This is a genomic window from Solibacillus sp. FSL W7-1464, assembly GCF_038004425.1.
In the GTDB taxonomy this organism is placed as follows: domain Bacteria; phylum Bacillota; class Bacilli; order Bacillales_A; family Planococcaceae; genus Solibacillus.
Genome location: NZ_JBBORC010000001.1, coordinates 801,713 through 1,032,398 on the forward strand (window position 1 = coordinate 801,713; position 230,686 = coordinate 1,032,398).

The following is a 230,686-nucleotide window of genomic DNA, read 5'->3' on the forward strand; positions in this document are numbered from 1 at the left end:
ATTGCATGATGTGCTAAAAATTCGGAGAAAATTTCTTTTCCGACAGCTTCATCATGTGTCTCATATTCTACCTCATAATCATCACAGTGCAAATAGAAAGAATGGTCAAACACGAGCAAACCGCCTTTGTATGGAATCTCCACACGGTCAGTCGTCAATGTTCCGTAACAATGTAAATCACCAACGGGAATATTGAACAGTGCCAGCCTTTCACTTACTGAATACGGGGGCACTTCGTCACCTGCGAGCATACGATCTGCTTCTTCCCGGGTTAAATAATCTGTCGTTTCTAAATGCTGGTGTTTGGAAGTTTTCTCTTTTAACGTAAATTCAATCGAATCTTCAACGACGCGAATTCGAAGAGCACTGTGAATTTGTTTTAAATGGTTTTCTTTCGTATCAAAGTAATGATTAACTTGGCGAATAATTTGTTCGCGTTTTATGGAGAAAGATTCAAGAAGCTGTTCATACTGTGACTTTGTTAGTATATTCTTAAATTCTATTTCAATTTGCTGTGTCATTGTCATCATCCTTTAAAGTAATAGTTTTCATTTAAATTGAGGTGGCTGAAAACAGTCAAACGTTTCTGCACCAATCGAGTGTCCTATGGTAAAATGTGAAGGGTAGATGAATCATCAATTTTATTATCGGACAATTTCCGGTAATGAATAGAAAAAGGAGATTAATTCATTGCGAAACGTATATATTATCGATCATGTTGAAGTAGTACATAATGAAATCCATTTTATTTTAAATGAAAAGAAGCAACTTAGCCAATTGCAATCGACAGGTCAAGTGATCGTCGATTCGGATAATGAGGCGTTTCTTTATATCATAGAAGAAAACGAGGCATACAGTTATATAAGTTTTGCGAACAATGTATGGCCGCAGCTCTTACAAATGTTATTGACAGAGCAAAAGGCATACTTGAAAGTGGAGGACGGTTTGTTGTCGCTTGAACAATTTGCTGATGAATTACAAGGATTGCTTTATAATATTGAAGGCAACAGCAACTATGGAGATCAATTTGTTGGGAATATCGAAAAGGCATTTGCCGAATTCTTGAATAAATAGCATGTAACTAATCGCGGAAAAACAAACACTTCACGCGATTTAGGTGTGAAATGTGTATTTCTCGTCTACAAGAAGTATAATTGTTTGAAACAACGTGTTGATGAAATAGTGTGACAGGAATGTACTATTTCTAGTTGGGGGGTTTTTAAATTGGGGCAGTGGGAAGTATTTTTGAGTCCATATCGACAAGCTGTGGATGAACTTAAAATTAAATTAAAAGGAATGCGTTCGCAATTTGGTATTATGAGTGCCAATTCGCCGATTGAATTTGTTACAGGTCGTGTAAAACCACTTGCTAGTATATATGACAAATCGCTTGATAAAGGGATACCATTCGAACCGACTGCGCGTTTAGGAAATGAATTGCAAGATATCGCCGGTGTAAGGATTATGTGTCAGTTCGTTGATGATATTGCAACTGTAACCGAGCTGATCCGTCAGCGTAATGATATGAAAATTATCGAGGAAAAAGATTATATAACACATAGTAAACCTAGTGGCTATCGTTCTCATCATATGATTATTGAATATCCGGTAGAAACGATACAAGGTCGTATCGTTGTCGTGGCGGAAATTCAAATTCGTACTTTGGCGATGAACTTCTGGGCATCGATTGAGCATTCCATGAACTACAAGTATAAAGGGATTTTCCCTGAAGAAATTAAAAATCGCCTGCAAAGTGCGGCCGAAGCAGCCTTTCGATTGGATGAAGAAATGTCCTCAATTAGAAGTGAAATTCAAGAGGCACAGGCATACTTCAGTGAAATAAAAGAAGCAACGAATACAGCTATCCATAAGTCAACTGACAAAGAGGAGCGTGACAAATAATGAAGTTTTCAATACAATCACGCAGAGATGACCAATCAAATGAATTGATGGAGCTCGCAAAATCTTATTTAATTGATTTCGGTTTACAATTTGATGAACAAGAGCCGGAAATTGTTCTTTCGATTGGCGGCGATGGGACATTATTGCATGCTTTCCACCGCTATTTGCACCGTTTGGATAAAACAGCTTTTGTCGGGATCCATACAGGACATTTAGGTTTTTATGCTGATTGGAAACCTTCGGAACTTGAAAAGTTAGTATTGTCGATTGCCAAAAAGGAATACAATGTCGTGGAATACCCGTTATTGGAAGTGCAGGTGCATCGCCAGCATTCCGAATCCAGCACGTTTTTGGCGCTGAATGAAGCAACGATTAAATCTCCGGACGTAACGCTTGTAATGGATGTGGAACTGAACGGTGAGCATTTTGAGCGCTTCCGGGGGGACGGTTTATGTATTTCGACACCGTCGGGCAGTACAGCATACAATAAAGCACTGGGCGGAGCGATTATTCATCCGACATTGCAGGCTTTGCAAATAACGGAAATGGCATCGATCAATAACCGTGTATTCCGGACTGTCGGATCTTCCTTAGTATTACCGGCACATCATAACTGTGTATTAAAACCCGTGCATGAGCAGCAATTCAATATGACGGTCGATCATATAAGCATGACGGAAACCGATGTAAAATCGATTACTTTTAATGTAGCAAATGAAAAAGTGAGGTTTGCACGTTTCAGACCATTCCCTTTCTGGGAACGTGTGCACGATTCATTTATTTCGAATGAATAGAATGAGGATATATGGATAAACGATTTCAATTACAATTTACAAATAAGGTTGATCAGGAACTGTTGCGTGACGCAATTGCTCAATGGGGTATTTCAAAGCGTGCATTGACCGCCATTAAATTTGATGGCGGGGCACTTTTGGTTAACGGAGAAGTAAGAAATGTCAGGCATCGCTTGGCAGAAGGCGATATTGTGACGATTATTTTCCCGGTAGAAGAAGCAAGTGAAGGACTGATCCCTGTACAAGGAGAATTAACTGTTGTGTACGAAGATGAGGCAGTGCTTCTAGTCGACAAACCGGCCTTCATGAGCTCGATCCCTTCCCGGGAACACCCGGATAATTCGCTTGCAAACCTTGTATATGGCTATTTTGAGCAGCAGCAGCTTGCTTCTACTGTTCATATCGTGACAAGACTTGACCGCGATACATCCGGGCTGATGCTTATAGCGAAGCACCGCCATATTCATCATTTAATGAGTGAACAGCAAAAAAAGGGACAAATTCACCGTGAATATGAAGCAGTTGCAGAAGGTATCATTGAACAAGCCCGGCAATCGATTATCGCTCCGATTGGACGGAAGGATACGAGCATTATTGAACGTGAAGTACGTCCAGACGGACAATTTGCGCATACGGATGTGACTGTGCTGACCTCTAAAAATGACATGACACATATCCGCCTGAAGCTTCATACGGGAAGAACCCATCAAATACGTGTTCATATGGCTTATATTGGCCACCCGTTAGTTGGGGATGAATTATATGGAGGCAATCATGCATTCATTGACCGCCAGGCACTCCATTGCCGCTATATTGAATTTGAACATCCGCTAACGAAAGAAAGAGTACAATTTGAAAGCAAGCTGCCAGAAGAGATTTCCAGATTGATTTACTAATGTAAGATGCCAACATTTCATTGGCATCTTTTATTTTTAGGGAAAATGGGAATATACTGTTGAGAAGGAATTTACGTGAGTTCAAAAAAGTAATGTTAAAACGTAATTAGCCTTGACGAGGGACAGCAATTAATCATAAAATAACTCGTTATGAAAAGTCGAAAGGAGGGGGCAAGCATGATAGAGGAAAAAAATGATGAAGTCCAGTACGATGAAGCGTTTTTGCGAATGCTGCTTGATGAAGAAAATATCGAGTCGTTCCGTGAACATTTCCTAGTACTCCATCCATATGATCAAGCACAGTTTTATGAAGAGGTGGGACCGGACATACGGCAAATTATTTATCGTTACTTGTCTCCTCAGGAAATGGCGATCATTTTCGAAACAACTGAAATTGAAGATGATGAATATAAAACGTACTTAGATGAGATGGATCCATCATACGGTGCGGCCATGTTCGGCTTCATGTATACCGACAATGCGGTGGATATACTTAATGAATTGGATACCGAGCAACGGGAAAATTACCTGGATATGATGGATGAAGAAACCGTCGATGAGATTAATGAGCTTTTAGGCTATGAAGAATATACAGCCGGGGCCATTATGACGACGGAATATGTGTCGGTCGTAGAAAATGCAACGGTTCGTGAGGCAATGCGTGTGCTGCGTCAGGAAGCTCAAACCGCTGAAACAATTTATTATATTTTTGTAGTGGATCAGGCACATCGACTCCTTGGTGTCATGTCTTTAAGGGAACTGATTGTTGCAGAAGGGGATTTGTATGTCCGAGATATTATGAGCGAACGTGTCGTATCGGTAAAAGTAACCGATGACCAGGAAAATGTCGCGAACTTGATAAAGGACTACGACCTATTGGCGATTCCAGTTGTCAACGAGAGCCGGGAACTTCAAGGGATTATTACGGTCGATGATATTATCGACGTAATTGAAGAAGAAGCAGAAGACGACTATTCCAAGCTGGCAGGTATTGCGGATATGGATGATAATGATGCAGGTCCTTTACGGGCGGCGGGCAAGCGTTTGCCATGGCTCATTATTTTACTGTTCTTAGGTATGCTGACATCGGGACTTATGGGGATATTTGAAGCAACACTCGATAAAGTCGCCTTGCTTGCAACATTTATTCCGCTTATTTCCGGTACTTCCGGTAATAGTGGAACACAGGCATTGGCTGTAGCAGTACGAGGGATTGCAACAGGAGATATTGGCGGGAAAAGTAAATTCCGGCTGATTGTCCGGGAATTAAGCACAGGACTTATTATGGGAGTAGTAAGTGGTGCAATTGTTGTCGGGATCATTTTCTTCTGGAAAGGTACATTAATGATCGGCCTGCTTGTCGGAGCATCAATTTGCTGCTCGATAATTGTCGCAACGCTGGCAGGATCATTTATACCAATTTTAATGCATAAGCTGGGTGTTGACCCTGCCGTTGCGTCAGGTCCTTTTATCACAACATTGAATGACGTCACAAGTATTATCATTTATCTTGGGCTGGCATCGACATTCATTAGCCGGATTCTGTAAGGAACGATTTGAAAAGACTTTGCATATTGTATGAAAAAGGATGTGGAATGTGGAAATTCACCCATTACTTTTTATTGCAAGTCCGGTTTATATACAAGAAAAACGCGTCGAAATAGAAGAAGAAAGTACATCAATCTATGTACGGCCTGCCACTGAAAAAATTGAAAATGCCCTTATTGCCCGTCAGCTTCATTATTTTTCAAAACCGACGAAAGAGCCGAGGGTATTGGTATTTATATTGCAGTCAGGTGAAAAAATACACGGATCAATCGATAAAATTAGCGGTAGTCAAGTATTGCTGAATTGTCACGATACAAAGCGCTGGATAAAAGCTAATGAAATCGTGTTAATTCATAATACTTTATAAAAAAGAGGAGCCAAGTAAATGGCTCCTCTCAGACTGTAGACAAACTCGAAGAAATTCGAGTTTGCCTACAGTCTTTTTTGTTTTAAAATAAAGTTAACTAGTAAAAACCGTTGATTTCCATTCCAGGGGACGCGTTTCGCGGGCGGGTGCCAATCCTCCTCGTCGCTACGCTCCTGCGGTGTATCGGCAGTCCCGCTTTTCCCGCAGAAGTCGCCCCTTCCATTTCAATCAACTTGATCTATTCTTTCTAATAAAGTTTATCTAAATCAAAGAGGTGTCGCCATATGATGACTAAAAACCAAATGAATGAACGTAATCAATTAGAAATGTTGACGATTGAACAGCTTGTCCCAGAAAATCATCTCGTTCGTAAATTAGATGCAGCCATTGACTTTTCGTTTGTATATCCATTAGTTGAAAACTTATATTCACCTTTCGGTAGACCTAGTATTGATCCTGTTGTTTTATTCAAAATGACGATGATTCAATATGTTTTTGGTATTCGTTCGATGCGTCAAACGATTAAGGAAATTGAAACGAATGTAGCGTACCGTTGGTTTTTAGGTTTCGGTTTTCATACTGAAGTGCCTCACTTCTCTACGTTTGGGAAAAATTATACGCGACGTTTTGAGGATACAGATGTATTTGAACAGATTTTCTATCGTATCTTGAAAGAAATTGTAGATGCTGGTTTATTATCAGCTGACCATATCTTTATTGATTCTACACATGTTAAGGCAAGTGCGAATAAACGTAAATTTGATAAAAAGATGGTTCGAAAAGAGACACGTGCTTATGAAGAAAAGCTACAGGAAGAGTTAAACATAGACCGTGAAAAGAACGGAAAAAAGCCGTTTCCAACGGAGAAGTTTGAAAAGGAAGAATGGAAAGAAATCAAAGAGAGCACAACGGACCCTGAAAGTGGTTACTATGTGAAGGACGAACGGACAAAACAATTTGCCTATTCATTTCATGCAGCGACAGATGAACGTGGATTTGTTTTAGGGGCAATTGTGACACCAGGAAATGTTCATGACAGCCATATGCTACAACCTCTTGTTGAAAAGGTCATTCATCGTGTGAGAAAGCCAGTGGCTGTTGCTGCGGATGCTGCTTATAAAACGCCTGCGATTACGAACTTTTTGTTAGAAAATCAAATGTTGCCTGTTCTTCCTTATACAAGACCCAAAACGAAAGATGGCTTCTTTCGTAAACATGAGTATGTCTATGATGAACATTATGATTGCTACATTTGCCCAAATGATCAGATGTTACCATATGTGACAACTACGAAAGAAGGTTACCGCCAATACAAATCAAATTCCGCGATTTGTGCCAACTGTCCATTTTTAGCACAATGTACAGAAAGCAAAAATCATACGAAATTGATTCAACGTCATATTTGGGCCGAATATGTAGAAGAAGCGGAACATCTTCGTCATCATCATGAAATTAAATCAATCTATGCGAAACGTAAAGAAACGGTTGAGCGTGTCTTTGCGGATGCAAAAGAAAAGCATGGTATGCGATGGACAACTTTAAGGGGCCTTAAAAAATTGTCCATGCAGGCGATGCTTACTTTTGCTGCCATGAACTTGAAGAAACTTGCCACATGGACTTGGCAAGGAGCTTAGATGAGGGCATCTTCCCTCGAAGAGGGGATACGTTCCCCAAATTCTGTCCATTAATTTGGGGAACGAAAAGACAAAAGGCATCGAGAGGCGAACTCTCGATGCCTTTTGTCGACAATCTGAGAGGAGCCAAGTAAATGGCTCCTCTTTTTTAGTTCTCGTAAAAGAAAGTAGCATCTCGCACTATATGCGCGAGATGCGTTAAGAATTAATCACAAATGCCAAGGTACACATCATCGATACATTGAACAGCACAGAAGCAATCTAAATCGACTGTGATACAGCTATCTGAAGCCTCAAATTGTGTCACTTTACATACTTGACGGAAATCAATAGCTGTTCCGTGATCGTTTAGTAAATCAACTGCATGTTCTTTGTCATCTTGTGGTACAAGAACACGTAATGTTGCACAGCAGCCATCAAATACATCTTCAACACGGAAATACATTGATACACAAGGACAAGCATTGCCTTCTGCTGTAGTGAATGTTGCAAAGAATGGAGATCCATCCTTGTTTAATAAAGTAAATACACGTGTGTCGACATTTGAACGTGATGGGTTAACAATTCCACCCAGTGGCTCTAAGAAACAGTTTGTTGTACAGCGACTGCATTCATCCTGTACTGCCGCATTTTGAATTTCTAAAATCGCACGGACAACCTCACAAACACAGCCACGTGATGGGTGATGTCCACCAGTTCCACCTACATCATTATTACCTCTTCCACAACCCATAAATTTTTCACCTCCGGTTTACTTAACTCTTACTAATAATATGACCCAGGTTTTAAAAGAATCGGGCGAATGAACAGGTTTTGTCAAACTTCTTTGGGCGATGAATAATTCAAAATACGACAGGTTATACTTGGAGAAAAATGGACTAAAGGGGGTGACTTTTATGTGGAAAGCATTTATGGCATTGAGCTTAGTTTTAATTCTTGCAGGCTGCAATGACCGGGAGAAAGTTGCAACGTATGCGATGACAGACAATGTACAGAATCAGCAGGAAGTAGAAAAACTTTTAAAAGAAGATGATGCAATAGAACAGGCAAATCTTTTAGTAATTGAAGATGAATTATTTGTCGCAATGCAATTAAAACCTTTGGAAAAATGGAATCGAGAAAAAATTGAAAAAGATTGGAAGAAAAAATTAGAAGAGAAATTTTCCGATAGTAAAGTCAATGTTTCTGCAGATTTTAAAATGTTCTGGGAATCGACTAAATTAATGGAAGAAAAAGACCAGAAAAAAATGCTGAAAGAATTGCATGCGTTAAAAAAGCTAGCTAAGGAGGAAACGTAACTTGAAAGAGCAACAATATACTACGTTAAAAGATCAAATTACACCTAAAACGCCTCTTGCCATCAATTGTTTAAAAGCATTTGCTGTTGGCGGTGTTATTTGTTGTGTAGGACAAGCAATTTCCTTTTTTTATATGATGTTTTTTGATTTTACGGAGAAAACTGTGGGTAACCCAACAGTGGCAACAATGGTGTTTATCGCCATGCTTCTGACAGGGTTCGGACAATATCGTAAACTAGGCCAATTTGCGGGAGCTGGAAGTGCAGTTCCGGTAACGGGGTTCGGTAATGCTGTTGTTTCTGCAGCAATTGAAGGGAAATCGGAAGGCCTTGTATTAGGTGTCGGCAGTAACATGTTCAAGCTTGCCGGCTCGGTTATTTTATTTGGAGTAGTCTCGGCCTTTTTTGTAACCTTGATTAAATTAATACTAGTATCGGTAGGTGTCGCGGCGTGGTAATTGTTTTTCAGTCAAAGCCATCCATTCTTTCTTCAGGTGTTGTAGTAGGGCCTTTGGAAAAACGGAGTGTCTTTCAAACGTATTTTGACAAAATATCAACCGATGAACGGTTGCAAAAAGATTCAAATGAAAAAGGGAATGCCGTTCTCATTTCAGATGCATGTCAGACAATATTAAAAAAATCGAATTTAAATAATTTGGATATTGATTATTTACTGGGCGGAGACTTAGTTAATCAAATGACACCCACAAACTTTGCAGCACGGGAACTGGCTGTTTCGTTTATCGGTCTTTTTTCTGCCTGTGCAACATCTGTCTCTTCTATAGTTATTGCTTCTTTATTGACAGAACTGGGTGCCAGCGATTTTTCCATTGCAGGTGCTTCAAGCCAGCATAACTCGGTCGAACGCCAGTTTCGCTATCCGGTTGATTATGGAGGTCAAAAGCCTGCAACTGCTCAGTGGACTGTAACAGCAGCAGGATTTGTATTAGTTGGTAAGCATCAGCCGAAACTTCCATATGTAGAAGCCGCAACAATAGGAAAAGTAATTGATTACGGAGCGACAGATCCATTTCATATGGGTGGAGCAATGGCACCGGCAGCATTTGATACGATTCAGGCACATTTAAAAAAGCGTTCGCAAACAATACAGGATTACGATGTCATAATGACAGGTGATTTAGGGAAAATCGGATTGAAAATTTTAATTGCGATGTTTGCCCAAAGTGGTGTGAAAAAAGAAGATTTATCAAGATTCCGTGATGCCGGTGCAGAATTTTACGGTGAAGATACAGCATTTTTGGCAGGGGCGAGTGGTGCGGGTTGTTCTGCTGCAGTCTATAGCGGCTATATGATGGAACAATTTAAAAGTGGTCGTTACAAGCGCGCATTATTAGTAGCGACAGGAGCACTTTTATCGCCGCTTTCTTTTCAACAAGGTGAGTCAATTCCGTGCACAGCACATGCAATTGAAATCGGGATGGGGTGATTACAATCGGCTTTACATTTTTAGTGGCATTTGTCGTTGGTGGATTGATTTGTGTAATTGGTCAGTTATTAATGGATGTAGGAAAGCTGACACCTGGTCATACTTTATCCATTTTAGTTGTAGTAGGAGCAATTTTAGATGGACTTAATTTATATGAAGCTTTCATAAATTTTGCCGGTGCCGGTGCGACAATTCCGATTACTTCGTTTGGGAATTCACTGACGCATGGAGCGATGGCTGAAGCTGAAAAACACGGTTGGATTGGCCTGTTGACAGGTATGTTCGAGGTGACGAGCTCTGGAATTAGCGCTGCGATATTATTTGGATTTATCGCGGCATTAATATTTAAGCCTAAAGGAAAAGTAGATTAGACGAATACCCTCCTTTTTTTTGAGTGTTTGCATACACTACAAAATAGAAAGGGGGGTATAAGTATGTCTGGATATGGTTGGCAGCAGCAAGGTTGGCAACATGGTGGTTGTGATTATGGCTGTTCCCCAGGCTATGGCGGTAATAACAGTATGACATTCGTATTGATCGTTGTACTCTTTATTTTACTTATTATCGTTGGTAGCGCATTTATTTAAGGGAGGTTAGTAAACAGTATGGATCGTTCGTTTTTTAAAAAAGTGGAGCGCAAAACCGGCGTTGATTTCGATGAAATTATGACGCTTGCAAATGCATTGACGTATGCAGATTTCTCGGATGAAAAACAAGTTCGGAAAATCGTGAAAAAAGTGAGCCGTCTTGCAAATAAACCGATTACGAGTGAACTTGAAGACAAAATTGTGCAGTCAATCATTCAAGACGGTAAATCTTTGGATTTTTCAAAAATCGAGAAAATGATGAGGTAAGTCGGAACTTTAAAAGTGGCAAAACAATACGAAAAACATCCATTTTCTCCGGCGGGAAATGGATGTTTTTTTACTTTTATGAGATTTAAAAAATTAAATTTTCTTCTCCATAGCGCGATGTGGAATGCCGGCATCCATAAATTCCGGGGAAGTGACAATATAGTCCAGCTTCTCATAGAAAGGTATTGCATAGCTTTGGGCATTCAATTTAAGCTTTTCAAACGTTGCATTTTTTGCGTATTGTTCAACAGCTTCCATAATTAATGCGCCAAGTCTTTTACCACGATAGTTATTCAATACACAAACGCGCTCCACTTTTCCGACTTTCGGTTCAACTACCCGAAGACGTGCTGTAGCAATTGAATTTTCACCTTCATTTACTAAAAAATGAACGGCCGTCTCATCGTAGTCATCTATTTCCAGACTTAATGGAACCCCTTGTTCTTTGACGAACACCTCTTTCCGTAGTGCAAATGCACGTTCGCGGTCTTCGTCGGTTGTAACTAGTTTTACTTCAAACACGTATTACTCAGCTCCAGTCAATTTGTATGTTTCATAAGTTGTCCATGAGCCGTCTTCCAATTGGTAAAGCAAGTGGAAACGATCGATTGAATCTTTTTCATCTACTCCAACCATACGCAACTGACCATAAATATCATCATGCTCGGAAGCGCTCATTTTTTGCGCAATTGTAATGTGTGGCATAAACACATGCTTTGGCGCACCCAAGTTGATTTTTTCCTGTATTGATTTTTGAATACTCTCCAACTGCGGCGTTGGTTCGATTCGGAAGTAAATAGCATTCGTCGTCGGGTAAAATGAACTGATTCGAGAGGCGTGAATTTGTAAAGGTGCAAACCTTGATGCCACTTCCTGCAAATGTTTTGAGATTTCTCCAATTTCAGCTTCATCCGCGTCAAACGCGTCTTTTAATGTAACATGAGGTGTGATTAACGCATAATGCGGGTCGTAGCGTTTGCGATAAGTGTTCGCTAAATCTTGTAATTTTTTAGATGGAAAAGCAACAATACCGTATTTCAAATTCATTACCCCCTAAAAATTTTATAAAAAATTTCATATAGCACCGTGCTAAATGAAAGTGAGACGTCCTGTAAATGGCATAGATTTAAACAAATAATCATGCTAACAAAAATCTAGATACAGCCACACCAAGGCGTAATTGTTTTAATTATAACAGAAAAATTTGTGAATAAACATTTCCAACACACACTATTATCCGAAAATTTCAATTAGTGCCCGTTTTAAATCAGGTTTCCAATAAGTCCATGTATGATTACCATTGAATTCTTCATAGAATGTATCAATACCATGTTGAACAAAAAGTTGATGCAGCTCACGGTTCGGTGTTAACAAATCTTTGACGGTCCCATCTTTTAATGCCACTTGATCTTCCTGTAGGCCGATAATATGGTACAACGAAAGAATATCTACGTTTTTCGCATCCTTTACAGCCTGCAATACAAGCTCATCTACATAAGGTGATTGTAGAATGGCTTTGCCGAAAATATTAGGATAATGGATTGCAGTCATCAATGATATGGTTGCAGCCATAGAATCACCTATTAATGCACGCCCACCGCCAACTTGTGTAGTTGAAAATTCATCATCTAAATAAGGTACGAGTTCATGTGCCAAGAACCGCATATACGCTTCAAATTGATCCCCTGCTGGTGTATATTTTCGCTTTCGATCTTCATAATTTTTGTATGGCACACCAACTATAATTGTGTTTTCAATTAGGTAGCCGTCGATCAGTTCATCCGCAAGGCGCGGAATGCCTCCTAGCTGAAAGTAATCTTTACCGTCGGATGCGATTAAAATGTTATATTCATATAATGGGGAATAATTTGCTGGAATATAAATTAATAACTCCAGCTCCTCGTTTAATGCATTGCTAAAAAAAGCAACATCTTTTACTGTGCCTCTCTCCATGTTGTCACCCCTGTATGTTGATGTATCTAAAATTGTATCATATAGTAAAATAAAGGTGTAATATATAAAGAAAGCTATACGTTTTGCCTCTGACGCCATGCTTTCGAGGCAGATAAATTACTACCCGTCAATGCGGGAAAAATGAGTGCTTAAAATAAACAAAAGTGAGGATATCTTATGCATAATAAAAATATTCGTGTACATTCAGACGAAGTAACAAAAGCTACGTATAACGCGTTGGAACGTCGTCATGTAACAATTGAAGATATTGCTGAAATCGTGTTTACGATGCAATCACCATATAATGAAGGTTTAACAATCGAACACTGCATTCAATCGGTTGTTCGTGTATTAAATAAACGTGAAGTACAACATGCTGTGCTTGTCGGCATCGAACTTGACGAGCTGGCAGAGAAAAGGTTGCTGTCAGCACCACTTCAAGCAATTATTGAGGCGGATGAAGGGTTGTTTGGTGTCGATGAAACATTGGCATTAGGGTCGGTATTTACGTATGGAAGTATTGCTGTAACAACTTTCGGTCATTTGGATAAACAAAAAATCGGAATCATTGAAAAGCTGGATACAAAAGCAGGTGAATCGGTCAATACATTTTTAGACGATCTAGTCGGGAGCATCGCTGCATGTGCGGCTTCACGTCTGGCACACCGTATGCGCGATTTAGAAGAAGAAGGCGGTACATTCGCAGATATTCCACCAGTAGAATTAGGACCAAATCCTAAGTCAAATACGGAGATTTAGAAAGGATTTAAATAGAAACGATGAAATTAAAAGATGTAAAAACGCTAATTACGAGTGGTACAATTATTATTGCAGTAGGTTTATACTTGGCATTTAGTGAACCTAAAAAAGATACAGAGCAAACAACATCCACTGAAATTACGGAACAGAATATCGAATACAAAATTACAACTGATATTGCGATGGACAAAACAGGCAATCAGCTAATCGACGTGAAATACTTGAATGCCAATGACGGCGATACATTCAATGTCGAAATGGATGGTAAAAAAGAACGTGTACGTCTTCTGATGATTGATACGCCAGAAATGAATTATAATAAAGGCGAACCAATGCCTTACGCAGAAGAGGCAAAGGAACGTACGGTTGAACTGCTGGAACAGGCGGAATCTGTTCAACTTTTATTCGATAAAGGCCCTGAGACCGATAATTATGACCGGTTATTGGCCTATGCTTTTGTAGATGGTGTAAGTTTGCATGAGGTTTTATTAAGTGAAGGTCTGGCAGCAGTACGTTATGTTAATAAACCGAACGATACACTGGAAGATGAGCTTTTGGAAATTCAGCAACTAGCTGAACAAGATGAGCTGAACATTTGGGCCCATGACAACTATTTACAGCGTGACGGTTTCCACCCGGAAGAAGTAAGCAAGTAATTGGGGTTCTTCAATAACTTAAAAAGATGTAAGCGGAATTGAAAATATATTTCAATTCCGCTTATTTTTTGCATTTTTCCGCATAAAGGGAGGTTTTTTTCCACGTATAGCTCATGTTGAAGAAGCAAGTTGTACAGGTAACAATGTGATTGGTATGATGGTATGGCAAGAATTATTTAGCTTTAAACTAGATATCGGAAATTTATTCTATGGGGGAAAGAATGATGACAAAAATTTTAATGTTGCATGGTGTTAACCACAACATGTTCGGGAAACGTGATCCTGAACATTATGGAACGATAACTTTGGAGGAAATCAATCAAACCATTCAGGAACTGGCGAATGAACTGAAAGTAGAAGTGGAAACCTTCCAGACGAACCATGAAGGTGAGTTTATAGAGAAAATCCATGAAGCATTCCTTTCCGGCGTTGACGGAATTGTCCTGAATGCTGGTGCTTGGACTCACTACAGTTATGCAATTCGGGATGCATTGGATATTTTTACTGGTCCGACCGTGGAAATACATATGTCCAATATCCATGCACGTGAAAGCTTCCGTGAAAAATCTGTGTTTGCGGATATTGTGACAGGTCAAATATCAGGTTTTGGCAAAGAAAGCTATTTGCTGGGTATTCGTGCAGCAGTGCAGGCAATAAAAAATAATCATTGAGGAAAAAATTAAAATTGCATTAAACTATTAAGCGATTTCTATTAATGGAAATCGCTCGAATTTTTCTGTAATCGCTGTAAATCTAATATGTATATGGATTGTTTTTCATTGGAAATATATGAATGTATAAAACTTTGTTAAGTTGCAATTACGACAAATTAATGAAGTTTACTGTCAAAAGAAATAAATTTATTACAAATGAGAATATTATCAATTGAGAAACAGGCCACTTTATGGCATGCTATATATTGGTTTGAGAATTATTCTCTATTAGAAATTTTTAATATTATATAGAAAAGGAGGAGAAATAGTGTGAAAAAAGGTTTCTTCATATTTTTTGCTACTCTAATTTTGGTAGCGTTTACTTTACCAAATAATTCATCTGCAGCGATTGCTGATGGTACATATGATGTAAGTTATCAAGTAAATAAACCCGGCAGCAATTCGGCTTCTATGGCAAATGACTATTTTTTAAAGCCTGCCAAGCTAATTGTAAATAACGGAAAAATGACAATGCAGCTTACGATTAAAAACAGTAGCTGGGTTACACAGTTTAATCCTCCAGGTGGGGCGAAAATAATCGGCTCAAATGAGGCTGCAGACCAGCGCACAGTGCAATTTGCTATATCCAATGCAAATATAGTGACAATACCGATGAAAATCGACATTGATGATATTGATTACCATCACAGCTATAGTGTAGATTTTGTATTTAACAGCGGAGGGTTACCTGAAGCGAAGGTGGAGGAACCTAAAGAAACAGTAAAGCAGGAACCGGCAAAAACAGCTCCGGCACCAAAAGAAACACCGACAAAGTCGTCAGGAAGTAATACTTCTTCAAATACAACAGCACCATCAGCTGAAAAGCAAAATAAAGATTCATCCGAACAGCAAGCAACAACAGCAACAACAGTAACCACAAAGACAGATGATTCCACAAAGACAGATGAAGAAGTTGTAACTGAAACGAAGCAAGCTGAAGATTCTGAGGTAGTAGAAAATCCGGAGACGAGCGATGAATTGCCGTTAATGGCGATCATATTATTCATCGTAGCAGCAGTTGTATTCATTCGTACAAAGAAAACAAAAACTATATAGACAGATAGGGGAAATTAAGAATGGCAAACAAATCAACAGCAACTAAAGCATTATTAGCATCATTACTTGCTACATCAGCAATCGTACCTGCAATGGCAGTTTCTGCTGACACAACTACAGAAACAAAGACAACAGAAGCAGTAACAAAAAAGATTGATTTCACTTTGGAAGATACTACAAAACATTTGGCAAACTATATTAAAGGTCCGGGTAATTTACTGGAAATGAATGGTCAGCAATATATTGAAGTTTTAACAAGTGACGCAGTACTAGCAATGATTACTGAAGCCACTGTTGATGGGAAGACAATAGTAGTTGAACATGGTGGCAAAAAGCATATTTACATACCTGTTAATGAGAAGTTCGAACCAGTAACGATTCAATTGAAAATTGCAATGGGACCAAATGTAATGGATTCGACAGCAATTTTAACACCTAATAAAGATTCTATCACTGGTGGAGCAAGTTCAGAAAAACCAGCTGAATCAACAAAACCTGCTGAAGAAAAACTATTCACAGCTGGTAAAACATTTGAATCAGTTGCAGATGGTATTTATGATGTGAAATGGGATGCGTATAAGGGGGAAATAGGAAATTATACTGCGATTACTGGTCAGCTTTCCCCTGATGCAAAATTAGTAGTAAATGAAGGAAAGTATTCAGTAGAAATTTCTACAATTGCTAAATCAAATCATTTCATTAAAAATATTTCTGTTGAAGGTAAAGAGGCAAAAGTTTTATCGGGAACAGCAAATGAAGGCGATGTTCGTGTATTAAGTTTTGACATTGATTCAATTAGTGATTTACATTCGGCAAAAATCGATCTTGATGTTGCAGGTCGCGCGATGTCACATGACTTCGGCTTTGCTATCGAAACAGCTGACCTGGACTTACCAACGGCTGAAACAAAACCTGCTGCTCCGGAAGCAAAAACAGAACCAGTATATGTATATAAAGACGGAACAAAGGAATTATCAATCATGCATGGCCGTTACCTTGAAGAGACAGTTTCAGTTACTGCAACTGAAGGCGGCTATGATGTTGATGTAACATTCCCTGAAGGTCAATGGATCAATGACTTTAAAGTGGAAGGTGCTACAGTTGCATTAAAATCAGAAGAAATCGTAGAGAATAATAATGTACAAGTCTACACTGTTTCTGTTAAAGATCTTGCTAAACTTTACACAGCGACTATTGACCTTTCTGTAAACCAAGGTCCGGTTAAATACGACAGCGTTCATAAAGTACAATTACAATTCGGTGACAGCCAAACGGCTACTGTACCATTTAAAGATATCGCAAACAACGGCAATAAAGATGCGATTATTAACCTATACAATAAAGGGATTTTCAAAGCGGCAGACAAGTTCAACCCGGACAACAATTTGAAACGTTATCAATTCGCGCTAATGCTAAACCGTGCATTAAAACTGGATGTAACGGCAAAAGCGAACTTCTCTGATATCGCAAAATTCGATGCTGAAACAATAACTGCAATCAATGCATTAAACGGTTACGGCATTATCAACGGCAAAACAGCTACTACATTTGCACCTGGACAAGATATAACTCGTAAACAAGCGGCCTTAATGATTTACCGTCTATTAGAGAAAAACGGCTATAAAGCATCCGGTGAAGCAGCAAACTTCTCTGATATGCCAAAAGAAGTGGAAGCATCAAAAGCAATTTCTGAGTTAGAAAAATTAGGTATTATTTCTGGTTATGAAGGGAAATTCAATCCGGAAAACAAACTAATACGCTCTCATATGGCAAAAATCTTAAACAATACGTTAACAGTAATTGACGGTTTAAAGAAATAATTCAATGAAACGTAAATGGCTTATTACAAAAAGCCATTAGCTAATACGATTTTAGGTAGGGTTGTGTTAAAAGCTAAGGCTTTTAATACAGCCCCAATCCTATTTTTAAGTAAGGACAGTGCAGACGCTACGCTTAAATTGAACTAAACTTCCATCTGGGACAGGATGAAATTTTACTTCAGTTTAAACAGCTAGGAGGAAAAATTAATGAAAAAGTGGTTAATCGGTCTCGCACTGAGTATGGCAGTACTTGCGGGATGCGGAAATAGTGAACAAAAAGCGGAGTCAACCATCGCCGTTGACAATACTGCAACAGAACAGGCCTCAGCAGTGGAAGAGGAGCATCGCATTATCGCGGGAACGGTTGTCATTGCACAAATTTTGGATCGGCTGAATCTTGATGCGGTCGCAATTCCGGATACGGTGAAAGATTTACCGGCGCGTTTTGACGATCTTCCGAATATCGGAAATGCGATGAATCCGGATGCGGAAATCATCAAATCACTCAATCCAACTGAAGTGCTTTCCGTATCCACATTGGAATACGATTTAAAGGATAAATTTGAGCAATTGAGAATTCCTGTTGATTTTGTTGATTTAACAAGTATTGAAGCGATGATGGGTGAAATTACAGCACTTGGTGAACGCTACAATCGTGTCGATGAGGCAAAGGCTTTAAATGATGAGCTACAGACTGAAATTGATGCGGTAGAGGTTGCAGCAACTAATGAAGAAAAGCCGCGCGTACTCATTTTACTAGGTGTACCAGGCAGTTATTTAGTGGCGACCGAAAATTCATATGCAGGTGATTTAGTACGACTTGCAGGCGGGGAGAACGTCATGGCTGGCCAGGATGCAGAATACTTGCCATCGAATACAGAGCATCTATATTCATCGAATCCTGATATTATTTTACGTTTATCGCACGGTATGCCGGCTGAAGTTATTGAAATGTTTGACGAGGAATTTGCCAAAAATGATGTGTGGAAACATTTTAATGCTGTGAAAAATGGACAAGTATATGATTTAGAGGAAGAACTATTTGGTACGACAGCAGCATTGAATGTACCGGAAGCACTCAATCAGTTAGTAGAAATATTTTATCCATAAGACCCCGGCCTTTAGACTTAAGCTGGGTGAAAAGGATATGCGGGAGATTAACCCTCTACTGATTGAAGAATCACTTATCAATAACAATGTTGGAAAAGCAGAGTCTTGAGGGAGGTTTTGCTTTTCATCATATAAAGGATGTTTTCTGTGACCAAAAAAATTATGAGCTTTATCGCTGTCACTGTATTGCTTGTCATAACAATCATTTATGCTGCGACAACAGGCAGTATACAGATGTCATTTATCGACTTTATAACGAATTTTTTCAATGCCGATAATGCGGATATGGCTGCGATTAAGGATTTGCGTTTCCCTAGAATCATCGTTGCGATATTTGCCGGGGCTGCTTTATCGGTTGCCGGTGTATTATTGCAGGCAATTATGCGAAATCCATTAGCGGATGCCGGATTTATCGGGATATCTGCGGGAGCTGCATTTACAAAATTATTTATCGTAAGCTTTGTTCCGACATTATTTTTCTTCACCCCAATTGCAGCATTTATCGGGGGTGCGCTTGCATGTTTCTTCGTTTTCCTCCTTTCCTGGAAGTCAGGGCTCAATCCGTTAAAGTTAATTTTAGTCGGAATTGCAATCAATGCGATGTTCTCAGGGCTTACGGAAGCGATGATTAGCTTTGGTGCATCGGCAACAGGCGCGATTACGTCAAGCCTGTCCTTAAAAACATGGGATGATGTATCGTTAATCGTTACATATGGCTCAATCGGTTTACTTCTTGCGTTTATTTTATACGCTTCATCCAATGTGCTCGTATTATCGGATAAAACCGCAAAAAGTGTAGGTTTTAATGTAACAGGTGCCCGCATACTCATTGCGGCGGTTGCCGTAATGCTGGCTGCTGCTTCTGTTGTAGTGGCAGGAGTCATTTCATTTGTCGGGATTTTAGTGCCGCATATTGCGCGTCGACTTGTCGGGTATGATCATAAAGTGTTAATTCCTTTTACCGCACTGCTTGGCGCATTTATTATTTTATTGGCGGATACGCTTGGACGTACGATGTTCAGCCCGATGGAAATACCGGCATCAACGATTATGGCCATTATCGGAGGACCATTCCTCATATTCCTACTTAGAAAAGAGTGACACCAATATGGAAATTAAACAAGTAGTTGTTTCCCATGATGGGATGACCCGTCATTTAAATGCTATATCGACCACCATTCCAAAAGGAAAAGTGACGACAATCATAGGACCGAATGGCTGCGGGAAATCCACATTGCTAAGTGTTATGTCACGAAACAACAAACCGCTCGAAGGCAAGGCAACACTCGAAAACCGGGATTTGGTGGAATATAAGCCGAAAGAGTTTGCGAAGAAATTGGCGATTGTTTATCAGCAAAATGATATTCCTTCAGATTTAACGGTGGAGAAGCTCGTGATGTACGGAAGGATGCCGCATACTTCGTTATTCAAAAAGAGAGCGGAAGAAGATGAAAAGGCCGTGACATGGGCGCTTACTTGTACGAATCTGCTGGAAAAACGGCATAATGATTTATCGGCACTTTCCGGTGGAGAACGGCAGCGTGTATGGATCGCAATGGCACTTGCACAAAAATCGGAAATACTGTGTCTGGACGAGCCGACAACGTATTTGGATATATACTATCAGCTTGAACTTCTGGAGCTCGTTAAGCAATTGAACGAACAGTACGGCTTGACGATTGTGATGGTGCTGCACGACATTAATCAGGCCATCCGTTACAGTGACCACATTATTTTGATGAAAGCCGGTAAAATTATGGCAGAAGGTGCACCGCGCGATGTTATTACAAAAGAAGTTATTAAGGAAGTATACGGGGTCAATTCGGTGTTTCATGAAGATGAGCAGCTCGGGTTATATATGATGCCGTTAAGTATTTAATATGCGTAAAATTGTTCAAATTGTAAGTGGCATTGTTATGATTATTTGCGCGGGAATTATTATCCGTTATTTTTTCAGCTATCAGGAAATGGAAAACGAGCTGCAAGATGCCCGGCAAATTGTCGAACAAAGTGAGCTAGCTACACTTCAACAGCAAAACGATCATATAATCGGCTGGCTCACATTGGAAAATACCCGTCTTAATAACCCAGTTTTGCAAAGGAATAATAATGAATTTTACTTAACACATAATTATTTGGACGAGAAAAGTCGTGGCGGTAGCATATTTGCCGATTTTCGCAATGAAGTAATGGGAGACCGGCATACGATTTTTTACGGGCATGTTTTACGCAATGGTACGATGTTCGGAGATTTACCTAAGTTTAGCGAGCAGGCATATGCAGAAGCCCATCCTGTTTTTTACTATGAAACAAATGACAAGCGCTATGCATTGCATGTGTTTGCCGCATATGAAACGACGACTGAATTTTATTATATTGAAACACAATTTACAGACAACACATATACGGAGTTTTTAGAGGAAATTCAACAGCGTTCCGATATAAAATTGCCGGTTCATGTAATGGCTACCGATAAAATTGTTACGTTTTCGACATGCACGACATCACAAAATGACAAGGAACGTTTTGTCGTTCATGCAAAAGTAGTCGAACTAGAAAAATAAGAGGTGAAGTAAGATGAAAAACAGTAAAAAATTAATGACTGCTTTACTTGCTGTATCTGTATTGGCGGCATGTGGGCAAAAAGAAGAAGAAAAAGTAACAGAACCCGTGGAACAACAGGAAGCAGTAATCGATGTAAGTGCAGAAGCAGAGCAGTTTAAATCGCTTTTAGCAGGGCAAATGGACAGCTTTTCAACAGATACCGAGCTTTTAGCGGTTGCTATTAAAGAAGGAAAGCTGGAAGACGCACAGAAGTTGTATCCGTTAGTGACGATGTATTATGAGCGACTACAGCCCCTTGCACCGAGTTTCCAAGAGCTTGATGAAAAAATAAACGGCGACCTTGTTGAAGGAAAAGAAACGGATACGGCAGGTTTTCAACGTATAGCATACGGATTATTTGGTGAGAAGAAGACAGCAGGTTACGAAGAAATTGCTGAGGAACTAGTTGCCGATGTAAAGTCACTTCAAGGCGATTTTGCGACAATTGATGTTTCGGAAAATAATGTCCTTGCTTCAGCTATAAAAATGTTTCAGGACATGGCAAATAACAGACTAACTTCACCGAGCATTTCAGGAAATGAAGTATATGCGGTGAAAGCACAAACAGAAGCAGCCGAAGATTTACTGGAAGTGTTTGTACCACGTGTCTCTACTGAAAGTGCCGATGCTGCATCAAAAGCAGTTACCGCATTAAACGAAATAGTAGCATACTACGAAGTAGGAAAAGAAGATTATGTAAACTATAATCTCTTTACGGCAAAACAAGAACAGGAGCTCATCACTGCAGTGACTAATGTCGAAAAGGCACTACAGGAAATGAATGATTCGATTAAATAAAGAAATAAACAGGCATAAAAATAAAGCGGTTCAAATTTTACGATACGTAAAGTTTGAACCGCTTTTTATTTTGAGGATTTATGTTAATCCAAATGCTCATGCTTTATATACTGAGTGGATGCCTGGGGAATGTCTTTATACGAAATTTCATCGAAAGCAACTAATGCCTCATCATCAAACATGACAGTAAGTATTTCCGTATTTTTGTTATTTACAGGCATAAACCACTTTAGTGTAATATCATTTATTTCCTCCATGTGCTGGATTTCTTTAAGTACGTTATAGCTATCTTTCAGAAGTGTGTTTTCATTAAGAAATTCTGATGCCCTTAGTGAGACGATAACATTTTGCTTCTCATCCACCGGTATTATTTCGATATTCAGCATAATATTCTCGACAAACTGTTTCAGCACAATTTCTGTCAGCAATAGCATAGTGTGGGTTTTCAATTGTTCCTGGGTCATTGATGCCTTAGCTTCAATAATGGTTTCTTCCTCATCGGAATTCTTCATTTTTATAATATATTGTAATGAAACAGCGCAAACAAAAATAAGTAAGGCGATTAACATAAATTTCAGCAATTTATTTAATATAAGGACAACCTCCTATGAAACTAGCGTAATAATCACTATTATATAGTCATTATGCCATAAAAAAATACTAAAAAGGACTGCCAATTGTGACAGTCCTTTTAAATATTAAGTATTTTGTTCTTCATTAGGGATTGTAGCAACAAATTCGTCAAAGTATAAAAATGATTCATCCTCAAGTTGTTTAACTTTCTGTTCGTTTAATCCAATAGATAATGGCCCGGAAAAAATCTCGCCCCACCAAGTTTCAGTAATAATCATTTTATATAGCCTCCTTGTACGATTGTTTTACATTACTTATTATGTTCGATTATTTAGTTATGAAATTCCCATATGCCTTTATTTATAAACATTTCTTTAAAAATTAAGACAATTTAATCATATAGCCTCCTTTTTTTAGCAGGATAATTTATAAACTTTGTAGTAGTTATTACTATAGTTAATATGTGTGAACAGCTATAATTTATGCATACATTTATCTTCATTCGGAAAAAATGGTCAATTTTTTAAGTCGTTCATGAATGAAGCTGGATTTCTGTATAGGTCACGGATATTAATTTCGGGAAGGATGAAAAAAATGAATTTTACTGCAAATGATGTTGAACAAATGATCGAAAATCAACGCGCCTTTTATTTTACGGGCGCTACAAAAGATGTAGAATTTCGTAAACAACAGCTCGTTAAATTAAAAGAGACAATCAAAAAATACGAAGAGCAAGTAATCGAAGCTTTAGCATTGGATTTAAGAAAAAGCGAGTTTGAAGCATTCACAACTGAAATTGGTATAGTTTATGATAGTATTTCCTATTTTTTAAAAAATATAAACAGCTGGATGGAACCGCAGCCTGTCAAAACTCCGCTTCATTTCCAGCCAGCAAAAAGCTATGTTGTACGTGAACCATATGGAGTGACCTTAATTATTGGACCATTCAACTATCCATTCCAATTGATTATGGAGCCATTGATCGGGGCGATTATCGGAGGGAATACAGCAATCGTAAAACCATCAGAATCTGCCGAACATACAGCATTTATTGTAAAAAAAATTTTGGGGGAAGTATTCTCTCCTGAATATGTACGTGTTGTAGAAGGAGAAAAGGATGAGGTTACAGCTTTAATTCATGCATCTTTTGATTATATATTCTTTACGGGAAGTGTAGCGGTTGGAAAGGTTGTTGCTAAAGCAGCAGCAGAACGTCTTACACCAATTGCTTTGGAATTGGGTGGAAAAAGTCCGGCAATCGTTGACCAGACCGCAGATTTGGATGTAGCTGCGAAGCGGATTGTATGGGGAAAATTCAATAATACAGGCCAAACATGTGTGGCACCCGATTATGTTCTTGTCCATACAAGCGTTGCAAAAAAATTTACGCAACTTCTTAAGAAAGCAATTAAAGAATTTTACGGTGATGATCCGCAGCAAAGTCAGGACTATGGGCGTATTATTAATGAACGCCAATTTGACCGTCTGCAGGCTATTTTGGATAATGAACGGGATACTGTCACATTTGGTGGCCGCACAGACCGAGAAGATTTATATATGGAACCGACCGTACTGGAAAATATTACGTGGGCCCGACCTTCCATGGAAGATGAACTGTTTGGCCCGATCTTACCGGTCATGACGTATGAGAATTTACCAAAAGCGATTCATGAAATCCGTCAATTGCCGAAACCATTAAGTGCTTATCTGTTCTCGGAAAATGAAAAAGCAATCAATTACTTTTTAGAAGAGCTTCCTTTTGGAGGAGGCTGTATAAATGATGTTATTACACATGTCGGAAATACTCATTTACCGTTTGGCGGAGTAGGACCTTCAGGTGTGAAAGCATATCACGGGAAAGCAAGTTTCGAAAACTTTACACACCCGAAATCAATTATGCACCGTTCTAATAAACTGGCTAATAGTTTGCTATATCCTCCATATAAACAAAAAGTGAAGCTTGTTCGGACAATTATGAAATAGCGTAATAGTAGAAGGCTTTCCCGCAAAACTCAGGAAAGCCTTCTGCTATTATTCTGTCATTATCGGAAATGTTAATAATATTTCAGTACCGACATGCTGCTTGCTTTTAATTTGGATGGAGCCCTGATGATCTTGTACAATTTTATTGATGATCATCATGCCGAGCCCTGTTCCACTTGTTTTCGTCGTATAGAAAGGTTCGAACATTCGATCCAGCACATGTGGCGGAATACCGCATCCAGTATCAATAATCTGGATATAGATTTCCTTTGCATCTTTACTTTTGCATACTTCCAATGTAATAGAGCCATCTTCATTAATCGCTTAAATCGCATTCTTGAATAAATTTATAAATACTTGCTTCAGTTGATTTTTATTTCCTAAGATTGTAATGTTCAAAAATTCATTGATAATTTTCAAAGAAATCGCTTTTGAATGGAACTCATATTGAAGAAACTGGACAACTTCTGATAAAGCTTCCGCCAAATTAATTGGGGCATACTGGTTTGCCTGAGGTTTGGATAATACAAGAAACTCCGATAAAATTAATTCAATTCGCTCTGTTTCATTTTGAATGAGCTTTGTATATTCATAGTAAGGAGAATCGGAATCTTCGTTCATCATTTGTACATAGCCGGAAATGACTGTCATCGGATTGCGGATTTCATGAGCAACACCCGCGGCAAGCTCTCCGACAAGCTTTAATTTTTCAGACTGTAAAATCAGATTTTCAGTTTCTTTAATATAGGAAATGTCCCGCGAAATTACAGATGAACCTATAATTTCACCATGAGGACTTATAATAGGCGACAATGAGATTTGTGCATCAAAAAAAGTGCCGTCCTTCCTCATATCGGTTGTTTCATGCAGATGATATTTCTTGCCGAGCATCAGATCTACTTTTCTTTGCCTTGATTCTTCCTCGTTTTCCGGGGGGATGAGCGGTAAAATACGCCCGATAGCTTCCTCCTTGGACCAGCCATACAATTTTTCGAATGCAGGATTGACGGCAATAACCCGATCCTCCAAATCAAATACTGCAATTGCATCATTTGCCTGTTCAAAAAACAAGTTTAAATAGGCGTGTTTGGAATTCAAATAATTTTCACGATCAATCGCATTTTTCTCCAGTTTCATCCAGATGTGCTTAATGAAAAAGCTTTGACCAATACTTACAATACAAATTACTATTAAAAAGCTGAAAAACAGGAAATGGTCTTGTGAATTAAATAATGAAAATGAGAAAAATGATAACTTATATAAAATAAAAATCTCCAAAAGTATTAAAATTATATTAATAGTTAAAATTAATGATGAACGGTAAATTGTTAAAATTGCGATAATATAAAGAAATGCATAAAAGGTAATAATGCTAACACTTTGAAAGTTAAAAAGAAAAGCAAGTAAATGCCAACAGACGATAATAATTATTTGAAGGGTTTTTGGCGGCAATTTAACATAATAAAACGCCACGAGCAGAAGACTACTTGCAACACATACAATCAAAAAAGCAGGCTGATGCTTTAAAAGCTGTGAAGTAATTACAACAGCAAATACAATAGCGGAAAAAATATAGGTGATTATCATAAGAAGATTTCGCTTATTCAAAATTTCATGTTGCTGCATAAAACACCTCGGATAAGTAATATTAACTATAATGATACAGTAATTCATGATGTCGATAAATGGCGAATTTTGATATGATAGATATATCGTATAAATAAATAAAATAAGTGAACAAAGTGGAGTCTTTATCTTAATATAATTTTAGTTCTTAATTTCTGTTTATAAAGTAATTAATGAGAAAATTGAACTTATGTATTATATGTCCAAAGTCCTTATATTGCAAACATGTTTATTATACGGAAACATTACAGTTGTTGAAAAGCGTGGAAATTTCAATCTATGCACAGTATGATGATTAGTACATAGAAGAAAATTATCATTCGCAATTATATTGCAAGTGTGGGGGAAAGAATTATGTATGCAGAAGAACTTTTAAGTACACTGATGCAAAAAAAAGTCGTAGGTCAATTACCGAAGCTGATTACCGATATTGCGATTGATTCGCGCAGTGTACAGCCAAACAGTTTATTTATTTGTATAAAAGGTTTTACAGTGGACGGGCATGATTATGCTCAAAAAGCAGTTGATGCAGGTGCAACTGTAATCGTTACAGAACGTCTATTACAGTTGGATGGAGAAATTGCACAAGTAATCGTCAAAAATACGACACGTACACTTGGCATTTTAGCAGCAAAGTTTTTTGATTATCCATCAAAGGATATTATGATGGTCGGAGTAACAGGTACAAACGGAAAAACAAGTGTATCTGGAATTATCCATAATATATTAATCGGGCTTGGCGAAAAATCGGCATTGTCCGGAACAATCGGTTTTAATTTAAATGGTGTGCTATACGAATCGGCAAATACGACAAGTGATTCATTAAATACACAACAGATGATTTTCCGTGCGAAAAGCGAAGGCTGCCGTGCAATGGTGATGGAAGTTTCATCACACGGTTTAGCATTAGGCCGTTTAGCCGGTGTTGATTATGATGTGGCGGTATTTACGAATTTAACGCATGATCATTTGGATTTTCACGGTACGATGGAAAACTACGGAAATACAAAAGGTTTGTTGTTTTCTCAGCTTGGACAAGACTTGGAGAAGAACAAGCATGTCGTTTTAAATGCTGATGATCCTTGGTCTGAGCGCTATGCGGAAATGACACCATTCCCAATTTGGACGTACGGATTGCATAATAAAGCGATTTTCCGTGCAGTGAACTGCAGTTACGGAAATGGAATGACGCAATTCGATATGGAAACGCCGGAGGGCACATTCCCGGTATCAATGCATTTACTCGGTGAATTTAACATTTACAATGTACTTGCAGCAACAGCTGTGTTCTATGCTCGCGGTTTCCCGATTGATGTCATTATCGAACAGATTGAAATGCTGCCGCCGGTGAAAGGACGTATGGAGAAAGTAGACTCAGATTTACCGATTCAAATGTTCATCGACTATGCACATACACCGGATGCGATTGAAAAAGCGATTAATGCGGCAATGCCATATAAAAAACCGGAAAATAAACTGATTTTCCTTGTTGGTACAGGTGGCGGACGTGATAAATCAAAACGTCCGACAATGGCAGAAAAAGCATCTGTTGCGGATTATGTTATCCTTACGACGGATGATCCGCGCTATGAGGAATATGACAGTATTACGGGTGATTTGGCAAAAGGCATGCAGCATAAAAATTATGCCTGTATCGGTGATCGTGCGGAAGCCGTTAGACATGCGGTAAGTGTAGCAAACCCTGGTGATATTATTATTTTCGCAGGTAAAGGTCATGAGGACTACCAAATTATCGAAAATACCAAATACCCGCATAGTGATGCGAAAATTGCGATTGAAGCTGGAAAGTTAAAATTTGTATAGGCTATGCTATAATTTTTTCAAATCCACCGTGTTAACGTAATAGCGTTAGCGGTGGGTTTTTTTGGAGGTGACAAAAATGATCCGTTCATTTTTATTAAGTATGGTTGCTTACTGCACTGTGAGCTTCCCGATTTATTGCATATTGCGAATGTTCTATATGAAAAATAAACGAAGAAGTGGGCGGCGCGAATTGTTGATGCTCGTATTCTTCTTTTACAGCATCAGTATTTTTTCACAAACGATTATACCGAATTTCCATATTTCGAATGGACAGATCATTTTTGATACTTCGACCGTTTATGTGCGCAGTAATTTCACCCCATTGCAAACAATTATGCTGTATTATGACCAATTGAATGGACCTTTGGCAAATATCGCATTTTATAATTTGGCTGGCAATATTGTCCTGTTTATTCCTTTTGGCTTCTTTATTCCGCTGCTATGGAAAAAATTCAGAGGCTGGCGTATCATGCATATCGTTGCATTCACCATCCCGTTCTTTATTGAAGGGACACAATATTTTATTGGTCGTAGTATTGATGTTGATGATGTATTATTAAATGCAATCGCTATTGTAATCGGCTTTGTACTCTTCAAAATATTCCGCAGATTACGTAAAATGAGCGTGCCAAAGTAAAAAAGGTTGTAACAAATGACTGTTGTCTTTTAAAATAAGAAAGTATGAAAAAAGGAGACGAAATTAATGACTTTAGAACAAGATATATTAGCGCGTCGTACATTCGCCATCATCAGTCACCCGGATGCCGGTAAAACGACGATTACAGAAAAACTACTATTATTCGGTGGTGCGATTCGTGACGCAGGAACAGTAAAAGGAAAGAAATCCGGAAAATTTGCAACATCTGACTGGATGGAAATCGAGAAACAACGTGGGATTTCGGTTACCTCTTCTGTAATGCAGTTCGATTATTCAGATTGCCGTGTAAACATCCTGGATACACCTGGACACCAAGATTTCTCGGAAGATACGTACCGTACATTAATGGCTGTAGATTCGGCTGTCATGGTAGTCGATGCGGCTAAAGGGATCGAAGCCCAAACATTAAAGCTATTCAAAGTTTGTAAAATGCGCGGTATTCCAATTTTCACATTTATCAACAAATTGGACCGTCAAGGGAAAGAGCCATTGGAGCTTATCGAAGAATTGGAAGAAGTGCTTGGCATAAACGCGTACCCAATGAACTGGCCGATCGGTATGGGGAAAGAATTCCTTGGAATTTACGACCGTTACAACAAGCGTATCGAGCAGTTCCGTGTAGAAGAAGGTGATCGCTACTTACCACTTGATGATGAAGGGCATTTAGCTATCGATAACGACATGAAAAAAACATCGTATTATTCACAGGCGATCGACGATATCGAACTTTTAAACGAAGCTGGCAATGCATATTCGGAAGACAAAATTGCCCGTGGCGAATTGACACCGGTATTCTTCGGTTCTGCATTAACGAACTTCGGTGTTCAAACATTCCTTGATACTTATTTGAAATTTGCGCCAATTCCTCAGCCTCGTATTACAGAAGATGAGCAATTTATCGATCCTGTAGAGCATGGCGAGTTTTCTGGTTTCATTTTTAAAATTCAAGCGAACATGAACCCTGCACACCGCGACCGTATCGCATTCGTGCGTATCGTATCGGGTAAATTTGAGCGTGGTATGAACATGACACTTTCTCGTACGGGTAAAACTTTCAAAGTAACACAGTCAACACAGTTCCTTGCAGATGATCGTGAAACAGTAAATGAAGCTGTTGCCGGTGACATTATCGGTCTTTACGATACAGGTACGTACCAAATCGGGGATACAGTAGTCGGTGGTAAGAAAACATTCAACTTTGAAAAATTACCTCAATTCACACCTGAAATTTTCATGAAAGTTGCGGCGAAAAACGTAATGAAAGGGAAGCAATTCCAAAAAGGTGTTCTGCAATTAGTACAGGAGGGCGCAATTCAGTATTTCAAAACAATGCATACGGAAGAAGTAATCCTTGGTGCGGTTGGTCAATTACAGTTTGAAGTGTTCCAGCACAGAATGATTAACGAGTACAATGTGGAAGTAATCATGCAGCCAATCGGCAGTAAGATTGCACGCTGGATTGAGAACGAAGAAGATGTGAAAGATTCAATGCACTCACAACGTTCAATGCTTGTTAAAGACCGTTTCGATAATAAAGTATTCCTATTCGAAAATGAATTTGCGATGCGTTGGTTCTCTGAGAAAAACGAAAATATACAGTTATACAGCTTGCTATAATTAGATATGAAAAGCCCCGGCGATTTTTACGTGAAGGAAAATTGCCGGGGTTATTTATGTTTTACGGTCAAGGCAAGGTTGGGAGTTTCATGTCCTGGCCCTCTGCTTATTCCTCCCCAACTATATGGTGGTTCCGGTCAAATTTATACTTTCCGTCCTCATATGTACGTTCAAGAAAATCAATCTCCCCATTATTGTGAAAAACAATAGCCGTCGAGCAGCGAGTACCGTAATTGGGAAGTTTAACGAATTGAGCGGATAAGGACCGTTCTAGATGGATACCTACACCAGTATTTGGCAATACTTCATCTTGTGCGACTTCCTTATTTTCCAATAACGAAATTAAGGTGTTCACTTCAATTGCATCTTTATCGATTGCATTTTCCAATACACTCTTTGCCGTATTTACTTTTGGCCATGGTGTATTGAGAGTAGCGTTACTTACACCATGAATTCCGCTTTCCACGATGCGGTGTTCATCATAAATATTATTGTAATGATGCATGCCTACACCGTCGTAAAGCAGGACATTGAAGCCGCCGTACAAATCTCTTTTTGAACGTAGTGACTGGATAAAAGACTCTGTCGGTTCGGTTGAAGTTAAAAATAAACGGACAATTTCTCCGCGTGACAACTGGCCGGTTTCAGGAAGACGCGGGTCACGGAAGTTTGTGATCGCAGCGAAACGACCATTTTTCGACAGTCCCATCCAGCTGCCTTGCTGGCGTAAGTCTCTCCCGGCTAATATCGCAGGTTGATCTTCCCAAAAATGGGCGGCTGCTGTCGGACGATCATAAAATTCGTCACGATTTGCAACGATGATAAGCGGATATGTTGGATGGACTTTATAGGAAAATGCAATTAAACACATAGATGGACCCCCGTTTATTGTATTCTAGGCAAGAAAAGGGGAATACCAGATTGAAACTTACTGGAACCCGCTGATTAACTTCTGCCTGTCTTGTATGATTTTTTGTAACATTTTGCTGTAGTAACATAGTTTTTGTCAAATAATAAAAGGGAAAAAGGTAGCTCTACACGAATTTTAATTAATATGAAGACAAATTGAAAGGACTTTCCATCGATGAATATAAGCAAGTTTTCAATAAAGCGCCCGGTTTTTACAATTGTTTCAATGATTTTTGTGTTAATACTCGGCGCAGTTTCATTATTTAAAATTCCGGTTACGTTAATACCGGATTTAAATCCGCCGATTGGAGTTGTTGTGACAAGCTATCCGGGTGCAAGTCCAATTGAAGTAAACGAAAAAGTGACTAAGCCGCTTGAAGCTTCACTGGCTACCTTGCCGGGGATTAAACGGGTGCAGTCGACATCGCTGGAAAGCTCGAACCTGATAATTTTGGAATTTGACTGGTCAACGAGTATGGATGACGTACAAACCGATATATTACAGCGAATTGATCTTGTTCCACTCCCGGAAGATGCGGGAAGGCCAAGCTTTTTAAAATTTGATCCTTCACAATTTCCGGTTATTCAATTGGCGCTGGGAGCAGAAAATGAGGATGTCGATATCCGACAAATCGCCGAATCACTTGAGCAGGAATTGCAACGTACTGAAGGGGTAGCAAGTGTAAACGTTTCGGGTGAAATTGTTGAAGAAATACAAATTGAGCTAGATGCAAATAAGCTTGAACAGAACAATTTAACGCAAAATGATATTATGCAAATTATCCAGGCAAGTAATATTTCGATGCCGGGAGCAGAGCTGAGTACAAACGAGAATCAGCTGTTGACGACTCGAGTAGTCAGCTTGTTTACCAGTCCTGAAGAAATAGCGAATGTGGTGCTTTCGGTCAATCCACTAACAGGTGATGCGCTCAAGGTTCAGGATATAGCGACAGTAGAACGGAAAGAGCAGGAAACAAACACAATTACAAGGGCTAATGAGCAGCAGGCTGTACTAATTTCGGTTTTACAGGAGTCTGGAGCAAATACAGCAAGTGTTTCCGAAACTTTTCAGAAGGAACTTGATCAATTATTGGACGAACCCCAATATGATGGAGTCGAAGCGACCATTTTATTTGATCAGGGGGATTATGTACGCTTAGCGATAAGTAATATTAGCTCTTCGCTTATTTTTGGCGGGCTGTTCGCGATGCTTGTGCTTTTCGTCTTTTTATCCGGAATAAAAAGTCCGCTTATAATTGGTATTGCGATTCCGTATTCGGTCATCGTTACCTTTGTGCTTATGTTCTTTGCAGACTTTTCATTAAACATTATGACATTGGGTGCCCTTGCACTTGGAATCGGGATGCTTGTGGATAATGCCATTGTCGTAATAGAAAATATTGAACGCCATCTAGAACTCGGGGAGAATCCGAAAGAAGCGGCAGTCAATGGAACAAAGGAAGTTGCTTTAGCAATTACCGCTTCAACTGTTACGACGATTGCGGTCTTTGTACCGGTTATTTTTATAAGCGGGTTAATCGGGCAAATTTTTGTGGAATTCGCATTAACGATTTCATTTAGTCTGATTGCTTCGCTATTTGTGGCATTAACGGTTGTTCCGATGCTGGCCAGCCGCTTCTTACGTACAAAACCTTCGACTGTAGTGAAAAAGCGTCAGGAATCTTGGCTGTATCGAAATTATACGAAAGCACTTAAATGGGGTTTGAAGAGACGAGCCCTTATTTTATCGATCACGATCGTCTTAGTCGGAATATCCGGATTCACATTATATAAAACAGGTACCGAGTTTCTGCCGCCAACAGATGAAGGGTTTGTTTCCTTGTCTGTTGAGCTTCCGAACAATGCAACAGTCGATAAAACAGAACAAATTGTTTCGGAAATCGAAGAGATGGCAAAGCAGTATGAAGAAGTTGATGTAGTGGTCAGTTTAATTGGCGGAAATCAGCAATCTTTATCGCGAGGTACTAGTGAACAAAATGAAGGGGAAATTTCAGTTAAGCTCGTTGAATTATCGAAACGGGATCGCTCTATTTTCGAGTTTGTTGAGCAATTTGAAAAACAAGTACAGCAAGCAATCGGAGAGCGTGCAGAAGTGACATTTTCACTGTCATCTTCTTCCGGATCGACACCTAACTCTCTAACATTCCGCGTAACAGACAGCAATGAACTGCAACTGAAAAATACGGTCACTTCCATTCAGCAAAATCTTGCTAAAATAAATTCGGTTGTCGAGGTAACAACTGATTTGGATGAAGTACAGGAGGAAATTCAAGTTGAAGTAAATCGTGAAGATGCACTTCAATATGGGTTAATGCCCGCACAAATCGCTCAAACCGTCAATATGATGACACGAGGTGCATTTACAACGCAGATCATTGCCGAAGATGGTGAAGTGCTCGGTGTATATACTGGCTTCGGAAAAGCGTACCGCGAGGATGTAGAAGCCCTTAAAACGATGAAACTTCGAACAAATGCCGGAGTGTTTGTCGAACTGCAGCAGCTGGCTTCAGTTGAAATACAAGAAACTCAAACAGCTATTCGACGATCGGATCAGGCATCTGCCGTAGCCGTATTTGTCAAATACAATACGTCCGAATCTCTTAGCGGCATTTCGAAGAAAGTGGATAATGCGATTGAAGAATTGGGTATTCCTGCAACATCGAAAGTTGTTTTTGGCGGAGATCGTGAGCTGTTCGACAGTGCAAAACAAGATATGATTCTGGCCATTCTGCTTGCTGTCATTCTTATTTATCTAGTAATGGGAGCTCAATTCGAATCCTTTAAGCTGCCGTTTGTTATGATGTTCAGTGTCCCGTTAATGATTATTGGTGTCGCTATATCTCTGTTTGTAACCAATACCTTGCTCGGTGTAACAGCCATTATCGGTATCCTTATACTAGTCGGGATTGTTGTAAATAACGGTATAGTTCTCATTGATTATATTAATCAGAAACGTCAGCTTGGATTAAATATCACCGATGCTGTTGTTACCGGTGCGCAGGATCGTATGAGGCCGATTTTAATGACCGCTTTGACGACTATTTTAGGATTGGTACCTTTAGCTTTAGGGATTGGCGAAGGGACAGAAATGAATCAGCCAATGGCCATTGTCGTTATCGGGGGGCTTATCAGTTCAACGATTCTAACGTTATTTATCGTACCGATTATATACAGTTTGATTGAAAAAGAAGCGAAAGAATAGATTGAAAAAATAAGTGTTTACTGCACGTTCATGTATATTTCTGATGAATTATAGAAGAATCGTTTGATTTTTCGGGACGTTATCGGTAAAATAGCAATATAATTGAATTGAATATCCAATTGACATTTGTCAAAGGGGAGTAGCTATAAGAGATTTAAGTAGCAGCCTGTCATTTTAGATAAGCGCTATCTTTAAATGTACTTACTTCACATTCGTCATTACATGGTTAGGAGCCATCGGGTGTGATAGCATTATGTGCTTAGCAAGACCTTTGCCTATTTACATAGGCAGAGGTCTTTTCTTTTTTGGCCAAAAAGGATATTTTTTCAAATTTAAATTATGAACGCCTATTTTATTGGGTACAAGTAAATAATAAGGAGGAGAAATTTCATGGAAGCAATTTTATTAGAATACGCATGGGTCTTACTTGTATTAGTATTCCTTGAAGGGCTATTAGCTGCAGATAATGCAGTGGTAATGGCAGTAATGGTTAAACATTTACCGAAAGAACAACAGAAAAAGGCATTATTTTACGGATTATTCGGTGCGTTCGTATTCCGTTTCATCGCATTGTTCCTTATTACGTTCTTAGCGAAATACTGGGAAATTCAAGCGCTTGGTGCGGCTTATCTATTATTCATATCCATAAAACATCTATATGATAATCACTTTAAAAAGCAGGATGAGGAATCGGAAATCAAAGAAGGCAAAGGTTCTGGTTTCTGGATGACTGTATTAAAAGTAGAGCTTGCGGACATTGCGTTTGCGATTGACTCAATGCTTGCAGCCGTAGCAATTGCCATGACATTACCGCATATTAGTGATTACCACATTGGCGGGATCAATGCCGGCCCATTTGCTGTTATGTTCCTTGGTGGTTTTATAGGGCTTGTCATTATGCGTTTTGCTGCGCAGATGTTTGTTAAGCTGCTAAACGACTATCCGACATTGGAAACAGCGGCCTTCTTAATTGTAGGCTGGGTAGGTGTGAAATTGGCTGTATTGGCTTTAGGACACGAGAACTTGGCCATTATCGATCCGCACTTCCCGCATTCGACAGTTTGGAAATCCATCTTCTGGGTCGTGCTACTTGGACTTGCTGTTGGCGGCTATTTAGTAAGTGTGTACAAAAACAAAAAAGCAAAAGCAGAAAAATAAATGAATTACAGGCTGGGACATAAGTAGAATGACCGTTAAATAAAAGGAAAACCTTTATTAAGAAACGGATATTTTGCAAAATTGATTGGAATGCAGGGCGACTCCTGCGGGAATAGCGTGACGCCTGAGACTACAGGCTCAGGCCACGCCCGCGGAAAGCGTCCAGGAATGGAAATCAATTTTAACGCTCAGCAAAAAAATGCTATTTTTCCCTCAGAGAAAAATAGCATTTTTGGGTTATGTCCCGGCCTCTTTTCATTTTCAAGGTTATTCATTATACTAGAAAAAATGTAATTAATTATCGGAGGCCATTATATGCCTTTTAAAAAGTTCGAAAGTAGGAAAATTACGCCTTTTCAAATTTTAATCACTTATTATTCTGTTGCCATTTTAATTTCATTTCTATTGCTGCGTCTTCCGGGGGTTCATTTGGAAGGGGTTCACGTATCGCTTCTGGATAGTCTGTTTACGGCTGTTAGTGCGGTTAGTGTAACGGGGTTAACGACCGTCACGGTTGCAGAAACCTACAGTAGCTTTGGGCTGGCAATGATTTTGCTCATATTGCAATTTGGAGCAATCGGAATTATGTCCATCGGAACGTTTTTATGGCTGCTGTTCGGAAAGAAAATCGGCATGCGTGAACGTCAGCTTATCATGATTGACCATAATCAGTATAATTTATCGGGTGTTGTTGCATTAATTCGCCAAATTGCCAAGCTGCTGTTTATGATTGAATTTACCGGTGCTTTTATATTAACCGTTCATTTTAAACGTTATTTTGCGACATGGGAAGAGGCGGCGATCAATGGATTGTTTGCGGCCATTTCATCAACAACAAACGGAGGCTTTGATATTACGGGAATGAGTCTGGAACCATTTCACCACGACTATTTCATCCAATTTGTCTGTATGATTTTAATCTTCCTGGGAGCAATCGGTTTCCCTGTGTTGATTGAAGTAAAGGCCTATTTGACGAAGAAGGATCCGGCGTTTCGCTTTAGCCTATTTACAAAAGTTACGACGTTTACGTATGTTGCTTTATTTATTTTCGGTTCGGTCGTAATTTTTATTATTGAATCCTTCCAGTCATTTAAAGGGATGCGATGGCATGAGGCTGTTTTTTCGGCAATGTTCCAATCGATTTCCACGAGGTCGGCCGGTTTAACAACATATGATGTTACTTCATTTAACGAGGCGACACAGCTCTTTATGAGTGCGCTTATGTTTATCGGGGCATCGCCAAGTTCTGTCGGTGGAGGAATCCGTACAACGACATTTGCGATAGTTATTTTGTTTTTAATCGCATTTTCCCGCGGACAGTCGGAAATTCAGATTTTTAACAGGGAAATCCATGTAATCGATGTATTCCGTTCATTTGCAGTGCTTATTTTTGCGATTATCATGGTGCTCGGCGCTGCAATGATACTATTTATTACGGAATCCCGTGCAACGATGATGGAAGTCATATTTGAAATTACTTCAGCGTTCGGAACTTGCGGGATGTCGCTCGGCATTACAGGGGACTTAACTGCATTCGGAAAAATGGTCATTATGGTACTCATGTTTGTAGGACGTGTGGGGCTCATTTCTTTCCTGTATTCAATCGGCGGTTCTGCCCAGAAGAAGAAGTATCATTATCCGAAAGAACGGATTATAATCGGATAATTAATTTAAATAAACAGGTAATAATTCGTAAAAACGTCCATTTCCTTATAGGGAATGGGCGTTCTTTAATTCAGCGCAGCTATTTTTCATTTATTGTGAGAATCATCAGTCTGTAAATAGTAAATACTCCGATATATGCGCCGGAAATCAAAAAGAGCTCATTTAAAAACAGACCGTGGATTTTCGTCATAAATACAGCATCATCAATAATGATCTGATAAATCGAAGTAGATGCAATACTGCCGAAAATAATGACAAAAATAACAGCGAGTACATTGAAAACAAGAGAGGACTTACTGAATTTCTTACTTAGAAGAACCATAATAAGCGGAACAAAAATACTTGAAATAACTAAAAATATTTTCAAAAATAGCACTCCTTTCTTCTTATTTGAATTATGCCCTCTTTTTTGGGGTATAAAACGAATAGGCTTGCTGCAGCTATGTCTCACCATATCTGCGGAATAGATAATAGCCGAATGGTTAATTTATATAATGGAGGTGATCTTATGGAGAAAAAGAAAGGGAATGACCGACAAAATATGAAAGAAGAGGTTGGACCGGAATTAAATCCGGATGATTTGGATCTTCGTGAAGACAATGATTTAACGGAAGAACAATACAAAAATAGTCCACAGGAAAAGCAAACGGATAATTCTAAATCAAATAAGCAATAAGTTGTCATTTCATAAAAAAAGCGCTGCACACTCCCTATTAAGAGTTTGCAGCGCTTTTTGAGTTAATTGAAAGTGCTGAAGTATGGCTGTTGTCCATTGCGGAAGTATGTGAATAAATAGCCGGTTTTCTTTTGTGGTGCACCGATTTCGTAATTTTGTAAATCGATATGGAATGGAATAATTAATGAATGCTTGAATAATTCGCGTTCAGTAATCTGCATTGCTTCAAATTCCTCACCTGCAAGAGAAGGATTTTCTTTAATTCGTGCATAGACATCTTTCATTTCAACATCAGAAAGACGATCGTCCCACCAAAGTTTACGCGGCTGGAACTGCTGACCTTGCAAGAAATCGTATTTCATCAAGCTTGTAATTACCTCTAAATCGGCATGCTCGACTGTTTGTAGGAACTCAAGTAAACGGCGGAATAAATCTTCAAGCTGATGTCCGATACGTGACCAGCCTTTTGTTTCCCAATATGTGCCGAAGCTTTGGAAGAAATCGAATGGGGTTTCAAATACTTTTGTTACTAAATATTCAATGGTATTGTCCATACGGTGTGCATTCCAATACTTTTCCAGCACGTCTTCCGCATGTTTAATCCGGACAATATCATCGAAAGTTAATACATTATTTGAGAAAATTTCATATGGAGAAATATCAACATATGTGTAGCCGTACTTTTCCGCTTCCAATCGCAGGCCTGTCCCGCGAAGCAGTTTCAGGAAGCCAAGCTGCAGTTCCTCGGGGCGCATTGCAAATACATCATTAAATGTTTTGCGGAAAGACGAATAATCCTCTTCTGGCAAGCCGGCAATTAAATCAAGGTGCTGATCGATTTTGCCGCCTTCTTTTACCATTGTGACAGTACGCGTAAGCTTTTCAAAGTTTTGACGACGTTTGACAAGGTCGTTCGTTAAGTCATTTGTTGACTGGACACCAATCTCGAAACGGAACAGCCCTTTCGGTGCATGATCATTTAAGAATTGGATGACTTCAGGACGCATTATATCCGCTGTAATTTCGAACTGGAATACGACACCTGGCTGATGTTCATCAATTAAAAACTGGAACATTTCCATCGCATAGCTGCGGCTGATATTGAAGGTACGGTCTACGAATTTAATCGTTTTTGCACCGTTATTCATTAAGTAGCGAATATCTTCTTTAATCTTTTCACGATTGAAATAACGTACTCCGACTTCTATTGACGATAAGCAGAATTGGCAGCTGAATGGACATCCACGGCTCGTTTCAATATATTGGATCCTTTTGCCAAGGTGAGGTAAATCTTCTTCAAACCGGAAAGGGGTAGCAATTTCACGCAAATCTATTTTGGGTGGCTGTGCATGGATTTTTAATTTTCCTTCTTCTAGATAGCAAATACCAGGCACTTTTTCAAGTGGTATCTCACCATTGAAGTGGCGGAGCATTTCTTTAAATGAAACTTCGCCTTCACCCATGATAATGAAGTCAATTTCTTCATGTTTACGGATCCACTCATGGACATCATAGGAAACTTCAGGTCCGCCTAATACGATCTTGACATTGGGCAATACCGTTTTTAACATACGCATTACCGCAATCGTCTCATTAATATTCCAAATATAACAGCTGAATCCGACAACATCCGGTTTCTTTTGAAAAAGATCGGAAACGATGTTGAAAGCCGGGTCTTTAATTGTATATTCAGCAAGCTCACAGTCGAATTCAGGCAGTGCCGCTGCTTTTAAATAGCGAATCGCTAAATTAGTATGAATATATTTTGCATTGAGTGTACTTAATATAATTTTCATAATTTTATTCTCCTCTTCATAAAGTCTATTGTAGCAGTGTAAACAGATACAAACAATATGGGAGTATGTACCCATTTTATTCCAAATAGTAATATGAAATAATATACGGTAAGTATACAATTCTGAAAATTCTATAATATCTAAAATTGGGGGGTAATATGTGTAGTGGAAGGTCAATTGAATAGTATGTTAGAAGAGCTTTTTCAGCAATCCAATGAACAAATCATTATATTGAACCGCCAAGGTAAAATTGAATTTATGAATAGTAAGGCGCACGAAATATTGCAATCCGTTCATTTACCAACATGCTTTTGGGAAAGTGCGGATAAACTTAGTGGTGAATGGGAGCGATTTATTAGTTCTGTAAAGGAAAATTCTACATCTACTGCTACGTTTACATTAATAAACAAATATCATCAGAAAATACCTGTTCAAGTATGGGGTCATTTTCTAGAACATAAACAACTGATTTTCACGAGAATACAAGTAAACCCATCCAATGTTATTTCATTTGAAGAAAAAAGTAAAACACTTATGTTTCAGAATTTAATTGATGGAATGGCACAAGGTGTAATATTAACAATGTTGAATGGAAAAATCATATCTGGTAATGCAATGGCATTACATTTACTTGATCGAAAGGCTGCTCAAATAGAAAATAGAAGCTATGACTATTTATTTGAAGATTGCCAATATGATTCCCAAGTCATTACTCAATACTATAAAAAGATTTCAAACCGGGAAATGGCCAGCATCTTTGTTATGAGAAAAACTGAAGATGGAAATACGGTTTATTTAAATTTTATTAGTAAAGTAGATGAAAATTTAGGAATACTAGTAACAACGATTATTGATCAAACGGAAGAGATGATGCTGTTGAAAAGGATTGAACATCAGCAATCTTTATCGTTTATCGGTCAAAATATTGCATCGATTGCCCATGAAATACGGAACCCTATGACATCGATTCAAGGGTTTATTCAAATGATTAAAAGCAGTCTAAATGAGCAGGAACATCCTTATTTCAAAATTCTGGAATCTGAATTGAAGCGTATGGATGATTTGCTTGGAGATCTGCTGAACATTTCAAAACCGAAGCAACAAGTATTTCAGATGCTCGATCTGAAGGAAGTTGTAGACCAGGCAATTCAGCGTATGCAGCCAATGGCAATGAAAACAAATGCCATGATTTTATATGAATATGACGAAAAAGTAGAATACAGAATAAATGGGGACTATAATCGCCTGATGCAAATGATCATCAATTTGCTCAAAAATGCTATCGAAGCCATGGAAATGAATAATTACATCGTCGTACGTTTACTTTACCGCGGCAATAATACGCTCCAGCTTTCAGTTGAGGATAGTGGAAAAGGGATGAATGCGAGCGATATAGAAAATGCGTTAAATCCTTTTTATACGACAAAGGAAACCGGATCTGGACTAGGATTAATGCTTGTACAATCTGTTATTAAGGAACATCATGGGACACTTCACATTGAAAGTGAGCAAGGTGCAGGATCTAAGTTTTTAATTGATTTTGATTTACGAAATGAAATTGAATATTTAAATTCTTCCCCTTCTTTTTCAATGCGAGTTGCAAGGATGGCGGCAATTTCGAAGTGATTTTGACAAAACTTCCAATCCATCGCTATAATATGTACATCTTCAATAAGCAGATTTAGAAAATACGAGCTAAATCTGAGGAATTGAGTGTGAGAGCACTGTATCCATGTAGAACGACTGAGAAATCTCGTGTTGGCCAAGCTTCTTGCAGATGTCACAGATTATTAAATGGAATTTAAAGAGGGAGTTAGCTTAAAAGTGTCACATTGGGACAAAAGCCGGCTGTTTCATTTTATGGGCCTCCTTAAATCCTACGCAATTGCGCACAGCGTAATTGATTATTTAAAATAGAGGATGGTTTTTATGGCTTCAGAGGAAGTAAAGCAATCGTTGAAATTATTTATCGTTTTATCAAGAGCACATAAAGCGATAAGTGAAGCTACAAATCAATTTATACAAACTAATGGTTTGAATCCTACAGAGTTCGCGGTTTTAGAACTTTTATATCATAAAGGTCGCCAGCCCCTGCAGCAAATCGGGAATAAAATTTTATTAGCGAGCGGATCAATTACTTACGTAGTGGATAAGTTGGAAAAGCGGAATTTTTTAGCACGTGTTTCATGCCCGACTGATCGTCGTGTCACGTATGCGGAAATTACCGAACTCGGTTCAGAATTTATGGACAAGCTGTTTCCGGAGCATGAACAGAAGATTCATGAACTTTTAGGGGCATTATCAGTTGAAGAAAAACAGACAGCAATCGATTTATTAAAAAAACTAGGATTATCTATTAAAGATTTATCCTATTAAAAAAAGGAAAGGACGCCCGGAATTTACGGGCGTCCTTTTTAGTGATTATTGAATTGTTAAACCCATTTGTAAGAAGGCGTCTGTTAAGTCCGCTTGTACATTATCGTAAATTGTTAGCGTAACAAATAGGTTATCGCGTTCAATTACAACCTTAACAACCTTTTCATCCTCTAGTAAAGCTTCATAACCAACAATATTTATAATTTCCTTACGCTCTTCCAAAGTTGATGTTAAATCCAGATCCTTTGTACTTTCCGGAGCAATGACAGAAATTGTTTCTTTTGCTGATTCTTTTAGCTGATCAAAAGTCACATCTTCTTTTTTTACTACTTCAATCTGCATTGATGTTTTTTCATCAGCATTATTTAATAAACTGTCGACTCCTGGTTCTTCAGAAGTAAGTGTATAGTTTTCCAAATGCTGAATTGTGTAATTCATTTCATCACTTGTTGAAGTTACTGCTTTTTCTTCAAACGTCTGGCCATTTGAAATGTATGTTAGTGTATCAGTATCGTCTTTATCTTCCTGTTCAGCTTTTGTTTCTTCAGAAGGCTCAGTAGATTCTTCATTTTGGTCTGTAGAAGAATCATCCGATTCGTTCGTCTCATTTGTCTCGCTTGTCTCTTGCTGTTCTTCGGTTTGCACTTGTTCTGTTTCAGTAGGTTCTTCACTTGCTGCATTTGATGTTGTAGGCTCGTCTGTATCCGTATTACAAGCTGCCAAAAATGCAGATAAAATTACTACGGCCCCGACTTGATAAATTGATTTCTTCATATGGATCCCCCTTTTATTTGTATAGACGGAATTTAGAAAGATAAGTTTCTGCTTTAATTGTATCAGAATAATGGTAAAACTAAAAATAATAGTAAAACAAAGACGATATGGGTAACGATAATTAGCGGTAAACTTTTTTTCCACTCATAGAGCGCTCCCCAAAGGATACCAGCGATAATAGCGGCAAGTGCACCAGGAAGGAACCCGCTAATGGCCAGAGACAGCGAAAATAGCATAGAAGTGATTACGACAGCCCAGAAAGGTGATGTGAATTGTTTCAACTGCTGCTGAACATAGCCTCGCCAAAATATTTCTTCTCCTACGGCAACGATAAAAATGAGCATTAAGTAATGGAAAATATTTTGTGGACCATATATATCCAAAAATTTCGTTATATCCTTTGATGCGCTTTTATCGAGATAAGGCATTAACATATAACCGAGTTTTACAATCCCGTACGTAATCGTCCCGTACCCGATACCGTAGATTAAATATTGCCACGTCGGGATACGGTCTTCAAATTTACCTGCCACTAAGCTGATTGCAATTCCAACCAGTAATGTAAAGGCATATAAATACCAGAAAATCGATTTTTCATAAAATGTAAAAAACATCATGCTGAAAATAAAAACTAATGCCAGAAGGAGTGTAATGATTTGTTTTCTGTTTTTCAATAGCTTAACCTCCCCTTACGTATCGTAACAAAAATTACCCTTTTTATCATCATATCAATGTTAAAAAGGGTAATTTGCATTAAATTATTCGTTATTAGCTAATATTTTATACCGTTTATGATTTACAACTGTCTTTTCTTCCATTTCTAAATCATGAAAATTATCCATAATCGTTATATCTACGATAACGGAATTCTCATTTACTTTTTCGACGACACCTTTTAAGCCGTCTTTAAACTCGATTATATTTCCAACTTCCGCAATTTTCATACACAGTCAGTCCCTTCATCGACTACTAATTAACAGTTTGCTTGAAATTATACTACAAAATTCAATTAGTTTGAATAATTTTATTAATTTACTAGGGTTTATTTGGAATATATTTAATTTTTCATTTCGGTTGAGAGTTTGATATATTGGATTTATACATAAAAAAATGGAAAGAGGGATCCATATGACAGACTATAAAACAATTCTCGATCAATTGCGCAATGGTGAATTACAATCTGTGATTATAAAAAAAGAGGAATTTCTTCAGTTTCGTGAACACCTTATTAAGGATGAACAATTTAAAAACTTCCGTGGCGAGGCAAAACAGGGCGGGGATGTAGTGTATACATTTTCGGAAAATTCAAGAGCGTAATTATTGTCGAATTTTGAATAATGATTATTTTGTAAGAAGATTACAAAATGGGTATAATAATGGTAATTGACTTAAAAAAGGAGGAGACAATTTGGGTAGACCTATCCCGAATGAGGCACTACTATTGGAAATTGAAGAAAAGCGCAAACAAATGATTCAATCAGGTTTAGAAAACGGTTTACGAAGTGATAAAACGCTCCAGCTAAGCGTCCAAGTAGACAATTTAATGAATGCTTTTAATCAGTCCAGAAGTGCACATCTGTTTTATAAACATTAAATTAAAAATAATTATAAATTTTATGTTTAAAACAGTGATGAGAAGGGAAGAGTAATCTTGAACACAGCAACATTCTCATTTCCCCCTTTAGAGTAGAAGCGGACCAACGCTACTGCTCTCTTTTTTTATATATGCACGAAATTTTAATTTATTCCTTCATTTTCTTTAAATCCTACTAACAAAATTCAGATGCTTAAGAGGGTTGACCTTATATGGAAAACAACCTGCTTCATCAAGAAGGATAAATTTTATATTGAATTATTAAAATACACTGACATTGAAGTTCTCCCTGATTTTGTTAAAATAAAAGAAAATACTAAAGGGGCATACATATGGAATCAAAAAAAATAGGGTTTATCGGTACTGGCGTAATGGGGGCAAGCATTGTCATGCATTTGCTGAACGCGGGACATGAAGTAACAATTTATACAAGAACAAAAAGCAAAGCTGCAGAACTTCTTGCTGCAGGCGCAAAATGGGCGGAAACACCAGCAGAAGCAAGTAAAGCGCAGGAGATTATCTTTACGATGGTTGGTTATCCAAAAGATGTAGAAGAAGTATACATTGGGGAGAACGGTATTTACTCTGCAGCGAAAAAAGGTGCGATTGTCATCGATATGACGACTTCCGAACCGACGCTTGCAAAAAAACTTTATCACGAAGCAACAGAACGTGGATTGCATAGCCTTGACGCACCGGTATCAGGAGGAGACATCGGTGCAAAAAATGGTACATTATCTCTTATGGTTGGTGGCGACAAAGATGTATTTGAAAAACTGCAGCCGATTTTCGAACTGTTTGGACAAAATATTGTTTACCAAGGTGTTGCGGGCAGCGGGCAACATACGAAAATGTGCAATCAGATTGCAATCGCATCCGGCATGATTGGTGTGTGCGAATCTATGGCTTATGGGTTAAAAGCAGGGCTGACAATGGATGAAGTACTTCGTTCGATTACAGCAGGGGCAGCAGGTTCCTGGTCGCTATCCAATCTAGCTCCGCGTATGTTGAAGGGGAACCTGGAGCCGGGCTTTTACATTAAACATATTATTAAAGATATGAAGATTGCGCTTGATGAAGCGGAGCGCATGAATCTCCAATTACCAGGCTTAACTTTAGCGAAATCTATGTACGAACAGTTACTTGAAGAAGGCTATGGAGACAATGGTACACAAGCATTAATCAAGTATTACGGGTGAGTACAAAGGGCATAATAATAGATAGTAGTTAAATAGTTCTTATGATACAATAGGGGTATTGTAAGCGTGGCAGTTTGGAAGGAGAGACTTGTAGTGGAGCATAAGAAAGGGATTTTACTAGAAAGTGGAACAAATGAGCTTGAAATTGTTGAATTTGAAGTGGCTAATAATAAGTTTGGTATAAATGTAATTAAGGTAAAAGAAATTATACAGCCAATACCCGTGACATTTATTCCACATGTACATCCGCATGTTGAAGGCATAATTCAACTACGCGGAGAAGTATTGCCGGTTGTAGATATGTTAAAAGTATTAGGGATACCTACAGAAAACCGAAATCCACAGCAAAAATATATTGTGGCTGAATTTAATAAGCAACGTGTGGTATTCCATGTGGATAATGTTACACAAATTCACCGTATTTCCTGGGATCAGATTGAAAAACCTTCAGATATGTATCAAGGTGGAACATCTCAGGTAATTGGCGTAATCAAGGCTCGCGATGAAATGATCCTACTACTGGACTTTGAACGAATCATGGTTGACATTAACCCTGAATCCAGCATAAGCGTAGATGCTGTCAAGAAACTTGGTAAGCGAGAACGTACTGAAAAGAAAGTTATTATTGCGGAAGATTCACCATTATTGCGTAAACTATTATTTGATACAATGAATGAAGCAGGCTACGTGAATACGGAGTTCTTCGAAAACGGTCGTGATGCATACGAGTATTTGGAAGCGTTGGCGAAGGCGGATAAACAAATTGAAAATCATGTTCAGCTAGTGATTACAGATATTGAAATGCCCCAAATGGATGGACATCACTTAACTAAAAAAATTAAATCACATGCAGATCTTAAAAAGCTTCCGGTCATTATCTTCTCAAGTCTGATTACCGATGATTTACGTCATAAAGGTGAACAGGTAGGAGCGGAAGAGCAAATATCAAAACCAGAAATTGCAGAATTAATTTTACGTATGGATAAGTTGATTCTCTAAAAAATTTATTTAATAATTGATGCATTGTTTTAAAGTGTATAGAATAATGAGAAAGCCGGATACTTGAAAAAGTTATTCCGGCTTTTTTTGTAAACTGAAATGGAAATCATTTATAAATGTTGTACGATAGCAGCAATTTTTCTTAGAAGGAAGCGCTAAAAAAGAGTGTATAAGAATAGAAACGTATTCAGAAGGAAGTGAAACGTAGTATGAAAAAAATTAAAACAGCCATTATTGATATTGGTTCTAACACGATTCGCCTTGTACTATACTCCTATGATAAAAATGAGGGGCTGAAGGAATTCGGAAATATTAAAACCGTTGCCCGACTGCGCACATATTTACTGCCGAACGGAGAAATGTCCGAAGAAGGCATTCAGCTATTGGCTGAGACGTTAAAATCATTCCGCTTAATATTGGCGGATTATCATGTGACAGACGTTAAAGCTGCTGCAACTGCTGCGGTACGTCAAGCGATCAATAATGATAAAATCATCGCCCGTATGAAGGAAGAAACAGGTATTCTAATTGATATTCTGACGGAAGAAGAAGAAGCATATTACGGGTTCGTCGCAGTAGCCCATTCAATGGATACCCCGTCGGCAGTAACGATTGATATTGGTGGTGGTTCCACTGAAATAACATTATTCATCAATAAAAGGCTCCAAAAAACGATCAGCTTTCCATTCGGTACGGTTTCCTTAAAACAAAAATTCGTAAGCGGCACGATAATCAATAAAACCGAACGTGAAAAGCTGCGTGCCTTTGTAAAGGAGCAATTTTCATCATTAAAGTGGATTATAGATATTGGATTACCGATTATTGCAATTGGGGGAAGTGCACGTAACATCGCTCAGGTTCATCAGCAGAAAGTAGGCTATCCGCTATCAGGTGTTCATCAATACGAAATGAACGGAGGCGACTTACAACAACTGCGCGACTATTTGACAGAATTTTCTTACGATAGTTTGAAGCAGCTTGATGGGCTTTCTTCAGATCGGGCAGATATTATCGTTCCGGCATTGGAAGTTTTTATGGCACTCATGTCTACAGTTAATTCGAATTGTTTCCAGGTGAGTAAAAAAGGTTTGCGGGAAGGGCTCATCATTAGCCGTGTTTTGCAAGGGAATCCCGAAGCCTATGACAAATATAATGTTTTTGAAGAAAGTGGCCGGCAGCTTGCATTAGCCTATGGGCGAAAGGAAGAGGAAGTCCAAACATTGGAATCTCTGACAGAGCAATTATACAGGGGCTGCATTAATTTGAAGCTATTTGAATATAGTGAAGCAGATTTACAGCTATTAAAGAAAGCGGCAAAGGTTTATGGAATCGGAGAATATATTGAGCTGGATTCCTCCAGTCAGCATACGTTTTATTTGATCTCCAATCAGTCGATACCAGGTTTGTCGCATATAAATCGGGTTAAACTGGCATTGCTGGCATCGTATAAAAACCGAGATTACTTTTTCCGTTTTACACGACCATTCGATTCTTGGATTTCGAAAGAAGAATTAAAAAAGCTGCGTGAATTTGGCGCAATTTTAAAATTTGTTTACGCTTTAAATATGACGAAACGCAATGTCGTAAAAAATATTGCGATTGAAAAAGTAAACAACCAATTTCACATAGAAGTACTGACTTCTGAGCGTGCAATAGCAGAAATGGCTCAGGCGGAAAAACAGAAAAAGCATATCGAACGTGTTTTCAAAGGCGAGGTAAAACTTAAGTTCAGGGAAGAAAGGCAGGGTTGATATGACAATGAATATGGAAAAGGATCCGCTTTTTGATCCGGAACGTGAAGAATTCGAAAATAGTCCAGGTTACAGAAATGAGCTGCTTGTGGAAATCGCAAAGCCCCAGTACTACAACAACCGTGAGCTGAGCTGGCTCGCGTTTAATGAACGAGTATTGGAAGAAGCCGAAGATACAAATAATCCGTTGTTGGAGCGGATGAAATTTTTGGCGATATTCAGTTCCAATTTGGATGAATTTTTCATGGTTCGGGTTGCGGGTTTGCAAGACCAAATTCGTGCCGGCTATCATAAGCCCGAAAATAAATCAGGTTTAACACCGAAAGAGCAGCTTGCAAAAATTGCTGAACGTACTCAAGCATTGGTAAGACGCCAAACAGAAGTATATCGCCATTTAGTGCATGAGCTTTTACCGAAGGAAGACGTGCATATCGTTGACTTGAAGATGCTGAATGAACAAGAAAAAAGTTACATGAATGAGTTTTTTGAAGAAACGATATTTCCTGTCCTTACACCTATTGCGGTCGATGCTTATCGCCCGTTTCCCACATTGCTAGGGCGTACGCTCAACTTGCTTGTCATGCTGGAAAACAGCAATGAGGACATGGAAAACAATATGGATAAAGTAGCAATTGTCCAAGTGCCGTCCGTACTGAACCGTTTCATAAAAATACCGTCAAAAGGCAAAAAGACGGTGTTCGTATTGTTGGAAGATGTCATTTCAAGTAATATCGACCGGTTATTTTTAGGCTATAAGGTGAAATCGACACAAGCATTCAGGTTAACGAGAAATGCCGATTTGACCATTCATGAGGAAGGTGCTCAAGATCTGTTAGTGGAAATTGAAAAGGAGCTGAAAAAACGTAAATGGGGTGTCGGTTCACGTTTGGAAGTACGTGACGGTGAAATGATTGATGAGGTGCTGGATTACTTACTGGGTGAGTTTGAACTGGGCGAGTCCGATGTTTTCAAAATTGATGGCCCACTCGATTTAACGGCAATGTTCGGCTTTGTAAAAGAGATTTCTGTAGGACGGGAACATTTGGAATATGTAAGTTTTATTCCACAGCCTCCTCATGATTTACAATCAGACGAAAATATTTTTGAAAAAGCGTTGACCCAGGATATATTTTTTCATCATCCGTATGAATCATTTGGCCCGATTGTTGATTTTATCGCAGAAGCAGCGGAAGATCCGAGTGTATTGGCAATTAAGCAAACGCTCTACAGGGTAAGCGGGAATTCGCCGATTATTCAAGCATTGAAGCAGGCAGCGGAAAACGGGAAACAGGTGACAGTTTTAGTAGAGTTAAAAGCGCGCTTTGATGAGGAGAATAATGTACATTGGGCGAAACAGCTAGAACAAGCAGGATGCCTCGTTATCTATGGAATGAATAATTTGAAAACCCATTCAAAAATTACACTTGTTGTCCGTCGACGCAATGGAAAAATAGAACGTTTTGTGCATTTGGGAACGGGCAATTATAATGATGCTACTGCAAAGATCTATACGGATATGGGGATTATTACATCGCATAAAGAATTTGGTATTGATGCGACAAACTTCTTTAATTATTTAAGCGGTTATACTGATAAACCTGAATTCCATCATATTGTCGTCGCGCCTTTTGATATTCGAGATGAATTCCTTCATTTAATTGATAGGGAAATCGCGTTACATAAAAAATATGGAAACGGGTTTATTCGGGCCAAAATGAATTCTTTAACGGACAAGGATTTAATGATGAAAATGTACGAGGCATCAATCGCAGGAGTGAAAATCGAGCTGATTATTCGCGGTATTTGCTGTCTGCGTCCAGGCATCCCGGGGATTTCGGAAAATATAACCGTTTTGAGTATTGTTGGGCGTTTCCTTGAGCATTCCCGGATTTTCTGGTTCCATCATAATGGGGAAGAGAATCTATACTTATCTTCTGCAGATATGATGACACGGAATATGATTAAACGTGTGGAAATATTATTTCCCATCTATTCACCCGAAATAAAATACCGGATCCAGCGTATTATGCTACTCCAAATTAAAGATAATCAAAAAGTACGAATCCAGGACTCCAATGGAAAATACCACTATAAAGAAGACCATCACCGTAAAACGCGGATCAACAGTCAAGAAATCTTTTTAGCCGAATCCCTCGGTCCTATTATAGAGGAATAGTAAAACAGATAAAGCTATGGACGAGATGTTCATAGCTTTAAAATTTGTTGGTAAGGGACGCTGCGGTTTCTATTAGAACAATTGTGATGGATAATAGAATAATGAGACGAGATATTAGAAAATCTGTAGGGAATTTTAGAACAATGCGCATACATTTTAGAACATGTTGAAGATATATTAGAACATTGCGATTTTATTAGAACAAATAAATTTATATTAGACAATTTGCCGATATATTAGATAATAGGGTTTATCACTCATCCTGTTCTTCACAAAAATAGATGAAAAAACAGTAAAATGCAGCATAAAGCAGAATATTTTATATTTTAGTATTTATTTCCGCTCTCTTATAGTAAACTCTATTTATGAATGACTGTTCATTTTATAGGTGAAGGGGATGGATAAAATGTTACAAGGCAAAACGATTATAATTACAGGCGGCTCTAGCGGGATGGGCCTCGGTATGGCAAAGCAGTTCGTGAAAGAAGGGGCAAATGTGGTAATCACCGGACGTGACTTGGAGCGTTTGGCCAATGCAAAGAAGGAAATAGAGGCGTTTGGCTCTACAATTGAGACATTTCAAATGGATGTTCGCGAACCGGAACATGCACAGGCAATGGTTGTATTTGCAGCTGAAAAATTTGGCCAAGTAGACGGCCTGGTGAACAATGCTGCAGGGAACTTTTTAGTACAAGCGGAAAAATTATCGCCAAACGGATGGAAGGCCGTTATTGATATTGTGTTGAATGGAACATTTTATTGTACTTCTGCAATTGGTCGTTATTGGATAGAAAATGGCATAAAAGGTTCGATTGTCAATATGGTGGCTACATATGCCTGGGGGGCAGGAGCTGGTGTCATTCATTCAGCTGCTGCAAAAGCCGGGGTGCTCTCGTTGACACGTTCGCTTGCGGTTGAATGGGGTGGTCAATATGGCATTCGCGTAAATGCCATTGCACCAGGGCCAATTGAGCGGACAGGTGGAGCGGACAAACTATGGGAATCGGAAGAACAAGCGAAACGTACACTCGATTCCGTTCCGTTAAAGCGCCTTGGCACGCCTGAGGAAATAGCCGATCTGGCGGTATTTATGCTTTCGGATAAGGCAGGCTATCTAAACGGGGAATGTATTACTTTGGATGGCGGACAATGGCTAAATCAGCACCCGTTCTAACTGTTTCAGAATATTTAAAAATGAATAAATCCCAAATTGTTGCTGCATACTATCGCTAACTGTTAAAAGGAGGCGATCGCAATCGGCATGTGGCTTTATCCAACGATTTTCGTTGTGATCATATTATGTTTTATAGGCTATTATTTAACGGTACGTGTTGGGCATAATATAGAGGGCAGCGGTCAAGAACGTGATCCGGAAGTGCCTGAAGAAATTCAGGAGCATCCTTTCCTGCTCAACCCGATTATTCTATCGTATGCCGTTTTTGGCGCATTTACTGGTATCATTATTTTTTACTATTGGGCAAGGGGTTACTGAAATTAATGCATAATGGGGCGTATTTTCTCGTCTTATTATGCTTTTTCTTTTGCAATCATAGGCGCCTTTCATAGTCAGAAAAATGATCCGTATGGTATGATAGAGATTAGAGAAACTGTTTTGTCGAAAGACAGGGCAAAGAATAACAGCAGTAAATTTTTAACTATTTTTGTATGGTGCTGCTCGTTATTAGCGGGATAAAGGAGTAGAATGTCATGATTTCAACGAACAACAGAGCTTTACTAGATATGCCTATTAAAGATTTTATAATTTCATCTGAGAAGGTAGCCCATGTACAAAGTGGCAACAACGCTGAACATGCATTATTAGTTTTAACAAAAACGGGGTATTCTTCTATTCCAGTACTGGATGTAAAGTATCGTTTAAAGGGTTTGTTAAGCACCAAAATGATAACGGAGTCTATTTTAGGTCTAGAGCGAATTGAATATGATAGATTAGCAGACATTCGTGTGGATGAGGTCATGAATCAGGAAGTTGTGTATTTAAAAATTACGGATACATTTCAACGTGCACTCGATCTAGTAATTAACCACGCCTTTTTATGTGTAGTCGATGATGAAGGCACATTTGTCGGTATTATGACGCGAAGAATTATTTTAAAACAATTAAAGAAATATATTTACCAGCACAACGCTTAAAAAAAAGTCGACAAAGTCCTAAAGGGATTTTGTCGTTTTTTTAACCGTTCGTTCGGAAAGGATGTTTGTCAGTGACAGCAACAGAAGCAGAAATTATTAAAGTGTTGGCGGAAGAGGGGAATATGCGGAAGGCGGCAGAGCGTCTCTTTTTAACGCAACCAGCACTGTCCCAGCGCCTTCAATCAATTGAAAAAGAGTGGGGAGTCCAATTATTTATTCGTTCCCAGAAAGGTTTAACACCAACTCCCGCGGGAGAGCTGGTCATTCAATATTCAAATGATTTGATTGTAAAGCGTGAAGAAATTTTTGAAACAATTCATTCACTGAATACAAAAGTGCACGGTACATTAAAAATTGCCTGTGCATCGATTGTCGGTCAAAACTGGCTGCCAAAAGTATTAAAAGACTATGTAACGAAATATCCGGATACAAAAATTTCGTTAATCACTGGGTGGAGCTCAGAAATCATTAAAGCCCTTTATGACGGGGAAGCGCATATTGGCATTGTCCGCGGGCAGGCAGAATGGAAGGGTAAAAAAATTCATTTGTTCCGCGATACAATGTACTTAGTAGATAAAGAAATCCAGGATATGGAAGATATTTTGACATCAGACCGTCCGTTTATCCAATTTAAGAGCGATTCGAATTATTACCAGGAAATTCAGCAATGGTGGCAACGTCATTTCAACTACAATCCAAGACACCAAATCATTGTGGATCAGATTGAGACGTGCAAGCAGATGGCAGTAAACGGTATCGGATATGCCATTTTACCTTCCATTACATTGAATGGTGAAGAAAATGTTCATAAAATTCCTTTATCTAATAATGGAGATGACGATGGGTTAACTCGTGATACATGGCTGATCGGGTATGAATCGACATTCGAATTACGTCAAGTGGAAGCTTTTGTCGATTTAGTACAGGATCATGCACGCTGCCTGTATGATTATCCAAGTGAAATGAACTAAAAAAATAGTTTTAATATTACTGAAAATTTAGTACAATTATCCATGTTAAAAAATCTAACACGCAGCGGGGTGTCATATGGAAAAATTAAATGCACAGCAAATTATTGACTTTATTTCAGAAGCAAAGAAGGTAACACCGGTAAAAGTATATGTAAAGGGAATTGGTGTTGCGGATTTATCATTTGGTACCGAAAGCAAAGTGTTTGGTGAAGGGAATAATGCGGTAGTTTTTGGCGAATGGTCGGAAATTGAAGCATCGTTAAAAAAGTATGCTGATCTTATTGAAGACTATGTAGTGGAAAGTGATCGTCGCCATTCAGGCGTACCGCTTTTGGATACGAAAAAAGTAAATGCACGTATTGAGCCAGGTGCGATAATCCGTGATCAAGTTACAATCGGCGACAATGCGGTCATTATGATGGGTGCTATCATTAATATTGGTGCAGAAATTGGTGCGAAATCCATGATTGATATGGGCGCGGTACTAGGTGGCCGTGCAACAGTAGGAGATAACTGCCATATTGGTGCAGGAACTGTTCTTGCAGGTGTAGTGGAACCGCCGAGCGCGTTACCGGTTGTTGTAGAAGATGATGTTGTCATCGGTGCAAATGCCGTTGTATTAGAAGGGATTCGCATCGGTAAAGGTGCAGTAGTAGCGGCCGGGGCAATCGTTATTAAGGACGTTGAGCCATATACAGTAGTTGCAGGCGTACCTGCTCGTCAAATTAAAGTATTGGACGAAAAGACAAAGTCGAAAACAGAAATTATCGATTCATTGCGTAATTTATAAAAGGCGGGAACGACATGAGTCATCTTATTGAACTAAGACGAGACCTACATAAAATTCCTGAAGTAGGCTTTAATGAGTTTAAAACTCAGAGTTATTTACTTGAATTCATTTCAAATCTAAATCAGCAGCATATACAAATAACGACTTGGAGAACAGGAATTGTTGTATTTATACAAGGAACGAACCCATCAAAGCTGATCGGTTGGCGTACCGATATAGATGCACTTCCTGTACAAGAAGAGACGGGACTCCCGTTTGAATCGGAATATGCCGGATTTATGCATGCATGCGGTCATGATTTCCATATGGCTATTGCGCTTGGGCTTGTCGAGGCGTTTTCAAACCAGCCTCCTGTTCAAAATGTCGTTGTTTACTTTCAGCCTGCCGAAGAAGGTCCGGGTGGGGCTGAGCCGATGCTGGAATGGCTGAAAGCAGAACAGCCGCATCTTGTAGCAGATGAGATCTACGCATTGCATATCGCACCGGAATACCCGGTAGGTACGATTGCAACAAGACCAGGACTGCTGTTTGCCAATACTTCCGAGCTGTTTATTGACTTGAAAGGGATTGGCGGTCATGCAGCCTATCCACATAAAACAAGGGATATGACCATAGCGGCAGCCAATTTAGTTATGCAGCTGCAAACAATTATTAGCCGTAATGTCGATCCAATGGATAGTGCAGTCATCACAATCGGGAAGATGACTTCCGGTACAGTTCAAAACGTCATCGCGGAAAATGCGCGTCTTGAAGGAACGATTCGAACGTTGAATGCACAGGCAATGGCAGAAGTGAAGCGTCGTATTGAAGCAATATGCAAAGGAATTGAAGCCTCATTTGAATGCGCTATCGCTATTGATTACGGTTCAATGTATTATGAGGTGAATAATAATGCGAATTGTGCGAATGCACTTCTGGAGTTTGCCGAACAATTTGAAGGGACAACCGCTTATGAATGCCCTGCTGCAATGACAGGTGAAGACTTCGGTTATTTCATCAAGGATTTGCCAGGTGCGATGTTCTGGACAGGAGCCAATTCAAACTACGGACTCCACCATGCTAAAATGGCACCGGACGAGTCGCTCATTCCTCTAAATTGCCGCTTTGTCGAACAATTTATCCGCCAGCTTGTTTAACAAATAAAAAGGGCTATCCAATTTAATTTTGGATAACCCTTTTTTCTTTTATGATGTGGCTCTCATTAAATGAGGTGCTTTTTTGACTGTCCATAAATAGGCAAGTGTGAAACAGCCGACAAGCACGCAGGAGCCTAAAATATATGGAGAATGCGGGTTCCAATCGAACAGGACCCCTGCAAGTGCCGGACCAAACATGTTACCAAGACTCATATAAGCATTGTTCATACCGGCAGCAAAGCCTTGTTCATTACCAGCAAGCTTAGAGATGAGTGTATTTACTGCTGGACGAATAAATGTTGTGGCAATTGAGAACAGTGTAGCGACAACTAAAATAATGAAAAAGCCACTGATATAAATCACGAGCAGCATCATCGCGGCTGCCAACAATAAGTTGACCAGAATAACTCTCATTTCCCCGAAACGTTTAAACAATTTATTCACTACAAACATTTGCAGCACTACACCCGCAAACCCGCCGACAGTTAAAATAATGGCAATTTCGGATGGGGTATAACCAAATTTATGGTCTAAATAAAGCGTTAAAGTTGCCTGGAAATTGGCAATACCAAAACTGAATGTGAAGACGATGATTAAAAAGATAAAATAGGAGGTCTTCACAGATTTGACCATTTGTCTAAACAGCTTTTCACGAGGCGCAATGGTCTCCCGAATATTTTTAATATTAGGTAAATAGATAGCCGACAAGATTGCTGCCATATAAGCTACTGCTCCGGCTAAAAAGAAAGGGAATGTCAAATTCACTTCAGATAAGAATCCGCCGACACCCGGACCGACCATAAAGCCTAAAGACATTGCTGCACCGATCATACCCATCCCTTTGCCGCGCTCTTCGTATGTCGTAATATCGGCCACAAATGCCATAATTGGCGCCATAATAAATGCCGCGCCTGTTCCGCTTAAAAAACGTGCTAAAAATAAAACCCATACTTCTGAAGCGAGACCGAATAAAATTTGTGAAGAGCCATACACGATCAGTCCACCAATAATAAACATTTTCCGGCCATGGCGGTCCGATAAGTCTCCGGCAACCGGAGAGAACAGAAACTGTGCAAGAGCGAAGCCTGCAATTAAAAATCCGAGCACTTGTCCGCCGACGCCGAACACTTGCAAATAGGCCGGCATTACAGGAACTATAATTCCGATACCGCCCATTGTGATGAACATATTAAACATTAATAAATAAAGCGCTAACTTATTGGACTTTTCTGTCATTGAATGCCAGCCTTCCTATTTGGGTATTTCGATACTAGAAATATATATTTATATTAAATATCATACTCCAAAAATTTCAAAATTGCATTTATTCATGTCAAATCATAGTAAAGAATTTGTTAGCACGGGGCATTTATATGCGATAATTGAATTGTAAATATGCTAATTATAGAGAATCCAGTAAATTGTAGCTTTTGGTGAAAGGGGAGGTATGGATGAATTATAAATTTTGGACTGTTGTCATGATACAAAAAGAGGATAAAGTATTGCTGCTCAACCGCCAGCATGATCATTTCAAAGGATATATTCCACCGGGTGGTAAAGTGGATTTTCCAGAAGGCTTTGCTGAAGGGGCAATCCGGGAAGTAAAAGAAGAGACTGGGTTGGAAGTACAGTCTTTAGTGTTTAAAGGAATTTCGCATTATACGAACTCTGAGCTGCACGATCATTTTATTATTTATAATTACTGGACGGATGATTTTACGGGGGAAGTTTTAGACTCCTGCACAGAAGGGGAGCTGGAATGGGTGAAAATAAGCGAGGCCAAATATTACCCGATGCAAGAAGACATACAAGTACGCTTCGATTTGTTCTTCGAGCCGGGAACATTTGAAATCCATACAATGTGGGATGAACAAAACAATCAAATAGACAAGCGTATTATACATAAGCTGTAAAAAAAGCGTGGCCAATAAAATTGGCCACGCTTTCGTAAAGTTAAGGAAATTATAGATTCTGGCATTATGGATAGCTTTTAAATAAAATGTTATTTGCGTCCAGGCTAAAGCGCCAGCCCCTCGGTCATTTCAATCCCGCCGTCGAAAGTGGTGAAACGTTTACTTTCTAGTCGGGCTCTTCAATGCCTGTCGGGGCTGAACGGGCGCTTTAGCACTTTTGTTCTTATTTCAAGCTCATTTTAAATTCAAGGAAATATTCGTTGTATTTGCCTAGCCATTCAAGGCCAAGGTTTTCGTAAACTTCCAATTTTTCACGCTGGTCATGTGGCGGGTAGAAGCGTTCATCGCTAATAACTTCCTCATCCATCAGTTCCCAAGCGGCTTCATTTGGTATTGAATAGCCGACATAATCTGCATTCTGCGCAGCATTTTCGGCATCAAGCATGAAGTTGATAAATTTATGGGCACCTTCGATATTTTGAGAAGTTTTTGGAATCACCATATTATCGAACCATAAGTTAGAGCCTTCTAGCGGTACAGCAAACTCCAATTCTTCATTTTCCCACATCATATCTGCAGCCTGACCGGAGAACGTTAATGCTACAGATGCTTCATTATTTATCATAAGCGGTGTAATTTCATCACCGATAATGGCTTTAATATTTGGAGAAAGCTCAATTAAGTGATCTGTCGCTTTACGCAATAAATCATCATCTTTCACATTCAGCGACTCACCGATTGAGTTCAGTCCCATTCCGATTACTTCCCGTGAACCATCGACCAGGAATACTTTACTTTTTAATGAAGGATCCCATAAATCCTCCCAAGTTTCGAACGTTAGATGGTCATCGATTAAATTCGGATTATAGACAATTCCAACCGTTCCCCAGAAATAAGGAATGGAGTATTCGTTACCAGGATCGAACGGCAAATCCAGAAAGTCTTCATTAATATTTTGCAGATTCGGAACTAAGTTATGATCAATAGGAATAAGCAGGCCATCTTCCTTCATTGATTCAATCGTATATTCGGAAGGGACCGCAATATCATAGGCAGAGCCGCCTTGCTGTACTTTCGTCAACATCGCTTCATTTGAATCAAATGTTTCATACGTTACTTTAATTCCAGTTTCTTCTTCAAACTTATCGATTAATTCCGGGTCGATATATTCCCCCCAGTTATAAACCGTTAATGTATCTTTACTTCCTGCTGAACCAGCTGATTGCATACGGTCAACTGTAAAAAACAGCAGGGCACATACAATGACAATGGCAGCCGTTGCTTGAACTAGTTCTCTCATCGTTGTCCCCCCGTTGCTACTGATTTTGAACGTTTGTTAATAAAGTAGTATCCGATAACGATTAATACCGTTACAGCAAATACCAGCCCTGAAATAGCATTGATCGTTAACGAAATGCCGGCACGGGCCATTGAGTAAATTTCTACAGATAATGTACTGAAGCCATTTCCTGTTACGAAAAATGTAACCGCAAAGTCATCCAGCGAATACGTCAATGCCATGAAGAAACCGGCGAAAATACCTGGTGAAATATACGGTAAAATAACACGTGTCAACACATCGCGCTTCGTAGCACCTAAATCTCGTGCAGCATCGATCAGGGAAGTGTTCATTTCAAGCAATTTCGGTAAAACCATAAGAACAACGATCGGTACACTGAACGCGACATGGGATACTAGTACTGAAGCGAATCCTAGTTTTACACCAATCATCGTAAATAAAATTAAAAAGCTTGCACCGATTACAACATCAGGCGAAACAATCAGAACATTATTCAAAGAAAGCAAAGTATTGCGCATCTTTTTGTCTTTCAATGAAACAATACCAATCGCTCCAAGTGTTCCGATAATCGTTGCGATCAAACCAGATAAAAGGGCAACGAGTACTGTGTTCAGCAAAATAATAATTAGTCGTGAATCTTCAAATACAGCCGCATAGTGCTCAAGTGTGAATGACTCGAAATTATTCATGCTGCCGCCACTGTTAAAGGAGTAGAAAATTAAATAAAATATTGGTGCGTAAAGGATCGCGAATACGAAAAGTAAATATACTTTCGACATAGCGGACAACTTTTTCATCAGACACGTCCTCCTTTAGATTTTTGTTTCGTGAACAGCATTGTGAGCACCATGAATAAAATTAGGAACACGGCAATTGTCGAACCCATACCCCAGTTTTGGGAAACAAGGAACTGCTGCTCGATCGCCGTACCTAAAGTAATAACCTGATTTCCGGCAATTAAGCGTGTAATCATGAACAGTGACAATGCCGGAATGAATGTTACTTGAATACCTGATTTTACGCCGTCGATTGTCAGCGGGAAAATGACACGTCGGAAAGTTGTCCATGCATTTGCCCCTAAGTCGCGCGAAGCGTAAATAAGTGAAGGGTTCATTTTATCCAATGAGTTGAAAATCGGAATAATCATAAACGGAATGAAAATATATACCGATACAAATACGAAACTGAAGTCTGTGAACAAAATTTGCTTTGGATCAAAACCAAATACTTCAATCATTGCATTGATCGGGCCGTACAAACCGAAAATCCCGATAAATGCATATGTTTTTAACAGCAGGTTAATCCAAGAAGGAATAATGATCAGCATAAGCCATAGCTGTTTATGCTTCGTTTTAGTCAGTAAGTATGCAGTAGGGTAGGCAAATAATAAGGTGAATAATGTAATTAGAAATGCATACCAGAAACTGCTCAATGTCATTTTCAAATAAACCGGTGTAAAGAACTTCGCATAGTTGGCCAATGTAAAGTTCCCGTTTAAATCAAGAACTGAATAATAGACGATTAACGCAATTGGTGCGATAACGAATAAAATTATCCAAAATACGTAGGGGATTAACGGTCCTTTAGCTGTTTTATTCATGTTCTTCATCCCCATACGCTTCTAAACGTTTATCGAAATCTTCTTCCGTTTCGTTTAAACGCATTACGTGAATTGCTTCCGGATCAAAGTCCAATCCGATTTCTGCGCCAACTTCCGCTTTTTTCAATGAGTGGACAAGCCATTCATTGCCGTCTTTATCATATGTCGATAATTCGTAGTGCACGCCGCGGAACAGCTGTGTATCTACTGTTACGATAAGCTTGCCGTTTTCCGGTGTCGTAATTTCCAAGTCTTCCGGACGAATGACAATATCAATTTTTTCATTCGGTTTCATCCCGGCATCGACACATTCAAACTCTTTTCCAGCAAATTTCACACGGTAATCTTCAATCATGATACCGTCTACAATATTGGATTCACCGATAAAATCAGCAACAAAACGGTTGATAGGCTCATCGTAAATATCAACAGGTGTACCCGATTGTTTAATTTCTCCTTGGGAAAGAACAAAAATTTCATCACTCATTGCAAGCGCTTCTTCCTGGTCATGCGTAACAAATATAAATGTTTTACCAAGACGCTGCTGCAGTTCGCGAAGCTCGTATTGCATTTCTGTACGTAATTTCAAATCAAGCGCAGATAAAGGCTCATCAAGTAAAATCACGTCCGGATCATTGACGATCGCACGGGCAATCGCAACACGCTGACGCTGACCACCTGACATTTCCGAAATTTCACGGCTGCCGTAACCTGCCAAGTTAACGAATTTCAGCGCTTCCTGCACACGTTCCTTCACTTCCGCTTCTTTCACTTTTTTGATACGTAAGCCAAATGCTACGTTTTCAAAAACATTCAAGTGAGGGAAAAGCGCATAATCCTGGAATACCGTATTTACTTGGCGTTCATTTGCAGGAACATCATTGATCCGTTTCCCGTTGAAAAACACATCCCCTGTAGAAGCATCGGTAAAACCGGCAATAATACGTAAAATCGTTGTTTTCCCGCATCCGGATGGTCCGAGTAATGTGTAGAACTTACCTCGTTCCAATTCAAAGTTAATATTTTTTAAAACTACAGTCCCGTCATCGTATGATTTTGTGACATTTTCAAATCGAATAATTGTGTTATCCATTTTGCATCCTCCTAGTTTATAAATATGATTGTGTCGCGACAAGAAGCAATTTTGTTATGCCACTGTGCGCATTGAAAATTTGATGGTTGGAAGATGCTTCGTAATATACGGCATCGCCTTCACTTGCGATATATTCATCATTGCCAAGAACGACTCGAATACGCCCTTTTTGCACATAGATAAAGGTTTCCGCCAGTGACGGCTCAAATGCTTTAAATTCTGCATCTTTTTGCAATGTAATGAAAACAGGCTCCATTTCCTTTTCATTTGAAGTAGGGATAAGCCACTCGATTTCATATTTTTTATCCTGGTCAATGAAGCAGGTTTGATCATCTTTCGTGAAAACAATTTTTTCGTTAGTTTGCGTATCATCAAAAAAGTCCCGTGGTGAACACCCGAGAACTTCCAGTAAGTTGAACAATGTTTCGATGGAAGGGGAATTCAAATCGCGCTCCAGTTGGGAGATATAGCCTTTTGTTAAATCGGTACGTTCCCCGAGCTCTTCCTGGGTTAGCCCTTTCTTTATACGCAGGGCTTTAATTTTTGAACCAATTTGCATGTAGTCACACCCCTTATATTTTTCGCTCAATAGTTTACTGTATATAAACCTTGAGTAAGGAAGTTTACTTTTACATTACTTTAAGTTTACGAGAGCAATAATAATTATACATAATAAACGTGTATTTTCAAGGGTCTTGACCAAATATATATTGATCTATGTATTAGGTCATTTGAATGGTACCGAAAAAACCGTCATTACATATGTTACAACGAGGTGAGTATAAATGAGGATTCGAACAATAATGCCTTCGTTAAGTGGCGCAACGAAAATCTTAAATAGGGAGAATACTAATGAAGAAAGTGCTAAAGCAACATTGGTATATTTCTGGTCAATGAGCTGTTCGGAGTGTGCCCAGTCCATCAAGAACCTGAAGGAACTGGAACGTATATTCGGTGATCGGTTATCGGTTCATGCGATTCATATGCCAAGGGAAGAATCGGATTATTCGGAAGCCCTTGTAAAAGAAAAAATAAAGCAATTGGAAATAATATACCCTGTTTACCTGGACAATGAACTAATGATAAGCGACAGGTTTGGAAACAAGTTCGTACCTGCGTACTATATATTTGATCAACAGCAGCAATTACGATTTTTTAAGGCAGGGTACTTTGCATTAAAATTATTGCAACAGAAAATAGAGCGTATAATTTAATGACAACAGCGCTTTTGATGAGTTAAACTAGTGGCAGCAGGATGTTCGGAGGAGAAAAGAATGAAAAAAGAATTCGTAGTAATAGGGTTGGGACGTTTTGGAGGAAGCATTGTACGTGAACTCGTTAAACAGGGGGCAAATGTAATGGCCATTGATACTGATAGTGAACGTGTCGATGAATATGCCCGTATTGCCACACAGGCCGTAGTAGCGGATACGACAGAAGAGGAAACGATTAAATCACTAGGTTTATGGAATTTCGAACATGTCATTGTAGCGATTGGTGAAGATATTCAGTCAAGTATTTTAACGACGCTTATTTTGAAAGAACTCGGCGTTCCACAAATTACAGTGAAGGCACAAAATGATTATCATGAAAAAGTATTGCTGAAAATCGGTGCGGATTTTGTTGTACACCCTGAACGTGATATGGGCATCCGGATCGCGAATAATATGATGTCAAACAGTGTCCTTGATTATTTGGAGATTTCAGGTGAACATTCAATCATGGAAATTAAAGCAAACGAAAGCATTGCCGGCCAATCGTTAATCGAACTGGATGTACGGGCAAAATACGGCTTGAATATCGTCGGCATTACACGCGGTGATGAAATTATGATCTCTCCCAATGCAACAGAACGTATTCAGGTGGGGGATGTCCTGCTCATAATCGGTGCTGATGTCGATATTAACCGATTTGTGAAGAAGGTCATTCATAAATAAATTTGACAGTTGTTGTAGAATTCGGACATAACTAAAAATCCATCATCTTGCGAAAGCAAAATGATGGATTTTTTATATTGAAGACTAGTCCCGTTTTATACTTCCATAATGATCGGTAAAATCATTGGACGACGCTTTGTTTTTTCATATAAATATGGGCCTAATACATCGGTAATTTCATTTTTCAAATCATTCCATTGTGTATCTTTTTCCTGAATCGTGCTGTTTAGATGATGGTTCAGCATTTTTTGCGCTTCATTGATCATCATGCCCGATTCACGCATATACACAAATCCGCGAGAAATAATATCCGGTCCCGAAACAAGCTTGTTTTTAGCCATATCGACACTTACGACAACGATGACTAAACCTTCTTCTGAAAGAATTCGACGATCGCGCAATACGATATTGCCGATATCCCCGATCCCATTACCATCGATATACACATCGCCTGAAGGGATGCGTCCTGCAACATGTGCTTCATTTGCACTTAATGCTAGAACATCACCATTTTCCATAACGAACGAGTTTTCCAATGGAACTTCACAAGCTTCAGCTAATTCAGTATGAATTTTCAGCATGCGATATTCGCCATGAATCGGCATAAAGAATTTCGGTTTCATTAAACGAAGCATAAGCTTTTGCTCTTGTTGAGAACCGTGACCTGAAGTATGGATATTATTTAATGCACCATGGATAACTTCTGCACCAGCGCGGAATAATAGGTTGATAATTTTGTTCACGCTCATCGTGTTACCGGGAACCGGAGAAGATGAAAATACAACTGTATCACCAGGCTGGATTTGAATTTGACGGTGCGTACCGTTAGCAATACGTGATAATGCAGCCATTGGTTCACCTTGAGAACCGGTACATAAAATCATCACTTCATTTGCTGGTAAACGGTTTAAGCTTTGTATATCGACAAATGTTTCTTTAGGTGCTGTAATATAGCCTAATTCACGGCCGATTGTAATCGCATTATCCATTGAACGACCAAACACTGCAACTTTACGACCGTATTTCACAGCTGCGTCTGTTGCCTGTTGTAATCGGTGGATATTTGAAGCAAATGTTGCAAAAATAATACGTCCATCAACTTTACGGAAAATTTCGTCAATGCTTTTCCCAACTGTACGCTCAGACATTGTAAAATCAGGCTTTTCGGCATTTGTACTATCTGATAGTAAACAAAGAACGCCATCACGGCCGATTTCTGCCATTTTCGTCAAGTTAGCGGGCTCGCCCACTGGAGTAAAGTCAAACTTAAAGTCACCAGTATGCACAATATTACCCGGTGGTGTCTTGATGACAATACCATATGCATCTGGAATACTATGTGTTGTACGGAAGAAGCTAACAGCTGTTTTACGGAATTTAATGACATCATTCTCTTTAAATTCAATCAGTTTTGTTGTACGTAATAAGCCGTGCTCTTCTAATTTGTTGCGAAGTAGACCTAGTGCAAGTTTTCCGCCATATACAGGAATATTAACTTGACGTAATAAATAAGGAATACCACCGATATGATCTTCGTGACCATGTGTTATAAATAAGCCTTTGATTTTGTCTACGTTTCGAACTAAATACGTATAGTCTGGAATTACATAGTCAATGCCAAGCAAATCGTCTTCAGGGAATTTAATACCTGCATCTATTAGTATGATTTCATCTTGGAATTGTATTGCATATGTGTTTTTGCCGATTTCGCCCAGTCCGCCGAGTGCGAATACAGCCGCTTGATCATTCTTAACGAATTTCATAACAATTAAGCGTTCTCCAGATGGAAATTCGGGCTATTTTGTTCATATTCTAAATAGTTGCCCTCTAGAAGTTGAACAAGTTCGATATTGTAGTTACGGTCTTTTAAATAGTGACGTACTTCACGTTCAGATGCCGCCTCTAAATAAAGTGTTTTTGTGTTTTCGCGAACTGGAATCTCAGAAATGTTTTCTTGATAATAGACTTTGTAAATCATAGTTACTCTCCTTTAAGTACGAACATTATTACTGCACTTCTATTTTGTAGAAAAATGCATTTCCTTTATATTATCACGGGACTCCTTTAAAATAAAGAAAAGCCCTTCAAATTTCGTCAACACGGATGTGTTCACGAATCAAAAAAATGGCACGTCCTGTAATTGGGCGTGCCACTGTAAATGATGTGTTAGGCAATTAATTTTTTTCCGAGGATGCCATTTAATCGTTTCCGCCATTTCTTTTTGAGACGTTTTAACATAGGTCATCACTCCTCACACTCATTATACAAAATATTCAGATTTTTGTAAAGGGCCTATAAGGTGAACTTCTATCCATGGGGTTCTTTATCCCCCTGGATTGTTAGTTAAACCAATCGGGCATTTACGGGTAGTTGATCTCCTCTCTATCCTTTTTGCCCTGTTTAAGTCTGGAGGTGGAAGTCTCGCCTTTGCAGATACACTTTCAAGTTATGATTTACTACCCGTTAATGCGGGATAATAATTAAAGGAGCGTTATAAATTGAAGAAAATATTATTTTTTGATGTAGACGGCACTCTATATAATTCAGATAAGACATTACCTGCTTCAGCAAAAGAGGCTATATTCAAGGCTCGTGAAAATGGTCACGAAATAGCGATTGCAACAGGGCGAGCGCCATTTATGATAAAAGATATACTGGAAGAGCTGCAAATCGATACATATGTAACATTTAACGGCCAATATGTCGTTTACCAAGGCGAGGTCGTTTATACAGATCAGATCGAAAATGAAACATTAACGGAAATTCTGGAATTTGGTGCACAGCGAAATCATCCTTTAGTTTTCCTGAATGAAAAGGAAATGATCGCTACCGAAAGCGACTATGAAAGTGTGGAAAGCAGTTTATCTACACTACAATACCCATATCCGCAAATTGATCCGCAATACTACTTGCATACGCCGGTTTATCAAACACTTGTATTTATAGAAGAAAAAGATCAGCCGATTTATGAGCAGCAATTCCCGCAAGTACAATTTATACGTTGGCATCCATTCTCTTGTGATGTATTGCCTGACGGTGGTTCAAAGGCGAACGGCATTCGAAAATTACTGGAACATATTGATTTTCCTGAAGAGGATGTTATTACATTTGGCGATGGTTTAAACGATATTGAAATGCTGTCGGAGTTTGGCTATAGTGTTGCGATGGAAAATGGTCATGAACGGGCAAAGGAAGTGGCTTCGATGATTACGGGACATGTGGACAATGGTGGTTTGGCAGACGCGATGAAGAAGTTGAAGTTAATTTAGTAGAAGTGGTTAAAATACTGAAAGAAACGTTGTGGAGGAATTCTTCACAACGTTTTTTTGTTGTGGGAGCCGGAGCCGGGTTTTATTAGAACAATGTAGGAGGTTATTAGATAACCGAAGAACGATATTAGAAAGAATGGGAAGGATTTTAGAACATCGGGCAGGCATTTTAGAACATTTGCCAGTTATATTAGAAAATCTCTCTTTTATTAGAACATTTACAGGAATATTAGAACTTTTTCAATTTTATTAGAACTTCTAAAGTCAAAGCGACTTCCTTCTATAAGTAACTTATAAAAAAAGAACCCATTCTCGCTGCTAACGAAAATGGGTTCTGAGGATTTAATCTCTTCCGAATGGAATGCTGTTTTCTAATTGGACAAACGGGTCTTTTTCATCGATGCGATCGTAAAACATAACTCCGTTTAAATGATCAAGTTCGTGCTGGAATGCGATGGCAGGGAGTCCGGATAAACGCATTTTCTTTTCTTCCCCGTCCACGGTCATAAACTTTACAGTGATACGTGCATAGCGATAGACATAGCCAGGTACGGCACGGTCTACAGATAGGCAGCCTTCACCGCTTGTAATATAAGTCTGTTCAACGGAATGGCTAACGATTTTAGGGTTAACTGCGACAAAGCTGATCTGTTCGCCGTTTTCGTCTTCCAAATGCAGCGCAAACATCCGTTTTAAACTATTAACCTGATTTGCAGCTAAGCCGATGCCGCCGCGTAAATTATATTTTTCAGCAATTTCAGGATTTTGGCTATTAATTAAGTATTGCAGCATATCATCTGCGAGTTGTCGATCTTCTGCAGATAGCGGAAAAGTTACTTCCTCCGCGCGGGTACGTAAAGTAGGGTGTCCTTCACGGATAATATGTTCCATTAAAATCATGTGAAACTTCCTTTCAGTTCAAACTTATATGTGTAAGTATACACGACTCTCCGGAATCGAAGTAAGAAAAAACCTTCTCCAAAAGAAATTTATCACAATTTCAGATTTAACAATTCATTATAAGGGAATGAATAAATCGTGCGGTATTATGAATTAAATAACAATATTGATTTTGGGTTTTTTCTATTATAGTACAGAGGTGATTCGAGTGTGATACAGGTAATGCAACTGTATCAGTTTAAACAAATGTGAGGAAAAATCTTTAATTAAGATGATAAACAATGATTGACCGATAGAATTTTATTCTTTATACTCGGTTTATAGAAACGTTGTACTAGTAAAAAACGAATTTTTTTTAATACAGTTCAAAGGGGATGTAAACAATGGCAGAAAAAATGAAGAATCAATTGGACCCAGCTGGAACGTTACAGGAAATCGAAAACAATTTTGAGATGTTCCAAATTTTAAACGAGCAGGGTGAAATAGTAAATGAAGCGGCAATGCCGGATTTAACGGACGAGCAATTAGTTGAATTGATGGAACGTATGGTGTACGTACGTATTTTAGATCAACGTTCGATTTCATTAAACCGTCAAGGACGTCTTGGTTTCTATGCACCGACTGCGGGTCAGGAAGCTTCACAGCTCGCATCACAATATGCTTTGGAAAAAGAAGACTGGATTTTGCCGGGCTATCGTGATGTACCGCAAATCGTTATGCACGGTTTACCATTATGGAAGGCATTTTTATTCAGCCGCGGTCACTTCATTGGTAACCAAGTACCGGAAGGCGTTAATGTATTGGCACCGCAGATTATTATCGGTGCGCAATATATCCAAACGGCTGGTGTGGCACTTGGCCTGCAAAAACGTGGTTCAAAAACAGTTGCGATTACTTATACAGGTGACGGTGGTTCATCTCAAGGGGATTTCTACGAAGGCATTAACTTTGCAGGAGCTTTCAAATCTCCGGCGATTTTCATCGTACAAAACAACCAGTTTGCAATTTCAACTCCACGTGAATTACAGACGGCTGCTAAGACTATAGCACAAAAAGGTATAGCGGCAGGTATTCCAAGTATATTGGTTGATGGAATGGATCCATTAGCAGTATATGCGGCGACAAAGGATGCGCGTGACCGTGCTGTCCGCGGTGAAGGACCAACGTTAATCGAAACGATGTGTTACCGATATGGGCCGCATACGATGGCAGGGGATGACCCGACACGTTACCGTACAACGGATATCGACAATGAATGGGCTGCGAAAGATCCATTAGTACGCTTCCGTACATTCCTTGAAGGTAAAGGTTTATGGGATGAGCAAAAAGAAGAAGCAGTGATCGAGCGTGCTAAAGAAGAGATTAAAGATGCAATTAAACAAGCGGACCAAGCACCAAAACAAAAAGTTACGGAATTAATGGAAAATATGTACGCTGGAGAAATGCCTGCGAACTTAAAAGAACAGTATGCGATTTATAAAGAGAAGGAGTCGAAATAAGCCATGGCACAAATGACAATGATTCAAGCAATTACAGATGCATTACGTTGCGAATTAAAAAATGACGAGAACGTTTTAGTATTCGGTGAAGACGTTGGTGTAAACGGCGGAGTATTCCGTGCAACAGAAGGTCTTCAAAAAGAATTCGGCGTAGATCGTGTATTTGATACGCCACTTGCAGAATCAGGAATTGGTGGTTTAGCAATTGGTTTAGGGTTAACAGGATACCGTCCAGTACCTGAAATTCAATTTTTCGGCTTCGTATTCGAAGTAATGGATTCTATCAGCGGACAATTGGCTCGTATGAGATATCGTTCAGGCGGTACGTATAATGCACCAGTAACAATCCGTTCACCATTTGGCGGTGGTGTTCATACGCCTGAAATGCACTCGGATTCATTAGAAGGACTAATGGCTCAATCACCGGGATTAAAAGTAGTTATTCCATCAACACCATATGATGCAAAAGGGTTACTGATTGCTTCTATTCGTGATGATAATCCGGTTATTTTCTTAGAGCATTTAAAACTTTACCGTTCATTCCGTGAAGAAGTTCCGGAGGAGTCATACACAATTGAATTGGGTAAAGCAGATGTGAAGCGTGAAGGGAAAGACCTTTCTATCATTGCTTACGGCTTAATGGTTCATGAAAGTCTAAAAGCGGCAGAAGAGTTGGAAAAAGAGGGCTATTCAGTAGAAGTAATCGATTTACGTACAATTCAGCCGTTAGATATCGAAACAATTATTGCATCTGTTGAAAAAACAGGTCGTGCAATCGTTGTTCAGGAAGCTCAAAAGCAGGCAGGGATTGCGGCAAATGTTGTCGCAGAAATTACAGAACGTGCGATACTATCATTGGAAGCACCGGTACTGCGTGTAGCTGCACCAGATACAATTTATTCATTCCCGCAAGCGGAAGGTGTATGGCTGCCGACGTATAAAGATGTAATGGAAACTGCAAAGAAAGTCTTAACATTCTAAGAATTGAGGGTGAGATAAATGGCATTTACGTTTCGTTTACCAGATATCGGAGAAGGTATTCATGAAGGTGAAATCGTCAAATGGTTCGTTAAACCTGGCGATCAAGTAAAAGAAGACGATATTTTAGCAGAAGTTCAAAATGATAAAGCAGTCGTGGAAATTCCGTCACCAGTTGATGGTACAGTAGAAGAAATCTACGTAGAAGAAGGAACGGTGGCGATTGTCGGGGATGCCTTAATCCGCTTTGATGCACCAGGCTATGAAGATTTAAAACTAAAAGGTGATGACCACCACGAATCAAATGAATCAAATAAAACAGAAGCACAGGTACAGTCTACTGCTGAAGCTGGCCAAGATGTGAAAAAAGAAGAAACTAAAAAGGATAAAAATGCAGATGCTGCTCAGCCGGAAGCTCCTGCTGAAACAGAAAAAGCTGCATCACCATCTGAATCGGAAGCTTCAGGCAAACGCATCATCGCAATGCCTTCTGTTCGTAAATATGCTCGTGAAAAAGGTGTCGAGATTCAGCAAGTTTCAGGTACAGGCAAAAACGGCCGTGTATTAAAAGAAGATATTGAAAGCTTCTTAAACGGAGGTCAACAGTCAGCATCTGAAAATGAAGAAACAAAAGAGACACAACAGCCGCAAGCAGAAGAGAAACAAACAGAAACAAAACAGGCTGCGCCAGTTGCACTTGAAGGCGAGTTCCCTGAAACACGCGAAAAAATGAGTGGTATCCGCAAAGCAATCGCAAAAGCGATGGTACATTCAAAACATACGGCTCCGCACGTAACATTAATGGATGAAGTGGACGTAACAGAACTTGTTGCACATCGTAAGCAATTCAAGGATATTGCAGCAGAGCAAGGTGTTAAATTGACGTATTTACCGTATGTTGTGAAGGCTTTAATCTCGACTTTACGTAAATATCCTGATTTCAACCGTTCGCTTGATGATGCGACACAGGAAATTATTCAAAAACATTACTATAATATTGGTATTGCGGCTGATACAGAAAAAGGTTTATTAGTTCCTGTAATTAAGCATGCTGATCGTAAGTCAGTATTTGGCTTATCTCAGGAAATTAATGAATTGGCTGTAAAAGCACGCGATGGTAAGCTAGCAACGCATGAAATGAAAGGTGCGTCAATGTCGATTACAAATATCGGTTCAGCCGGTGGACAATGGTTCACACCGGTAATTAACCATCCTGAAGTGGCAATCTTAGGAATTGGGCGTATTTCAGAGAAACCAGTAATAAAAAATGGTGAAATTGTAGCAGCACATGTGTTAGCATTATCATTGAGCTTTGATCATCGAATGATCGATGGAGCGACTGCACAAAACGCTTTAAATCATTTAAAACGTTTATTAAGTGAGCCGCAACTATTATTAATGGAGGCGTAAAAAAATGGTAGTAGGAGATTTCCCAATCGAACTAGATACTCTTGTAGTAGGTTCTGGCCCTGGTGGTTATGTAGCAGCAATCCGTGCAGCACAAACAGGTCAAAAAGTAACAATCGTTGAACGTGGAGCATTAGGCGGAGTATGTTTAAACGTAGGTTGTATTCCTTCAAAAGCGTTAATTTCTGTAGGTCACCGCTTTGAAAATGCTCAACATTCAGATGATATGGGTGTTACAGCATCTGAAGTGAAATTAGACTGGTCTAAAGCACAAGCATTTAAAGACGGCGTTGTTAAAAAGTTAGTTGGCGGCGTTGAGGGCTTATTAAAAGGAAACAAAGTAGATATCGTAAAAGGTGAAGCATACTTCGTGGATGCAAACACTGTACGTGTTATCGACGGCGATAATGCTCAAACTTATACATTTAAAAATGCTATTTTAGCAACAGGATCTCGTCCAATCGAAATCCCGACATTTAAATTTACTAAGCGAGTAGTAAGCTCAACTGGTGCATTATCTTTCCCTGAAGTACCAGGTAAATTAGTAGTTATCGGTGGCGGTTACATCGGTACTGAGCTTGGTTCTGCTTATGCTAACTTAGGTTCTCAAGTAACAATTATCGAAGGCGGCAAAGATATTTTAGCTGGTTTCGAAAAACAAATGACGCAAATCGTTAAAAAAGGCCTTAAGAAAAAAGGTGTTGAAGTAGTAGTAAATGCATCTGCTAAAGGCGTAGAAGAAAACGAAAACGGCGTAATCGTTACTTATGAAGCAGGCGGCGAAGAGAAAACTGTTGAAGCAGATTACGTATTAGTAACTGTAGGTCGTCGTCCGAATACGGATGAAATGGGCTTAGAAGAAGTGGGCATTAAATTCGCAGAACGCGGATTATTGGAAGTAGACAAACAAAGTCGTACTTCAGTATCGAACATCTATGCAATCGGTGATATCGTTGCTGGTCCACAACTTGCTCATAAAGCTTCTTATGAAGGTAAAGTTGCTGCAGAAGCAATCGCTGGTGAACCATCAGTAGTTGACTACTTAGCAATTCCTGCAGTATGCTTCACAGATCCGGAAATGGCGACTGTAGGCTACTCTGAAGAGCAAGCAAAAGCGGAAGGTTTAGAAGTGAAAGCTGCTAAATTCCCATTCGCTGCAAACGGTCGTGCATTAGCATTAAACGAAACAGAAGGCTTCGTGAAACTAGTAGCACGTAAAGAAGATGGCTTATTAGTTGGTGCTCAAATCGTTGGTGTTGGTGCCTCTGATATGATCGCTGAAATGGCAACTGCTATTGAAGGCGGCATGACTGCAGAAGATATCGCATTAACAATCCATGCTCACCCAACTTTAGGTGAAATTACAATGGAAGCTGCTGAAGTTTTACTAGGCAACCCAATCCATATTGTAACTAAATAATTTTATGAAATAACACTGCTCATTTTTGATGATGGGCAGTGTTTTTTTTGTGGATATGTGTAATGGGGGTGTCTTGCAAGGGGAAACTGGTTTTCTTGTGGGGGGAATTTTAATTTTCTAACGTTTGAAAGAAAGGTTTTTAAATTGTGAAATATGGTTATATATAACTGGAAAAGATATTTTGATAGTGCAACATGTAGAGCAAATAAACTATTTGTCATTAAATATATTGTGGAAAAAGTTCTGATTTAATGGAGTAGACCGCATGTTAGATTTTTTTGATTAAGGGGTTGGGATGTTATGGACCATCAAAATGAAAAAAAGAAGAATGAATGGATATCTTCGACAGTTGTATTATTAATGGATTCGAGAGAAGAAAGGCAAAAGGGACAACCAGAGCATTTTGCTGCAATTGCGTTAGATATATTAGTAAGGAAGCTGCTGGAAGTGCAAAAGGAAAATTTCACAAAAGATTCTTATGATTTGTTGCAGCATGCCATATTCAATGCAATAGGGATGAAGTCTACTGATATAGCACAAGCTTCTGACGGGCTGATAATAGCCGCTGGGAAACTTCAAACAAGTCCTTTATTAATGCATTCACCTCATCCATATAACTATATTAACAAAGTAAATCCAATTCAAAATACCGGCTCTGTTTTGCGTAATACATTGCAGGCGATTCTATTTAATGTACAACGATTCCCGTATAATGAAATGACTGATCGATCTGTTAAACAAATAAAACAAACAATTCAATTTGCAAAAGAAACGATTGATCAAAACGCAACCACACATGAACTTGTTTTCGCTTTAAGAAGTGTTTTAGGATCACTAATGGATATACAGTTACCAACAAAAAAGATGGTTTGAAAAATTAATGGTCTTAGAGCGATGAGAATATTAAAGAGGTGTTAATTGAATCCGACTGACTGAAGCTATCTTGAATAAATTCAACAAGATAGCTTTTAATATTGCTGAAATATAATTGGAATACAACCAAATTATAGCAGGAAAATAAAATAGACAGAAATTTCTAATAGACGTACAATAATACTGTGTAAAGGGGGAGAGCGGGTGGAGATTATTCGTACTATTGCTCAAATTGGTATTATCATTCTATTTTATCTCGCTGGAGAAATTATCGTTTCAGTTACCGGCATTATTATACCCGGAAGTATTATCGGGTTAGTTATATTATGGCTTGCGCTATACTTTAAAATTTTAAATGTGAAATACATACAAAAAGGTGCCAGTTTTATGTTGGCATTTTTAACATTATTTTTTATTCCTTCTACTGTAGCAGTCATCAATTATCCTGAACTGCTCACTTTATCAGGAGCTCTTTTCGTTTTAGCTGTTATAATCAGTACCATTTTTGCGCTAGTCATTACCGGTAAAATCAGCAAACTGATAGAAAGAAAGGAACGAAAAATGAAGGAGGAAGAGAATATTGCTGCATCTACTGCTAACTCTATTCATCATAAGTAGCACCGTTCTTCTTTTTATATTACTGAACAGGCTATACTTGAAAGTAGGTCACCCATTATTGTTGCCTATTTTAACGGCGACTTGTGTTACAGTCATTATTTTACTAGTTTTTAATATTCCGTATGAAACGTATATGGAGGGCGGGCAATGGATATCCAAAATGCTGGGTCCGGCAGTTGTAGCGCTGGCATTTCCTTTATACAACCAGCGAGAGCTTATATTCAAATACAAGTACTCGATTATTACCAGCATCGTTGTCGCAATGCTTGCGGGTCTTATGAGCGTTGTATCATTGCTTTTCCTTTTCGGGTCAGGCAGAGACTTTATCCTTACTTCTTTACCTAAATCTTTAACGACACCTGTAGCGATGCAAGTAAGTGATATTGTTGGGGGAATACCGCCTCTTACAGCTGTAATGGTAATGGTGGCAGGATTTACTGGTGCCATTTTAGGACCGGTACTATTTAAAGTATTTAAAATTGATACGGCAATAAGCCGAGGGGTCGCTATGGGAAGTGCTTCACACGGTGTAGGATTGACAAAGTTAAAGGAATATAGTGAAGAAGATTTATCGATCGGTTCACTGTCTATGGGGCTCAGTGCTGTGGTGGGGGCATTCATCATTCCGCTTATTTCGATCTATTTATTTTAAAAAAGACAGACAGCATTTAGCTGTCTGTCGAACATATTAATAAATTGCTTTACGTTCTTTAATAACACGAATATTTTGTAATGTACTGTCTTCTGGACCTTGAACAGGGAGACCTGCTTCAATATTCATCCTAATAAAATCGATATTGCTTTGCGTAATTATTTCCCCGGGAATAAAAATTGGAATGCCCGGTGGATATACCATAATAAATTCTGCGCAAATATACCCTTCTGCCTGTGCAAGTGGAATACTTTCTGTCTGTGCATAAAAAGCATCACGCGGTGTCATGGCCAGAGCGGGAATTTCAGGTATTTGAACATTTGTTTCAGTAACCGATGCATCCGATTCGAAGTTTTTCGACATACGTGTCAAAGCATTAACAAGTAAATTAATTTCTTTTTTCGAATCTCCAATTGTTACTAAGCATAAAATATTGTATAGATCGGACAACTCTACTTCCAAGTTGGCGTTTTGACGTAACCATTCTTCTGCAACATGTCCGGTAATACCTAAATCTTTAACGCAAATTAACAGTTTTAATGGATCCATATCGAATGTAGCTGAAGTTCCGAGTTTTTCACGTCCTACACAATGCAGATGCGGAATTGAGTTAATGCGTTTACGGGCATCTTTCGCCAAACGGATTGCTTCGTCTAATAAATCATATCCATGAACTGCAAGCTGGCGACGTGCCGTATCTAAAGACGCCAGTAATGGATAGGAAGTCGATGTCGTTGTCAGCATAGAGAATACAGCTTGTACTCTTTTAGCTGTTACAAGACCTTCTCTGACGTTTAAGACAGAGCTGCCTGTCATGGAGCCGCCAAGCTTATGTGTGCTCGTAGCAGCCATATCTGCGCCGGCTTGCATTGCAGATAACGGCAGCTCATCATGGAATTTAATATGAACGCCATGAGCTTCATCTACAATTACCGGAATATTACGTGCATGTACAATTTCGACAATGCGTTTTAAATCTGCAACAAAACCAAAATACGTCGGGTTGATGACAAGTACGGCTTTCGCATCTGGATATGTTGTCAATGCACGCTCAACGGACTCAGGTGAAATACCATGAGAAATGCCGAGCTCACTGTCGACTTCCGGATGAATAAAAATAGGAATAGCACCTGCAAAAACAATCGCTGACATAATTGATTTATGTACATTCCGCGGTACTATAATTTTATCGCCTGGGCCAACGACAGTCATAATCATCGTCATGATGGCGCCACTAGTACCTTGCACGGAAAAAAATGTATGGTCAGCACCAAAGGCTTCAGCAGCAAGGTTTTGTGCTTGCATAATCACACCTTTAGGAGCGTGTAAATCATCTAGTGGAGCAATATTAATTAAATCAATTGATAAAACGTTGTCGCCTACAAATTCTCTGTAAGCTGGATCCATTCCTTGCCCTTTTTTATGGCCGGGAATATGGAACTGGATAGGGTGTCTGTTGCGATGCTTAAGTAATGCATCAAACAAAGGAGTCTCTAACTGTGACAACGCAGGTACCACCTCACTATTTAGTATTTTTTAAAAACAAGTGAATTATAGCACCTATTAAAGTTGCTGACTATATAAATATTTCAATCAACTGAATTAACAGTTATTATCTTAGGGGGAATGACAATGAAATGGCAAACAAAAGTAACCGATTTATTGCAAATCCAATATCCGATTATTCAGGGCGGACTGGCGTATCTGGCCTATTCAGAGCTTGCTGCGGCGGTATCCAATGCAGGAGCGTTAGGACAGATTACCGCCATGAGCTTACCATCACCTGATGCATTGAGAGAAGAAATAAAAAAAGTGAGAGAAATGACTGATCGACCGTTTGGGGTAAACTTTGCGATCGGGATGCATGGAAAAGGATACGAAAAAATGATCGAAGTGGCTGGTGAGATGGATGTCCCCGTAGTAACAATAACGGGAGGAAATCCTGCACCGATATTCGACATATTAAAAGATGCATCATGTAAAAAACTCGTACTGGTGGCTGCGAAACGACAGGCGCAAAAAGCTGAACAGCTGGGTGCGGATGCCGTAATGGTTGTCGGGCAAGAAGGCGGCGGCCATTTAGGGAGAGATGATGTTGGAACAATGGTTCTAGTACCTCAAGTTGTCGATAGTGTATCGATTCCCGTCATTGCTTCAGGCGGAATCGGAGACGGTCGCGGATGGATGGCGGCACATGCATTAGGGGCGGAAGGAATTGAGATGGGGACACGCTTTATTGCAACGAAAGAATGCGTACATGCTTCTTTAGCATATAAACAGGCACTGATGGAAAGTGAAGAAACAGATACAACGATTATTAAACGCTCGATCGGTGCACCTGCCCGAGTGATCCGCAATGCGTTTACAGATGAAATTTTAGGGGTGGAGCAAAAAACGCCTACATATGAAGCACTGAAATCATATATTAGTGGTGAAGCTAATAAAAATTTCATTTACGATGGAGATGCGACAAAAGGTTACGGATGGGCTGGTCAGGTAACGGGATTAATTCAAGATGTACCGTCAGTAGAAGAATTAATTCAGCGTATGGTTGTACAAGCGGAAAAAATCCGTTTAAAATGGGGACAGTAACAATTAAAGGCAGGTAAATAATTTATGGAATATTCATACCCATTATCGACGGACTGGACGACAGATGAAATGGTCGATGTCGTACGCTTTTTTGAAGTGGTGGAAATGGCTTACGAAAAAGGGGCGAAGCGTGAACTAGTCATGGCTCGCTACAAACGTTTTAAAGAAATTGTACCTTCCCAGGCGGAAGAAAAAACAATCTGCCGTGAATTCGAGCAGGCAAGCTCTTATGTACCATTCCGTGTCGTAAAGCTGGCGAAAGAATTAGCGGACGGACAACTTGTAAGAATGTAACAAAAATTCTGTGACAGAAATAGCAGTGCATGGATAAGGCAAAATACTTCAAAAAAGAAACGAATATTCTGTACAGCAAAAAGCAGCATTTTTCTCCGAGAGGAAAATGCTGCTTTTATTTTAATCTTTAGAATTTTTTAAATTATTTTTAAATTGTTGGAATGTTTAGCAGTCTTTTGTACATATTAATAATAAATGGTCGATTAGCCTTTGATGATTTCATAAACAGGGAGAAGCTCATCAAATGTTCGTTCAGCCAATTGCAAAAATTGTTCTGCAGACATTTTAATTGCCTCATCTGCAGGTATACGACGTCCAACAAGAAATTCTCCTTTTTTTACATCACGCAGGCGTATAAGGAGCTGTTCAAGCTTTTCATTGCGCGCTTCTTTTAAAGGAATTGTATGTGGTTGCATATGATCGCCGGAAAGTACAAAATCATCGGATAAATCTTTAATCACTTGCATATTTTCCAGTAAGCGCTGTGCCATTTCTTGTTTATGCGGCGCTTCATATATCACTGCAACTACGATGAAAAGATGCGTACCCCATAATCCAATCTGGAAATGCGGCAATGCTTTATAACCACGCTTATACGGAGCAAACGCAACCCATGAGTCTTTTGGCGGGTTTACAGTACGGCGGGCATGTTTTGCAACATGACCAAAAAATTCTTCTCCTGTTTGTGCACTGAAATACCCTGTAAAGGTCTCCGAAAGCTCATTAAACTTCGGGCGTATAATTGTTGTTAAAGCGTCCATACGCTCATCTAGACCATCAATACTAAATACTTGAAAGTCTTCTTTCGTCCATTTGACAATACTCATTTTTATAATTCCTTTCATTTTATGTTTATTTTATTAACTTTTTGGGAAAAAATCTTGTAATAGAAACTTTATACCAGCGGAAAAATAATAATGGCGAGGCTATTAAGAAATTACTTATATTCTCCAGTTTGGTTAAAGTCTGAAAAATTATGATAAGGAAGTGATTTATTATGAAACAGATGATTAAGATTATACGCAAAGTTGATATTGAAAAGCAATATGAAGAGATTTTAATGTTGGAAATGGATTATGAACTGGCAACACTCTATGCTGCGATGAATGAAAAAAATCAGTCTGATATTGATAAATCTAAAAAACGTTTATCAGAAATTCAAGAGGAATTAAAGGGTCTACATGCATATGCGTAACAAAAAAATGTTTCCAAAATAAAAAATCACTTGCGGACGTAAGAAAGCAAGTGATTTTTTGTTATAATAAGGGTACTTTAAAAAACGCTCAACATAATTACATAAATTAACTGGCGATTGTTGTCGGAAGGTGGATGAACGATGGATATAAAACAACTGGATAAATTTGCAAAAGAAATTATTTTTGAAGCGGGAAAAAATATTCGATCAGCATTTTCCTATAATATTGAAATCGAAACAAAGTCGAATCCCAATGATTTAGTAACGAATATAGATCGTGAAACAGAATTGTTTTTCATTGAAAAAATAAAGGCTTTTAATCCGGACCATCGTATTTTAGGTGAAGAAGGAATGGGCGAAAAAGTTGAAAGTTTGGAAGGCGTTGTGTGGATTATCGATCCGATTGACGGAACGATGAATTTTGTGAAGCAGCATCGTCATTTCATGATTACAATCGGCATTTATGTTGATGGTGTTGGAGTGTTGGGGTACATATTTGATGTGATGCGGGAAGATTTATTCAATGCAATTGCAGGTGAAGGGGCATGGTATAACGATTCTCCGCTGCGCAAGCTGCAGCCGGTGAAAATCGAAGAGGCGGTAATCGGCATCAATGCTAACTGGGTTACACCGAATAGTCGCATCAACCACGAAAAGATTATCGAACTTGTTCGCACGGTGCGCGGGACACGTTCCTACGGCTCGGCAGCAATGGAAATCGCCTTTGTTGTAAGCGGAAAGCTGGATGCTTATATGTCCATGCGTCTTGCACCTTGGGATATCGGCGGGGGAGTGATCATTGCAAAAGAGGTAGGGGCGATTGCCACAAATCTGGACGGCAAAGGTTTCGATTATTTATCGAAGGATACATTTCTAATTGCGAATCCTTCCATTCATCATTTAATCTTGGATAAATATATTGAAGAAAAAAAATAAAAAAACTTCGGTGCTCATTGCACCGAAGTTTTTTTCTATAATAAACCTTGATCTCTGAATTTACGTTTTGTCTTAAAGGCCATACCGAAAATTCCACACATAACGATAACACCTAAAACAACACCGATCCAGCCGGTAGTTTCATACTTTGGTCCTGTCATGAAAATAAGTGAAAATGCAAATCCAATGCTAATCATTGAAAGAATCGCTGCTAATGCGTAAATAAACATCACAAATTTTGCTTTATTCATCGTTCATACCTCCATATACTTTTTATATGTGACAATAAATGTAATTAATTATTGTGAAAAGACATTTAATCTTTCATGTGCTATAATATCACAGTTAAACAATTGAAAAAAGAATATGGAGTGGAATAATGACAAATTTACGTCAAGATATTCGTAATATCGCAATTATTGCTCACGTTGACCATGGTAAAACAACGTTAGTAGACCAATTATTAAAACAATCAGGGACTTTCCGTTCAAACGAACGTGTTGAAGAACGTGCTATGGACTCTGGTGATATAGAGCGTGAACGTGGAATTACGATTTTAGCTAAAAATACTGCAGTAAATTACAATGGGACTCGTATCAACATCCTTGATACGCCTGGACACGCAGACTTCGGTGGAGAAGTAGAACGTATCTTAAAAATGGTAGATGGCGTTTGTTTAGTTGTCGATGCGTATGAGGGTTGTATGCCGCAAACACGATTCGTATTAAAGAAAGCGTTGGAACAACGTTTAACACCAATCGTTGTTGTAAACAAAGTAGATAAAGATTCAGCTCGTCCTCTAGAAGTAGTAGACGAAGTATTAGAATTATTAATCGAGCTAGGTGCAGATGAAGATCAATTAGATTTCCCGGTTGTTTATGCTTCAGGTGTAAACGGAACTGCATCTTTAGATCCAGATCCAGCAAACCAAGAAGAAGACATGAAGTGCTTATTTGAGAAAATTATTGAAGCTATCCCAGCTCCAGTAGATAACTCGGACGAGCCTTTACAATTCCAAGTAGCATTACTTGACTATAATGACTTCGTTGGTCGTATTGGTATCGGTCGCGTATTCCGCGGTAAAATCTCTGTAGGTCAACAAGTTTCTCTAATGAAATTAGATGGTACAGTGAAGAACTTCCGTGTAACAAAAATCTTTGGCTTCTTCGGGTTAAAACGTGAAGAAGTTGAAACAGCAATTGCTGGTGATTTAATCGCGGTTTCCGGAATGGAAGATATTAACGTTGGGGAAACAGTTTGCCCAATCGAGCACCAAGAAGCGTTAACACCATTACGCATCGATGAGCCAACTTTACAAATGACATTCTTAGTTAACAATTCACCATTCGCAGGTCGCGAAGGGAAATGGGTAACTTCTCGTAAAATCGAGGAGCGTTTACGTGCTCAGTTACAAACAGACGTATCACTACGCGTAGAAGATACAGATTCACCGGACGCTTGGACAGTTTCAGGTCGTGGTGAGCTTCACTTATCGATTCTAATCGAAAATATGCGTCGTGAAGGTTATGAATTACAAGTTTCTAAACCTCAAGTAATCATCCGTGATATCGATGGCGTTAAATCTGAGCCAATCGAGCGCGTTCAAATCGACGTACCTGAAGATTCAGTAGGATCTATTATTGAATCAATCGGTACTCGTAAAGGTGAAATGCTTGATATGGTTAACAACGGTTCTGGACAAGTACGTTTAATCTTTAACGTACCAGCACGTGGTTTAATCGGTTACACAACTGAATTCATGTCGATTACAAAAGGTTTCGGTATTATTAACCATACATTCGATCACTATGCGCCAGTAGTTCCTGGTAAAGTAGGCGGACGTCACCAAGGCGTATTAGTTTCAATGGAAAATGGTAAATCAACAACTTATGGTATGATGGGTATCGAAGACCGTGGTACATTATTCATTGAGCCGGGTACAGAAGTATATGAAGGAATGGTTGTTGGTGAAAACAACCGTGACGGTGATATTACTGTAAACATTACAAAACAAAAACAAAAAACAAACATCCGTTCAGCGAATAAAGACCAAACGAATGTTATTAAAAAGCCTCGTATTTTAACGCTTGAAGAAGCATTGGAATATTTAGGTGATGACGAGTACCTGGAAGTAACTCCAGAATCAATCCGTTTACGTAAACAGATTCTTGATAAAGGTGAACGTGAACGTGTAGCGAAAAAGAAAAAGAGCGCTGAGTTAGAAGCTTAATTGGCGTCATTAAGGAAAGGTTGAATGATGTTGAATATGATGGCTGTGTTTGGTAGCTATTTTAATTTAGTATTACTGGCAACTGTATCTACAAATGAAAGTGATTACGTATTTAATCGTATGTCCGGAATTACAAGATATTTATACGAAAATTTACCTAGCTACCAGGTAGCGGGCTATGCAACATTTGTTCTTGTATTCCTTATGTCGGCAATTGTATACAAACTTGGCTTTGCAAAAAAACTTTCATTCGGCAGAAATGTCGTCATTTATGCTTTCCTGTTTATAGGATGTATGGTGTTGACATTTTTGGCTCTATTCTTACCGATGATTGAAGGTTTAATTGTAGCTGCGTTAATTCTGATCGTCTATAAATCACGTTTATGGCGTGAAAAACGAGAAGAAGCGAAACAAGTAAATTAATAGAGAGGGGGGTGTGTTAATTTAGACACATTCCCTTCTTTTTTTAGGCAATTTAATTGAAAACGCTTTATTCGGAGCGTTATAATTCATAATTGGGGATAATAACTAAAATGGAGTAGATGAAAATGAATTTTACTAAAAAGCAAATTTTTATCATTGTTGGTTTAGCGCTAATTATTATATCTTGCGTTATTTTTATACCTGCAGTATTATCAGCGAAAAATGAGGATAATGCAGCAGCTGAATTAAGTGCAATTTATAACGATCAATTTGTTGTTACAAAATCTACGGCACCTGCAATAGGTGATGATTTTGAAGTGACGGTCCAATCGGAAACATCAAAAACAGTGTATGATTTTGATGTGAAAGATGGTAAATATTATGGTGAATATTATGGGGAAAATGTAAATGTGAAAGTCAATGAACTAATCCAACCAATCGTTGGGACAGAGATTTTAGTTATGTCGAATGTATTCCAGGAAGACCTGGAGGAAGAGACAGCAATTGAAGATGTGAAAGCGAAAAAAGCTACTGTGCACTTATTAGTGGATGAGGAAATTTCAGAAGCAAAAGCACAGCAAATTGCAGATGTTCTAAAAGCGCAATTCGGTGAAATTCCTGTGGCGATTGAAGCATATGTCGTTGACGAAGAACGTGTTTTTGAAGGGGTAAAAACAGAAGTATTAAACTTCTTCCAGTTAAGTAAAATTACCGGAAAAAGCTTCGTCGATTTCAAATTCCACGAACAGTCTTTTGACTATTGATCATTTCGTTTAACAAGGAAAACCTTTAAAGGAAACAGAAATTTTATACTCAAAAAAACCATTTTTCTCATTGAGAAAAATGGTTTTTTGGTATTCCGAATCATATTTTAAAATTCTTCATCAAATTTGGAAGAAGTTCGGAAAAAGCGGAATTTTCCTGTTGCTACTCGTTTATGAGTATTTTCGGTAATACGTTCCGAACATGTTGAGCACATAAACGTATGGATGGGACGATTGCGTAATTTTTTCGCTAAAGGTAAATCGTTTGGTAGTTCATGTAGTGTATCGCAAATGACACATTTTACACGCATGACGAAATCCTCCTATTGAATACGAATCGCACGCACATTTTTTATTGGATTTTCTAAATTTGAACCATCTGCAAATAGTACATGTACTGGTCCATCTTCTAAAAGAGGTTTGCCTTCTTGGCTGAATTTGAAAATGAAACTTTCAGCCTGCTGTAGTGGAAAAGCAAATTCCTCGCCTGTTGTACATTCGAAAACAACTTCGTTCGCACCGTCTGCAATTTCGGCATTTTTCAAAAATGGTTTAATTTCCATTCCGAAAGTGCCGGTCATCATGCCTTTACGGTCAAATTTACGTTCAGTTTTCAATGTTGGCGGAAATACGGCGCCTTCCATAATTTCTCGTGACCAGTGTGCACCCATTTCACGTAAATATTTTTCATTATTTTCTTCAACTTTTTCTGAAACAAAATATGTATTCAGATCCAGTTTACGATCATCAAAAATCCATACAGTAGGATCTAATGTTAGTTCAAATTTAACCGCGCCTTTAATTGGAATGATTGTTTCGGTCATTTGTCAGTCCCCCTTCACTATGTTCCTTCATAATTATAACGCGATTCCTCATAGAAAGAAATATAATTGAATTGAATGCAAAACATACAAAGACACTTGCATTTTTGAATGTAAAAAGATACACTTTACTAAGATAGAGTCGAAGAAATATCATAGATGGGGGCGTCCTCATGGATACGAAAGCACAAGCTTCCTTTCAGGAAAAAGCATTAGAGCTGTTAACTGCGGATGCAGACAAAATTGCTCGATTAATTCGCGTACAAATGGATAATCTGACAATGCCATCTTGTCCGTTATATGAAGAAGTTTTAGATACACAAATGTTTGGTTTATCGCGCGAAATTGAATTTGCCGCGAAACTCGGGCTGATCGAACGTGAACAAGGCAAGCAAATTCTCGATTCATTAGAGAAAGAGCTTTCTTTATTACATGATGCGTATACAGACAAATAAAAGAAAACTCAAACGCTACATTGCGGTTTGAGTTTTTTTTTCAAAGATGAGGTTTTTAACATGAAACAATATTTTAAAAATTATTTTCGCAATTTTGATTATGGGTTGTTGTTCGTTTACATTTTGTTAATGTTATTTGGACTTGTCATGATCTACAGTTCGAGTATTTGGGTTTCAATTATTCAATATGATGCAAATCCGAATTTTTACTATAATCGCCAGCTCGTCAATATAATTTTAGCGTTAATTTTGTTTACAGTTACTGTCATTACGCCCTATAAAAGATTATCCAGTAAATCTATATTAGGTCTTTTGCTGACAGTTATGTTTATACTAGAGTTATGGCTTTTAGTAGCCGGCAAAAATGTCAATGGATCGAAAAGTTGGATAAGCCTATTTGGTCTCATGAATTTCCAGCCATCCGAATTTGCCAAACTCTTTATTATAATTTTCTTTGCAGGAACTTTTTACCGTAAAAGTGTAAACCGTGGCTCGATGCAGCTGCTAACATTTGATGATGTGTCCTATCCGCTCGGCATGTGGCTGTTTATCGTACTTGTAGTCGGTTTTGAAACTGATCTCGGTGCACTTGTTATTATTGTAGCCATTGCACTTGTTGTTGTTATTACGAGTGGACTTAGGGGTAAAACGCTCGGGCGGATTTTTGGACTGCTCTCGGCACTCGGTGTTGTCGGAATGATCGGAATTTTAATCTTTAAATGGGACACGGTTTTCAACGCAAGCCGAAGAGGCCGTATTACTTCCTTTTTGGATCCTTTCAGTGATCCGCTTAATTCCGGATATCATGTTGTCAACGGTTATTATGCAATTGGAGCGGGAGGTTTGGAAGGTCGAGGGCTCGGGCAGTCGATTCAAAAGCTTGGGTATGTACCTGAACCGCAAACCGATTTTATTATGGCGATTATAGCCGAAGAGTTAGGGATTTTAGGTGTATCAATTGTTATTCTTGGCTTAGGCTTTATTGTGATGCGCGGTTATTATATTGCGATGTCAACAAAAGATCCGCTTGCACGAATGTTAGCGGCGGGCATTTCTACATGGATAGGATTACAGACTTTTATTAATTTAGGTGGATTATCGGGACTTATCCCGTTAACCGGAGTAACGTTACCTTTTATTAGCTATGGCGGTACTTCTATATTATTGCTCTCAGTAGCAATGGGGATACTTATCAATGTATCCACACATCACAAATTGGAAAAAAGAAAGTAATTGGGGGTTAGGGAGAAATGAAGTCGATTCAAAAGATTTTAGTTGCAAACCGAGGCGAAATCGCCATCCGTATTTTACGCGCCTGTAATGAGTTACATATTAAAACAGTGGCAATCTATTCTCGTGAAGATAGCGGATCTTACCACCGCTATAAAGCAGACGAGGCCTATATCGTTGGTGTAGGTAAAAAGCCGATTGATGCTTATTTGGATATTGAAGGCATCATTAAAATTGCAAAAGAAGCAAATGTGGATGCGATTCATCCTGGTTACGGTTTCTTATCGGAAAACGTAGATTTCGCGCGTCGTTGTGAAGAGGAAGGTATTCAATTTATTGGACCGACTTCTAAGCATCTTGATATGTTTGGCGATAAAGTTAAAGCGCGTGAGCAGGCAGTTGCTGCAGAGATTCCGGTTATTCCAGGTACGGACGGTCCTGTAGCAAACTTGCAGGAAGTTGAACAGTTCAGTGAAGCATATGGCTTCCCGATTATGATTAAAGCGGCTCTTGGCGGTGGCGGACGTGGAATGCGTTTAGTTAATTCCAAAGAAGAACTGCAATCCGCTTATGATCGAGCAAAATCTGAAGCGAAAGCCGCATTTGGCTCGGATGAAGTATATGTGGAGAAGGCAATTATTAAACCTAAGCATATTGAAGTACAAATTATCGGGGATACTCACGGTAATATTGTCCATCTCTATGAACGTGACTGTTCAATTCAACGACGTCATCAAAAGGTTGTGGAAATTGCACCGTCAAATTCAATTTCCGATCAGCTCCGCAATGATATTTGTGACGCAGCTGTTAAGTTGATGAAAAATGTTGGCTACATTAATGCAGGTACTGTCGAGTTCTTAGTTGCAGACAATCAATTTTATTTCATTGAAGTAAATCCGCGTATTCAAGTTGAACATACGATTACGGAAATGATTACCGGTCTTGATATTGTGCATGCACAAATTAAAGTAGCAGAAGGACTTGACCTTCATTCAAAAGAAGTAGGAATTCCTGCACAAGACAAAATTCCGCTGTTCGGTTACGCAATTCAGTCTCGTGTAACAACGGAAGACCCAGCTAACGACTTTATGCCGGATACAGGAAAATTGATGGTATATCGTTCAAGTGGCGGCTTTGGTGTTCGTCTGGACGCAGGAAATGGCTTCCAGGGTGCTGTTGTAACACCATACTACGATTCCTTGCTTGTAAAAATTTCTACTTGGGGCATGACATTTGAAGAAGCTGCGGCAAAGATGGACCGAAACTTACGTGAATTCCGTATTCGAGGTGTAAAGACGAATATTCCGTTTTTAGGGAATGTTGTAATACACGAAAAATTCATAAAAGGCGAGTTTGATACGAGCTTTATCGATACGACACCGGAATTGTTTGAATTCCCGGAACGTAAAGACCGTGGAACGAAACTATTAAACTATATCGGGAATGTCACATTAAATGGATTCCCGGGTGTTGAAAAACGAACAAAGCCGATTTTTGTACAGCCGGATAAGCCAAAAATAGATATTCTTATTCCTTCTCCAGCAGGAACAAAGCAAATTCTTGATGCGCAAGGTGCAGATGGACTTGTGAAATGGATTAAAGAACAGGAAGATGTGTTACTGACAGACACAACATTCCGTGATGCACATCAATCATTGCTTGCAACGCGTGTGCGTACACAGGATATGCTTGAAATTGCAGACGAAACTTCCCGTTTAATGCATGACTATTTCTCACTTGAAATGTGGGGTGGTGCAACGTTTGATGTTGCATACCGTTTCTTAAGTGAAAACCCGTGGGATCGTTTGGAAAAACTTAGAAAGAAAATTCCGAATGTTCTGTTTCAAATGCTGTTACGCGGGGCGAATGCGGTAGGTTATACGAACTATCCGGATAATCTGATTCGGGAGTTTATTCAGGAATCCGCTTCTTCAGGTGTGGACGTTTTCCGGATTTTCGACTCGCTTAACTGGATTAAAGGAATGGAAGTAGCAATTGATGAAGTGCGTAATAGCGGAAAAGTTGCGGAAGCGGCAATCTGTTATACAGGCGATATTTTAGATGACAGCCGTGCAAAATACACGGTTCAATACTACAAAGATATGGCACGTGAACTGGAGGCAACAGGCGCGCATATTCTGGCAATTAAAGATATGGCAGGACTACTGAAACCGCAGGCTGCATATCGACTTATTTCCGAGCTGAAAGATGCGACTAGTCTGCCAGTCCACTTGCATACACATGATACGAGCGGAAATGGAATTTACTTATATGCGAAAGCAATTGAAGCGGGTGTTGATATTATTGATACAGCATTAGGTTCGATGGCTGGTTTAACATCACAGCCAAGCGCCAATTCATTGTACTATGCAATGAAAGGTTCTGAACGTAATGTACGTGGCAATATTGAAAGCCTTGAAAAATTGTCGTACTACTGGGAAGATGTTCGTAAATACTATATTGATTTCGAAAGCGGCATGAATGCACCACATTCTGAAATTTATGTACATGAAATGCCTGGCGGTCAGTACAGCAACCTGCAGCAACAAGCAAAAGCAGTCGGCTTAGGTGACCGCTGGGATGAAGTAAAGACAATGTATTCCCGTGTAAATCTAATGTTCGGTGATATTGTAAAAGTAACACCGTCTTCTAAAGTGGTAGGGGATATGGCGTTATTTATGGTACAAAATGATTTAACGGAAGACAATATTGTGGAGCGTGGACAAACAATAGATTTCCCTGAATCTGTTATTGAGTTTTTCCAAGGTTATTTAGGACAGCCACATGGCGGATTCCCGGTGGAAATTCAGAAAGTTGTATTAAAGGATCGTACGCCTATTACAGTTCGCCCGGGTGAATTATTGCCGCCGGTCGATTTTGATCAGCTGACAGCAGAATTAACTGAAAAGTGTGGACGAGCACCATCTAAACAAGACGTATTGGCATATGCGCTTTACCCGAAAGTATTTGAGCAGTATATTGATGCTGTGAATGCATTCGGCGATGTTTCGGTACTTGATACACCTACATTCTTCTATGGTTTGAAGCTTGGCGAAGAAATTGAAGTAGAAATCGAAAAAGGAAAGACACTGATTGTTAAGCTTGTATCAATCGGCGAACCGCAGCATGATGGAACACGTATTATCTATTTTGAACTGAATGGCCAATCTCGTGAACTGGTAATTCAAGATTTAACGGTTGAAGTTGACGGAAGCATTGCTTTAAAAGCAGATCCTGCCAATCCGAACCAAATCGGTGCAACAATGCCGGGTACTGTTCTTAAAGTTGTGGTAAATAAAGGAAGTACCGTAAAACGTGGCGAACATTTACTCATTACTGAGGCAATGAAAATGGAAACAACAGTCCAAGCGCCAAAAGACGGTATTGTAAAAGAAATCTATGCAAAAGCAGGAGACGCCATCTCAACAGGCGATCTGCTTATTGAATTAGAATAGAACACGTATACGTCTACCTGGATTAATATGAAAAGCGCCGCAAATTTTTATTTCAAATTTGCGGCGCTTTATTTTTTTGTTTTTTGATGAAAATTATTGTTCTTCGCTATGGCGGACGCTTTCCAGGGCGCACGGGGCCAACACGAAGCTGATCACAAAAGCGTTGTCGAGGACATGTCGCTCCTAGCTTTTGTTCCAAGTCTCCCACACATGCTTGTTCCCCTAGGAAGCTTTGAGTCACTCTTCTCAGATACTGCTTCGCTCTGCAACGAAAGGCGAAGCCGGCAGCTGCACTCGCCGCTTCCGGACCGAACAAGTAGTTCATACTACTGTATAAAAATCCAAAGTGAATTTGAATATAAATATTTGCGCCCTACCAATTCGGTTATTCCACCAAAATCCAACAAATGAAAAAGAAAGACTGCATTTAGCAATCTCCCTTTTCTAGTAAATTCTATTCAATTTATTTAGACCTTGAGACCAGCATGATCAAATAACATAATAAACCGAATAGAAGTGTGATTAATAACGAATGCATTAATGAGACGAATAAGTGAAGTTTTAATAGGACTACGAGCATGCCGGCAATCACTTGTAAAATGACCAGTGAAAGGGCAATTGTCCAGCCCCAGAAAATTATCCGCTGATTTTTGTAGTTTCTGATAACATGGACAGCAATATAGGCAATCCAAATAACGAAGACCAACACTGCAAAACGGTGTCCCATCTGAACCCATTCATACATATTGTACGGCATCGTCAATGGCTGATCGTTACGGCAGAACGGCCAGTCCGGACAAACAAGACTCGCATCGGTATGACGTACAAGAGCCCCTGTATAAACAACTACATATGAATATAAAGTAACGCAAATAGTATGTATTTTTAATTTCCTGCTCATGTACAATCGATCGGCATCAAATTTTTTGTCGACTTCAAATACAATCAAGGTTAGCAGCAGTACTGCCGCAAATGAGATTAATGAAATCCCGAAATGTAACGCTAAAATAAAGTCCCCTTGTCCCCACAATACTTGGGCGGCTCCAATGAGGGCCTGAAGAGCAAGGAAGAATAAAGCCAAAAACCCTAAAAGCTTAACTTCACGAATATGGCCTAGTGCGCGCCATGTCCAAATAACGAGAATGAGAATGAAAATGGATACTGACCCTGTTACAAGACGATGAGAAAATTCTATTAATACTTCGGTGGTAATTTCTTTCGGTATTAATGACCCGTTGCAGTCCGGCCAGTTTCTACCACAGCCCAAACCGCTGTCAGTCTTTGTAACTAGTGCTCCACCTTGAAGGATGAGCAACATGCCGAGGGTAGATAAAACAGCAAACCATTTTAAAAATTTGTAATATTTTTTATGCATAAAATAGCTCACCTACTTTAATTTTCGCTTCGCTACAAAGAGCGTCTCTAATTTTAGATAATAGCGAAAATATCTGAAAAATACAACCGTATTAAGGATTGGATTGTAAACGCAACCATTTTTTCACAAATTGTTCATAAATTTTTCTTCTTGCATTCACAAATTTTGGCAAAAAATACATTACTATATAGTTGTTGAAGGAGATTTCTGCATGTTTCGTCATGTTTGATGTGAAGTAGTTTGAAATTTCATGAAACGTCTAGAAATCCTATCCAAATTTAGATATAGTTATGTTAACGGAATATGCTTACAAATTTGAAAGGAGAAGTAAGTTATTGGACTCTTTTACCAAAACCCGTCGAACTATAGATATTTTTAGCACAGTTATTCTTTAAGTTTTCTTGCACTTATAAAGATAGACATTGGTACTTCACATTTACGAAGACTTAAAGAAGAATTGAATGTTTTCTAGATATTTGCTTATTTTTCTAGCAAAATAGTTTAAACTAGAAGTTAGTAGTGAAATGGGATATAAGTAAAAATGTCTCAATAATTACAATATCCTGCTTGTTGCGTAAGCGGATTTTTGTAACCGATAGCAGTGACTGCTGTCAGCATGTGGGGACTTATAATTTTCTGAGCCATACCATTTAAGTGAAACTTTACTCAAATATATTAGAATTTTCCCAATCGATCTATAAGTTTTTTTACTGGATTGGGAGAACGGGAGACTAATCAATATTTGAAAATAAAGTGGAGCAGCAATTAGTGGGCGGCTAATTAAATCGGAATTCTTTCAAGTACGGTATTGCGCTGTACAAGAATTCACATAGACATAACCGCAGTCCTGGTTACACATTAAAATACAACAAAGAAAGAGGGGTTTATTAAGCTATGATGAAAGGGCTTAAAAAATGGCGTTTATTCTCGTTATTAACAGTAATGACAGTATTCCTTTCAGCATGTGGTGAAGAGTATATCTCGACGCTTCGTCCATCTGGTCAAGTCGGAAAAGAGCAATTAAACATCTTATATTTATCCATAGCTATTATGGCTTTAGTCGTAATTGTCGTATCGACAATTTATTTAGTTGCTTTCTTTAAATTCCGCCGTTCAAAAGTTGGCGAAGACCATATGCCGAAGCAAGTGGAAGGAAGCCACACGTTAGAGGTGATTTGGACAGTTATTCCAATCATTTTACTATTAGTCTTAGCTGTTCCAACACTGCACTATACGTATAAATTTTCGAATGTCGCTGCAATGGAAGAGGTAGACGAGAGCGGTAACAAAACTGCACTTACAGTAAATGTTACGGCAAAGTTATACTGGTGGGAATTTGAATATCCAAACCAAGGAATTATTACAGCACAGGAACTGGTTGTTCCTACTGATGAAAAAGTATACTTCAACTTAATCGCATCTGATGTAAAGCACTCTTTCTGGATTCCTGCTATTGGCGGTAAAATGGATACGAACGTTGATGGTATCAACAAATTCTATTTACAGTTTGATAGGGAATCAGCAGGGCTAAACGATGGTGAAGGTGTGTTCTATGGTAAATGTGCTGAGTTATGTGGTCCTTCACATGCTTTAATGGACTTTAAAGTAAAAGCACTTGAACCGGAAGCGTTTAACGCTTGGGTTACAGCAATGCAGGCTACTGAAGGTGCTACAGCGGATAAAGAGTCGTCTGATTTAGGTGAAGCAACGTTCGCCAATTCCTGCTTGGGATGTCATGCAGTATCCGGAGTTGCGGGAAATGGATTAGGTCCTAACTTAACAACTTTCGGTGATCGTAACCGTGTTGCTGGTTTCATGGAACATACAGTAGAAAATACGACTGAATGGATTCTTGATCCTGAACCGTATAAACCAGGTAACACAATGACAGGTAAATACGATGTTACTCGGGAAGAAGCGCAAGCAATTGCTGAATATTTAATGTCGTTATCAGTTGAAAAGTAATTTATACATTAGAGAGAAACATTGAAGGAGGTTAAAGGTGTGAGCTCTGTTACACAGAAAAAGGGCTTTGGAGCACATGTATGGGACTATTTAACAACGGTCGATCATAAAAAGATCGCAATCATGTATTTAGCAGCCGGTACTCTGTTCTTCGCAATTGCAGGTTTTGAAGCGTTACTGATGCGTATTCAATTAATGTTCCCTGAAAGTACATTCATTTCTGCAGGCCTATTTAACGAACTATTAACGATGCACGGCACAACGATGCTATTCTTAGCAGCAACACCAATAATATTTGCCTTTATGAATGCGGTCGTACCACTTCAAATTGGTGCACGTGACGTTGCATTCCCGTTTTTAAACTCATTAGGTTTTTGGCTATTCTTTATTGGTGCAGTATTCCTTCACCTTTCATTCTTTTTAGGTGGGGCACCTGATGCAGGTTGGACTTCTTATGCATCATTATCTTTATATTCACCGGGCCATGGTATTGACTTCTATATTCTTGGTCTGCAAATTTCGGGTGCAGGTACGCTGATTTCAGGTATTAACTTCATCGTAACAATCATTACGATGCGTGCGCCGGGTATGACGTTCATGCGTATGCCTTTATTTACTTGGACAACTTTAGTAGCAAGTTCACTAATTTTATTCGCATTCCCTCCACTTACTGGCGGATTGTTCTTAATGTTAGTTGACCGTATGTTTGGGGCAAATTTCTTTGATCATACAATGGGTGGTAATACAATTATTTGGGAGCACTTATTCTGGATTTTCGGTCACCCTGAAGTATACATTTTAGTATTGCCGGCATTCGGTTTATTCTCGGAAATTATTCCGGTTTTCGCTCGTAAGCGTTTGTTCGGATACTCATCAATGGTATTCGCTACGATTTTAATCGGTTTCCTAGGGTTCATGGTATGGGCCCACCACATGTTCACGGTTGGTTTAGGTGCTACTGCGAACGCAATTTTCGCTGTTGCAACAATGGCGATCGCTGTTCCGACAGGGATGAAAGTATTCAACTGGATTCTGACAATTTGGGGCGGTTCGATTAAAGTTACGGTTCCGATGCTTTATGCACTTGGATTTATCCCGTCATTCGTTGCGGGAGGGGTTACAGGGGTAATGCAGGCAACTGCACCACTTGACTACCAGCTTCATGATTCCTACTTTATCGTTGCGCATTTCCACTACGTAATCGTAGGTGGTATCGTTACAGGATTATTCGGGTCAGCGCATTTCTACTGGCCGATTATGTTTAACCGTGCATTAAATCCTAAACTGGGAATGATTACTTTCTGGATGTTCTTTATCGGATTCCATTTAACATTCTTCATCCAGCATTTCTTAGGATTAATGGGTATGCCACGTCGTGTATTCACTTACATGGAAGGGCAAGGTTGGGATGCATTCAACTTTATCTCGTCAATCGGTGCTATTATGATGGGAATCGGGGTAGTATTATTAGTAATCGATGCAATATTATCGATTAAATCTGAACCGGTTAACCGTCGTGATTACTGGGGCGATGGCCGTTCACTTGAGTGGGCGCTTGAAACACCGCTGCCATTCTATAACTTTAAACAAACACCACTTATTCGTGGTTACGATCCTTATTGGATTGAAAAAGAAGAAGGCAACAAAGAAGGTATGGTTTATGCTGAGCCATTAGGTGAAATTCATATGCCAAACAATTCAATATTGCCATTCATTATGTCAATCGGAATGATGATTGCCGCATTTGGTGCTCTATACAGCCCATGGGGAGATCAAGTTCAGGCTGGTACAGCTACAGGTACAACACCTGCCATCTCTTTAGCATTGATGATCGGTGGTCTTGGATTAACAATTGCATGTATGATCATTCGTTCGTTTAAAGACGATTTAGGATTCCATGTGACAGTTCCGGAAATTGAACAAGTGGAAGCGGATTTAGCTCACTACCGTGCAACAGGTAATAAAGGGGGTATCAAGTAATGGATCTTAATCAAAAATTTACTCCACAAACTTGGCCGAAACACCCTGAACAAGCTACTTTAGAAGGGAAAAACAAGTTAGTTGGACTTTGGATTTTCCTGGCATCGGATACAGTATTATTCGCGAGTGTATTTGCTACATATATCGCGCTTAAAGATAGCGGTCCGGCAGGGATGGAATTTTCGGCAAAGGGACTTTATGAATTACCGTTGGCGTTTGTGATGACAATGTTATTATTAACATCTTCATTAACATCTGTATATGCGATGTACCATATGAGAAACTTTAACTATTCCGGTGTTCGTACATGGATGGGGATTACAGTTTTATTAGGTCTGGGCTTCCTGGCATTGGAAATCTATGAATTCCAGCACTATGTACACATCGGGTTTGGTTATACACAATCGGCGTTCTCTTCTGCGTTCTTTACGCTGGTAGGGATGCACGGTCTGCATGTAATTATCGGGTTAGTATGGATTACAGGATTAATCATCCGCAATAGTGGCCGTGGGTTGAACTTATACAACGCACCGAAGTTCTTTGCAGCTTCACTGTACTGGCACTTCATTGACGTTGTTTGGGTATTCATTTTCACGGTAGTCTATCTGATGGGAGTGGTTGGATAAATGGGACACGAAACTCATGTAGAAGTACGTACTCAGGCACAATTCGAATATGACCGAGAACATGCCAAAGCGCATATGCGTAAACAAGTAGTAAACTTTGCGATCATGATTTTCCTGACTTTTATCGCATTTGCCGCTGTACTGGCTGACTTTGCTCCAACATTTATCATTCCGATTATTTTATTATTGGCTGGAGTACAAGTAGTGCTGCAACTTTATGCTTTTATGCACTTGGAAGATCGCACGACACATATGGTTGGTGTAATTGAGTTCTTCATCTGGAGTGCAGCCTTCATCGCGTTCACGTTCTTCCTGGCGTTTACGACAATTATTTGGTGGGGTTAATCGCATAACAAATGACGTCCTTAGCAGATGCTGGGGACGTTTTTTGTTTTCGAGCTCAGTTGCAAGTAAGATAGATTCAGGTACATAAAAATTAAGGAAACTTTTTAAGTTAAACACACTTATTTAGAAGGGAAAGTTGACTCTGCTTCATTTTAAGTATTGGACAAACTAACCTGTATAGAAAATACATGTTTGATTCAAGCAATTGTCATAGTTCTTTCATTGAAGTTGGAGAAATTGCCATCTATAATAAAACTACTGATGTTTAAAGGAGCATGGTCATATGCCAATAAGTATATTCGGTTTTCAAGCATTATGGAGCCCATATTTACTCGGGTGTTTACTACTCGTAACGGCTTTTTATTTTTTACTGACCGTTACATGGCGTGAAAAGTTTAAAGTGAGTGAACCATTAAAGAATAGTGAAGCGGCTTATTTTATACTGGGGATTATTTCTTTTTATATTATTAAAGGATCTCCAATTGATTTGCTTGGTCATATTATGTTTACGATGCATATGACGCAAATGGCATTTTTATTATTATTAGTGCCGATATTCTTTATAAAAGGAATTCCATGGTGGGTTTGGAAAGTAGTTGTGGAAGCACCGGTTATGCGGACAATTTTTGCTGTTTTCACAAAACCGCTCGTTTCTATCATCTTCTTTATCGGCTTGTTTTCGGTCTACCATTTACCATCCGTATTTGACACGATTAAATTAAATGAAATATACCATCTGGCTTATACAGCAATTTTATTTATTTCTGCAATTTTTATGTACTGGCCATTATTGAATAATGTTGAGGGTCAGCATGAAATGAAGAATATGACTAAATTGGCGTATATTGCCTCGAACGCAGTTTTGATAACACCGGCCTGTGCGCTTATTATATTTGCTTCGAGCCCAATGTACGGTACATACAGTGATGGTGACATGTGGCTGAAGGCGATGGAATTATGTGTCCCTTCTTCAACGTTGTCCGGACTTACTTTATCCGGTCCCGAGCTGTTCTCAAGTATGGATTTATTGAGCGATCAGCAAGTTGGCGGCGTTTTGATGAAAATCATCCAGGAAATTATATTTGGGGTTATTTTATTTAAAATTTTCCGTAAGTGGTGGAATACAGAGCGTTCAAATCAGCAGGAAATTACAGATAATGCTTTAAAAGAGTTTCAAAATAGAACGCAGTACTAATAAGATGTTAAACTGTGAACAATTGGAGCAATCAACATAGTAATGTTGTTCATCTTGATAGATTAAGTAAGAATGGAGATTTTAAAATGAATTTACCTATATTACCCACTATAAGCACGACGTTTATTGTCCTTAGTGCAGTGCTCGTAGCAATTGGATGGGTATTGATTGCAAAGAGAAATGTGGAAGCACATAGAAAAGTAATGTTGGCAGCGGGTGTATCGGCACTGGCATTCTTTATCATTTATGTATCACGTACTGTCTTCATTGGTAATACAGCCTTTGGTGGACCGGATGAGCTGAAAATATATTACACAGTCTTTTTAGTTTTCCATATAACATTGGCGACAGTTGGGGCGGTATTCGGTTTGACAAGTATAATTTCAGGACTTAAATCCAAGCTGAAATTACACCGCAAAATTGGTGCGATTACAAGTATAATTTGGTTCTTCGTAGCGATTACCGGGGTTATTGTGTATTCACTGCTTTACATTATTTATGAGGGCGGCGAAACAACGTCTGTTTTTAAAGCAATTTTAGGATTTTAAATTTGAAGGCTTCCTATACTTTGATATAGGGAGCTTTTTTGGCAAATAAAAAAAGCTGGGTTGGATTGCCAGCTTTTAAAGGGATTAAATACCGTATGCTGAAAGCTCTCTGCGAACATCTGCCAGTACTTTTTCACATTCTTTTACAAGATGTCCCGGGAATACTTCATCTGTGTATTCAACACCGTGTGGATAATAGTATTTTCCAATTGCAGGTTTGTTGATGTTTAAAGTTGCATTATGTGCACCTACATCACCAGATACTGCATTACAAAAAACACGTAAATAGAAACGACCTTCACGTACATCATAGCAACGGTCAAATGTCATACGGTCATAGTCCCATGCACCGTGGCATTCTAAACCGAATTTGCCCATTACTGTCGTTAAAACTTCTTGATCAACTTTAACATGTTCGAGTTGTGTGTTTTCAAAATACATTTCTATATCCTCCCTTTGCCTATCGTACATAAGTTTACGGTCAATTCTAATAATAGAACAAAATGGTAATTGATGCAATGACAACATTGTGTCATAGAGTCCAAAATTGGTATAATTATACTAACTGAAAAAAGTGTTGGAGGATTTTAATGAAAGTTTTATTTCGCATATTGATTATTGCAACTTGTATCGGGATTGTCGTTTATTATTCAAATGAAGAGTCCTCTCAAACCGAATTATTGGAAGGCCCACCGAGCATTACGAAACCGGTAATCGAACTGGAACCTTCCCTACCAACTGAACAGTACCTTCCGCGACCAGCTACAGGTATTTCCACATTAATTGGAAAAACATCAAAGGAAGTATTGGAAACATATAGTACTCCGAAGCGAATCGATCCATCGGAATACGGGTATGAATGGTGGATCTATGATACTGATACTGGACTGATAATGGTCAGTATAAAGGAAGATCGTGTAAATCAGATTTATACAAATAATAATAAATTCGATATTGAACCTTTTGTAATCGGAGAGCCTTTGGATGATATTTATCGTACGACAGTGCTGGGGCAGGAAATAACGGTCGAACTCGCTGATAATATTTATATATTTGCAATGAATGAACAAGATTTACATGATCGCATTTTAGTGAAATACGATAATCTATATGCGCAATTATACATAGATCATGAAACGAATCAGCTTTACAGTGTCCGTTTTCTGGATGGGGAAACGCTTGTTTTACATAAGCCGTATGAGATGCAGTTTATAGGGGAGCTTTATGAAGCAAGTACACCGTCAAGCTATATGCAAATTGATATTAATTTGGCCAACAGGAGACAATTGACGGATTTGGCAAATTCCTTACGGATGCAATATGAATTGCCGTCTTTACTTCCTTCAGATACGCTCGCTTCATTGGCGGATTATAATAGTGAACATATGTTTTTGGGAATGATGGATTCTCAAGTGACAGATAATGAATATAAGATTGAAGAACAGTTGAATGAAGGACAGCAGAATTATGAGCGGCATGGAGTCAATGTGGCAACTAATTATAAAGATGCCATTGAGGTTATTCATGGCTGGATAAACTCGAAAGAACACAGGACATTGCTTATGGATGAGGAATTTACGCATATCGGTTCTGGAGCTTTTATGAATTACTATACACAACTGTATGTAAAGCAAAAATAAAAATAAATTGAAAATTAAACGCTGCGAAATGTAGCGTTTTTTTTTTGTCTTCATAAAGTATGGTAAGGAGTGAAACCGTGCAAATTGGAGAATTGATTAAAGATTGGCCGTGCACTATGAAGGGCTCCATTAGAGTGGAAATAAGAAGAGTGGAAGACGATGCGAATCTTATTTTGCCTGGAGATGCTTTTATTGCCAGGAAAGGAAATAAGTCGAGCGGTATTTCGTATATTGATAGCGCTTTGGAAAAGGGCGCAGCAGCAATTATAGTAGATGATGAAAATTACTTTAATGAAGCGGATTTACCTGTACCGATTATTTGGGTACCGAACTGTTTAAGTTTTATCGCCTATGCAAGTGCAAAAATTTATAATTTCCCCGCAGAGGCATTAACCGTTATCGGGGTAACTGGAACAAACGGCAAAACAACTGTTACGCATTTTATCGGACAAATTTTAAACCGGTTGGATAAGCGCGTTATGGTAATCGGTACGAATGGTGTTTTTATCGACCGTGAAAAATGTTATCCGGAAATGGAAGCATTGACAACTTTACAGGCGAAAAACATACAATTTTTATTTAAGGAAGCAATCCGTCTTGATGTACCATACGTTGTGCTGGAAGCTTCATCCATTGGTCTAGAAAAGCACCGCCTGGATCATTGTGATATCGATATCGGAATTTTTTTGAATGTGACAGAAGACCATATTGAAGATCATGGCAGTTTCGAACGCTATAAACTATCCAAACAGATTTTATCGACCTTGGCTAAAAAGAATATTATAAACAGTGATGACAGTGTCTGTCGTTCCATCGGTTTGGCGACAAAAGGCAAACGGATTTTTTTCGGCAAGGGAAGCCATGTCGATTACTTTTTCCAAACGCTGGTTGATGGACCGGCATCAACGACTTGCTGTATTCAGCATAAAAAAGAGAAGCATATAGTGAATATCCCGTTGGTGGGAGACTATCAATGCAGCAATGTCCTTGCAGCAGTTAGCTGTGTTGCACAGCTTGATTTTCCGTTAAGTGACATATGCAATACAATAGGAAATCTAGAGTTGCCGGAAGGTCGGTTTGAACATGTGAAAAACCAGTTAGGCTTATCGATCATCGTCGATTATGCCCATACACCGGATGCCATGAAAATGATTTTGCAGACACTGAAAAAACATACGAAGCGCCGGTTGATTGTCATGTTCAGTTGCGGGGGTAACCGAGACAAAGCCAAACGGCCTAAAATGGGAATGATCGCATCGATTTATGCGGATTATATTATTTTAACGACAGACAATGCGCGCAATGAAAGCCCGCAGCAAATCAATAAGCAGATACGTGAAGGCTTTTCTTCTACACAGGAGTATATCGAATGTCTCAACCGAAAAGAAGCGATTGAGCATGCACTTAATTATGCGGAAGAAGGCGATACAATCGTGCTGCTAGGAAAAGGTCATGAAAAAACACAGCAAATTGGAGACAAACAAAAATATTTTTCCGATTTAGTATTTGTTCGGGAAATGGTAAGACAATTGGAAAAGCGTCGGTTGAACAATCATTGATTTTCCCTTCAATTCTGTTATGATAAAGTGAGATTGGAGGAATAAAAAAATGCTCATGACTTCTGATTGGGTTTTTATTTTAGACGAGGTCGATGAATTAAATGCGATGATCCTTTCCTCTGAACAAGCCGAAAAACTTCGTCTTGCGAAAAAGGCAGTCTACGAGGATGCGGAATTAAGCGCACAAATTATGGCCTTTCAACGATTAAAAGACCAATATGAGGATGTACAACGCTTTGGCAAATATCATCCTGATTACAATATAATTATGAAAAAAATTCGAACAGAAAAGCGTCTGATCGATATGAATGAACAAATTGCGGCACTGAAGGTGGCGGAAAATGATTTTCAGGATCTGCTTGATGAAATCAGCCTGCTTATCGGCCATTCCGTTTCGGAAGCTGTAAAAGTTCCGGTAAGCAATCCGTTTTTTGCGAGCAGTTCTTCCTGCGGCAGCGGATGCGGTACAGGCGGCGGTTGTTCTTGTTCAGCGTAATAAAACAAAAAGCTCCCGAAATTTTCGGGAGCTTTTATTGTTATTGCGAGACCTTTTGGATGAGTACTTCTGCGATATCCGGACGGTTTGTTACGATACCCATTGCCCCTTGTCGGATGACACGGTTCATTGTTACGAGATCATCAATGTCGCTGTAGATCGTCGGTACATTAAGTTCTGATAAAAACTTAACAAAGCGCGGAGAATCATAATTGAAAACCCCTTGTTTTAATGGGACGATGAACAAGTCTACCTTTGGATGATACAGATGACCGAATTGACTTGTAAATGAAGTCATCGCTTTTTTTATATCGCCTTCACCTGCACCGAGAGCGATGCGGTTTTGTGCATAAAGATTGAAGCGGTCGATTTGTTCGCTGTAAGGACTTGTAACGATTACTTGGTATTGAATATTCAATTCTTCGATTAAGCGCCATAGTTTAGAAGGCATTAAGCTGCCTTCATATGTGTCCGGGCTATCTTGAATGTTTACGATAAATAGTTTATCTGGATAAGTTTCGATTAATTGGCGTAATGTCACGGCCAGTATATGCTGTTCTCTGTAAGGGAAAGCACCTTCTAAATCTTCAAAGTTATAGCCGATATTGAGTTCTTTTAATTGTTCAAATGTAAAATCTTTGATAAAGCCAGAGCCATTTGTTGTGCGGTCTACCGTTGCATCATGAAAAGCGATAATTTCTTCATCTTTTGAAAGGCGGACACTTACTGTAAAGCCATCCACACCGATTTCCGCTGCTCGTTCAAATGCAAGTAACGAATGTTCAGGTGCCAGACCCGCGCCTCCATGTTGTGCGATAATAATTGGACGTTCAAATTGTAATGCTTCTTTTGATTCACGCTTTTGCGGCTTTGAAATCGCTTTTGTTCCTGCCCATGCCGCCGCACTAGCCGCCGCGATTGCTAAAGCTACTTTAGTTTTCTTACCCATTAAATTCGTCCTCCTCTAACCGTACATTGTTTCGTTGAAAGCTATGTGCAATAAATGAGTTTAAAAAGCTTGAAATAGTATGAAGTGCATATCTCACTCTACTATTTTCCATTATAACGGAAAAGAAGTGTAACTGTCTAAACTCTGTTGCTAACAATTTGCACATTTGGTATGCTTTTAGTGAAAAAGACGGCTTGAAACTGAAGGAATTTAAAGTGAATTGTTGCATGTATTAGCTGAATATAAATTTTTTTGAAGAAACGGGGAGTTTTCCATGAATGAAAGACAAGGTTTAATTATATATGTTCATCAATTAAAACATGCGAAGTCGTTAAGGAAATATGGTCACGTAAATTTCATCTCCAGGAGATTAAAATATGTTGTGATTTATTGTAATCGAGACGAAATCGAAACATTGAAAAATAAAATACAACGCCTTCCATTTGTGAAAGACGTTGTTGAATCATACCGTCCATTTGTTAAAAATGAATTTGAAAATGCGAAGCCGGATAAGGCAAAAGAATACGATTACAAAATCGGATTATAATTTGTTCTTACTGCATCGGTGGTATGTAACGGTTTAATCTCAAAATCCCAATTAGGTATTGATAATATTGATTTTTTTCCGAAAAAACAGATGAGTGTTTAATTTCAAGAATGTTTTCTTGCTGCTTAACATCTTGAACCGTTTGTTTAAATATCTCAATTCGCTTTGACAGTTTTTCCTCGCTATACGGAATCCCTTCGCGGCAAATATATATTGGCATGAATTTGCTTTCACCTGATGGTTTAAAAGCCACGGCTAATGAAGCGACTGAATTGCCATCATGAGTTGCAGTGAAAATAAATGCGTTATGGAATCGATGCTCATTTGTTTTGACCAGTTCGCAAAGCTCATATATATCGCCATAGCCTTGACCGAGTTCGATAAATTGTTGAATCATTTTTTTAGCACATCCTTTCTTTATAATAGTAACATGATGCAGGAGGTCAGGCACTTGAAAATTGCCGTTAGTATTTTTTCATTTTTAACGATACTAATCGGAACTATACTTTTTATGCAGTTCCAAGTTTATTCGGATGAAGTGGACTCAACAGAAAAAGGCTATCGTTATTCTCAGGAAATTGAAATTGTATACCGTGGCGAAAGCTTGGATATTCGCCAGCATTTCAAAAATTTACCGAAAGAAGAACTGATGATTGAATGGCCTAAAGCTTCCATTAATCCAGATTGTTTTATAGAAAATGAACATAGCTGTGCACGCTTGAGCGAAGACTCCACAAAATTTGAAGCCGGGGAAACGCAGGCACAATCGATTTCCTATGTCATTCCATTAAAAAACGGCTTACAGTCTCGTAAGCTTATGAAAAATGTTTTGGCGACGTTAAAAAACGGCGATGTCCAGTTTTCTACGGTACATATTTCCACAGATAAAGACGTGAAAGGTCAGTGGGTAACAGGTTTGCCGTTAATCGGTGAGCAAAATTTATCACTTGTCAACTATTCAATGTTTAGTGGGGAAGGCCCGGTGAAAGATCTGTTTTGGCAAGATGGTGAATTTGCGCTGCAAAATGAAATGGGCGTTGTCTCGATTTATTCAGGAACCCCATTAAAGGCAGCATTTTATGAAAAGCTTGAAAAAGTCAACTTTATAAGCAATGAACATCTTGCAATCATTAACGGCACGAATTTAGATGATGCCGACGGGTTCCGCATGCTTTTTGTACCGAATGCAACAGTGGCAAAAGTGCAGCAAAATGTCCTGATTACACAACTTGATGCTCTCTATGATTTTGGTGACAGTCCGTATTGGCTGAAAGAATTAATGGCATCCTTTTTAACGGGTACTGTATTTGGCGGTGAGAAAACAAAAGAAGTCGCTGCAACAGTTACGGCCCAATTAACGGATGAGCAACTGACGGAGTGGCGAGAACGTTTACGTGCATTGGAAGGCAAAAGTATCAGCGGGGAACTACTGGACGAGGAGCTGTCTGAAGTATTGGGAGCTTCTACAAAATATATATCGTTGAATGCACAATCAGAAAAGTCCTATCCGTTTTTATTCAATGACCCGCGTAATCTGTATGTCAATTCCGAAAAGCAGCCTGCCGTTCAAGTCGTACTAAAAGATGGGGAAGTATTGTACGGAGCAGATTTGCTGCTTGAAACAATCGGGTATGATGTAAGTATAGGTGAACATGGTTATTATGCAGTTAGTGAAACACGCGAGTTCAGATTCCCGAATGAACCCGGTTTTTATGTATTTAATCAGCGCCGGTATGACGCGGTATCTTTACCGATCAAACAAGTTGCCGGCCAATATTTCATAGAGGAATCGTGGTTACAGCGTTTGTTTATAGTTGAAATTGAAAAAACGGAAGACCGAATCAATATTTCGGCTCCTTAAAAAAAGGACACGATTTTAGTAGGAAAGTTTGGTGGAAATTATGCGCGTTGTTGCAGGAGACAGAAAAGGGATGCCTTTAAAGGCGATTACAGGAAATACAACACGACCGACAACAGATAAAGTCAAAGAATCCATTTTCAATATGATCGGACCATTCTTTAATGGCGGATTGGCGGTTGATTTATTTGCCGGAAGTGGCGGGCTAGGTATCGAAACACTGAGCCGCGGGGCAGATCATGCGCTGTTTATCGAGAAAGATGCCCGTGCTTTCCAAGTGCTTCAGGAAAATATAAAAAAATGCCGTTATGAGGATGTTTCTGAACTTTTCCGTACCGATGCGATGCGAGCGGTGAAGGCTTTATTAAAAAGAGATATTGTCATTGACTATTTATTTTTGGATCCGCCCTATCACAAAAAAGAATATTATGATTTAGTCGAAACACTTGTTGAAGGCGGGAAGTTGGCGCAAGATGCCATCATTATGTGCGAACATTCAACAGAAGTTACATTGCCGAAAAACTACGGCCGCTTTAACTTAGTAAGACAAGAAGAATACGGCAGTACGATCATTTCTATTTATCGTCATGTAGAGGAAGAGGGAGAAATCGTTTGACAGAAAAAATCGCAGTAGTACCCGGAAGCTTTGATCCGATTACGAATGGTCATATTGACATCATTCGTCGGGCAGCCGATGTTTTTGACACAGTATATGTGGCAGTTTTAAATAACTCAGCAAAAAAACCATTGTTTTCAATTGAAGAACGCTCAGCCCTAATTAACGAAGCAACAAAAGATTTACCGAATATTCGAATCGAAACTTCTTCGGGATTACTGATCGATTATGCCCGTGAAAAGAAAGCGAAAGCCATCGTACGTGGTTTACGCGCCGTTTCCGACTTTGAATATGAAATGCAGATTACTTCAATGAACCGAGTACTTGATGAAAATATTGAAACATTTTTCATCATGTCAAAAAATCAGTATTCATTTTTAAGTTCAAGTATCGTCAAAGAAGTAGCCAAGTACGGCGGAAAAGTAAGCGAACTCGTACCAGCTCACGTTGAACAGGCACTAAACGAAAAATTTGCCAAATAAAGAAGAGCTTCTGTGAAGGATAACGCCCTTACACAGAAGCTTTTTTGGTATTCGCATTATTATTGTGGAATATATAGTTGCATAACACACCCTATAAAAAACCGGAGTTGATTGGAATGGAGGGCGGCAGACTCCCGCGGAAAGCGTCCGCCCGCAACGGAAATCAACGGACTTTATTAAAAAACTTTTTCTATAAAAACAGCAGGAAAAATAATATTGGAATGACGATGCTGTAAACAGCGCGTGTGAAAATATACGGACGAATCGCAATATTGGCTGAGCGGGCAATTACGATTACTTGCAGGTGAATACTTAAGCTTTGGGTCGTCAAGAATACAACCGTTAAAAATATGAGCATGTCGCCATACAGTTGCTGGTGAAGCAGATGTAACCCGTTCGTCACTTCAAGAAAGCTGGCAATTCCAATTTCTAAATAGGTAGGAATTGATTTGAAAACAACTTCGACACTATGTAGAAACACTTGGTAAATCGTTGTAAAAAAAATGATTGTTGTTGCTACAATTAATATTGTAGGAGCACTTTCCTTAATGCTGGACGTAAAAGGTGTCGGGTCTTTAGGTGCTTTATGCACTTCTTTTGAAAGCGGTGGAGAAAATTTATATACGGCAATCAATAAAATGAATGAAAAGCTATGTAATAAAATTAAATATTGCCAGCTGAATGTTGTAGAATTTAATAAATCGCTTCCGACAAAGCCGAATAAAAAAAGCGGGCTTGGACAATGGCAAATACCAAGCAAATAGGCAGCCTGCTGCTTTGTGATCGAATTACGTTTCACGAGTTGCGTAATTGTAGCAGCACCTGTAGGATACCCCCCGATTGCACTAATTCCGTAAGTTTGCAAAAAAACGATAAAGGGCGAATTGTTATAAGAATGCGTCAATTTTAAAAGCCATGTCGTCAATACTAAATACGGCAGTAAATATGGAAATAAAGCTTCCATAAATAGCGATACACCAATGTCTGCGCCTACATGTGTCATTTCCGGAAAAAATAATAATAAACTAATTAATGTTATACATAAAAGGATTGTCCAAATATTTTTCATCCTTTTCAATATTTTGTCATTCGCTCGTTCAAATGCTACACTAATTGTATGCAATTGATGTTTAAATTAGTATATCAACTAATCGGCATGCAATTTTTCGGGAACGAATTTTGACATGAAACCGTCTTATTATTTGTTGGTAAATAACAAAAATCAGTCCTGATCCACTGATGCCAATGCGAAATCGATTAATTATAGAGGAGTTTAAATGATGGGGAATAAAGGGAAAATAGCATTTGGCCTGTTTTTAGTGATATTAATGGGTTTGTCTTTCTATAGATTGGAATATTATATTACAAAACCGGGTGGTACATATAATGTAAGCGAATTTCTGGCGATTCAAAATGGGGATCAAGACGATGAAGGCTCGTTTTATATGACGACCGTTGCAATGGGGCAGGCAACTCCGTTAACTTATGCGATGGCATCCTTCGCGGATTATTATGATATTGTAAAATTAAAAGATGTACGCCAAGAGGAAGAGGATGACGAAGAGTATAATGTTCGTCAATTGAAATATATGACGGACTCCCAGTTTAATGCAACATATGTAGCGTTCAATCGAGCTGGTCTTGATTATCAGGTGACCTATAAAGGACTCTATGTATTGAATGTACTAGCAGAAGGTGCTGCAGACGGACATTTAACGCCGGGAGATGAAATTGTTGAAGTGGATAGTGAACGTATTGACAGTTTGGAAACGTTCCGTACGCTCATTGCACCGAAAGTTAAGGGAGATACGATTAATTTAGTTGTGAAACGTGATGGAAAGCTTATTGATGAAACGTTGAAGATTAAGGAAATTCCAGGTTCTGAAGGACGTTTCGGTATCGGGATCACCTATTCTGAAAGTAAATCGATCAAGACCGATCCGAAAGTGACTGTCAAAACAGAAGATATTGGGGGGCCGTCTGCCGGATTAATGTTTACATTGGAGCTGCTGAATCAGTTAGTCGATGAAGATTTAACAAAAGGCTATGAAATTGCAGGTACCGGTGAAATGCTGGAGGATGGAACGGTAGGCCGAATTGGCGGTATTGAGAAAAAAGTCGTTTCTGCAGATAAAGAAGGTGTCGATATTTTCTTTGCGCCTGATGATGAAATAACAGAAGAAATGCTTGAGTACAACCCAAGCATTACTTCGAATTATGAGGTGGCTGCCCAAACAGCAAAAGCGATTAATTCCGATATGAAAGTCATTCCTGTCAAAACAATCGATGATGCCCTGAATTATTTAAAACAACTACAACCGAAAAATTAATAGCGAATAGGCGGAGTTTTATAATCTTCGTCTATTTTTTTATTTGAAAATTGCTGAATGCCTAATTGGTACATCTGGGTCGCATGCAGATCAATCGACAATATTGGATCGCTGACAGCTGCAACTCGGCTGATGAGCGGCAGTGAAAGGGACTTTTTAATACTTGAAATATATTGCTGACCTGCTGATGTCATGCCCAATATCCGAATATATGTAGGGCTTGTATAGGCATGTAACTGTTCTTTCGTGACCCCTGTATAAATATGCGTCAGCATTCGCTGAAGTCTTGTCCATGTGTAACGCTTCGATTTTAAAGCATTCATAAATTCCGCAAAGTCCGAACTCATTCTTGCATATTTGATGAGTGAGTTTTCAAGCCCTTCTGATACGTCTGCATACTGTTTCAGTTGCTGTGGGGTATGTCTTAGTATCGCATACTGCAATAATGGCCAAAAGCTTTCCCAGCTTGCAAAACGCCCATGTTCTGCGTGCCATTGTACAAGTTGCTCAATACTTGCTTCTGGTAAATACTGTGTTACCTGTTCTAGTGACTGACCGTTAAACAACGCCTGACGAATCCCTGTAGCACTGGCAATTTCGCTGCTTGTATCAATTGCATCGTGATATCCTGCCGCTATTCGCTGAATGGTAGCAGGTTTCATAACGGTCTGAAACTGCTCTGTTGCTTCTACGTAATGAAAGCCTAATATATTATTTGGTTGCCCTAAATCAATGTATGCATTCGGGGAAAGTTGTTTAAGCTGTTCATATGCCGTAAAAAGTGCTTGCGGATAGCTTTTGCCTTGCTGAATTGTTTCTTTAATGATGGAGTTATAGAGCGTACGATTGCTATCGATTAATTGAAATGTGTTGAGAAACGGCGTGATGCTTCCTTGTTCGCTCCCGAATGCCAATGTCGTGCACTGCATTGCTTCCAATAGTTGTACAGCACCTGAAGCAAAACCAGTTGCCTGAGCGGTACTGAAAATATAAGGAAGTTCGATTACGACGTCAACTCCGCTTGCGAGTGCCATTTTTGTCCGATGCCATTTGTCGACGAGAGCCGGTTCTCCCCGCTGTAAAAATTGACCGCTCATAACAGCAACCGCAACATCACTGTTCGTTGTGCGTTTTGCTTCGTTTACGTGATGCAGATGGCCATTATGGAACGGATTATATTCAACAATTATACCGACGGCTTGCATAAACTTCCCCCTTACGCTAAAATAGTTTTTTGTTCGCATCAATGCGTTCGAAATGAATGTATCTTTGCGATATGTTAGAATTAATTTGATTATAAGCACGTTTTGTAATAGTGACAAGAAATTATCTTGACATCTTTTTTTATGGGCTATATAATAAACAGTGTTGTCTCGAGGTGATTAACGAATGAAATGGTCAATTCATCAATTATCAAAGTTTCGAAAAGACGGAATGCCGATTGATACAGTAGTTCAGTTGGATGAAGTAAAAAATCGTAACACCGATATACGTAACGTTTCACCCGTTCATGTAAAAGGGCTTTGTACTTTTGGTGCATCGCAAATGACTTGTCAATTAACGATTAGCACTACATTGACGCTTCCATGTGCACGCACGTGGGAAGATGTTGAATATCCTGTGAACATTGAAACGGTAGAAGTTTTCAGCTGGACCGATGAGAGAAATCGCGGGAATGTTGAGGGCGATATCCATTATGTTGATGGTGACGTTGTTGATATGAAACCAGTCCTGGAAGAATTAATTCTTCTGGAAGTACCGATGCAAGTATTCAAAGAGAATACCGAAGGACAAGTGCATGGCGGTAAAGGCTGGGACTATTCAACGGATGAAGATGTAGAAAAAGCTAAGGAAGTTGACGAACCAAAATTGGATCCAAGACTGGCTGCTTTAGCTAAGTATTTTGATCAAACAGATGAATAAATATCTGTAAGGAGGTGCCATCAATGGCTGTACCATTTAGAAGAACTTCTAAAACTGCAAAAAGAAAGCGTCGTACGCATTTCAAATTATCTGTACCTGGTATGGTAGCTTGCCCAAACTGTGGAGAAGCTAAACTATCTCACCGTGTTTGCAAAGCTTGCGGACAATACAAAGGTAAAGAAGTAGTAGCGAAATAATTCAGTATTTACGCTATATAAAGACTAGTTAAGAGACCATGGCTCTTAACTAGTCTTTTTTCTGTTTTTACATAGAAGCATTGTCAAAACAATAGCGCTCAACTATTATTAGAATAGTTTGATATATTGAAATAATTACTAAAGGGGATGGGGAAGTGGATTATTTAATTCAGAATGAAGATGGGATTCTAACATTTACAATTAATCGCGAAGAAAAACGAAATGCCATAAACTATGCGGTGATGGATGGTTTAAAGGAAGTAATTACGTACATAAAAGAACATGATGATGTGCGCTTTTTAGTTATTACAGGTGCAGGGGAAAAGTCATTTTGCTCGGGCGGGGACTTGTCGGAGTTTCATAGTCTGGAAACAGAAGAAGAGGCATTTGGCATGCTGAGTAAAATGGGGCATATTTTATATGATTTAGCGACATTGCCCGTACCGACAATTGCATTAATTAATGGAACGGCTGTAGGCGGAGGTTGTGAAATTGCGACGGCTTGTGACTTCCGGCTGATGTCTTCACATGCAAAAGCCGGCTTCATCCAAGGGACACTGGCGATTACGTCCGGTTGGGGTGGCGGAACTTATTTATTTGAGCGGGGCCTGCGCCATGACCGTGCATTAAAAATGCTGGTCGACGCCAAGCCGTATGACGCGCAAACGTTATATGAGATCGGATGGGCGATGCGTGTGTATATTGAAGGGACGAAAGAGCAGGCTCTAGCAGATTTCATCGAGCATATGGCGAAAATCCATCCTTCTGTCCACCAGGCGTATAAAGAGATTGAATTAAGAAAATGGCGTGAGCGCAATATGTACGACCGTGTGATGGATGAAATAAAATTATGTGCCAAGCTGTGGGAATCCGAAGCTCATCACAAGGCAGTACAGAACTTTCTCGAGAAGAAAAAATAACTCGTTAACAGATTGCCTGGCTATATTTTAAGATTGTTGGTTGGGGTGGAGCGAATGCTAAGATCGTCACGTCCTGTGACAACGCATTCATGGCCAACATCGTGTTGGCCTCCGACCCGCAATAGAAATCAACTTCACCTAGTTACGATGAAAACTATTTTTATCGTAACTTTTTTTGTTTTTAAGTCTATTTTGTTCATCATGGCATATAGTAGTAAAAAATATGAGGTGGTGCAACTGTGGAGCAAAAAAGAAGGAAAGATCAGTGGACAATTGCAGACGATGAAAAGTTAGCTGAAATTGTGATTCAGACAGTTCAAAACGGACGTACACAACTAGAAGCTTTTGAGCAGGCAGCACAGGAGTTAAACCGGACGAAGCAAGCTTGCGGCTTTCGCTGGAATAAAACATTGCGGGCACAGTATGGACAGGTTTTGAATAGTGTCAGAAAGCGACCGAAGCAGTTGATGCGCAGTCACTTAAAATTGGCGTTATCTAGTTTTGAAGAGTTGACAGAAGCATATAACGAACTAGAAATGAAATATTCGGAACTGCAATCAGAATACGACAAAATTACAAAGTGGTTACAACAAGGGGTCGCATTAACAAAAGGGAAACCGAGTTAGAGAAATACCGGTTACAAATAGAAATAAAATAATTTTTCGAGAAAATAATTGTAATTAATTTTAAGGCTACTTACAATAGAAGTAGAAACATAGCGCAAGTAGCGCAAATATCTTCTAACAAGGGGGCCTTTTGCATGGCGGAAGTAAAAGCACAGATGGCAGGGACAGTATTCGAGGTAAGCGTTAAAGAAGGGGACAATGTGACAAAAGGGCAAACACTCATCATTTTGGAATCGATGAAAATGGAAATCCCGCATGAGGCGGAAGCGGATGGGACAGTAGCAAAAATTACTGTTGCTGAAGGAGATTTCGTTGAAGAGAATGATATTTTAGTAGAATTAGCTTAAGTGATGGAGGAACGATAATGACACAGCCTACTTATAACGAACACTTACAGCAAAAAATAGAACAAATATACGCAGGCGGGCAACCAAAATATCACGAAAAATTAAAAGAGTCGAATAAACTGTTTGTCCGGGATCGCTTGAAACTACTGTTTGATGATGGAGTTTATGAAGAAGATGCACGTTTTGCAAACTATGAAGCCGGAGATTTGCCTGCAGATGGCGTTGTAACAGCTATCGGGCAAATTGACGGGCAAACAGTTTGTGTTATGGCAAATGACTCTACTATCAAAGCCGGGTCATGGGGTTCGCGAACAGTTGAAAAAATTATCCGTATTCAGGAGACTGCGGAAAAGATGCAAGTACCGATGCTTTACTTAGTCGATTCTGCAGGGGCACGCATTACAGATCAGCTGGAAATGTTCCCGGGGCGACGAGGGGCAGGTCGTATTTTCCATAATCAGGTACGTATGAGCGGGATGATTCCTCAAATATGTATTTTATTCGGTCCATCAGCTGCAGGAGGTGCCTATATACCGGCCTTTTGTGACATCGTTATTATGGTGGACGGAAATGCTTCAATGTACTTAGGATCACCGAGGATGGCTGAAAAAGTAATCGGTGAAAAGGTTTCGCTTGAGGAAATGGGCGGAGCGCGTATGCACTGTACCGTCAGCGGTTGTGGGGATGTATTGGCTGAAAATGAAGAACAGGCAATCCGTGAAGCGAGACGCTATATCAGTTATTTCCCTGCAAACTTCGCGGAATTTCCGCCAATAGATGAAACGAAGGAACCGGTAAACGGAAGAACACTGGAAGAGATTATTCCGGAGAATCAGAATGCGCCATTCGATATGTATGAATGTATCGAACAGCTGATAGATGAAGGCAGCTTTTTTGAAATTAAAAAGCTCTTTGCATCTGAACTGATCACAGGGCTTGCCCGCATTGATGGGCAAGTTGTAGGAATTATCGCCAATCAGCCGAAAGTAAAAGGCGGCGTATTGTTTATCGACTCTGCCGACAAAGCGGCGAAGTTTATTACGCTTTGTGATGCGTTCTCCATTCCGCTGTTATTCTTAGCGGATGTACCGGGCTTTATGATCGGCACAAAAGTGGAAAAGGCGGGGATTATTCGACATGGAGCAAAATTTATATCGGCGATGAGTTCGGCGACGGTGCCTAAAATTTCGGTTATCGTACGTAAAGCTTATGGAGCTGGTCTTTATGCGATGTGCGGACCGGCATTTGAACCGGATGCAGTCATTGCATTGCCGACTGCCCAAATAGCGGTAATGGGTCCGGAAGCGGCGGTAAATGCTGTTTATTCAAATAAAATCGAGGCGATTGAAGATCCGAAAGAGCGAATTCAGTTTGTGAAACAAAAAATCGCAGAGTACAAGGAAGAAATCGATTTATATAGACTGGCTTCCGAAATGGTAATTGATGATATTGTTGCACCAAATCAATTACGACATACATTAATTCAACGCTTTAATTACTATAATTCGAAACAAATTGTTTTACCATATCGAAAACATCCGGTATATCCAGTATAATAAATTTACCTAAAGGTCTGTCTTGAAGGCAGACCTTTTTAATTCGAAATAAATTTGAGGTATAATAAAATGCGAATTGAAATCATTGGTGCAGGCGCAGTTGGTTTATTAGTAGCAAGCTATTTTGCTGAAAAGGATATGGATGTGTACATTGTCGGGAAACAGACTGGGGAAACTATAAGCAGGGACATGCAGATTACTAGGACAAATGTGAATCAATCTGTTACTTCCGTCAATGTGAAATATATTTCGGCGCTGTCGAATGAAGCCAATTTAGTCATTGTAGCTGTAAAATATGGACAACTACATGAAGTGTATGCAAGTATGAAGCATGTAAAAGAATCTATTCCATTATTATTTCTGCAAAATGGTTTGGCACATTATGAGGAAGCACTTTCATTAAGTAAAGCCCATATTGCATTTAGTTCGATTCAATTCGGGGCTCTTAAACTGTCGCAGTATCATGTCGCCCATAGAGGGGAAGGTGTGATGAAGGTTGCTGTAGCAAAGGGAGATCGCGGCAAGTTTCATTTCCTGAACGAACTTTCTTTGTCCGAACTGCCGATTGTATTTGAATATGATGCCGAAACCATGCTGATGGAAAAAGCGCTGCTGAATTGCTTTATCAATCCGCTAACCGCGATTCTGCAAGTAAAAAACGGGCAGCTTATTACACAGAGCCATACATTGCAATTATTGAAAAATTTATATAACGAACTTATGGCTGCATTTCCGCAATTTAAAGAAACGTTCTCATTTGAACAAGTCGTAGCGCTTTGTGAAAGGACAGCGGAAAATACATCGTCTATGCTGGCGGATCGTCTTGCAAAACGCAAAACGGAGATTGATACAATTGCAGGAGCAATTTTGAAAAAAGCAGAACAAAATGGGAAGGAATTGCCTGTTTTGCAAACGCTATATTATTTAGTGAAAGCATTTGAAGAGAGCGGTGAACAAATGTGATATTATTTTTTCAATATTTGGTGGCAACAATTATTGTATGCCCGATTATTGCTTTTATCACTGTGCTGCTCATATGCCGTAAGCTGCGGATAAAAAAACATAAAGCGATTGGCTTGGCAGCGGATATTACAACATTTCTTATGTTTTTTTCGATACCGATTGCGTTACAAGGACTATGGAATATTGGTATATTAATGCCGATGCTTATTGGTGCACTCGTAATCGCGATTGTTTTTACATATGTTGATTGGCGAACGAAAAAAGAAATGGAAGTAAAGCCTTTATTGAAAAAGATTTGGCGGTTTTACTTTTTATTGTTCAGCATCACTTATTTTATAATTTGGATTGTCGGAATTACCCATTCAGTTATGATGTTTATGATGGTTGATTAGGTGGCTAAACTTTTCTTTTACTGTAAACTAGTATCCGGGAAAACATAAAGTTAGGCTTCGATCATTGGGGAGTCTTACTACCCGTTAATGCGGGGAAAATCAGTGAATAAGGTAATTTCGAAATTGAGTAAAGAGAAGTAGAGGAGAATTTTCATGGAGCTAGAACAAATAAATTCACCAGTAACGAATAAGCTGTTAGCGGACTATTGGTCGGAGCATGCTGATATCCATTCGTTTTTTGAATATAAGTATAATGAGGGAGCTTTTGATCAACGATTGACGTATTTAAAAAATCGTACGTATCGTTCAAAAGAGCTGACGCAAATTATTCGAAGTTATATGGAGCGGTATGGCATTTCGGAAAAAACGGCTCGTCATTTAGATGAACTTGAGCAAGGGGCGGTAGTCGTGGTAGGTGGTCAGCAAGCTGGTTTGCTGACAGGACCTCTCTATTCTGTCCATAAAGCGATTACGGTAATTCTGCTGGCGGAACAACAACGAAAAATATTAAAAGTACCGGTCGTACCGATGTTTTGGATTGCGGGTGAAGATCACGATATAGAAGAGATCAATCATACGTATACAATGACAAATGGCGAAGTGAAAAAACGTGGTTACAGCGAACGTTCTAAGCTGAAGAAAATGGCTTCAACTACAGAATTGAATAAGGAAGCACTACAACAGTTTATTCTGAATGTATTTAAAGATTTTGGCGAAACAGAATATACAGCAGACTTATTGAAGAATGTTTTAAATCATGCGGAAAATAGTGAAACATTTACCGATTTCTTTTCGTTGCTGATGAATGATTTATTTAAAAAGCACGGCTTATTAATGCTGGATGCAACGTATGGGCCGTTTAGACAATATGAAAAAGACTATTTTGTCCAATTGATCGAAAAGAATGAATCGATTGCAACAGGTGTTGTAGAGCAGGAAAGAAAGCTTGGCGAGAAAGGCTACCCAATGCCGATTGATGCTTCAGAGCAAAATGCGAATTTGTTTTACATTAAAGAAGGGGAACGTTTTCTCCTTGAGCGAAGTGGCGGCTCTTTTAAAAATGGATCAGCCAATGCAAATTTTTCGAAAGAAGAATTAGTAATTATTGCGAATGAGTCTCCCGAAAGTTTAAGCAATAATGTCGTTACCCGACCATTGATGCAGGAAATGGCACTTCCGGTATTAGCTTTTGTTGGAGGTCCTGGGGAACTGGCTTACTGGGCTACATTAAAGCCTGCATTTGATGTGTTGCAGCTGCAAATGCCGATATTTGCGCCAAGGCTCAGCATAACGCTTGTTACCCGTCAAGTCGATGCATTATTGGAACAGAAAGAGCTGTCTGTAACGGATGTGCTGACTGGTAAGGTCGATGAACATTTAGCGCAATTTGTGGAAAGTGTGAAAGATGAGCAAGTGACGCGTGCAATAGAGCAGATGCAAAAGCAGATGGAAGAGCAGTATGAGCAACTGACGAGCTATCTTCAGCATGGCAACTATCATGTTGAAGACTTGTTGGAGAAAAATAAAAATTACCATGAACGCCAATTCCACTATTTACGTTCAAAACTGGAGCAGCAAAATATAGAAAAGCATGAGGTCGCAATTCGTCAATTTAAAACGATTCAGTCACTATTATATCCGAATGATAGTTACCAAGAGCGCTTATATAATCCATATTTATTTCTAAATACCTACGGGGAAAATTTGATTGATGATTTATTGGAGTTACCTATGAGTATTTCCATGAAACACCAACTTATTACCTTATAAAAAACAAGAGTTATCTCACACGCAGATAACTCTTTTTTGTGTCTTTTAGCACCGAACGTATGTGTGAGAATATGCTCATTTACGTAATTTCATTTTATTGGTATGAGAAGCAAGGAAATTGGTGGTGGAAAGTGGGGGGATGTGGTACATTATTTATTAAAGTGGGGTGAGTAGCATGTTCATGGGAGAATATCAACATTCTATCGATGCAAAAGGCCGTATGATTGTCCCTGCAAAGTTTCGAGAATCACTTGGAGAACACTTTGTGATAACACGGGGGCTAGACCAATGCATTTTTGGATATCCTATGGATGAATGGCGAAAACTCGAAGATAAATTAAAAGATTTACCGATGACCAAAAAAGATGCGCGTGCATTTGCGCGGTTTTTCTTTTCTGGAGCAACAGAAGTAGAAGTGGACAAGCAAGGTCGTATTAATATTCCGTCTACATTGATTGGATACGCTAATCTTGAAAAAGAATGCGTGATCTTAGGTGTATCAAGTAAAATTGAAATTTGGGCGAAAGAATCTTGGCTACAATACTTTGAGCAATCGGCAGAATCATTTGATGAAATCGCAGAAAATCTGATTGGCTTTGATTTTTAAATTTTCAACAGAAGAATTAGAAGAAATTTATAATTATGGTCACTATTACAAAACCGACTTGAATTTTTAATCCGGATGTAATGGTACCGACATGTAATTGAATTAATATTAAGAGGTGCTTTAAACTATGTTCGATCATACAACCGTATTATTGAAAGAAACTGTTGATGGGTTGAACATCAATCCGGATGGTATTTATGTAGACTGCACATTAGGTGGTGCAGGACATAGTCAGTACCTGGTACAACAATTGTCAGAAAAAGGCCGTTTAATTTGCTTTGACCAAGATACAACGGCTATTGAAAACGCAAAAGTACGATTAGCCGATTATTTAGATCGCGTTATATTCGTACACTCAAATTTCCGCTATTTAAAAGAAGAATTACACAATCTGAACATTCATCAAGTAGATGGGATTTTATATGATTTAGGTGTTTCATCACCACAACTTGACACACCTGAACGCGGTTTTAGTTACCATCATGATGCACCGCTCGATATGCGGATGGATCAGACAGCGGAACTTAGCGCATATCATGTAGTGAATGAATGGTCATACGAAAACTTAGTACGCATTTTCTTCCGCTACGGCGAAGAAAAATTTTCGAAGCAAGTTGCGCGCAAAATTGAACAAGCCCGTGAGATTGCTCCTATAGAAACAACAGGTCAATTAGTGGAGCTTATAAAAGATGGTATTCCAGCCCCGGCACGTCGCAAAGGTGGACATCCTGCAAAACGAATCTTCCAGGCTATTCGGATAGCTGTAAACGATGAATTAGGTGCAGCGGAAGATTCTTTAGTAGATGCAATCGAGTTACTGAAAATTGGTGGTCGTATAAGTGTGATAACATTCCACTCATTGGAAGACCGCTTAACAAAAACACTGTTTAAAGAGGCTTCATCACTGCCGGATTTACCTCATGGATTACCGGTTATTCCAGAGCATATGAAACCAATACTTAAATTAGTGACAAGAAAACCGATTTTACCATCAGACGAGGAGTTAGCTGCGAATAATCGTTCACGTTCAGCAAAATTGCGCATCGCTGAAAAAATTAACGATAAAGGACGTGGGTAAAAAATGGCAGTAAGAGCAAGACAAACTTTTATACAACAACAGCCAGAACTACCTCAACATCAGCAGCAGGAACAAAGACTGCCGGTCCAGCCGAAAAAACGTAAAGCAAAGTATTTTTCGGCACAGGAAAAGTTTTTGTTCCTAGTATTTGCAATTGTAGTAGCATCTTTCGCTATTTCCATATTACATACTCAAGGAGAAATCCAAACGCTCAGTATGGAAATCCAAAAAATCGAACGCGACATAACTGAAGTCAATAACAATAATACAGATTTAAAAGTACAAGTAAGTGAACGCTCCACTCACCAACGTATTTGGGAAAAAGCGAAAGAACTCGGATTAACACTAAATGAGAAAAATGTGAAAGTAGTGCCGGGAGAATGAAAAAGAGAAGATTTCGTTACCAGGTAGGAGCCTTTCTAATGTTTATATTCTTTGGAGGGCTCTTTTTACTATTATATTGGCGTTTTGCATCGATTCAGGCGACAGGAATGGTAAAAGGGCATGAATTGGAAGAAGAAGCATTATCAAGATACGAAACTGGATATGTGTTGTCGGCAGACCGTGGGAAGATTTTGGACCGCAATGAAAATGTAATTGCCGAAGATACATTAAGCTACCGTCTTGTAGCGGTAATTAAAGAATCGGCAACAGAAAATAAAAAAAATCCAAGGCATGTCGTCGATAAGGCGGAAACTGCAAAATTATTGGCGCAATACATACCGATGGATGAAGAGAAAATTTATGAACGGCTCAACCCTTCCAAAGATTTATATCAAGTTGAGTTTGGACTGGCGGGGCGCGGCATTAGCCATGAAGTGAAGAAGAAGATTGAAGAGCTTAGCCTGCCGGGAATTTTATTATATAGCGATAAAAAACGCTATTATCCGAATGGAGCATTTGCCTCCCATCTTATTGGCTTTGCATTGCGTGAAACAGATGATGATGGTAATTCGTCGGTTGTCGGAAAAATGGGGCTTGAATACATTTATGACAAGCAATTAACAGGTACTGACGGGAAGTTAACCTATCAGCGCGATGCCCGTAACTATTTATTGCCAAGTAGCGACAAAGTGATACAGGAAGCACAGGATGGTAACGATATTTATTTAACAATCGATAAAACGATCCAAAACTTCCTGGAAGAGGCGATGTCGCGTGTTAATGACCAATATAAGCCACAGTCTATGGTCGCGGTCGTGGCAAATCCGAAAACTGGAGAGATCTTGGCAATGTCACAACGGCCAACGTTTAATCCGGACACGCGTGCAGGGCTGGATGGCAACTGGCTGAATGATGTTGTGGAAAATACGATTGAACCTGGTTCCACTTTTAAAACATTTACGGTAGCAGCCGCAATCGACTCCGGAAATTGGCATCCGAATGCGACCTATCAATCTGGACAGTATAATGTTTATAACGATACAATACGAGACCATAATAGATACGGGTGGGGTACAATTTCCTATTTAGAAGGTATCCAACGCTCTTCAAATACGGCGATGACAAACTTGCTGGATATAATGTCTTGGGAAACGTATGAAAGTTATTTAAAGGAATTTGGATTCGGCCAAAAAACAGGCATTGATTTACCGAATGAAGCGAACGGCATTATAAACTCACGCTACCCTTTAGAAAAGTATACGACAACTTTTGGTCAAGGTTCGACGGTTACACCGATTCAGTTAATACAAGGACTAACCGCAGTTGCTAATGATGGAAAGATGATGCAGCCATACGTAATTGATAAAATCGTCAATCCGAACACAGGTGAGATTGTAGTAGATTCAGAACCTACTATAAAAGGTGAGCCTATTTCGGCAGAGACAGCACAGAAAACACGTGAAGTTCTGGCTTCCACTATTTACGGGGAAGCAGGGAATGCGAAACGTTTCCAAATTGAAGGCTATAAAGTGGCCGGGAAAACAGGGACTGCCCAAATGCCGAAAGCAAATGGAATCGGTTATGACTGGGGGAAAAACGAATTCCTCTATTCATTTTTAGGAATGGCTCCTGCGGAAGATCCACAGCTGGCTGTATTTATTTCGGTTGCAAAACCAAAACTGGGTCCAACCGAATTGGGTTCTGATCCGGTTTCGGAAGTTTTCAATTCAGTAGTACTGAACAGTTTGAAGTATATGAATATCAATCCGTCGGACGTAGCGGAAGTCGAAACGGCAAAGGTTGATAATTATGTAGGGGAGCAGACAGATACAGTCATGACTCACTTGGAAGCCGATGGACTCGTACCGGTATTAATCGGTCAAGACGGAGAAATTACAGAACAGTTCCCTGCAGCAGATTCATCATTAATTAGTGGGAGTATCGTATTCTTAAAGACCGATGGAGAAATTACATTACCATCGTTTAATAACTGGTCACTACGTAATTTGCTTGTCTATAAGTCATTATCCAAACTGCCGATTGAAATTGTTGGGGAAGGCTATGTTGAAAGCCAAAGTGTTTCTCAAGGGACGCCGGTTACGGATGATTCACCAATTGTCGTTAAGCTGAAAACCCCTGAGGAAAAGCATTTGACTCCGCCGGCAGAGGATATGGAGCTGGAAGAAGAGGAATTTAGTGAAGAAATTCCACAAGATTAGAGAGATTTGAATACAAACTTCATCTTTAACATACGTTGTTTTAGGTGAGGTGTCATATTATGAAATGGGTAACTACAAAATCAAAAAAACGTTTAACATGGATCGCCATCGCACTAGTACTATACGGCGTGGCGATTTTTGTTAAATTGGTTTCCGTTCAAATTATTCAGTATGATGAGCTTTCAACAAAGGCAAAAGAAAATTGGGACAGGGAAATTCCGTTCCACACACAGCGAGGTGAAATTACTGACCGAAACAATGAAGTAATTGTAACGAATAAACTTGCCCCGACTTTGTACTTTATGCCTTCACAAAACGAAGATAAAGAATATGCTGCAGATGCCATTGCAAACGTAATCAATAAAGATCGAGCCAAAATATTGGAAAGGCTCCAGCAGCGAGTATCCCTTGTGAAAATTGCTCCTGAAGCTAAGAACATTACTTATGAGCAAGCGGAAAAAATTCAGCAGCTTCAAATTCCGGGCTTATACAGTGGTGTCGATTATGTAAGGTCCTATCCGCATGGTAATTTACTTGCGCGCTTTTTAGGTTTTACAGGTGCGGATAATCAAGGTTTGGCAGGAATCGAATATGAGTATGATGAATTATTAAAAAGTTCGGATGCCGCCATTCGATTATTTACCGATGCAAAAGGGAATGCATTGGAGCATGTGGATGATGAGTGGAAAGAAGGGAAAGATGGCGCAACTATTCAGCTGACGATTGATTTGAAGCTTCAAAAGATTGTCGAACGAGAATTATCGCAGGCAATGCTGGAATATGATGCAGATCAGGCATTGGCCATTGCGATGAATCCTAACAGTGGTGAAATATTGGCGCTTGCATCGTTCCCGACATATGATCCAACGAAGTTTTCGGAAGTAGAGCCAAGTATTTATAATCGCAACCTTCCTGTGTTTATGTCATATGAGCCAGGTTCCACATTCAAAATTATTACGCTCAGTGCGGCGATTGAAGAAGGTGTAGTCAACATGGAAGAAGAACATTTCCATGATCATGGCTATACAATGGTCGAGGGGGCACGTTTACGCTGCTGGAAACGAGAAGGCCATAAAGACCAGACTTTTTACGAAGTTGTACAGAATTCCTGTAACCCTGGATTTGTAGAGCTTGGGCAACGAGTCGGTTCAACAAAATTGCTTGATTATATTCACAAATTCGGATTCGGGAAAAAAACAGGTTCGAACATTGCAGGAGAATCATCGGGCATATTATTTTCGAAAGAAGCATTCGGCCCGGTAGAGCATGCTACGACCTCTTTTGGTCAAGGGGTTTCCGTGACGCCGATTCAACAGATGCAGGCGGTCTCCGCAGCGATTAATGGCGGTACATTATATACACCGTATACGGTCTCGAAAATACTGGACTCCAAGACAAACGAAGTCATAATGGAACAAAATCCGGAAGCGAAAACACAGGTTGTCAGTGAAGAAACATCGGAAAAAGTCCGTCATGCATTGGAGCTTGTAGTTGCAAAAGGTTCTGGTCGTCAGGCATTTCGTGATGGGCTACGTATCGGAGGCAAAACAGGGACAGCGCAAAAGGTGGAAAACGGCCGTTATAAAGACGGAGACTATATTGTATCATTCATCGGCTTTGCACCGGCAAATGACCCGGAAATTATCGTCTATGTTGCGATCGATAATCCAAAAAGCTCATTGCAGTTCGGAAGTGTGATCGCAGCACCAATTGTAGGCCGTATTATTGAAGATGCCGCACCATTGTACAATATCGAAAAACAAAAAGATCAAATAGAACGGGACTACGTTTGGGGCGATGAATTGACAGAGCGTACACCAAACTTTATTGGAATGACAAAAGAAGAAGTAATCCCGCATTTATATCCTTATAAAATTGAATGGCACGGAGAAGGCGATAAAGTGATTCAGCAAGTTCCATCGGCTGATAGTCTCATACTCCAAAGTGGTAGTGTTCATTTATATTTAGGAAATTAAATTGAATTTCAATCTTTCAAAATGCAACTAAAACAACTATTATAGTGAAGGACGTTTTTTCACAATAATAACTAGTGGTCGAAACAGTTGAAAATCAAACGTTCCACCATATTCAGACAGAAGTTTTAAAGGAGATATATTATGACATTATCAACAACATTGACCATACTCTTTTCATCATTTTTAGTAACGGTCATTTTAGCACCAGTAGGAATCCCTCTTTTACGCCGATTAAAATTCGGGCAAAGCATACGTGAAGAAGGCCCTCAATCACATATGAAAAAAGCAGGTACACCTACTATGGGTGGATTAATTTTCTTGTCAGCCATTATTATTTCGACAATTGTAGTCGCAATGATTTTCGACTTGTTTACAACACAAACGATCGTACTCTTACTTGTTTTAGTTGGATTTGGCGTAATTGGCTTTTTGGATGATGGGCTAAAAGTAATTTTTAAACGTAATTTAGGTTTGACATCCCTGCAAAAATTAATTGGTCAGATCGCCATTGCGATTGCAGCGTTTTTGCTATTACGTTTAGGTTCGTTTGATACATCTGTAGGAATTCCGTATACGGATGTATCGATAGATTTAGGAATACTGTATGTTGGTTTTTTAATTTTCTGGCTTGTCGGTTTTTCAAATGCGGTCAATTTAACAGACGGTTTGGATGGACTCGTATCAGGAACTGCGTCAATCGCATTTGCTGCATTCGGTGTCATTGCACTATTTAACGAGCAAGCAGATATCGCTTTATTTGCATTTGCTGTAACTGGGGCATTACTAGGGTTTCTGATTTTTAATGCAAACCCGGCAAAAGTGTTCATGGGAGATACAGGTTCCCTTGCGCTTGGCGGTGCATTGGCAATGATTTCCGTGCTGGTAAAACAAGAATTGCTGTTACTATTAATCGGACTCGTATTTGTTATTGAAACATTATCCGTTATTTTACAAGTAGGAAGCTATAAACTGCGTAAAAAGCGCATATTCAAAATGAGTCCGATTCACCACCATTTTGAATTATCAGGCTGGTCAGAATGGAAAGTCGTACTTGTATTTTGGTCAACTGGATGTATCGTAGCACTTATAGCAGTATTAGCGGAGGCGTTATTATGATGGAATATGAAGGATTACAAGCTAAAAAAGTACTCGTTTTAGGATTGGCGAAAAGTGGTGTTGCGGCTGCGGAGCTTCTGCATCGCTTAGGAGCATTTGTAACAGTCAACGACGCAAAACCGTTTGATGCGAATCCTGAAGCGCAGGAGCTTTTATCAAAAGGAATTACAGTAATTTGTGGGCGACATCCAGAAGATTTGCTTGATGAAGGATTTGAGCTTGTCGTAAAAAATCCTGGAATTCCATACACAAATCCAATTGTTGCGGACGCGATTGCGAAAGGTCTGCCTGTTATTACTGAAATGGAACTTGCCTATTTAGTAAGCGAGGCTCCATTTATCGGAATTACCGGCTCAAATGGTAAAACAACAACGACAACGTTACTATACGAAATGCTGAAAGCCGGCCGTTTAAAACCATTAATCGCCGGGAATATTGGAACCGTTGCATGCGGTGTTGCGGCAGAAGCAAAAGCGGATGAGGTTATCGTTACAGAGTTATCATCGTTCCAGTTAATGGGAACACGTGAATTCAGACCACATATCGCAATTTTGACAAACCTTTATGAAGCGCATTTAGATTACCATGGGACGTTTGAAGAATATGCGGAGGCTAAATTTGGTGTCACACGCAATCAAACAGCTGAAGATTATTTTATTTACAATGCCGATCAGCAAGTTGTGGCAAATTATGCTCAAAAGTCAAAGGCGAAGCTTATTCCATTTACGACAAAAGGTCATGCAAAACAGGGAATCAGTGCAGATAAAGAAAACATTTATTGGCAAGGTGACGCGATCTTAAAACGTGCTAATATTGTATTGCCGGGAGAGCATAATTTAGAAAATATTTTATGTGCTGTAGCAGCAGCGTTACTGCAGGAGTGCCCTATTGATGCGATAGAGGAAGTTTTGGCAACATTTGCTGGGGTACGTCATCGTACACAGTTTGTCCGTGAATGGGAAGGACGTAAAATTTACAATGATTCAAAAGCAACGAATGTACTTGCAACAAAAAGTGCCTTGGCTGCATTTGAGCAACCGATTGTATTATTGGCCGGCGGATTGGATCGCGGGCATTCATTTGAAGAGCTACGTAAAGAAATGACACGTGTAAAAGCAGTGGTCGCGTTTGGTGAAACTGCACTTCGCTTTATCGAATTTGCAAAATCATGTGGCATTACGAATATTGTGCGTGCAATTGATGTTGAAGATGCAGTCGGTTATGGAGCAAAAATGTCTGAACAAGGTGACATCATCTTATTGTCACCTGCATGTGCAAGCTGGGATCAACATGCGAGCTTTGAAATTCGGGGCGACTTATTTATTGATCGTGTTATGAAACTTTCTTAAGAAAGGATAGTTACACTGTCGCAAAAAAATCAACAGTATTTCATGATCAGTGCGATTGTATTGTCGCTGATTGGTATTCTCTTTATTTTTTCTGCAGGTACATATTGGGGGAATGTTCACTATGATGGACAAACCCCGTTTTACCTGAAGCAGTCAATCTATTTCATTGTTGCACTTCTCATATGTGCAGCAATTATGAACTGGGAGTTTCTGCAGCAACCGAAAGTATGGCGGATTTTTTATATCATGTCACTTGGTTTACTTGTTGCTGTACTTATTCCTGGTATCGGGATTGTCCGGAATGGTTCGCAAAGTTGGATTGGAATCGGCCCGTTAACGATACAACCGGCTGAAATTGCGAAAGTAACGACAATTATTTATATTAGTGCATTATTAACACAGCGAAAATCATATGAGCGCATTGTTCAATTGAAACATTTTCTCATATTGATACTTCCAGCAGCGTTAATTATGCTTCAGCCGGATTTCGGTGCTGTCTTTATTTTAGTTGTAGTTGTTTTAATAATATTTTTTATTGCACAATATCCGTTGCGCCTATATGTGATACTCATCACGTTAGGTATTGTCGGTCTTGCTGGGCTGATTATTGCGGCCCCATATCGTCTTAAACGGATCGAAGCGTTTATCAACCCGTGGGCAGACCCGTTGGGAAGCGGCTTTCAGGCTGTACAATCGTTATTTGCGATAGGACCCGCCGGCTTGTTTGGACATGGATTATTAAAAAGTAGACAAAAGTATTTATACTTACCGGAACCGCAGAACGATTTTATATTTGCAATTATTTTAGAAGAAATCGGTCTTGTCGGTGGAATGGGACTGCTGCTTATTTTTGCGTGCTTTTTAATTCTTGGCTATCGCTTGGCATTACAATGCAAGCATGTATTTCATTTTTATGCGATATGCGGACTTACAACGATGATTGCTGTACAGGCAGCGCTGAATATAGGGGTTGTAATTAATTTACTGCCTGTAACCGGTGTGACATTGCCATTTATAAGTTATGGCGGTACTTCGCTTGTTGTTGTCTGGGTTACAGTAGCGCTAATTTTAAATTTCTCTTATGAAAGAAGGAAGGAGTAAAGATAATGGAAAAAGTAATCGATATTACAGAACGAGTACCAGCTATGAAAAAACGCAGAAGACGTCGTACAAACTTTAAATTTTTAACACTAGTGACGATTTTTCTTTTTATCATTATCATACTTCTTTATTTTCAATTACCTTATAGTGATATAAAAAAAATTGATATAAAAGGGGCAGTCCTTAAGGAAGATACGTATTACATCGAACAGTCGAATCTGAAAATTGAAGATTCGTTATGGGGCTTCAAGATTTCTGAAGTGGAGCAGGCAATTGCTCAGCATGAATGGATAAAATCCGTTAATGTCGAAAGAAAATTCCTGAATGAAGTTCAAATTACTATAGAAGAGTGGCAAAAGGTAGCTTATATTTCACAGGGCGGGGAATTTTACCCTATGCTTGATAATGGTGTTGTTTTTGAGGAATCCAATGAGATTGTCCCGATTGATGCCCCGATTTTCCGTGATTTTGAAAATGAGGAACTTCGAAAAAAGCTATTAAAGGAACTTGCCAATTTAAAGCCGGAAGTACTGTCACTCATTTCACAAATTAATGCAAATCCTTCAGAAGCGGACCCGTATTCAATTACGCTTTTCATGAATGATGGCTATGAAGTACGCGCTGATGCGAATACTTTAGCAGAAAAATTGAATTACTATCCATCAATCATTGCACAAATTGAAAGCGAGGACGTTTCTGAAAAAGGGATTGTAGATATTGAAGTCGGCTCATATTACCGACCTTTTTCAGGTGAATATTCTTTAATAAAGGAAGACACTCAAAAAACCGAAGAACTTACAGATGAAACAGAAAATGCGGAGACTGACGAAGGGGGGCAACTGGAAGAACAAAATGAAGAAGAGCCAGAGTGATAACAGCAGGCAGCCGAAAAATAAATCTGCTTTATTTTCAGGAAAGTACGCCGCCATACTAATTGTATGCATAATCACAGGATTTATTATCGGCTTTTCCTATAATTTATCAAAGGACAAGCGTACATTAAGTTCTGCCTCTCCCCAGTTTGAGCAGGAAAATCAGTACATGGAAGATTTGATTGAAAAACAGGAAAGAAATAAAGAGCTTGAAGATGAATTGTCCCAACTAGAAGAGAAAATTCGAACTTATGAAAAGCAGTTTTCCTCGAACGAAACGCAATATGAACAGAATCATCAGGACGCTGAGCAATTGCGGCTCTTATTAGGACTAACAGATGGAATTGGGCAAGGGATTAAAATTACACTGCAAGATGGTGATTATAATCCGAATACTACCAATCCAAATGAGTATATTGTGCATGAAAGTCACATATTTAAAGTATTAAATGAGTTGAAAATTGCAGGTGCCGAGGCAATTTCGATTAACGGGCAACGTTTAAAACCAAATTCTTACATTGCCTGCAACGGTCCTGTCATTACAATTGATGGACAACAGTACCCAGCACCATTTGTAATCGAGGCGGTAGGTAATCAGGATGTACTGATTTCTTCGTTAGAACTGGCAGGGGGAGTATTTGACCAACTATTGAATGAACAAATTGTCGTTACTTTGGAAACAGACAATCTAATTGAAATGAAAACAGTCAGCGATGAATAAGGCATAGGATCGGAGGGAAGATGATGACGAAAAAAATGTACCGCAATATTACAATCATCTCGTTCATCATTGGTTTTATGCTCGCAGTGCAGTACAACACGGTTCAAAATCCGACCGAACGAACTACAGTCGATATTTGGGAAATTCGTCAGCAATTATCTGCGGAACAGGAGCGTCATTCGGAGTTGCTGACTGCAATAAGCGAATTATCCGAAACAGTAAATAAATACGAGGATGCAGAGTTTGATAATCCGGAAATACTATTGCAGCAAACTGTCGATCAATTAAAAGAACGTGCAGGGATCTTGCCGGTTGAAGGACCGGGGTTAACATTATCGGTTGGCACTTCGCCCGAATTAATGGGTTTAGGCTATGAGATAAAGCCTGTATCACCTGAACTGTTAATTCGCCTTATAAATGATTTGAATCGTTATAATGCCCGGGCAATTGAAGTGGATGACAAGCGTCTAAGCTACAATTCTGCCATTCGCGACATTAATGGGAAAACGACGATCAATGGCGAGCCGATTCAAAATACGGATATCGAAATAAACATCATTACATTTACGTATGAGCAAGCTGAAAAAATGAAAAACCATTTATTGGCATCTTCGTTTCAGGATGAATTTTATATTGATAATCTCGTATTGACAATTCATGAAGCAGAGCAGAATGTACAAATAGATTCAGTTGCGCCTGTACAAAGAAGTAAGTATTTATCAGAAAAGTAGAAGGGGATGCGAATATGTGGCTACCACTATTAGGACTTATATTAGGTGTGGTATTAGGAATTTTAACAGATATTCAAATTCCATCTGTTTATGAAAACTATTTATCCATTGCTGTACTAGCGGCTCTCGATACAATGGTCGGCGGTATCCGTGCATTATTGCAGCAAGTTTACGATGACAAGGTATTTATTTCCGGGTTTTTCTTTAATATACTTTTAGCAGCAGGATTGGCTTTTCTCGGTGTCCATATAGGTATCGATCTGTATTTAGCCGCTATTTTTGCATTCGGAGTTCGACTGTTTCAAAATATTGCAGTCATTCGTCGGTTATTATTGGCAAAATATGAGAACAGTAGATTGAAAAAGGAGGAAAACTCTTAACAATCACGTTAAAATATCATTACAAATTATCGTTTTACTTAGACAATCAGCGGAATTTACAATAGAATGAACTATAGGAGTAATCGAAGGAGGTGCAGAAAGTTGAATCATCAAGAAATTTATGTTTCTCTCGATATTGGATCATCTTCAATAAAAGTCCTGATCGGAGAAATGAACGGTGATCAATTGCACGTAATTGGTGTAGGTCATGTGAAATCAACAGGGATAAGAAAAGGTGCAATAGTTGATATAGATGCAACTGTACAGTCCATAAAAAAAGCTGTAGATCAAGCAGAGCGAATGACTGGTATTAATATAGAAGAAGTGGTGCTTGGAGTTCCTGCAAACCAGACAGTTTTACAACCTGTCAAAGGGGTTGTAGCGGTAAACGGTGAAGACCGGGAAATCACGGACGATGATTTAGCTAGAGTAATAGACTCTGCACAGGTAATGTCGATTCCACCAGAGCGAGAGTTAGTAAATTTAATACCTAAACAATTTATCGTGGACAACCTAGATGAGATTAAAGACCCGCGAGGTATGATTGGCATTCGTTTAGAGATGGATGCGACAATGATTACGACATCCAAGACGCTTGTACATAATGTTTTAAGATGTGTAGAACGTGCAGGCTTGCAAATTCGCGAAATTTATCTACAACCATTAGCAGCAGGGTATTTTGCGCTGACGGAAGATGAAAAAAATCAAGGAACTGCCTATATCGATTTAGGAGGCGGATCGACAACTGTTGCGGTGTTCCAAGATGGACTGCTGACAAATACAGCTGTGATTCCTGTAGGTGGAGATCATATTACGAAAGATTTATCGATCGTATTAAAAACACCGACTGAACAAGCCGAAAAAATCAAAAAGCAGTATGGACATGCCTTTTACGATGATGCTTCCGAGGAACAGACGTTTGATGTTCCTGTTGTTGGTACTGATACAACAGATCAATACAGTCAACGTTTCATCTCGGAAATTATCGGTGTACGTTTAGAAGAGTTATTCGAATTAGTATTGGATGAATTAGCACGTATGGGGGTACAGGATTTACCGGGTGGTGTCGTCATTTCCGGCGGAGTAGCACAGCTGGAGGGAATTGCCCAGCTGGCGCGACAAGTGATGTTAACGCGTGTTCGCATTTATACACCTGATTACATCGGTGTACGTGAACCGGCCTTTACAACGTCGGTAGGTTTAATTCGATATGCACATGCAGAAGACGAATTTTACGGAAGAAGCGAGCCGGTACCAGCTTCTTCATATGCAGCACCTTATCCTACTCAACCAACTCCTTCTAAAAAACAATCAAATGTGCCGGAGAGAGTAGAAAGCGCAAGTAAAGTTAGTGTGATTGATCGCGCAAAAAACTTATTAAACAAATTTTTCGATTAATACGAAAATGAATGACGTGAACAATTAGGAGGAGAAGAGTATGTTAGAATTTGAAACGGATGTTGAACAATTAGCCGTTATTAAAGTTATCGGCGTAGGCGGAGGCGGTAACAATGCCGTAAACCGCATGATTGAACATGGTGTACAAGGTGTAGACTTTATCGCTGTTAATACAGATGCTCAAGCTTTAAATCTTTCAAAAGCTGAATACAAACTACAAATCGGCGGTAAATTAACACGTGGACTTGGTGCAGGGGCAAACCCTGAAGTAGGTAAAAAAGCTGCCGAAGAAAGTCGCGAGCAATTGGAAGAAGTATTACGAGGTGCCGATATGGTATTCGTAACTGCCGGTATGGGTGGTGGTACTGGTACTGGTGCAGCACCGGTAATCGCATCAATCGCACGTGATTTAGGTGCATTGACAGTAGGTGTTGTAACACGTCCGTTTACATTTGAAGGCCGTAAACGCCAAACACAGGCTATTGGCGGTATTACTTCAATGAAGGAAGCGGTTGATACATTAATCGTTATTCCAAATGACAAGTTACTGCAAATTGTGGATAAATCCACACCGATGCTGGAAGCGTTCCGTGAAGCGGACAATGTATTGCGTCAAGGTGTACAAGGTATTTCAGACTTAATCGCAACACCTGGTTTAATCAACCTGGACTTTGCCGATGTAAAAACAATTATGTCCGATAAAGGTTCTGCATTAATGGGTATCGGGATTGCAGCAGGTGAAAACCGTGCAGTTGAAGCCGCTAAAAAAGCAATTTCTTCTCCATTACTGGAAACATCAATTGATGGGGCAAAAGGTGTCATTATGAACATCACAGGCGGTACGAACTTAAGTTTATTCGAAGTTCAGGAAGCTGCGGATATTGTACAGCTTGCTTCTGATGAGGAAGTAAATATGATCTTCGGTTCGGTTATTAACGATAACTTAAACGATGAAATTATCGTAACAGTAATTGCAACAGGTTTTTCGGATGACTTTATCATTCAAAAGCCACAGCCTGTACGTCCGTCAATCGGTGCTCGCCAGCAAGCTGCAACAAGCTCAGCTCAACAGCAACAGCAGCCTGTACGTTCACAAGAGCCGGTACAGCAAGAAACACCACGTCAAACACAACAAACAAACTATCAGCAGGACGATGCATTGGATATTCCGACATTTTTACGCAACCGTCGCAATCGCTAGTAGTACTAGCTTTCATAATATGAAGAACGATTATTTGCATGATGATGCGAATAATCGTTTTTTTTAGTTTAAGAGATGTTATGAAAAGTAGCGTGCTGTGCATGTATTGGAAAGAAAAAGCAGAATAGCAGATTTTCTCATTCCATTGAAACTTCTTTCTAACCCCTATTAGCATTTAACTTTCCTGCCGCCAACTTTTTGTCGATTGCATTTGAATGTCGTAACAATATGTCAAACGATTCTTCCAGATTTATGCAACAGTTAGACAAAAAAGTATAGGGGGGTTTGATAATCTTGTTTACAGGAGGACAATACATGTATGCAGAGTGGATTCTTTTAATGAATTTCTTAATGAATCTCGTACTACTAAAATTTACCGCAACAATAACATATACCATCATTCCAATTTGGAGATTACTATTAGGGGCCTTTTGTAGTGCGCTGATCGCTGTGTTATTTATAGGAAACATATTCATGTTGCTTGTAAGTTTCATCGTACTATTGGGGATTGCCTTTAGATTTAAATGGAAAATATTTTACGAGCAAGGAAAGTGGATTGTTGTCGCTACTTTGCTCGCAGGTGGATTAATAACAGCATTACAACCATTTTTGCTTGCATCTCCGTTTTTCGTTTATATTTTTTTATGTTTCGGCATAGTATGTATTAGTTTGACAGTGATGAAACAAGGCTGGTTTCAAAAACTGCAAAATGTTGCACAAAGTCGTTATGTAACGACAAGCAAAGTAGAACTGTTCGAACAACAGATGGAGCTCGTAACATATATCGATACCGGAAATGAATGCACTGAACCTTTAAGTCAGGCACCGGTCCATTTTATTTCGTTTAAAACAGTTCAATCGATGTTACCGGATGAATTTAGTGAATGCCTGCTCAAATGGAATGAGCAGGAGCCTTACTCACTGACAATGTTTTCAAAGGAAATACAGAAAAGAATACGTATTGTTCCCATTACAACGGTTCAAAAAGGCACATTACTCGTACCTGCCTTTCGTGCCACAATTGTCATTCAGAACAAAACGTATCCAAATCACTATGTTGTATTTACGAAAAATGATGCGCGCTTTCCGCAAAATGCACAAATGATTGCACATGTGTTTGTCCTAACGAATTCATAAGGGAGGATCGATATTGCTTAAAAAATTTCAATCGATAATTTTAAACATACTAAGCTACTTTAGAAGAAAAAAAGGGACATACTATATAGGGGGACATGATTCATTGCCTATTCCATTAACTAGAGAAGAAGAAGTTGTCGTAGTCGAAGCATTTATGAATGGTGACTTGCATGCCAGGGATATGTTAATTGAAAGAAATTTACGTTTAGTCGTTTATATCGCAAGACGTTTTGATAATACAAGCACGCCGATTGAGGATTTAATCAGCATCGGTTCAATTGGTCTTATTAAAGCGATTGAAACATTTAATTTAGATAAAAATATTAAATTAGCGACGTATGCATCGCGCTGTATTGAAAATGAAATATTGATGCATCTGCGAAAGACGAGCCGCATGAAAGGCGAGGTTTCCTTTGATGAACCTTTAAATGCGGATGCAGACGGCAATGAATTATTACTTTCAGACATATTAGGGACAGAAGAACATATTATAACACTTGATGTGGAACGTAAAATTGAGCGTCAGCATATGTTTAATGCCATTAATCAGCTGACACCTCGTGAAAAATATATTATGGAATGTCGCTTTGGCCTAAATGGTAAAGAAGAGATGACCCAAAAGGAAGTAGCGGATCATTTAGGTATTTCACAATCTTATATTTCAAGATTGGAGAAAAAAATTATTATGGATTTACGTGAATTCCTGAACGAACCAATTGCATAAGATGGTTAAATTTGGCGCGCATAGCGACGACCATTTCGGACAAAATGATTGAAAAGACAAAAGACAATCTAGTTCGGAAGGTGAAGTTGGATGCGTACAAAAGTGGAGTTATGTGGTGTGGATACATCTACATTACCAGTACTGAAGCCAGATGAAATGAGAGATTTATTTATACGATTACAGCAAGGAGAATGGATTGTTCGTGAGCAGCTAGTTTTCTGCAATTTACGTTTAGTGCTCAGCATTGTCGGCCGTTATGCCTATCGTGGCGAACAGGCGGATGATTTATTCCAAGTAGGATGTATTGGTTTATTAAAAGCGATTGATAATTTTGATTTGAAGCATAATGTTCGATTTTCGACATATGCTGTACCGATGATTATGGGAGAAATCCGCCGCCACCTGCGCGATCACCATGCACTGCGTGTGTCCCGTTCATTGCGGGATATTGCGTATAAAGCGATGAAAGCGAAGGAACAATTTATTGCGGAACATTTAACAGAACCCACAATCGAACAATTGGCACAGGCAATAGATATGAAAAAAGAAGATGTATTATTTGCACTTGATGCAATTCAAGACCCGATGTCACTGCAGGAACCGATTTATTCAGATGGTGGCGATGCAATCTTTATGATTGATCAAATTAAAGATAAAGTGACAGAAGAACATTGGGTTGGCTCGATTTCATTGCAGGAAAGTATGAAAAAGCTGAATAGCAGACAAAAAATGATTATAGAAAAGCGCTTTTTCCTAGGTGAAACTCAAACGGAAATTGCCCAGTCTTTAGGTATTTCACAAGCGCAAATATCAAGATTGGAAAAGAGTGCGGTAGAATTGATGAAACGGGATTTCCGTTAAATAGATAGAAATTCCAAAGGGACTGTCCAACTTGTAGGGCTGTCCCTTTCATCATAATTTCATGATGTTTGAATACTTATAATGAGGTAAAAGTAAATAAATGATACAGAAAGGATGGCGGGATGCGATTTTCATCCGTTCAGGAGAAGGAAATCATTGAAGCTACAAGTGGAAAGTTTATCGGTTATATTGTAGATGCGGAAGTGGACGAAAAAGAAGGTGCCATTACTGCATTTATAATTTCTCCGCCAAAAAAGTTTTACCATTTATTTCAAGGGGAAGAGTTAGTTAAGAAAATTCTCTTTAGTAATATACTCACAGTCGGAAAAGATGTCATCTTAGTGAAGTCACCTGATGAATAGTTCACGCTATTCATTGAAAATTAAACTATCACTTGATACAATGAAAGAAACTATTGTTGTAAAGTTGGGAAAAAAGTGACGAAAATCATAGAAAACTTAAAACAGATTCAACATCAAATAGAAATTGCAAAACAGCGTGCCAATGGCGAACAGGCTGTCCGGATTATTGCTGTAACTAAAGAAGTGGATGTCAACCGGACGGAAGAGGCAATTGAAGCGGGCCTTATCCATTTAGGAGAAAATCGCCCTGAAGGCTTATTGAATAAGTTGGATTCGATCAACTCAGCTGTTTCCTGGCATTATATTGGTTCATTACAGACAAGAAAAGTAAAGCAAGTAATTGACCAGATTGATTATTTACATTCTCTCGATCGATTAAGTCTGGCACAAGAAATTGAAAAAAGAGCAACAAAACGGGTGAAATGTTTCGTGCAAGTAAATGTTTCCGGTGAGGAATCGAAACATGGCTTAACAAGAGAACAGGCGCTTGATTTTGTTAAGCAGCTTGAGCAATTTTCAAAAATTGAAATAGTAGGTTTAATGACAATGGCTCCTTTTACAGAAGATGAAACGATGATTAGACAAGTGTTTAAACAGTTAAAACAATTGCAACAAGAAGTGTCACAATTGAACATTCCAAATGTACCTTGTACTGAATTATCGATGGGCATGTCAAATGACTACGAAATTGCAGTTGAAGAAGGGGCAACATTTGTTAGAATTGGCACAGCTCTTGTTGGTTAAGGAGGATTAATATGAGCATTAAAAATATTTTTGACAAGTTCTTTTATTTAGAAGAAATAGAAGAAGATTATGCTCCTGCCCAAACGCAAACAGTGCAAAAACAAGCACCAAAAGCAGTTCAAAATGAACCACAGCAATTTTACCAGGATTTTGGACAAAAGCAGCAACCACAACTCATTCAAAACCGAATGAAGAAGGAGCGTAAAATGCAACAGCAACCACCACGTAATGAAGTCGTGATGCAAAATCATAATAATGTTGTGAGCCTTCAAGCTGCGTCTTCATCAAAGAATTCAAAGTTAGTATTATTAGAACCCCGCGTGTATGCAGAGGCGCAGGATATCGCAGAACATTTAAAAAATAAACGTGCTACCGTTGTTAATTTACAACGCATCGACCGGGATCAGGGGAAGCGAATAATCGATTTTCTGAGCGGAACAGTGTATGCTTTAGGTGGAGATATTCAGCGTATTGGAAATGATATTTTCCTATGTACACCAGAAAATGTGGAAGTATCAGGAGAAATTTCTAATTTAACGTTTGAGTAATTAAATTTTGTGAGGTAAAAACATGATTCTATTTTCAATTGTATCAACAGCATTTCTTGTTTACCGTTTTATGCTGATAGGATACATATTAATGTCTTGGGTTCCGGCACTGCAAGAATCGGCTGTTGGTCGTTTCCTGGAAACAGTATGTGAACCGTATTTAGGATTCTTCCGCAAGTTTATTCCACCGATTGGCATGATTGATATTTCGCCAATTGTCGGTTTATTCGCGTTAGTATTTATCGAGCGAGGCGTTTATGGCGTCCTAGCATTTTTCTTATAATCTAATTGAACTCCTGCCATTGTAGGAGTTTTCTTTATTTCCGGTCGTTTCGCCGTAATCGGATTGAAGCGGTTCAACAACCATTAGGTAATGGTTTTAAAATACCTGATTGCCTTATACATAAAATAAAAGTTTAATTTAATTTGAAAGTGGAAAAATTAGTAACACAGTTTAAAAGAAAGTAGGAATTGTGATGGAGCATTTAATCCAACATTTTCGTAAAGATGAACAACCTTTCATTGAGCAAGTCATTGGATGGCAGCGTGAGGTAGAAGATCGCTATGCTCCAAAATTGACTGATTTTTTAGATCCGAGACAGCGTTTTATCGTTGAATCTATTGTTCAGCAATCAGATGATTTCCATGTTTTCACAGAAGGGGTTTTTGAAGAGGCGGAACGTAAACGAATGCTGATTGCCCCTTCGTATTACGAGCCGGCAGAAGCTGATTTTCAAATTGCTGTGTATTCACTCAATTACCCGACGAAATTTGTCCAATTGCGCCATCCTGATGTTCTAGGTGCCTTATTATCAATTGGGCTTGACCGCAGCAAGTTTGGAGATATTCGACTTTCCGATAATACGGTCCAGTTTGCAATCGCATCGGAAATTGCGGATTATGTTCGTGCAAATTTAACGGGTATCGGCAAAGTTAAGGTTAGTGCTGAAGAGATGGATCCGACAACGCCGTATATTCAAAACGAAGAGCAATGGGTCGAAAGTTCGCATACGGTTTCATCGATGCGCCTGGATGTTGTGTTAGCGACAATCATCAATATCTCCCGTCAAAAATCACAAAGCCTGATCAATGCGGGTAAAGTGAAAGTTAACTGGACTGTCAGGGAAGCTGTAGCCTTTGAATTGCAGGAAGGCGACATTATTTCCGCAAGAGGATATGGGCGGTTAAAAGTCATCCTGACAGAAGGGCGGACAAAAAAAGACAAGATTCGATTACAAGTAGGACGTTTAGAGCAAAAAGTATAATTTTCAACTGTTTTTTAGGAAAACATGATGTTATTCCGAAAAGAAACGTTTATAATACTTGTAAGAATGTACGTAAAAAAGGAGAGTAGAACGATATGCCATTATCACCTCTTGATATACATAATAAGGAGTTTACACGCGGATTCCGTGGATATGCAGAAGACGAAGTAAATGAATTTTTAGATCAGATTATAAAAGATTATGAGATTGTTTTACGCGAAAAAAAAGAGCTCGAAGAAAAGATTAAAATGATGTCAGAACAAATGAATCATTACAATTCATTGGAAGACACTTTACAGAAGTCAATTGTTGTAGCTCAAGAGGCAGCTGGCGAAGTTCGTCGCAATTCCGAAAAAGAAGCAAAACTTATCGTTAAAGAAGCTGAAAAAAATGCAGACCGTATAGTAAATGATGCATTGGCAAAAGCAAGAAAAGTAACGATCGAGATTGACGAATTGAAAAAACAGTCGAAAGTGTTCCGCAACCGTTTTAAAATGTTGGTGGAAGCACAGCTTGATTTACTGAATACAGGCGACTGGGATCACTTACTCGAATATGACGTAGATTTAACGGAAATTCAGGACAACAATCGTAAAGAAATTAATGAAGAGAGTCAAAATGACGAAAATGCCGTTTATTAGTCAACGGTACTTGACATTTTATACAGCCTTTTCATATACTGAAAAATAATGAATAGGATGCACTTGCATCATGCTTTGACGGAGACAGTAAATTTAACATTGTGGTATAGCGATTCGAGGATGGTGAGAGCTCGAACGAAGCAAGTTAAATCGAAAATCACTCCCGAGCTAAATAACTGAAATTCGAGTAAGTTATTTCGTAGCACACGACGTTACAGTGTCTAATGAGGCTAATTTTATTTAGCGAATTTAGGGTGGTACCACGAGACTAATGCTCCTCGTCCCTTTTTACAGGGATTAGGGGCTTTTTTGTTGTTTAAAAGTTCCAAAACCCCTATTGGAGCATTAAAAGTATGACAATCGATGAAACGCATTCATTTTTGCTGAAACGTTGATTGGAATGGAGGGGAGGATGGAACGAATGCTAAAATCGTCACGTCCTGTGACAATGCATTCGTGACCAACATCGTGTTGGCCCCCGAATGGAAATCAACCATCAACAATCAGCACTCGATAAGATCACTAGGAGGAATTTACAATGGTAGAGTATAAAGACACATTATTAATGCCGAAAACAGACTTCCCTATGCGCGGCGGTTTGCCAACTAAAGAGCCGCAAGTTCAGGCACAATGGGATGAAATGGATATTAACAAATTAGTGCTGGAACGTACAAAAGACCGTCCGCACTATTTACTGCATGATGGCCCTCCATATGCAAACGGAGACATCCATATCGGTCACGCATTAAACAAAGTGATCAAAGACATGATTAACCGCCAAAAATCGATGTCAGGTTTCCACGTGCCATATATTCCAGGTTGGGATACACACGGTTTACCAATCGAACAGGCATTAACAAATAAAGGCGTTAAACGTAAAGAAATGTCGGTTGCAGAATTCCGCGAGCTTTGCGAAAAATACGCTTATGAACAGATCGAAAACCAAAAAAGCCAATTCCGTCGTCTAGGTGTACGCGGTGACTGGGAAAATCCTTATATCACATTAAAACCTGAATTCGAAGCACGCCAAATTGAAGTGTTCGGGAAAATGGCGGAGAAGGGCTATATTTATAAAGGCTTAAAACCGGTCTATTGGTCTCCATCTTCTGAGTCTGCATTGGCAGAAGCAGAAATCGAATATAAAGATGTTGAATCGTATTCAATTTATGTAGCATTCGGTATTAAAGACAGCAAAGATGTAGTACCTGCAGATGCTAAATTTGTCATCTGGACAACAACGCCATGGACAATTCCGGCAAACTTAGGGATTTCGGTAAATCCTGAATTCACATATGTTGTCGTTGAAACTAACGGCAGCAAATATATTGTTGCAAAAGATTTACTGGAAAAATTATCAGCGACATTTGGCTGGGAAGATGTTCAGATCGTTCAGGAAGTACAAGGCGAACAGCTTGACTTGATCGTTGCAGAACACCCAATTTACAAACGTGATTCACTAGTGATGGTTGGTGACCACGTAACTGCTGATGCCGGTACTGGTTGTGTACACACAGCACCAGGTCACGGTGAGGACGACTATCAGATCGGTAAACGCTATGGTCTGGACATTTTATCACCGGTAGATAACGGTGGCTGCTATACAAATGAAGCACCTGGCTTTGAAGGATTATTCTATGAAAAGGCAAATCCGGTTGTCATTGAAAAATTAAAAGAAGAAAATGCATTATTACAAGTTTCTAAATTTACACACTCATACCCGCATGACTGGCGTACAAAAAAACCGGTAATTTACCGTGCAACACCACAATGGTTCGCATCTGTTGAAATGTTCCGTGGGGAATTGCTGGATGCAGTAAAAGCGACAGAATTTACACCAAGCTGGGGTGAAACTCGTCTTTACAATATGATTCGCGACCGTGGTGACTGGGTAATTTCCCGTCAGCGTGCATGGGGTGTACCAATTCCGATTTTCTACGCGGAAGATGAAACACCGATCATCACACCGGATACAATCGCTCATATTTCAAAATTATTCCGTGAACACGGTTCAAATATTTGGTTCCAGCGTGAAGCGAAAGACTTGCTTCCTGAAGGCTTTACACATGAAGGCAGCCCGAACGGCAAGTTTACAAAAGAAAATGACATTATGGACGTATGGTTCGACTCAGGATCGTCACACCAAGGTGTCTTAGCAGAGCGCGGACTGAAATATCCTGCCGACCTTTATCTTGAAGGTTCTGACCAACACCGCGGCTGGTTCAACTCATCATTAATCACATCTGTAGCGATTAATGGGCATGCACCATATAAAGGTTTATTAACACATGGATTCGTATTGGACGGCGAAGGACGCAAAATGTCTAAATCACTTGGCAACACGATTGATCCGATCAAAGTGATGAACCAATACGGTGCCGACATTATTCGTATGTGGGTAGCATCTGTTGACTATACAGGGGACGTTCGTATTTCAATGGATATGTTGAAGCAAGTTTCTGAAACATACCGTAAAGTGCGTAATACATTGCGCTTCCTGCACGGAAATGTGACAGACTTTAACGAAACAACTGATCGTGTAGCATACGAAGAGTTACGCGAAATGGATCAGTATATGTACATGCGCTTACAGGATGTTGTGAAGACTATCCGTGAAGCATACGACCGTTATGACTTCTCAACTGTATACACAACGGTGAATAACTTTGTGGCAATCGAGCTTTCTTCATTCTACTTGGATATCGCAAAAGATGTAGTTTATATCGAAGGAACTGACAACAAAGACCGTCGTGCAATGCAAACGGTTATGTATGATACATTAATGGCATTAGTTAAATTATTAACGCCAATTATTCCGCATACGACAGAAGAGTTATGGAGCTACATCGAATTCGATGGTAAGCCGCAGTCTGTACAATTAACAGATTTCCCGGAAGTAGTAGAACAAGCAAACTTTGCAGACCTACGTGCGAAATGGGTAAAAGTAATTGCAGTACGCAATGAAGTGTTAAAAGCATTGGAAGAAGCACGTAATGCAAAAACAATCGGTAAATCGCTTGAAGCAAAAATTTCGGTTTATGCAGATAGTGAAACAGTCGAGCTATTAAATGATGCCAACATCGATTTTGCACAGCTTTCAATCGTATCTCAATTCATCATCGCAGGCAGTAAGGAACATGCACCTGCCAAAAGCTTAGTACTTGATAAAACAGCATTAGTTGTTGAAAAAGCAGACGGTGAAAAATGTGAGCGTTGCTGGACAATTTCAGAAACAGTCGGCGCAAGCGAAAACCACCCAACACTATGTAAACGTTGTGCAGATGTTGTAGAAAACTATTACGTATAAAAATTTGGAACGCTATTGCCATTTTGGTAATGGCGTTCCTTTATACTTTTTTTATTTTTCCGAAAAATAAAATATATAGGGGTTGTACATTTTGGAACAAATCGAACAAAAGCCATTAACTCCTGATACGTTTATGCAGGGGATAAAAGATTGTGTACCGACATTGCTAGGGTATATTAGCATCGGTCTTGCATTTGGGGTTGTCGGGATTGCTTCAGGGATTTCGGTATTGGAAGTATTTTTACTGTCGGTGCTTGTATATGCAGGGTCCGCCCAGTTCATCTTTTGCGGATTGTATTTAGCGGGAGCCCCTGTAACAGCAGTCATTGTCACAATTTTTATCGTTAATTTACGGCACTTGCTGATGTCACTGACAATTGCACCGTACTTCACAAAGTATTCTACGCTGCGTAATATCGGGTTCGGGACATTGCTGACAGATGAAACATTCGGTGTTTCCGTCGTTGCTGCAGGAAAAGAAGGTCGTCTTGGCGGAAAATGGATGGATGGATTAAACATAACGGCCTATACAACTTGGATAGCGGCTTGTACAATAGGTGGCATAATCGGGCAATGGCTGCCGGATCCGGAAAAATGGGGACTGGACTATGCTTTAGTGGCCATGTTTGTCGCACTTCTTGTTCTGACGCTTGCGAGCATTCCAAAAGAAAAAATAATGCACTACATAAAACTGATTGTCATTATGATCATCAGCATGTACGGGATGCTTTACTTGATGCCCGGGCATTTAGCTGTTCTGTTATCAACGATGATCGTTGCAACGATCGGGGTGGTATTGGAAAAATGACGACTTCGGTAGCGATGGTATTATTAATTTTAGGCTGTGCTTTAGTAACATGGATTCCTAGAATATTGCCGTTTATATTAGTGAAAAATATGAAGATGCCGAAAATCGTTCTGCGATGGCTTGCCTACATACCGGTTTGTATATTGTCCGCCCTCGTAATTGAAGGTTTCTTCGAGAAAGAAGAAGCAATCGTTACGGTTCAATGGCTGAATGTGATGGCGTTTATACCGACATTATTTGTTGCATTACTCACAAAAAGTCTATCGAAAACAGTCATTGCCGGTGTGGTGACAATGGCGGGGCTGCGGTTATTATTTGGTTGAAAGTTTGGGCTTGTTTAGTTGAATGTGACTAAATAAGCTTTTTTTATGAATTTAGTGGCCACCCTTTTATCAGCTAATGTGGATTTGAAAGTTGAGCCTTCCACAAATTAGTTGTGGAAGGTATTTTTGGCTCATCACCAAATGACTTTATCGTTATTGGTGAAGAATAAGGAAGCGTTTAGGCAATGCACTTGAGTTTTGATTAAGCTCAAGTGTTTTTTTTATGGGGGAAAAAAGTAGATACTCTCGGCTCGAAAGTGGAACCCGTAAACTTTATTAACCGATTACCTTACAAAGAATAAAAACGTCCTAAGAACAATCAATAAATTAATTAATCTAAATTTTTAAAATTTACTGTAAATTTTAAAAATTTTGTGATAACATACAAATTACAGTATTACTTTAATTTTTAAATAAAATTATAGTTTTACATTACAACCTAGATTTACTGGGGGTTAGGAATATGAAAGAAGTATCGACCAAAATTCGTGAATTAAGAATTGAAAAGGATTTAACTCTAAAAGAGATAAGTGAAAAAACAGGATTATCTGTAAGTTTTTTATCTCAGGTGGAGAGAGCTTCTTCGTCAATTGCAATAACTTCTTTAAAAAAAATTGCAGATGCGTTAGAAGTTCCAATTACTAGCTTCTTTGAAGATTTTTCGAATGAAAATTTTCAAGTGAAGAAAGAGGAACAGAAACCTTTTAAACTAGAAGGTTCCAGTGTTACTTATACAAGACTTGGTGGAGAGTTTTCAGGAAGAAGTATCGAGCCAATGCTTGTAACTTTCCCTCCAGGACCTACACCTGAAAAAACTTTCAGCCATCCCGGTGAAGAATTTTATTACGTACTCGAAGGAGAACTAATATTTGAGGTGGATGGAAAAGAATATGTAATAAAGCATGGGGACTCTATACATTTTCCATCAACTCTTTCACATTCGATGAGAAACCCATTAGAAGTAGATACTAAGGTCCTTAGTATAGTAACACCAGTTATTTTCTAATAACTGAATTTTATAGATTGATTTATTAAATATGAAAGGTGGCTGGATTATGAGAGTAGCAACAGATATTGGAGGAACATTTACTGACTTAGTTTATATCGACGAGCAAGGAAAAGTTGGTGTAGCAAAAAGTCACACAACTCCTCCTAACTTTGAAAATGGGGTGTTAAATGTTATCGAAGTAAGTGGTATAAAGACTGAGGAACTGGATACATTTATTCATGGAACAACGGTTATTATTAATGCTTTAACTGAACGTAAAGGTGTAAAAACAGGCTTAATTACAACAAAAGGATTCAGAGATGTTCTTGAAATTGCTCGTGGAAACAGACCCGATTTATTTAATATTCAGTATAAAAAACCTACGCCTTTCGTTCCACGATATTTACGTCAAGAGGTAACAGAACGCCTAAATTACAAAGGTGAGGTTATACAAGAATTAGAAACTGATAGAGTAAAAGAGATTATTGAATACTTCAAAAAAGAACAAGTGGAAGCTATTGCAGTTTCGTATCTACATGCTTACAGTAATCCGATTCATGAGATTGAAACAGTTAAACTTGTAAAGGAATTATGGCCAGAGGTTGCGGTGACAGCATCATATGAGGTAACAAGAGAGTGGAGAGAATATGAACGTACCAGTACAACGGTCCTAAATTCTTATGTAAAGCCAATTGCCTCATCTTATATAGAACGTCTTGAAAAAGAGCTAAGTAAACTCGATAATTCAGCTAATAAATATATAATGCAATCTAATGGTGGTACGACTACTTTCGAACAATCAAAACAAACTCCGATTAACATGGTGGAGTCTGGTCCTGTAGCAGGAATTTATGGCGCTGCTATATTAGGGAAAATTCTAGGTGAGGAAAACATCATAGCCTTTGATATAGGTGGTACAACGGCGAAATGTTCTCTAATTGATAGTGGTGAAGTGAAGGTAACAACTGAATACAATATTGAGCGTGATGATCGTACTGCGGGATATCCAATCAAAGTTCCAGTTGTAGACATTGTTGAGATTGGAAATGGCGGAGGATCAGTTGCATGGATAGATGATGGTGGTTCATTAAGAGTTGGACCTCAATCTGCAGGTGCATTACCTGGTCCAATTGCATATGGAAAAGGCGGAAAAGAACCTACTACTACCGATGCAAATTTAGTAACAGGAAGACTTTCACCTAAAAATTTTGATAATGAAGTGGATATGGAAAAAGTGAAGGCAGTAGTAAATGAAAAAATCGCTACCCAATTCAATATTTCAACTGATGAAGCTGCTTTAGGTATTATTCGTATTGCAAACTCAAATATGTTGAATGCTCTAAAATTAATTTCAGTTAGAAAAGGCTATGATCCGCGTGAGTTTACTTTAGTTGCATTTGGGGGTGGGGGATCTATGCATGCTCCCGCACTGGCTAAAGAATTAGGTGTTAAAAAAGTAATTGTACCAGTTGCTGCTTCGGTATTCTCTGCTTGGGGAATGTTAATGACAGATTTAAGACATGACTATATTCAAACATATATACGTCGTGTAGACACAATTGACTATGAAGAGTTTAACAATATTCTGGAGGATCAAGAAAGCAAGGCATTGGCTCAATATGCCGATGAAGGTGTAGCACCAGATCGGGTTATGTTTACTAGGTTTATAGATATTCGCTATATTGGGCAAGAGCATACGGTAAAAGTACCTGTACCAAATGGGAAGGTAACAAAAGAGGTAATGTTAGATGTGATACAAAATTTCCATAATAGACACGAACAATTATACACATTTAAGTTAGAAAATAATCCGACGGAAATTGTAAACCTACACTTAATTGCTTTTGGATCTGTAAAAAAACCTGAGTTATATAAAATGGATAATAATGGATTAGAATTACAAGAAGCACTAAAAGAAGTTAGACCTGTTTTATACGAAGAAAGCGGATGGATTGATACACCTGTATACGATCGAACAAAATTAAATCCAGATGCATTTTTAGAAGGTCCGGTGATTGTAGAGGAATCATCAGCTTCAACAGTAGTTTACCCTGGTCAGTCCGTAACAGTTGACTTATATGGAAACTTAATTATTGATATGGGGGTGTAAATAGATGGAGAAAACAATTTATCAAACAGCAACGAAAGTAGATGCATTTACATTAGATATTGTTAAGGATTCTTTAATAGCAATTGGAGAAGAAATGTTCTATGCATTAGCTCGTACTTCAATGAGTCCTATTATATATGAAGTTTTAGACTATGCGAGTGGTCTAACTGATTCAAAGGGACAACTATTAACTCAAGGTAACGGTGTAACTGGTTTTATTGGAATGTTAAGTTTTATGGTTAGAGAAACTTTAGAAAAGTACAATAAAAATGGAGATTTAAAACCTGGCGACATCATTTTAATTAATGATCCTTATGGTGGAGGCGGTTCCCATTTATGTGATGTGGGGTTAGTTATGCCTATCTTCTACGATGGGGAATTAATTGCATTTTCCGCTAATAAAGCCCATTGGACAGAAGTTGGAGGAAAAGACGCAGGTTCAATGTCTACAAATTCAACAGAGATTTACCAAGAAGGTTTACAATTCCCTTGTGTAAAACTTTACGATCAGGGAGTTTTAAATCAATCTGTTGTTGAAATAATTGCTGCGAATGTGAGATTTCCGGATTTATCATTAGGAGATATGTGGGCTCAAGTCGCTGCTCTAAAAACTGGTGAGAGACGAGTTCAGGAGTTATGCGAAAAATACGATAAAGAAACTGTTGTAAACTCTATTAACTATTTATTAGATCATGGAGAGCAGATTGCACTTAAATCATTAAAAAACCTACCTAAAGGAACATTTGAAGCGGTAGACTATATTGATGATGATGGAATTGAAAAAGGTCCTTTTAAAGTACAAGTAAAAGTTGAAATTACCGATACTGAGTTTATATGTGATTTCCGAGGAAGTCATCCACAAGTAACTGGATCGATAAATTGTACGTTAACCGGTCTGATTTCAGCAGTTCGAACTATTTATCTTGCTGTAACTAATCCATCACAAGATGTAAATGACGGCTCTTTCCGACCATTACGTGTAATTACTGATGCAGGTTCAATATTCAATGCAGTACGACCTGCACCAGTATCTATGTATTGGGAGTCAATGTTATTTGGAACAGACTTAGTTTGGAAAGCTCTAGCGCCATTAGTACCTGACCGACTATCTGCTGGGCACTTCTTATCGGTTTGTGTAGCTATTCTTGGTGGAAAACATCAAGATACAAATGAACCATTCTTAATCGTTGAACCATCTGTAGGTGGATGGGGTGGAGACAGAGAAAAAGATGGTGCCTCTGCTCAGTTCTGTATATTAGATGGCGAAACATTCAATATTCCAGTAGAAGTTTGTGAAACTAGAAATGGTGTATTAATAGATGAATATAGCTTAAATACCGATGGAATGGGTGCCGGCGAATTTAGAGGCGGTTATGGAGTTACAAGAGCCTACCGTTCTTTAACAGATAATCAGTACTTTACTGGTTCCTTTGGCCGTCATAAATATAACATATGGGGAACAAATGAAGGTAAAGAAGGTTCTACTAATTACTTTGAATTTGTTAAGAGTAACGGCGAAACATTCGGACCATATGGTAAGTATAATCAATTCCCGTTAAGTAAAAATGATGTAACAAGACTTGTCACTGGTTCAGGTGGAGGGTATGGGAATCCACTAGATCGACCTATCGACAAAGTGATATGGGATGTAAAAAATGAATACATCACAGTGGAACAAGCTGAAAAAGACTATGGTGTAACTTTCAACCCTGAAACACTAGAAGTTGTGGGGCTTTCTGCAGAGCGTCAACAAAAGGGGGGCGAATAAATGGAAATTGTATCAACTAGCGATGTGAAATCTAGCAGCCAAACAGAAGTCATTATGAAAACTATATTTGACGAAACGGTAATTGAAGGTGGAAGAACATCTTTTGGTACAGTAACTATTCCACCTGGTGCTAGAATTCCTCTAGAAGGTACTGGATCTCATACCCAGGATGAATATGGATTAATATTAAAGGGTTCTATGCTAACAATGAGTGGCGGAAAAGAATATAGAGTAGTTGCAGGACAAGCGACATTTATTCCACACGGAGAAAAACATTGGGCATATAATGATGGCCAAGAAGATTGTGAAATAGTATGGGCTCTAGTTTCTAGATAAATTACATGAGGGTGCTTCCTTCTATTATTACACTAATAATAGAAGGAAGCCTTTTTAAAAAGGAGAATGTTGAATTGATATACCGAGATCGTATCCGAAAAGCTCAGGAAGTTTTGAATGATTTGAATATAGATGCTCTTTTAGTAACGTCTCCAGCAAACTTTTTCTATTTCAGCGAGACATGGCTAGAATCACATGAAAGATTACAGGCGATTGTTATTAATAAAACAGGCCAGCCAATTATGCTTATACATGAAATGACTAAAGAAGAAATTACTAATCCAACGCTATTTCAAACTGTATTTTGGAAGGACGGCGATAAATCTATTGAGATTTTAGGAGAGTTTCTTCCTAATGAAGGGATTATTTCGATTGATAACCAGTGGCCAAGTCAAAATTTAATAAACTTAATTCAGCTTAAAAACAATATTAAATTTGTAGATAGTACTAGTATTATAGGTATATTAAGATTAAGAAAAGATTTACATGAGATAGAATTATTGAAAAAATCAGGGGCAATAGCTGACGAAGTTGTAGGTAAAACAATAGATTTTATTAAAGTAGGTATGACTGAATTAGAAGTTGTTGATGAAATCAAACGTTTGTTTGAGATGCATAATGTCAAAAAGATGTCTTTTAATCCTGTTGTAGGGGCAGGCAGAAATGGAGCAGTTCCTCACCATCATTCAGGTGAAACAAAAATTTCAGAGGGAGATATGGTGGTTATTGATATAGGAGGAATTAAAGATTTCTATTGCTCAGATATTACCAGGACTATATTCATTGGAGATAGTGTGACTGAGGAAATGCAGGCTGTATACAACACGGTTAAGTATGCGCAGGAAGAAGCAGTTAAAGCTATCAAACCTGGCGTCCCATTAAAAGAGATTGATAGAGTAGCAAGAGATATAATTACTGAAGCTGGTTATGGCGCTCAATTTACACATAGGACAGGTCATGGTTTAGGTATAGAAGTACATGAGGAGCCATTTGTGACATTTAATAATGATCAACTTCTTGAAGAAGGCATGGTGATAAGTGTAGAGCCGGGAGTATACCTTAGCGGAAAATTCGGAGTCAGAATTGAAGATATTGTAGTGGTTACACAATCTGGTTTTGAACGTATTAATAATTATCCGAGAGAGCTAGTTATAAAAAAATAGATTGCCGTTAAAGAAGTCTGAAAATTCAGAAAGCGAGTGAATGAAATGAGCGAACTAGAAAAAAAATCAGCAATTGGGAAAGATGAAGCATTAGCTGCAGTACCTTTAAATGAAAGGCAACATTGGATGACACCAGCCATGATCTTTGGCGGTCTAGAGTTTACAATACCTGTTTTAATGGTAGGGGCTTCTCTTGCAGGAGGTTTTTCTTTAACAGAGATTTTACTAATAGTAGTACTGTCTATGGTTGTATTTCAATGGCCGGTAAACTTTATACAAGGTTATATGGGTGCAAAAACAGGTCGTGCATCTTCAGTTATTGCAAAATCAAGCTTCGGTTCTCTACAAGCTAGATTTATTGTAGGATTAACTATTTTTATCGTATCTATGGGATGGTGGGCACTTCAAACTGCGGTTGCAGGTAATGCTATATCTGCGATGTTTGGAATTAACTATACTACAGAGTGGGGTGCGTGGGCTTTAATTACCGTGATAGCTGGAGCATTATTTGCCCTTCCGGCGATAATTGGTTACTCATCAATGAAGTGGACTGATTATATTGCTGTGCCAGCTGGACTTATTTTAATAATCGGTGGAATTTATTTAGCATTTAAGAATATAGGTTGGGACACAATTACTTCTTGGAATCCTGAACCAAATATGACGATTCTTGCAGCGATAAGTCTTGTTATTGGGGTTAACGTTTCGCAATGGGTTATAGCATCGGACTATACTAGATATGCGAAGCCGAAAGTGAAAGATAATTTATTAATACCTTTAGGGATTATTGGTGTAGGAATTCCATTATTTTATGTTGGGGCAATTATGTCTGTTGGTGTAGGAGAAGCAGATATAGTAACTGTTATGTTAAACATGGGCTTCCCTGTTTGGGGCTTCCTAATCTTATGGTTTGCGACGTGGACTAGCCAAATTGTAAATAATTATAGTATGGGATTAGCGTTAGCGAACATGTTAAATGTAAACTCTGGAAAAGGGCGAGCATTACTAACTTTAGGAGGAACAATTATCGCAATTGTCATAGCTCTTGCAGGAATCTTGGATTACTTCACAGATTTCTTATATATGACAGCATTGATATATCCAGCAATTGCTGGGGTAATGATAAGCGATTTCTTCTTAGTACGTAAACAACAATGGGTTGAAAATGAAGGTTGGAATTGGATGGCGACTATCGCTATTATTGTAGGTACTTTTGTGGGATATCTTACTCAATATGTATATCCATTTGGATTACCAGCTGTTCAATCATTACTAGTTTCTATTGTTGCATATTATGTTGCTATGAAAATAAAAGGATCAGTTTCACCAGATCAATTTACAAAAGTTGATATAGAGGACAATCCACAGGGACGGTTATCATAACATATTATAGGTAATTTTATAAGTATTTCACAATATTTTAAATCCTTTGTATAAGAAAAATCTTGTACAAAGGATTTTTTTCCATTTTCATCCCTAAAACACCACAAAATATTTTTTTCAAGTCTTTTAAAAATGTAGGATTGGCCTATGGTTAGCACTACTTTTAGGGGGAATCGGCTAGTTAAAAATGAGTTTTTGAATACCCATTTTCCGAGTGAAATTTTGTTTTGGCTGATTGAAGAAAGGGGAAGAATGTTGCGGTAATATTGATTATTTCCTTTTATAGAAGAAAAGAACCACTAACAAAGACAAGTATGGTGATCCTATGCCTCGCAAGGCGAGATCAATGAGCACTATAGGGATTTATCATGTGATGCTGAGGGGCGCAAATCGACAGGGAGTGCTTGAAATGGTAGTAGAAATTGAGAAATCGGTATTAATTTAAATTATGGAAGAGCTTGTGGAATTAAGATCTCTAACTAAAGGAAAATTATTAAACAAATTAATTTTTAAAATAATAGAGAACCTTGATATTATAAGGCTTTAAGCTTGTTTTTGTAGCTTGTTGCATTATCCATATGATAAAATAGGTAAGATATATCGTAAACGGAGGATCTGCTGTGTATAAATATTACGGAATCGCAATAATTGCAGTCATTTTGGATCAATGGACAAAATGGCTCATTGTTAAAAATATGGAATTAGGGGAACGCATCAGTGTATGGGATCCTTGGTTTGGCATCTTATCGCATCGTAACCGTGGTGCGGCTTGGGGCATGTTGGAAGGACAAATGTGGTTGTTCTCAATCGTAACAGTTGGTGTCATTATCGCCATTATCTATTTTAATCATACAGAAGCAAAGGGTAAGCCACTTTTTCATGTAAGCTTAATGCTGTTATTAGGTGGTGCGGTCGGTAACTTTATTGACCGCTTATTCCGTGGAGAAGTAGTTGATTTTGTCGATGTGTTTATACCGGTAATCAAGTATCATTTCCCGATCTTCAATATAGCGGACGCAGCATTGTCAATTGCTGTTGTAATGCTTTTCATTACGATCATACTAGAAGAAAAAAAGGATAAGAAAAAGGTGAAATAATGACGGTAGTCACATTAACAATAGAAGAATTTGCAGGGGAACGTATCGATAAGGCACTTTCACAAATGGAAGAATCATGGTCACGTTCGCAAATTGGTAACTGGCTGGATGAAGAACGGATTTTAGTAAACGGTACAGCCGTAAAAGCAAAATATAAAGTGAAGCAAGGGGACGTTATTGAAGTAACGGTTCCGGAAGTAGAAGATTTGGAAATCATTCCAGAAGATTTAAATTTGGAAATCGTTTATGAAGATGCCGACGTATTAGTTGTGAATAAACCGCGCGGAATGGTTGTTCACCCGGCACCAGGGCACACAAGCGGCACATTGGTAAATGGTTTAATGCATCATTGCAAAGACTTGTCCGGCATTAACGGTGTGGCACGTCCAGGGATTGTACACCGTATTGACAAGGATACATCCGGTTTATTAATGGTTGCAAAAAATGATATTGCCCATGAAAGTCTAGTGAATCAGTTGGTCGCAAAATCGGTAACACGTAAATATACGGCTTTAGTACATGGCCGTATTGCGCATGAAAAAGGCACAATTGATGCACCAATCGGCCGTGATCAGAAAGATCGTCAAAAGCAGGCGGTTATCGATAAAGGCAAAAATGCGGTTACACATTTCCAGGTAATTGAGCGTTTCAATGAATTTACTTTGGTGGAGTGCCGTCTTGAAACAGGACGTACTCACCAAATCCGCGTGCATATGAATTATATCGGTTTCCCGTTAGCAGGCGATCCGAAATACGGTCCAAGAAAAACAATCGATTTCGGCGGCCAAGTATTACATGCAGGTGTTTTAGGATTTATCCACCCTGTAACGAAAGAATATTTAGAGTTTGAATCACCGCTGCCGGAAGACTTCAAACAATTATTAGAAGAATTACGCGGATAATCGAGAACAGCCGCCTCCTTTTTGGGGGACGGCTGTTTTTTGGTTCGGGAGAGCCTTATGCCGGGCTTTATTAGAACTTTTGAAGCGAATATTAGAAAATATTGTGGAGGTGGCTGGCAATGAGTTCGATTGGAAGCAGTATATACTACGTATTATGGCGGTCGGGTAACCTGAAGTGTTTTTATTAGAACATCTGAAGTAGATATTAGAAGAAGTTGCAGTGAAATTAGAAGTTCTAGGATTTTATTAGAAAATGGGTGGGAATGTTTGTGGTTAGAGGCATTATTCTCTGCATGTAGTGTGGTTCAGAGAGCCTGAAATAATTTTATTAGAACATTTGAAGCGGATATTAGAAAAAGCTCAGCAGATATTAGCACATTGGGACGCTTTATTAGAAGATCTCGAATACTTATTTGAACAATTGACCACTATATTAGAAGAACGGACTTTTATTAGAAGATTTCGAAGTATATTAGAATATTTGATGTACTTATTAGAAAATCCACAACAGGCCCGAAAATTCAAACTTTTCAAACATCAAATTTCAGTTGTCTGACCTTCACAAAGTTTATTGACTTATAAAATAATCAAGCCTATACTGACAACAGTGAGCTACAGAACTTGACGAGAGCAAGCAGGTAGCCGCAGCAAATCAAAGCAATCTGAATATTGTTCACCTTTAATGGCAGTCCAGAGAGGCTGAGAAGGGATAATGTGAAGCAACGGAATTTTTGTGCGCAAAAATACCCGTGTGCAGTTTTTCAACATGACTTTTCAAACCCTCTAGAACTTTCTAGAGGGTTTTTTGTTTGAAATTTACATTGATCATACCCTGTGAACACAGAAAAATGAAAGGAGCAAAAAACATGGAAAATTTTACAGTATTACTTGATGGACCATCGATGAACCGTGCGATTACGCGAATTGCACACGAAATTATTGAACGCAACAAAGGCATTGACGAAGTAATTTTAGTCGGGATTAAAACACGCGGCGCCTATTTGGCAAGACGCCTTGCAGAAAGAATCGAAACGATTGAAGGGAAAGCGATTCGGACAGGGGAGCTTGATATCACATTATACCGTGATGATCTATCACCAAAGCATGATCAGGCACAAGTAAAGCAAGTCGATATTGAGCACCAAGTGAAGGATCAGAAAGTCGTGTTGATCGACGATGTTCTTTATACAGGAAGGACAGTACGCGCAGCATTGGATGCCATTATGGACTTAGGCAGACCGGCACAAATCCAGCTTGGCGTTTTAGTTGACCGGGGCCATCGCGAATTGCCGATACGTGCTGATTATGTTGGGAAAAATATCCCGACATCAAGCGTTGAACGCATTGTCGTCAATCTCACGGAAACAGATAAAGAAGATATCGTAACAATTCATAAATTTGAGGAATAAGTGAATACAGGGAGAGAACATCATGACGAAAGCAGTATTGGATATTCATGAAAAACCTACAGTAGGGCAACTGATTACGTTTAGTTTTCAGCACATGTTTGCCATGTTCGGGTCAACAATTTTAGTACCAAAATTAGTCGGGTTAAGCCCAGCCATTGCGCTTTTAACAAGCGGAATCGCGACAATCATCTTTTTGTTCATTACACAGTTTAAAGTACCGGCTTACTTAGGTTCATCGTTTGCCTTCATCTCTCCTATTATCCTGGTAGCAGGAATGTCGGAAGCAGGTGTTGCGATCAATCCTGGAAATGCAATGATCGGAGCCATGATGGTCGGGGTTGTATACGCAATCGTAGCATTGTTAATTTGGAAAACAGGCTACAAATGGCTGATGAACATTTTGCCGCCAATCGTCGTAGCACCGGTAATCATCGTAATCGGATTAGGGTTATCTGGCACGGCAGTCGATATGGCAATGAATGTGAACGGCGAATACAGCGGCCTTCACTTCTCGGCAGCATTGGTAACATTAGCTACAGCAATTATTTTCACAGTATTCTTTAAAAACATTTTAAGCGCAATGCCGATTCTTATGGGGATTGTCGTTGGTTATATTTATTCAGTCATCGTTGGAATCGTCGACTTTACGGCAGTACACAATGCGAAGTTCTTCGCATTGCCGGACTTTTTAATTCCAGGTGTAAACTATGAGTTCCAACTTACAGGAGCCATCTTTATCGGAATGGTACCGATTGTCATTGTAACGATATCAGAACATATCGGTCACCAGCTAGTATTGGGGAAAGTTGTAAACCGCAACTATATTAAAGACCCGGGCTTACATCGTTCGCTTTTAGGTGACGGTCTTGGAACATTTGCTTCGGCGCTGATCGGTGGTCCGCCAAAAACAACATACGGAGAAAATATCGGAGTACTGGCGATCACACGTGTATATTCAGTGTATGTCATCATGGGAGCAGCAGTTGTGGCCATCGTCGTATCGTTCTCAGGGCAGCTGATGGCACTGATTGAAACGATTCCAACAGCAGTACTTGGCGGTATTTCAATCCTGTTATTCGGGATTATTGCAGCAAGCGGTTTACGTATGTTAGTGGAAAGTAAAGTGGACTTCGGAAATAACCGGAACATGGTCATTGCATCCGTAATACTGGTAGTCGGAATTGGCGGGGCAGCAATGCGCTTTACAGAAAGCTTTGCGATTGAAGGAATGGCATTAGCATCGATTATCGGTGTCATCTTGAATCTTGTATTGCCAGGCCGTGAAGTAACAGAAAAAGATATTTACGAAACAGAAGAATAAAAAATATACCTTTTAAAGATTGTCCAGAGAGGCAAGGAAGGGTATGACATGCATGAAAGGATCATTAATAGGATGATACTTTACCTTGTCACACCCTCCAAGCCTCGCTAATGATGATAGCGGGGCTTATTTATGACGAGATATTGTATATTTAAACAAAAAGTAGATTAAATATTCATAATGTAATAAAATAATATCAAGCTAGCATTTGCGCCGGGGCGTAATTGATATAAGCGGAGGTACTCACATGAAAAACTTATTATCGATGGAACATTTGTCAAATGAAGAAATAATGATGATTTTAAATCGAGCACAGCATTTCGAAGATGGAGAAAAACCTGTGTTACAACGTGAATTTCATGTAGCAAACCTTTTCTTTGAGCCAAGTACACGTACAAAAACGAGCTTTGAAATGGCGGAGCGTCGACTTGGATGTACAGTGATTCCTTTTGATGCCGAATTCTCGAGCACAACAAAAGGAGAAACACTGTACGATACAGTCAAAACATTGGAAATGATCGGCATTGATGCGGTCGTAATTCGTGATAAGGAAGATGAATATTACAACGAGCTTTTAGAAGGTATAGAATGTGCAGTCATCAATGCAGGAGACGGCGCAGGCCAGCATCCTTCACAGTCACTGCTGGATTTATATACGATTCAAAAAGAGTTCGGACGGTTTGAAGATCTGAATATTACAATCGTCGGGGATATTTCACATAGCCGTGTTGCAAAATCAAACGCGACAGCACTTACTCGTTTAGGGGCAAATGTTCGATTCCTTTGTCCGCCAGCATGGGCAGGCAATTTCGAAGCGGCACATAGCTGGGATGAAGTACTGGAAGACAGCGATGTCATTATGCTGCTGCGTATCCAGCATGAACGTCACTCCGTAAGTAAGAACTTTTCAAAAGAAAGCTACCATGCAGAGTACGGCTTAACGATTGAACGTGAACAGCGGATGAAAGAGAGTGCTATCATTATGCACCCGGCACCTGTAAACCGCGATGTGGAAATTGCGGATGCCCTTGTAGAATGCGGTCGGTCCCGCATTTTTGAACAAGTGCGAAACGGAGTATTTACTCGAATGGCCATTTTAGAAACGATTTTGAAAGGAAGAGATCAATATGACAACAGTTATACAAAATGTGAAGCTACTCAATGAGGAAGGCGAATTAGTAGTATCTACTATTGTAATAGAAAACGGCAAAATCGCTTCGATTAATGGAGACATTCCAGCTGACGCCAAAGTAATTGATGGTAAAGGCCATTTCGCATCACCGGGTTTTGTCGATGTACATACACATTTACGTGAGCCTGGCTTTGAACATAAAGAAACAATCGCAACTGGCTCGGCATCTGCGGCAAAAGGCGGCTTTACAACAATCTGTGCGATGCCAAATACGAAGCCGGTACCGGATTCGGTAGAAAATATGCAGCTCATTAACGGGTTGATCAAAGAAAGTGCAGTAATCCGGGTATTGCCATATGGTTCATTAACGAAAGACATTTCAGGTGAAGTACGCACAAATATGCAAGAGTTAAAAGAACAGGGGGCAGTCGCTTTCTCGGATGACGGAATCGGTATTCAGCTAGCGTCGACGATGTATGAGCAAATGCAGCAGGCAGCAAAACTCGATGCAGTTGTTGTTGCACACTGTGAAGATAATTCACTCATTTACGATGGGGTTATGCATGAAGGAAAACGCAATAAAGAACTTGGTTTACCAGGGATTCCTTCTATTTGCGAGTCAGTACAAATTGCACGGGATGTACTACTGGCTGAAGCGGCAGGAGCACGCTATCATGTGTGCCACGTATCGACGAAAGAATCTGTACGTGCTGTAAGAGATGCAAAAGCGGCAGGAATTAAAGTGACTGCGGAAGTATGTCCACACCACTTATTATTAGAAGAAATGGATATCCCGTCAGATGATGCGAACTGGAAGATGAACCCGCCATTACGTGCTGCAGACGATAAAGACTCACTGCATGCAGCACTCTTGGACGGTACAATCGACTGTATCGCGACAGATCACGCACCGCACACAGAAGAAGAAAAATGCTGCGGTATGGTCGGGGCACCATTTGGAATTGTAGGTTTTGAGACAGCATTCCCGTTATTGTATACGAATTTTGTAGAGACAGGGAAATGGACATTAAAGCAATTAGTCGACTGGATGAGTGTAAAGGCAGCCCGAATTTTCGATCTTCCATACGGAACATTGGAAGTAGGCGCTTCAGCGGATCTTGTACTAGTTGATTTGAATAAGGAACAGGCAATCGATGCAGAAGGATTTGTTTCTAAAGGACGCAATACTCCATTTAACGGATGGACAGCTAAAGGATGGCCGGTAGTAACGATGTTTGAAGGCAATATTGTATATCAGGAGGCAGAATAATGAAAAAGCGTTTATTAATATTAGAAGATGGCACTGTATTTACAGGTACTGCATTTGGAAGCGACAAAGCGAGTCAAGGAGAAGTTGTATTTACTACAGGGATGACAGGCTACCAGGAAACAATTTCTGATCCGTCATTTTACGGGCAAATTGTTACATTAACATACCCGTTAGTCGGAAATTACGGCATCAACCGTGATGACTTTGAAGCAATCACTCCTGCGATCCGCGGTTTTGTCGTACGTGAATTGGCAGAGCAGCCATCAAACTGGCGCTCGGATATGTCTTTAGGGGATTACTTGGCAGCACAGGATATCCCGGGCATTGAAGGAATCGATACAAGAAAATTAACGCGCATTATTCGTACAAAAGGAGCTGTACGAGCGATTTTAACTGAAGCAGACGCCGAAGTGGATATCGCACAGATCGTAGCTCAATTACAGGAAACGCCATATATTACACACCATGTCCGCGAAGTATCGCCAAAAGCGGCTTACCCGTCACCAGGACGCGGAAAACGTGTTGTGCTGATCGACTTTGGGATGAAGCACGGAATTTTACGCGAACTGAACAAACGTGACTGTGATGTAATCGTCGTACCATACAACACGACAGTCGAACAAATTTTAGCAATGCATCCGGATGGCATCATGCTTTCAAATGGTCCGGGGAATCCGGAAGATGTGACAGAAGGAATCGAAACAATTAAAGGACTAATCGGAAAAGTGCCAATCTTCGGTATTTGCTTAGGGCATCAGCTGTTTTCACTAGCTTGTGGCGCGAAATCGTTCAAATTGCCATTCGGTCACCGAGGCGGAAATCACCCGGTAAAAAATCTGCGTACTGGACGTACAGATTTAACGAGCCAAAACCATGGCTATGCAATTGATATCGAGTCATTGGAAAATACTGATCTGGAGTTAACGCATGTCGCATTAAATGATGGAACTTGTGAAGGGGTACGCCATAAGAAATATCCGATCTTCACTGTGCAGTATCACCCGGAAGCATCACCAGGTCCCGAAGATTCAAACTACCTATTTGACGAGTTTATCGAAATGATGGAAATCGAAGCAGCAAAGGAGAACCAATATGCCTAAACGTACAGATATAAATACAATTTTAGTAATCGGGTCAGGGCCGATCGTAATCGGTCAAGCAGCAGAATTTGACTATGCAGGGACACAAGCATGTCTTTCATTAAAAGAAGAGGGATATAAAGTCATTTTAATCAACTCGAACCCGGCGACAATTATGACGGATACTGAAATCGCAGATAAAGTATATATCGAGCCAATCAGCCTTGAGTTTGTATCGCGTATTTTACGTAAAGAGCGTCCGGATGCCATTCTTTCTACATTAGGTGGTCAAACAGGGTTGAATATGGCAATTGAACTTGATGAGTCCGGCATTTTAGATGAACTCGGAATCGAAATTCTAGGTACGAAACTGGATGCGATTCATAAAGCGGAGGACCGCGACTTGTTCCGTAACTTAATGTATGAACTTGGTGCACCGGTTCCGGAGTCTGATATTATTCATAACATGGATGAGGCAAAAGCATTCGTTGCGAAAATCGGTTATCCGGTAATCGTCCGTCCGGCATTTACACTTGGCGGAACAGGCGGCGGAATTTGCTATAACGACCAGGACTTGCAGGAAATTGTGACATCCGGTTTAAAATACTCTCCTGTAACACAGTGTTTACTGGAAAAATCAATCGCAGGCTTTAAAGAGATTGAATATGAAGTAATGCGTGACGCGGCGGATAATGCAATCGTTGTATGTAATATGGAAAACTTTGACCCGGTAGGTATCCATACAGGTGACTCGATCGTTGTAGCACCGACACAAACATTATCGGATCGTGAAAACCAAATGCTGCGTAACATCTCCCTTGATATTATTCGCGCACTGAAAATCGAAGGGGGCTGTAACGTACAGCTGGCATTAGACCCTTACTCATTCCAGTACTATGTAATCGAAGTGAATCCGCGTGTATCGCGTTCATCTGCGTTAGCATCAAAAGCGACAGGCTATCCGATCGCGAAGCTTGCAGCAAAAATCGCAGTAGGACTTACACTGGATGAAATCAAAAACCCTGTTACAGGTTCAACGTTCGCTTGCTTCGAGCCGGCACTAGACTATATTGTTGCAAAAATTCCACGCTGGCCATTCGATAAGTTTGAATCGGCAAAACGTAACCTTGGTACGCAAATGAAAGCAACTGGGGAAGTAATGGCACTAGGCCGTACTTTTGAGGAAGCAATTTTAAAGGCTGTGCGTTCATTGGAAACCGGCCATGTCCATATTGAAATGAAAAATGCGGATGACATAACAGATACATGGATTGAAAAACGTATTAAAAAAGCAGGGGATGAGCGCCTATTCTTCATCGGTGAAGCGCTGCGCCGCGGTGTAACAGTAGAACAAATCCATGAATGGTCCGCAATCGATCTGTTCTTCCTGACGAAGCTGAAAAAAATTGTAGATATGGAAACAACATTGGCAGAAAACATCGGCAATACGGAAATTTTACGCACTGCGAAACGTTTAGGCTTTGCAGATAAAAAAATTGCACAGCTTTGGGAAATGAAAGAGCAAGCCGTTTATGATTTCCGTAAAGAACATGGCATTATTCCAGTGTATAAAATGGTTGATACATGTGCGGCGGAATTCGAATCGAATACACCATACTTCTACGGCACATACGAGGAGGAAAATGAGTCCATCCGTACGGACAAACCATCTGTTGTAGTACTTGGTTCAGGTCCGATCCGTATCGGTCAAGGGGTAGAGTTCGACTATGCAACAGTTCACTCTGTATGGGCAATTCAAGAAGCAGGCTATGAAGCGATCATCATTAACTCAAATCCAGAAACGGTTTCTACGGACTTCTCGATTTCGGACAAATTATACTTCGAGCCGCTAACGATTGAAGATGTCATGCATATTATCGATCTGGAGCAGCCAATCGGAGTAGTTGTACAGTTCGGCGGGCAAACAGCGATCAATTTAGCGGATAAGCTGGAAGCGAACGGTGTGAAAATTTTAGGAACGACACTCGAAGATATCGACCGTGCCGAAAACCGTAATAAATTCGAAGCGGCATTACAAGAAATGAAAATTCCCCAGCCTCCTGGCGATACAGCAACATCAGCTGAAGGTGCGATGAAAATTGCGGAAGGTTTAGGTTTCCCAGTATTGGTTCGTCCATCATATGTACTAGGCGGACGTGCAATGGAAATTGTTTATAATATGGAAGAGCTTGCTCACTATATGACAAACGCGGTAGAGGCATCACCGGATCACCCTGTATTAGTAGACCGTTACTTAACAGGACAGGAAATTGAAGTCGATGCCATTTGTGACGGGGAGAATGTATTGATTCCGGGAATCATGGAGCATGTTGAGCGCGCAGGAGTACACTCTGGTGACTCAATCAGTGTATATCCACCACAAAAATTGACGGATGCTCAGAAAGAAACATTGGTCGACTATACGACACGCCTGGCAAAAGGTCTTGGCATTGTCGGGTTAATGAATATCCAATACGTAATGAGTGAAGGTGAAATTTACGTGATCGAAGTAAATCCTCGCTCAAGCCGTACTGTACCGTTTTTAAGTAAAATTACAAATATTCCAATGGCAAATATCGCAACAAAAGCGATTCTTGGCCAATCGATTATTGAACAAGGCTACCCAACAGGCTTGGCAAAAGAACAGCAAGGCGTATTCGTAAAAGTACCGGTATTCTCATTCGCAAAATTACGCCGTGTCGATATTACATTAGGACCTGAAATGAAATCAACAGGGGAAGTAATGGGGAAAGACGCTACTTACGAAAAAGCATTATATAAAGGCTTCGTAGCAGCAGGCATGGAAATTAAAACACATGGTACAATCCTGTTCACTGTATCGGATAAGGACAAAGAAGAAGCAATCAGTCTGGCGAAACGCTTCTCTACAGTCGGCTACCGTATCGTAGCAACAGAAGGTACAGCAAAAACATTTGAAGCAAATGGTATTAAAACAGATATCGTAGAAAAAATCGGCGGTAAAGGCAAAACATTGATCGATATGATTCAAAATGGTGAAGCCCAATTAGTTGTCAATACATTGACTAAAGGGAAGCAGCCGGCACGAGATGGCTTCCGTATTCGCCGTGAATCGGTTGAAAACGGCGTACCATGCCTAACTTCATTGGATACGGCAGAAGCAATGCTGCGCGTGATTGAATCCATGACATTTACAGCAGAAGAAATGCCGAAAGCGGAGGTTGTACACTAAAATGATTCGTCAAGAGAAAATGACAGTTGTGGCACAGAAGCAGATTGCGACGAACATTTTCGAATTGACACTACAAGGACAACTGGTTCAGGACATGACGCCTGGCCAGTTTGTTCATGTAAAGGTGTCAAATACATTCGAACCTTTGTTGCGTCGACCAATCAGTATCGCCAATGTAGATAAAGAAAAAAATGAATTTACGATGATTTACCGTGCTGAAGGTCGTGGCACAAAATTTCTTGCGACAAACCGCGAAAATGAAATCGTGGATGTATTAGGTCCGTTAGGGAACGGGTTTCCTGTCGAAGCGGCAAAACCTGGCCAGACAGCGCTTTTAGTAGGCGGGGGAATTGGTGTTCCGCCACTCCATGAATTGGCGAAACAACTGAATGCACGCGGTGTGAAAACAATTCATGTTCTAGGTTTCCAATCAGAGGATGTATGCTTTTACGAGGAACAGTTCACTGGTTTAGGTGATACTTACTATGCAACAGTAGACGGAACAAAGGGAACTAAAGGGTTTGTTACAACGGTATTTGATGAAGTGAAGCCCGAGTTCGATCTGTTTTATTCATGTGGTCCATTGCCGATGCTTCGTGCTTTAGAAGGCTATTACCCGGAAAAAGAAGGGTACTTATCTTTTGAAGAACGAATGGGCTGTGGAATCGGTGCGTGCTTTGCATGTGTATGCGATACAACGGAAGGTTACGGAAAAGACTATGTAAAAGTGTGCTCGGACGGGCCAGTATTCCCGAAAGGAGTTGTGGCATTATGAGCCGTTTAAACTTACAATTGCCAGGTTTGGACTTGAAAAATCCGATTATGCCCGCGTCAGGCTGCTTTGGCTTTGGACGCGAATACGCCCAGCTTTATGATTTATCAAAACTTGGTGCAATTATGATTAAAGCAACAACTGTGGAAAAGCGTAAAGGAAATCCGACACCGCGGGTAGCCGAAACATCAGCAGGTATGCTAAATGCGATCGGCCTGCAAAACCCGGGGATTGAAAAGGTAATGGCGGAAGAACTGAAGTTTCTGGAAGGCTATGATGTTCCGGTTATTGCCAATGTTGCCGGTACGGAAGTTGCGGATTATGTGGAAGTAGCAGAGCGTATTTCAAAGGCATCCAATGTAAAAGCGCTGGAATTGAATATTTCTTGTCCGAATGTAAAGTGCGGCGGCATACAATTCGGGACAGATCCGGAAACAGCTGGTCAATTAACTGCCGCTGTAAAGGCGGTTTCAAGCGTACCTGTCTATGTAAAGCTGTCTCCGAACGTGACAAGTATCGTAGACATTGCCAAAGCGGTTGAAGCAGGCGGAGCGGACGGGATAACGATGATTAACACACTTGTGGGAATGCGATTGGACGAGCGTACAGGAAAACCTGTCATTGCAAACGGGACAGGTGGCTTATCTGGTCCAGCCATTAAACCGGTAGCTATCCGTATGGTGTATGACGTTTATAAAGCAGTGAATATTCCGATTATCGGCATGGGCGGAGTAACTTGTGCGCAGGATGTGATCGATTTTATGTCTGCAGGTGCATCAGCTGTAGCAGTCGGGACCGCAAACTTTGTGGATCATTTCGTATGCCCGACAATCATTGAGGAATTACCGGACTTGCTGGACACATTAAATGTGAACCATATTTCGGAAATTATCGGAAGGAGCCACCGTTAATATGAATACAAAACCGATTATTGCTTTAGATTTTCCCGGTGAAAAAGAAGTAATGCACTTTTTAAGGCTATTTGAAGAAAAATTATTCGTAAAAATCGGAATGGAACTGTATATGCAGGAAGGCCCGGATATTGTGCGAAAAGTAAAAGAACAAGGACACGATATTTTTCTGGACTTAAAACTACATGACATCCCGAACACTGTGAAATCAGCGATGAAGGGCTTAGCGGGGCTTGGCGTGGATTTAGTGAATGTCCATGCAGCAGGTGGCCGTACGATGATGGAAGGTGCCCTGGAAGGTTTGGAGGCTGGTACACCAGCCGGAGCTAAAAGAGCAGCATTAATTGCCGTTACACAACTGACGTCAACGACAGCGCAGCAAATGCAAGAAGAGCAGAAAATTGCCCTATCTTTGAAAGAATCCGTTTTACAATATGCGCAGCTGACGAAACAGGCAGGTCTCCAAGGGGTAGTCTGTTCTGTTCATGAGGCACAGGCAATCCGTGAAGCATGCGGCGATGACTTTTTACGAGTAACACCGGGTATTCGTATGCTGGGCGGGGAAGCACATGATCAGCAGCGTATCGCAACCCCTGATGGAGCTAAAAAGGACGGTTCATCACGAATTGTTGTAGGGCGTGCTATTACCGGAGCCGTCAATCCGGTAAAAGCATATCAAGAAGTTTGTAACTTATGGGAGGCTAACTAAAATGTCATTACAAAACGAAATTGCACATGCAATGCTAAAAGTAGGAGCGGTGGAATTGAATCCAACCGACTTATTTACATGGGCTTCAGGAATTCAGTCACCGATTTACTGCGATACACGTTTAACAATTTCGGATCCCGTTATCCGCAAGCAGCTTGCCAATGGACTGTCCTCTTTAATCAGCGAACATTTTTCTGACTGTGAAGTAGTGGCGGGTACTGCTACTGCAGGAATTCCTCATGCTGCCTGGGTAGCGGATATTATGCAGTTGCCGATGGTATATGTGCGTTCAAAAGCAAAAGAGCACGGGCGCGGAAACCAGATTGAAGGAAAATATGCAAAAGGTCAAAAAGTGGTTGTAATTGAAGATATCATCTCAACAGGAGGTTCATCCATTACTGCTGTTGAAGCATTACGCAATGCAGGCTGTGAAGTGTTAGGGGTCGTATGCGTGTATACATATAATCTGCCTAAAGCGGATCACGTATTTGATGAATCCGGCGTTAAATTTGTTTCGTTAACAAATTTCGATTACTTAATTGATGCGGCAAAAGAGGCTTCGGCCATTCAGGAACAGGACATTCCCTTCCTGAAAAAGTGGCATCAAGACTTAAAAACGGGAAAATTAAAATAAAGTTAAAATACAATCCGTGGGGGTATTAAGCCCCCACGGATTGTTTGTTTAACCAATGAAACTACTACTGATAGTATGAATCTCCAGTTACACGAGATAAAAAAATATTAAAAATATTCAAAAACGTTTGAAGTTATCAAAAATATACTTTACACGTTTTTGTTATAGTTATATAATTCCATTAGGCAAAATTATCAGTTTTTTTAATAATGAAGTTTAATGGTTTGAAATTTTATTAAACAACGTAAAAAAGTGTTTCACGTTGTTTTTATGTTGAAAAGGCATAATTATAATCATTAAACGTTAATTTTTATAATGAATTATCGGAAAATTTAAATTTAAAAGAATAGTTTGCTATTGATAAATTTAAAATGTTAAATTAGAATAGTTAGAAAGTTTAATAATTGACATCTAAATATATTTTATGGATAATTTACGAAGTGGTACAAAAAATTAACAAATTATTAATATTTTAAAAAGACTGAGTATTAGCAAGGTTTAAATTTTTTTGAAAAGGGTATTTAAATCTATTTGAAAAAATTTAATTATAGAGCGAGTTTAGCAGAGCCGAAGTTATGTTTAAGGAGAAAGGAGCGGTTATTTAATGTCTACGAATGAATTATTAGAAATCCGAAATTTACGTACGAGTTTCCGAATTAAAGATACATACTACCCAGCTGTAGACAATGTTTCGTTAACGCTTCGCAAAAATGAGATTTTAGCAATTGTTGGTGAATCAGGTTGTGGGAAAAGTACTTTGGCAACATCAGTAGTAGGGTTGCACAATTCTGTTACTACAAAAGTTGAAGGGGAAATTCTTTACAACAATCAAAACTTGGTTAAATTGACAGATGAACAGTTTAATAAGTTAAGAGGGAATGACATCGGTTTCATATTCCAGGATCCACTATCTGCATTAAACCCATTAATGCGCATCGGTGAGCAAATTGAGGAAGGGTTAATTTATCATACAAAATTAACTAAAGAACAACGTGAAAAACGTGTAATTGAATTATTGGATCAAGTAGGGATTCCGAATATGCAACGTGTTGCAAAACAATTCCCGCATCAGTTATCGGGTGGTATGCGTCAGCGTGTTATGATCGCCATCGCATTATCAGGAAAGCCTGCGATCATTATTGCGGACGAACCGACAACAGCACTTGATGTAACAATCCAAGCACAAATTCTGGATTTATTGAAGTCACTGCAAGATGAAATACAATCAGGCATTATTTTAATTACACATGACTTAGGGGTTGTTGCTGAAGTGGCAGACCGGGTAGCTGTAATGTATGCCGGAGAAGTAATAGAGGAAGCACCTGTTGTAGAATTATTCAGGAATCCGAAGCATCCGTACACAAGATCATTATTAAAATCAATACCTCAAACAAACAGTGAGAATGAAAAGTTAGAAATAATTCAAGGAATGGTTCCTTCTTTAATGAAGCTACCACGTCAAGGCTGCCGTTTCTCATCACGTGTCCCTTGGATTCCGCAATCAGCACATGAAGCAGATCCACAGCTTCATGAAGTAGCTCCTGGCCATCTTGTACGCTGTACTTGCTGGAAAGAATTCCGATTTGAGGATGAGGAAGGGAGCGTAAATCAATGAGTTTCATGCAAGTAGAAGATTTAAAAGTTCACTATCCGATCCGGGGCGGGTTTTTCAACACGGTAGTCGATCATGTATATGCAGTAGATGGTGTAACGATGGAGTTTGACCGTGGAAAAACTTACGGTCTTGTAGGGGAATCCGGCTCAGGTAAATCAACAACCGGTAAAGCGATTATCGGATTGGAAAAAATCACATCAGGCCGTATTCTTTTCGAAGGTGAAGATGTTACAAATGCACGCCGTAAACGTGATTCAGCATATAACCGGGATATCCAGATGATTTTCCAGGATTCACATTCCAGTATGAACCCGCGTAAACGTGTATTGGATATTTTAGCAGAGCCAATTCGTAATTTCCTGAAGTTGTCTCCGCAGGAAGAGCGCAAACGCATTAATGAGCTACTGGCAATTGTAGGGATGTCAGAGGACGTACTTCTTAAATATCCGCACGAATTCTCTGGTGGTCAAAAGCAACGTTTAGGGATTGCCCGTGCTGTTGCATGTAACCCGAAAATGATTATCGCGGATGAGCCGGTTTCAGCACTTGATTTATCCGTACAGGCACAAGTTTTAAACTTTATGAAGGATATTCAGGAGCAATATGGAATTAGTTATTTATTCATCTCTCACGATTTAGGTGTTGTTCGCCATATGTGTGACCACATCTCAATCATGTATAAAGGCAGATTCGTAGAAACAGGGAAGCGTGAAGATATTTACACAAACCCGCAGCATATCTATACAAATCGCCTGCTGTCTGCAATTCCCGACATTGAGCCTGAAACACGTATTGAACGCAAGCTTGAGCGTCAGAAAGTTGAAGCGGCATATCGCCAGGAACAACATAAATATTATGACAAGGATGGAAAAGTATATCCTTTAAAATCGATTTCAGACTCACATCGAGTAGCAATGTCTGAAGATGAAAAGGAGCGTGTATAGTATGTGGAAAACGATAGTTCGCCGTGTATTAATAATGATTCCGCAGCTATTTATTTTAAGTCTCCTAATTTTCCTATTAGCGAAACAAATGCCCGGAGATCCATTTACAGGATTAATCACTCCGGAAACAGATCCGAATGTTATCGAAGAATTACGTGTTAAGTCAGGGTTCTATGATCCATGGTATGTACAATACTACAACTGGATTTCAAATGCAGCACAAGGTGACTTCGGTCAAAGTTATACATTTAAAAAGCCAGTTGCAGATATTATCGGTGACCGTGCAATGAATACATTATTACTTTCATTGCTTAGTGTAGTTCTCCTTTATGTGCTGGCGATTCCTTTAGGAGTACTGGCTGGGCGTTACCACGATTCACTTTTGGATAAGTCGATTGTACTTTACAGCTTTATCTCTTATGCAATACCTGCATTCGTACTGTATTTAATTTTCGTATTCGTGTTCGGTTACCGGCTTATGTGGTTCCCGACAAGCGGTACAGTGGATATAGGGGTGGACCCGGGAACCTGGAGTTATTATTGGAGTAAATTCTACCATTTATTATTACCGGCAGCCAGCTATGCATTATTAGCGACGACGGGTGTCATACAGTATTTGCGTTCGGAAATTATCGATGCGAAAACGATGGATTATGTAAAAACTGCCCGCAGTAAAGGGATTCCGATGAAGAAAGTGTATTCACGTCATATCTTCCGAAACTCCTTATTACCGATTGCCGCATTCTTAGGCTTCACAATTACTGGTTTACTTGGTGGATCAATTTTCATCGAAACAGTATTCGCCTATCCTGGTATGGGTAAATTATTTGTCGAATCCATTTTAAGTCGTGACTATAGTGTTATTACTTCATTGGTAATGTTATATGGCTTCTTAGCATTATTAGGTAGTCTATTATCCGATATTATTTTAAGTATTGTGGATCCGCGAATTCGCATAGACTAATCAATTAATAATGACTAAGGAGAGGTGATTTTAATCATGGAAAACAAAAATGAACAGACAGTAGAAAAATTAGAATCTCAAAGCTCTCCACCAACTGGTATTCAAGTAATATGGCGAGAGTTTAAAAAAGATAAATTAGCAATGTTCTCATTAATAGGAAGCATCCTGCTAATGATTGCGATTATGTTCATGGCATTCTTCACTATTGATCAGACAGAAGTCATGAAAATTCAGTTATTGGAGCGTTTTACTGAACCGGGTGTCCGAGGTTATCTGCTTGGAGCAGATGAAGCAGGACGGGATATGTTTGGCCAGCTGATCATTGGCGCTAAAAACTCGATCATCATTGCGGTTGCAATTACAATTATTGCAAACATAGTCGGGATTGCTCTTGGTATTATTATGGGTTATTACGGTGGCTTCATCGATAATTTCTTCATGCGAATTATAGATTTCTTTATTACTCTACCAACTACAATGATTATCATCGTAGTAGTAACAATCATTCCATCTTACGGAATAATAGATCTAATCTTAATTATTGCAGCATTTCAGTGGATGTCGACGGCCAGACTAGTGCGATCTAAAGCACTTTCTGAAGCACGACGCGATTACATCAGTGCTTCCAAAACAATGGGTACAAGTGATTTCGCGATCATGTTTAAAGGATTATTGCCAAACTTAAGCTCGCTCTTAATTGTTGAAGTGACATTGAGTTTTGCGGGAAATGTAGGAATCGAAACAGGTCTTGCATTCTTAGGTTTCGGTTTACCACCGTCAACACCAAGTTTAGGAACTTTAGTAGGTTATGCTATGAACCCGATAATCTTATCGAGTAAATGGTGGGTATGGTTGCCTGCATCAATATTAATTTTAGTACTGATGCTTGGTATAAATTATGTTGGTCAAGCGTTACGACGCTCTGCTGACGCAAAACAACGTTTAGGATAAAAAAGGGAGGAAAAACAAATGATGAAAAAGAAGGGTTTAATGCTGTCTTCAGTATTTGCTACGGCATTAGTATTAGCGGCTTGTGGAGGAGATGACGAAACGTCAACTGAAAAACCGGCTGAAAATGATGGTAAACAAACAGAAGAGAAAACAAATGAAGGCGGTTCTACTGCAGAATCTCCAACATTACCATCTGACGTTACAAATGATGGAGAGGCAATTGAAGGCGGTACATTACAGTTCGCTTTAGTAGCAGATTCTCCTTTCCAAGGTGTTTTATCTTGGGAATTATATGAAGATGGTTATGATTCTGATATTCTAAGCTTCATTACAAATGAAATTTTCGAAACTGATGGGGACTTCCTTGTTACAGATGAAGGGATCGCTAAATTGGATGTTGATGCTGACAACAATAAGGTTACAATCACAATCCAACATGATGATGTAAAATGGTCTGATGGTCAGCCATTGACTGTTGAAGACATCATTTATGCTTATGAAATTATCGGTCACCCTGACTATACAGGTATCCGTTATGATGGCGATTTCCAAAACATTATCGGTGCTGCCGAGTATAAAGCGGGTACTGCAGATACAATCTCGGGTATCAAAAAAATCGACGACAAAACAGTTGAAATTTCAATGACGAAAGTTTCACCGGCTGTTTACTCTCTAGGTGATGGCTTATGGGCATATGCAGTACCGAAGCATCAGTTAAAAGATATTCCTGTCAAGGATCTAATCTCTTCTGAAGCGGTACGTAAATCACCTGTAACATTAGGACCATTCAAAATTGATAAATTAGTTGACGGTGAATCTGTTCAGTACGTAGCAAATGAGCACTACTGGAAAGGTAAACCAAAATTAGACAAAATCGTATTGCAAGTTGTACCTTCATCATCTATCGGTGAAGCATTACGTACTGGTAAATATGACTTAGCGTCTTCATATCCGACAAACCAGTATGACGGTGTAAAAGATCTTGAAAACTTAACAGTATTGGCTCGTCCTGAGCTGGCTTACTCTTACCTTGGCTTCAAGCTTGGTAAATGGGATTCAGAAGCAGGATCAGCAGGTTTAAATATTTCGGATGAAAATGCGAAAATGAACGATGTGAAATTACGTCAGGCAGTTGCTTATGCAATGGATATTGAGCAAGTGGGCGAGCGCTTCTATCAAGGCTTACGTTCTCGTGCAACATCATTAATTCCACCAGCATTCTCGTCATTCCATGATGATTCTTTAGAAGGATATAACTATGATCCGGAAAAAGCAAAAGCATTATTGGATGAAGCTGGATACAAAGACGTTGACGGCGACGGAATCCGTGAAGACAAAAACGGTGAGAAATTTGAAATCCGCATGGCTGGTATGTCAGGTTCTGATACAGACGAAGCAATCGTAGAATACTACCGTCAAAACTGGAAAGATGTTGGGTTAGATGTACAGTTAACAACTGGCCGTTTAATCGAGTTCCAAAGCTTCTATGATAAAGTACAGGCGGATGATCCGGAAATCGATATGTTCATGGCAGCATGGGGTACTGGTACAAACCCATCTCCACTTGGCTTATACGGCGAAGCATCATCATTTAACTACAGCCGTTTCGTAACACCGGAATTACAAACATTATTAGCTGATATCGACTCTAAAGAGGCGGTTGATGCTGGATACCGTGCAGATGCATTCCGTAAATGGGAAGAGTATATGTTTGAACAAGCAACAACAGTTCCAACATACTTCCGTACAGAAATCATTCCTGTTAACAAACGTGTGAAAAACTACGATGTTGACTATGCTAATGCAACTCAATGGCACGAAATTGAGTTAGTTTCTGAAACACCAGTTAAATAATCTTTAACAACAAAAAGCCGCTTAGAAATTTTCTAAGCGGTTTTTTTATATTATTTTTTCAGTTGCATAACGATTGCTTCATCAGGGGTTACATAAAGAGTCTTTTGTTCAAAATAAATAACAAACCCCGGTTTTGCACCATTCGGTTTTTTCACATGACGGATTTCCGTATAGTCGACCGGTACCGATGAGGAATCCCGTGCTTTAGAAAAATAAGCACTTAATACAGCGGCTTCCATTAATGTCTGCTCATCAGGGTTATCCGAATGGATCACAACATGCGAGCCTGGAATATCTTTCGTATGCAGCCAGATTTCATTGCGTTTCCCGATTTTAAATGTTAAATAATCATTTTGCTTATTATTTTTGCCGACCGAAATTGCAATACCTGAAGAAGATACAAATTTTTCGGGTTCGGGTTTTGCCGTTTTCTTTTTTCGTTTTGTCTGGCGGATTCTGAGTAAACCTTGTTCAGCCAGCTCTTCACGGATTTCTTCAATATCTTTAGTGGAGGCCTGCTGCACTTGCTGTGTCAGCATTTCCAAATAGTGGATATCTTCGGTTGCTTTTTGTTTCTGTTCTTCAATCATCACTAACGCAGTTTTCGCTTTATTGTACTTTGTGTAATAGCTTTGCGCATTTTCAATTGGTGTTTTTCTTGGGCTGACCGGTATTCTAATGGTTTCGGCGTTTTCGCTGTAATAGTTTTCAACATCTACAAATTCTGCGCCTTTTTCGAAATTATAAAGATTGGCCATCAAAAGCTCGCCGTAAAGTTGGAACTGTTCCAGATTTTGGGCGCGTTCGAAATCTTTTTGAAGCTTTTTTTGTTTCAGCTTCAATTTATTCAGTTCATTTTGCAGCCAGCGTTCGAGATCACCGGCTTGCTGTTTCACCCGGTCACGTTTTGCACGGGCAAAAAAGACACGGTCAAGCAATTCGCCAAGTGTTTCGTAATTCGTAACAGCACCTGATAAATGTGTCAGCGCTGTCGGTGAGAAATAGATTTTCCCGTCCTGCTCGACATAGGTCGGGTTTAATCTCGTTGCGATTTCATTCATCAGCTGTCTGCATGCCGTTACAGCATCATTTGTTGTGATGCGGTGCAGCAGTTCGTTTGCATGCAATGGAGAGAAACCGGCAAACTGTTCGACAATGTCTTTAGAAGTTGGCTGTTTTGAGAAAACCTCTTTCAATTCAACATCCGATAAACTTGTCAGTGCAATTTTCTGTTGCTGTGGCGGTGCGACATATTGCTGACCCGGCAAAACAGTCCGGAAGCTGTTCATCGATGGTGGCAGATGCTTAATGCTGTCAATAATGACATCGTTTTGAGCATCGATTAACAGCAAGTTACTGTGACGCCCCATAATTTCGATGACGAGCTTTCGCTTTACCGCATCGCCGATTTCATTTTTACTGTCAATTTCAAAAGTGATCACCCGTTCAAAGCCGTCCTGAACGACAGATGAAATAAAGCCCCCTTCAATATGTTTGCGTAACAGCATACAAAACATAGGCGGATCAGCCGGGTTTTCGATCGATTGATCTGTTATGTGAACGCGTGAATAGGAAGGGTGGATAGAAAATAATAGTTTACTGTTTTGGCCTGCTGCACGAATCTGCAATACAACTTCAAGTGCATTCGGCTGATAAATTTTTGTAATACGTCCGGAAGTCAGGCTTTGTAGTTCCTTGCTCATCGAACGAGTAAATAGTCCGTCAAATGCCATCTTTATGCCTCTTTCATTAAATAAGTCTTTTTGATTGTTTCATCATACCATTTTTTCGTTCAAACCTGTAGTTATCGTAAATTACTATAGATAAGCTAATTATAGGAAGCTAATTTTTTCCTTCTTGCATAAAATAAAAAGTATTTTATTACATCCTATCTATGATAAAATATATATTTGGATAATAGACGCTAAAGCAAAATCGATAACACATATGCTATAATTGAAACAATTAAGTAAAGAAGGATGTGACGAACCTTGGTACGTAGTATGACCGGATTCGGCAGGGGGGTCACAACAACGAAACACTTTCAGCTCACTGTTGAAATTCGTGCTGTGAATCATCGTTTTTTAGAAATTAATACAAAGTTTCCGAAAGAATGGATGGAATCTGAAGTAGTAGCAAAAAAAATGTTGTCGGATGCAGTTTCTCGTGGGAAAATAGATGTTATCATTTTTCTGAAGGAGCTCCATGACACTGAACAGACAATTCAAATCAATTGGTCACTGCTCAATGCTTTTCTCCAGGCTAAAAAGGAATTGTCACAAACGGTTCCGATGGAGGAAAAGTGGACAATGCAGGAGATTGTTAGTTTGGACCAGGTGTTGCAAGTTGAAAAAATTGAGTTCATGCAGGATGAGATCATCGATGCTGTAAAAAATGCATTGGCAGAAGCGATTCAAAATCTCATTGCGATGCGAGATCGTGAAGGGCAAGAACTACAGCAAGTGATGCTGCAGTATAAAGCAGACCTTGAAGCACAAATTGCTGAAATTCGGCAATTTGCACCGCGCGCAGTTGAAAAATATCGTGAACGCTTAATGAGCCGTTTAGAAGAAGTGGCGAGCGGTCAAACACTGGATGACCGTCTACTTACGGAAGTAGCGATTTTTGCAGAGCGAATTGATATTACAGAAGAGTTGGACCGATTGGAGAGCCATTTCAGTCAGTTGTCCGAAACATTAAATGAAGACATTGCGATTGGACGCAAGCTTGATTTCATCATGCAGGAGATGAACCGCGAAATTAATACAATCGGTTCAAAAAATCAGTCAACCCAATGTTCGGCTGCAGTAGTGCAGGCAAAGACAATTTTGGAAAAAATGCGTGAACAAATTCAAAATATTGAATGATATAAAGGAGTTACTTATGAAAAAACAACGTGGATTATTAATTGTTTTATCTGGTCCATCAGGTGTTGGTAAAGGGACAGTTCGCAAAGAGCTCTTTTCACAGCCTGATACAAATTACGAATACTCGATTTCAATGACAACACGTAATCCTCGCGAAGGAGAAGAAGATGGTGTAGACTATTTCTTTAGAACACGTGAGGAATTCGAAGCGTTAATTGAGCAGGGAGGCTTACTGGAGCATGCAGAGTTTGTCGGCAATTATTACGGTACACCACTTGCATATGTACATGAGACGCTAGAAGCAGGACGTGATGTATTTTTAGAAATTGAAGTACAAGGAGCAGCACAAATTCGTGAAAAAGCACCAGATGCGTTGTTTATCTTTTTAGCACCACCAAGCATTACGGAACTGGAACAACGGTTGGTAGGTCGTGGTACGGAAACAGAAGATGTAATCGCCCGTCGTATCGCTACAGCACGTGAAGAAGTCGAAATGATGAGTTTATATGATTACGTTGTAGAAAACGACCAAGTTCAAAATGCATGTGATAAAATAAATGCTATCATAGTAGCAGAACACTGCCGTCGTGAACGTGTGGAAAAACGCTATTTGTCAATGTTGAGAGGAGAATGAAACCATGTTATATCCATCAGTAGATAATTTAAAAAAACAAATCGATTCTAAGTATTCTTTAGTGAGCTTAGCATCAAAACGCGCGCGCCAAATGCAAGAAGAGGGCGGCGAGCACTTAACCTCATACGTTTCTTACAAACCAGTAGGAAAAGCATTGGAAGAAGTAGCTGCCGGAAAGCTTCGCAAAGTTCAACAAGACGCTTCAACTGTTTACGAAGACGAAATCTAGTTGGTAATGTAAAAAGAATACTCCCTGAGTAGAAGCTCCCTAAGAATTTTTCTTTGGGAGCTTATCCTTTGAAAGGACGGTAAAATAATGAAAAAAAACAATATACTATTGTGTGTTTCGGGTGGGATTGCCGTATATAAAGCGGTAGCGCTAGTGAGCAAACTGTCTCAGGCAGGCTTTAATGTAAAAGTGATCATGACAGCTTCTGCACAAAAGTTCGTTACCCCTTTAAGCTTCCAGGTGATGTCTAAAAACGACGTGTTTTTTGATACTTTCGATGAAAAAGATTCCAATGTCATTGCACATATTGATTTGGCAGATTGGGCGGATTTAGTTATCGTGGCGCCTGCAACAGCCAATATAATTGCGAAAATGGCACATGGCATGGCGGATGATATGGTAACCACAACTTTACTTGCAACGACTGCACCTGTATGGGTGGCACCGGCGATGAATGTACATATGTATGAACATCCTGCCGTTTTGCGGAATATTGCACAACTTCACGAAGATGGCATCCGCTTTATCGAACCGTCTGAAGGATTTTTGGCATGCGGCTATGTAGGGAAAGGGCGTCTGGAAGAGCCGGAAAAAATTACGGCAATTGTAGAAAAGTATTTTCGTGAACAATCGGGAAGCGATGGACAATGAGATTTGCGCAAGTGATCGTCGATGTTTCCGCATATCCGGTTGACCGTCCTTTCGATTATTTAATACCGGAAGATTGGGAAGAGCTGGTTGACATAGGCTGTCGTGTCAAAGTGCCATTCGGACCGCGCAATGTGCTTGGCTTTGTCGTCGGCATTACAACTGAATCAGACGTACCGGCAGAAAAAATAAAGCCGTTATCAGAAATACTCGATTTGGAATCTATTTTGACTGAAGAAATGCTGAGCCTGGCAAAATGGCTGAAGCATCAAACGATCTGCTATGAAATTGATGCATTGCAAGTAATGCTGCCAGGTGCTTTGCGGGCGAAATATGAGAAGTATGCCGTCTTACAAGGTGAAGTATCACAATTACCGCAAATGCTGCAATCGTACTTTGAGAAATCTGAAAAAGTGAATTTAGCCCAATTTGAAAAAGCTGATTTATTAAAACCGGTAAAACGCGCAGTAAAAGACGGCCTTCTCAGTATTGAAAATGAAGTAAAACAAAAAGGGCAAGTGAAACAAGTACGTAAAGTCCAAATTCATTCCCGTGAACAGATAGAAGAAGTCATCGGGCAAATGGGAAAACGGGCACCGAAACAGCTGGCGTTAATGGAATGGATGCAGGAGCATGCGGGAGCCGTCGTTTTACCGGAACAAATTTTTGAAGCCGTTCAAGTGACAAGCAGTGTATTGAACAGTGTCATCGATAAAGGGGCAGCGGCGTATATAAAAGAAGAAGTTTATCGCGATCCATTTACAAAAGAAGTCGTGAAAACGGACTTTTTACAATTAACAGCTGAGCAAGACGTGGCACTGAAAAAAATAACAGAAGCGATAGATGAAAAGCGTCAAGAAACGTTTCTTCTCCACGGCATCACAGGCAGCGGGAAAACGGAAGTGTATTTGCAGGCGATCCAGCGGACTATTGCAGATGGAAAAGAAGCGATTGTACTCGTTCCTGAAATCTCATTGACACCGCAAATGACGGAACGTTTCAAATCGCGTTTCGGTGACGAAGTGGCGGTGATGCATAGCGGACTGTCTGTCGGTGAAAAATATGATGAATGGCGGAAAGTGCAGCAAGGAAAAGTAAAGGTAGTCGTAGGTGCACGGTCAGCTATTTTTGCACCGTTTAAAAATCTTGGTCTGCTTATTTTGGATGAAGAACATGAGTCCACATACAAGCAGGAAGATTCGCCTCGCTATCATGCACGGGATGTCGCGATATGGCGCGGAAAATATTATAATTGCCCTGTTATATTAGGGAGTGCGACACCTGCACTGGAATCGTTTGCACGTGCCAAAAAAGGTGTGTATACATTGCTGACATTGTCACAGCGTGCAAAGAATCAGGCATTGCCGACTGTTCAGATTATCGATATGCGGGAACAGCTGCAGGCAGGAAACCGATCGATGTTTTCTGAACCGCTTATGGAGGCGTTACGTGACCGTCTTGATAAAAAAGAGCAGACCGTCCTGTTTTTGAATCGCCGCGGCTATTCATCCTTTGTATTATGCAGGGATTGCGGGACAACGGTGCAATGTCCGAACTGTGATATTTCGTTAACGTATCACCGCTATCAGGAAAAGCTGAAGTGCCATTATTGCGGTCATGACGAATATATTCCGGAAACATGTCCTGAATGCCTAAGTGAGAACATCCGTTATTTCGGTACCGGTACGCAAAAGGTGGAAGAAGAAATTTATAAGCTGTTCCCGGAAGCACGTGTGATGAGGATGGATGTCGATACGACCAAACAAAAAGGGGCACATGAAAAAATGCTCGATGCGTTCGGCCGAGGGGAAGCGGATATTTTGCTCGGTACGCAAATGATCGCAAAAGGGCTTGATTTCCCGAATATTACATTAGTCGGCGTATTAAGTGCCGATACATCGCTTCATCTGCCGGACTACCGGGCTGCCGAAAAAACATTTCAGCTCATGACGCAAGTAAGCGGAAGGGCAGGACGCCATAATAAGCTTGGAGAAGTATATATCCAAACGTATACACCGGAGCATTATGCGATCCAGCTGTCTAAAGATCAGCATTATACACCGTTTTATGAACGTGAAATGCATGCAAGGCATATTGCCGGATATCCGCCCTATTATTATATTGCGCTTATTCAAGTATCACATGAAGATGTCATGTTTGCTGCAGAATATGCCGGACGTGTAGCAGAGTATCTGCGTTCCAATTTATCATTTAGTGTTTCCGTCATTGGACCGACAACAGCCAGTATTGCCCGTCTCCAAAATAGATATCGTTATCAATGTTTGATAAAATATAAAGTAGAGCCAAATTTGATTCCGGTTCTTTTACAGCTTATAAAACTGTATCGATCGGAATGGATTAAAAAAGGCATTGTGCTAACAGTTGATTTAGATCCGACAATGATCTAATGCATATAGAAAGAGGTATTAAAATGGCAATTAAAGAAGTAGTGAAAAACCCAGCAAATGTATTATCACAAAAAACGAGAGAAGTTGAAGTGATCGATGAATTTATCATTCAACTTTTAGATGATTTATATGACACGATGGTAGAAAATGACGGTGTAGGAATCGCTGCACCCCAGATTAATGTTGATTTACGTGTAGCAATCGTAGAATTGGGCGAAGATATTTTAGAAATGATCAACCCGATCGTAATTGAAACACGTGGTGAAGAAGAAGACGTGGAAGGCTGTTTAAGTTTCCCTGATCTGTTTGGTATGGTAAACCGTCCAACTTATGTGAAAATTGAAGCATCTGACCGTGAAGGACGCATTTATGAACTTGAAGCCGAAGACTTTGAGGCACGTTGTATTTTGCATGAAATCGATCATTTAGACGGCGTTTTATTTGATTCTAAAATGACACGTGTATTAACAGAGGAAGAAATAGAAGAGCTGTACGCGGACGCTGAGGAGGAATAATCGATGACAAAAATCGTATTTATGGGAACACCTGCCTTTTCAGCACCAATTTTACGTATGCTTCATGAAGAAGGCTATGACATTGCAGCGGTTGTGACTCAGCCGGACCGTCCAGTTGGTCGAAAAAAAGTACTAACACCGCCACCTGTGAAAGAGGAAGCATTACAACTGGGTATACCGGTTATTCAGCCTGAAAAGCTGCGCGGTTCACAGGAGCTGGAAGAAATTTTGGCGTTAAATGCGGACCTTGTCGTAACGGCGGCATTTGGACAGATTTTGCCGAAAGAACTGCTTGATGCACCGCGATTGGGCTGTATAAATGTCCATGCGTCATTATTGCCTGCATACCGGGGTGGTGCACCGATTCATCAGTCAATTATTGATGGACAGTCAACAACAGGTGTCACAATTATGTATATGGCGGAAAAGCTTGATGCCGGGGATATTATTTCGCAACGGGAAATTGCCATTGAAGATACGGACAATACAGGCACAATGTTTGATAAATTAAGTGCGGTTGGTCGTGAACTATTAAAAGAAACAATGCCATCGATCATCGACGGAACAAATGCCCGCATTCCCCAAGATGAGTCACTCGTAACGTTTGCGCGCAATATTAGCCGCGAACAGGAGTTGATTGATTGGAATAATGAAGCGCGTGCATTGTATAATCAAGTACGCGGATTACACCCTTGGCCTGTTGCCTATACGACATTTGAAGGAGCTAACTTTAAAGTCTGGGCGGCAAAGGTTGGGGAAACTTCAACAAATGCTGCACCGGGAGAAGTCGTGAAAATCGAAAAAGATTACTTTGAAGTAGCGACAGGTGATGGCGGTACATTAGCGCTGTATGATGTACAACCTGCAGGGAAGAAGCGTATGACAGCAGAAGAGTTTTTACGTGGTACGGGCTCGAAATTACAGATTGGGGACCGTTTTGAATGAGTAAAAAGAAACAAGTGATTTGGGACGGTAATGTTCGGGATGCCGCTTTAACGATTTTATTGACAGTCGACAAAAGCCAGGCATACAGCAATTTATTATTACACCAAACAATTGAGAAATATAAAATCGATGTAAAAGACCGTGGCCTGTTAACAGAGCTCACATATGGAACATTGCAGCATAAAATGACACTGGATTATTATCTGGAGCCATTTATCCGAGGTAAAGTGGATATTTGGGTGCGTTGGCTGTTGCGTATGTCGCTCTATCAAATGCAGTATTTAACGCGCATTCCTGCACACGCTGCAGTAAATGAAGCCGTGGAAATCGCAAAGCGTCGCGGCCATAAAGGGATTGCCTCAATGGTAAACGGTATTTTACGATCTATTTTACGTGAAGGTGTCCGTTCGACCGAGTTGATAAAAGATGCAAATGAGCGTCTTGCAGTCGAAACGAGTCATCCGCAGTGGCTTGTTGACCGCTGGGTGGAAAGCTACGGCTATGATAAAACACGTGAAATGCTGTTAGAAAATAATATTGCACCACTGCAGACAGTACGTGTCAACACGACAAAAGCGACTGTCGAGCAAGTATTGACAACACTTGAACGTGAAGGTGTCAAAGCGCGCCGCAGTGAATATATACCCGAATGTCTGCATCTTGAAAGCGGGCAGGCTGCACGTACGGGAGCGTTCCGGAACGGGCTTATTACGATTCAGGATGAAAGCTCGATGCTTCCAGCAAAAGTGCTGAATCCGCAGCCAGGTATGAAAGTACTCGATATGTGTGCAGCCCCAGGGGGAAAAACAACGCATCTTGCCGAAGTCATGAAAAACGAAGGCTCAATTTTAGCGACCGATCTTCATCCGAAAAAATTGGATTTAATCGAGGAAAATGTCGCGCGTCTAGGGTTGAATATTATCGAAACAGCCCCGCTTGACGGAAGAAAAGCAGCAGACTTTTTACAGAAGGAAAGCTATGATGCGATTCTTGTTGACGCGCCATGCTCAGGTTTGGGCGTAATGCGACGAAAACCGGATATTAAATATACGAAACGCGAAGAAGATTTGGAGAGCCTGCAAACAATTCAGCTTTCGATTTTAAATAATGCAGTCCAGCTATTGAAACAAGACGGACGACTAGTATATTCAACATGTACAGTAGACCGTAGTGAAAATGAAGGGACGGTACAAGCCTTCCTAAAAGAGCACCCTGAAATGAACTTGGTGCCAATTGAAAATTTACCGACACAACTAGAAGCGAAAGAGCAAGACGGGATGCTGCAAGTATTCCCGCAAGATATAGGCAGTGACGGATTTTTCGTAGCTGCATTCGTAAAAAAAGGAGCGTCCAATTAACTAATGGAGCAAGAACAATTAAAACAATTTGATGAACGAATTCAGGATTTAGTGGAAGAAACAGCAGATAAGCCGGTACGTCGTGCGAAAAAAGAAAAGCCTCAGTTAAAACCTTCGATCTATTCATTACGTCTGGATGAAATGAAGGAATGGCTTACAGCAAATGGAGAAAAGGCTTTCCGTGCAGCGCAAATTTATGAATGGCTTTATGAAAAGCGTGTCCAAACATTTGAAGAAATGTCGAACTTGCCAAAAGCATTGCGTGAAAAGCTTGAAACCGAGTTTGCTTTAACGACACTGTCGACGATTATTAAGCAGGAATCAAAAGACGGTACGATCAAGTTTTTATTCCAGCTGCAGGACGGCTATTCAATTGAAACAGTTTTGATGCGACATGAATACGGGAATTCGATTTGTGTAACGACTCAAGTAGGCTGCCGTATCGGCTGTACATTCTGTGCCTCTACGTTAGGTGGCTTGAAGCGTCATTTAATGGCTGGAGAAATTGTCGAGCAGGTCGTAAAAGTACAACAACAGCTTGATGAAACAGAAGAACGTGTATCATCAATCGTAATTATGGGGATCGGTGAGCCGTTTGATAACTATGATGCAATGATGAACTTCCTTAAAATTATGAACGATGATAAAGGATTAAACATCGGGGCCCGTCATATTACGGTTTCGACTTCGGGAATCGTACCGAAAATCTATGAATTCGCAGATGAAGGTATGCAAATTAACTTTGCGGTTTCTCTGCACGCACCAAACCAGGAAGCGCGTCAGAAATTAATGCCGATTGCCAAAGCATATAAATTAGAGGAATTGATGGAAGCAGTAAAATACTATACGAAGAAAACAGGACGTCGTGTCACATTTGAATACGGTTTAATGTCAGGTCAAAATGATACAGAAGAAGTAGCATTGGAACTGGCGAAGCTGATCAAAAATGTTAAATGTCATGTTAACTTGATTCCGATTAACTACGTGCCGGAGCGTGATTATATACGTACATCACGCAGCAAAATTTTTGCTTTCGAAAGAACGCTTAAGGAGCAGGGGATTAACGTAACAATCCGCCGTGAGCAAGGTGCAGATATTGCAGCTGCATGTGGCCAGTTACGTGCACAGGAACGATCACACGAAACAAAGTAGGTGGATTATAGTGAACTTTACAGTGGAAAGTGATATTGGGTTAAAGCGAAAAATAAATGAAGATCGGGCCGCGTTTTTAGAGCGCCCCGATCATTTTAAGCTTGCGATTTTAGCAGATGGTATGGGTGGTCATAATGCTGGTGATGTAGCGAGTGAAATGGTTATTACCGAAATGCATGCACTCTTCAAACAGGAGAATGCAGAAAGTTTTGCAACAAAACAGTTAAAACTGGAATGGCTGCGAAATGCGGTGTCGCATATCAATCAGAAAATATATCATTACTCATTAACACATGAAAATTGCCAAGGTATGGGTACGACTATGATCGCTGTGTTGCTTGACAAGAATGATTGCACGATAAGCCATGTCGGCGACAGTCGTGTATACCATATTACAAACGAAACAGTAAAGTTAGTAACGCGTGATCATTCTTATGTAAATATTTTATTGGAAAATGGAGAAATTAGTGAAGAAGAGGCACAAAACCATCCACAACGGAACTTTATTTTAAAAGCTCTCGGTACAGAGATTTCGATTGAACCTGATTTTTATGAAATGACATTATCAAATGAGGCCTTTTTACTCATTTGTTCTGACGGGTTAAGTAATAAACTATCCACAGAGGAAATGGGCGAGATCATTACAAAGCCGGCTTCCGTTCAGGAAAAAGGAAAAGAATTGGTTCAAATTGCAAATGATCGTGGCGGAGAAGATAATATTTCCCTTATCTTAATGACAACGGTGCAGGAGGTGTAACAATGCTAGTAGGAAAACATATAAGTGGCCGTTATAAAATTTTAAAATTAATTGGCGGAGGCGGGATGTCAAATGTTTATTTGGCACACGACATCATTTTAAGTCGTGACGTCGCAATTAAAATTTTGCGTTATGATCTATCAAATGAAGAAGAATTGCACCGTCGTTTCCAGCGAGAAGCATTGTCTGCAACAAGTTTGACTAATCCTAATATCGTAAGCATCTATGATGTTGGCGAAGATGCGGATATGCACTATATTGTTATGGAATATATTAAAGGGAAAACATTAAAACAATACATACAAGAGTTTTCGCCTTTATCTGCAGCGCGAAGTGTCCATATTATGAAGCAGCTAACATCTGCGATTGCCCATGCACATGAAAACGGTATTATTCATCGAGATATAAAGCCTCAAAATATATTGATGGACGAAGAAGGCAATGTGAAAGTTACTGATTTCGGTATTGCGACATCGCTTGGAGCAACAAGCTTTACACAAACAAACTCTGTCATCGGAACCGTCCATTATTTATCACCGGAGCAGGCGCGCGGCGGTTTGGCAACGATGAAGTCCGATATATATGCACTGGGAATTGTTTTTTACGAGCTTTTAACAGGAGAATTACCGTTTTCCGGAGAATCTGCTGTATCCATAGCGCTAAAGCATTTACAGGCGGAAACACCGTCAGTTCGTGAATTCGATGCAAGCATTCCGCAAAGCGTGGAAAATATCGTACTAAAAGCAACAGCAAAAGATCAAAATCACCGTTACAGCGATGCAGAAGAGATGGAAGAAGATTTAAATTCCTGCTTATCTTTGCAACGGATGAATGAACCTAAATTTGTGCCGCCGGTCGATGATGGGGCGACAAAGCTGATTCCGATTATAAAAGATCCTAAGCCTGTACCTGTCCCGGTTCCGGAGCCATCTACCGGAATAACGGAACAAACCGTCCGGATCGATGCAAAACCGCCAGTCAAGGAAGAACCAAAGCCATCAAAGCCAAAAAAGAAAAAGAAAAAATGGCCGCTAATCGTGGGGCTATTAGTTCTTTTAACAATTGGTGCAGTAGTAGCTGCTGTTCTTCTGACTCCAAATAGAGTCGTCGTAGAAGATGTGACGGATATGACGGTAGAAGAAGCCATTCGAATTTTAGAAGAGCAAGGTTTCGTTATCGGGGAACAAGAAGAACGCAATAATGAAGAGATTGAATCCGGAAATATCATTGAAACAAATCCGCAAGCTGGTCGGGAACGTGATAAAGGCACTACAGTGGATTTAATTGTCAGTATCGGCAAGGAATTGACAAAGATGGAGGACTTCGTCGGTAAGCACCGTGATGAGGTAATGGATGCTTTAGAAGAATTTAACGATACAGAATTCAGAGAGGAATATTCTTCCGAGCATGCAGCAGGTGTGATTATCGCTCAGGAACCTGAAGCCGGAGAGGAAATTCATGTCAGTGAGACGGATGTTGTATTAACGGTCAGTAGAGGACAAGAGCAAGTAACAGTGCGTGATTTAATGGCGTTTAACGAAGCAAACCGTACAGAATATGAAAAAAGCTCAGGTTTTATAGTGAATGAAACAGGCGAAGAGTATTCAGATAGACCTGCAGGTGAAGTAATCAGACAAACACCAAAAGCAGGCACAAAGCTTGAAAAAGGCGGCACAATTAATGTCGTCATCTCGAAAGGTCCGAAAGCAAAACAGGAAAAGTTCTATACAAATACAATAGAAATTCCATACGAGCCTTTTGAAGAAGGAATGGAACAAACAGTATCCATTTACATTCAGGATAAAACACATACGATGGCAGAACCTTTCGATACGATAACAATAACTGAAGACACTGTCTATACAATTAAGCTGTTAATTGTTGAAGGGGACAAAGCAGCCTATCAGGTTGTACGGGATAACAATGTAATCGAAAATAAAACAGTTACGTATGAAGAGTTGCCGGAATAAGGAGGAATTGGATGGCGCAAGCCCAAATTCGAAAAGCATTAAGCGGATATTATTATGTTGAAAAAGACGGTGTTTTAATTCAATGCCGTGCTCGTGGGATTTTCCGCAATCGCGGAGAATCTCCACTTGTCGGCGATTTTGTGGAATACTCCTATGATGGGGAATCGGATGGTTCCATCGATAAAATTCTGGAACGAAACAATGAACTTGTTCGACCGCCGATTGCGAATGTGGACCAGGCATTATTAGTGTTTTCCGCAAAAGAACCTGATTTTAATACAGTATTGCTCGACCGGTTTTTAGTCGTACTCGAGTCGTTCCATGTGCAGCCGATCATTATTTTAACAAAGATGGATTTAATGAATGATGCAGAACGTGCGCATTTACAAACATATATCGACGACTATAAAGAAATCGGCTATGAGATTATTGAAACTTATATTGATGATCCAACATTACTGGAAACGATCAAACCATACTTGCAGGAAAAAACATCGGTGCTTGCGGGACAGTCAGGTGTTGGAAAGTCTACATTACTAAACACATTACTTCCTGAGCTTGATTTGAAAACAGGTATTATTTCAAAAAGTTTAGGACGCGGGAAACATACAACGCGCCATGTAGAGCTTATTGAAGTGTGCGGCGGACTATTGGCAGATACACCGGGATTCAGTTCTTTCGATTTTGAAATGATAGAAAAAGAAGAGCTGACATCTTGTTTACCAGAGTTCGAACGAATTAGCGAGAATTGTAAGTTCCGTGGCTGCCTGCATATAAAAGAACCGAAATGTGCAGTAAAACAAGCGGTAGAAACCGGTGAAATCCGTTCGTACCGCTATGAGCATTACGAACAAATTTTACAAGAAATTATTGACCGAAAGCCGAGGTATTAGACATGATTAAAATTGCACCATCAATTTTAGCAGCAGACTTTGCAAAGCTGGGACAAGAGGTAAAAGAAGTAGAAGCAGCAGGAGCCGAATTGATTCATATCGATGTTATGGACGGCCATTTTGTGCCGAATATTTCATTTGGTGCGATCGCATTGGAAGCAATTCGTCCTCTTTCCACATTACCGATGGACGTGCATTTAATGATTGAAAATCCGGACCAGTACATTGAACAATTTGCGAAAGCCGGCGCAGACTACATTACAGTACATGTTGAAGCATGCCGCCATTTGCACCGTACGATTCAGTTAATCCGTTCATATGGTGTGAAACCGGGTGTTGTATTAAATCCGCATACGCCGATTGAGTCGATTCAGCATATTTTGGAGGATATTGATATGGTGCTGTTTATGACGGTGAACCCAGGCTTTGGCGGGCAAAAGTTCATTGAATCGGTTGTGCCGAAAGTTGAAGCATTATCGAACATCATTAAAGAACGTGGCCTGAATATCGAAATTGAAATTGACGGCGGAATTAACGCTGAAACAATCGTACCTTGTGCAAAAGCAGGTGCAACGGTTTTTGTTGCCGGTTCAGCTATTTACAGTAAAGAAGATCGCGCAAAAGCTTTACAGGAAATCAAACAAGCAGGATTAGCGGCAATTCAGTGATTGTGGCAATCTGCTCAGGCGGCCCCGTTCACGAGGTCGCCTTTTCTTTAACACCGGATATATGGGTCGGAGTCGACCGGGGGGCATTGTATTTGGTGGATAAAGGGATACAGCCGCATAGCATTGTCGGCGATTTTGATTCCATTACAGCAGAGGAATTTGCGCGGATTTCCGAAGTTGTAGACCATGTTGAACAGTTTCAGGCGGAAAAAGATGAGACGGATACAGACTTGGCTTTGCAGAAGGCGCTTACATATGAACCGCAGGAAGTTTTTTTGACGGGTGTCACAGGCGGGCGCCTAGATCATTACGAGGCGACTCTAAGATCTGTTTTTCTTATGCAGCAGCAGTATCCTCACATTACTTTTAAAATCATTAATTCTCATAATATTATTCAATTTTTACTGCCGGGCGAACATATTTTGACAGAAGACCATTATTCCTATATATCCTTTTTCGCTTACGGGAAGACTCTTGAGAACGTTACGTTGCGTGGGGTTAAATATGAAACGACAGATGAAGTGATTGAGCAGGGGACAACGCGTTTCACAAGCAATGAAATAATAGGTACAGGGTCTATTTCATTTAGGGAAGGCATATGTTTAATGATAAAGAGTAAAGATTAAGGAGGAACAACGCTGAAAGTATATACATTCCAAATGCCTAAGTGGTTAAGCGGTGTGGCAAGAGGTTGCGTGAAGTTGTTTCGTAGAGATAAGAAAGAAAAATAAAGATCCAGGCTACAGCTCATAGCGATTTTATGGGCTGTATTTTTTTGTTAAGGAAATTATACTACCGCACTATGGATAACCTGGAAATGAGTTTTTGTCCCTGTCCAGCATGCCGCAAGGACGCGGCGTTATGCCCCCTAGTAGTTGACGGGCGCTTTTGTTCATTCTTTGCATAAAAATAGAGTACCAGCAATTGCTGGTACTCTATACGCGATTATACGCGTTCGATTTTACCTGATTTTAAAGCACGAGCAGAAACCCATACACGTTTTGGCTTACCGTCAACTAAGATACGAACTTTTTGAAGGTTAGCACCCCAAGTACGTTTGTTAGCGTTCATAGCGTGTGAACGGTTGTTGCCTGTACGAGCTTTACGGCCAGTAATTACGCATTGTTTTGGCATTGTAAAATTCCTCCTTACAGCTGAATCTGAAATCTTTATTTCAGTTCGTTATTTCACATACCATAATAATTTAACACACAGAATCAATGAGTGCAAGACATTTTGCATAACCTTTCAAGAAAAAAACCTTTACACCCCATTTTGCTTAATCGTGATTAAAAACTTCCTGGAAAAGGTAATGTACTATAGAATCTAATTATTTGGGGGATACGGTTATGAAAAAATGTATGGTCATCATAAATCCATCTTCAGGAAAAGAAAATGCGAGTGAGTATGAAAAGAAAATAATCGGACAATTACATAATTATGAAGTCGTTGTAAAAGAAACGGCAGGCGAAAAGGATGCAACACGCTTTGCGAAAATAGCATGTGACGAGCATTATGATGCGGTCATTTTAGTCGGCGGTGACGGTACATTAAATGAAGGGATCAATGGTATCGCTGAACAGCCTCACCGTCCTGTTGTTGGAATTGTTCCATTAGGCACAGTCAATGATTTTGCAAGGGCATTGGACATTTCTCTTGATCCGGACGAGGCAATAGCTTTACTGGGCGGAAAAACTACAAAATCGGACATCGGCAAAGTGAACGATCATTATTTCACGAATGTCATCGCAATCGGAATGTTGGCAGAAGCGGTTGGCGATGTATCAGTTGAGCAAAAAACATCCCTTGGTTCGCTCGCCTATTTATTTGAAGGTGTAAAAGCAGCCATTCAAAATGAGTCTTACGAAATGGAAGTAACGGCAGATGGACAAACGTATAAAGAAAAGATGATGCTCTTCATCTGTGTGTTGACCGATTCGGTCGGAAGCTTCCGCCAAATGAATGAAGAAGCCGACAAATCAGACGGCCTCTTGCACGGATTTATTATTAAAAGTACGAACACACTACAGGTAGTGGGCACGGCTAAAAATCTGCTGACAGGCAATTATGAGAACGACGACAATATTATTAAATTCAATGCACGTGAAATGCATATTAACGCGAATGATGCACTTCCGCTGAATGTAGACGGTGATTTAATCAGCCAACTTCCGGCGAAAATCTCCATTTTGCATAATCATATCGAATTTTTCTCGAAATAAAACTAAGCGATACGTTTTATAAATGCATCTTTGTATAACAACCGGAAATTGTCGAATACTCTAATTAGAATGTGCTAAATAATTACTATAGTATGATGTTGTTCTGATTAAAAATAAAGTGGAGCTTGAAAAAGAGAAATATTAAAAAACGACTTCAGGCTAGACGTAGATGAACGTTTTCTTTTATAATCGACTTTTGTGTAGTACAATATAAATTAGTCAAATAGAGCCAAGGGGGCATTCACTATGTCAGTAGAATTAAATAACGAATTCGGTCATATTGATATATCCAATGATGTTATTGCTCAAATTGCTGGTGGAGCAGCGATTGAATGCTATGGCATTGTAGGCATGGCATCAAAACATCAAATTCGTGATGGTTTAACAGATATTTTACGAAAAGAGAATTTTGCAAAAGGTGTGCTCATCCGCCAAGAAGGTGATGACTTACATATTGATATGTACATTATTGTAAGCTATGGTACGAAAATTTCTGAAATCGCTTATCAAGTACAATCCAAAGTAAAATATACAGTAAATAAAACATTAGGTATGAGCGTTAAATCAGTTAATATTTTTGTTCAAGGCGTTCGTGTTGCGAATGTGTAAGAGGAGGAAATGAATCGAATGAAGTCTTTAGACGGAATTAAATTTGCTGAAATGGTACAAATGGGTGCACATCACCTGTACCAAAACGCAGCTTATGTAGATTCGCTAAATGTATTCCCTGTGCCGGATGGCGATACAGGGACAAATATGAATTTATCAATGACATCTGGTGCAGATGAAACAGAAGCCAATGTAAGTGCACATATCGGTAAAACAGCTCAGGCTTTATCAAAAGGCTTATTAATGGGCGCTCGCGGTAACTCAGGCGTAATTTTATCGCAGTTATTCCGCGGGTTCGGCAAAGCGATTGAAAAAGAAGCTGAAATCGATGCAAAAGGTTTAGCGAACGCATTTCAGGCCGGTGTAGATACGGCCTATAAAGCCGTTATGAAACCAGTGGAAGGGACAATCCTGACGGTTGCTCGTGAAGCGGCAGCAAAAGGTGTGGAAGTTGCTGAAACAGAAGAAGATATGATTGTCCTGATGGAAGCGTTCATCGAGGAAGCAAAACAATCATTAAACCGTACGCCGGATCTTTTACCTGTATTGAAAGAAGTGGGCGTTGTTGATAGCGGCGGACAAGGATTGCTTTTCGTTTACGAAGGATTCCTTGCTTCCATGAAAGGCGAGCCACTACCGGAAAAGAATGAATCTTCACTGGATGATTTAATAAATGCAGAACATCACCGTGTACAAGACTTCATGGACACATCTGACATTGAATTTGGCTATTGTACAGAAATCATGGTGCGTTTCGAGGAAGATAAATCACCATTTGATGAGGAGCAGTTCCGCCAAGAACTGAATCCGATGGGCGATTCATTACTCGTAATATCGGATGATGAAATTGCGAAAGTACATATACACTCGGAAACTCCAGGTGCCGTACTTGCAGCGGGTCAAAAATATGGTAGCTTAATTAAGATTAAAGTAGATAATATGCGTGAACAGCATTCTGCAATTGTCAACGATGCACCACAAGCACCTGCGAAACAGCAAAAAACAAAAGTACCATATGCGATTGTAACGATTGCAATGGGTGAAGGTGTATCCAATCTACTCCGCTCGATCGGTGCTTCTTATGTTATCGAAGGCGGACAAACGATGAACCCTTCTACAGAAGATATCGTAAAAGCGGTAAAAGAAATCGGTGCAGAACGTGTACTGATTTTACCGAACAACAAAAATATCATTATGGCGGCAGAGCAAGCAGCTGAACTTCTTGAAATTGAAGCAGCGGTTGTGCCGACAAAAACGATCCCTCAAGGAATGGCAGCTATTTTAGCGTTCAATCATGCTGAATCGGTTGAAACGAATAAAGCAAATATGACACAAGGCTTTGCGCATGTGAAGACTGGTCAAGTAACATTTGCTGTACGTGATACATCGATTGACGGTGTTGAGATCCGTAAAGATGATTATATGGCATTGGCTGAAGGTAAAATTATTTTATCGACTCCTGAAATGATGGATGCAGCGAAAAAAGTGCTTGAAGGATTGATGGATGAAGATTCGGAAATCATCACAATCATTTATGGTGAAGACGCAACAGCGGAACAAGCAGAAGAATTACAAAACTTTATTGAAGAAAATTATCCGGATGCTGAAGTGGAAATTGTTGAAGGTAAGCAATCCCTGTATCCGTTCATTTTATCTGTAGAATAAAATCAATAGTGAAAGCAGTGCATACATTCATGTATGCACTGCTTTCATTATGTTTAAGTGGACACGTCTGCGTTAACTTATGGAATTAAATCTTCAATTTGGTTATTATTCTGTTTTTACAACAAGAAGTTTGTTAATTGCAGAGAAAATGAGTACACTAGGAGTAAATGAAAGTATGAAAGAATATGGGGGGATAACTTTATGAAATTTACATCAGTTTTTGACATTATTGGACCTGTTATGATTGGTCCGTCCTCTTCACATACAGCAGGGGCAGCACGAATCGGACGTGTTGCACGCGACTTGTTTGGGCGCCAGCCGAAATGGGCGAAAATTTATTTATACGGCTCTTTTGCCGAAACATACCGCGGTCATGGTACGGATGTGGCGATTATCGGCGGGTTACTAGATTACGATACGGATGATGAACGTATTAAAACTTCTTTTGCAGAAGCAGAAAAAGCAGGCTTGCAATTTGAATTTATTCCGGAAACAGCTAATAAAGAGCATCCGAATACCGCACGTATATTAATGGGTGATGACGAATCGGAAATGAGCGTTGAAGGCATTTCAATCGGCGGCGGTAAAATTGAAATCAGTGAAGTGAATGGATTTAAGCTGCGTCTGACAGGCGGGATGCCGGCAATTTTAGTTGTGCATGATGACCGTGCAGGCTGTATTGCGAACGTGGCGAACTGTCTAGCCATGCATGATGTCAATATTGGACATATGGAAGTGTCGCGTATTGAACGTGGTTTAACCGCTTTAATGGTAATTGAAGTCGATCAAAACATCGATCAGCGTCTGTTGGAGCAGATTTCATATATTCCACATATTACGAAAGTATCGAAAATTAATAACTAAGGAGTGACCAATATGGATGTTTTATTCCGCAGTGTTCGTGAGCTGGTGGAGTTGGCCGAAAGAGAAGGAAAGCTTATTTCCGAATTGATGATTGAGCAGGAAATGTTGATTACAGGTCGCTCGCGTGAAGAAATTTTTAAACAAATGGACCGTAACTTAACGATTATGGAAGAAGCGGTTGAGCGCGGCTTAAAAGGTGTACAATCCGTAACAGGTTTAACGGGCGGCGATGCTGTCCTCATTCAAAATTATATTAAAAAAGGCAATACATTAACCGGTGATCTTTTACTTGATGCTGTCAGCAAAGCTGTTGCGACAAATGAAGTAAATGCGGCAATGGGGACAATTTGTGCGACACCTACTGCAGGTTCGGCGGGAGTTGTTCCGGGAACGTTATTTGCAGTGAAAAATAAGTTGAATCCGACACGTGAACAGATGATCCGTTATTTATTCACATCGGGAGCATTTGGTTTTATCGTTGCGAACAATGCTTCCATTTCAGGTGCGGAAGGCGGCTGTCAGGCAGAAGTTGGCAGTGCATCGGCAATGGCCGCTGCAGCAATTGTGGAAATGGCTGGCGGAACAGCACAGCAAAGTTCGGAAGCATTTGCGATCACATTGAAAAATATGCTCGGCTTAGTATGTGACCCGGTTGCAGGGCTAGTGGAAGTACCTTGTGTTAAACGTAATGCAATGGGGGCATCCAACTCATTAGTCGCAGCAGATATGGCATTGGCTGGTGTGACAAGCCGTATTCCGTGTGATGAGGTAATCGGCGCAATGTACCGCATCGGTCAGGCAATGAGCCCGAACTTGAAAGAAACAGCTCGTGGCGGTTTAGCCGCAACACCAACAGGCAAAGCCATTACCCATGCAATCTTTGAAGGCGGAGACCTGAAAAGCCTGCTTAAATCACGTGTAGGCAGTAACTAACGTCTGTTTATGATAATAAAAATTTAATTTGAGATAAAAATTGAGCACAAATTTTTGTGTTCTTTTTTTAGTTTATGAGAGAACATATGCACCCATTTTATGATATTGTTAAACTATATAAAACTCGTAAAGGAAGTGTCGACAATGATTCATGAGCCAGTTTCACAATTAAAGGGAATCGGAAAAGAAACAGCCGAAAATTTAATGAAAATTGGCATCGAGACAATCCATGACTTGATTTGGACATTTCCATACCGCCATGAAGATTTTCGATTAAAAGATCTGACCGAAACACCGCATAATGAACGTGTGACGATTGAAGCACGTGTCGAAAGTGAACCGACCGTATTATTTTTAGGGAAAAACAAATCCCGCCTGCAATTTACAGCCCTTGCAGGAAGACATTTAATTAAAGTCGTGTTTTTCAATCAGAATTATTTGCGGCAAAAAATTTCAACTGGCGGCATCATTACGGTAACCGGGAAATGGGATCGCGGACGTCAAGTAATTGTCGGATCGTCCGTGACATTCGGACCAAAAACAGAACAAGTCGATTTTGAGCCTGTCTATAGTTTAAAGGGGAATATTCAGCAAAAGCGTTTCCGTAAATATATGCGCCAGGCGCTGGATACTGTAAAGGACCAACTGCCTGAAACATTGCCGAATTTTCTGCGTGAAAACTACCAGCTGGTCAATATTCAAGAAGCACTTGAAGGGGTGCATTTTCCGCAAAGTGCAGACCATGCCAAACAGGCGCGACGCCGCTTCGTATACGAGGAGTTACTGCAGTTCCAGCTCCGTATTCAAGCATTGAGAAAAGCGAATAAGGAAAATGAAAAAGGGATTTCCGTCCGCTTTGATCTGGAAAAATTAAAGGAATTTATTGCAACTTTACCTTATGAGCTTACAGGTGCACAAAAGCGGGTTGTCAATGAAATTTGCAAGGATTTACTGCTGCCGCAACGTATGAACCGTCTGCTTCAGGGAGATGTTGGTTCAGGGAAGACGGTCGTGGCGGCAATCGGCCTGTATGCAGCTGTAACGGCAGGGTATCAAGGGGCTTTAATGGCACCGACCGAAATTTTAGCAGAACAGCATGCAGAAAACTTGCATATGTGGTTTGATCCGATCGGCGTCAAGATCGCTCTATTATCGGGCTCCACAAAAACAAAGGCGCGCCGTGAATTGTTGGCGCAGCTCGCAGGAGGAGAAATCGATATTCTCATTGGGACACATGCACTCATTCAGCCGGATGTTGAATTCAGGAAGTTAGGATTCGTCATTACGGACGAACAGCATCGTTTTGGTGTTGAACAGCGTCGTGTACTGCGTGAAAAAGGCGAAAATCCGGATGTGCTTTTCATGACCGCAACGCCTATTCCGCGTACATTGGCCATTACGGCTTTTGGCGAGATGGATGTTTCGATTATTGATGAATTGCCTGCCGGACGGAAAGAAATTGAAACACATTGGCTGAAAAAAGAACAGCTGAACAGCGTGCTGATGCGTATGACCCAAGAACTTGAAGCGGGTCGACAAGCGTATGTCATTGCTCCGTTAATCGAGGAGTCCGACAAGTTGGATGTACAAAATGCAGTGGAAGCTTATGAACAGTTGAAGGCGTATTTCGGCAACCGTTTTGAAATCGGTCTGATGCATGGTCGACTGCATTCGGACGAAAAGGATGCGGTCATGCGTGCATTTAGTGATGGGGAAATTCATGTACTTGTATCGACAACTGTTGTCGAAGTTGGGGTAAACGTACCGAACGCGACATTCATGACAATTTATGGTGCCGAGCGTTTTGGTTTAGCACAGCTTCACCAGCTGCGCGGTCGTGTCGGCCGTGGTGAACATCAATCGTATTGTGTACTGATTGCGGACCCGAAAACAGATGAAGGAAAAGAACGTATGATGAGTATGACCGAGACGAATGACGGTTTCCGCCTGGCTGAAAAAGATTTGGAGCTGCGCGGATCCGGGGATTTCTTCGGGAAACGACAAAGCGGATTGCCGGAATTTAAATTAGCCGATCTTGTCCATGATTACAGGGCACTTGAAACAGCTAGACAGGATGCCGAGAAAATGCTCTATGATGAAGCATTCTGGCAAGATCCCGAATATGAATTTTTGCGGGAAGATTTAACGGCCTCTGGTGTTCTGCAAGGAGAACGAATCGATTAAACGATTAGATTCTGTAATTGGTGGGAAACTATTTAGGCTACTTAAAAATGGTGAAAAGAGGTTATAAGATGGGAAACATGTATCCGTATTTCGTGCTAAATGGACAGGCAAAAGAGGCAGTGGTGTTATACGCAGAACTGTTTAATGCCAAAAGTGTAACGATTTCAACATTTGGAGAATTACCGCCAAATCCTGAACACCCCATTCCGCCAGAAGCGAAAGATTTGGTCATGAATGCACAAATTGAACTGCAGGAAGGTCAAATGATGTTTTCCGATACGTATCCGGGCTCTCCGCAAGTGACGGTAGGGGACAATATCAGCATTGCCTATACGTCAAAGGACGAGCAGGAAATCCGATTTATTTTCGATGGTTTAAGAGATGGCGGAAAGGTCGTAATGGAGTTGCAGGAAACCTTTTGGAGCAAGTGCTATGGGCAAGTAACAGATAAGTTTGGTGTGCTGTGGCAGCTAAGCCTTGAGGAATAAGATTTCAGGAACGCAACAAAAAGTTGTTGCGTTCTTTTTTTTATACATGTATATTGATATTAGTACCAAGTGCTAATACTAATCTTTTAGAAAATTAAAGGTAGGTAACAAATACGATGAAGCGTTCCAAAAAAGAGCGACAGTCGTTATTGACTGAACAGATCGCAGACAATCCTTTCGTGACAGATGAACAATTAGCAGCTGAATTTAATGTGAGCGTTCAAACAATTCGATTGGATCGCATGGAACTCGCTATTCCGGAATTGCGTGAACGTATTAAGGATGTTGCTGCTAAGAAATATGATGAAGTAAAATCGTTGCCACTTGATGAGGTCATCGGTGAAATTATTGATATAGAGCTGGATAATCGGGCAATTTCAATATTTGATGTTGGAGAAGAACATGTTTTCCAGCGCAACGGCATAGCGCGCGGTCACCATTTATTTGCACAGGCCAATTCTTTGGCGGTTGCTGTGATTGATGACGAGCTTGCCCTTACTGTAAAATCAAATGTTGCTTTCGTGAAGCCGGTTCGTGCAGGCGATCGTGTCGTAACGAAGGCAATTGTAAAAGGTGAAAACCCTCATAAAAACCGTACATTTATCGAAGTGACTTCTTCTGTTGATAATGAAATAGTTTTCAAGGGAGAGTTTGAAATGTATCGGATGAAAGGTGAAGAAACAACATGAAAATAGCAGTAGATGGTATGGGCGGAGATAACGCACCACAGGCAATCGTAGAAGGTGTTTATATTGCGCTTGAAGATTTTCCGCAATTAACGATTGACTTATATGGCGATGAACAGAAGATGGCACCGTATTTAAAAAATCACGATCGCCTAACAGTTGTTCATTGCAGTGAAGTTGTTGAGGCAGAGGATGACCCGGCACGCGCAGTACGCCGCAAAAAGGATTCTTCAATGGCTCGTATGCTGGATGCCGTTGCTGAAGGAAAGGCGGACGCTTGTTTATCGGCAGGGAATACGGGTGCTTTAATGGCGGGCGGACTTTTCAAAGTAGGGCGAATTGATGGGGTAGCACGTCCCGCATTGGCAACAACATTACCGACGATGAATGGTGATGGCTTCCTTATGCTTGATTTAGGGGCGAATGCCGATGCAAAACCTGAAAACTTACTACAGTACGCCATTATGGGTGATATTTATGTGAAGCAGGTACGCGGTCAAAAAGCGCCTCGTATTGGACTGTTAAACATCGGAACTGAAGATAAAAAAGGTAATGAATTAACGAAAGCGGCATTCACAATGCTGAAAGAAGCGGATTTTAACTTTGAAGGCAACGTGGAGGCACGTGAATTATTGAATGGGGTAGCTGATGTTGTCGTAACGGACGGGTTTACAGGCAATATGGTGCTGAAAACGATTGAAGGTACGGCAGGCACGGTTTTCAAAATGCTGAAAGATGCGTTATTTGCCACAACAAAAACAAAAATTGCTGCTGCATTAGTAAAAAATGACTTAAAACAGTTAAAAGATAAAATGGATTATACAGAATACGGTGGGGCGGCTTTATTCGGCCTGAAAGCACCTGTTATTAAAGCACATGGTTCTTCGAATGCACGTGCGATTTACAGTGCAATCCGCCAAGCGACAATTATGGTAGAGCATAAAGTATGCGAGACGATTGCCGAAAAAATCGAGCAATTGCCAAAGCCGGAATAAGCTTTTTTACAAAGGGGATTATCAAATGACAAAAATTGCTTTTATTTTTCCAGGACAAGGTTCACAAACTGTAGGGATGGGTGCGGAGTTTGTTGCGAATGATGAAGTAAGCAAACAGTATTATGAACGTGCAGATGAAGTGTTGAACCTTCCATTGACGGACTATATGTTGAACGGTCCACAGGAAACATTAACACTGACATACCATGCTCAGCCGGCATTATTGACATCAGGGGTGATGATCGCAAATAAGCTGATTGAAGCTGGTATTGCACCGCATTATACTGCGGGACATTCATTAGGAGAGTACAGTGCATTTGTCATTTCAGGAGTAATTGATTTTGAAGATGCAGTTCAAACGGTTCATAGACGGGGTGTATTTATGGACGAGGCAGTACCTGCAGGTCAAGGAGCAATGGCAGCTATATTGGCGTTGGATGGAGAAAAGCTAGATGCCATTTGCCAACAAGTATCCGCTGAAGGAGAAGTCGTTCAAGTAGCGAACTTCAACTGTCCTGGCCAAATTGTGATTTCAGGGACGAAACAGGGTGTTGACGAAGCATGTAAAAGAGCGAAGGAAGCAGGAGCAAAACGAGCTTTACCATTAGTTGTAAGCGGTCCTTTCCATAGTTCATTAATGCAGAAAGCGGCACATAATTTAAAAAATACGGTAGCCAATCTACCATTACAGGAACCGAAAATTCCGGTAGTGAGCAATGTGACTTCAGAGCTTTTAACAACGGTTGAAGCGATTAAAGAAGAAATGGTTGCACAAGTTACTAGCTCCGTACAATGGCAGCAAAACATTGAAAAGCTTATTGCTGAAGGGGTAACGGTCTTTATCGAATGCGGACCTGGAAAAGTATTATCAGGCTTAGTGAAAAAAATCGACCGCAATGTACAGACATACTGTGTATATGATGAGGCGAGTCTGACGCAAGTTGTTGAGGCATCAAAGGAGTGGAAACAATGGGTTTAACAGGGAAATGTGCTGTCGTAACAGGGGCATCCCGCGGTATCGGTCGCGCGATTGCATTACAATTGGCAAGTGAAGGTGCGAAAGTCGTTGTCAATTACAGCGGGAGCGAGCAAAAGGCACAGGAAGTCGTAGAAGAAATTAAAGCAAATGGCGGCGAAGCAATTGCCGTACAGGCGAATGTAGCAGATTCGGATTCTGTACAGAATTTGATGAAATCGGCGCTTGATACGTACGGTTCGATTGATATTTTAGTGAACAATGCGGGCATTACGCGCGATAATTTATTAATGCGTATGAAAGATGACGAATGGGATGACGTCATCAATACGAATTTAAAAGGCGTGTTCCTATGTACAAAAGCTGTAACGCGACAAATGATGAAGCAGCGTGCAGGTCGCATCATTAATATTTCTTCCATTGTTGGGGTTGCCGGAAATGCCGGACAGGCAAACTACGTAGCGGCAAAAGCAGGTGTGATCGGTCTGACGAAAACAACTGCGCAGGAGCTTGCATCACGTAATATTTTAGTCAATGCGATTGCACCAGGCTTTATTACAACGGAAATGACAGAAGGCTTACCGGAGGATTTGAAAGAAGGTATGCTTAAGCAGATTCCATTGGCAAAACTTGGTCAACCGGAAGATATCGCAAAAGCGGTCGTATTTTTCGCATCAGACAGTGCCAATTACATTACTGGTCAAACCCTGCAAATAGACGGCGGCATGGTAATGGCTTAATATGATTAAAATATAAGCTTCAGGCTGTAAATATTTATGGAAGAATTAGCGAAATGAGCTCGAGTGTAGCTGACGGCTAAGCCTTTCGCTACAAGATTTTCTCTGTGACGAAAGCGTTAGCGACAGTCACAAGCAAGCTCCCTACGGGAATAGCGGGACTGCCGATACACCGCAGGAAATTTATTTGCGACGAAAGCGAAAGCGACAGGAGCACCGTAGCGACGAGGAGGATTGGCACCGCCCGTGGAAAGCGAGCTCTAATTTCGCTTGTTAGTAGTAGAAAGTATTGTTAGTGATATTATTAAAGTAGCGTGCATTGAGGGGAGGTGACTGATTTGTCTACAGTATTTGAGCGTGTTTCAAAAGTAGTCGTTGACCGTTTAGGCGTTGACGAAAGCGAAGTGAAATTAGAAGCATCATTCCGTGAGGATTTAGGTGCAGATTCATTAGACGTTGTTGAGTTAGTAATGGAACTTGAAGATGAGTTCGATATGGAAATTTCTGATGAAGATGCAGAAAAAATTGCAACAGTTGGTAATGCAATTTCATACATCGAAAGCAAAATTAGCTAATTCATTTATAAAACATAGGGCTGTACTAAGTCACAACGACTTTTGTACAGCCTTTTTCTCGTCTGAAAATTTCGTTAAATAGCGGTTTCTAGTGAGCTGAATAAATATAACGAAATTTGATAGGATTTTGACTGATACCCTTTGCACAATGCTATAGAACAAGGTAAACTAAACGATAGAAACTAGAAGGAAGGCAGAAAGTACATGACCTATAGAAAAAAAGGGAACAACCAGAAACCCGGTGTACTCCCTGAAAAAGTGAAATCACAATTTCAAGTATTAGAAAACGAAATGAACATTCATTTCCAGAATAAAGATTTATTATATGAAGCATTTACACATTCATCTTATGTGAATGAGCATCGCCGCAAATTATTTACGGACAACGAGCGATTAGAATTTTTAGGGGACGCTGTATTAGAGTTATCTGTATCAAAATATTTATTTGAAAAATTTCCGAATATGAGCGAAGGGGAACTTACGAAATTACGTGCTTCAATCGTATGTGAGCCATCACTTGTTGTTTTTGCGAATGAACTGAACTTCGGACAATTTGTTTTACTCGGTAAAGGCGAAGAATTAACAGGTGGTCGCGAACGTCCTGCATTGCTTGCTGACGTATTTGAATCATTTGTCGGAGCCCTGTATTTAGACCAAGGTCTGGAAGTAGTTGTCGCATTTTTAGAACGTGTCGTATTCCCTAAAGTTGAAGTCGGTGCTTTTTCGCATGTGATGGATTTTAAAAGTCAATTACAAGAAATTATTCAACAAACAAACAACGGCCTTTTACATTATGAGATTGTTGATGAAAAGGGCCCAGCGCATAATCGAACATTCGTTTCGCGCGTATTGTTAAACAGCCAGGAGTTAGGTATTGGCCGTGGGAAATCAAAGAAAGAGGCTGAGCAGCAAGCAGCGCAAAGTGCCATGCTGATGCTTAAGCAGTCAAAGCAAGAGGAGGAATAACATGTTCCTTAAAAGACTCGAAGTAGTAGGCTTTAAATCATTTGCCGAACGGATCGGGATTGATTTTGTACCTGGTGTTACAGCAGTTGTAGGACCAAACGGTAGTGGGAAAAGTAATGTAACAGATGCAATCCGGTGGGTATTAGGAGAGCAGTCTGCCAAAAGTCTGCGCGGAGCCAAAATGGAAGACGTTATTTTTGCGGGAAGTGAATCAAGAAGAGCACTGAACTTTGCTGAAGTTACACTCGTTTTAGATAATACAGACGAACAAGTAGCAATTCCTTATACAGAGGTAAGTGTGACAAGACGTGTCTATCGCTCGGGCGAGAGTGAATATTTATTGAATAACCAGCAGTGTCGTTTAAAAGATATTACAGACCTGTTTATGGATTCGGGGCTTGGGAAAGAAGCCTTTTCAATTATTTCCCAAGGACGGGTCGATGAAATTCTCAACAGCCGCCCAGATGACCGCCGCAGTATTTTTGAAGAGGCTGCAGGTGTTTTAAAATATAAGCTGCGCAAGAAAAAAGCGGAGCATAAACTTGTTGAAACAGATGAAAATCTAAATCGGGTTCTCGATATTTTGCATGAAATCGATCAGCGCCTGGAGCCATTGAAAATTCAGGCTTCCAGCGCGAAAGATTATGTGCGGATGACAGAAGAACTGAAGGATTTTGATATAGCATTAATGGTTCATGATATCCGTGCGAACGGGAAAGTATTGCAAGACTATACCGAAGAGCAACGGAAATTGACGGCAACCGAAAAAGAACATGCAACTGAAATTGCGGCAGTTGAACAACAATTGCGCCAAATGCGTACGGAGTTAAAAGCGATTGATGAAGTACTGGACAGCTCCCAAGAACAGCTTGTTGAGGCGAGCGCAGAAGTGGAACGTTGGGAAGGGCGTAAAGCGCTGTTTAATGAAAAGCGTTCAAATGCCGAAAAACAAATCCAGCAATTACGCGAAAGCTTAACGGAAGCATCCAATACGGTAAAAGATCTGCTAGAGGCGGAACGGGAAAAACGCGGTCAGTATGTTGAGAAGCAAAAAATCGTATCCGAAATCCGTTCGACATTAAAGCAGGTCGAGCAAGCTTTAACACGCTCTGCTTCGGAAATTGAACAGGAAATTGAAGATGCGAAAAATACGTACATTAACTTGCTTAACGAGGAAGCGACAGTAAAAAATGAATTAAAACATATCGACCAGCAACTTTCGCAGGAGCAGGCAACTGTTGAGCGAATGACTGGTCGTTCATCCGAAATTCAAAAAGAACTGACTGAAGCACTTATTACAAAAGAAGTGACGGAACGTGCGTTGGAACAGGCAGAGCTTTCTGTCAAAGAGCAGCTTAGTCATTTTGATGTTATGCAGCTTCAGTTGAAATCAGCGACTACCGATTTAGATGAAAAACAAGCGTTATTGTATAAAGCATATCAGCATCATCAGCAATTAAAATCACGAAAAGAAACGTTGGCAGAACTTGAGGCTGACTTTTCTGGCTTCTTCCATGGTGTTAAGGAAGTCCTTTTAGCGCGGGACCGTAAAGAGCTGCAAGGAATCGAAGGCGCTGTTGCCGAGCTGATCCAAGTCGAGGCGAAATACTCGCAGGCAATTGAAACAGCATTAGGTGCAGCTTCCCAGCATATTGTGACTGAAAATGAACAGCATGCCCAAAAAGCAATTGGCTGGCTGAAACAAAAACGTGCAGGCCGTGCAACATTTTTACCGAAAACAGTCATGCGTTCACGGAAAATCCATGCACAGCAATTAAGCGATATTCAATCACACCCTGCATTTGTTGCCTTGGCATATGAGCTAGTAAACTATGCACAAGAAAATACTACAATCATTGAAAACCTTTTAGGGAATGTACTAGTTGCATCTTCATTAGAAGGCGCAAGTCAAATTGCACGCTTATGCGGGTTTAAATACCGTGTTGTAACACTTGAAGGGGATATCGTGAATGCCGGTGGTTCCTTAACCGGTGGTGCCGTAAAACAGCAAAGTTCATTGTTCTCGCGTAAAGCGGAACTCGACAAACTCGTATCAACATTGGGAGAAATGGAATCAACAATCCATTCTGCCGAGCAAACAGTAGCGACGAAAAAAGAACAGATTGCTGCCTTACGACATTCATTGGAAGAGATGAAGCTGCAAGGTGAATCATTGCGTGAGCAAGAACAAATTCATCGTGCAAAACTTATGGAGCTCGATATGATCGTGAAGAACCTGCAGACGACGGTCACAATTACGCAGTCGGAACAGACTTCATTATCGACACGTAAGGAGTCATTAAGCGAACAGCAGGCAGCCGCACAGGCACGATTAGCCGAATTAAGTGAAGAATTACAGGAAATTCAGCAAACCGTTGATGAATTGACACTTGCTAAGGTGCAAAGTGAAACACAAAAAGATGTGTTGCGCGAACAGCTGGCCCAACAAAGATCTGAGCTTGCTGTAGCCCAGGAGCAATTGACACAAGTACAGGCATCGATTGCAGGAATCGAACTGAACTTGTCGAAAGCACAGGCAAATGTCGAAAAAATTTCCCGGGAAATCGACTGGGTGGAATCGGAAGATGGCTTAAACGGACCATCAACAGAAGAATTGGCCCAAACAATTGTCGAATGGACGGAGAAAAAAGACGCACTGACAGAAATCATTCAAAAGAACCGTACTTTGCGTACTACTTTGCATGAGCAAGTTACGGAAAATGAAATTCACCTGCAGGAAATACAGCGTGTACACAAAAGCTATGTCGATGCATTGCGTACTCTGGAGCTGAAGTGCAGCCGAATTGAATTTGAAATGAATAGTTTGCATGAGCAGTTGCTCGAGCAATATGAACTTGATATTTTATCTGCCGGGGAAGAAGCGATCAGCATAGAAGACGAAGAACAGGTTCGACGAAAGGTGAAGCTTTTGAAGCAATCGATCGAAGAACTTGGTCCAGTCAATTTAACATCGATTGAAGAATATGAGCGTGTCCAGGAGCGCTATACATTTTTAAGTGAACAACGAGAAGATTTGGTCGCTGCAAAAGATACGCTGCACAAAGCAATCGGTGAGATGGATGAAGAAATGACAGAACGCTTCAGTGAAACATTTAAGCAGATCCGCAAGCAATTCGTCGTTTCCTTCAGAGAGCTGTTTGGCGGCGGTACGGCTGACCTGGTGCTGTTGAATCCTGATAATATGCTGGAGACAGGCATTGAAATTATTGCCCAGCCACCAGGGAAGAAACTGCAAAGCTTAAGTCTGCTTTCCGGCGGAGAACGTGCATTAACAGCTATTGCTTTATTGTTTGCGATTTTAAATACACGACCTGTACCATTCTGTATTTTGGATGAGGTTGAAGCAGCATTGGATGAATCGAATGTTGTGCGTTATAGTGAATATTTACGTAAATTTAGTGAGCATACTCAATTCATCGTCATTACGCACCGTAAAGGCACGATGGAAGGGGCAGATGTTCTGTACGGGATAACAATGCAAGAGTCGGGTGTATCGAAACTTGTATCGGTAAAACTGGAAGAACATGCTGAATTAGTAGCGCAAGGGAGTGGCGGAAAATGAGTTTTTTTAAGCGACTGAAAGAAAAACTGGCAGGTAGCAGTGAACAAAAAGAACAGCAAGAACTGCAAGATCAACAGGTGGATTTGTTACCGCTTGACGATCAAGTACAGAAAGAAAATCAATTAATCGCAACGGTAGAGGAAGAAGTATCCGAAACTGAACAAACTGCTGTTAAAGAGCAGGAAGAAACAGTTGAGCAGCCTGCAATTGAAGAAGTACAGCCTGTGGAAGAAGAGAATTTGAATCAATCGGACGTAGAAGTTGAAGTTGAGGAGCAACCTCAAAAGCAGTCTGCGTGGTCGATTACACAGAAGTTTAAAGCGGGATTGGAAAAAACTCGTAATTCTTTCACTTCTAAAGTAAACGATTTAGTTGCACGTTACCGCAAAGTGGATGAAGATTTCTTTGAAGAGCTGGAAGATGTACTGCTGCAAGCGGATGTCGGCTTTGAAACAGTGATGGAATTAATGGATAAATTACGTTTTGAAGTACAGCGTCAAAATATTAAAGATACAAATGGAATTCAGGCGATCATCTCCGAAAAGCTTGTTGAAATTTATGAGTCTGGTGAAGAAAATTTAACAGAATTAAATATTCAGCAAAGCGGAGATTTAACGGTTATTTTATTTGTTGGTGTTAATGGTGTCGGCAAGACAACGACAATCGGTAAATTGGCTCACCGTTTAAAATCGGAAGGGAAATCTGTGATGCTGGCAGCGGGAGACACTTTCCGTGCCGGTGCCATTGAGCAGCTGCAAGTATGGGGCGACCGTGTCGGTGTAGAAGTCATTGCCCAGTCAGAAGGTTCCGACCCTGCAGCAGTAATGTATGATGCGATTCGTGCAGCGAAAAACCGTGGTGTCGATATTTTAATTTGCGATACAGCCGGCCGTCTGCAAAACAAAGTCAACTTAATGAACGAACTTGAAAAAGTGCATCGTGTAATTTCCCGTGAAATTCCGGATGCACCGCATGAAGTACTCCTTGCTTTGGATGCGACAACAGGCCAAAATGCGCTTGTTCAGGCTCAAATGTTCAAAGAGGTAACAAATGTAACAGGTATCGTTTTAACGAAACTGGATGGTACGGCAAAAGGCGGTATCGTATTAGCTATCCGCAACAAATTGCACATCCCTGTCAAATTTGTAGGACTTGGTGAAAAAATGGACGACCTGCAGCCATTTGATGCAGAACGTTATGTATATGGTTTATTTGCCGAAGGACTGGAAAAAGAACTGGAAAAAGCAGAAGAGTAACAATTATTTTTCAATAATTATATTCAAAAAGCAATTCGTATAAAATTTTACGAATTGCTTTTTCTAATCAGAAGAAAAGGTTGGACTTACGGACAAGGGGATTGCCTTGACAGTAACTGCCCACAAGATTATGATAAGATAGACAAATTATGATTGGAGAGATAAAAATGCTACTTGAAAAAACAACACGCATGAACTTTCTCTTCGACTTTTATCAAGCGTTATTAACGGATAAGCAGCGCAGCTATATGGAACTATATTACTTGGACGATCACTCATTGGGAGAAATCGCCGAAAGTTATAATATTTCACGTCAGGCTGTTTACGATAATATTCGCCGTACTGAGGCGATGCTTGAAGAATATGAAGAAAAACTAAATTTATTCGAAAAGTTTCAACAACGTCAAATTGTGTTAAAACAGTTGGCAGATGCGATTGAGGATGAGGCTTCTACGATAGAGGCGAAACTGGCATTGGTTGAACAACTGAAGGAATCGGATTAGGGGGCGAACGAGTTGGCTTTTGAAGGTTTAGCAGAGCGACTCCAAGGTACGATCCAAAAGATTAAAGGTAAAGGGAAAGTTACGGAACAAGACGTTAAAGAAATGATGCGTGAAGTCCGATTTGCCTTAATCGAAGCGGACGTAAACTTAAAGGTAGTTAAAGAATTCGTTAAAAAAGTTAGTGAGCGTGCAGTCGGTGTCGACGTCATGAAATCATTAACACCTGGTCAGCAAGTCATTAAAATTGTACAGGATGAATTGAAGAATTTAATGGGCGGCGAACAAAGCCCGATTAAATTCAGCAACCGTCCGCCGACTGTCATTATGATGGTTGGTTTACAAGGTGCAGGTAAAACGACGACTACAGGTAAGTTGGCGAATGTATTACGTAAAAAATATAATAAAAAACCATTGCTAGTAGCAGCAGATATTTACCGTCCAGCCGCTGTTCAGCAATTACAGACATTGGGGAAACAGCTATCTCTGCCGGTATTTTCACTAGGTACAGATGTTTCACCTGTTGAAATTGCACGTCAGGCAATCGAGCATGCAAAAGAAGAGCACTTGGACGTTGTATTAATCGATACAGCCGGTCGTCTTCATATCGATGAAGAGCTGATGCAGGAACTGAAAGACATTCGCGGTTTAAAAGAGCCGGACGAAGTATTTTTGGTTGTAGATGCAATGACAGGTCAAGATGCTGTAAATGTTGCACAAAGCTTCAATGAAGCAGTCGGCATTACGGGCGTTGTCTTAACAAAATTGGACGGCGATACTCGTGGTGGTGCGGCACTGTCGATTCGCTCCGTTACAGAGAAGCCGATTAAATTTGTCGGGATGGGCGAAAAGATGGATGCACTTGAACCTTTCCATCCGGAGCGTATGGCTTCACGTATTTTAGGTATGGGTGATGTACTTTCTCTGATCGAAAAAGCACAGGCGAACGTCGATATGGAAAAGGCGAAAGAGCTCGAAGAAAAGTTCATGACACAGAGTTTTACGTTTGATGACTTTATCGAACAGCTTCAGGCAGTGAAGAAAATGGGACCACTTGACGAATTATTGAAAATGATTCCAGGTGCAAACAAAATGAAGGGCCTTGACAATGTCAAAGTCGATGAAAAGCAGATGGGACGCATCGAGGCGATTATCTATTCGATGACACCAAATGAAAAAACAAACCCTGAAATCATTTCAGCGAGCCGAAAAAAGCGTATTGCTACAGGTTCAGGAACGTCAATTCAGGAAGTGAACCGCTTATTGAAACAGTTTGAAGAAATGAAAAAAATGATGAAACAGATGACAGGCATGGCTCAAGGCAAAGGGAAAAAGAAAATGAAAATGCCTGGTTTTGATTCATTATTTAAATAAAAAATAAGGTGTTAAGAAAAAACACTTTACAAACCATCAAGACATTGCTAATATAATATCTTGTGTGAAACTTATTCGGAGGTGCTATTAAAATGGCAGTTAAAATTCGCTTAAAACGTATGGGAGCTAAAAAATCTCCTTTCTATCGTATCGTAGTTGCAGACGCTCGTTCACCACGTGACGGTCGTCAAATCGAAACAGTAGGTACTTACAACCCACTTACAGTTCCAGCTACAGTACAAATCGATGAAGAGAAAGCTCTTAAATGGTTAACTGATGGTGCAAAACCATCTGATACTGTACGTAACCTGTTCTCAGAACAAGGTATCATGGAAAAATTCCATAACGCTAAATACAGCAAATAATTCAATGATTAATTCGGAGGTGGCATTATGCAGCAGCTGATTGAAGCAATTGTGAAACCGTTAGTCGATTATCCGGAAGACGTTCGTATTGAGACGGACGAAACTTCAAATCGAGTTGTTTATAAGCTTTTTGTTCATCCAGAGGATCGAGGGAAAGTGATAGGCAAGCAAGGACGTGTTGCGAAGGCAATTCGTACGATTGTGTACTCAGCAGCGGGCGGCCACCAGAAGAAAAAGACATATGTCGATATATTGGATTAGTAAAAGAAGGGTGGCATTTTGCTAACCCTTCTTTTTTTGTTATGATAATGTTGTTTTCCGTTACGGTAGGAGTTTATTGCGGTTACCGTAGAAGCATTGTTCATGTGCTCCTGTCGCTCCGCTTTCGTCGCAAAGCAACATTCAAATCAAAAGGCATTTGAATGTTACTTCGCCGCCTTCACTCCAAACAACGGTGTATATAAAAGTTATGTGGTAACAAATTATTATAAAAGGTGGAATATACATGGAATGGTTTAATGTAGGACGTATTGTGAATACACATGGTATTCGCGGAGAGCTGCGAATTTTATCGACAACAGACTTTGAAGAAGAACGTTTTGCGGTTGGATCCAAACTCGCGGCATTCAAAAAGGATGATAAAAAGCCGACTTGGGTAACGATCAGTTCATCCAGACGCCATAAAAACTTTATATTGGTGACATTTGAAGGAATGGAAAACATTAATTTAGTGGAACCATTTAAAGAAGGCCTGTTAAAAGTATCGATGGATCAATTGGCGGAAGATGAGCTTGAAGATAATGAATACTATCACTTTGAAATTAAAGATTGTGAAGTGTTTTCAGAAGAAGGCGAACTGATCGGCGTTGTTACCGATATTTTAGAGACGGGTGCAAACGATGTATGGGAAGTTAAAGCCCAAAATGGTAAGAAGCACTACATTCCTTACATTGAGGATATCGTAAAAGATATTGATGTCGACGAAAAGAAAATCACTATTCATGTAATGGAAGGTTTATTGGAATGAAGATACACGTATTAAGTTTATTTCCCGATATGTTCACAGGTGTGTTTGGGGCATCCATTTTAAAAAAGGCTCAGGAAAAAGGGGCAGTCGAGCTGGCAGTGACCGATATTCGGGAGTACAGTGAAAACAAGCACAAACAAGTGGATGATTACCCATACGGCGGCGGTGCGGGAATGGTGTTAAAGCCGGAACCGATGTTTAAGGCGGTTGAAGCCATTACAGAAGGCCGCAAGCCCCGTGTTATTCTCATGTGTCCACAAGGCGCGCGTTTTACGCAGAAGAAGGCTGAGGAGCTTGCAAAGGAAGAAGACTTAGTATTCCTTTGCGGACATTATGAAGGTTATGATGAACGCATAAGGGAGCATCTTGTAACAGATGAGATTTCGATCGGCGACTTTGTTTTGACAGGTGGAGAACTTCCTGCAATGACAGTCATCGATGCGGTTGTACGTTTATTGCCGGGTGTATTGGGTCAGGAAGATTCACATATTCAGGATTCATTTTCTACAGGATTGTTAGAACATCCTCATTACACACGTCCAGCTGATTTTAGAGGGATGAAAGTTCCGGATATACTTTTATCGGGCAATCATGCGAAAATCGATGCATGGCGTGAAGAACAGTCATTCAAACGGACACTGGAGCGTAGACCGGACTTATTGGAAGCGCTCGAATTAACGGACAAGCAGCTGAAAATAATCGAAAAAATTAAAAGTGAAATGTAAAGCAAAACTACTTGCAAGCCTAAAATAATTATGGTAAGATTCAGTTTGTGCTTCAATGTAAGCACTGAATTACGGTGTTCCGCTGTGGCTTGAATTAGCGTGCAAGAGCATCTGTCTAAGGAGAGAAAACAATGTCAAACATTATTACAGAGATCACTAAAGATCAATTACGTTCAGACTTACCTACATTCAAACCAGGTGATACAGTTAAGGTACACGTTAAAATCGTAGAGGGTACTCGTGAGCGTATCCAATTGTTCGAAGGTGTAGTTATTAAACGTCGTGGTGGCGGAATTAGCGAAACTTTCACAGTACGTAAAATTTCTTACGGTGTTGGTGTAGAGCGTACTTTCCCAGTACACACTCCAAAAATCGCTAAGTTAGAAGTAATCCGTAAAGGTAAAGTACGTCGTGCTAAACTTTACTACTTACGTAACTTACGTGGTAAAGCTGCTCGTATTAAAGAAATTCGATAAGAACTTTTTAGAAGGGGGCTTGTATCTACAAGTCCCTTTCTTTCTTTAAATTAAAAACTGTGTATTAACATGTGATTTTGACAATAAACTATAGATAATCTGATGTAATATATAGACTGGATTTTTGCTTGATATACATATTTCGTATACAATAAATGTGATGAGCAAGGGGGATAGCTACGTGGAAAAAACTGAAAAAGAAAAAAATGAGCTGTGGGAATGGACAAAAGCTCTACTGATCGCATTTGCGATTGCAGCATTTATTCGTTACTTTTTATTTACACCGATTGTAGTAGACGGGGATTCAATGATGCCTACCCTTGAAAATGGTGATCGTATGATCGTCAACAAATTCAGCTATAAAATCGGCGAACCCGAGCGTTTTGACATCGTCGTATTCCACGCACCTGAACAAAAGGACTATATTAAACGTGTCATCGGTGTTCCAGGGGATTTTGTAGAATATAAGGATGACCAATTATACATTAATGGTGAACCAATCGACGAACCATATTTAGACGCGTACAAAGCAGAAATAAGCGAAGGTAATTTAACCGGCGACTTCTCGCTGAAAGATATCGATCCGTCACTCGATGTGATCCCGGAAGGCTATGTATTTGTAATGGGCGATAACCGTCGCTTCAGTAAAGACAGCCGCCATATCGGAATCGTCGAACAGAAAGAAATTATCGGCAATACAAGCATCATTTTCTGGCCATTAAACGAAATTGAGATTGTAAAGTAATATTTAGCGATTTTAATCAATAGATGAGGATGACATATTTAATTGTTATAGCAGTTGATAAGGGGAGGCGAGTTGATTTCGCCTTCTCATTTATCAAGTCGTTGGTTGCGGAAAGCGTCCGACCTGTAATGGAAATCAACCCCCATATTTGATGAAGGATTATTTATCACAATAAATATTAAATATTGTCTAAAATGAGGGGGCAGTTTAAACTCCTCATTTTTTTGTTGAAAATAGAAGTACGTAATTTACAGGAGGTTATACATTATGACAATTCAATGGTTCCCGGGACATATGGCAAAGGCACGCCGCCAAGTATCGGAAAGTTTAAAGCTTGTCGATATCATTTTTGAGCTGGTCGATGCACGTTTACCGTTATCTTCACGTAATCCGATGATCGATGAAGTCATCCATCAAAAACCGCGCCTGCTCGTTTTAAATAAACAAGATATGGCCGATGAGCAGGAAACACGCCGCTGGATTCAATATTTCGCCGACAGAGGCTTTAAAGCAGTAGCAATTAACTCATTGGAAGGTAAAGGCTTACAGGCGGTCACAAAAGCCGCACAGGAGATTCTGGCGGATAAATGGGAGCGCATGAAGTCTAAAGGAATGAAGCCGCGTGCCATCCGAGCAATGATCGTCGGTATTCCGAATGTCGGGAAATCAACTTTAATTAACCGTTTAGCGAAGAAAAACCTTGCGAAAACAGGTAATATGCCAGGTGTGACGAAAGCGCAGCAATGGATCAAAGTCGGAAAAGAAATCGAACTTCTGGATACACCAGGAATTTTATGGCCGAAGTTTGAAGATCAGGAAGTCGGCTACAAGCTTGCTTTAACAGGTGCGATTAAGGATACGATTATGAACATGGAAGATCTTGCTGTATATGGCCTGCGTTTTTTAGAAACACACTATCCGAATCGCATGGAAGAACGGTATAACATTTCTTCTGTATCGAAAGAGCTTGTCGAGACATTTGATGCAATCGGGAAATTGCGCCGTGTATTTGGACAAGGCGGGGAGATTGACTATGATCAGGTATCCGTATTAATCGTACGCGACATTCGTGAACAGAATCTGGGGAAACTGACATTTGATTTTGTTTCCGAGCAACTTGAAAAAGAGAAGCTGGAAGAAGCGATCGCCCTTGAAAACGAAGAGCGCCGGAAAAAAACAGCCGCGCTGAATCGCCAGAAAAAGCAAGAAAACAACGAATAAAGAATGGCAAAACCTTTTTCATTTATTTGAGAAAGGTTTTTTCTTTTATAATAAGAAAAGTAGACGATATAACAGTAAGATTGAGAGATTTGAGGACTTGAAATGAAAACAATTAAAGAGATTACAGAAGTATTGAAAACAGCAGCACAAATCGAACCATGGATGGATTTGATAGCGAAGGATGAACGGGCAGGCGTTCAAAAAGCATGGAAACAATTTCAAAAACGTCTGGAAAAGATAGAGGCGCTCCAACAAGCACATAATGAAAAGCTGCTATTTGACGCAAGCTATTTACCATATGAAGATGCGTATATCGCGGGAACAGATGAAGCCGGGCGCGGGCCGCTTGCAGGACCTGTCGTAACTGCGGCTGTAATATTGCCGAATCACTGCCAGGAACTGCTTGGTGTAAACGACTCTAAACAATTATCAAAAGAAAAGCGCAATGACTTTGCTGAAAGAATAAAAAAACATGCATTGTATTATGCGGTTCATTTTCAAAGTGCCGAAGAAATTGATCGCCTCAACATATATGAAGCAACACGACAGTCGATGTTAAAAAGTATCGAAGCACTTGAAGTTACACCGAATTTCATATTGGCCGATGCGATGAGCCTTTCGACGTCGATTCCGCAAGCATCTATCATAAAGGGGGATGCACGCAGCCTGGCGATCGCGGCAGCGTCCATTTTAGCGAAAACGGCACGTGACGACTATATGGAGAAGCTGGATACCGAATATCCGCAATACGGCTTTGCCCAGCATGCAGGGTACGGAACAAAACAGCATCTGGAAGCAATCGCGCAATATGGACCTACAGATCATCACCGAAAAACATTTGAACCGATTAAATCAATGCTTCAAAGAAGGGAGTAACGGCATGAACTTCTCATCGTTTAATGCAATCCAAACAAATAATTCGCAGCAAATAACAGCAAATCAGCCATTAACATTAAAGCAAGATCAAGTATTGCATGGGACGATTAAACAGCTCTACCCAAATCAAATGGCGGAAGTCCAAGTAGGGAATCAAAAGTTTATGGCAAAGCTGGAAGTTCCATTAAAGCAAGGCGATGCACACTTTTTTCAAGTGACAGCGACAAATCCGCAAACAGAATTAAAAGTCGTTACTGGGCCGATGTCACCATCAATGACAGCCGGACAGCAAATATCCCAGCTGCTTGAAACGATGAATTTGCCGAAATCGAATGAAATGCAGCAAGTACTTTCGCATTTTGTGAAAGCCCAGCTTCCACTTGCGAAGGAACAGCTCCTTGCCGCGGAAAGCTTGATGAAAAACTTGCCTGCCGGAGTGGATAAAAGTAATGCTCTTCAAGCACTGCAGCGTATGGTTGAGTTGAAAATGCCTTTTACGAACACTGTATTTCAAGCATTGACTCAAGGAATCAAAACAGATGGCATGTCGGCAAATTTGGCGAATTTAGCGCAGCTCCTGGCAAATCAGCCTGGCGGAAATGAAGCGGTGAAATCATCGCTATTACAGCAAATTGACCAGCTGGCAAAGCCGTTGAACAATGAAACAGGCGGTATTCTCCTTGCACGGGCGACCCAAAATTTACTGGATAATAATGCGCCTGTGGCAACGAAACTTCAATCGCTGACGGTATTGAAGGACGCAGGAATATTACCGCAAAATGCAACATTGCAAAATTGGCAAACGGTAAACCAGCAAGGGAACCAACAGTCCATGAACCCGATACAGTCAGCTGCAGCACCGCTGTTAAAAGAAGCGGGTCCAATGCTTCAGCAGCTCGGGCAAACGAGCCCTGAACAAATAAAACCGATGCTAGAGCAAGTAAAAGCATGGGTCAATAATGAAAGCTTATTATCGCCAACGCAAAAACAGCAAGTTCAGCAGTTATTAACGCGTTTTGAACAAATTCCGGCCTCAAAGCAGGCAGTCGAAGCATTGGTAAACCAAATGCGTCAGCAACTGACAAATGCATACAGTGAAAATGTGACTACACGGCTGTTTGTGCAAAATGATCAGGGCATCTCCGCAAAGGATCAATTGCTTACATTACTGAAGCCGGATGCGAATTTACCGGTTGCAGATCAGCTCCTGCGCAATTTAGTGAAAGTGACTGCCGATAGTCCGCAGCAATTGATGCAAAGTACTCTTACGCAAGCGGAAGGCCAAGTACAGGCAGCAGTTGATAGTCGTGCGATGGAACAGGCCATCAAAACTGTTTTGAAAGGTCTCGGTGTCAGCTATGAGGCGACACTGGCAAATAAGGCTGGAGATATTCAGGCAGTCGCACAGCAAATAAAGCCTCAATTACTGGGGCTTCTTCAAGATGTCCAAACACCGGTCGCAATAAAAGATGCTGCTGAAGTGGTGATGGCCAGACTAAATGGAATGCAGCTCACTTCCGGTGAAAATGGTCATCAGCATCAGCTGGTAATGCAAGTGCCGTTGGATTTTTTCGGCAAGAAAATGGATGCCACACTGCAATGGAACGGCCGCATGAAAGAAGATGGAAAAATTGATGCCAATTTTGCGCGCATCCTATTTTATTTAAGTATGGAAACATTGCAGCAAACGGTAATTGATATGCAAGTACAAAACCGTGTTGTCACAATTAATGTATATAATGATATGCCAAATTTAGATTCGTTGGCGACTTCGCTGAAAGGAACATTAAAGGCGGGGTTGCTGGAAAAAGAATATACATTATCCGGATTGTTTATCAAACCATTTAAAGAGCAAGGAGAAAAAACTTTCACAAAACTGTCGAATCAGCCAGAAGATGAGCAAGGAGGGGTGGATTTTCGCGTATGACCGAAAAAAAATATGTGCGAAAAGAAGCGATTGCCCTTTCCTATGATCCGCAAAAAAGCAATGGTCCGACAATCGTCGCAAAAGGCAAAGGGAAAATTGCGGAAAATATATTAGAGAAAGCAGCGATGCATGAAGTACCTGTTTATGAAGACCCGAACCTGGTAGAGCTGTTAGGGCAGCTCGATTTGAACACATCAATCCCGGAAGAACTTTACCAGGCGGTTGCAGAAGTTTTTGCTTTTATATATCACTTGGACGAAAAACAGAGGTTAACATTTAAAAATAAATAATCGGTGTTTTTCAATTTTATGTAGAGAATATCTTTCCGAAAATTAGAAAATATCTATACAAAGAATATTTTGACATAAAGCAAACTAAAAACTGTTTGTGTGACAAATATAGACATTGTCTGAATAATTGTATAAAATAGATTATGTTAGTAGAATAATTTCCAAATGTCCGATGGGAGGATGTATCATGAATATCCATGAGTATCAAGGGAAAGAGATATTAAGACAATACGGTGTAGCGGTTCCAAGAGGGAGTGTCGCGTTTTCACCAGACGAAGCAGTAAAAGCAGCAAAAGAGCTAGGTTCAAACGTAACAGTAGTAAAAGCACAAATTCATGCAGGGGGCCGCGGTAAAGCGGGGGGCGTTAAAATTGCTAAAAACCTCGATGAAGTTCGCTCTTTCTCGAAAGAATTGTTAGGCAAAATTTTAGTAACTCACCAAACTGGTCCAGACGGTAAAGAAGTTAAGCGTCTTTATATAGAAGAGGGTTCGGACATTAAAAAAGAGTATTACTTAAGTTTAGTATTAGACCGTGCAACTTCTAGAGTCGTAATGATGGGTTCTGAAGAAGGCGGTATGGATATTGAAGAGGTAGCCGAGACAAATCCGGAAAAAATCTTCAAAGAAGTAATTGATCCGGTTACAGGATTAAATGCTTTCCAGGCACGACGCATGGCATTCAATATGAATATCCCTGCTAAGCTAGTAAATAAAGCAGTAGGATTAATGCTTGGTATTTACAAAGCATTCATCGACAAAGATGCATCGACAGTAGAAATCAACCCGCTAGTTGTAACAGGTGATGATCAGGTAGTGGCGCTTGATGCAAAATTCAACTTTGATGCAAACGCTTTATATCGTCACAAAGATATCGTAGAATTACGCGATTTCGATGAAGAAGATCCAAAAGAAATTGAAGCATCTAAGTATGATTTAAGTTATATTTCGCTGGACGGCAATATCGGCTGTATGGTAAATGGTGCAGGTCTTGCCATGGCGACGATGGATACGATTAGTTACTACGGCGGATCACCCGCAAACTTCCTTGATGTTGGGGGCGGTGCGACAGCTGAAAAAGTAACAGAAGCTTTTAAAATTATTTTATCAGACAAAAATGTTAAAGGAATTTTCGTTAACATTTTTGGCGGAATCATGAAGTGTGACATCATTGCAAAAGGTGTTATTACGGCTGCAAAAGAAGTTGGTTTAGCGGTTCCGTTAGTAGTGCGTTTGGAAGGGACAAACGTGGAGCTAGGTAAAAAGTTATTAAATGAATCTGGTTTAAATATTGTGGCAGCCGACTCAATGGCAGACGGCGCACAAAAAATCGTGAAATTAGTTGAAGCTGAAGGCGGGGTAATGGCATGAGTGTGTTCATTAATAGAGAGACAAAAGTAATCGTACAAGGGATTACTGGGGAAACAGCCCTTTTCCATACAAAACAAATGCTTGAATATGGAACGAAAATCGTTGCAGGGGTAACACCAGGCAAAGGTGGTCTTGAAATCGAAGGTGTGCCTGTGTTCAATACAGTACAGGAAGCAGTCGATGCAACAGGTGCAAACGTATCCGTAATTTACGTACCGGCACCTTTTGCGGCAGATGCTATTATCGAAGCAGTGGATGCAGATCTGGATATGGCGATTTGTATTACAGAACATATTCCGGTACTTGATATGGTAAAAGTAAAGCGCTATATGGAAGGCAAGAAGACACGTTTAGTTGGTCCAAACTGTCCGGGTGTCATTACTGCTGATGAATGTAAAATTGGTATTATGCCAGGCTACATTCATACGAAAGGACATGTAGGTGTAGTTTCGCGTTCTGGTACATTGACTTATGAAGCGGTACACCAACTGTCTCAGGCAGGAATCGGTCAAACAACAGCAGTAGGAATCGGGGGCGACCCGGTCAACGGGACAAACTTTATCGACTGCTTAAAAGCATTCAACGAAGACCCGGAAACTTATGCGGTTGTCATGATTGGAGAAATCGGTGGTACAGCGGAAGAAGAAGCTGCTGAATGGATTCAGGAAAACATGAACAAACCGGTAGTAGGCTTTATCGGCGGTCAAACAGCACCTCCAGGAAAGCGTATGGGTCACGCAGGTGCCATCATTTCCGGCGGTAAAGGAACAGCTGCCGAGAAAATCAAAGCAATGAATGCTGCGGGTATTGAAGTAGCTCCGACGCCTTCTGTAATCGGGGAAACACTGATTAAAGTAATCAAAGAAAAAGGCTTGTACGAAGCTTGTAAAACACATTAAAATGAAAGATGTAGCGGTCGCCTCGCTACATCTTTTTCGTATGTTCCCCTATATTAGGTTGCGTGGAGGGGTTATGGGCCCTTATCCATTGGCAATACTATGGTTTACACGATGCTTACCTCACACTTGAAAACAGCGGTCATCTGAATTTCTTCCATTAAAAGGAGTGTTGATATGACCAATCCAACAAACGAACAATTACTGAAACTGCATTATATTCTTCCTCTCTCCTGGGAAAAGGTCCGGAATTTAATGAAAATTACAGATGATTTCGACGATATACCACATATTTCGCCAAAATTTTTAGCGACTCAGCTAAATATAAATCAAGAAAAATCCTCACAGCTCATAAACCATTATAAAGAGCTCATACCAAGGTCAATGGCCATCTATTATGACCAACATAATATTAAGGCCATCTCCTATACGAATCCTTTATATCCGGAACGTTTAAAACAGCTGTACGATGCGCCTGCTGTAATCTATGCAAAAGGTGATGTTCAGTTACTGAGCAGAAAGAAAATGATTGCTGTCATCGGTTCAAGAGCAGCGACGGGCTATAGTGAGAATATATTGAAATCGATTCTCCCGCCATTGATTCGTGAGCAATTTGTCATAGTGAGCGGACTTGCGAAAGGTGCAGACCGACTTGCACATGAAGCAACTATCCGATATGGTGGAAAGACAATAGGTGTTTTAGGTCATGGCTTTTTCCATAGCTACCCACCACAAAATAAAGAGCTGAATGCATATATGGGCAAGGAACATTTACTTGTAACAGAATATCCACCCTATGTAAGTGTGCAAAAATGGCATTTTCCCGCACGAAACCGTATTATTAGCGGATTGAGTGAAGCGCTTGTCGTTACGGAAGCCGCATTGAAAAGCGGGACACTCATCACAACAGAGCTTGCTCTTGAGCAGGGAAAAGATGTTTTTGCAGTGCCGGGAAATATTTTTAGCGAGCAGTCACGAGGAACAAATAAATTAATAAAAGAAGGTGCAATTCCAGTGTGGGATGGCTTTCAAATCTTAGAGGAAATCCAGTTGTTTTCAAAATTGCGTTGAAAAAAAGTTGCAATATTAGCCAATCTGTTATACATTTTGCAACAGGAAAAGCTTTGACATACATGGATAGCTTCATGTGCGTGAATATAAGAAAAATAACTATACCTCTATAAGGAGGACAACAGATGGCAGATTATTTAGTAATTGTTGAATCACCTGCAAAGGCGAAAACAATTGAACGATATTTAGGAAAAAAATATAAAGTAAAAGCTTCGATTGGACATGTACGTGATTTACCACGTAGTCAAATGGGAATCGATACCGAAAATAACTATGATCCAAAATATATTACGATTCGCGGTAAAGGTCCGGTACTTCAGGAACTGAAAACAGCGGCAAAAAAAGTGAAAAAGATTTATCTCGCAGCCGATCCAGACCGCGAAGGGGAAGCAATTGCGTGGCATTTAGCCACTGCTTTGAACATTGATATTAATTCGGATTGCCGTGTCGTATTTAACGAGATTACGAAAGAAGCAATTTTAGAGAGCTTCAAGCACCCGCGCCCGATTAATATGGATTTAGTCGATGCACAGCAGGCGCGTCGTATTTTAGACCGTCTAGTAGGCTACAATATTAGTCCGATTCTTTGGAAAAAGGTTAAGAAGGGCTTATCGGCAGGACGTGTACAATCCGTTTCATTGCGCCTGATCATTGACCGTGAAAATGAAATTAAAAATTTCGAGCCGGAAGAATACTGGTCGATCGAAGCAAGCTTTGAAAAAAATAAAAAGCAATTCGATGCCTTATATTATGGAAACGGCAAAGAAAAAATTAAATTAACAAATGAACAGCAAGTAAAAGACATATTAAAAGGTGTAAAAGGCTCGGAATTTGAAGTAATGAATGTTGTAAAAAAAGAACGAAAACGCAATGCCTCTCCGGCCTTTACTACTTCTTCACTTCAACAGGAAGCCGCACGTAAATTAAATTTCCGTGCCAAGAAAACAATGATGCTTGCACAGCAGCTTTATGAAGGTATTGAACTCAGCAAAAAAGAAGGCGCGGTCGGATTAATCACATACATGCGTACCGATTCAACGCGTATTTCCGATACAGCAAAAACTGAGGCCAAGTCATATATCGAAACAAAATACGGCAAAGAATTCATAGCCGGGGAACAAAAACAGGTAAAAGCAAAAGCAAATGCACAAGATGCCCATGAAGCAATCCGTCCAACGAGTGCAATGCGCACACCTGAAGAGCTTAAAGCTATTTTAAGCCGTGACCAGCTGCGATTGTACCGTCTGATTTGGGAGCGCTTTATCGCAAGTCAAATGGCGCCAGCCGTACTTGATACCGTGACAGTTGATTTGCAAAACAATGATGTACTGTTCCGCGCGAACGGATCTCAGGTGAAATTTGCCGGATTTATGAAGCTTTATATTGAAGGTACAGACGATCAGGAAGAAGAAACAAATAAGCTTTTACCTGAAATGGAAATCGGCGATAAAGTAAAATCGCTTGAAATTGAACCGAAGCAGCACTTCACTCAGCCACCTCCACGCTATTCAGAGGCGCGTCTAGTAAAGACATTGGAAGAGCTAGGTATAGGCCGTCCATCGACATATGCTCCAACACTGGATACTATCCAAAAGCGCGGTTATGTGCAGCTTGATGCGAAGCGCTTTGTGCCGACTGAACTTGGAGAGATCGTTCATCAGGCAACATTGGAATTTTTCCCGGAAATCATCAACATCGAATTTACTGCACAGATGGAGCAGAATCTGGATGAAGTCGAAGAGGGCATTACACAGTGGGTAAATGTTATCGATCAATTTTACAAAGATTTTGAACCTCGGGTAAAACATGCGGATGAAGTGATGGAAAAAATTGAAATCAAAGACGAGCCTGCAGGTGAAGACTGCGAAAAATGCGGCGCGCCAATGGTATTCAAGCTTGGACGTTACGGGAAATTTATGGCTTGCTCAAACTTCCCGGATTGCCGCAATACAAAAGCAATCGTGAAACCGATCGATGTGAAATGCCCTTCATGTGAGACAGGTGAAATTGTCGAGCGTAAATCCAAAACTAAGCGTATTTTTTACGGATGCAACCAGTATCCGGAATGTGACTTCGTATCATGGGATAAGCCGATTAGTAGACCTTGTCCGAAATGTAGTGCATTATTAGTAGAGAAGAAATTGAAAAAAGGTGTTCAGATTCAGTGTACAAACAATGAATGTGATTATGAAGAAGCACCGTCACAATAAAATGAAGAGGTAACAAAAATGACACAACAAGTAGTAAATGTAATTGGTGCAGGTTTAGCCGGTTCAGAAGCAGCTTGGCAAATTGCAAAACGAGGTGTGAAGGTACGTTTATATGAAATGCGTCCAGTAAAACAAACACCGGCACATCATACAGATAAATTCGCTGAGCTAGTATGCTCAAACTCTTTACGTGCGAACGGGCTGACAAATGCTGTTGGTGTAATTAAAGAGGAAATGCGTAAATTGGATTCTGTCATTATTGCAGCGGCGGACAATAGTTCTGTACCTGCAGGTGGCGCTTTAGCGGTAGACCGTCATGAATTTGCGGGAATCGTAACAGAAAAAGTGAAGAACCACCCGTTAATCGAAGTAATCAACGAAGAGGTAACTGAAATTCCGGAAGGGATTACAGTGATCGCAACAGGCCCATTAACTTCTGAAGCATTGGCAAAACAAATTCAGGGGCTTACAGGTGAAGATTATTTGTATTTCTATGATGCGGCAGCACCGATCATCGAAAAAGATTCGATCGATATGGATAAAGTATACTTGAAATCACGCTATGACAAAGGTGAAGCGGCATACTTGAACTGTCCGATGACAAAAGAAGAATTCAATGCTTTCCGTGAAGCACTAATTACAGCGGAATGCGCACCTCTAAAAGAATTCGAAAAAGAAAAGTATTTCGAAGGATGTATGCCGATTGAAGTAATGGCAGCACGCGGCGAAAAAACGATGACATTCGGACCGATGAAACCGGTTGGTCTGGAAGATCCGAAAACGGATAAGCGTCCATATGCTGTTGTTCAATTACGACAGGATGATGCAGCTGGGACACTTTATAATCTAGTAGGTTTCCAAACACATTTAAAATGGCCGGAACAAAAACGTGTCTTCTCGATGATTCCTGGATTAGAAAACTTGGAAATTGTGCGATACGGCGTAATGCACCGTAATACGTTCATCAATTCTCCAAAAGTGCTGACACAGACATATCAGTTGAAAGCACGTCCAAATCTTTTCTTCGCAGGTCAAATGACTGGTGTAGAAGGCTATGTAGAATCTGCCGGCAGTGGTCTGATTGCAGGGATTAATGCAGCACGTATGGCTTTAGGCCAAGAGTTGCTTTACTTCCCGCATGAAACAGCCTTAGGTGCAATGGCGAGGTATATTACACATACAGATGCGAAAAACTTCCAGCCGATGAACGTGAACTTCGGGATTTTCCCGGAACTTGGAGAACGCATTAAATCAAAGCCGGAACGTGCAGAGCGACATGCTAACCGGGCATTGGAATCAATTCAGAATTTTATTAATAATCAGGCAATTTAATTGCGAAAAGCCCTTAAAGACTGTTATACTTTAGGGGCTTTTAATTTTGTGTTAATTATTTGGCAAATGGTTATGAAAAGAAGTATTACTTGACACGATTTTGCGAAATTTGTCGAATAATACAAAGAAGTTGAATAACTCCAGCAAATTTTACTTGAAAAGTAATCATAATAGGTATAGTGTCAATATGTGTGTTTTTTTAGTAGGAAAATAAACATATTTATTCATACAACATCATTTCTCTTTTGTAATAACAGGGGGTATACACGATGGATGAAAATTTGCAAAGCCAGCTTGATCAATTTATTCGCTACGTGCAACTAGAAAAAAACTTTTCCCTACATACTGTTCGCGAATATACTTCTGATTTAGAAGAATTTTTTGCATTTTTGCATGCTGAAGGTATACAAAAAATTACAGAAGTTGAGTATATCCATGCACGTCTATATGTAACAAAGCTTTATGATGAACAAAAAGCAAGAACTTCAATTTCCAGGAAAATCTCATCGATCCGTTCTTTTTTCCGATTTTTAAATCGAGAACAGAATATTGATGATGCTCCGTTTCGTTCACTTTATCATCCGAAAAAGGAAGAGCGATTACCGAGCTTTTTTTATGAGGAAGAACTGAAGGAATTATTCGAGAAAAATGAAGGCGATGAGCCAATCCAGATTCGTAATATGGCGCTGTTGGAACTTCTCTATGCAACGGGAATGCGTGTAAGCGAGTGTGTCAGTTTGGAACTGACAGACATCGATTTTCATTACAATATCGTCCGTGTAATGGGAAAGGGCCGGAAAGAGCGAATTATTCCGTTCGGTCAATATGCGCATGATGCACTGATGCGGTATATAAATCAAGTACGTCCAACGTTAATGAAGAAGGAAAATCATCAGAAAGTTTTTGTCAATATGCGCGGTGGCGAACTTACTACCCGTGGTGTGCGTTATATATTAAGTGAGATGATAGACAATGCCAGTATGCATACGAAAATTTATCCACATATGTTGCGACACACATTTGCTACGCATTTATTGAATAATGGGGCAGATATGCGTACAGTCCAGGAGCTGCTTGGGCACGCCAATTTATCTTCAACTCAAATTTATACTCATGTAACGAAGGAAGCTTTAAGAAAGACATATATGAATAGTCATCCGAGAGCATAGTTAAGGAGGAAATAAAGAATGGGTCAAATTCATGCGACAACGATTTTCGCTATCCACCATAATGGTGAATGTGCAATGGCCGGGGATGGTCAGGTAACATTGGGAAATGCAGTTGTAATGAAGCATACGGCACGTAAGGTCAGACGTCTGTTTAATGGGAAAGTCTTGGCAGGTTTCGCAGGTTCTGTTGCGGACGCTTTTACATTATTCGAAATGTTTGAGGCAAAACTGAATGAATATAATGGTAACCTGCAAAGAGCTGCAGTAGAAGTAGCAAAGCAATGGCGGGGAGATAAAATGCTCCGTCAATTGGAAGCGATGCTGCTTGTAATGGATAAATCAACATTGCTCCTTGTTTCAGGTACTGGTGAAGTAATTGAGCCGGACGATGGCATTTTAGCAATTGGCTCAGGTGGAAACTATGCTTTATCAGCCGGAAGAGCATTAAAAAAACATGCGGGCGAGCATTTATCGGCAAAAGAAATTGCAGAGGCTGCGCTGACGACTGCTGCGGATATTTGTGTTTTTACAAACCATAATATTATCTTGGAGGTATTATAATGACTGCGATCAATTTAACACCAAGACAAATTACGGAACAATTAAACCGGCATATAGTAGGCCAGGAAGCAGCGAAACGTGCAGTTGCGGTTGCATTGCGTAACCGGTACCGCCGTTCTTTATTAAGTGATGAGTTAAAAACAGAAGTAATTCCGAAAAACATTTTAATGATTGGACCTACCGGGGTAGGTAAAACAGAAATTGCACGCAGAATCGCTAAACTGACGAATGCGCCTTTTATTAAAGTGGAGGCGACAAAGTTCACGGAAGTTGGTTATGTTGGGCGTGATGTCGAATCAATGGTACGTGATTTGGTAGAAGCTTCACGCCGACTTGTAAAGGACGAAATGGTCGAACGAGTCAAAGATCAGGCGGAGCGCAATGCGAATGATGTACTTGTAAAATTGCTGGTACCTTCTAAAGTGAAAGAGAAGCTGACGCAAAATCCGTTTGAAATGTTATTCGGTCAAAAAGAGTCATCTGAAGAAGAAACAGCAAACCAGGATGAACCGGAAATTCGTTCACGCCGTGCACAAATTGCCCAGGATTTAAAAGACGGAAAATTGGAAGAGCAATGGGTAACAATAGAAGTAACGGAAAATGCCCCATCTCTTTTTGATGCAATGCCTGGCATGAATATGGATAATGCAAACGGAATGCAGGATATGCTGTCGAACTTAATGCCGAAAAAGACAAAAAAACGTAAAGTCCAAGTAAAGGATGCCCGTCGTCTATTAACACAAGAAGAGGCGAATAAGCTGATTGATACGGATGCGTTGTCAAGTGAAGCAATTCATCGTGCAGAACAGGCCGGCATTATTTTTATTGATGAAATCGATAAAATTGCGAGCAAAGGTTCATCATCTGCGGAAGTATCCCGCGAAGGTGTTCAGCGTGACATATTACCGATTGTGGAAGGGTCCACAGTTACGACAAAATACGGCACTGTAAAGACGGATTATATGCTCTTTATTGCAGCAGGTGCTTTCCATATATCAAAACCGAGCGATCTTATTCCTGAATTGCAAGGACGATTCCCGATTCGTGTAGAACTTGAAAAATTAACGAAAGATGATTTTGTTCGTATTTTAAAAGAACCGGATCAATCGTTAATATTACAATATAAAGCATTGCTTGAAACAGAAGGTGTTACGCTGAACTTTACGGATGAAGCAATTGAACGCATTGCGGAAATTGCAACAGAAGTGAACCAGGAGACGGATAACATCGGTGCACGCCGACTGCACACAATTTTAGAACGTCTGCTTGAGGAACTATCCTATGAAGCTTCGGAAATTGCTCCGGCACATATCGATATTACACCGAATTATGTCGATCAAAAATTGGCGAATATAGTAAAAAATAAAGATTTATCGCAATTTATTCTTTAAGTATAAGTTGAATTAGTATCTTTAAATTGTAAAAACCTTTAGAATATTAAGTGAATTAAAACGTTCCGTAGGAGGAAACAGAAATGAATTTATTAACAAAAACACGAAAAATCAATGCAATGTTACAAGCATCTGCTGGTAAACCAGTTAACTTTAAAGAGATGGCAAATACTTTAGGCGATATTATCGAAAGTAATGTATTTATCGTAAGCCGTAAAGGAAAATTGCTTGGCATTTCAATTCATCAGCAAATCGAGAATGAGCGTATTAAAAAAATGTTCGAAGAGCGCCAATTCCCTGAAGAATATACGCAAAACTTATTCAATATTACAGAAACTTCTTCAAACTTAGATATTAACAATGAGCACACTGCATTCCCAATCGAAAATAAAGATCTATTTGCATCTGGTTTAACGACAATTGTGCCAATTATCGGTGGTGGTGAACGTTTAGGTACTTTGATGCTGGCGCGTATCAGCGATCAGTTTGAAGATGATGATCTTATTTTGGCTGAGTACGGTGCAACAGTAGTAGGTATGGAAATTTTACGTGAAAAATCTGAAGAGATTGAAGAAGAAGCACGCTCTAAAGCGGTAGTACAAATGGCGATCAATTCATTATCTTATTCGGAGCTTGAAGCAATCGAGCATATTTTTGAAGAATTAGATGGTAATGAAGGTTTACTAGTTGCTTCGAAAATTGCGGACCGTGTTGGTATTACACGTTCGGTAATCGTAAACGCATTACGTAAACTGGAATCAGCTGGTGTTATTGAGTCACGTTCATTAGGCATGAAAGGAACTTATATTAAAGTATTAAACGACAAGTTCCTGAATGCATTAGCAGAAATTAAAATGAAATAAGAAATTATCAGACGCAGCAAGGAGATTTTTTCCTTGTTGTGTTTTTTTTTATAAAGAAAAATGAAGAATATTGTCGAATAAAATTACAATAAACGAGAAATTTTATTGATTTGGAATTTAATTTAGGTACAAAGTCTATGCTTAAAAAAATAAATAAATATCATTTATACCTAAATGATGATAAAATTTATAAGACAAATGATTTGTTACAAATTTATGAAATGTATGTATATAAATACTAATGCAAAGGGATTTAATGTATGATGTTTAAGGAAATAAATAGTATATCTTCGTCTATATTCTCGATAATTTTTTTATTGCAGTTTCGATAAATTCAATTATTTAGTTAAGTGAAAATATATTGCTAGAAACATTTGGTTTGAAATATAGTAAACTGGTATTTTTTACATATGAAAACGGTTCTTTTGGACTATTCGAAAGGGTCTAAAGTCGATAGACACTCAGGTCTAATCTAATTACAATAGTAATATTGAGTTTCTGTACGCAAATTTTAGAAAAATATGAATGAGGTGAGAGAATTGGATTTATTTGGCGGGACAATAAGCAGCCTTGAAAAGGGGCTTTCCTACGCTACGTTGAAAAATAAAACAATTGCGCAAAATATAGCGAATGTTGACACACCGAACTATAAAACAAAAGAAGTAAGTTTCAAAGATGTTTTAAATGATGCTAAGCAATTAACGATTTCTGCAAATCGCACAGATGCGAGGCATTATGATTTTAAAATTAATATTGGCAACAACGGTGTTTATTCAAATGAAAACTTCCGCAGCAGAGCAAATGGGAATGCTGTAAATATGGATGCGGAACAAGCGAAATTGGCTGAAAATACAATTTACTATAATGCGCTAATAGATCGTGTCAGCAGTAAATTTTCAACATTGAATAATGTTGTTAAAGGAGGAAGATAGCGATGTCGATTTTTCATAGCATGAATACGACAGCTTCTGCATTAACCTCGCAGCGATTACGAATGGATGTCATTTCCTCCAATATTGCCAATGTCGATACAACGCGAGCAAAGCAGGTAAATGGAGAATGGGAGCCATACCGTAAAAAATCAGTCACATTAAAAGAGCAGCAAGGACAATTTTCCAGCTTTTTAAATATGGCAATCGGAAAAACGGTGAAAAGCGGTGTTGGTGCCGGTGTTAAAGTTAGTTCAATTAAAGAAGATACGGAAACACCTTTTAAATTAGCCTATGATCCATCACATCCTGATGCGAATGCGGAAGGCTATGTGCAAATGTCGAATGTTGATGTATTAAAGGAAATGGTTGATCTGATTTCGGCGAGCCGCTCTTATGAAGCGAATGTCACTGCTTTTAATGCAAACAAGAACATGCTGACAAAAGCATTAGAAATCGGGAAAGGATGATATAAATGGCGATAAACCCAATAACGTTCATGTCTCCCGCACAACCAATGAATGAAATAAATGTTCAGAATCAACTGACTCCTGCAAATGCCCAACAGCAATTTGCAGACACATTAAAAGAAGCGATTGCAAGTGTCAATGAACATCAAAAAACATCAGATACAATGACACAAAAATTAATTAACGGTGGAGATGTTGATTTATTTGAAGTAATGATTGCTGCACAAAAAGCAAGTGTTACTTTAAACACAACAATTGAAGTTCGTAATAAAGCTGTGGAAGCTTATCAAGAAATTATGCGTATGAGTGTGTAATGATTTGGAAAACGACTGACAAATTGTTGGGCATTCACTTTAAGCGGAGGATTCATAATGAATGAACGACTTACAAAAATTAAAAGCGACTCGACCGGTTTCTGGAAAAGTCGCACTAAAAACCAAAAAGGGGCATTACTCGGGGCGTTTGTTGCTGTTGTTGCAGTTGCAGCAATAATCACATATTTCTCAACCCGTACGACAATGGCCCCTTTATTTCCGGAGATGTCTCAAGCTGAAGTCGGAAGAATTACGGAAGTACTTACTTCTCAAGGTGTAACGTATGAAGTAACAAATGGCGGAACGGTAATTTTAGTTCCGGAAAATCAAGTGCAGGATTTACAAGTGTCTTTAGCAGCCCAGGGTTATCCTGATTCTGGGGAAATTGACACGTCTTTTTTTACATCTAACGCAGGCTTTGGTATGACAGATAATGAATTTAACGTAATTAAACAAGCGACAATCGAAACAGATCTAGCGAATTTAGTTCGGAAATTCGAAGGAGTCAAAGATGCAAGTGTGATGATTTCTTTACCTGAAGAAGGTGTGTTTCTAAAAGATGCCAAAGGTGAAGCTAAGGCAGCCATAGTATTGAATACAGCACCTGGACACAAATTCTCGGACGATCAGATTAAAGGATTATTTAATTTAGTATCGATGAGCATTCCGAATTTACCTAAAGAAAATATTACAATCATGAACCAGTATTCTGAATACTATGATCTGGCTTCAGCCGAAAGCGGTGGCGGCGGAATCGATTCAGTTACCGGACAAATGGAAGTGAAGAAAACGATTGAGCGTGACTTGCAGCGCCAAGTGCAGCAAATGCTCGGTACGTTGATCGGTCCGGATAAAGTTGTAGTAAATGTATCGGCTGATATTGACTTTAAAAAAGAAAATCGTGAAGAAAACTTAATCCGACCTGTTGATGAGGAAAATATGGCAGGTATTGAAATAAGTGCCCAACGTATTACGGAAACATACTCGGGCGGTACTGCAGGAGCGGCAGAAGGTACTACTGAAGCCGGAAGTGTAACAGATAACTTTGTAGATTACGTGGAAGGAACAAACGGTGACGGAGATTATGAACGTGTAGAAGAGACGATCAACAATGATGTGAACCGAATTCGCCGTGAAATACAGGAAAGTCCTTACAAAATTCGTAATTTGGGTATTCAAGTAATGGTAGATCCTCCAAGTACAGAAGAGGGATTTGACCAAGGTGTTCGTACAGACATTGAACAAATTTTATCGACAATTGTCCGTACATCGATTGATCAAGAAGCTGCCGGTAACCTGACAGACGAAGATATTGCGAACCGCATTGTCGTGTCTGTGCAACAATTCCAAGGAAATGATGCAGCGGAAGATCAGCCGCAATCGGTTATTCCATGGTGGGTATGGGTAATTGGCGGTATATTAGTTGTTGCGATTATATTACTTGTTGTTAGCATGTTGCGTGCACGCCGTCGCAAGCAAGATGAAGAAGAACAGGAAATTTTAGAACAGCAACAGCAGTTAATTGAAATAGAAGATATTTCCGAAGAAAAAGAAACTGAAGCGACTGTACGCCGTAAGCAATTAGAAAAAATGGCTAAAGATAAGCCGGAAGATTTTGCGAAATTATTGCGTAGCTGGATTGCTGAAGACTAATAGGAGGTTCCGCTGTGTCCAAGAAAGATAAAGACCTATCAGGAAAGCAAAAGGCTGCTTTACTGTTGATTTCTCTAGGACCGGAAGTTTCGGCTTCTGTATATAAGCATTTAAGTGAAGAGGAAATTGAGCGTTTAACACTGGAAATTTCAAGTGTGAAAAAAGTGGAATCGACTGTCAAAGAAGAAATTATAGAAGAATTTCATCAAATTGCACTCGCACAGGACTATATAACGCAAGGCGGTATCGGTTATGCGAAGACGGTTCTCGAAAAAGCATTAGGTGCTGAACAGGCCCAGGCGATATTGAATCGTCTAACTTCATCATTACAAGTAAGACCATTTGATTTTGCGAGAAAAGCAGATCCGGCACAAATCTTCAATTTTATCCAAAATGAACATCCTCAAACGATTGCCCTTATACTCTCTTATTTAGAGCCAGGGCAGGCAGGGGTTATTCTCTCTTCGTTACCACAGGAAGTTCAAGCGGATATAGCGAAGCGTATCGCCATTATGGAATCGACGTCTCCGGAAGTCATCAGTGAAATTGAATCGGTATTAGAGCGAAAACTATCATCTACTGTAACACAGGACTACACAGAAACTGGTGGCGTAGATGCAGTCGTGGAAGTATTGAATGGTGTTGACCGTCAAACAGAGAAAACGATTCTGGATGCGCTCGAAATTCAAGACCCTGAACTTGCCGAAGAAATTAAAAAGCGCATGTTTGTGTTTGAAGATATCGTTACACTCGATAATCGTTCAATCCAGCGTGTTATTCGTGACTGTGAAAACGAGGACTTATTATTGTCGATGAAAGTTTCTTCAGATGAGGTAAAAGATATTATTTTCCGCAATATGTCCCAACGTATGGCGGATACATTCCGTGAAGAAATGGATATTATGGGTCCTGTACGTTTACGAGATGTGGAAGAAGCACAGTCTCGAATTGTAGCGGTTATCCGACGTTTGGAAGATGCAGGTGAAATTATTATTGCACGTGGCGGAGGAGATGATGTAATTGTCTAAAATCATCCGTTCAACAAATGCACAGCAGCCTGAAGATTCATCAATTGTAGAAATTAAACTTCAAAATTTTTTCGAACCGATTCATTATGGGAAAACGGAAGATGAACAACTAGAGGAATTGTCACAACAAAAATCAATAGATATTGAAGCAGAACGTCAGCAATTGCTGGAACAGGCAAATTATGAAATTGAACAGCAAAAAGCCCAATTCGAGCAATATCGAACAGAGCAGCTTGCTGCAATTGAAGCATTAAAGCAATCTTGGGAAGAAGAAAAACTCATTCTTCAGCAGGAAGCTTATGACGCCGGTTTTGCGCAAGGGTATGAGGATGGCGTACAAAAGGCAAATGCAAATATGCAGCAGTCTATACAAGCGGCAAACGAGACGATGGCAAATGCACAAAAAAATGCAGCATCCTATATCGAGTCCCAGGAGGCAGTCCTTTTGGATCTTGCATTAACAGCTGCAGAACGTATCATCCACACAACACTGGATCGTGAAGATGAAATATTCGTTTCGATTGTACGACGCGGTTTGAAAGAAGCACGTGAAATGAAAGAGATTAAATTATACGTCTCGCCAAAGTATCATCCGATTGTGACAGAGCACCAAAAGGAATTGGCGGAAATGTTTCCGGTAAATGTTCCATTTATGGTATTTGTCAATGAAGATTTACTGGATTCGGAAAGTTATATCGAAACAAATCATGGACGCATCGTCGTTTCAATAGATGAACAATTGCAGGAACTTCGCAGACAGTTATACGAACTAATCGAAAGTAAGGAATGATAAGGATGAAAATGACTCAATTAGTTGAACAGATTCCTAATCTTAATACATTTAAAAAGTATGGTA

The 230,686-nt window shown here is 39.8% G+C and carries 231 protein-coding genes, 1 pseudogene and 1 other annotated feature (2 of these 233 cut by a window edge); of the genes and pseudogenes, 195 read left to right on the forward strand and 37 right to left on the reverse strand.

All coding sequences use genetic code 11. From position 1 onward, the window contains the following. On the reverse strand, positions 1-521 hold the 5' portion of the coding sequence (locus MKZ25_RS03735) for a CYTH domain-containing protein (RefSeq protein ID WP_340800202.1). 67 nt of this gene lie to the left of the window's left edge; the window shows 521 of its 588 coding nt (coding positions 1-521); its start codon is at positions 519-521; its stop codon lies off the left edge, out of view. A gap of 169 nt (positions 522-690) precedes the next feature. Between MKZ25_RS03735 and MKZ25_RS03740 the strand changes: the two genes are divergently transcribed. The 7 genes from MKZ25_RS03740 to MKZ25_RS03770 all read left to right on the forward strand — a co-directional run bounded on the left by MKZ25_RS03740 (position 691) and on the right by MKZ25_RS03770 (position 7,141). Then, positions 691-1,074 carry a UPF0738 family protein gene (locus tag MKZ25_RS03740; RefSeq protein ID WP_340800203.1) on the forward strand — a complete coding sequence of 128 codons (384 nt, stop codon included), beginning with the start codon at positions 691-693 and terminating at the stop codon, positions 1,072-1,074. Between the two features lie 150 nt (positions 1,075-1,224). Next, positions 1,225-1,902, forward strand: coding sequence for a GTP pyrophosphokinase (locus MKZ25_RS03745; RefSeq protein WP_340800204.1), 678 nt, complete (start codon positions 1,225-1,227; stop codon positions 1,900-1,902). Then, on the forward strand, positions 1,902-2,696 hold the full coding sequence (locus tag MKZ25_RS03750) for an NAD kinase (RefSeq protein ID WP_079524781.1): 795 nt from the start codon (positions 1,902-1,904) through the stop codon (positions 2,694-2,696). The genes MKZ25_RS03745 and MKZ25_RS03750 overlap by 1 nt, the downstream gene beginning before the upstream one ends. Positions 2,697-2,707: 11 nt before the next feature. Continuing rightward, positions 2,708-3,592: an RluA family pseudouridine synthase gene (locus MKZ25_RS03755; RefSeq protein ID WP_340800206.1), complete on the forward strand. Its 885-nt coding sequence runs from the start codon at positions 2,708-2,710 to the stop codon at positions 3,590-3,592. A gap of 177 nt (positions 3,593-3,769) precedes the next feature. Then, positions 3,770-5,140 carry a magnesium transporter gene (gene mgtE / locus MKZ25_RS03760; protein ID WP_340800207.1) on the forward strand — a complete coding sequence of 457 codons (1,371 nt, stop codon included), beginning with the start codon at positions 3,770-3,772 and terminating at the stop codon, positions 5,138-5,140. A 40-nt stretch (positions 5,141-5,180) separates the two neighbouring features. Next, positions 5,181-5,507 (forward strand): 4-diphosphocytidyl-2C-methyl-D-erythritol kinase, encoded by a 327-nt coding sequence (locus tag MKZ25_RS03765; RefSeq protein ID WP_340800208.1) that lies wholly within the window; start codon positions 5,181-5,183, stop codon positions 5,505-5,507. A gap of 284 nt (positions 5,508-5,791) precedes the next feature. Further along, positions 5,792-7,141 (forward strand): IS1182 family transposase, encoded by a 1,350-nt coding sequence (locus MKZ25_RS03770; protein WP_340800209.1) that lies wholly within the window; start codon positions 5,792-5,794, stop codon positions 7,139-7,141. A 205-nt stretch (positions 7,142-7,346) separates the two neighbouring features. Here the strand turns inward: MKZ25_RS03770 and MKZ25_RS03775 are convergent, their stop codons facing one another. Further along, positions 7,347-7,874, reverse strand: a complete 528-nt coding sequence (locus MKZ25_RS03775; RefSeq protein ID WP_340800211.1) for a CotY/CotZ family spore coat protein — start codon at positions 7,872-7,874, stop codon at positions 7,347-7,349. A gap of 163 nt (positions 7,875-8,037) precedes the next feature. On the opposite strand from MKZ25_RS03775, the gene MKZ25_RS03780 reads away from it, so the two are divergent. The 6 genes from MKZ25_RS03780 to MKZ25_RS03805 all read left to right on the forward strand — a co-directional run bounded on the left by MKZ25_RS03780 (position 8,038) and on the right by MKZ25_RS03805 (position 10,739). Further along, positions 8,038-8,439 (forward strand): YhcN/YlaJ family sporulation lipoprotein, encoded by a 402-nt coding sequence (locus tag MKZ25_RS03780; protein WP_340800212.1) that lies wholly within the window; start codon positions 8,038-8,040, stop codon positions 8,437-8,439. Position 8,440: 1 nt separating this feature from the next. Continuing rightward, positions 8,441-8,896, forward strand: coding sequence for a stage V sporulation protein AC (spoVAC, locus tag MKZ25_RS03785; protein WP_340800213.1), 456 nt, complete (start codon positions 8,441-8,443; stop codon positions 8,894-8,896). Beyond that, positions 8,890-9,885 (forward strand): stage V sporulation protein AD, encoded by a 996-nt coding sequence (locus MKZ25_RS03790; protein WP_251689688.1) that lies wholly within the window; start codon positions 8,890-8,892, stop codon positions 9,883-9,885. The genes spoVAC and MKZ25_RS03790 overlap by 7 nt, the downstream gene beginning before the upstream one ends. Then, positions 9,882-10,256 carry a stage V sporulation protein AE gene (spoVAE, locus tag MKZ25_RS03795; RefSeq protein ID WP_445326851.1) on the forward strand — a complete coding sequence of 125 codons (375 nt, stop codon included), beginning with the start codon at positions 9,882-9,884 and terminating at the stop codon, positions 10,254-10,256. Before MKZ25_RS03790 ends, spoVAE begins: the two co-directional genes overlap by 4 nt. A 63-nt stretch (positions 10,257-10,319) precedes the next feature. Beyond that, on the forward strand, positions 10,320-10,472 hold the full coding sequence (locus tag MKZ25_RS03800; RefSeq protein WP_340717455.1) for a YjcZ family sporulation protein: 153 nt from the start codon (positions 10,320-10,322) through the stop codon (positions 10,470-10,472). Positions 10,473-10,490: 18 nt separating this feature from the next. Continuing rightward, complete coding sequence (locus tag MKZ25_RS03805) at positions 10,491-10,739, forward strand: stage VI sporulation protein F (protein ID WP_079524802.1); 249 nt, start codon at positions 10,491-10,493, stop codon at positions 10,737-10,739. Between the two features lie 93 nt (positions 10,740-10,832). Here MKZ25_RS03805 and MKZ25_RS03810 read toward each other — a convergent pair whose 3' ends face one another. The 3 genes from MKZ25_RS03810 to MKZ25_RS03820 all read right to left on the reverse strand — a co-directional run bounded on the left by MKZ25_RS03810 (position 10,833) and on the right by MKZ25_RS03820 (position 12,692). Continuing rightward, on the reverse strand, positions 10,833-11,261 hold the full coding sequence (locus MKZ25_RS03810; RefSeq protein ID WP_340800214.1) for a GNAT family N-acetyltransferase: 429 nt from the start codon (positions 11,259-11,261) through the stop codon (positions 10,833-10,835). Between the two features lie 3 nt (positions 11,262-11,264). Next, the gene (locus MKZ25_RS03815; RefSeq protein WP_340800215.1) at positions 11,265-11,780 is read right to left on the reverse strand and encodes a YjcG family protein; all 516 of its coding nucleotides are present in this window, start codon (positions 11,778-11,780) and stop codon (positions 11,265-11,267) included. A gap of 192 nt (positions 11,781-11,972) precedes the next feature. Continuing rightward, complete coding sequence (locus MKZ25_RS03820; protein WP_340800216.1) at positions 11,973-12,692, reverse strand: alpha/beta hydrolase; 720 nt, start codon at positions 12,690-12,692, stop codon at positions 11,973-11,975. Between the two features lie 177 nt (positions 12,693-12,869). Between MKZ25_RS03820 and MKZ25_RS03825 the strand changes: the two genes are divergently transcribed. From MKZ25_RS03825 to MKZ25_RS03870, 10 genes are all read left to right on the forward strand, one after another. Beyond that, the gene (locus MKZ25_RS03825; RefSeq protein ID WP_340800217.1) at positions 12,870-13,451 is read left to right on the forward strand and encodes a phosphatidylglycerophosphatase A family protein; all 582 of its coding nucleotides are present in this window, start codon (positions 12,870-12,872) and stop codon (positions 13,449-13,451) included. A 20-nt stretch (positions 13,452-13,471) separates the two neighbouring features. Further along, on the forward strand, positions 13,472-14,107 hold the full coding sequence (locus tag MKZ25_RS03830; protein WP_340800218.1) for a thermonuclease family protein: 636 nt from the start codon (positions 13,472-13,474) through the stop codon (positions 14,105-14,107). 224 nt (positions 14,108-14,331) lie between these two features. Continuing rightward, positions 14,332-14,778 (forward strand): type II 3-dehydroquinate dehydratase, encoded by a 447-nt coding sequence (aroQ, locus tag MKZ25_RS03835; RefSeq protein WP_340800220.1) that lies wholly within the window; start codon positions 14,332-14,334, stop codon positions 14,776-14,778. Positions 14,779-15,090: 312 nt separating this feature from the next. After that, positions 15,091-15,876, forward strand: a complete 786-nt coding sequence (locus MKZ25_RS03840) for an NEAT domain-containing protein (RefSeq protein WP_340800221.1) — start codon at positions 15,091-15,093, stop codon at positions 15,874-15,876. 20 nt (positions 15,877-15,896) lie between these two features. Next, complete coding sequence (locus tag MKZ25_RS03845; RefSeq protein WP_340800222.1) at positions 15,897-17,696, forward strand: NEAT domain-containing protein; 1,800 nt, start codon at positions 15,897-15,899, stop codon at positions 17,694-17,696. A 207-nt stretch (positions 17,697-17,903) separates the two neighbouring features. After that, positions 17,904-18,806 (forward strand): heme ABC transporter substrate-binding protein IsdE, encoded by a 903-nt coding sequence (isdE, locus tag MKZ25_RS03850; RefSeq protein WP_340800223.1) that lies wholly within the window; start codon positions 17,904-17,906, stop codon positions 18,804-18,806. Positions 18,807-18,953: 147 nt separating this feature from the next. Beyond that, the gene (locus tag MKZ25_RS03855) at positions 18,954-19,907 is read left to right on the forward strand and encodes a FecCD family ABC transporter permease (RefSeq protein ID WP_340800224.1); all 954 of its coding nucleotides are present in this window, start codon (positions 18,954-18,956) and stop codon (positions 19,905-19,907) included. Positions 19,908-19,914: 7 nt separating this feature from the next. Beyond that, on the forward strand, positions 19,915-20,685 hold the full coding sequence (locus MKZ25_RS03860; protein WP_340717466.1) for an ABC transporter ATP-binding protein: 771 nt from the start codon (positions 19,915-19,917) through the stop codon (positions 20,683-20,685). Between the two features lies 1 nt (position 20,686). Continuing rightward, positions 20,687-21,370: a class B sortase gene (srtB, locus tag MKZ25_RS03865; RefSeq protein WP_340800226.1), complete on the forward strand. Its 684-nt coding sequence runs from the start codon at positions 20,687-20,689 to the stop codon at positions 21,368-21,370. A 13-nt stretch (positions 21,371-21,383) separates the two neighbouring features. Further along, positions 21,384-22,208, forward strand: a complete 825-nt coding sequence (locus tag MKZ25_RS03870; RefSeq protein ID WP_340800228.1) for an EfeM/EfeO family lipoprotein — start codon at positions 21,384-21,386, stop codon at positions 22,206-22,208. 83 nt (positions 22,209-22,291) lie between these two features. On the opposite strand, the gene MKZ25_RS03875 is transcribed toward MKZ25_RS03870, so the two are convergent. Together MKZ25_RS03875 and MKZ25_RS03880 are read right to left on the reverse strand one after the other, a co-directional pair. After that, positions 22,292-22,720, reverse strand: coding sequence for a hypothetical protein (locus MKZ25_RS03875; protein ID WP_340800230.1), 429 nt, complete (start codon positions 22,718-22,720; stop codon positions 22,292-22,294). Between the two features lie 186 nt (positions 22,721-22,906). After that, positions 22,907-23,059: a hypothetical protein gene (locus MKZ25_RS03880; RefSeq protein WP_008403534.1), complete on the reverse strand. Its 153-nt coding sequence runs from the start codon at positions 23,057-23,059 to the stop codon at positions 22,907-22,909. A 316-nt stretch (positions 23,060-23,375) separates the two neighbouring features. On the opposite strand from MKZ25_RS03880, the gene MKZ25_RS03885 reads away from it, so the two are divergent. Then, entirely contained in the window at positions 23,376-24,764 is a 1,389-nt protein-coding gene (locus MKZ25_RS03885; protein ID WP_340800231.1) for an aldehyde dehydrogenase, read from the forward strand. 48 nt (positions 24,765-24,812) lie between these two features. Here MKZ25_RS03885 and MKZ25_RS03890 read toward each other — a convergent pair whose 3' ends face one another. Together MKZ25_RS03890 and MKZ25_RS03895 are read right to left on the reverse strand one after the other, a co-directional pair. After that, positions 24,813-25,085 (reverse strand): ATP-binding protein, encoded by a 273-nt coding sequence (locus MKZ25_RS03890; RefSeq protein ID WP_340802970.1) that lies wholly within the window; start codon positions 25,083-25,085, stop codon positions 24,813-24,815. Between the two features lie 3 nt (positions 25,086-25,088). Continuing rightward, entirely contained in the window at positions 25,089-26,390 is a 1,302-nt protein-coding gene (locus MKZ25_RS03895; RefSeq protein WP_340800232.1) for a two-component system sensor histidine kinase NtrB, read from the reverse strand. Positions 26,391-26,744: 354 nt separating this feature from the next. On the opposite strand from MKZ25_RS03895, the gene MKZ25_RS03900 reads away from it, so the two are divergent. The 3 genes from MKZ25_RS03900 (at position 26,745) to MKZ25_RS03910 (ending at position 30,489) form a co-directional block, all read left to right on the forward strand. Continuing rightward, positions 26,745-28,214 (forward strand): UDP-N-acetylmuramoyl-L-alanyl-D-glutamate--2,6-diaminopimelate ligase, encoded by a 1,470-nt coding sequence (locus MKZ25_RS03900; protein WP_340800233.1) that lies wholly within the window; start codon positions 26,745-26,747, stop codon positions 28,212-28,214. Between the two features lie 76 nt (positions 28,215-28,290). Next, positions 28,291-28,851, forward strand: a complete 561-nt coding sequence (locus MKZ25_RS03905) for a VanZ family protein (protein ID WP_340800234.1) — start codon at positions 28,291-28,293, stop codon at positions 28,849-28,851. Between the two features lie 66 nt (positions 28,852-28,917). Further along, positions 28,918-30,489 (forward strand): peptide chain release factor 3, encoded by a 1,572-nt coding sequence (locus tag MKZ25_RS03910; RefSeq protein ID WP_340800235.1) that lies wholly within the window; start codon positions 28,918-28,920, stop codon positions 30,487-30,489. 106 nt (positions 30,490-30,595) lie between these two features. On the opposite strand, the gene MKZ25_RS03915 is transcribed toward MKZ25_RS03910, so the two are convergent. Next, complete coding sequence (locus tag MKZ25_RS03915) at positions 30,596-31,360, reverse strand: NRDE family protein (RefSeq protein ID WP_340800236.1); 765 nt, start codon at positions 31,358-31,360, stop codon at positions 30,596-30,598. 213 nt (positions 31,361-31,573) lie between these two features. Between MKZ25_RS03915 and MKZ25_RS03920 the strand changes: the two genes are divergently transcribed. From MKZ25_RS03920 to MKZ25_RS03930, 3 genes are all read left to right on the forward strand, one after another. Continuing rightward, entirely contained in the window at positions 31,574-34,621 is a 3,048-nt protein-coding gene (locus MKZ25_RS03920; RefSeq protein WP_340800237.1) for an efflux RND transporter permease subunit, read from the forward strand. A 390-nt stretch (positions 34,622-35,011) separates the two neighbouring features. Continuing rightward, positions 35,012-35,779, forward strand: a complete 768-nt coding sequence (locus MKZ25_RS03925) for a TerC family protein (protein WP_340800238.1) — start codon at positions 35,012-35,014, stop codon at positions 35,777-35,779. A 315-nt stretch (positions 35,780-36,094) separates the two neighbouring features. After that, positions 36,095-37,444: a TrkH family potassium uptake protein gene (locus MKZ25_RS03930; protein WP_340800239.1), complete on the forward strand. Its 1,350-nt coding sequence runs from the start codon at positions 36,095-36,097 to the stop codon at positions 37,442-37,444. 79 nt (positions 37,445-37,523) lie between these two features. On the opposite strand, the gene MKZ25_RS03935 is transcribed toward MKZ25_RS03930, so the two are convergent. Continuing rightward, positions 37,524-37,811, reverse strand: coding sequence for a transposase (locus MKZ25_RS03935; RefSeq protein ID WP_340800240.1), 288 nt, complete (start codon positions 37,809-37,811; stop codon positions 37,524-37,526). A gap of 141 nt (positions 37,812-37,952) precedes the next feature. Between MKZ25_RS03935 and MKZ25_RS03940 the strand changes: the two genes are divergently transcribed. After that, positions 37,953-38,120 (forward strand): hypothetical protein, encoded by a 168-nt coding sequence (locus MKZ25_RS03940; protein ID WP_340800241.1) that lies wholly within the window; start codon positions 37,953-37,955, stop codon positions 38,118-38,120. A gap of 62 nt (positions 38,121-38,182) precedes the next feature. Here MKZ25_RS03940 and MKZ25_RS03945 read toward each other — a convergent pair whose 3' ends face one another. After that, positions 38,183-39,916, reverse strand: coding sequence for a B12-binding domain-containing radical SAM protein (locus tag MKZ25_RS03945; protein ID WP_340800242.1), 1,734 nt, complete (start codon positions 39,914-39,916; stop codon positions 38,183-38,185). Positions 39,917-40,081: 165 nt separating this feature from the next. Between MKZ25_RS03945 and MKZ25_RS03950 the strand changes: the two genes are divergently transcribed. After that, positions 40,082-41,542, forward strand: a complete 1,461-nt coding sequence (locus MKZ25_RS03950) for an ATP-binding protein (protein ID WP_340800243.1) — start codon at positions 40,082-40,084, stop codon at positions 41,540-41,542. A gap of 303 nt (positions 41,543-41,845) precedes the next feature. Further along, positions 41,846-42,292 carry a MarR family winged helix-turn-helix transcriptional regulator gene (locus MKZ25_RS03955; RefSeq protein ID WP_340800244.1) on the forward strand — a complete coding sequence of 149 codons (447 nt, stop codon included), beginning with the start codon at positions 41,846-41,848 and terminating at the stop codon, positions 42,290-42,292. Positions 42,293-42,337: 45 nt separating this feature from the next. Here MKZ25_RS03955 and MKZ25_RS03960 read toward each other — a convergent pair whose 3' ends face one another. The 3 genes from MKZ25_RS03960 to MKZ25_RS03970 form a co-directional block, all read right to left on the reverse strand. Further along, the gene (locus MKZ25_RS03960) at positions 42,338-43,066 is read right to left on the reverse strand and encodes a chemotaxis protein (protein WP_340800245.1); all 729 of its coding nucleotides are present in this window, start codon (positions 43,064-43,066) and stop codon (positions 42,338-42,340) included. 62 nt (positions 43,067-43,128) lie between these two features. Next, complete coding sequence (locus tag MKZ25_RS03965) at positions 43,129-43,740, reverse strand: CPBP family intramembrane glutamic endopeptidase (RefSeq protein WP_340800246.1); 612 nt, start codon at positions 43,738-43,740, stop codon at positions 43,129-43,131. Positions 43,741-43,824: 84 nt separating this feature from the next. Then, the gene (locus MKZ25_RS03970; protein WP_008403508.1) at positions 43,825-44,010 is read right to left on the reverse strand and encodes a YkvS family protein; all 186 of its coding nucleotides are present in this window, start codon (positions 44,008-44,010) and stop codon (positions 43,825-43,827) included. 184 nt (positions 44,011-44,194) lie between these two features. Here MKZ25_RS03970 and MKZ25_RS03975 point away from each other — a divergent pair, with 184 nt between their 5' ends. The 12 genes from MKZ25_RS03975 to MKZ25_RS04030 all read left to right on the forward strand — a co-directional run bounded on the left by MKZ25_RS03975 (position 44,195) and on the right by MKZ25_RS04030 (position 55,833). Next, positions 44,195-44,383, forward strand: coding sequence for a hypothetical protein (locus MKZ25_RS03975; RefSeq protein ID WP_340800247.1), 189 nt, complete (start codon positions 44,195-44,197; stop codon positions 44,381-44,383). A 91-nt stretch (positions 44,384-44,474) separates the two neighbouring features. Next, positions 44,475-44,660 (forward strand): aspartyl-phosphate phosphatase Spo0E family protein, encoded by a 186-nt coding sequence (locus MKZ25_RS03980; RefSeq protein ID WP_340800248.1) that lies wholly within the window; start codon positions 44,475-44,477, stop codon positions 44,658-44,660. 332 nt (positions 44,661-44,992) lie between these two features. After that, positions 44,993-45,859, forward strand: a complete 867-nt coding sequence (locus tag MKZ25_RS03985) for an NAD(P)-dependent oxidoreductase (protein WP_340800249.1) — start codon at positions 44,993-44,995, stop codon at positions 45,857-45,859. Between the two features lie 93 nt (positions 45,860-45,952). After that, positions 45,953-46,858 carry a chemotaxis protein gene (locus MKZ25_RS03990; protein ID WP_340802971.1) on the forward strand — a complete coding sequence of 302 codons (906 nt, stop codon included), beginning with the start codon at positions 45,953-45,955 and terminating at the stop codon, positions 46,856-46,858. Between the two features lie 209 nt (positions 46,859-47,067). After that, positions 47,068-48,609 (forward strand): Ppx/GppA phosphatase family protein, encoded by a 1,542-nt coding sequence (locus tag MKZ25_RS03995; RefSeq protein WP_340800250.1) that lies wholly within the window; start codon positions 47,068-47,070, stop codon positions 48,607-48,609. 1 nt (position 48,610) lies between these two features. Beyond that, entirely contained in the window at positions 48,611-50,785 is a 2,175-nt protein-coding gene (locus MKZ25_RS04000) for an RNA degradosome polyphosphate kinase (RefSeq protein ID WP_340800251.1), read from the forward strand. Between the two features lie 406 nt (positions 50,786-51,191). Continuing rightward, positions 51,192-51,959: a 2,4-dienoyl-CoA reductase gene (gene fadH / locus MKZ25_RS04005; protein ID WP_340800252.1), complete on the forward strand. Its 768-nt coding sequence runs from the start codon at positions 51,192-51,194 to the stop codon at positions 51,957-51,959. Between the two features lie 87 nt (positions 51,960-52,046). Beyond that, a complete protein-coding gene (locus tag MKZ25_RS04010) occupies positions 52,047-52,277 on the forward strand; it encodes a short-chain dehydrogenase (RefSeq protein WP_340800254.1) in 231 nt (76 codons plus the stop codon). Between the two features lie 215 nt (positions 52,278-52,492). Then, positions 52,493-52,936, forward strand: a complete 444-nt coding sequence (cbpB, locus tag MKZ25_RS04015) for a cyclic-di-AMP-binding protein CbpB (RefSeq protein WP_340717495.1) — start codon at positions 52,493-52,495, stop codon at positions 52,934-52,936. Positions 52,937-53,007: 71 nt separating this feature from the next. Continuing rightward, on the forward strand, positions 53,008-53,907 hold the full coding sequence (locus tag MKZ25_RS04020) for a LysR family transcriptional regulator (protein WP_340800255.1): 900 nt from the start codon (positions 53,008-53,010) through the stop codon (positions 53,905-53,907). A 76-nt stretch (positions 53,908-53,983) separates the two neighbouring features. Beyond that, positions 53,984-54,697 carry a 2,3,4,5-tetrahydropyridine-2,6-dicarboxylate N-acetyltransferase gene (gene dapD / locus MKZ25_RS04025; protein WP_340800256.1) on the forward strand — a complete coding sequence of 238 codons (714 nt, stop codon included), beginning with the start codon at positions 53,984-53,986 and terminating at the stop codon, positions 54,695-54,697. 14 nt (positions 54,698-54,711) lie between these two features. Next, a complete protein-coding gene (locus tag MKZ25_RS04030) occupies positions 54,712-55,833 on the forward strand; it encodes an N-acetyldiaminopimelate deacetylase (RefSeq protein WP_340800257.1) in 1,122 nt (373 codons plus the stop codon). A 48-nt stretch (positions 55,834-55,881) separates the two neighbouring features. Here the strand turns inward: MKZ25_RS04030 and MKZ25_RS04035 are convergent, their stop codons facing one another. Next, positions 55,882-57,069, reverse strand: a complete 1,188-nt coding sequence (locus MKZ25_RS04035) for an MFS transporter (protein ID WP_340800258.1) — start codon at positions 57,067-57,069, stop codon at positions 55,882-55,884. Between the two features lie 215 nt (positions 57,070-57,284). On the opposite strand from MKZ25_RS04035, the gene MKZ25_RS04040 reads away from it, so the two are divergent. Beyond that, entirely contained in the window at positions 57,285-57,746 is a 462-nt protein-coding gene (locus MKZ25_RS04040; RefSeq protein WP_340800259.1) for an 8-oxo-dGTP diphosphatase, read from the forward strand. Positions 57,747-57,969: 223 nt separating this feature from the next. On the opposite strand, the gene MKZ25_RS04045 is transcribed toward MKZ25_RS04040, so the two are convergent. The 5 genes from MKZ25_RS04045 to MKZ25_RS04065 are packed head-to-tail and all read right to left on the reverse strand — an operon-like array spanning position 57,970 to position 62,298. Continuing rightward, entirely contained in the window at positions 57,970-59,046 is a 1,077-nt protein-coding gene (locus tag MKZ25_RS04045) for an ABC transporter substrate-binding protein (RefSeq protein ID WP_340800260.1), read from the reverse strand. Continuing rightward, positions 59,043-59,843: an ABC transporter permease gene (locus tag MKZ25_RS04050; RefSeq protein WP_339197949.1), complete on the reverse strand. Its 801-nt coding sequence runs from the start codon at positions 59,841-59,843 to the stop codon at positions 59,043-59,045. Before MKZ25_RS04050 ends, MKZ25_RS04045 begins: the two co-directional genes overlap by 4 nt. Continuing rightward, positions 59,843-60,646, reverse strand: a complete 804-nt coding sequence (locus MKZ25_RS04055; RefSeq protein WP_340717504.1) for an ABC transporter permease — start codon at positions 60,644-60,646, stop codon at positions 59,843-59,845. The genes MKZ25_RS04050 and MKZ25_RS04055 overlap by 1 nt, the downstream gene beginning before the upstream one ends. Further along, positions 60,639-61,739, reverse strand: coding sequence for an ABC transporter ATP-binding protein (locus tag MKZ25_RS04060; protein ID WP_008403481.1), 1,101 nt, complete (start codon positions 61,737-61,739; stop codon positions 60,639-60,641). Before MKZ25_RS04060 ends, MKZ25_RS04055 begins: the two co-directional genes overlap by 8 nt. Positions 61,740-61,755: 16 nt before the next feature. After that, positions 61,756-62,298, reverse strand: coding sequence for a helix-turn-helix domain-containing protein (locus tag MKZ25_RS04065; RefSeq protein WP_340800261.1), 543 nt, complete (start codon positions 62,296-62,298; stop codon positions 61,756-61,758). A gap of 226 nt (positions 62,299-62,524) precedes the next feature. On the opposite strand from MKZ25_RS04065, the gene MKZ25_RS04070 reads away from it, so the two are divergent. Beyond that, positions 62,525-62,953 (forward strand): TlpA family protein disulfide reductase, encoded by a 429-nt coding sequence (locus MKZ25_RS04070; RefSeq protein WP_340800262.1) that lies wholly within the window; start codon positions 62,525-62,527, stop codon positions 62,951-62,953. 60 nt (positions 62,954-63,013) lie between these two features. Continuing rightward, on the forward strand, positions 63,014-63,676 hold the full coding sequence (locus MKZ25_RS04075) for a potassium channel family protein (protein ID WP_340800263.1): 663 nt from the start codon (positions 63,014-63,016) through the stop codon (positions 63,674-63,676). Between the two features lie 95 nt (positions 63,677-63,771). Here the strand turns inward: MKZ25_RS04075 and rnjA are convergent, their stop codons facing one another. Both rnjA and MKZ25_RS04085 read right to left on the reverse strand, forming a co-directional pair. Next, positions 63,772-65,439 (reverse strand): ribonuclease J1, encoded by a 1,668-nt coding sequence (gene rnjA / locus MKZ25_RS04080; RefSeq protein WP_340800264.1) that lies wholly within the window; start codon positions 65,437-65,439, stop codon positions 63,772-63,774. Between the two features lie 5 nt (positions 65,440-65,444). After that, positions 65,445-65,654, reverse strand: coding sequence for a DNA-dependent RNA polymerase subunit epsilon (locus tag MKZ25_RS04085; protein ID WP_340800265.1), 210 nt, complete (start codon positions 65,652-65,654; stop codon positions 65,445-65,447). 520 nt (positions 65,655-66,174) lie between these two features. Here MKZ25_RS04085 and MKZ25_RS04090 point away from each other — a divergent pair. Further along, the gene (locus tag MKZ25_RS04090; RefSeq protein ID WP_340800266.1) at positions 66,175-66,945 is read left to right on the forward strand and encodes a Cof-type HAD-IIB family hydrolase; all 771 of its coding nucleotides are present in this window, start codon (positions 66,175-66,177) and stop codon (positions 66,943-66,945) included. A 342-nt stretch (positions 66,946-67,287) separates the two neighbouring features. Here the strand turns inward: MKZ25_RS04090 and def (MKZ25_RS04095) are convergent, their stop codons facing one another. After that, positions 67,288-67,845, reverse strand: a complete 558-nt coding sequence (gene def / locus MKZ25_RS04095; RefSeq protein WP_251689588.1) for a peptide deformylase — start codon at positions 67,843-67,845, stop codon at positions 67,288-67,290. Positions 67,846-68,228: 383 nt separating this feature from the next. Here def (MKZ25_RS04095) and pdhA point away from each other — a divergent pair, with 383 nt between their 5' ends. The 7 genes from pdhA (at position 68,229) to MKZ25_RS04130 (ending at position 75,292) form a co-directional block, all read left to right on the forward strand. Further along, positions 68,229-69,344, forward strand: a complete 1,116-nt coding sequence (gene pdhA / locus MKZ25_RS04100; protein ID WP_340800267.1) for a pyruvate dehydrogenase (acetyl-transferring) E1 component subunit alpha — start codon at positions 68,229-68,231, stop codon at positions 69,342-69,344. Between the two features lie 3 nt (positions 69,345-69,347). Next, positions 69,348-70,325 carry an alpha-ketoacid dehydrogenase subunit beta gene (locus MKZ25_RS04105; RefSeq protein WP_340800268.1) on the forward strand — a complete coding sequence of 326 codons (978 nt, stop codon included), beginning with the start codon at positions 69,348-69,350 and terminating at the stop codon, positions 70,323-70,325. A gap of 18 nt (positions 70,326-70,343) precedes the next feature. Continuing rightward, positions 70,344-71,732, forward strand: coding sequence for a dihydrolipoamide acetyltransferase family protein (locus MKZ25_RS04110; RefSeq protein ID WP_340800269.1), 1,389 nt, complete (start codon positions 70,344-70,346; stop codon positions 71,730-71,732). Positions 71,733-71,736: 4 nt separating this feature from the next. Then, positions 71,737-73,149: a dihydrolipoyl dehydrogenase gene (gene lpdA, locus MKZ25_RS04115; RefSeq protein WP_340800270.1), complete on the forward strand. Its 1,413-nt coding sequence runs from the start codon at positions 71,737-71,739 to the stop codon at positions 73,147-73,149. Positions 73,150-73,449: 300 nt separating this feature from the next. Further along, a complete protein-coding gene (locus tag MKZ25_RS04120) occupies positions 73,450-74,022 on the forward strand; it encodes a hypothetical protein (protein ID WP_340800272.1) in 573 nt (190 codons plus the stop codon). A 204-nt stretch (positions 74,023-74,226) separates the two neighbouring features. Next, positions 74,227-74,640, forward strand: coding sequence for a CidA/LrgA family protein (locus MKZ25_RS04125; RefSeq protein ID WP_340800273.1), 414 nt, complete (start codon positions 74,227-74,229; stop codon positions 74,638-74,640). Beyond that, a complete protein-coding gene (locus MKZ25_RS04130) occupies positions 74,603-75,292 on the forward strand; it encodes an LrgB family protein (protein ID WP_340800274.1) in 690 nt (229 codons plus the stop codon). The genes MKZ25_RS04125 and MKZ25_RS04130 overlap by 38 nt, the downstream gene beginning before the upstream one ends. 36 nt (positions 75,293-75,328) lie before the next feature. Here the strand turns inward: MKZ25_RS04130 and MKZ25_RS04135 are convergent, their stop codons facing one another. Next, entirely contained in the window at positions 75,329-76,798 is a 1,470-nt protein-coding gene (locus MKZ25_RS04135) for an aminotransferase class I/II-fold pyridoxal phosphate-dependent enzyme (RefSeq protein WP_340800275.1), read from the reverse strand. A 126-nt stretch (positions 76,799-76,924) separates the two neighbouring features. On the opposite strand from MKZ25_RS04135, the gene MKZ25_RS04140 reads away from it, so the two are divergent. Next, a complete protein-coding gene (locus MKZ25_RS04140) occupies positions 76,925-77,884 on the forward strand; it encodes an NAD(P)H-dependent flavin oxidoreductase (protein WP_340800276.1) in 960 nt (319 codons plus the stop codon). A 24-nt stretch (positions 77,885-77,908) separates the two neighbouring features. Further along, positions 77,909-78,178, forward strand: a complete 270-nt coding sequence (locus tag MKZ25_RS04145; RefSeq protein ID WP_340800277.1) for a UPF0223 family protein — start codon at positions 77,909-77,911, stop codon at positions 78,176-78,178. A gap of 203 nt (positions 78,179-78,381) precedes the next feature. Here MKZ25_RS04145 and MKZ25_RS04150 read toward each other — a convergent pair whose 3' ends face one another. Next, complete coding sequence (locus MKZ25_RS04150; protein ID WP_340800278.1) at positions 78,382-79,005, reverse strand: YktB family protein; 624 nt, start codon at positions 79,003-79,005, stop codon at positions 78,382-78,384. Positions 79,006-79,175: 170 nt separating this feature from the next. On the opposite strand from MKZ25_RS04150, the gene MKZ25_RS04155 reads away from it, so the two are divergent. Further along, the gene (locus MKZ25_RS04155; protein WP_340800279.1) at positions 79,176-79,373 is read left to right on the forward strand and encodes a hypothetical protein; all 198 of its coding nucleotides are present in this window, start codon (positions 79,176-79,178) and stop codon (positions 79,371-79,373) included. 141 nt (positions 79,374-79,514) lie between these two features. After that, positions 79,515-80,309: an inositol monophosphatase family protein gene (locus MKZ25_RS04160; protein ID WP_340800281.1), complete on the forward strand. Its 795-nt coding sequence runs from the start codon at positions 79,515-79,517 to the stop codon at positions 80,307-80,309. Positions 80,310-80,344: 35 nt separating this feature from the next. Here the strand turns inward: MKZ25_RS04160 and MKZ25_RS04165 are convergent, their stop codons facing one another. Further along, complete coding sequence (locus tag MKZ25_RS04165; RefSeq protein ID WP_340800282.1) at positions 80,345-80,560, reverse strand: DUF5325 family protein; 216 nt, start codon at positions 80,558-80,560, stop codon at positions 80,345-80,347. 128 nt (positions 80,561-80,688) lie between these two features. Here MKZ25_RS04165 and typA point away from each other — a divergent pair, with 128 nt between their 5' ends. The 3 genes from typA (at position 80,689) to MKZ25_RS04180 (ending at position 83,726) form a co-directional block, all read left to right on the forward strand. Continuing rightward, positions 80,689-82,539, forward strand: a complete 1,851-nt coding sequence (typA, locus tag MKZ25_RS04170; protein ID WP_340800283.1) for a translational GTPase TypA — start codon at positions 80,689-80,691, stop codon at positions 82,537-82,539. 24 nt (positions 82,540-82,563) lie between these two features. Beyond that, entirely contained in the window at positions 82,564-82,962 is a 399-nt protein-coding gene (locus MKZ25_RS04175) for a YlaH-like family protein (protein WP_340800284.1), read from the forward strand. A 125-nt stretch (positions 82,963-83,087) separates the two neighbouring features. Continuing rightward, the gene (locus MKZ25_RS04180; RefSeq protein WP_340800285.1) at positions 83,088-83,726 is read left to right on the forward strand and encodes a fucose permease; all 639 of its coding nucleotides are present in this window, start codon (positions 83,088-83,090) and stop codon (positions 83,724-83,726) included. Positions 83,727-83,833: 107 nt separating this feature from the next. Here MKZ25_RS04180 and MKZ25_RS04185 read toward each other — a convergent pair whose 3' ends face one another. Both MKZ25_RS04185 and MKZ25_RS04190 read right to left on the reverse strand, forming a co-directional pair. Continuing rightward, complete coding sequence (locus MKZ25_RS04185) at positions 83,834-84,037, reverse strand: YlaI family protein (protein ID WP_340800286.1); 204 nt, start codon at positions 84,035-84,037, stop codon at positions 83,834-83,836. A 12-nt stretch (positions 84,038-84,049) separates the two neighbouring features. Next, complete coding sequence (locus tag MKZ25_RS04190) at positions 84,050-84,550, reverse strand: peptidyl-prolyl cis-trans isomerase (protein ID WP_340800287.1); 501 nt, start codon at positions 84,548-84,550, stop codon at positions 84,050-84,052. 170 nt (positions 84,551-84,720) lie between these two features. Here MKZ25_RS04190 and MKZ25_RS04195 point away from each other — a divergent pair, with 170 nt between their 5' ends. The 3 genes from MKZ25_RS04195 to pyc are packed head-to-tail and all read left to right on the forward strand — an operon-like array spanning position 84,721 to position 89,687. Continuing rightward, the gene (locus tag MKZ25_RS04195) at positions 84,721-85,002 is read left to right on the forward strand and encodes a YlaN family protein (RefSeq protein ID WP_008403446.1); all 282 of its coding nucleotides are present in this window, start codon (positions 84,721-84,723) and stop codon (positions 85,000-85,002) included. Positions 85,003-85,062: 60 nt separating this feature from the next. Further along, positions 85,063-86,235, forward strand: coding sequence for an FtsW/RodA/SpoVE family cell cycle protein (locus MKZ25_RS04200; RefSeq protein WP_340800288.1), 1,173 nt, complete (start codon positions 85,063-85,065; stop codon positions 86,233-86,235). 17 nt (positions 86,236-86,252) lie between these two features. Continuing rightward, complete coding sequence (gene pyc / locus MKZ25_RS04205; RefSeq protein WP_340800289.1) at positions 86,253-89,687, forward strand: pyruvate carboxylase; 3,435 nt, start codon at positions 86,253-86,255, stop codon at positions 89,685-89,687. A gap of 463 nt (positions 89,688-90,150) precedes the next feature. Here the strand turns inward: pyc and MKZ25_RS04210 are convergent, their stop codons facing one another. Then, complete coding sequence (locus MKZ25_RS04210) at positions 90,151-91,062, reverse strand: COX15/CtaA family protein (protein WP_340800290.1); 912 nt, start codon at positions 91,060-91,062, stop codon at positions 90,151-90,153. 894 nt (positions 91,063-91,956) lie between these two features. Between MKZ25_RS04210 and coxB the strand changes: the two genes are divergently transcribed. From coxB to MKZ25_RS04240, 6 genes are all read left to right on the forward strand, one after another. Continuing rightward, on the forward strand, positions 91,957-93,027 hold the full coding sequence (coxB, locus tag MKZ25_RS04215; protein ID WP_340800291.1) for a cytochrome c oxidase subunit II: 1,071 nt from the start codon (positions 91,957-91,959) through the stop codon (positions 93,025-93,027). A gap of 39 nt (positions 93,028-93,066) precedes the next feature. Next, positions 93,067-95,007, forward strand: coding sequence for a cytochrome c oxidase subunit I (locus tag MKZ25_RS04220; protein WP_340800292.1), 1,941 nt, complete (start codon positions 93,067-93,069; stop codon positions 95,005-95,007). Then, on the forward strand, positions 95,007-95,633 hold the full coding sequence (locus tag MKZ25_RS04225) for a cytochrome (ubi)quinol oxidase subunit III (protein ID WP_340800293.1): 627 nt from the start codon (positions 95,007-95,009) through the stop codon (positions 95,631-95,633). The genes MKZ25_RS04220 and MKZ25_RS04225 overlap by 1 nt, the downstream gene beginning before the upstream one ends. Next, positions 95,634-95,978 (forward strand): cytochrome C oxidase subunit IV family protein, encoded by a 345-nt coding sequence (locus MKZ25_RS04230; protein ID WP_008403439.1) that lies wholly within the window; start codon positions 95,634-95,636, stop codon positions 95,976-95,978. A 283-nt stretch (positions 95,979-96,261) separates the two neighbouring features. Beyond that, a complete protein-coding gene (gene ctaG, locus MKZ25_RS04235; RefSeq protein ID WP_340800295.1) occupies positions 96,262-97,173 on the forward strand; it encodes a cytochrome c oxidase assembly factor CtaG in 912 nt (303 codons plus the stop codon). A gap of 86 nt (positions 97,174-97,259) precedes the next feature. Continuing rightward, entirely contained in the window at positions 97,260-97,721 is a 462-nt protein-coding gene (locus MKZ25_RS04240; protein ID WP_340800296.1) for a DUF420 domain-containing protein, read from the forward strand. 84 nt (positions 97,722-97,805) lie between these two features. Here the strand turns inward: MKZ25_RS04240 and MKZ25_RS04245 are convergent, their stop codons facing one another. Continuing rightward, a complete protein-coding gene (locus MKZ25_RS04245) occupies positions 97,806-98,162 on the reverse strand; it encodes a YugN family protein (protein ID WP_008403436.1) in 357 nt (118 codons plus the stop codon). 149 nt (positions 98,163-98,311) lie between these two features. Between MKZ25_RS04245 and MKZ25_RS04250 the strand changes: the two genes are divergently transcribed. Genes MKZ25_RS04250 through MKZ25_RS04260 form a run of 3 tightly spaced genes read left to right on the forward strand, consistent with a single transcriptional unit; the run spans position 98,312 to position 101,416 of the window. Next, positions 98,312-99,361, forward strand: a complete 1,050-nt coding sequence (locus MKZ25_RS04250; RefSeq protein ID WP_340800298.1) for a CAP domain-containing protein — start codon at positions 98,312-98,314, stop codon at positions 99,359-99,361. 59 nt (positions 99,362-99,420) lie between these two features. Further along, complete coding sequence (locus MKZ25_RS04255) at positions 99,421-100,920, forward strand: UDP-N-acetylmuramoyl-L-alanyl-D-glutamate--2,6-diaminopimelate ligase (protein ID WP_340800299.1); 1,500 nt, start codon at positions 99,421-99,423, stop codon at positions 100,918-100,920. 49 nt (positions 100,921-100,969) lie between these two features. Then, positions 100,970-101,416: a YlbF family regulator gene (locus MKZ25_RS04260; protein ID WP_340800300.1), complete on the forward strand. Its 447-nt coding sequence runs from the start codon at positions 100,970-100,972 to the stop codon at positions 101,414-101,416. Positions 101,417-101,456: 40 nt separating this feature from the next. On the opposite strand, the gene MKZ25_RS04265 is transcribed toward MKZ25_RS04260, so the two are convergent. After that, positions 101,457-102,365, reverse strand: a complete 909-nt coding sequence (locus MKZ25_RS04265) for a glycerophosphodiester phosphodiesterase family protein (protein ID WP_340800302.1) — start codon at positions 102,363-102,365, stop codon at positions 101,457-101,459. Positions 102,366-102,639: 274 nt separating this feature from the next. Here MKZ25_RS04265 and MKZ25_RS04270 point away from each other — a divergent pair, with 274 nt between their 5' ends. After that, complete coding sequence (locus tag MKZ25_RS04270) at positions 102,640-102,912, forward strand: YlbG family protein (protein ID WP_008403430.1); 273 nt, start codon at positions 102,640-102,642, stop codon at positions 102,910-102,912. Between the two features lie 7 nt (positions 102,913-102,919). Here MKZ25_RS04270 and MKZ25_RS04275 read toward each other — a convergent pair whose 3' ends face one another. After that, on the reverse strand, positions 102,920-103,309 hold the full coding sequence (locus MKZ25_RS04275; RefSeq protein WP_340800303.1) for a DUF7147 family protein: 390 nt from the start codon (positions 103,307-103,309) through the stop codon (positions 102,920-102,922). Between the two features lie 54 nt (positions 103,310-103,363). On the opposite strand from MKZ25_RS04275, the gene MKZ25_RS04280 reads away from it, so the two are divergent. The 3 genes from MKZ25_RS04280 to coaD are packed head-to-tail and all read left to right on the forward strand — an operon-like array spanning position 103,364 to position 105,868. Further along, positions 103,364-104,773 (forward strand): RNA polymerase II, encoded by a 1,410-nt coding sequence (locus MKZ25_RS04280; protein ID WP_340800305.1) that lies wholly within the window; start codon positions 103,364-103,366, stop codon positions 104,771-104,773. A 40-nt stretch (positions 104,774-104,813) separates the two neighbouring features. Then, positions 104,814-105,386, forward strand: a complete 573-nt coding sequence (rsmD, locus tag MKZ25_RS04285) for a 16S rRNA (guanine(966)-N(2))-methyltransferase RsmD (RefSeq protein ID WP_340802972.1) — start codon at positions 104,814-104,816, stop codon at positions 105,384-105,386. Further along, positions 105,383-105,868, forward strand: a complete 486-nt coding sequence (coaD, locus tag MKZ25_RS04290) for a pantetheine-phosphate adenylyltransferase (protein ID WP_340800307.1) — start codon at positions 105,383-105,385, stop codon at positions 105,866-105,868. The genes rsmD and coaD overlap by 4 nt, the downstream gene beginning before the upstream one ends. 190 nt (positions 105,869-106,058) lie before the next feature. Here coaD and MKZ25_RS04295 read toward each other — a convergent pair whose 3' ends face one another. After that, complete coding sequence (locus MKZ25_RS04295; RefSeq protein ID WP_340800308.1) at positions 106,059-106,937, reverse strand: hypothetical protein; 879 nt, start codon at positions 106,935-106,937, stop codon at positions 106,059-106,061. A 211-nt stretch (positions 106,938-107,148) separates the two neighbouring features. On the opposite strand from MKZ25_RS04295, the gene MKZ25_RS04300 reads away from it, so the two are divergent. Next, the gene (locus tag MKZ25_RS04300) at positions 107,149-108,198 is read left to right on the forward strand and encodes a SepM family pheromone-processing serine protease (RefSeq protein WP_340800310.1); all 1,050 of its coding nucleotides are present in this window, start codon (positions 107,149-107,151) and stop codon (positions 108,196-108,198) included. Here MKZ25_RS04300 and MKZ25_RS04305 read toward each other — a convergent pair. Further along, positions 108,195-109,403 (reverse strand): nucleotidyltransferase, encoded by a 1,209-nt coding sequence (locus tag MKZ25_RS04305; RefSeq protein ID WP_340800312.1) that lies wholly within the window; start codon positions 109,401-109,403, stop codon positions 108,195-108,197. The two genes, MKZ25_RS04300 and MKZ25_RS04305, sit on opposite strands and share 4 nt — an antisense overlap. A gap of 184 nt (positions 109,404-109,587) precedes the next feature. On the opposite strand from MKZ25_RS04305, the gene MKZ25_RS04310 reads away from it, so the two are divergent. The 58 genes from MKZ25_RS04310 to MKZ25_RS04595 all read left to right on the forward strand — a co-directional run bounded on the left by MKZ25_RS04310 (position 109,588) and on the right by MKZ25_RS04595 (position 171,265). Next, entirely contained in the window at positions 109,588-110,121 is a 534-nt protein-coding gene (locus tag MKZ25_RS04310; protein WP_340800313.1) for a YceD family protein, read from the forward strand. 23 nt (positions 110,122-110,144) lie between these two features. Further along, entirely contained in the window at positions 110,145-110,318 is a 174-nt protein-coding gene (gene rpmF, locus MKZ25_RS04315; protein WP_008403415.1) for a 50S ribosomal protein L32, read from the forward strand. 155 nt (positions 110,319-110,473) lie between these two features. Further along, on the forward strand, positions 110,474-111,238 hold the full coding sequence (locus MKZ25_RS04320) for an enoyl-CoA hydratase/isomerase family protein (protein ID WP_340800314.1): 765 nt from the start codon (positions 110,474-110,476) through the stop codon (positions 111,236-111,238). Positions 111,239-111,477: 239 nt separating this feature from the next. Continuing rightward, a complete protein-coding gene (locus MKZ25_RS04325) occupies positions 111,478-111,864 on the forward strand; it encodes a transcriptional regulator (RefSeq protein ID WP_339175443.1) in 387 nt (128 codons plus the stop codon). Positions 111,865-111,998: 134 nt separating this feature from the next. Then, positions 111,999-112,211, forward strand: a complete 213-nt coding sequence (locus MKZ25_RS04330) for an acetyl-CoA carboxylase biotin carboxyl carrier protein subunit (protein WP_340800315.1) — start codon at positions 111,999-112,001, stop codon at positions 112,209-112,211. 17 nt (positions 112,212-112,228) lie between these two features. Beyond that, a complete protein-coding gene (locus MKZ25_RS04335) occupies positions 112,229-113,767 on the forward strand; it encodes an acyl-CoA carboxylase subunit beta (RefSeq protein WP_340800316.1) in 1,539 nt (512 codons plus the stop codon). A gap of 69 nt (positions 113,768-113,836) precedes the next feature. Continuing rightward, positions 113,837-114,730, forward strand: a complete 894-nt coding sequence (locus MKZ25_RS04340) for a ketopantoate reductase family protein (protein WP_340800317.1) — start codon at positions 113,837-113,839, stop codon at positions 114,728-114,730. Continuing rightward, complete coding sequence (locus MKZ25_RS04345) at positions 114,727-115,122, forward strand: DUF3397 domain-containing protein (protein WP_340800318.1); 396 nt, start codon at positions 114,727-114,729, stop codon at positions 115,120-115,122. The genes MKZ25_RS04340 and MKZ25_RS04345 overlap by 4 nt, the downstream gene beginning before the upstream one ends. Before the next feature lie 153 nt (positions 115,123-115,275). Further along, positions 115,276-116,892 carry a bacillithiol biosynthesis cysteine-adding enzyme BshC gene (bshC, locus tag MKZ25_RS04350; protein WP_340800319.1) on the forward strand — a complete coding sequence of 539 codons (1,617 nt, stop codon included), beginning with the start codon at positions 115,276-115,278 and terminating at the stop codon, positions 116,890-116,892. A gap of 175 nt (positions 116,893-117,067) precedes the next feature. Further along, positions 117,068-117,499, forward strand: a complete 432-nt coding sequence (mraZ, locus tag MKZ25_RS04355; protein ID WP_340800320.1) for a division/cell wall cluster transcriptional repressor MraZ — start codon at positions 117,068-117,070, stop codon at positions 117,497-117,499. Between the two features lie 127 nt (positions 117,500-117,626). After that, positions 117,627-118,577 carry a 16S rRNA (cytosine(1402)-N(4))-methyltransferase RsmH gene (gene rsmH / locus MKZ25_RS04360; RefSeq protein WP_340800321.1) on the forward strand — a complete coding sequence of 317 codons (951 nt, stop codon included), beginning with the start codon at positions 117,627-117,629 and terminating at the stop codon, positions 118,575-118,577. 3 nt (positions 118,578-118,580) lie between these two features. Then, positions 118,581-118,961: a cell division protein FtsL gene (ftsL, locus tag MKZ25_RS04365; protein WP_340800322.1), complete on the forward strand. Its 381-nt coding sequence runs from the start codon at positions 118,581-118,583 to the stop codon at positions 118,959-118,961. Between the two features lie 38 nt (positions 118,962-118,999). After that, the gene (locus MKZ25_RS04370) at positions 119,000-121,180 is read left to right on the forward strand and encodes a penicillin-binding protein (protein ID WP_340800323.1); all 2,181 of its coding nucleotides are present in this window, start codon (positions 119,000-119,002) and stop codon (positions 121,178-121,180) included. Positions 121,181-121,239: 59 nt separating this feature from the next. Beyond that, positions 121,240-123,156: a penicillin-binding transpeptidase domain-containing protein gene (locus tag MKZ25_RS04375; protein WP_340800324.1), complete on the forward strand. Its 1,917-nt coding sequence runs from the start codon at positions 121,240-121,242 to the stop codon at positions 123,154-123,156. 141 nt (positions 123,157-123,297) lie between these two features. Next, on the forward strand, positions 123,298-124,272 hold the full coding sequence (gene mraY, locus MKZ25_RS04380; RefSeq protein WP_340800327.1) for a phospho-N-acetylmuramoyl-pentapeptide-transferase: 975 nt from the start codon (positions 123,298-123,300) through the stop codon (positions 124,270-124,272). After that, the gene (gene murD, locus MKZ25_RS04385; RefSeq protein WP_340800329.1) at positions 124,269-125,621 is read left to right on the forward strand and encodes a UDP-N-acetylmuramoyl-L-alanine--D-glutamate ligase; all 1,353 of its coding nucleotides are present in this window, start codon (positions 124,269-124,271) and stop codon (positions 125,619-125,621) included. The genes mraY and murD overlap by 4 nt, the downstream gene beginning before the upstream one ends. A 42-nt stretch (positions 125,622-125,663) precedes the next feature. Continuing rightward, on the forward strand, positions 125,664-126,722 hold the full coding sequence (locus MKZ25_RS04390; RefSeq protein WP_340800330.1) for an FtsW/RodA/SpoVE family cell cycle protein: 1,059 nt from the start codon (positions 125,664-125,666) through the stop codon (positions 126,720-126,722). Between the two features lie 5 nt (positions 126,723-126,727). Further along, positions 126,728-127,594, forward strand: coding sequence for a cell division protein FtsQ/DivIB (locus MKZ25_RS04395; RefSeq protein WP_340800332.1), 867 nt, complete (start codon positions 126,728-126,730; stop codon positions 127,592-127,594). Beyond that, positions 127,575-128,315 carry a DUF881 domain-containing protein gene (locus MKZ25_RS04400; protein ID WP_340800334.1) on the forward strand — a complete coding sequence of 247 codons (741 nt, stop codon included), beginning with the start codon at positions 127,575-127,577 and terminating at the stop codon, positions 128,313-128,315. Before MKZ25_RS04395 ends, MKZ25_RS04400 begins: the two co-directional genes overlap by 20 nt. 23 nt (positions 128,316-128,338) lie before the next feature. Continuing rightward, entirely contained in the window at positions 128,339-129,046 is a 708-nt protein-coding gene (locus tag MKZ25_RS04405; protein ID WP_340800336.1) for a DUF881 domain-containing protein, read from the forward strand. 14 nt (positions 129,047-129,060) lie between these two features. Continuing rightward, positions 129,061-129,426, forward strand: a complete 366-nt coding sequence (locus MKZ25_RS04410) for a small basic family protein (protein WP_340800337.1) — start codon at positions 129,061-129,063, stop codon at positions 129,424-129,426. Positions 129,427-129,528: 102 nt separating this feature from the next. Then, on the forward strand, positions 129,529-130,824 hold the full coding sequence (gene ftsA, locus MKZ25_RS04415; protein WP_340800339.1) for a cell division protein FtsA: 1,296 nt from the start codon (positions 129,529-129,531) through the stop codon (positions 130,822-130,824). Between the two features lie 40 nt (positions 130,825-130,864). Next, positions 130,865-132,025, forward strand: a complete 1,161-nt coding sequence (gene ftsZ / locus MKZ25_RS04420; protein WP_340800340.1) for a cell division protein FtsZ — start codon at positions 130,865-130,867, stop codon at positions 132,023-132,025. A gap of 315 nt (positions 132,026-132,340) precedes the next feature. Then, positions 132,341-133,162 carry a sigma-E processing peptidase SpoIIGA gene (locus MKZ25_RS04425; protein WP_340800341.1) on the forward strand — a complete coding sequence of 274 codons (822 nt, stop codon included), beginning with the start codon at positions 132,341-132,343 and terminating at the stop codon, positions 133,160-133,162. Between the two features lie 13 nt (positions 133,163-133,175). Further along, positions 133,176-133,886 carry an RNA polymerase sporulation sigma factor SigE gene (sigE, locus tag MKZ25_RS04430; protein WP_340800342.1) on the forward strand — a complete coding sequence of 237 codons (711 nt, stop codon included), beginning with the start codon at positions 133,176-133,178 and terminating at the stop codon, positions 133,884-133,886. A gap of 90 nt (positions 133,887-133,976) precedes the next feature. Next, positions 133,977-134,747: an RNA polymerase sporulation sigma factor SigG gene (gene sigG, locus MKZ25_RS04435; protein WP_340800344.1), complete on the forward strand. Its 771-nt coding sequence runs from the start codon at positions 133,977-133,979 to the stop codon at positions 134,745-134,747. A gap of 122 nt (positions 134,748-134,869) precedes the next feature. Further along, positions 134,870-135,109: a PRC-barrel domain-containing protein gene (locus MKZ25_RS04440; protein ID WP_079525038.1), complete on the forward strand. Its 240-nt coding sequence runs from the start codon at positions 134,870-134,872 to the stop codon at positions 135,107-135,109. Between the two features lie 75 nt (positions 135,110-135,184). After that, the gene (locus tag MKZ25_RS04445; protein ID WP_340800347.1) at positions 135,185-135,853 is read left to right on the forward strand and encodes a YggS family pyridoxal phosphate-dependent enzyme; all 669 of its coding nucleotides are present in this window, start codon (positions 135,185-135,187) and stop codon (positions 135,851-135,853) included. Positions 135,854-135,864: 11 nt separating this feature from the next. Further along, positions 135,865-136,401, forward strand: coding sequence for a cell division protein SepF (locus MKZ25_RS04450; protein ID WP_340800348.1), 537 nt, complete (start codon positions 135,865-135,867; stop codon positions 136,399-136,401). A gap of 22 nt (positions 136,402-136,423) precedes the next feature. Beyond that, positions 136,424-136,684: a YggT family protein gene (locus tag MKZ25_RS04455; RefSeq protein WP_340800349.1), complete on the forward strand. Its 261-nt coding sequence runs from the start codon at positions 136,424-136,426 to the stop codon at positions 136,682-136,684. A 193-nt stretch (positions 136,685-136,877) separates the two neighbouring features. Next, positions 136,878-137,666 (forward strand): YlmH family RNA-binding protein, encoded by a 789-nt coding sequence (locus MKZ25_RS04460; RefSeq protein ID WP_340800350.1) that lies wholly within the window; start codon positions 136,878-136,880, stop codon positions 137,664-137,666. 95 nt (positions 137,667-137,761) lie between these two features. Then, positions 137,762-138,307: a DivIVA domain-containing protein gene (locus MKZ25_RS04465; RefSeq protein WP_340800352.1), complete on the forward strand. Its 546-nt coding sequence runs from the start codon at positions 137,762-137,764 to the stop codon at positions 138,305-138,307. 66 nt (positions 138,308-138,373) lie between these two features. Then, positions 138,374-138,596 (forward strand) — a binding site (T-box leader). Between the two features lie 249 nt (positions 138,597-138,845). Beyond that, on the forward strand, positions 138,846-141,611 hold the full coding sequence (gene ileS, locus MKZ25_RS04470; RefSeq protein ID WP_340800353.1) for an isoleucine--tRNA ligase: 2,766 nt from the start codon (positions 138,846-138,848) through the stop codon (positions 141,609-141,611). A gap of 133 nt (positions 141,612-141,744) precedes the next feature. After that, complete coding sequence (locus MKZ25_RS04475) at positions 141,745-142,419, forward strand: AzlC family ABC transporter permease (protein ID WP_340802973.1); 675 nt, start codon at positions 141,745-141,747, stop codon at positions 142,417-142,419. After that, positions 142,416-142,742 (forward strand): AzlD domain-containing protein, encoded by a 327-nt coding sequence (locus tag MKZ25_RS04480; protein ID WP_340800355.1) that lies wholly within the window; start codon positions 142,416-142,418, stop codon positions 142,740-142,742. The genes MKZ25_RS04475 and MKZ25_RS04480 overlap by 4 nt, the downstream gene beginning before the upstream one ends. Before the next feature lie 463 nt (positions 142,743-143,205). Next, a complete protein-coding gene (locus MKZ25_RS04485) occupies positions 143,206-143,748 on the forward strand; it encodes a helix-turn-helix domain-containing protein (protein WP_340800357.1) in 543 nt (180 codons plus the stop codon). A gap of 49 nt (positions 143,749-143,797) precedes the next feature. Then, positions 143,798-145,840 (forward strand): hydantoinase/oxoprolinase family protein, encoded by a 2,043-nt coding sequence (locus tag MKZ25_RS04490; RefSeq protein WP_340800359.1) that lies wholly within the window; start codon positions 143,798-143,800, stop codon positions 145,838-145,840. A 4-nt stretch (positions 145,841-145,844) separates the two neighbouring features. Beyond that, entirely contained in the window at positions 145,845-147,608 is a 1,764-nt protein-coding gene (locus MKZ25_RS04495) for a hydantoinase B/oxoprolinase family protein (protein ID WP_340800361.1), read from the forward strand. Beyond that, positions 147,609-147,944, forward strand: coding sequence for a cupin domain-containing protein (locus MKZ25_RS04500; protein WP_340800362.1), 336 nt, complete (start codon positions 147,609-147,611; stop codon positions 147,942-147,944). Between the two features lie 74 nt (positions 147,945-148,018). Further along, entirely contained in the window at positions 148,019-149,107 is a 1,089-nt protein-coding gene (locus MKZ25_RS04505) for a M24 family metallopeptidase (protein WP_340800363.1), read from the forward strand. Positions 149,108-149,152: 45 nt separating this feature from the next. After that, the gene (locus MKZ25_RS04510) at positions 149,153-150,490 is read left to right on the forward strand and encodes a purine-cytosine permease family protein (protein ID WP_340800364.1); all 1,338 of its coding nucleotides are present in this window, start codon (positions 149,153-149,155) and stop codon (positions 150,488-150,490) included. Positions 150,491-151,110: 620 nt separating this feature from the next. Beyond that, the gene (lspA, locus tag MKZ25_RS04515) at positions 151,111-151,587 is read left to right on the forward strand and encodes a signal peptidase II (protein ID WP_340800366.1); all 477 of its coding nucleotides are present in this window, start codon (positions 151,111-151,113) and stop codon (positions 151,585-151,587) included. Next, a complete protein-coding gene (locus tag MKZ25_RS04520; protein ID WP_340802974.1) occupies positions 151,584-152,489 on the forward strand; it encodes an RluA family pseudouridine synthase in 906 nt (301 codons plus the stop codon). The genes lspA and MKZ25_RS04520 overlap by 4 nt, the downstream gene beginning before the upstream one ends. Before the next feature lie 866 nt (positions 152,490-153,355). Further along, positions 153,356-153,898, forward strand: coding sequence for a bifunctional pyr operon transcriptional regulator/uracil phosphoribosyltransferase PyrR (pyrR, locus tag MKZ25_RS04525; RefSeq protein ID WP_340800367.1), 543 nt, complete (start codon positions 153,356-153,358; stop codon positions 153,896-153,898). Positions 153,899-153,920: 22 nt separating this feature from the next. Beyond that, positions 153,921-155,219 carry a solute carrier family 23 protein gene (locus tag MKZ25_RS04530; RefSeq protein WP_340800369.1) on the forward strand — a complete coding sequence of 433 codons (1,299 nt, stop codon included), beginning with the start codon at positions 153,921-153,923 and terminating at the stop codon, positions 155,217-155,219. 247 nt (positions 155,220-155,466) lie between these two features. After that, complete coding sequence (locus tag MKZ25_RS04535; protein WP_340800370.1) at positions 155,467-156,384, forward strand: aspartate carbamoyltransferase catalytic subunit; 918 nt, start codon at positions 155,467-155,469, stop codon at positions 156,382-156,384. Beyond that, positions 156,347-157,621, forward strand: a complete 1,275-nt coding sequence (locus MKZ25_RS04540; RefSeq protein WP_340800372.1) for a dihydroorotase — start codon at positions 156,347-156,349, stop codon at positions 157,619-157,621. The genes MKZ25_RS04535 and MKZ25_RS04540 overlap by 38 nt, the downstream gene beginning before the upstream one ends. Next, positions 157,621-158,721 carry a carbamoyl phosphate synthase small subunit gene (locus MKZ25_RS04545; protein WP_340800373.1) on the forward strand — a complete coding sequence of 367 codons (1,101 nt, stop codon included), beginning with the start codon at positions 157,621-157,623 and terminating at the stop codon, positions 158,719-158,721. The genes MKZ25_RS04540 and MKZ25_RS04545 overlap by 1 nt, the downstream gene beginning before the upstream one ends. After that, positions 158,714-161,911 carry a carbamoyl-phosphate synthase large subunit gene (gene carB, locus MKZ25_RS04550; RefSeq protein WP_340800374.1) on the forward strand — a complete coding sequence of 1,066 codons (3,198 nt, stop codon included), beginning with the start codon at positions 158,714-158,716 and terminating at the stop codon, positions 161,909-161,911. Before MKZ25_RS04545 ends, carB begins: the two co-directional genes overlap by 8 nt. Position 161,912: 1 nt before the next feature. Then, positions 161,913-162,686 (forward strand): dihydroorotate dehydrogenase electron transfer subunit, encoded by a 774-nt coding sequence (locus MKZ25_RS04555; protein ID WP_340800376.1) that lies wholly within the window; start codon positions 161,913-161,915, stop codon positions 162,684-162,686. Next, positions 162,683-163,594, forward strand: a complete 912-nt coding sequence (locus MKZ25_RS04560) for a dihydroorotate dehydrogenase (RefSeq protein ID WP_340800378.1) — start codon at positions 162,683-162,685, stop codon at positions 163,592-163,594. The genes MKZ25_RS04555 and MKZ25_RS04560 overlap by 4 nt, the downstream gene beginning before the upstream one ends. Position 163,595: 1 nt before the next feature. Continuing rightward, positions 163,596-164,303 (forward strand): orotidine-5'-phosphate decarboxylase, encoded by a 708-nt coding sequence (gene pyrF, locus MKZ25_RS04565; RefSeq protein WP_340800380.1) that lies wholly within the window; start codon positions 163,596-163,598, stop codon positions 164,301-164,303. A gap of 1 nt (position 164,304) precedes the next feature. Next, the gene (gene pyrE, locus MKZ25_RS04570) at positions 164,305-164,937 is read left to right on the forward strand and encodes an orotate phosphoribosyltransferase (protein WP_340800381.1); all 633 of its coding nucleotides are present in this window, start codon (positions 164,305-164,307) and stop codon (positions 164,935-164,937) included. 604 nt (positions 164,938-165,541) lie between these two features. After that, positions 165,542-166,552: an ABC transporter ATP-binding protein gene (locus MKZ25_RS04575; RefSeq protein ID WP_340800384.1), complete on the forward strand. Its 1,011-nt coding sequence runs from the start codon at positions 165,542-165,544 to the stop codon at positions 166,550-166,552. After that, entirely contained in the window at positions 166,549-167,496 is a 948-nt protein-coding gene (locus MKZ25_RS04580; protein ID WP_340800385.1) for an ATP-binding cassette domain-containing protein, read from the forward strand. The genes MKZ25_RS04575 and MKZ25_RS04580 overlap by 4 nt, the downstream gene beginning before the upstream one ends. 1 nt (position 167,497) lies before the next feature. Next, positions 167,498-168,460 (forward strand): oligopeptide ABC transporter permease, encoded by a 963-nt coding sequence (opp4B, locus tag MKZ25_RS04585; protein ID WP_340800386.1) that lies wholly within the window; start codon positions 167,498-167,500, stop codon positions 168,458-168,460. Positions 168,461-168,496: 36 nt separating this feature from the next. Further along, positions 168,497-169,411: an ABC transporter permease gene (locus MKZ25_RS04590; protein ID WP_340800388.1), complete on the forward strand. Its 915-nt coding sequence runs from the start codon at positions 168,497-168,499 to the stop codon at positions 169,409-169,411. 18 nt (positions 169,412-169,429) lie between these two features. Further along, positions 169,430-171,265: an oligopeptide ABC transporter substrate-binding protein gene (locus MKZ25_RS04595; RefSeq protein WP_340800389.1), complete on the forward strand. Its 1,836-nt coding sequence runs from the start codon at positions 169,430-169,432 to the stop codon at positions 171,263-171,265. A gap of 50 nt (positions 171,266-171,315) precedes the next feature. On the opposite strand, the gene MKZ25_RS04600 is transcribed toward MKZ25_RS04595, so the two are convergent. Continuing rightward, entirely contained in the window at positions 171,316-172,998 is a 1,683-nt protein-coding gene (locus MKZ25_RS04600; protein WP_340800390.1) for an Rqc2 family fibronectin-binding protein, read from the reverse strand. 258 nt (positions 172,999-173,256) lie between these two features. Here MKZ25_RS04600 and MKZ25_RS04605 point away from each other — a divergent pair, with 258 nt between their 5' ends. From MKZ25_RS04605 to MKZ25_RS04670, 14 genes and pseudogenes are all read left to right on the forward strand, one after another. Beyond that, positions 173,257-174,132 carry a YicC/YloC family endoribonuclease gene (locus MKZ25_RS04605; RefSeq protein ID WP_340800391.1) on the forward strand — a complete coding sequence of 292 codons (876 nt, stop codon included), beginning with the start codon at positions 173,257-173,259 and terminating at the stop codon, positions 174,130-174,132. A 16-nt stretch (positions 174,133-174,148) separates the two neighbouring features. After that, entirely contained in the window at positions 174,149-174,766 is a 618-nt protein-coding gene (gmk, locus tag MKZ25_RS04610) for a guanylate kinase (protein WP_340800392.1), read from the forward strand. 4 nt (positions 174,767-174,770) lie between these two features. Next, positions 174,771-174,995, forward strand: coding sequence for a DNA-directed RNA polymerase subunit omega (gene rpoZ, locus MKZ25_RS04615; protein ID WP_340800393.1), 225 nt, complete (start codon positions 174,771-174,773; stop codon positions 174,993-174,995). Between the two features lie 87 nt (positions 174,996-175,082). Continuing rightward, a pseudogene (gene coaBC, locus MKZ25_RS04620) lies at positions 175,083-175,628 on the forward strand (bifunctional phosphopantothenoylcysteine decarboxylase/phosphopantothenate--cysteine ligase CoaBC); the annotation flags it as partial. A 14-nt stretch (positions 175,629-175,642) separates the two neighbouring features. Continuing rightward, on the forward strand, positions 175,643-178,051 hold the full coding sequence (priA, locus tag MKZ25_RS04625; protein WP_340800394.1) for a primosomal protein N': 2,409 nt from the start codon (positions 175,643-175,645) through the stop codon (positions 178,049-178,051). A gap of 23 nt (positions 178,052-178,074) precedes the next feature. Then, entirely contained in the window at positions 178,075-178,566 is a 492-nt protein-coding gene (gene def / locus MKZ25_RS04630; protein ID WP_340800395.1) for a peptide deformylase, read from the forward strand. A gap of 3 nt (positions 178,567-178,569) precedes the next feature. After that, positions 178,570-179,511 (forward strand): methionyl-tRNA formyltransferase, encoded by a 942-nt coding sequence (gene fmt / locus MKZ25_RS04635; protein WP_340800396.1) that lies wholly within the window; start codon positions 178,570-178,572, stop codon positions 179,509-179,511. Beyond that, entirely contained in the window at positions 179,508-180,869 is a 1,362-nt protein-coding gene (gene rsmB, locus MKZ25_RS04640) for a 16S rRNA (cytosine(967)-C(5))-methyltransferase RsmB (protein ID WP_340800397.1), read from the forward strand. The genes fmt and rsmB overlap by 4 nt, the downstream gene beginning before the upstream one ends. A gap of 3 nt (positions 180,870-180,872) precedes the next feature. Continuing rightward, the gene (rlmN, locus tag MKZ25_RS04645; protein ID WP_340800398.1) at positions 180,873-182,021 is read left to right on the forward strand and encodes a 23S rRNA (adenine(2503)-C(2))-methyltransferase RlmN; all 1,149 of its coding nucleotides are present in this window, start codon (positions 180,873-180,875) and stop codon (positions 182,019-182,021) included. A gap of 10 nt (positions 182,022-182,031) precedes the next feature. Next, on the forward strand, positions 182,032-182,778 hold the full coding sequence (locus tag MKZ25_RS04650; protein WP_340800399.1) for a Stp1/IreP family PP2C-type Ser/Thr phosphatase: 747 nt from the start codon (positions 182,032-182,034) through the stop codon (positions 182,776-182,778). A gap of 2 nt (positions 182,779-182,780) precedes the next feature. Next, positions 182,781-184,748: a Stk1 family PASTA domain-containing Ser/Thr kinase gene (pknB, locus tag MKZ25_RS04655; RefSeq protein ID WP_340800401.1), complete on the forward strand. Its 1,968-nt coding sequence runs from the start codon at positions 182,781-182,783 to the stop codon at positions 184,746-184,748. 11 nt (positions 184,749-184,759) lie between these two features. Next, positions 184,760-185,641 carry a ribosome small subunit-dependent GTPase A gene (gene rsgA, locus MKZ25_RS04660; protein WP_340800403.1) on the forward strand — a complete coding sequence of 294 codons (882 nt, stop codon included), beginning with the start codon at positions 184,760-184,762 and terminating at the stop codon, positions 185,639-185,641. Positions 185,642-185,643: 2 nt separating this feature from the next. After that, positions 185,644-186,309, forward strand: coding sequence for a ribulose-phosphate 3-epimerase (rpe, locus tag MKZ25_RS04665; RefSeq protein ID WP_340800404.1), 666 nt, complete (start codon positions 185,644-185,646; stop codon positions 186,307-186,309). Further along, the gene (locus tag MKZ25_RS04670; protein WP_445326852.1) at positions 186,306-186,935 is read left to right on the forward strand and encodes a thiamine diphosphokinase; all 630 of its coding nucleotides are present in this window, start codon (positions 186,306-186,308) and stop codon (positions 186,933-186,935) included. Before rpe ends, MKZ25_RS04670 begins: the two co-directional genes overlap by 4 nt. 319 nt (positions 186,936-187,254) lie before the next feature. Here MKZ25_RS04670 and rpmB read toward each other — a convergent pair whose 3' ends face one another. Next, positions 187,255-187,443 carry a 50S ribosomal protein L28 gene (rpmB, locus tag MKZ25_RS04675; protein WP_004227417.1) on the reverse strand — a complete coding sequence of 63 codons (189 nt, stop codon included), beginning with the start codon at positions 187,441-187,443 and terminating at the stop codon, positions 187,255-187,257. A gap of 215 nt (positions 187,444-187,658) precedes the next feature. On the opposite strand from rpmB, the gene MKZ25_RS04680 reads away from it, so the two are divergent. From MKZ25_RS04680 to fliI, 43 genes are all read left to right on the forward strand, one after another. Then, the gene (locus MKZ25_RS04680) at positions 187,659-188,531 is read left to right on the forward strand and encodes a diacylglycerol/lipid kinase family protein (protein ID WP_340800406.1); all 873 of its coding nucleotides are present in this window, start codon (positions 187,659-187,661) and stop codon (positions 188,529-188,531) included. A gap of 246 nt (positions 188,532-188,777) precedes the next feature. Next, a complete protein-coding gene (locus tag MKZ25_RS04685; protein ID WP_008403339.1) occupies positions 188,778-189,140 on the forward strand; it encodes an Asp23/Gls24 family envelope stress response protein in 363 nt (120 codons plus the stop codon). Positions 189,141-189,158: 18 nt separating this feature from the next. Continuing rightward, positions 189,159-190,805, forward strand: a complete 1,647-nt coding sequence (locus tag MKZ25_RS04690) for a DAK2 domain-containing protein (protein ID WP_340800407.1) — start codon at positions 189,159-189,161, stop codon at positions 190,803-190,805. Positions 190,806-191,006: 201 nt separating this feature from the next. Further along, positions 191,007-191,669, forward strand: a complete 663-nt coding sequence (sdaAB, locus tag MKZ25_RS04695) for an L-serine ammonia-lyase, iron-sulfur-dependent subunit beta (protein WP_339175514.1) — start codon at positions 191,007-191,009, stop codon at positions 191,667-191,669. 12 nt (positions 191,670-191,681) lie between these two features. Further along, positions 191,682-192,602 carry an L-serine ammonia-lyase, iron-sulfur-dependent, subunit alpha gene (sdaAA, locus tag MKZ25_RS04700; RefSeq protein ID WP_340800408.1) on the forward strand — a complete coding sequence of 307 codons (921 nt, stop codon included), beginning with the start codon at positions 191,682-191,684 and terminating at the stop codon, positions 192,600-192,602. A gap of 144 nt (positions 192,603-192,746) precedes the next feature. Then, a complete protein-coding gene (gene recG / locus MKZ25_RS04705) occupies positions 192,747-194,786 on the forward strand; it encodes an ATP-dependent DNA helicase RecG (RefSeq protein WP_340800409.1) in 2,040 nt (679 codons plus the stop codon). A 68-nt stretch (positions 194,787-194,854) separates the two neighbouring features. Continuing rightward, a complete protein-coding gene (locus MKZ25_RS04710) occupies positions 194,855-195,274 on the forward strand; it encodes a VOC family protein (RefSeq protein ID WP_340800410.1) in 420 nt (139 codons plus the stop codon). 116 nt (positions 195,275-195,390) lie between these two features. Then, positions 195,391-195,963, forward strand: coding sequence for a transcription factor FapR (gene fapR / locus MKZ25_RS04715; protein ID WP_340800411.1), 573 nt, complete (start codon positions 195,391-195,393; stop codon positions 195,961-195,963). Then, on the forward strand, positions 195,960-196,955 hold the full coding sequence (gene plsX, locus MKZ25_RS04720; RefSeq protein WP_340800412.1) for a phosphate acyltransferase PlsX: 996 nt from the start codon (positions 195,960-195,962) through the stop codon (positions 196,953-196,955). Before fapR ends, plsX begins: the two co-directional genes overlap by 4 nt. A gap of 25 nt (positions 196,956-196,980) precedes the next feature. Further along, positions 196,981-197,934 carry an ACP S-malonyltransferase gene (gene fabD / locus MKZ25_RS04725; RefSeq protein WP_340800413.1) on the forward strand — a complete coding sequence of 318 codons (954 nt, stop codon included), beginning with the start codon at positions 196,981-196,983 and terminating at the stop codon, positions 197,932-197,934. Further along, on the forward strand, positions 197,925-198,671 hold the full coding sequence (fabG, locus tag MKZ25_RS04730) for a 3-oxoacyl-[acyl-carrier-protein] reductase (RefSeq protein WP_340800414.1): 747 nt from the start codon (positions 197,925-197,927) through the stop codon (positions 198,669-198,671). Before fabD ends, fabG begins: the two co-directional genes overlap by 10 nt. 335 nt (positions 198,672-199,006) lie before the next feature. After that, positions 199,007-199,243: an acyl carrier protein gene (acpP, locus tag MKZ25_RS04735; protein WP_008403327.1), complete on the forward strand. Its 237-nt coding sequence runs from the start codon at positions 199,007-199,009 to the stop codon at positions 199,241-199,243. Between the two features lie 204 nt (positions 199,244-199,447). Next, the gene (gene rnc, locus MKZ25_RS04740; RefSeq protein ID WP_340800415.1) at positions 199,448-200,209 is read left to right on the forward strand and encodes a ribonuclease III; all 762 of its coding nucleotides are present in this window, start codon (positions 199,448-199,450) and stop codon (positions 200,207-200,209) included. 1 nt (position 200,210) lies between these two features. Continuing rightward, on the forward strand, positions 200,211-203,792 hold the full coding sequence (gene smc, locus MKZ25_RS04745) for a chromosome segregation protein SMC (protein ID WP_340800416.1): 3,582 nt from the start codon (positions 200,211-200,213) through the stop codon (positions 203,790-203,792). Beyond that, positions 203,789-205,048: a signal recognition particle-docking protein FtsY gene (gene ftsY, locus MKZ25_RS04750; RefSeq protein WP_340800417.1), complete on the forward strand. Its 1,260-nt coding sequence runs from the start codon at positions 203,789-203,791 to the stop codon at positions 205,046-205,048. Before smc ends, ftsY begins: the two co-directional genes overlap by 4 nt. A 167-nt stretch (positions 205,049-205,215) precedes the next feature. Next, positions 205,216-205,551 carry a putative DNA-binding protein gene (locus tag MKZ25_RS04755; RefSeq protein ID WP_340800418.1) on the forward strand — a complete coding sequence of 112 codons (336 nt, stop codon included), beginning with the start codon at positions 205,216-205,218 and terminating at the stop codon, positions 205,549-205,551. A gap of 12 nt (positions 205,552-205,563) precedes the next feature. Further along, on the forward strand, positions 205,564-206,922 hold the full coding sequence (gene ffh / locus MKZ25_RS04760; RefSeq protein ID WP_340800420.1) for a signal recognition particle protein: 1,359 nt from the start codon (positions 205,564-205,566) through the stop codon (positions 206,920-206,922). A 92-nt stretch (positions 206,923-207,014) separates the two neighbouring features. Further along, a complete protein-coding gene (gene rpsP, locus MKZ25_RS04765; RefSeq protein WP_008403312.1) occupies positions 207,015-207,287 on the forward strand; it encodes a 30S ribosomal protein S16 in 273 nt (90 codons plus the stop codon). A 27-nt stretch (positions 207,288-207,314) separates the two neighbouring features. After that, positions 207,315-207,548 (forward strand): KH domain-containing protein, encoded by a 234-nt coding sequence (locus MKZ25_RS04770; RefSeq protein WP_008403311.1) that lies wholly within the window; start codon positions 207,315-207,317, stop codon positions 207,546-207,548. Between the two features lie 244 nt (positions 207,549-207,792). Further along, a complete protein-coding gene (gene rimM / locus MKZ25_RS04775) occupies positions 207,793-208,314 on the forward strand; it encodes a ribosome maturation factor RimM (RefSeq protein WP_340800422.1) in 522 nt (173 codons plus the stop codon). Next, positions 208,311-209,039, forward strand: coding sequence for a tRNA (guanosine(37)-N1)-methyltransferase TrmD (trmD, locus tag MKZ25_RS04780; protein ID WP_340800425.1), 729 nt, complete (start codon positions 208,311-208,313; stop codon positions 209,037-209,039). Before rimM ends, trmD begins: the two co-directional genes overlap by 4 nt. A 131-nt stretch (positions 209,040-209,170) precedes the next feature. Next, on the forward strand, positions 209,171-209,515 hold the full coding sequence (gene rplS / locus MKZ25_RS04785; RefSeq protein ID WP_340717615.1) for a 50S ribosomal protein L19: 345 nt from the start codon (positions 209,171-209,173) through the stop codon (positions 209,513-209,515). 181 nt (positions 209,516-209,696) lie between these two features. After that, positions 209,697-210,260, forward strand: coding sequence for a signal peptidase I (gene lepB, locus MKZ25_RS04790; RefSeq protein ID WP_340800428.1), 564 nt, complete (start codon positions 209,697-209,699; stop codon positions 210,258-210,260). Positions 210,261-210,527: 267 nt separating this feature from the next. After that, complete coding sequence (ylqF, locus tag MKZ25_RS04795) at positions 210,528-211,481, forward strand: ribosome biogenesis GTPase YlqF (RefSeq protein WP_340800429.1); 954 nt, start codon at positions 210,528-210,530, stop codon at positions 211,479-211,481. Positions 211,482-211,583: 102 nt separating this feature from the next. Next, complete coding sequence (locus MKZ25_RS04800) at positions 211,584-212,357, forward strand: ribonuclease HII (RefSeq protein WP_340800432.1); 774 nt, start codon at positions 211,584-211,586, stop codon at positions 212,355-212,357. 4 nt (positions 212,358-212,361) lie between these two features. After that, the gene (locus MKZ25_RS04805) at positions 212,362-214,284 is read left to right on the forward strand and encodes a hypothetical protein (protein WP_340800433.1); all 1,923 of its coding nucleotides are present in this window, start codon (positions 212,362-212,364) and stop codon (positions 214,282-214,284) included. Next, positions 214,281-214,574 carry an EscU/YscU/HrcU family type III secretion system export apparatus switch protein gene (locus MKZ25_RS04810; protein WP_340800434.1) on the forward strand — a complete coding sequence of 98 codons (294 nt, stop codon included), beginning with the start codon at positions 214,281-214,283 and terminating at the stop codon, positions 214,572-214,574. The genes MKZ25_RS04805 and MKZ25_RS04810 overlap by 4 nt, the downstream gene beginning before the upstream one ends. 187 nt (positions 214,575-214,761) lie before the next feature. Continuing rightward, positions 214,762-215,943 (forward strand): ADP-forming succinate--CoA ligase subunit beta, encoded by a 1,182-nt coding sequence (sucC, locus tag MKZ25_RS04815; RefSeq protein ID WP_340717621.1) that lies wholly within the window; start codon positions 214,762-214,764, stop codon positions 215,941-215,943. Next, on the forward strand, positions 215,940-216,842 hold the full coding sequence (gene sucD / locus MKZ25_RS04820) for a succinate--CoA ligase subunit alpha (protein WP_340800436.1): 903 nt from the start codon (positions 215,940-215,942) through the stop codon (positions 216,840-216,842). Before sucC ends, sucD begins: the two co-directional genes overlap by 4 nt. 174 nt (positions 216,843-217,016) lie before the next feature. Then, entirely contained in the window at positions 217,017-217,910 is an 894-nt protein-coding gene (dprA, locus tag MKZ25_RS04825) for a DNA-processing protein DprA (protein ID WP_340800437.1), read from the forward strand. 125 nt (positions 217,911-218,035) lie between these two features. Continuing rightward, entirely contained in the window at positions 218,036-220,120 is a 2,085-nt protein-coding gene (gene topA / locus MKZ25_RS04830; RefSeq protein ID WP_340800438.1) for a type I DNA topoisomerase, read from the forward strand. 18 nt (positions 220,121-220,138) lie between these two features. Beyond that, a complete protein-coding gene (trmFO, locus tag MKZ25_RS04835; protein WP_340800439.1) occupies positions 220,139-221,452 on the forward strand; it encodes an FADH(2)-oxidizing methylenetetrahydrofolate--tRNA-(uracil(54)-C(5))-methyltransferase TrmFO in 1,314 nt (437 codons plus the stop codon). 269 nt (positions 221,453-221,721) lie between these two features. Continuing rightward, positions 221,722-222,621 (forward strand): tyrosine recombinase XerC, encoded by a 900-nt coding sequence (xerC, locus tag MKZ25_RS04840; protein WP_340800440.1) that lies wholly within the window; start codon positions 221,722-221,724, stop codon positions 222,619-222,621. 18 nt (positions 222,622-222,639) lie between these two features. Beyond that, positions 222,640-223,182 carry an ATP-dependent protease subunit HslV gene (gene hslV, locus MKZ25_RS04845; protein ID WP_340800441.1) on the forward strand — a complete coding sequence of 181 codons (543 nt, stop codon included), beginning with the start codon at positions 222,640-222,642 and terminating at the stop codon, positions 223,180-223,182. Next, positions 223,182-224,573 carry an ATP-dependent protease ATPase subunit HslU gene (gene hslU / locus MKZ25_RS04850; protein WP_340800442.1) on the forward strand — a complete coding sequence of 464 codons (1,392 nt, stop codon included), beginning with the start codon at positions 223,182-223,184 and terminating at the stop codon, positions 224,571-224,573. Before hslV ends, hslU begins: the two co-directional genes overlap by 1 nt. Before the next feature lie 83 nt (positions 224,574-224,656). Further along, the gene (codY, locus tag MKZ25_RS04855) at positions 224,657-225,436 is read left to right on the forward strand and encodes a GTP-sensing pleiotropic transcriptional regulator CodY (RefSeq protein ID WP_340800443.1); all 780 of its coding nucleotides are present in this window, start codon (positions 224,657-224,659) and stop codon (positions 225,434-225,436) included. 539 nt (positions 225,437-225,975) lie between these two features. Next, positions 225,976-226,368: a flagellar basal body rod protein FlgB gene (flgB, locus tag MKZ25_RS04860; RefSeq protein ID WP_340800444.1), complete on the forward strand. Its 393-nt coding sequence runs from the start codon at positions 225,976-225,978 to the stop codon at positions 226,366-226,368. 2 nt (positions 226,369-226,370) lie between these two features. Then, positions 226,371-226,835, forward strand: a complete 465-nt coding sequence (flgC, locus tag MKZ25_RS04865; RefSeq protein ID WP_340800445.1) for a flagellar basal body rod protein FlgC — start codon at positions 226,371-226,373, stop codon at positions 226,833-226,835. Positions 226,836-226,840: 5 nt separating this feature from the next. Continuing rightward, a complete protein-coding gene (fliE, locus tag MKZ25_RS04870) occupies positions 226,841-227,149 on the forward strand; it encodes a flagellar hook-basal body complex protein FliE (protein WP_340800447.1) in 309 nt (102 codons plus the stop codon). Positions 227,150-227,206: 57 nt separating this feature from the next. After that, on the forward strand, positions 227,207-228,802 hold the full coding sequence (gene fliF / locus MKZ25_RS04875) for a flagellar basal-body MS-ring/collar protein FliF (protein WP_340800449.1): 1,596 nt from the start codon (positions 227,207-227,209) through the stop codon (positions 228,800-228,802). 14 nt (positions 228,803-228,816) lie between these two features. Continuing rightward, on the forward strand, positions 228,817-229,830 hold the full coding sequence (fliG, locus tag MKZ25_RS04880; protein ID WP_340800450.1) for a flagellar motor switch protein FliG: 1,014 nt from the start codon (positions 228,817-228,819) through the stop codon (positions 229,828-229,830). Then, positions 229,823-230,620, forward strand: a complete 798-nt coding sequence (gene fliH / locus MKZ25_RS04885) for a flagellar assembly protein FliH (RefSeq protein ID WP_340800451.1) — start codon at positions 229,823-229,825, stop codon at positions 230,618-230,620. The genes fliG and fliH overlap by 8 nt, the downstream gene beginning before the upstream one ends. Before the next feature lie 5 nt (positions 230,621-230,625). Next, positions 230,626-230,686, forward strand: partial view of a flagellar protein export ATPase FliI gene (gene fliI, locus MKZ25_RS04890; protein WP_340800452.1) — the beginning only. It continues 1,265 nt past the right edge of the window; only the first 61 of its 1,326 coding nucleotides appear in the window; it begins with the start codon at positions 230,626-230,628; the stop codon falls past the right edge of the window.

Coding starts and splice junctions, on each gene's coding strand:
- MKZ25_RS03750 (WP_079524781.1), top strand. CDS start 1,902: ATGAAGTTTTCAATACAATCACGCAGAGATGACCAATCAAATGAATTG.
- MKZ25_RS03755 (WP_340800206.1), top strand. CDS start 2,708: ATGGATAAACGATTTCAATTACAATTTACAAATAAGGTTGATCAGGAA.
- mgtE (WP_340800207.1), top strand. CDS start 3,770: ATGATAGAGGAAAAAAATGATGAAGTCCAGTACGATGAAGCGTTTTTG.
- MKZ25_RS03765 (WP_340800208.1), top strand. CDS start 5,181: ATGTGGAATGTGGAAATTCACCCATTACTTTTTATTGCAAGTCCGGTT.
- MKZ25_RS03770 (WP_340800209.1), top strand. CDS start 5,792: ATGATGACTAAAAACCAAATGAATGAACGTAATCAATTAGAAATGTTG.
- MKZ25_RS03775 (WP_340800211.1), bottom strand. CDS start 7,874: ATGGGTTGTGGAAGAGGTAATAATGATGTAGGTGGAACTGGTGGACAT.
- MKZ25_RS03780 (WP_340800212.1), top strand. CDS start 8,038: ATGTGGAAAGCATTTATGGCATTGAGCTTAGTTTTAATTCTTGCAGGC.
- MKZ25_RS03800 (WP_340717455.1), top strand. CDS start 10,320: ATGTCTGGATATGGTTGGCAGCAGCAAGGTTGGCAACATGGTGGTTGT.
- MKZ25_RS03805 (WP_079524802.1), top strand. CDS start 10,491: ATGGATCGTTCGTTTTTTAAAAAAGTGGAGCGCAAAACCGGCGTTGAT.
- MKZ25_RS03820 (WP_340800216.1), bottom strand. CDS start 12,692: ATGGAGAGAGGCACAGTAAAAGATGTTGCTTTTTTTAGCAATGCATTA.
- MKZ25_RS03825 (WP_340800217.1), top strand. CDS start 12,870: ATGCATAATAAAAATATTCGTGTACATTCAGACGAAGTAACAAAAGCT.
- MKZ25_RS03830 (WP_340800218.1), top strand. CDS start 13,472: ATGAAATTAAAAGATGTAAAAACGCTAATTACGAGTGGTACAATTATT.
- aroQ (WP_340800220.1), top strand. CDS start 14,332: ATGACAAAAATTTTAATGTTGCATGGTGTTAACCACAACATGTTCGGG.
- MKZ25_RS03845 (WP_340800222.1), top strand. CDS start 15,897: ATGGCAAACAAATCAACAGCAACTAAAGCATTATTAGCATCATTACTT.
- isdE (WP_340800223.1), top strand. CDS start 17,904: ATGAAAAAGTGGTTAATCGGTCTCGCACTGAGTATGGCAGTACTTGCG.
- MKZ25_RS03860 (WP_340717466.1), top strand. CDS start 19,915: ATGGAAATTAAACAAGTAGTTGTTTCCCATGATGGGATGACCCGTCAT.
- srtB (WP_340800226.1), top strand. CDS start 20,687: ATGCGTAAAATTGTTCAAATTGTAAGTGGCATTGTTATGATTATTTGC.
- MKZ25_RS03870 (WP_340800228.1), top strand. CDS start 21,384: ATGAAAAACAGTAAAAAATTAATGACTGCTTTACTTGCTGTATCTGTA.
- MKZ25_RS03875 (WP_340800230.1), bottom strand. CDS start 22,720: ATGAAGAATTCCGATGAGGAAGAAACCATTATTGAAGCTAAGGCATCA.
- MKZ25_RS03880 (WP_008403534.1), bottom strand. CDS start 23,059: ATGATTATTACTGAAACTTGGTGGGGCGAGATTTTTTCCGGGCCATTA.
- MKZ25_RS03885 (WP_340800231.1), top strand. CDS start 23,376: ATGAATTTTACTGCAAATGATGTTGAACAAATGATCGAAAATCAACGC.
- MKZ25_RS03895 (WP_340800232.1), bottom strand. CDS start 26,390: ATGCAGCAACATGAAATTTTGAATAAGCGAAATCTTCTTATGATAATC.
- MKZ25_RS03900 (WP_340800233.1), top strand. CDS start 26,745: ATGTATGCAGAAGAACTTTTAAGTACACTGATGCAAAAAAAAGTCGTA.
- MKZ25_RS03905 (WP_340800234.1), top strand. CDS start 28,291: ATGATCCGTTCATTTTTATTAAGTATGGTTGCTTACTGCACTGTGAGC.
- MKZ25_RS03910 (WP_340800235.1), top strand. CDS start 28,918: ATGACTTTAGAACAAGATATATTAGCGCGTCGTACATTCGCCATCATC.
- MKZ25_RS03915 (WP_340800236.1), bottom strand. CDS start 31,360: ATGTGTTTAATTGCATTTTCCTATAAAGTCCATCCAACATATCCGCTT.
- MKZ25_RS03920 (WP_340800237.1), top strand. CDS start 31,574: ATGAATATAAGCAAGTTTTCAATAAAGCGCCCGGTTTTTACAATTGTT.
- MKZ25_RS03925 (WP_340800238.1), top strand. CDS start 35,012: ATGGAAGCAATTTTATTAGAATACGCATGGGTCTTACTTGTATTAGTA.
- MKZ25_RS03930 (WP_340800239.1), top strand. CDS start 36,095: ATGCCTTTTAAAAAGTTCGAAAGTAGGAAAATTACGCCTTTTCAAATT.
- MKZ25_RS03940 (WP_340800241.1), top strand. CDS start 37,953: ATGGAGAAAAAGAAAGGGAATGACCGACAAAATATGAAAGAAGAGGTT.
- MKZ25_RS03945 (WP_340800242.1), bottom strand. CDS start 39,916: ATGAAAATTATATTAAGTACACTCAATGCAAAATATATTCATACTAAT.
- MKZ25_RS03955 (WP_340800244.1), top strand. CDS start 41,846: ATGGCTTCAGAGGAAGTAAAGCAATCGTTGAAATTATTTATCGTTTTA.
- MKZ25_RS03960 (WP_340800245.1), bottom strand. CDS start 43,066: ATGAAGAAATCAATTTATCAAGTCGGGGCCGTAGTAATTTTATCTGCA.
- MKZ25_RS03970 (WP_008403508.1), bottom strand. CDS start 44,010: ATGAAAATTGCGGAAGTTGGAAATATAATCGAGTTTAAAGACGGCTTA.
- MKZ25_RS03975 (WP_340800247.1), top strand. CDS start 44,195: ATGACAGACTATAAAACAATTCTCGATCAATTGCGCAATGGTGAATTA.
- MKZ25_RS03985 (WP_340800249.1), top strand. CDS start 44,993: ATGGAATCAAAAAAAATAGGGTTTATCGGTACTGGCGTAATGGGGGCA.
- MKZ25_RS03995 (WP_340800250.1), top strand. CDS start 47,068: ATGAAAAAAATTAAAACAGCCATTATTGATATTGGTTCTAACACGATT.
- MKZ25_RS04000 (WP_340800251.1), top strand. CDS start 48,611: ATGACAATGAATATGGAAAAGGATCCGCTTTTTGATCCGGAACGTGAA.
- fadH (WP_340800252.1), top strand. CDS start 51,192: ATGTTACAAGGCAAAACGATTATAATTACAGGCGGCTCTAGCGGGATG.
- MKZ25_RS04010 (WP_340800254.1), top strand. CDS start 52,047: ATGTGGCTTTATCCAACGATTTTCGTTGTGATCATATTATGTTTTATA.
- cbpB (WP_340717495.1), top strand. CDS start 52,493: ATGATTTCAACGAACAACAGAGCTTTACTAGATATGCCTATTAAAGAT.
- dapD (WP_340800256.1), top strand. CDS start 53,984: ATGGAAAAATTAAATGCACAGCAAATTATTGACTTTATTTCAGAAGCA.
- MKZ25_RS04030 (WP_340800257.1), top strand. CDS start 54,712: ATGAGTCATCTTATTGAACTAAGACGAGACCTACATAAAATTCCTGAA.
- MKZ25_RS04035 (WP_340800258.1), bottom strand. CDS start 57,069: ATGACAGAAAAGTCCAATAAGTTAGCGCTTTATTTATTAATGTTTAAT.
- MKZ25_RS04040 (WP_340800259.1), top strand. CDS start 57,285: ATGAATTATAAATTTTGGACTGTTGTCATGATACAAAAAGAGGATAAA.
- MKZ25_RS04045 (WP_340800260.1), bottom strand. CDS start 59,046: ATGAGAGAACTAGTTCAAGCAACGGCTGCCATTGTCATTGTATGTGCC.
- MKZ25_RS04050 (WP_339197949.1), bottom strand. CDS start 59,843: ATGAAAAAGTTGTCCGCTATGTCGAAAGTATATTTACTTTTCGTATTC.
- MKZ25_RS04055 (WP_340717504.1), bottom strand. CDS start 60,646: ATGAATAAAACAGCTAAAGGACCGTTAATCCCCTACGTATTTTGGATA.
- MKZ25_RS04060 (WP_008403481.1), bottom strand. CDS start 61,739: ATGGATAACACAATTATTCGATTTGAAAATGTCACAAAATCATACGAT.
- MKZ25_RS04065 (WP_340800261.1), bottom strand. CDS start 62,298: ATGCAAATTGGTTCAAAAATTAAAGCCCTGCGTATAAAGAAAGGGCTA.
- MKZ25_RS04070 (WP_340800262.1), top strand. CDS start 62,525: ATGAGGATTCGAACAATAATGCCTTCGTTAAGTGGCGCAACGAAAATC.
- MKZ25_RS04075 (WP_340800263.1), top strand. CDS start 63,014: ATGAAAAAAGAATTCGTAGTAATAGGGTTGGGACGTTTTGGAGGAAGC.
- rnjA (WP_340800264.1), bottom strand. CDS start 65,439: ATGAAATTCGTTAAGAATGATCAAGCGGCTGTATTCGCACTCGGCGGA.
- MKZ25_RS04085 (WP_340800265.1), bottom strand. CDS start 65,654: ATGATTTACAAAGTCTATTATCAAGAAAACATTTCTGAGATTCCAGTT.
- def (WP_251689588.1), bottom strand. CDS start 67,845: ATGATTTTAATGGAACATATTATCCGTGAAGGACACCCTACTTTACGT.
- pdhA (WP_340800267.1), top strand. CDS start 68,229: ATGGCAGAAAAAATGAAGAATCAATTGGACCCAGCTGGAACGTTACAG.
- MKZ25_RS04105 (WP_340800268.1), top strand. CDS start 69,348: ATGGCACAAATGACAATGATTCAAGCAATTACAGATGCATTACGTTGC.
- MKZ25_RS04110 (WP_340800269.1), top strand. CDS start 70,344: ATGGCATTTACGTTTCGTTTACCAGATATCGGAGAAGGTATTCATGAA.
- lpdA (WP_340800270.1), top strand. CDS start 71,737: ATGGTAGTAGGAGATTTCCCAATCGAACTAGATACTCTTGTAGTAGGT.
- MKZ25_RS04120 (WP_340800272.1), top strand. CDS start 73,450: ATGGACCATCAAAATGAAAAAAAGAAGAATGAATGGATATCTTCGACA.
- MKZ25_RS04140 (WP_340800276.1), top strand. CDS start 76,925: ATGAAATGGCAAACAAAAGTAACCGATTTATTGCAAATCCAATATCCG.
- MKZ25_RS04145 (WP_340800277.1), top strand. CDS start 77,909: ATGGAATATTCATACCCATTATCGACGGACTGGACGACAGATGAAATG.
- MKZ25_RS04150 (WP_340800278.1), bottom strand. CDS start 79,005: ATGAGTATTGTCAAATGGACGAAAGAAGACTTTCAAGTATTTAGTATT.
- MKZ25_RS04155 (WP_340800279.1), top strand. CDS start 79,176: ATGAAACAGATGATTAAGATTATACGCAAAGTTGATATTGAAAAGCAA.
- MKZ25_RS04160 (WP_340800281.1), top strand. CDS start 79,515: ATGGATATAAAACAACTGGATAAATTTGCAAAAGAAATTATTTTTGAA.
- MKZ25_RS04165 (WP_340800282.1), bottom strand. CDS start 80,560: ATGAATAAAGCAAAATTTGTGATGTTTATTTACGCATTAGCAGCGATT.
- typA (WP_340800283.1), top strand. CDS start 80,689: ATGACAAATTTACGTCAAGATATTCGTAATATCGCAATTATTGCTCAC.
- MKZ25_RS04175 (WP_340800284.1), top strand. CDS start 82,564: ATGATGTTGAATATGATGGCTGTGTTTGGTAGCTATTTTAATTTAGTA.
- MKZ25_RS04180 (WP_340800285.1), top strand. CDS start 83,088: ATGAATTTTACTAAAAAGCAAATTTTTATCATTGTTGGTTTAGCGCTA.
- MKZ25_RS04185 (WP_340800286.1), bottom strand. CDS start 84,037: ATGCGTGTAAAATGTGTCATTTGCGATACACTACATGAACTACCAAAC.
- MKZ25_RS04190 (WP_340800287.1), bottom strand. CDS start 84,550: ATGACCGAAACAATCATTCCAATTAAAGGCGCGGTTAAATTTGAACTA.
- MKZ25_RS04195 (WP_008403446.1), top strand. CDS start 84,721: ATGGATACGAAAGCACAAGCTTCCTTTCAGGAAAAAGCATTAGAGCTG.
- MKZ25_RS04200 (WP_340800288.1), top strand. CDS start 85,063: ATGAAACAATATTTTAAAAATTATTTTCGCAATTTTGATTATGGGTTG.
- pyc (WP_340800289.1), top strand. CDS start 86,253: ATGAAGTCGATTCAAAAGATTTTAGTTGCAAACCGAGGCGAAATCGCC.
- MKZ25_RS04210 (WP_340800290.1), bottom strand. CDS start 91,062: ATGCATAAAAAATATTACAAATTTTTAAAATGGTTTGCTGTTTTATCT.
- coxB (WP_340800291.1), top strand. CDS start 91,957: ATGATGAAAGGGCTTAAAAAATGGCGTTTATTCTCGTTATTAACAGTA.
- MKZ25_RS04225 (WP_340800293.1), top strand. CDS start 95,007: ATGGATCTTAATCAAAAATTTACTCCACAAACTTGGCCGAAACACCCT.
- MKZ25_RS04230 (WP_008403439.1), top strand. CDS start 95,634: ATGGGACACGAAACTCATGTAGAAGTACGTACTCAGGCACAATTCGAA.
- ctaG (WP_340800295.1), top strand. CDS start 96,262: ATGCCAATAAGTATATTCGGTTTTCAAGCATTATGGAGCCCATATTTA.
- MKZ25_RS04240 (WP_340800296.1), top strand. CDS start 97,260: ATGAATTTACCTATATTACCCACTATAAGCACGACGTTTATTGTCCTT.
- MKZ25_RS04245 (WP_008403436.1), bottom strand. CDS start 98,162: ATGTATTTTGAAAACACACAACTCGAACATGTTAAAGTTGATCAAGAA.
- MKZ25_RS04250 (WP_340800298.1), top strand. CDS start 98,312: ATGAAAGTTTTATTTCGCATATTGATTATTGCAACTTGTATCGGGATT.
- MKZ25_RS04255 (WP_340800299.1), top strand. CDS start 99,421: ATGGTAAGGAGTGAAACCGTGCAAATTGGAGAATTGATTAAAGATTGG.
- MKZ25_RS04260 (WP_340800300.1), top strand. CDS start 100,970: ATGCTCATGACTTCTGATTGGGTTTTTATTTTAGACGAGGTCGATGAA.
- MKZ25_RS04265 (WP_340800302.1), bottom strand. CDS start 102,365: ATGGGTAAGAAAACTAAAGTAGCTTTAGCAATCGCGGCGGCTAGTGCG.
- MKZ25_RS04270 (WP_008403430.1), top strand. CDS start 102,640: ATGAATGAAAGACAAGGTTTAATTATATATGTTCATCAATTAAAACAT.
- MKZ25_RS04275 (WP_340800303.1), bottom strand. CDS start 103,309: ATGATTCAACAATTTATCGAACTCGGTCAAGGCTATGGCGATATATAT.
- rsmD (WP_340802972.1), top strand. CDS start 104,814: ATGCGCGTTGTTGCAGGAGACAGAAAAGGGATGCCTTTAAAGGCGATT.
- MKZ25_RS04295 (WP_340800308.1), bottom strand. CDS start 106,937: ATGAAAAATATTTGGACAATCCTTTTATGTATAACATTAATTAGTTTA.
- MKZ25_RS04300 (WP_340800310.1), top strand. CDS start 107,149: ATGGGGAATAAAGGGAAAATAGCATTTGGCCTGTTTTTAGTGATATTA.
- MKZ25_RS04305 (WP_340800312.1), bottom strand. CDS start 109,403: ATGCAAGCCGTCGGTATAATTGTTGAATATAATCCGTTCCATAATGGC.
- MKZ25_RS04310 (WP_340800313.1), top strand. CDS start 109,588: ATGAAATGGTCAATTCATCAATTATCAAAGTTTCGAAAAGACGGAATG.
- rpmF (WP_008403415.1), top strand. CDS start 110,145: ATGGCTGTACCATTTAGAAGAACTTCTAAAACTGCAAAAAGAAAGCGT.
- MKZ25_RS04330 (WP_340800315.1), top strand. CDS start 111,999: ATGGCGGAAGTAAAAGCACAGATGGCAGGGACAGTATTCGAGGTAAGC.
- MKZ25_RS04335 (WP_340800316.1), top strand. CDS start 112,229: ATGACACAGCCTACTTATAACGAACACTTACAGCAAAAAATAGAACAA.
- MKZ25_RS04340 (WP_340800317.1), top strand. CDS start 113,837: ATGCGAATTGAAATCATTGGTGCAGGCGCAGTTGGTTTATTAGTAGCA.
- bshC (WP_340800319.1), top strand. CDS start 115,276: ATGGAGCTAGAACAAATAAATTCACCAGTAACGAATAAGCTGTTAGCG.
- mraZ (WP_340800320.1), top strand. CDS start 117,068: ATGTTCATGGGAGAATATCAACATTCTATCGATGCAAAAGGCCGTATG.
- rsmH (WP_340800321.1), top strand. CDS start 117,627: ATGTTCGATCATACAACCGTATTATTGAAAGAAACTGTTGATGGGTTG.
- ftsL (WP_340800322.1), top strand. CDS start 118,581: ATGGCAGTAAGAGCAAGACAAACTTTTATACAACAACAGCCAGAACTA.
- MKZ25_RS04370 (WP_340800323.1), top strand. CDS start 119,000: ATGTTTATATTCTTTGGAGGGCTCTTTTTACTATTATATTGGCGTTTT.
- MKZ25_RS04375 (WP_340800324.1), top strand. CDS start 121,240: ATGAAATGGGTAACTACAAAATCAAAAAAACGTTTAACATGGATCGCC.
- mraY (WP_340800327.1), top strand. CDS start 123,298: ATGACATTATCAACAACATTGACCATACTCTTTTCATCATTTTTAGTA.
- murD (WP_340800329.1), top strand. CDS start 124,269: ATGATGGAATATGAAGGATTACAAGCTAAAAAAGTACTCGTTTTAGGA.
- MKZ25_RS04390 (WP_340800330.1), top strand. CDS start 125,664: ATGATCAGTGCGATTGTATTGTCGCTGATTGGTATTCTCTTTATTTTT.
- MKZ25_RS04395 (WP_340800332.1), top strand. CDS start 126,728: ATGGAAAAAGTAATCGATATTACAGAACGAGTACCAGCTATGAAAAAA.
- MKZ25_RS04400 (WP_340800334.1), top strand. CDS start 127,575: ATGAAGAAGAGCCAGAGTGATAACAGCAGGCAGCCGAAAAATAAATCT.
- MKZ25_RS04405 (WP_340800336.1), top strand. CDS start 128,339: ATGACGAAAAAAATGTACCGCAATATTACAATCATCTCGTTCATCATT.
- MKZ25_RS04410 (WP_340800337.1), top strand. CDS start 129,061: ATGTGGCTACCACTATTAGGACTTATATTAGGTGTGGTATTAGGAATT.
- ftsZ (WP_340800340.1), top strand. CDS start 130,865: ATGTTAGAATTTGAAACGGATGTTGAACAATTAGCCGTTATTAAAGTT.
- MKZ25_RS04425 (WP_340800341.1), top strand. CDS start 132,341: ATGTATGCAGAGTGGATTCTTTTAATGAATTTCTTAATGAATCTCGTA.
- sigG (WP_340800344.1), top strand. CDS start 133,977: ATGCGTACAAAAGTGGAGTTATGTGGTGTGGATACATCTACATTACCA.
- MKZ25_RS04440 (WP_079525038.1), top strand. CDS start 134,870: ATGCGATTTTCATCCGTTCAGGAGAAGGAAATCATTGAAGCTACAAGT.
- MKZ25_RS04450 (WP_340800348.1), top strand. CDS start 135,865: ATGAGCATTAAAAATATTTTTGACAAGTTCTTTTATTTAGAAGAAATA.
- MKZ25_RS04455 (WP_340800349.1), top strand. CDS start 136,424: ATGATTCTATTTTCAATTGTATCAACAGCATTTCTTGTTTACCGTTTT.
- MKZ25_RS04460 (WP_340800350.1), top strand. CDS start 136,878: ATGGAGCATTTAATCCAACATTTTCGTAAAGATGAACAACCTTTCATT.
- MKZ25_RS04465 (WP_340800352.1), top strand. CDS start 137,762: ATGCCATTATCACCTCTTGATATACATAATAAGGAGTTTACACGCGGA.
- ileS (WP_340800353.1), top strand. CDS start 138,846: ATGGTAGAGTATAAAGACACATTATTAATGCCGAAAACAGACTTCCCT.
- MKZ25_RS04475 (WP_340802973.1), top strand. CDS start 141,745: ATGCAGGGGATAAAAGATTGTGTACCGACATTGCTAGGGTATATTAGC.
- MKZ25_RS04480 (WP_340800355.1), top strand. CDS start 142,416: ATGACGACTTCGGTAGCGATGGTATTATTAATTTTAGGCTGTGCTTTA.
- MKZ25_RS04485 (WP_340800357.1), top strand. CDS start 143,206: ATGAAAGAAGTATCGACCAAAATTCGTGAATTAAGAATTGAAAAGGAT.
- MKZ25_RS04490 (WP_340800359.1), top strand. CDS start 143,798: ATGAGAGTAGCAACAGATATTGGAGGAACATTTACTGACTTAGTTTAT.
- MKZ25_RS04495 (WP_340800361.1), top strand. CDS start 145,845: ATGGAGAAAACAATTTATCAAACAGCAACGAAAGTAGATGCATTTACA.
- MKZ25_RS04500 (WP_340800362.1), top strand. CDS start 147,609: ATGGAAATTGTATCAACTAGCGATGTGAAATCTAGCAGCCAAACAGAA.
- MKZ25_RS04510 (WP_340800364.1), top strand. CDS start 149,153: ATGAGCGAACTAGAAAAAAAATCAGCAATTGGGAAAGATGAAGCATTA.
- pyrR (WP_340800367.1), top strand. CDS start 153,356: ATGGAAAATTTTACAGTATTACTTGATGGACCATCGATGAACCGTGCG.
- MKZ25_RS04530 (WP_340800369.1), top strand. CDS start 153,921: ATGACGAAAGCAGTATTGGATATTCATGAAAAACCTACAGTAGGGCAA.
- MKZ25_RS04535 (WP_340800370.1), top strand. CDS start 155,467: ATGAAAAACTTATTATCGATGGAACATTTGTCAAATGAAGAAATAATG.
- MKZ25_RS04540 (WP_340800372.1), top strand. CDS start 156,347: ATGACAACAGTTATACAAAATGTGAAGCTACTCAATGAGGAAGGCGAA.
- MKZ25_RS04545 (WP_340800373.1), top strand. CDS start 157,621: ATGAAAAAGCGTTTATTAATATTAGAAGATGGCACTGTATTTACAGGT.
- carB (WP_340800374.1), top strand. CDS start 158,714: ATGCCTAAACGTACAGATATAAATACAATTTTAGTAATCGGGTCAGGG.
- MKZ25_RS04555 (WP_340800376.1), top strand. CDS start 161,913: ATGATTCGTCAAGAGAAAATGACAGTTGTGGCACAGAAGCAGATTGCG.
- MKZ25_RS04560 (WP_340800378.1), top strand. CDS start 162,683: ATGAGCCGTTTAAACTTACAATTGCCAGGTTTGGACTTGAAAAATCCG.
- pyrF (WP_340800380.1), top strand. CDS start 163,596: ATGAATACAAAACCGATTATTGCTTTAGATTTTCCCGGTGAAAAAGAA.
- pyrE (WP_340800381.1), top strand. CDS start 164,305: ATGTCATTACAAAACGAAATTGCACATGCAATGCTAAAAGTAGGAGCG.
- MKZ25_RS04575 (WP_340800384.1), top strand. CDS start 165,542: ATGTCTACGAATGAATTATTAGAAATCCGAAATTTACGTACGAGTTTC.
- MKZ25_RS04580 (WP_340800385.1), top strand. CDS start 166,549: ATGAGTTTCATGCAAGTAGAAGATTTAAAAGTTCACTATCCGATCCGG.
- opp4B (WP_340800386.1), top strand. CDS start 167,498: ATGTGGAAAACGATAGTTCGCCGTGTATTAATAATGATTCCGCAGCTA.
- MKZ25_RS04590 (WP_340800388.1), top strand. CDS start 168,497: ATGGAAAACAAAAATGAACAGACAGTAGAAAAATTAGAATCTCAAAGC.
- MKZ25_RS04595 (WP_340800389.1), top strand. CDS start 169,430: ATGATGAAAAAGAAGGGTTTAATGCTGTCTTCAGTATTTGCTACGGCA.
- MKZ25_RS04600 (WP_340800390.1), bottom strand. CDS start 172,998: ATGGCATTTGACGGACTATTTACTCGTTCGATGAGCAAGGAACTACAA.
- gmk (WP_340800392.1), top strand. CDS start 174,149: ATGAAAAAACAACGTGGATTATTAATTGTTTTATCTGGTCCATCAGGT.
- rpoZ (WP_340800393.1), top strand. CDS start 174,771: ATGTTATATCCATCAGTAGATAATTTAAAAAAACAAATCGATTCTAAG.
- priA (WP_340800394.1), top strand. CDS start 175,643: ATGAGATTTGCGCAAGTGATCGTCGATGTTTCCGCATATCCGGTTGAC.
- def (WP_340800395.1), top strand. CDS start 178,075: ATGGCAATTAAAGAAGTAGTGAAAAACCCAGCAAATGTATTATCACAA.
- fmt (WP_340800396.1), top strand. CDS start 178,570: ATGACAAAAATCGTATTTATGGGAACACCTGCCTTTTCAGCACCAATT.
- rsmB (WP_340800397.1), top strand. CDS start 179,508: ATGAGTAAAAAGAAACAAGTGATTTGGGACGGTAATGTTCGGGATGCC.
- rlmN (WP_340800398.1), top strand. CDS start 180,873: ATGGAGCAAGAACAATTAAAACAATTTGATGAACGAATTCAGGATTTA.
- pknB (WP_340800401.1), top strand. CDS start 182,781: ATGCTAGTAGGAAAACATATAAGTGGCCGTTATAAAATTTTAAAATTA.
- rsgA (WP_340800403.1), top strand. CDS start 184,760: ATGGCGCAAGCCCAAATTCGAAAAGCATTAAGCGGATATTATTATGTT.
- rpe (WP_340800404.1), top strand. CDS start 185,644: ATGATTAAAATTGCACCATCAATTTTAGCAGCAGACTTTGCAAAGCTG.
- rpmB (WP_004227417.1), bottom strand. CDS start 187,443: ATGCCAAAACAATGCGTAATTACTGGCCGTAAAGCTCGTACAGGCAAC.
- MKZ25_RS04680 (WP_340800406.1), top strand. CDS start 187,659: ATGAAAAAATGTATGGTCATCATAAATCCATCTTCAGGAAAAGAAAAT.
- MKZ25_RS04685 (WP_008403339.1), top strand. CDS start 188,778: ATGTCAGTAGAATTAAATAACGAATTCGGTCATATTGATATATCCAAT.
- MKZ25_RS04690 (WP_340800407.1), top strand. CDS start 189,159: ATGAAGTCTTTAGACGGAATTAAATTTGCTGAAATGGTACAAATGGGT.
- sdaAB (WP_339175514.1), top strand. CDS start 191,007: ATGAAATTTACATCAGTTTTTGACATTATTGGACCTGTTATGATTGGT.
- sdaAA (WP_340800408.1), top strand. CDS start 191,682: ATGGATGTTTTATTCCGCAGTGTTCGTGAGCTGGTGGAGTTGGCCGAA.
- recG (WP_340800409.1), top strand. CDS start 192,747: ATGATTCATGAGCCAGTTTCACAATTAAAGGGAATCGGAAAAGAAACA.
- MKZ25_RS04710 (WP_340800410.1), top strand. CDS start 194,855: ATGGGAAACATGTATCCGTATTTCGTGCTAAATGGACAGGCAAAAGAG.
- fapR (WP_340800411.1), top strand. CDS start 195,391: ATGAAGCGTTCCAAAAAAGAGCGACAGTCGTTATTGACTGAACAGATC.
- plsX (WP_340800412.1), top strand. CDS start 195,960: ATGAAAATAGCAGTAGATGGTATGGGCGGAGATAACGCACCACAGGCA.
- fabD (WP_340800413.1), top strand. CDS start 196,981: ATGACAAAAATTGCTTTTATTTTTCCAGGACAAGGTTCACAAACTGTA.
- fabG (WP_340800414.1), top strand. CDS start 197,925: ATGGGTTTAACAGGGAAATGTGCTGTCGTAACAGGGGCATCCCGCGGT.
- rnc (WP_340800415.1), top strand. CDS start 199,448: ATGACCTATAGAAAAAAAGGGAACAACCAGAAACCCGGTGTACTCCCT.
- smc (WP_340800416.1), top strand. CDS start 200,211: ATGTTCCTTAAAAGACTCGAAGTAGTAGGCTTTAAATCATTTGCCGAA.
- ftsY (WP_340800417.1), top strand. CDS start 203,789: ATGAGTTTTTTTAAGCGACTGAAAGAAAAACTGGCAGGTAGCAGTGAA.
- MKZ25_RS04755 (WP_340800418.1), top strand. CDS start 205,216: ATGCTACTTGAAAAAACAACACGCATGAACTTTCTCTTCGACTTTTAT.
- rpsP (WP_008403312.1), top strand. CDS start 207,015: ATGGCAGTTAAAATTCGCTTAAAACGTATGGGAGCTAAAAAATCTCCT.
- MKZ25_RS04770 (WP_008403311.1), top strand. CDS start 207,315: ATGCAGCAGCTGATTGAAGCAATTGTGAAACCGTTAGTCGATTATCCG.
- rimM (WP_340800422.1), top strand. CDS start 207,793: ATGGAATGGTTTAATGTAGGACGTATTGTGAATACACATGGTATTCGC.
- trmD (WP_340800425.1), top strand. CDS start 208,311: ATGAAGATACACGTATTAAGTTTATTTCCCGATATGTTCACAGGTGTG.
- rplS (WP_340717615.1), top strand. CDS start 209,171: ATGTCAAACATTATTACAGAGATCACTAAAGATCAATTACGTTCAGAC.
- ylqF (WP_340800429.1), top strand. CDS start 210,528: ATGACAATTCAATGGTTCCCGGGACATATGGCAAAGGCACGCCGCCAA.
- MKZ25_RS04800 (WP_340800432.1), top strand. CDS start 211,584: ATGAAAACAATTAAAGAGATTACAGAAGTATTGAAAACAGCAGCACAA.
- MKZ25_RS04805 (WP_340800433.1), top strand. CDS start 212,362: ATGAACTTCTCATCGTTTAATGCAATCCAAACAAATAATTCGCAGCAA.
- MKZ25_RS04810 (WP_340800434.1), top strand. CDS start 214,281: ATGACCGAAAAAAAATATGTGCGAAAAGAAGCGATTGCCCTTTCCTAT.
- sucC (WP_340717621.1), top strand. CDS start 214,762: ATGAATATCCATGAGTATCAAGGGAAAGAGATATTAAGACAATACGGT.
- sucD (WP_340800436.1), top strand. CDS start 215,940: ATGAGTGTGTTCATTAATAGAGAGACAAAAGTAATCGTACAAGGGATT.
- dprA (WP_340800437.1), top strand. CDS start 217,017: ATGACCAATCCAACAAACGAACAATTACTGAAACTGCATTATATTCTT.
- topA (WP_340800438.1), top strand. CDS start 218,036: ATGGCAGATTATTTAGTAATTGTTGAATCACCTGCAAAGGCGAAAACA.
- trmFO (WP_340800439.1), top strand. CDS start 220,139: ATGACACAACAAGTAGTAAATGTAATTGGTGCAGGTTTAGCCGGTTCA.
- xerC (WP_340800440.1), top strand. CDS start 221,722: ATGGATGAAAATTTGCAAAGCCAGCTTGATCAATTTATTCGCTACGTG.
- hslV (WP_340800441.1), top strand. CDS start 222,640: ATGGGTCAAATTCATGCGACAACGATTTTCGCTATCCACCATAATGGT.
- hslU (WP_340800442.1), top strand. CDS start 223,182: ATGACTGCGATCAATTTAACACCAAGACAAATTACGGAACAATTAAAC.
- codY (WP_340800443.1), top strand. CDS start 224,657: ATGAATTTATTAACAAAAACACGAAAAATCAATGCAATGTTACAAGCA.
- flgC (WP_340800445.1), top strand. CDS start 226,371: ATGTCGATTTTTCATAGCATGAATACGACAGCTTCTGCATTAACCTCG.
- fliE (WP_340800447.1), top strand. CDS start 226,841: ATGGCGATAAACCCAATAACGTTCATGTCTCCCGCACAACCAATGAAT.
- fliF (WP_340800449.1), top strand. CDS start 227,207: ATGAATGAACGACTTACAAAAATTAAAAGCGACTCGACCGGTTTCTGG.